The sequence below is a fragment of the Xanthomonas hortorum genome, from assembly GCF_011305375.1.
GTDB lineage: Bacteria > Pseudomonadota > Gammaproteobacteria > Xanthomonadales > Xanthomonadaceae > Xanthomonas > Xanthomonas hortorum_E.
Genome location: NZ_VCME01000004.1, coordinates 121,448 through 349,540 on the forward strand (window position 1 = coordinate 121,448; position 228,093 = coordinate 349,540).

Sequence of the window (228,093 nt, forward strand, 5' to 3'; positions counted from 1 at the left end):
CTACAAGGACGTACTTGCGGCGTGTCCCGCGACGGTGGGCGGGCAAGGGCCCTGCAGCAAACCCGCAGAAGCGCAGTGGTGTTGCGAGCAGCTCTACAACGTGATCACCCCAACGCATGCGCCGGCACCGGCTGCTCACCGGTATCGGCCAATGCCTGCATGCGCGCCACCACGCCACTGAACAGCCGCGCAGTGGCGGCATCGCGCGTGCGGAAGATGGCTTCCAGCTCGCCGTAGTACCACAGCGTGCCCTCACGCCCGGCAGTGAACACGTTGAAGATATCCTGCCCCACGGCGGGGTTTTCCAGGTCCTGCACGATGGTGCGCGCGTTATAGAGCTTGTCGCAGCCGGACACCAGCAGCGCGCGCTCCGGCGTCTTGCGCAAGTGGTCCAGGTAGGCCTGCTTGCGCTCGCGCCAATCGCGTTTGCGCGCACGCTCGGTGTTGTCCACCTCGGCCTTGTCTTCGGCAGTGGCGTCGGTACACGCCATCACGATGTCGGCCACGGTATCGCCGAACTGCGCGCGGATCGAGGCCTCATGGCCGCCGCCGCAGTCTTCCACCACATCGTGCAACAGCCCGGCAATCGCCTGCTCTTCATCGCCGCCGCATTCCAGCACCAGCGTGGACACGCCCAGCAAATGGCTCAGATACGGAATTTGCGTGCCCTTGCGCAGTTGCCCGGCATGGGCGATGCGCGCGTAATCCACAGCCAGGGCGTAACGTTCGGTGAGAGCGGTCATGGGGCGTCCGATGCGAGCGATGGCGCATTATCGCCGAGCGTGCCCAGACGCAGGGTGAGGGCGCCGCGATGATGTGTGCAGGCTCAATGACACGCTGTTGCAGTCGATAAGGCTAGAGTTTCCCCACGCCGCACGATTGCTAAGCCATGCCGCCCCTTCCCGTTTGCAATGCCTGCCGCGATGGCCAGGACTTCCCCACCGCCATCACCATGGCGTTCCAGCCCATCGTCGATGTATCCAACCGCACGGTCTACGCCGGCGAAGCGTTGGTGCGCGGCATCAAAGGCGAATCGGCCGGCAGCATCCTGGCCGCAGTGGATGAGCGCAACCGCTACGCCTTCGATCAGGCCTGCCGCATCAAGGCGATCGAATGCGCCGCGCAGATCGCGTTGCCGGCCTTGTTGTCGATCAACTTCATGCCCAATGCGGTCTACAACCCCGAGCACTGCCTGCGCGCCACGCTCTCGGCCACCGAGCAATACGGCTGGCCGCTGGACGCCATCATTTTCGAGGTCAGCGAACAGGAACACCTGGCCGAGCCGGCGCATCTGCTCGACATCATGCGCACCTATCAAGCGCGCGGCCTGAAGACCGCCATCGACGACTTCGGCGCCGGTTATTCCGGGCTCGGCCTGCTTGCCGATTTCCAGCCCGACCTGCTCAAGCTGGACATCGCGCTGGTGCGCGGCATCGATGCCGACCGCAGCCGCCAGTCAATCGTGCGCCACACCACCCGCATGTGCGAAGAACTCGGCATCGCCGTGATTGCCGAAGGCATCGAACACCCCGACGAATACCGCGCCTTGCGCGATATGGGCATCCAGCTGCAACAAGGCTATCTGTTCGCCCGCCCGCAGATTGGCGTGTTGCCGCAGGTGCATTGGCCGGACTAACTGCACGCATACGCCGGGATGCATTGAATTAGCGGGTCAAGCCAACGTGCCAGCAAAAGCCCAAACGCAATAAAGACGGCAATCAAAACGCGGCAGCCAAACTCTTACGAATCCCCAATCCCAATTCCCGATTCCCGGCGGCGGCCCAGCCCTCATCAACGCCTCCGATCAACATCCCGCGCCGCCAATCACACATACCGCGGAATCGGCCCCAGCTGCGGCGTCTGATCCGGCAACGCCACTTCCACCTCGTCCACATAGCACCAGCCCCACCCTTCGGGCGGGTCGTAGCCTTCGATGATGGGGTGGTGTGTGGCGTGGTAATGCGCAGTGGCGTGTTTGTGCGGCGAATCATCGCAGCAGCCCACATGGCCGCAACTGCGGCACAGGCGCAGATGCACCCAGGTGCTGTCGATCGCCAAGCAGTCTTCGCAGCCACGCGCGCGCGGCGTGACCTCGGCAATCTGCCCGGTATGCGTGCATTGATCACTCATGACGTGGCGGACTCCTGGGTGGCAGTGGCAAGTTCGGACTCGGGCACCGGGTTGGCCTGGTGCGCAAGATACTGATGAATCTGCGCCACTACTGCAGCGCCCTCGCCCACTGCGGCCGCTACGCGCTTGACCGAGCCGGCGCGCACATCGCCGATGGCGAACACGCCCGGGCGATTGGTTTCCAGCGGCAGGCACGCCGGCACGCCATCGCCACGCGTCGTTCCGGTGATGACGAATCCGCGCGCATCGGTCTCCACGCACTGCTGCAACCAACCGGTGTTGGGGTCGGCACCGACAAACAGAAACAGATGCCGCAGTTCCACATGCGTGGTCTGCCCATCCGCGCGCGTGCGCAACACAGCCGCCTGCAGACCGCGCTCCGGGTCGCCTTCCAGCGCGGACACTTCGGTGCCGGTATGCAGCTGCACATTCGGCAGCGCCGCGATGCGTTCGATCAGGTATTGCGACATCGACGATTCCAGGCCTTCGCCACGAATGATCAAGTGCAATTGCTTCACGCGCGGCGCCAGAAACGCCACCGCCTGGCCGGCGGAATTGCCACCGCCCACCAGCGCCACCACCCCGCCCTCGCACAGCCGCGCTTCCACCGGCGAGGCCCAGTACGACACCCCGTGGCCTTCGAAACGGTCCAGCCCTTCGATCTCCGGCCGCCGGTAACGCGCACCCGAGGCGATCACCACGGTGCTGGCCAGCAGCTGTTTGCCATCGGCAAGATCCAGCTTCAGCGCACCGTCTTCGCGCCCGCATTCCAGCGTGCCGGCCTCGATCGGGATCGCCAGTTCGGCGCCGAATTTCAGCGCCTGGTTGTAGGCGCGCCCGGCCAGCGCCTGGCCGGAAATCCCGGTCGGAAAACCCAGATAATTTTCGATGCGTGCCGATGCACCCGCCTGCCCGCCGATGGCGCGCTGGTCCAGCACCATCACCGACAAGCCTTCGGAGGCGGCATACACCGCGGTGGCCAGACCGGCCGGCCCGGCGCCGACAATCGCCACGTCGTAGCGCTTGTCCGGGTCGATCTCCGGGGTCATGCCCAGGCAATGCGCGGCTTCGGTATCGCTGGGCTGGCGCAACACGCGCCCGCTGGGGCACACCATCACCGGCAAGTCGTGCTCCTGGATGCCCAACCGCTCGACCAACGCGCGGCCTTCCTCATCGGAGACATCCATCACCGTGTTGGGGTAGCCATTACGGGTCAAAAAGCCCTGCAAACGGGTCAGATGCGGGTCGTCCGGTTCGCCGATCAACACCGACCCCGAGGCATCGCCTTCGATCAAACCCACGCGGCGCAAGATCAGCGCGCGCATCACCACTTCACCCACTTCCGCCGAGCTGATCAATAGCGCGCGCAAATGTGCAGTGTCGAAGGGCAATGCCAGGCAACCTTCCGGCCCGGCGCGTCCGGCCGCCAGCGACGCGCGCCCGGCCAGTTGGCTCACCTCGCCGGTGAACTGGCCGGGCGTATGCAAGGTGATGGGCTTTTCGTTGCCCAGCCCGTCGCGGCGCACCACCTCGATGGCGCCTTGCAGCACCACCCACACCGGCGCATGCGCATCGCCGACCTCGAACACGGTCTCGCCCGCATCGAAACGCTGCGCCGGCCCGCTGGCAAACCGCCGCGTGATCGCCAATTGGCCCGAGTCCAGCTCGGGAAACATCTGATGGTGGCGGGTATCGGCCAGGGACATGGGATGGCGACGCTGAGGGGGACTGCATGCAAGCATGGCCAGCCGTGAGGGCGATGGCAATCATCCGAATGCGCAAGACCGGCGATGACACGCGGCACACGCGCACGCGAACAAAAGCTGCTGCCGTGTAAGGACATGTGCAGCGTTTGCGGAGGAACCGGGCTAGTGGCGCGCTACCGAACTCAACGCAGCAATCAACCGCAACCGTGCGCACTATGTCTGCGCCGGCTCCCAATGTGGGCCGTGCTGCCCGGCAGCCATGCGCTCGGCCGGGCGTACACGAAACACCACACTGATGCGCTCGCCGACCGCACGGGCCGTCTTGGGAATGCCGTGTTCGTGGGTGACTTGCGAGGCATGGCTCATTGCCAGCAGGCTCCCGGGCGCCAGGTCCACACCCATCGCACGCGTGCTGCCGTCTTTTACCCGCAACTGCATCCGGCGCGGCGCGCCCAACGAGATCAAGGCAATCGGGTGCGGCGCCAGCAGCGTTTGTAGTTTGTCGTGATGCATTGCCACGCTGTCGCGGCTATCGCGATACAGGTTCAGCCCCACTGCGTTGTACGGCGCAGGCAGCACGGCCTGCACGGCCGCGAGCAGCGCGTGCAATGGCAACCCCGGCGGCAGCAGTGCATCCAGCCGATACGAGGCAAGCATGCGCGGCACCGCGACGATGCGGTCGTACATCTCGCGGTGTTGGCTGCGCCAGTCGGTTGCCTCACGCAATGCAGCGAAGCATTCCTGCGCCAGCGAAGGCGCGAGCAGCTGCGGCCAATAGCGCACGCCGCCCTCGGCATCGTGCAGCACCTGCAAGGGCATGGAAGGAGCGTCGAACAGATCCATCTGCGTGATATGCGGGCAGTCTGCGCGATTTCAGCAGCACTGCTTTGAGTTTTTATTCGGCAAACGCGTTGCGTACAAACCAGCGAGCTCAACGATGCAGGCGCACGATGCCACGCGATCAGGCCCGACAGCTGTGCTACGGTCCGGCGCTGCATCCGCTTGGAACCTTCCGCATGCAGCATCGGTCGATCGCCTTGTCTACTCTGCGCTGGCTGGCGCTGTTTGCCGCCCTCGCCACGTCTGCCGGCATCGCTGCGCCACGCGTTGCAGACGCTGGCTTCCAGGCGGTGGATCCGTTCATCGGCACCGGCGGCGAAGGCCACACCTATCCCGGCGCCACGGTGCCGTTCGGCATGGTGCAACTGAGTCCGGACACGCAGATCAAACCGCGCAAGGAGGCCTATGGCTGGGCCGCCGGTTACCGGCATAGCGACAGCACCATCGTCGGGTTTTCACATACGCATTTTTCCGGCTCCGGGCATTCGGACCTGGGCGATATCTTGCTGATGCCGCAAACCGGCGAGGTCAAACTCGAACGCGGCGATATCGCGACACCAGGCAGCGGCTACACCGCGCAGTTCGACCACGCCAGCGAGCAGGCCCAGCCCGGGTATTACGCGGTGACCTTGAAAGACCGCAACATCCGCGCCGAACTCACCGCCAGCGCGCGCGTGGGTGTGCACCGCTACACCTTCCCCAAGGGCACACCGGCGCATGTGCTGGTGGACATGCGCACCAGCCTCTACGACTACCCCGGCAAGGTGCAGTGGTCGCGGCTGCGCGTGCGCAGCGATGGCACCGTCACCGGCTTTCGCCAAACGCGCGGCTGGGCGCCCGGCCGCCAGCTGTACTTCGCCATGCGTTTTTCGCGCCCGCTCACCGCCACGCAATTGCACGACACCGAGCAGGACATTCCGTACAAGGGATTCCCGCCGCCAGGCGAGAAGAACCCAGCGCAACGTGCGCAGATCGAGGGCCGGCAACTGGTCGGCGTGTTCGACGTCGCCAACGATGGCACGCCGCTGGTCGTCACCGTGGCGCTGTCGCCGGTCAGCGAAGCTGGCGCCATCGCCAATCTGCAGGCCGAAGTACCCGACTTCGATTTCGACCGTGTGCGCGCCGAGGCCCGCGCGCAGTGGACGCAGGCGCTGTCGGCGATCGATGCGCAAGGCACGCCGCAACAACGCACCCAGCTCTATACCGCGCTGTATCACACCCTGCTCGGGCCCACGTTGTTCATGGACAGCGATGGCCAGTACCGCGGGCCCGACAATGCCGTGCATCAGGCCAAGGGCTGGACCAACTACTCCACTTTCTCGCTGTGGGACACCTACCGCGCCCTGCATCCGCTGCTCACGCTGGTGCAGACGCCGCAACGCAGCAGCGACTTGGTCAGTTCCCTGCTCGCCTCGCGCCGCGAAAGCGCCTACGGCATCCTCCCCGTCTGGGCGTTCCACGGCCTGGAAACCTGGTGCATGATCGGCTACCACGCCGTGCCGGTGATTGCCGACGCCTACATGAAAGGCATCGGCGGCTTCGATGCCAACGAAGCGTTGGAGGCCATGGTCGCCAGCGCCAACTACGGCCCCTACGACGGCATCGCGCAATACCGAGAACTCGGCTATGTGCCCATCGACGAAGAAGGCGAAGCCGCCTCCAAGACGCTGGAATATGCCTTCGACGACTGGACCATCGCGCGCATGGCCGACAAGCTCGGCAAGCCCGCCATCGCTGCCGAGTTCAACAAGCGCGCCAGCAACTGGAAACACGCCTTCGATCCCGCCACCGGTTACATGCGCGCACGCACGCGTGCTGGAAATTTTCGCGAGCCGTTCGATCCATCCGCCAGCGGCTATGGCAGCGACTACACCGAAGGCAATGCCTGGCAATACTCCTGGTATGTGCCGCAGGACGTCGCCGGGCTGGCTGCCGCACATGGCGGCAACGACAAACTGCTGGCACGTCTGGACGCGGTGTTCGATGCCAAAGTCGACCCCAAGGTGTTCGAGCACATGGAAGACATCACCGGCCTGATCGGCTGGTACGCGCACGGCAACGAGCCCAGCCACCATGTCGCCTATCTGTACGCCTACGCCGGGCAACCCTGGCGCACCCAGGCGCGGCTGACCCAGATCATGGACACGCAGTACCACGCCGGCCCGGAAGGCCTGGCCGGCAACGACGATCTCGGCCAGATGTCGGCGTGGTATGTGTTCACCACGCTGGGCTTTTATCCGGTCGCACCGGGCAGCAATCAATACATCATCGGCCGCCCATTCCTGCCGCGCGCCACGCTCAACCTGCCCAACGGCAAGCGTTTCAGCGTGATCGCCGAGGGATTGAGCAAAACGCGCGCCTATATCGGCAGCGCCACCCTCAACGGCCAACCACTGACCCGCGCCTACCTCACCCACGAGCAGATTCAGGCCGGCGGGGAGCTGCGCTTCCGCATGCAGGCCACGCCGAACACGCAATGGGCCACCGACCCGGCGCAGCGGCCGTATTCGATGTCGACGCAGACGCACTGAGTCAGTAGTGGATGCCCATGCGCAACCCGCAGGCATCCCGCTCCACCGCCGCCGGCAAACTGCCGGCGCTGCCTGCGACAATGCGTTGCGCACTCCAGCAGGCCACCAAGGCATCCAGCACATCGTCCGGCTTGGCCAGCGCACGCGGCACGCGCTCCAGCAACCCGGCGACTTGCCTTGCGCCGTAGCACTGGCCCAGCAAGGCGGCTCGCTGTTGATGGCCCGCACTGGTCTTCTTTCCCGCCGTCAGGCCCTGCCCGCCAGCGAGCACGGCGAACGACACTTCCGGGTGCACCTCGAATACGCGCTCCGCCCATACCGGATCGGCGCGCAAGGCGCTGTCCCAGTCACGAATCTTCGACAGCAGCGCAAACGACTGCACGCCAAAGCCACGCTGCCCGTCGTGGTCCAGCACCCGATGTAACGCAGAGGCTTCCACCTGCGTACTTGCATGCAACATCCCGCGCAGCGGCGCGGAAAAGATGCTGCATGCGCGTCTGCCGCCCACAAAGCGCCGCGCCTGCACATCCGCAGCGCGGGGCGCGTGCTCGCTCAAGCCAATCGGAATATCCACGCCGAGCACATCGATGTGGCGCAGCGCGCTCGCCAAGGCGCCAACTGTCGGATAACAGGCAAATTGCAGCCCATCGTCTGCCTCCCACACCGCCAACCAACCGCTGCCAGCGCCATCGATCCCCACACACTGCATTGCTGTTCTCCGGTCGTGACGTGCGTGCACGGCGCTGCGCCATCGCTCGCATGCGATCTGCGTGACGCGTTCACATCATGCACAACATTCTTTCACCCGCACGCATCGCGGTGGTTTCCAGACTGCTCTGCATCGGGCCGCAGCACGCTGCGGCCCTGCCATTCCCCAATGCAGGAGCCAGTGCATGTCCAGCACCAAGAACCAGTACGAAATGCAGAACCCGCTCACCCAGTTTCCGCAGCCCAAGTTCCCCGAGCAAACCCAGGAAGCGCCAGGCAGCATCCATGCATTGCAGCCCAAGGCCGACCACGGCGAGCAGAGCTACCAGGGCTTCGGCCGCCTGAAGGGCCGCAAGGCGCTGATCACCGGCGCAGACTCCGGCATTGGCCGCGCCACTGCCATTGCCTACGCGCGCGAAGGCGCAGACATTGTGCTGAACTACCTGCCGGAAGAAGAACAGGACGCGGCGGAAGTCGTCAAATTGATCCAGGCCGAAGGCCGCACCGCCATCAGCATCCCGGGCGACCTCAAGGACGAAGCGTTCTGCAATGAACTGGTCGCACGCGCGGTCAAGGAACTTGGCGGGCTGGATCTGCTGGTCAACATCGCCGGCAAGCAGACCGCGGTAAAAGACATTGCCGACATCACCACCGAGCAGTTCGACGCCACCTACAAGACCAACGTCTACGCGATGTTCTGGCTATGCAAGGCGGCCATTCCGCATCTGCCGCCAGGCGCATCCATCATCAACACCGGCTCGATCCAGTCCTACCAGCCCTCGGCAACCCTGATCGACTACGCCTCCACCAAGGCCGCCATCGTCAACTTCACCAAAGGCCTAGCGCAGCAGGTCGCCGAAAAGGGCATCCGCGTCAACGCGGTCGCACCCGGCCCGGTGTGGACCCCACTGCAACCCAGCGGTGGCCAACCGCCGGAGAAGATTCCCAATTTCGGCTCGGAAACCCCGCTCAAGCGTGCTGGCCAGCCGGTGGAGATGGCGCCGCTGTATGTGATCCTGGCTTCGCAGGAATCCAGCTACGTCACTGGCGAAGTGTTCGGTGCCACCGGTGGTCTGCTGCTGTCGTGAGTCAACAGAAAGCGAGCTTCCGCCGTAGCGCCACCAGAACCTGGCTGATCGCTGCACGCAGCGATCGGCAAGACTTGTCTAGTGGCGTTCTGTTGCTGGCGGCTGCATCGACTGGCGATGCATCCAGAAGACGGATTCACAACGTAGGTCGACCGGTGAATCACCGCCGGCTTCCATCACACGGAAGCTCCTTCCTTCTCCCGGTGGGAGAAGGTGCCCGAAGGGCGGATGAAGGTACGCAATCTCCCACCAGCACTGCGACCACCATCCACGTTTACCGCGTCACCACCACCGTCTGGATCGCATGCGCCGGAATCTCCAATTCGCGCGACGCCTCGCCCACATACAGGTTGTAGCGGATCGCCACATCGCTGGTATTCATCACCACCGTCGCCAGTGAGCCATCGCGGTTCGCAAATGCAGTGGTCATCAGATTGCTACGGCTACTGGCCGCACTCACCCGCCGCGCATCCGGCCGGATGAATTTGGAAAAATGGCCGATATACCAATAGCTCGGCGTGTAAGTTACCTCACCCGTGCGCGTGTCGGCATGCACCGGTGCGAAGCAGTAATTGCCCACATGGTTGGGGCCACCGTTCTGGTCGAGCAGGATGTTCCAGTCGGTCCAACCTACCGCGCCATGATTGAGGTCGTTGATGATGGCGGTGCCATAGCGCTCGCCATTGGGCCAGTACTGCAACTTGGCGGGATCGAACTTTTCTACCGCCGCCTCGGTGAGCAGCAGATGCTTGTCCGGATATGCCTGCGCCACCGCCGCCACGTTCTCCACCATCGGCGCGAACCCAGCCCAGGTCTCGTACCAATGAAAGCCCATGCCCCACGCATACTTGGCCGCTTCCGGGTCATCGAAGATCACATGCGCGCGGTGCATCATCATGTCGCGGTTGTGGTCCCACACGATGATCTTGCGGTCGCCATAGCCGGCTTTTGCCATGGTGGGCCCGAGGTGGTTTTTGAGGAAATCGCGTTCTTCTTCCGCAGAAAACTGCATCGACTCCCAGGTCTGCACCGCCATCGGCTCGTTCTGCACGCTGATGCCCCAGATCGGAATGCCGGCTTTTTCGTAGGCCGCAATGAAGCGTGTGTAGTACGTGGCCCAGGCCTGCGCATACGCGGGCAACAACTTGCCGCCCTTGAGCATGCTGTTGCTGTCTTTCATGAAGGCCGGCGCACTCCAGGGGCTGGCAAATGTCGTCAACTTGCCGCCGGCCGCAGCGATGGCCTGGCGCAGCATCGGGATGCGATAGCGCTGATCGTGCTTGACCGAAAAGCTCTTCAGCGCCGCATCGCCTTCCTTGATGTAGGTGTAGCTGGCGCTGCTGAAATCCGAGCTATGGATGGTCGTGCGCGCCAGCGTGTAGCCGATGCCTTTTTGCGGATCGTAGTAGGCAGTGAGCAGTTCGCGTTGCGCACGCTTGGGCAGCCTGGCGAAGGTCTCCGCACTGGAATCGGTAATCGCCCCGCCAATGCCCAGCACTTCCTGAAAGCGATGTTGCGGATTGACGAAGATGCTGTTCTCTTTCTCCGTCAACGCATGCCCGGTCTTGAGTGCCTCGACGGTGCTGACCCGCATTTGCTGCGTTGCGCCTTGGGCGGTGGTGTAGACGCGTAGCGCGCCGGCAGGTGCTGCTGGCTGAGTAGCCGCATCCGCAGCTGCGGCATCCACCACTTTCGATGCAGGTGTAGAGACAGATGATGTCGTCGATGTCGGAATCGGAATCGGCGTTACTGCAGTTGTTGTTGCTGCAGTTGTTGCTGCAGTTGTTGCTGCAGTTGTTGCTGTTGTTGCTGTTGTTGCTGTTGTTGCTGTTGTTGCTGTTGTTGCTGTTAGTGCAGATGCAGATGCCAACACCATTTCAGTCGCAGCGCCCCAAACCCCCAAAACCCCCACCATCGACCACGCAATCGTTCGCTTCACCGTGCACCCTCCCAGGTTGGTGAGCAAGCCTAACCGACCAACGCGCCGCAACATCGCACGAAAACGAGCGCAACCATGCATCCTTCTACCGCCGGACGCTCCCTTCTCCCTCGGGAGAAGGTGGCCCGAAGGGCCGGATGAGGGTACGTCTGCACGGACTGGTGGCCAGCCCGTCAACCAACGCAGCAACAGAGATGCCGACCAGGACAACACGTCCCCAACACCCGTAGTCACCACCGCCCGCGCGTTGCTCCCAGACACGCACGCCAGTGGCACGCAAGCCAGGCCCTCTCGCTCAACAGGACAACAACTCAAATCGTCCGCGAGCCGACTACCGCGCAGCCCGCGCCAACCGATCCAAAATCCCCGGCACTTCCACCCCAAGCTCACGCGCCAGAAACCCCACCGTCCCAATCCGTTTCGACAGCAGCTTCCCCGCCGCCGCATGCACAAACACACCCCATAACGCAGCCGTCAACGCATCGCAGCCACGCGCGGCAAACCCGGCGATCAATCCCGCCAACACGTCGCCCGATCCGGACGTCCCCAACCCGGATGCACCACCGCGATGCACCCACAACGCCCCCTCCGGCCCGGCGATAAAGCTGTCCGCGCCTTTGACAATCACCACGCTGCGCAGTTTCTTCGCATAGGTCAGTGCGTAAGCGCCGGGCGCCGCCTCTATCGGTGCCTTGTCGTCTCCAGCCAATGCCGCCATCTCGCCCGCATGCGGCGTCAATACGAATGGCCGCCCAACCGGCGCACGCAAGCCGCGCGACAACGCTCCCGCATCCAGCACCAACGTGCAAACCGCTTTTTCAGCCGCGCGTTTCACCAAGGCAGCCGTGGTCGCCGATGACGCCATCCCCGGCCCGATCACCGCCGCATCGCAGGCCTCCAGTGCCGCATCCAGTGCACGATGCCCACGCGTAATTTCGCCCTGTCCGTTCTGCGCTAATCCCAGCACCAGGCCCTCTGGCACCGCCAACGCCATGCCGGGCGCCACGCTAGCAGCGGTGGCAATCTGCAACTTGCCCGCACCTGCGCGCAGCGCCGCCTCGCCGGCCAGCAGCGCCGCGCCCGGCACACGCATCGACCCACCCACGATCAACACCCGCCCACGCTGCTCCTTGTCGCCACCGGGCGATGGCAGCGGCAGCGCACGCAATGCGGCAGCGCTGAGCGTGCGGACGCGTGCGGTGGCCATCAGCGTGCTCCGGCCGGGCGGTCGGATTCGGTGGTTACCGGCTCATCGGCAAGCTCGGGCGAGACGAAGTTGGTCCGCACTAGGTGCAACGCCTGCCCCTCGCGGCCGGCCACGTATTCGGTGACACCGCAGTTGGGCACCTCGCCTTCGCGGTCGATGCCCAGAATCGTGGCCTCGTCCATGCGTTCGGCCAGATAACGGAAACAATTGACGATCACCTGATGCCCCACGATCAACACGCGCGCGCCCACATGATTTCGCTGCAGATCGCCAACCACCGCGCGCAGCCGGAAGATCACATCGCACCAGCTCTCGCCACCGGGCGGGCGGAAGTAGAACTTGCCCACCAACTTGCGTTGCTCGGCCAGCTCCGGAAACGTCGCGAGGATGCCGGCCGTGGTGTAACGGTCGAGCACGCCGAACTCCTTCTCGCGCAGGCGCTCGTCGATGCTGAGCATATCGTCGCCATGGCCCAGCGCGCGCACCACCGCTGTGGCAGTCTGGCGCGCACGCACATAGGGCGAACACAGCACCACCGTGGGCCGCTCGCGCTGCGGCAGACCCGACATCCACGTGCCCAACGCATGCGCCTGCCGCTCGCCCAACGCCGACAGCGGCACATCCGCATCGCGATGTTCCAGATCGATCAATGCATGGCCATGCGCCTCTGCAACATCGCGCGCCACGTTGCCCGAACTCTGCCCATGCCGCACCACCCACAACCGCTCGGGCCACTGGGTGGACACGCCAGCCACCGCACTTTTCTCACTCACATCCCTCTCCTGCACAAATCAGCCCCACGTGTCGCACAGCGCCCGTGAAAACGTGGTCGATCACCCATTGCCTGCAGGCGTTTCAACAACGCGCGCAACACAGCACACCAACAAGCAGGCACAACGGGGCGATAACGCCGCGCCGGTATACTGCAGCCCCCCGCCACCCTGCTGCCCATGTCCAACGTTCTGCTGTTGCGCACGGCGAAAGAGCGCGAAGAACTGCTGCTGGAAGAGGTGCTGGACGCCGCCGAGCAATGCATCGACGCCACCGGCCTGGGCGCCACCAGCTTCGAACTGATTGCCGAGCGCGCCAAGGTCAGCTGCGGCTGCCTGCTGCAGCGATTCGAAGACAAGGACGCGCTGGTGCGCGCCTTGCTGGAGCGCAACTACATGCGCGCCATCCGCCAGATGTGGCTGGTGGAACGCCCGGCCAACGTGCACGTGGTGGATTTCATCGCCGGCCTGCTCGAAGAATGGCTGCTGCAGGAAATCAACATCAAACGCACCCGCATCGACCTGGAACTGCACCTGGCCACCCTGCGCGACCCGGTGCTGGCCGCCTTCATGCGCAGGCAGAGCGCCTCGCTGATCGAACACCTCAGCGCCCTGCTCAAACGCCTGCTCCGCGGCCACGCAGACCCGGCCAGCAGCGAGCAGGAATTCCAGGCCCGCGTCTTCGCCGTGGCCGCCATGTGCGGCGGCCTGCACAACGTGATGACCAGCGGCATGGAACTCAACCGCATGCATTTGCAGCTGATTTTGCGGGAGAGTTTGTCGGGGATTCTGAAGTCTGCGCCGGTGTAGTTCGAAAAACCCGGCAGGACATGCGTGGCCCGCCACTCCAACCAGCAACGCCTGGGGTCACCTTTCAACTGCCGTACGATGCAGACGCCTCTGCAGACGCGCGGGCTCTTGCGGCCAAGAGCAGTTGAGTGACCAATGCGCAGGCGTCGTCGCCAACGCCGCTGGCAGCGCGCCAGAGCTCTGGCGGCAGCCGGGAACGGTCTGCGGTTGCCAGGTTCTGAAGATCTGCTGCCAGCGCAGCTGCCTCTTCTTCGGTCATCTCACCCCCGGGACCGGCTACCTCCCCCTTGTTTACCATGGCAACGGCCGCGTCCAGGCATGCTTCGGTGACGCCCAACTCCTTCGCCCTATCGGCCTTGCTGACACTCGTCTGCGACTGCGCTTGCAGGTACCGGTTCGCCAGATACTGCACGGCAGACAGCGTGCCCATCACCACGGCGTAGGCTAAGGCCGGCGCAAGCGTGACACCCGCATTCTTTTTCCAGGACAGCTCCCCTTTTGCATATTCATATGCCGCCGCAGCGGGCGCATGAACCGCGTCCAGAACTGCGGCTTCGGCAGGCCCTGCGACCGCAGAGGTGGCAAACCGCGCTGCCTGCAGCCCGGTGTTCGCAATGTGCACACCGATGGGCACGCGTGGGGCCTTGAGCCGCGCCGCACGCACGGGCGCACGCGACAGATCTTGCTTCAATTGTGGATTGGCCTGCGGGTCGCCGCGCTGCGAGGAGTAACCCACCTCACGCGGGGCCTCCGCCTCGCGTTGATCGTGTCTTACTGCTCCGCGAGCCGCATAAGTCACTGGGATGGAACTCATTCCTCACCTCTTCTAACAGTTCACCAAAGTGGCTGCGTTCCACTGCGCTACGCAAGCGTTATTGCACTTGGACGCAAGACCGAAACAATAGACCGTGTGGCGACGTACATGCGTGGCAGAGCGCTCAGCCAGCAGACGATGCAGACGCTTCCTCAGACGCGCGAATTCGCGCAGCCGCAAGTAAGTTACTGACCAATGTATAGGCATCGTCGCCGACGCCACTGGCAGCGCTCCAGATTTCAGGAGGCAATCGGGAACGGTCTGCCGTTGCCAGGTGCAGAAGATCCCTGGCCAGTGCAGTCCGCTCACCTTCGCTCATTTCAGGGGTGGGAGTCTCTGCGTCAGGCATGGTGACCATCTCGATGGCGGCATCCAGACATGCTTCCGTTGTTCCTAGCTCGGTCGCCCTGGCTGCCTTTGTAACAGATGCCTGCGCTTGTGCTTGCAGATACCAGGCCGCCAGGCGTTCAACTGAATATGTAGCGCCCAATGCACTCAACGACGCTACAACAGGGAGACAGGCGACCATTGCATAGTTTTTCAAGTACGGATCATCTGTCGCGTAACCGTAAGCTGCCGCGAAAGGCGCCTGTAATGCGATCAAGCCGGTAGGAATGGTGGAGATAGCTGCCAGTGTCGTGCCCGCATGCGCTACCTGCCTTCCAACGTTTGCAATCTGTACGCCGATGGGTACGTTTGGCTCTCTGAGACGCGCCTCACGCACTGGTGGCCGCCTTAGGTTTTCCGTCAATTGCGTGTTCTCATCGGGGTCTGTTCGCTCAGAGGAGGCACCCACGCCACGCTCGGCTGGCATGTCCTGTTGATCGTGTCTTGCCCCTCTACGTGTTGCTGATGTCAAATTCACCGGGCGCATGCTTCACCTCTTCACCAGGTTGTCCAAGTCGCTAATGTTCCATTCGGACGTCAGTGCGTACAGCGAATAACCGAAAGATCGAAGCTTCTGGCGAAACAGACAAATCTGCACCTTGCAGAGTTACAAGATATCGGCGTGAGCACCACGCAATTGCATGACTCTGCGGCCACTCGCCTGAAGGGAGCATCTGACAGCGGCGTAGAAGGCAATCGTCAGGCAGACGGCAACGGCATCGTGAGGCCGCGGGTGTCTACAGATCGCAACGCGCGCTCACCATGCTGATGGTCACGCTTTCACACTCAAAGCAGTGCAACAGGCAACCGGCGCTTCGTGTCGTTGCAACGCCCTTCGCCGATCGATATCCCAGAGAATGGAGCCGCCTCCATCCTGATCGCCTCATTGGCCAGCATCGACGCGAGGACAGCAGATGGATTCCATCAGGCATCGCCCCACACTGCACGTGCCTGCAGGCGCTCATGCAACGTCCGGGTCTACGGGTGAGCGCACTGCAACCGTGTCGGCAGATCAACACCTGCCCTGCGCGCAGATCAGCGATGGGGCGCTGCAGGCATTGCCGCGGAAAAGACCACAAGGCGCTGCCATTCTCAAACGGTCACTCAGTGCGCCTGCGCTGACGGCAACACAGCGCCGAATGCTTGCCGAACTCGGGGCCGAAGGCAGTACGTGCCTGACGCCCGACGAAGCAGCGGTGCTGCGGGAGCTCAGTTTCCACACCCCGGCGACACCGCGCGACACGGTGCTGTTTACCGACCCCAACAAGGACCCCGACGATGTGGTCGCCTACACCATCGGCAAGCAACTGCAGGTAGCAGGCTTTGTACGCCTCACCGACGTTGCGGTGACCTTGGGCGATGCCAGCGTGCGCGAGGAGCGCGCCCGGCTTGCAAAGGGCGTGTTCAACCGCCTGCACTTACCCGATGTGCGTGTCTCACGCGGGCAGGATTACCCGATGAGTGCGAAACAGGCCAAGGACCATGCCAAATTCCTGCAGGAAGGCCAAGCGTTGCGTGCGGAATCGGCCGAAATTTGCGACAACAGCCTGCAAGCGCTGCACGAGCGCCTGATGCAGGCACCGCAGGGGCTGAGCATGGTGGTGATTGCCGGCATGACCGACGCCCATGCGCTGGTCGATGCGCATCCGGCGCTTGTGCGCGAGCGCGTCAAGAGCATCGCCATCATGGGGGGCGTCGAGCCGGCCAGGGACGCTGACGGCCATGTGCAGCCCGACGCACGCGCCTACAACAATGCGACAGACCTGGACGCGGCCCGTGGCCTGTACCGCAAGGCACAGCAACAGCGCATCCCGTTGCGCATCGTTACCAAGGAAGCTGCCTACAAGACAGCGGTGTCGCCCTCGTTCTACGAAGGCCTGGCGAAGAGTCGGCATTCGGTGGGCAGGTATCTCGAAGACGTGCAGAAAAACGCCTTGAACGGCTTGTGGGACGGAATTCAGGCAGGGCTGCTTCCGGGCCTGGATCAGGCGTGGTTCTTTCGCACGTTCACCGCAGACGCACTACCGCAGGCAAACAGCCCGCAAGAGGGCGCAAATCAAGCCATGGCCTTCGACCAGATCTGGCCGAAGGTCACCAAACTCAACTTGTACGACCCGTTGACGCTGCTGGCCTCGGTTCCCGGCGCGGCGGGCATGCTGTTCACGCCAAGGCCGATACACACCGATGGCTGCAGCGTTGTGGAGCTGGTGGGCGAACAGGAAGTCAAGCATCCAGAAAAGGCGAAGCTGTTGATGTCTGCATTGGCAAAAGTGGCGCTTGCTTCTGAAAAATGAAGGGCAAATCATTGCAGTTACACTTTGAGTCCGCGTTAGGAAAAATTGCCGAAGGCCGCCCCGGCGTGCCATTGGCGGTGCGCCTCACTGGCACCAATCGGCACGACTCGGTCGTGTTCGAGGAGTCGATCGACGCCTTGCCGCCAATTGGTGGCAAACCAGGGCGCCCGCGACGTTGGCCAGACAAATTGCACGCCGACCAGGCCTACGACATCGCCCGCTGTCGCACCTTCCTCAAGCAGCGCGGCATCATTGCCCGGATCGCACGCAAAGACATTGAGCGCAACCACCGGTTGGGCCGTCATCGCTGGGTCGTCGAGCGCACCCATGCCTGGTTCGCAGGCCTGGGCAAACTGCGCATCCGCTTTGAACGCCGCATCGATCTCCACATGACGTTGCTCTTGCTTGCTCCGTCATCTGCTGACGGCTTCTTCCTGGGTTTTGTTAACCGCCCTTAAAATAGAGAGAAAGTCTCGCAAAATCCAGTTCGACTAAACGTTCTTTATTGCGAAGAGTTCTTCGCATTGCGGTGAGCATGCCCCCCCGTGCGGGCATCATATTGTGCTGCGGCTGGGGAGCCGCGAAAATCTGCTTTTTTATACCCCTTCAACAACCAAACCGCCGTCACTCACACTGCGTGGTGCATGCCCCACGCGGCTCCTCTGTGCGACTCACTCCTTAAGCGAACTAGAAACCAATGAAAAAATTATGCTCGATTTCCACTTGCCTCGTTGTATTGATGGGGTGCTCCACCATGTCCCTTGCACAGGCTGAAACCCATGGCAAAGGCTTCAAGCAGTCTTTGATGGTCCAGCCAGTCACCCCCATCTTTGGCACCACGAGCACCGGTGCCGGCGACCTACCCCCGAGTGTTGATCTGCGCGGTTTTGCCATTGAGCCCGGTGACCAGGGGCAAGTCAATTCCTGCGCATCCTGGTCCACGGCTCACACATTGGGCGGCTGGTACGCCAACGCAGGGAAGCAGGCTTTTAAACGATTTGCCCCCATGTATCTTTATAGCCAAGTAAATAATGGTGTCGATGAAGGTAGCTACATCGAAACGAACCTGGATACGGCGCTTTTACAAGGAATCGACACGGAGCAGCATTATTCCTGGGGCAACTATAACTGGAAGAACAAACCAACCGCAGCCGACCGTGCCAGTGCGGCAAACCATCGAACGCCGTACAAGAAATACACTGTGATTTATTCGGGTAGCGGGAACGGAAAGGCCCCGCTGATCGAACAGATAAAACGAGCGCTAGCTGCATCAACACCGGTGGTGATCGGCTTCAACACCAGACAAGGCTTTGACGACCTAGGCGCTAACGAAGTAGACAACGACACTACTAGTCCTATCAATGGTGCGCACGCCGTCGTGGCACTTGGCTATAATCAAAGCGGGCTGATTATCGAGAACAGTTGGGGCGAGAACTGGGGCTCTGGGGGCTTTGGCACGCTGTCTTGGGAAGTAGTTGGCAAGGACGTCATTACAGCGGTAGTAACTCATTAGAAGCCGCTAAAGGAAACATGATGAGGGCCGCGTCCGCCGCAAGTGCGGGCGCGGCCAACTTCCGAACGAAGGGTACCGCCTCAATGCATCTGACTCCACTGCCAGCGTCAAACACTTGGAAATTCAATGCTCAGCCCTACAAACTAATAACCGTTAACAGAACCCGTTGAATATTGTTTCGCCAGCGGCAAAATTGCGGACACTCACCTACGGTAGCTGTATTCGGCACGATTGATGGCCCTAGACCATCTTTAGGGAACCTCTGAACAAAGCGCGGCGTTGCGGGCGAACTTGGGATTTCGCTTGCTCGCAACGGTCGCCCATGCTGAACATCAATCACTGGCACCTGATGAAGATTGCCTCAAGTGTTGAGGTTGCGGTGAGGTCGCCAAGCGCGACTTGTGAGAGGTATGCATTATCAGCCCTAGGTGTATCTTATAGAAATTTCACTAGACCAGGGATTACTGGCCTGCTTCGCATCAGCTTATAGATTTGCGCACTTAAATAGCAGCAAGGCATAGGCAAAGGTATAGTGCGAGCCACATCCACTTGACATAAGAACTATATACATTATGCCAATCCAAACCAATTATAGTGGGATCTACTCACAAAGCATGTCCAATACGCCCCGCGACCAAGATCGGTTTAATGATGAAGTGAATGTGCATCTCGATCATCTCAACTCTAAGCCCACTGGCAACCAGTTGCTGAACAAGCTGCAGCGGCTTAGTGGAAAAAAAAGACACAAGGTCACTATTCATGAGATCGCCCCCCCCGAAAATCCAGGTGCAGAGCCTGTTCTCTCACGGCACCAATTAGACGCTCATCCTAAGTTAAGCAAATTCAAAGATATTCGCGATAAAGCTGGCCGTTCATATGCTCTGAAGAAGCCGGGATGCGAAAAAAACCAGGGATCAAGTGTTGTTGTGTCGTGGAGTGCCCGTCAGACGAGCATTGAGCTGAACGACGATGGGGACCCAACCAATAAGGTGACCTCCAGTAACATCGACAAAGTTTCGGCATTGGGACACGAATTGGTGCATGCAAGGCATATAATGGCTGGAACGTGGAAAGGCTCATATGAAGACGAACGTGACCCAGACACTCCCACCGGAAAGGAAGAGTTGCGTGCTGTCGGCTTAGGAGAATACAAATATTCTCAGTCAGGCGAACCATCGGAAAATTCTATTCGAGCCGAGCACGGTTTACAAAAACGGGTTAGCTACCATCACAGTGGCTATAGAAGCGAGTGAATCGCACGACGGCATGACCTTTCGCCCACGCCATTTTGACGAGGGCGTATTGCGTGCTACCGGCTTCTGCAAAATGTAAGAATGCGCGACTTGATGGACCATGTTTAGCCGGTCCCGGATCTCTGCACCACCCAAAGTGCAGAACCTGTAGCTGCATTCATCTTTCGCTAACGCTCAATGACCACAGCGGCCCATCAAAGCCGCTGAAGCGCCAACTGATCCAGGATGGTGCGCATGGCACCGGCCGCATCAAAGATCGCGCTGCCCAACACGGGCAAGGTGCGGCGGTCCAGCCGATCGGCGTTGCCGGCAGCGATCACATCGCCATGAGCGGCGATGGTCAGCAGCAACTGATCCAGCGCATCTACTTGCTCCATCGTGATGCCGAAGGCAAACGCATCACGCTGCATGCCATCCCCTGCCCGCCTGCGTGTGCGGGGCGACGCCATCACCGGCCGGCTCATGCGGCCTCCCCCGTGTCAGCACGCTCGCTGCCAGAGACGTCGGGCTCCAGCCGCGCGGGCCACTGCACCTGCGCCAGTGCCTGCGTCACCTGCTCGGCCAGCAGCTCCAGGCAGCACGCCAGCTCGTCCATGTGGATGGCTGGCTGCCGCAACTGCTCTTCGGCCTGCGTGCGTGGCTGCGCAAGGCGCGCCAGAAAGCGCATGTGGTCGCGCAATTGCTGAAGGCGGTACTGCGCGCCTTCTGGCAGGTAGTAGCCCGGGTGTGACTGCGCATCGCGTACAACGTCCGACATGGCCTGCTCCTCATTCCATGGAATCAGCCCGCCCGCCGCAAGGCGGCGGACGGGAAGTCGGGAGGCTCGAAACCGCGTATAGCCGGCGGGCGTATTCCCCTTGCGGGTGTTGTATTAGCCGCCCTCCCGACGCAGGCATCACGTCGGTTGCACCCGCAAAAGTTGCAGGCACAAAAAACCCACCGGTTTGTCGGAGGTGGGTACCGCTATACGGGGAGTTTCGAGGCTCCGTAGGGTGATCGTGCTACTGCAGATTACCGCCGTCAAGGCCTTCGGCACCTGCAATTTCATATAGGCAGTAGGGCCATTCCAGACGAATCATCAGGCAGAAGCATCTATGCTGCCGCCGAATTTCATTGAGGCAACGACTTAGTTGTCGACAAAAGACTGGGAACTCATAGGAAAAACTTGCGCAGCTGCCAACAAATTCGCTGTGGACGGCCCAAGCCATCGCATATCGGTCCATCGCATCCGGCGCTAGAATGACGACGGCAGCATCGGTGACCTATGAGGGCTACCGCGCGATGCCATCCCGCCGGGCGCCAAGTACGGATACGCGTGTGACTGTCGACAGCAACTTTTCCTTCCTGCAGGAACACGATCCGGTCTTCTTCAAACTGGCCTCGATGGCCGAGCAGGTCTTTGCCAGTGATCCCAACACCACGCTGATCAAGCTCCGGCAGTTCGCCGAAGCACTTGCCCAGGATCTCGCTGGGCGCGCCGGCATCATCCACGACCAACGGACAACCCAGGCGGATCTGATCTACCAGCTCACACGCGAGCTGCGCCTGGACCGGCGGATCCAGGAGCTGTTCCACGTACTGCGGGTCGAGGGCAACAAGGCGACCCACGGCTTCACCACGCAACACCGCGAAGCGATGGATGGCCTGAAGGTCGCCCGCGACCTGGCGGTCTGGTACCACCGGGCCTTCGGCAGGAACGCCGCCGAATTCAAGGCGGGTGCTTTCGTGCCCCCGAAGGATCCAGCCGCGCCGTTGCGTGAAGTGCAGGCCGAGGTCCATCGCCTGAAAGCGGAGCTGGATACCGCTCGCCAGCAACACGATCAGAGCCAGGCGCTCGCCGAACTCAAGAGCAGCGAAGCCAAGCTCAACGCTGAGCTCGCCGAAGCGATGGACGTCGAAGCGCGTGAGCAGTCGGCGCTGGCAGTCCAACGCGAACAGGAACTGCAACGGCTTCGCCAGGACTTCGAACAACGCATCGCCAGCCTGCAACAGCCGGATACCGCCCGCCAGGCCGCCACCCAACAGGTCGCCGGCGCCACCCAGCAGGCCAGCAACAACTTCGACCTCAGCGAAGACCTCACCCGCATCCTGATCGACCAACAGCTGCGCGAGGCCGGCTGGGAAGCAGACTCGCTCGACCTCACCCACGCCAAGGGCATCCGCCCGGAAAAAGGTCGCAATCTCGCCATCGCCGAGTGGCCCACCAAGGTGCCGCGCGCCAACGCCGACTATGTGCTGTTCGCCGGCCTCACGCCGGTCGCCGTCGTCGAGGCCAAGCGCAAGCAGATCAACATCGCCGACCGGATTCCCCAGGCCGAGCGCTACGCGCGCGAGTTTGTGATGAGTGGCGAGCTGGCCCCCGCCTACTCGGCCACCCCCTCGATCGCAGGCTGGGCCGATGGCCAGGGCGGCCATTTCCAGGTGCCGCTGGCATTCGCCTGCAACGGCCGTCCTTATGTTAAGCAGCTGGCCGAGCAATCGGGCATCTGGTTCCGCGACCTGCGCTCACCGGCCAATCTGCGGCGCCCGCTGCAGAAGTTCCACACGCCCGAGGACATCGCCGATCTACTCACCCGCGATCGCGACCAGGCCGAGCGCGATCTGGCCCAGGAAGGTTTCGCCTACCTCAACCTGCGCGACTACCAGCAGCGCGCGATCCTGGCAGTGGAAGGCGCGCTGGCATCGGGTTCACGCAACTGCCTGCTGGCGATGGCGACCGGCACCGGCAAGACGCGCACAATGATTGGCCTGATCTACCGTCTGCTCAAGGCCGAGCGCTTCCACCGGATTCTGTTCCTGGTCGACCGCTCCGCGCTCGGCACCCAGGCCACCGAGACGATGCAGGACATGCAGCTGGAGCAGAACCAGACGCTGGCGCAGATCTACAACCTCGATGGCCTGGACGACACCCGCACCGCCGATGAGACCCGCGTGCAGGTCGCCACGGTGCAGGCCATGGTCCGGCGCATTTTCCAGTCCGATGACCCGCCACCGATCGGCACCTTCGACTGTATCGTCGTCGACGAGGCCCACCGCGGTTACACGCTCGACCAGGAAATGACCGAAGGCGAACTGGCCGTGCGCGACCACGCGCAATACCTGTCGCAATACCGCCGCGTGCTCGACTACTTCGATGCCTGCCGTATCGGCCTGACCGCCACGCCGGCCAAGCACACCACCGAGATCTTCGGCAAGCCGATCTACACCTACAGCTACCGCGAAGCAGTGGCAGATGACTGGCTGATCGACCACGAGCCGCCCATCCGCTACACCACCGCGCTCGGCAAGAACGGCATCCACTTCGATCGCGGCGAGCGCGTCAGCGTCATCAACACGCAGACCGGCGAAGTCGATACCGCAGACCTGGAAGACGAACTCGACTTCAATATCGAGTCGTTCAACCGGCGTGTGATCACCGCGGACTTCGACCGGGTCGTCTGCGAGCAGCTCGCCATCGAACTGGACCCGGACGGCGAGGAAAAGACCCTGATCTTCTGCGTCAGCCAGCCCCACGCCGAACGCGTCAAGAACCAGCTGGACGAGGCCTTCAAACAGGTCCATGGCAATTACTACAACCAGGCCAGCGTCGCGGTGATCACCGGCAAAAGCGACAAGGTCGACCAGCTGATCCGCAACTACAAGAACGAGCGCTACCCCAATATCGCCATCACCGTCGACCTGCTGACCACCGGCATCGATGTGCCGCGTATCGCCAACCTGGTGTTCATGCGCCGGGTCCGCTCGCGCATCCTCTACGAACAGATGAAGGGCCGCGCCACCCGCCGCTGCGACGACATCGGCAAGACCGTGTTCCGCATCTTCGATCCGGTCGATCTGTACGCCGCGCTCGAAGACGTCGACACCATGCGCCCGCTGGTCAAGGACCCCAACATCAGCATCGAGCAGCTGGTCCACGAGCTCGGCCAGCAGCGCAGCTTCGATGCCCCCGGCAGCAACGGCGGCAGCCATGCCGACGACGCGCTCGACCAGTTGAGCCAGCGCATCATGCGCGTGCTGCGCAAGGCCCAGCATCGCGCCGAGCAGCGCCCGGATCTGCGCGACAAGCTCAGCGAGCTGGAAACCTCCTGGGGCGTGGCGCCCGCCGTGCTGCACACCCACCTGCACAAGCTCGGCGCGCGCAATGCGGCCAGCTTCCTCCGCGAACACCCGCGCCTGGTGGAGCAACTGGCCGAAGTGGGCGTGCTGCTGGGCACGGACCGCTACCCTGTCATTTCCGAACACACTGACACCCTGCTCGAACGCGCACAGAACTACGGCGTCAACGAGGCACCGGCCGATTACCTGGACAGTTTCAACGCCTTCATCCGCGAGCAGATCAATCAGTCCGCCGCGCTCAGCGTCATCGTCAACCGCCCCCGCGACCTCACCCGCGCCCAGCTGCGCGAGGTGCGCCTGCTGCTCGACCAGCACGGCTACAGCGAGGCCCACCTGCGTGGCGCGTGGCGCGACAGCACTCAGCAGGAGGTCGCCGCCAGCATCATCGGCTACATCCGCCGTGCCGCGCTGGGCGAGGCATTGGTGCCGTTCGAGCAGCGCGTCGACAAGGCCATGCAGGGCATCTATGCCCAGCGCAGCTGGACACCGGTGCAGCGGCGCTGGCTCAAGCGGCTGGCCCAGCAGCTGATACACGAGGTGGTGATGGACCGCGACACCGTGCAACGCAACTTCAGCGGCGACGGCGGCGCCCTGCAGTTGGACCGCCTGCTCGATGGCCGGCTGGACCAAATCTTGGGCGATCTGGGCGAGCAACTGTGGGATCAGACTGGCTGAGTCGCTAGTTCACTGGCGTATGAGCCGATTAGTCGGGATAATCGGCTCACCCAACGAGCCAATTAGCGCAGCCAATCGGCTCACCGATGCCCAACCGAACAACCGAACCCCGCCCCCGCTGGATCTGGCAGCAGCCCGACTGGCCTCGCTTCCACTGGCAGGCCGATGCCCTGGCGGCACTGCTGCGCGACTGCCAGCACGCGCACGGCCAGCTGCTCGGCATGGCCGGCGCGGTTGCTGGCGACCAGCAGGCCGCCGAAGCGCTTGACACCCTGCTCTCCAACATCGTCACCTCCTCGGCCATCGAGGGCGAGCGGCTGGATGTCGGCTCGGTACGCTCCTCGCTGGCCCGCCATCTGGGCCTGGCCGAAGACAGCCCGCGCCGCACGACTGGCCGCAGCGAGGGGCTGGCCGAGCTGATGCTAGACGCCACCGGCCACGCCGACGCCCCGCTGGACCTGCCCCGCCTGCTGCAATGGCACCGCTGGCTGTTTGCCGAACAGGACAGCCTGCTGCCCACGCGTATCCGCATCGGCGCGCTGCGTGGCGATGAACCGATGCAGGTCGTCTCCGGCCGGCTCGACCGCCCCACCGTCCACTTCGAAGCCCCGCCGCGCGACGGGCTCGACGCCCAGCTCGCCGCCTTCCTCGACTGGTTCGCCAGCTCGCGCACCGACGCCACGCTAGACCCGCTGCTGCGTGCCGGCATCGCCCATCTGTGGTTCGTCACTCTGCACCCGTTCGACGACGGCAATGGCCGCCTCACCCGCGCACTCACCGATCTCGCCCTGGCCCAGGCGCAACCGCAGGCGATCCGTCTCCATGCACTGTCGGCCAGCATCCTCGCCGACCGCAGCGGCTATTACCGCAGCCTGGAAACTACCCAGAAAGGCCTGCTCGACATCACCCACTGGCTGCACTGGTTCCTCACCACCCTGCACGACAGCCTGGTGCAGGCACTGCACCGTATCGATCGGGTATTGGCCAAAGCACGCTTCTGGCAGCAGCATCACGCACAGCCGCTGTCGGCCGAACAGGTCAAGGTGCTCAACCGCCTACTCGATGGCGGCGAGCGCGGTTTCGAACACGGCATCAGTGCCTCTCAGTACCAGGCCGTGGCCAAGGTCTCCAAGGCCACCGCCACCCGCCATCTGGCCGACCTGCTGGAAAAAGGCTGCCTGCGCCGCCTGCCCGGCAGCGGCCGCAGCACCCGTTACGCCATCAACACGCCGGCCTCCAGCATCGCGCTGCCGGCCCGCACCACTTCAGAACAAGGCAGCACCCCATGACCCATAACGACATCGTCCAGAAACTCTGGAACCTCTGCGACGTCCTGCGCGACGACGGCATCAACTACAGCGACTACGTCACCGAGCTGGTGCTGCTGCTGTTCGTCAAGATGGAATACGAGCAGGTACGCAACAACGACGCCTTCGAGCACAAGCTGCCCGCCGGCAGCCGCTGGCCCGATCTCAACGGCAAGTCCGGCCTCAACCTGCTCAACCACTATCGGCAGATGCTGCTGGACCTGGGCAAGAGCAGCGATCCGATGATCGCCGCCATCTACGCAGATGCGCAGACCCGGCTCAAGGAGCCGCGCCATCTGGAAACCCTGGTCACCGCGCTCGACGGGCTGGACTGGTTCAGCGCGCGCCAGGACGGCCTGGGCGACCTTTACGAAGGCCTGTTGCAGAAGAACGCCAACGAGACCAAGTCCGGTGCCGGCCAGTACTTCACCCCACGTGCGCTGATCGACGCCATCATCCGCTGCCTGCAGCCGCAGCCTGGCGAAACCCTGCAGGATCCGGCCGCCGGTACCGCCGGCTTTCTGATCGCCGCCGATGCCTACATCAAAGCCAACACCGACGATCTGTACACGCTCGACGACAAGGCCCGCCGCTTCCAGCAGCAAAAGGCCTATACCGGCATGGAGCTGGTGCCCGGCACCCGCCGCCTGGCGCTGATGAACTGTCTGCTGCACGGCATGTCCGGCGAAGGCGCCGGCGTGGTCCAGCTCGGCAACAGCCTCGGCAATGCCGGCGCCGCCTTGCCCAAGGTGGATATCATGCTGTCCAACCCGCCATTCGGCACCGCCAAGGGCGGCGGCGGACCCACCCGTGACGACCTCACCTACAAGACCAGCAACAAGCAGCTCGCCTTCCTGCAGCATATCTACCGTGGCCTGAAGCCCGGTGGCCGCGCCGCCGTGGTGCTGCCGGACAACGTGCTGTTCGAGGCCGGCGTCGGTACCGAGATTCGCCGCGACCTGCTGGACAAGTGCAACCTGCACACCCTGCTGCGCCTGCCGACCGGCATCTTCTACGCGCAGGGCGTCAAGACCAATGTCCTCTTCTTTCAGAAAGGCACCGCCGCCAACCCGCGCCAGGACACCGGCTGCACGCAGGCGACGTGGGTCTACGACCTGCGCAGCAATATGCCCAGCTTCGGCAAGCGCACCCCGTTCGGGCCGACGCACCTCAAACCGTTCGAGGAGGCCTACGGCACCGATCCCAACGGCGCCAGCCCGCGCACCGATGAAGGTGAACAAGGGCGCTTCCGTTGCTTCACCCGCGCCCAGATCGCCGAGCGCGGCGACTCGCTGGATATCAGCTGGCTCAAGGACGCCGACAGCGTAGACGCTAATAGCCTGCCCGCGCCCGAAGTGCTGGCCGCCGAAGCGATGGCCGAACTCAGCGAAGCCCTACGCGAACTCGACGCGCTGATGCAGGCGCTGGGTGCCGGCGACGAAGCACTGGAACAGAAGCGGCTGCTGGCCGAGGTGATGGGGCTGGAAGTGACCAGCGGCGAGGTGGACGGTGAGTGAGTTGCCGGCTGGGTGGGCATCTTGCCAACTAGGAGACCTGCTGGATCACATCCAAGCCGGCAAAAACGTCAAATGCGACGAGCGTCCCCCAGAAGGCGAAGAGCCCGGCCTTGTCAAAATCAGCGCGGTCACATGGGGAAAATTCGACGAGTTAGAAAGCAAGACGTTACTGAGCGATGACGGACTTGAGGCGCGCAACAAAATCCAGCCGGGTGACCTGCTCATTTCGCGTGCAAACACCTTGGAGCTCGTCGGTGCACCAGTGATCGTGCATGCGATCACCAAGAACCTCTACCTGAGCGACAAAGTGCTTCGACTGGACATCGCTGAACCTCTTCGAGCGTGGGCGCTTGCCTGCCTCAAGTCGAAATCCGGTCGAAGCCAGATCGAAGCGCTAGCCACCGGCAATCAGCTTTCGATGCGAAACATCTCGCAAGACGCACTGCGTTCGATCGAATTGCCATTGCCGCCGCTCGCAGAGCAAAAGCGCATCGCGCAGAAGCTGGATGCGCTGCTGGCCCAGGTCGACACCCTCAAGGCCCGCATCGACGCCATTCCCGCCCTGCTCAAGCGTTTCCGCCAATCAGTAATAAGTCATGGTGTAAGCGGATCGCTTGCTGTCGATCAACACGCCTCATTCGACACCACGACGTGGCGACATATGCGCGCGGAAGACGTATGCACCAAGGTCCAAAGCGGCGGGACTCCCAAAGAAGGCTTCACCACAGAAGGCATCCCCTTTCTCAAGGTTTACAACATCGTTGATGGGCTTATCGACTTTGAATATAGACCGCAGTATATCGCTGCCGATATTCATCAAGGCTCATGCCGCAAATCGATCACAAGCCCCGGCGATGTATTGATGAATATCGTCGGCCCACCACTTGGAAAGATCGCGGTTGTACCTCAAGGAGTAGATGAGTGGAACATCAATCAGGCCATCACCCTGTTCCGCCCAAGTGAGTCGATTTCGTCCGCTTGGATTCACCTCGTTCTTCTTGAGGGAACTAACATCAGACGAATCTCCCAAGAGACCAAGGGGTCAGCTGGCCAAGTCAACATCTCGCTATCTCAATGCAGGGACTTCGTGTTTCCTATTCCACCAACTCAAATTCAGGATGAAATCGTCCGCCGCGTCGAACAGCTCTTCACTTATGCCGACCAGTTGGAAGCCAAGGTCGCCACTGCCCAGCAGCGCATCAACACGATGACCCAGAGCCTGCTCGCCAAAGCCTTCCGCGGCGAACTAGTGCCGCAGGACCCCAGCGACGAACCGGCCAGCGTGCTGCTGGAACGCATCCGCACCCAGCGCGCCGCCACGCCCAAACCAAAGCGCGGCCGCAAAAAGGTCTAATGCCCCAACGCGCCGTCTTGTAACGACCGGAACGCCGCACTAGGTCGCAGCACAAGCCGCCAGCGTAATGGGTTAGAGCATTCAGGGAAGTTCACCATCAGGAGCCATAGTGAAACTGATCCGTCTTGAGCTCATCGGCACCTATAAAGGCCTTAAGGACCAGACATTCGATTTTTCATCCTCTCGGGACGACGTAAGTGTCCTGATTGGCCCCAACGGCTCGGGAAAATCTCAAGTGATGGAGCTTATCGCCGAGATCTTTGCCTATCTCGAGCGCCGCCAGCGACCTGAATTCAAGGTCAGAGACAGCCTTGGATTCACGTTCTGCGTCACCTACGAGCTGACCTCGCCGCAAATCGAAGCGCCGATTCGTTATGTGATCGACACTCGCGAAGGCCTAGAAATCAGGATCCTTCGCGATTTTCGCGCGCCCTCGCCAGCTGCGGTTGATAAAGTCAGATGGGAAACGGTCAGCGAGGCAGTGAACCTCAATGAGGTTCGACTACCCCGAGTTGTCGGATACGCCTCCGGCTTATCAGAGAATCTGCAGCGCCCGTTCCTGAAAAATGCCGTTCAGTTCCATGACGTCATCCGGGTCCGCTCAAGGCATCAGGACGAGCTGAACTTGGCCGTCTCAGCATCGCGTAGCACCGATGCAATTGAAGAAAGATATCTGAAGCGGCATCCGGGAATATTCGCACTCAATGAAGAGGCAATAAGTACAGACAGCTTCACCTTGGATGATAGGGACACACCCGCGCCGAGAAGTATTTTCCTTGACTATGACTGCGCCTCGCTGCTGATCATGGTTATCGGAATGCTCGACAACAATCTACTCAATGAGATCTGGAGCGAAGTTCCATTCTGCCACCCTCAAAGGGCGATTCTTCATTACGATCTCCGAGGCCATTCTGCCGCTAAAGATGCAGCGAGTGATATTCAGCGACTCATCGAAATAGCAGGGAGCGAAAAACTGACGCCGCGATCATCCCGATCCTCAGAGGTGCAGTACGAACGGTACCAGCTTGATCATCTGGCTGCGGACATTGAAATTGACTACACGGATCCGCTGGTTCAACGGCGGCTTCAGGAGAACCATCGAGATCCCGCCGCGTGGTTCCTTTCGCTCTACAAGCTACAACTGCTTGGCGTTGCGGAATGGCCCTCAGATATGAAAAAGGAGCTGCGCCACGACAACTTTCAGGGGCACGTCAAAAAGCCACTCAAGGGAAAGCTGCCGCTGTCCGTGAGCGAGTTGTGGATGACCAATGGCCAGGACGCGGTGTCCATAGACGATCTCAGCGACGGCGAGCTTCAGCTATTGTTGACGCTCGGCGCTGTCTTGCTGCTAGGCGATGCCGAAACGCTTTTTCTGTTCGACGAGCCCGAGACACATCTGAATCCGAGCTGGCGAACGCGATTCCATTTGGACTTCCGCCGCGCCAATCTCGAATCGGGTCTTTCACAAGCACTCATTTCTTCTCACTCACCCTTCCTAGTCTCGTCATTGCCTCGCGAATCAGTTTTTCATTTCCAGAGGTCCGATGGAGCAACGACGATGGACTTGCCTGCGAGCGAGACGTTCGGCGCATCATTCGATGTACTGATCAAGAAGCACTTCGATCTGAAAGCAGCGATTTCCGATACAGCCATTTCGGAAATCCGTTCGAAGCTGGATAGTTCGCAAATGAGTACGCATCAGAAAATAGCTTGGCTTACAGAATCGTTAGGTGATTCGATGGAACGCTCCTATCTGATCAAGCGACTGGGGTCCGAATAATGCTCTTAAGCATCAATCCATGCCTGGAGCCGTCAAGAATTTTCACCGGACTCAACCAATTACTTAGAGAAGTCGTGATCTCTGCACTACACGGGCGACCCGTCGACGAACATCAAATGCCGGAGGGGCTCTATGCTGCAGTTTTCAGCAATGGTCCTACCGTCGAGAAAATTTCTAATTTTTGCACCAGTGTTTCTACTCTGATGAATGCAGATAAGGCATCTCTATTAGCAGCCATAGACGCGAACATCGAGCCCACCAACTTCCTAGGAGACCGCTCCGTTCCTCTGGTAGCTATTCCGGATACGATTTTTAAGGAACTGAAGCAGTTGGCGGTCCACCTGTACGAGCGAACTGCCGATCTGGCCGGGGTAGAGACAACTTGCGGCGAGACCGTGTCGGATCACTTTTCGCGCTTTCGAGATAGCGCTCCGCCAGGAAATGGCAACATTTGTTGCGTCTGCGGCACAGAATCACTGGCGCAGATGCAGTCAAGCGCTGAGGACGGGCAATGGCGCGGACCTTATGATCACATTCTTCCCAAGGACAAATATCCGCTGTATGGAATTCATCCGGGAAACCTGATCCCCATCTGTCAAACCTGCAACTCAAAAGCAAAGTTAGCAAAGGACCTGCTATTTAACGGAATACACAGACGCCTAAGCTTCTACCCCTGGACCGAAATGGTGCACCCCGATGAAATCCAAGTTGGAATTTCCTCGGATGCGGGCCTCCCGCAGCTCGTCATCAGCCTCACAAGCGAATGCCCGTGCCGGAGAGAAAAGCTGCAAACCTGGGACGATATCTACAAGATTCGGGCACGCGTGAAAGGAGAATTCTTACCGCTGGTCGAGAAGATTTTCGAAGATATCCCTGTCGAAACAGAGGCGGCATTTCTCGCAGGACTGAGACACAGTGCGAATGCCAGAGCCTGCAAGGTGAGACTTACGGCCTTCAATTATTGGCGAGCGCGCCTTTACATGGCAGTGATCGAAATGGAGCAAGGTGCGCGTGAAGCCCTCCGCGAAACGATAAAGGGCGAGGCTCCAGCCGATATTGAGATGAATGCGTTATTTTTCTCCCCTTAGGGATGATCTGAACGATGTGACCTGAATGCTTGACTAGCGTTCTCCGCCAATGGATCCGACACCAGCAGGCCAACGACTGCCCCGCCGAGGAAGACCACGTGGTCGCAAAGTTCGCCCAGTACATCCGCAATGACCAGCAGATGCGGCAAGTTAGGATCATCAGACCGCATCACCAAGCCCCAGCAATTGTTTGAGATAGTGCGCTGCCAACGTGCGCTCGCGGGCGCGCACGCTGCGCAGGGCGTCCTGCAGCGCCAGCAGTTGGTGCAAGGCAGGGTCGGCCAGCGCAGCGTTGGGCGCACCGGACGACAACGGCGACAAGCCGGGGCCTTTGGCTGTGCCCTGCGCGCTTGGCCACACCGGTGCCTCCCCAGGGACGCTGGCAATCGCAGTGGACAGTGGGGGCACGCCGAAGGCCGTAGGAATGCCACGCCTTAGCGGCCCGATCACGGCGGGGAAGGCATAGCGCACGCCGTGGACCGCAAACTCGTGCAGCGCCGTGCGCACCGTCTCCCACTCGCCGCGACTTTTTTCCAGCGCCAAGCCGGATGCCACCGCGCGCTTGACGCTGCGATGCACCTGCGAGGCGCTCATGCCCAGCGCTTCTCCAAGCGAGGCATAGGTCCAGGCCTGGAATGAGGTCTACCGCTCAACGGCAGAAGCCAGACACGCTCACCCAATTCCCCGCAGCGCCACCCGAATCGCCTCCCCCGCCAGCCGCGCACTCGCCAACAGACGCTCCAGGCTCTGCCCATGCCGGGCACTGGCGGACAGCCCGGCCATGGTGGTGCTGACGAAATCGGCCAGCCGGTCTGCGTCGTGCGGGCACTGCTTGGCGATGTGGGAGCGGATCAACTCCTGGGCTGCGACATGAAAGCCGCAGGCCGCCTCGCGCGCCTGCGCGTCGTTGCTGCGCGTGCCTTCCAGCACCAGGCAGCCGGTGGCGGCGGGGTCTGCGGCGTAGCAGCGGGCTGCCTGCTCCAGTGCGTCGGCCAGCGGGCGGGCGGTGTCCAGGAGTTGCGGCAGCGGGATGACCCCGGTCTGTGCGTAGCGGTCGAGGATGCGCGCATACAGGCCGGCCTTGCTGCCGAAGGCGGCATAGAAACTCGGCGGGTTGATGCCCAGCGCCTGGGTGAGGACCGCGGTGCTGGCCGACAGCGCCGACCGCGATGCGGTCATCGACACGGTGCGCCGCAGCGGGCCGCTGGATGTGCTGGTGATCAACTCCGGCATCGCCTTGTTCGGCGATGCGCTGGACCAGGATCCGGACGCGGTGGACCGGCTGTTCCGCATCAACGTGCACGCGCCCTACCACGCCGCCGTGGAGGCCGCGCGGCAGATGCCGCCCGGCGGGCGGATCATCGTGATCGGCTCGGTCAACGGCGACCGCATGCCGCTGCCCGGCATGGCGTCCTACGCGCTGAGCAAATCCGCGCTGCAAGGGCTGGCACGCGGGCTGGCCCGCGACTTCGGGCCGCGTGGCATCACCATCAACGTGGTGCAACCGGGCCCGATCGATACCGACGCCAACCCGGAAAACGGGCCGATGAAAGATCTGATGCACAGCTTCATGGCGATCAAACGCCACGGCCGCGCCGACGAAGTGGCCGGCATGGTGGCCTGGCTGGCAGGCCCGGAAGCGAGCTTTGTCACCGGCGCGATGCATACGATCGATGGTGCGTTTGGAGCATGACGCGGCGGCGTCTGCATTGGCTATGGCGATGAGGGAACTGCGGACATCACGGCCCCGCAAAGCCCGCCTCACGTTGCGAGCGAACGGCCAGCACAAACACCGTGTCGATCTGCGCGACATGGCAGTACAGCGCCAGATAGCCGTGCGCGCCGCGACCGATCACCAGTTCGCGCTTGTCGCCGCCAGCCGGCCGGCCGATCAGCGGGTTGGTTTCCAGCACATCGATTGCCGCAATGATCTCGTGCAGGCGTGCTGCGACATGTGCGGCCTCATGGCGCTGGAGGTGGTCGAAGATCCGCTCAAGATCCTGTGCGACCTCCGGTGCCAGTTCGATACGCGCCATGCTACCGGGCTAGTTTGCGGGCCGTGGGACGCTTTGCCGGCTCGCCGGCCATGCGCTTTTCCAGATAGCCACGCATGTCGTCCCAGGCGATGGTTTTCCCGGACGCGACAATGCCGGCATAACGCTGCTCGGCAACCGCATCGAAATCGGCACGACGCTCTACCGATTCCGCCTTTTCGGCGATCGCTTCCAGGATGAAACTATGTGCCGTCGTGCCGCCCCGCTTCGCTGCTGCAGCAACGCGCATCTTGAGTTCGTCTGGAAGACGGATGGTTGTGGTGCTCATGAAATCCTCGAGCTTGTGCATTTCGTACGCGCGAATGTAGCACAGCTGTGTCACAGCACCTTGCATCTACACCGCATGCCGGTTGCCGGCCTGCTCGAAAGCGACCGCGTCCGGGCGGGCGCCTACGCGCCTCCCCCAGCGCGGACCGGGGCACTGCACTGACAGCGTGGAGCACCTAAAGCACTGCAACCAGGCGTGCGAGTCAGGGTCTCCTCACCCCCTTCTGCTTTTGCAAGCACGCCTCGCTCCCCACCTCCCGGTGACTGCCGGCGCGGCAAGGAAAAGCCCGGCAAGGCCGGGCTGTTTCCTGTGCTGCGATGACTGCAACGCTCAGCGTTTGCGCTGTTTCAACCACGCCTTGATCTGCGGCAGCGACGCCGCCCGCAGCTTCACCCGCGTCTGGATCGTATTGATGGCGTTGTCTGCGGCCTGCCGCGAGGTCGGCGCGATGTACTGGTCGGCATAGGCCTTGATCCTGTCGGCGGTGGCAAGCTCTGCCGAGTCCATGCCCAGGCCGGGGTAGTAGCGGGCACGCGAGGTGGAGTCCACCAGGGTGTCCACCTGCGTGCGATGCGCCACGGCGAAATCGAAGGCAAGCTCCGGATGCTGGGAGGCGACCCGGTCGATCATGCTCGCACCGGTCGTGGCGCCCGGTTCCGGTGTCAACGCCAGGGCCAGCGCGCGCTTGGCCAGCGCCTCGTCGTTGGGCATGGAGAGGAAATCGTAATAGGTGTCGCGCACCATCGACGAGGTTTCCTGCTTGGCCAAGGCATGCAAGGCGTCCCAGGTGGCGGTGTCGGCATTGCGCGCAACCGCACCCAGCACGCTGTCGCGCAGCTCCGGCGACAGCGATGCGGGATTGGCCTGGAAGGCGGCAAAGCGCCGGCGCGCCTCTGCGATCACTGCGGCATCTCCCATGTCGCTGAGGCTGGCGATCAGGCGCGTACGCAGTTGCTGGATCTGAGACGAATCGCCATCGCGGTTGTCCCAGCCCAGCGTTGCGAATTCGGCCGACAGGCGCGGCACGGCATAGGCACGCCACGCAGCGCGCGCAGCTGGGTCGCGCTCGAAGCTGCCATCCACGCCATCGTAGATGCTGGCGACCATGTCCCACACATCGGGCGATGAGCCGACCGCCACCTGGGCGGTGAGATTCAGTACGTCGGCCTCTGCCTGTACGCCCGCGCCGGCCAGTGCGTTGGTGTCGTTCAACACGCCCAACTGGTCCACTACCGGCAGCGCGCCAAACCTGCTGGTTAGCGCCTTGAACTGTGCGGGCGCATACAAGGTGCGGAAGTAGCCCTTTTGCCCGGCATTGACCACCACCGGTGCGTTGCAGCCCGGCACCTGCACCTGTGCAGTGCCGTCTACCAGCACGCGTACCGGCGTGTTATCGCCGCTGCGCAGAACGACCGGCACATGCCAGCGCAACGGCTGCTTGTCGGGGCGGTCCAGCGTGAACTCGCCCTGCTCCAGCGTCACCGTGGCCTGGCCGCCGACGCAACGGCTGCTGGCCTTGATCAACGGCACGCCCGGCTGCAGGGTGAAGTCATGTGCTACTTGAGTGAACTGCTTGCCTGGGGCCACCGCGTCGATCTGCTGCCACAACTGGTCGGTCACCGCATTGCCGTACTGGTGCTGCTTGATGTAGCTACGCACGCCGGTGCGCCAGCGATCGGAGCCGACGTAGTCTTCCAGCATGGCAATCACCGCCTCGCCCTTCTCGTAGGTGATGGCGTCGAAGGCCTGGCTGGCCTGCTCCACAGTGGCCACGTGCTGCACCACCGGGTGGGTGGTCGCATACGCATCGCGCAGCATCGCCGCGCGGCTCTTCTGGGCCGGGCCGGTCTTGTCGATATCCCATTCCGGATGCAGTTTTGCCGTGGTGCGCGCTTCCATCCAGTTGGCGAAGCCTTCGTTGAGCCACAGGTCGTCCCACCACGCCATGGTCACCAGATTGCCGAACCACTGGTGCGCGATCTCGTGCGCAGCGATGGTGAAGACGCCCTGCTTGTCGGTGATGTTGGACACCGCCGGATCCAGCAACAACGAGTATTCGAAGGTAAAGATCGCACCCCAATTTTCCATGGCGCTGAAGAACTGGCTGCGCCCGGGCGCGGCGATATTGTCCAGCTTGGGCAATGGATACGGGATACCGAAGTAGTCGTTGTACTCGTGCAACACGTTGCGGCCGGATTCCAGTGCGAACTGCGCCTGGCTCACCTTGCCCTTCTGCGCGATGACGCCGATCTCGGTGCCGTTGTCGGCGGTGACGGTGGCACGTTCGAAATCGCCCACGCTGACGAACAGCAGGTATGTGGACATCTTGGGCGAGGTCTGGAACGCGATGCGGGTGCGCCCGTTTGCGCCCGGCCGGGACGAGGCAACGGGCATGTTGCTCACCGCCATCTGCCCGGCCGGCGCATTGATCGCCAGGTCGAAAGTGGCCTTGAAGTTGGGCTCGTCCCAGGAAGGAATGAAGCGGCGCGCATCGGAGTTTTCAAACTGGGTGAACAGCGCGCGGCGCGGACCTTGTGCGGTGGTGGAATCCAGCGCGAACAAGCCGTTGGCCTGGGTGTTGATCGTGCCGCTGTAGGCCAACGTCACTACATATTTGCCCGGCGCCAGCGGCGTGCCAGTGGCAATGCTGGCGGTTTGTGCGTCCGCGTCGGTGGTGACGGTGGCCGCCACCGGCTTGCGGCCTGCCGCGGCCAACGTGGCCTTGCCGAAGGTCAGCTGCGCGGCCTGCAGCACGATGGCATCGGAGGGTGCCAGCACCTCGACATCGATGCTGACCTTACCGTCGAAGGCCATCGTGTCGGCATGCGGGGTGATGTCGATGGCGTAGTGGCTGGGCCTGGCGGTACGCGGCAACTGGGTGGTGATGGCCGATGCGGCAGAGGTGGCGGTGGCCGGTGCGGATTCGGCAGCGTGGGCGGCACTGGTCAGGGCGGTAGCGGCCAAGGCCAGGGCAATGGCGGTCGCCAGGGAAAGACGCATGGGAGTTCTCGTTAGGCGGGGGAGAAGCGCAGGCTGCGCAGTGCCGGCGATGATCCTCCCCTCGCGCTCGCTCGCGCACCGCCAAAGGTCATGCCAATGCTCAGCAATCCTCAAAAGAAAACGGCCCGGACAAGCCGGGCCGTTTTTCGCGTTGCAACTGCGTCAGCCGATCAGGCGAACGGATCCTGCAGCACCATCGTGTGGTCACGATCCGGGCCGGTGGAGACGATGCTGATCGGGCAGCCGGCCAGTTCTTCCAGCGCGCGCAGGTAGGCACGCGCGGCGACGGGCAGCTTGTCCCACTCGGTGATGCCGTGGGTGTTCTCGGTCCAGCCCGGGAACTCCAGGTACACGGGGGTGCACTCTTCCCAGCCCTGCGCGTCCAGCGGTGCGTATTCGGTGCGCTTGCCGCGGTATTCGTAGGCGATGCAGACCTTGAGCTTTTCCATGCCGTCGAGCACGTCGAGCTTGGTGATGCACAGGCCGGAGATGCCGTTGATGGCCACCGCCCGCTTGAGCGCGACGATGTCCATCCAGCCGCAACGACGCGGGCGGCCGGTGGAAGCGCCGTATTCGGCGCCGCGGTCGCGAATGCCCTGGCCTACTTCGTCGTCCAGCTCGGTCGGGAATGGGCCGCCGCCCACGCGCGTGGCGTAGGCCTTGGCGATGCCGAGCACGTAGTCGATGGCGTCAGCGCCTACGCCGGTGCCGGCCAGTGCGCCGCCCACGGTGGTGTTGGAACTGGTGACGTACGGGTAGGTGCCGTGGTCGATATCCAGCAACGCGCCCTGCGCGCCTTCGAACAGCACGCACTTACCCTGCTTACGCAGGTCGTGCAGGATGCCGGCCACATCCGACTTCATCGGCTGCACGTACTCGCCGAAGGCCAGCGCCTCGTCGAAGGTCTTCTGGAAATCCACCGCGTCCACGCCCAGGTACTTGGTCAGCACGAAGTTGTGGTAATCCAGCGCGGTGCGCAGTAGTTCTTCCAGCTGCGGCGGGTAATGCAGGTCGGCGATGCGAATACCGCGGCGAGCGACCTTGTCTTCGTACGCCGGGCCGATACCGCGGCCGGTGGTGCCGATAGCCTTGCCGCCGGCGGCCTTCTCGCGCGCCTGATCCAGGGCGATGTGGTACGGCATGATCAACGGCGCGGCCGGGGAGATCTTCAGGCGCGAGCGCACTTCCACGCCGGCCGATTCCAGCTCGCCGATCTCCTTGATCAACGCGGCCGGGGAGATCACCACGCCATTGCCGATCAGGCACAGCGCGTCGTCGCGCAGGATGCCGGAGGGGATCAGATGCAAGACGGTCTTCTTGCCGTTGATGACCAGGGTGTGGCCGGCGTTATGGCCGCCCTGGAAGCGGACGACCGCACCGATCTCTTCGGTGAGCAGATCGACGATCTTGCCTTTGCCTTCATCGCCCCACTGGGCACCGAGCACGACAACTGACTGACCCATGACGGGTGAACTCCTGAGTTTTGCTGCGGCCATCGGGGCCGCGGGATGGGACCGGTTCACGGCTGGCGGCGACACCTGGCGCGCAGCTCCATCGGGGAGCGTTGCAATGGCGCGAAAGCCCTGACACGGAAAAAGCCGAACGGAGTGCTCTGAGTGGAGCGTGCCCGGCCGGCTTTTGTGCATTATCCGGGTTTCGGGTGGCAGGCACTACCCCTTGCAGGCGGCGGATCGGGGGGCTGGTCAGATTGCGGCTGGCCGTCGGTTGCGCGGTGCTCCGAGCGCTGCCGGTGCCTAGCCTGGGAATATCACCGTAGCGACAATCCCAAACGCCCATCGTGGGTCGTAGGAGCGCACCCGGGCGCGACAGGCGTTACCGGTGAAGCAGTCGCGCCCAGGTGTGCTCCTACGCTGCCCGTTGCGGTTGGAATGGACCACCTACTCAGTGACGCACGATCCACAGCGCGATCGCGCCCAGCACCAAGGTCACGCCGCCAATGGCGCGCAGTTGGGTGGTGGGCAGGCTGAACAGTTGCTCGACCATGCGCTTCCAGGCGGCGGGCACGGCAAACAGCAGCAGGCCTTCGATGACGGCGATCAGGCATAAAGCGGACAGAAACTCGTGCATCACCAACACCATCGCAACGTGGGAGATCCAGTGTGCCCGACAAGCCCCGCGTCGTAGGAGCGCTCCTGGGCGCGAATCGCTTTCCTGGTAATGCCAGTCGCGCCCAGGCGCGCTCCTACAGAGGCTGGTGCCTACACGTGCGATCTTGAGACATCGCGATGCGGCAGGCTCATGTCCCTTCGACCGCGCCGGGGCTACATACAAAAAAACGCCCGCATTGCGCGGGCGTTTTTGTTTCAACGCGAAGCGATCAACGATCGCTCTTGAGGTATTGCAGGAACGGGTCGTTCTTGTCCAGCACCACCACGCCATTGCCATCGGTCATGGAGCCGCGATACGCCTCAAGGCTGCGATAGAACGCGTAGAACGACGGATCCTTGGAGCCGGCCTGGCCGTAGATGCGGGCGGCGTCGGCGTCGCCTTCGCCGCGCAGCTTCTGGGCATCGCGCTCGGCGTCGGCCACGATCACGGTGGACTCGCGGTCGGCCTGGGCGCGGATGGTCAGGGCCTGCTCTTCGCCTTCGGCGCGCAGCTTGCTGGCTTCCTGCTTGCGCTGGGCGCGCATGCGTTCGTAGACGTCGGTGATCACCTGGCTGTCGGTCGGCAGGTCGATCTGCTTGATGCGCAGGTCGGTGATCTGCATGCCCAAGCCCTTGATGGCGCCGTTGATGCCCTTGAGCTGGTTGGCGATCAATTCGCTGCGGTCGCCGGAGACCAACTGTTGCAAGGTGCGCGAGTTGATCTGGTTGCGCAGCGAGTCGGTGATGATCGGGGCCAGGCGCGAATTGGCCACCGACTCCTCACCACCGGTGGCGCGGTAGAACGCACGCACATCGGAGATATAGCCGATGGCGAAGAAGTCCACGCTCACGTCTTTCTGCTCGGCGGTGAAGTAGCGCGCCGGGGCGGTGTCCAGCACCTGGAAGCGGCGATCGAACACGCGCACCGATTCCACCACCGGCAACTTGAAGTGCAGGCCAGGCTTGAGGTCGGCACGCACCACGCGGCCCAGGTTGAGCACCATGGCGGTCTGGTCTTCGCGTACTACGAACACCGAGCCCATCAGGGCCAGCAGCACGGCGACGATCAGGCCGATGACTAGCGAATTTTTCATTGTTCGGTTCCCTCACGGCCGGTCGGGCGCGGGCCGCGCTCCGGATTGCGGATGCCCTCGCTGCTGCCGCTGCTTTGCGGCGGGTTCAACAGCACATCCTGCGGCACCATCGACGGCATGCCGCCGTTGCCCGCAGTGCCACTGCTGTTGGTAGGCTTGTTGACGTCGGCCGGCAGCGGCACGTAGATGACCTGACGGCCATCGCTGCCGATCACCTTGCGGTTCTCCGACAGTACCTTCTGCACAGTTTCCAGCCACAGGCGCTTGCGCGTGACCTCGGGGGCGTTGGCGTACTGCTCCTGCAACAAGGTGAAGCGATCGGCGTCGCCCTCGGCCTTGGAGACGGTGGCCTGCTTGTAGCCTTCGGCGCCGGTACGGGTGCGTGCACCCTGGCCGCGGGCTTCGGGCACCACCTTGGCGGCGTAGGCCTGAGCTTCGTTGATCAGGCGCTCGCGCACCTGCTGGGCACCGTTGACCTCGTCGAAGGCCGGCTTCACTTCTTCCGGCGGGCGCGCGTCGGGCAAGGTCACGCCGGTCACCGACAGACCGGTGTTGTAGGCATCCAGCGCCGCCTGCAGACGGTCCTTGGACGCAATGGCCAGCGGGCCGCGGTTGTTGAGCACGGTATTGAGGTCGGAACGACCGACCTGCTCACGCACCGCACTCTGCGCAGCCTGCTCCAGCACCAGATCGGCATTGCGCGAACCGAACAGATACTTGCGCGGGTCGCTGATCTGGTACTGCACGTTGAGCGAGACGTTGACGATGTTCTCGTCGCGGGTCAGCACCGGCACCTGATTGCTGAAGGTCTTGATCTCGGTGGCGTTGACCTTGCGCACCGACTCGACCGGCCACGGCAGCTTGAAGTTGGGGCCGGGCTGGAGGATGCGCGAGAACTGGCCGAAGCGCAGCACCACGCCACGCTGCTGCTCGCCGATGAGCTGGAAGCTGGAGAACAGCACCATCAGCACCACCGCGACCAGGATCCAGCGCCACACGCCGCCATCGAACAACTCTTTCAACGGGGCGGGCAGATTGCCCCAACCACCACCGTTGCCACCACCGCGCGGGCCCCAGGACCTGCGACGGTTGGGATCCGGGCCGTCTCCGCCCTTGTTGCCGGGTGTGTTCCAGGCCATGCACGCTCCATGATCGAGGGGCTGCGCGGGCCAGTCCCGCAGTGCCGCCGTGTTGTTTGATTCGATGATTCTACTAGATGGGGCAGACCGGCCGTTTTGAAAGGCCCCAATTGGTGCATCGGCGGTTTAGCCGGTGGGGTGAATTAAGCCGGTGGCGGGGGTGGCGGGCGGCTCGGGGCACGGTGTCGGCGCGATTTGGGGTCAAGCATCGGAGCATGCGCGCTGGAGTTGGCAGAGGGTGATCAAGCTTTCGTGCCGCCACGGTGTCCGAACGGCACCAGCAGCACAGCTGGCTTTGGCATCAACGCGAGGTGGCGCGTGGTTACCGCGATGACACGTTAGCTTGTGGTCCTGCGCAACGAAGACGCCAACTTCGCTCGCATCGCGCCAACGCACTCACGCAGTCGGCGGTTCGTCTTTCTGGTTGAACACACGCTCCATCACTTCCAGCAGTTCGTCTTCGGAGAACGGCTTGGTGATGTAAGCACGCGCGCCTTGGCGCATGCCCCACATGCGGTCGGTGTCCTGGTCCTTGGTGGTCACCAGAATCACCGGAATATGCTGGGTGGTCGGTTCGCGCTTGAGCGTGCGCGTGGCCTGAAATCCATTGAGGTTGGGCATGACCACATCCATCAACACCAGATCCGGCAGCGAGGACTTGGCCGCTTCCACGCCGGCAGCGCCATCGGTTGCGGTGATGGTTTCGTGCCCCAGCTTCTCGACGATGCGCTGAATCCCCAGCAGCTGCGACGGCGAGTCGTCGACGATCAGAATGCGAGCCATGTGTTTCCCCTAGTGTGCGCGGCGAGTGTAGTGCGCCGGCCGCGCTTACGGTAGCTGGGGCCAGGCCGGGCGCTGGATGCTTGGTGAGGCTGTTGCGATGTGCGATTTGGCGGCACGTTGTTTTTCGTCGCGGGCCGCTGCTGGCGTACTACGTCAGATAGGCGCAGTTGGATTCAACAACCTCGCAGATGGTCGTTGGTTGATGCTTCGCTTTCTTGCCGTACCCTCACCCCAACCCCTCTCCCGGCGGGAGAGGGGCTTTGATTCCCTTCTCCCATCGAGAGAAGCTGGCGCGTAGCGCCAGATGGGGAGGGGCTTCATCTCGCTTGCGCTGTTTGGTCCAGCTCACACCGTCTCGCCGAACGCCTTGGCCAGGTTGCGGTACGCCTTCTTCTGCGCATCGTCGGTGGGCGCCGGTGCAAGAATCTCCAGCTCCACGATCTGATCGCCCGGGGTGGTGCCCGGCAAACCGCGGCCGCGCAGGCGCAACTTGCGGCCGGCGTCCGGCTCGGCCGGCACCTTCAACTCCACCGACCCGCCCAGGGTCGGCACGCTGATGGTGGTGCCCAGCGCGGCCTGCCAGGGCGTGACCTGCAAGGTGTACAGGATGTTGCGCCCGTCCACCTCGAACTGCGGGTGCGCGGCGTATTCGATCTCCAGCAGCAGATTGCCGCCGCCATTGCCCTGCCCGCTCAGGCGGATCACCTGGCCGGGCTGGACGCCCTTGGGCACGCGCACGTCCAGCTGCTTGCCGTTGATGGTGATGCGTACGCTGTCGCCCGCATAGACCGCTTCCAGTGGCACCGCCAGCTTGGCGCGGGTATCGCCACGCGTTTGCGGGCCGGGGCCTGCACCGGGCCCGGCACCCGGGCCACGCGGGCGGCCGCCGCGCTGGCCGGCAAACAGGCTTTCGAAGAAATCGCTGAAGCCGCCACCGGCGCCGCCGTTGCCGAATACTTCCTCGTACTCGTAGCCCTGCCCGCCGTTGTAGTTGGGCGGGGCCTGGAACTCGTCGCCCGGGCGGAAACCCTGCGCCTTGAGCTGGTCGTAGGCCTTGCGCTTTTGCGGGTCGCGCAGCGCCTCGTAGGCTTCGTTGATCGCCTTGAACTTGTCTTCCGCGCCGGCTTCCTTGCTGACGTCGGGGTGGTACTTGCGTGCGAGTCGACGGTAGGCGGTCTTGATCTCCGCATCGCCCGCGCTCGGCTCGACGCCCAGCGTTGCGTAGTAATCCTTGAATTCCATCTAATCACCTCTGGAAAAAAACGGCCCGCAGCCAAGGCCACGAGCCAGTCATATCGCAGCCGGGCGGGCAACCGCACCTATTCTACGGTGCGGCCGCCGCCGGGGAGCGAAGCCGATGACTTCGCTCCAGGTTCGTCGCCTTACTGCACCGTGCCGCCGTTGGCGTCCTGGCCGTTACCGACCTGGATACGGCGCGGGGTGGCTGCCGGGCGCTTGGGAATGCGGATTTCCAGCACGCCGTTGTGTCCGGCGGCGGTGATGCCGTCCGGGTCGGCACTGTCGGGCAGCGCGAAGCGGCGGTGGAAGCTGCCGTAGCGGCGCTCGATGCGCGAGAAACGCTCGGTCTCGGTGCTGGACTCGCTGTTGCGCTCGCCCTTGATCGACAGGATGCCCTTGTCCATCTGCACCTCGATCTGGCTCGGGTCGATGCCGGGCAGATCGGCGTACAACACGAAGTGGTTGGGCTCTTCCTTGATGTCCACGCGCGGCACCCACTGGGCGGTCACCACCGCCGATTCGTCAGTGTCGCCGTTGTGCTCGAAGAAGCGGTCGAACACATGCTTGATTTCGTTTTGCAGGGCGTGGGTGGGCCACTGTGGATAACGAACGATGTTCATTGCGAGCCTCCATTAGGTTGGGTGAAGGGCCGGCCGCTCCGGCGTGCGCCATCGCGCTGGCCATGTGCGTCAGATAGGCGTCGGGTTGCGGATTTCAAGCGTGTTGACGCGCTTTTCCCTTGCCCTTTTCTAGAATTCGTTCAGCCACAGGAGCACATCGCATGACCATCCACGTTGGTGACCGCATTCCCGAAATCGTGCTCAAGCGCTTGCGTGAGGGGATCGAGGCAGTCGACACCCACACCTTGTTCGCAGACCGCAAGGTGCTGCTGTTCGCGGTGCCGGGCGCGTTCACCCCGACTTGTTCGGCCAAGCACCTGCCGGGCTATGTGGAGCACTTCGAGCAGTTCCGCAAACGCGGCATCGAAGTGCTGTGCACCGCCGTCAACGACCCGTTCGTGATGCAGGCCTGGGGCCGCAGCCAGCTGATCCCCGATGGCCTGCACATGCTGCCCGATGGCAATGCCGACCTGGCCCGCGCACTGGGCCTGGAAGTGGATGCCAGCGGCTCTGGCATGGGCCTGCGCTCGCGTCGCTACGCGTTGTATGCCGACGATGCGGTGGTGAAAGCCCTGTTCGTCGAAGAACCCGGCGAATTCAAGGTGTCTGCAGCCGATTACGTGCTGCAGCACCTGCCCGATTGATGCATTGATTCCCCCGCCCACTCAGAAGGAAAACGGCCAGCCATGTCTACCCAGCCAGCCAAGCAACTCCCCGCCGGTATCACCGACACCGCCACCTTGCGCACCCGCGCACGCCAGAGCATCGAAGACGGCGCCGTCACCGAGAGCTACCACGCCGACCGCGAGGCGGTGATCGACCTGCTCAACACCGCACTGGCCACCGAATACGTGTGCACGCTGCGCTACTACCGTCACTACTTCATGGCCAAGGGCATGCTTGCCGACGCGGTCAAGGGCGAGTTCCTGGAACATGCGCAGCAGGAACAAGCGCACGCGCACAAACTCGCCGAGCGCATCGTGCAACTGGGCGGCGAACCGGACCTCAACCCGGACACGCTGACCAAGCGCTCGCACGCCGAATACAAGGAAGGCACCGACCTGCGCGACATGGTGCGCGAGAACCTGATCGCCGAACGCATCGCCATCGACAGCTACCGCGAGATGATCGATTTCATCGGCGACAAGGACACCACCACCAAGCGCATTCTCGAAAGCATCCTGGCTCAGGAAGAAGAGCATGCCGATGAGTTTGCCGACATGCTGGAAGGCTGGATTGGCGAGTGAGGTGATGGTGGTTGATGCGTCAGTGCACCGCAACCTGCATTGATATCGCGTCGTAGCGTCGTTTGGGTGCGGTCAAAGGCTCAGGTCAAAAGCCTGGTTAGTCGAGGGCGCGATGCCATCGCCGCTTGCGGGACACGCCGCAAGTACATCCGTGTAGGCTCGGTGGCGGCATCCATGCCGCCACACGGTCCCGCAATCGGTGAGGACACCACGCCAGAAAGTTAGTCGGCCGCTTTGTTGAAAACATGCACACTGACCATCTCCACTGGTCCTTGCCCGCCCACCGTCGCGGGACCTTACGCGGCATGGATGCCGCGTAACCTACATGGACGTACTTGCGGCGTGTCCCGCGATGGTGGGCGGGCAAGGGCCCTGCAGCCAAACCACAGTCCAGGCGCTCCTGAATCTCTGCTTCAACGCAACACCCGAAACCGCACCTGCGTCCAGGCGCCATCGCTAGCCATTGCCGTCAGCGTATGCGTGCCGACGTCTTCAAAATCGCGTTGAAATCCCTGCCGGCCATTGGTCTGTGCGATCCAGCGGCCGTCCAGCAACCAATCGATGCGCGCGTCACTGCCCAATGCGCGTAGTTGCAAGCGCACCGGGCGCGCGGTGGCGTTGGCGCGTGCCAGCGTGGCGCGATCGCTCAGGCCGTCGATGCGCAACACGCCACCACCGGTCATGCGCCCATCGGGCAGACAGTCCGGCGCGAGCGGCGGCAATTGCGCGGCACCGCGTTCGGCTGCGCTGAGCCAGGGCGAGACCAGTGCCGGCCAACGCGCCACCGTGCGTGGCTCACGCTGATGCGCCTGGCTGCACTCTTGCGACAGCCGCTGACCGCTGCGCGCATCCACATCGAAGTGCAGTTGGCCGCTCTGCCATAACCGCGCATCGCGTTCGGCGAAGGTGGGCGGTACTGCGCCATCGAGCGCGTACGCTTCGGCACGTCGCGCGCATTGCGCCGGTGGTGTGCGATCGGCCGCGCCGCCGAGCGGCCAGCAGATGTCCAGCGCCTGCACATTGGCCGGCATCGGCACTGGCGCGCTATCGCCGGCACTGCGCGGCAACGCATCGATGACTTCGAACATCAGCGGCAACGCGGTGACCGCACCGTACTGGCCCGGCAGCGGCGTGCCATCCGGGCGCCCCACCCACACCCCGACCGTGTAACGGCGCGTGCCGCCGATCGCCCACGCATCGCGGTAGCCGTAACTGGTGCCGGTTTTCCACGCCACACCCGGGCGCGCGGCGGTGTCGAAGGTGCCGCTGCCATACCCGGGGCGCGGATTGCTTTGCAAAATCTCGCGCACGATCCAGGCCGCACCCGGCGACATCAGCCGGCGCTCGATGCGCGCATCTTCGGGCGTATAGCGCACGTGCCCGGCAATGCCGCCGCGATTGAGCGCAGCAAATGCGCCCACCAGTTCCTGCAATTGCGCACCGGTGCCGCCCAGAATCAATGCAAGCGACGGCGTACTGCCATGTGCAAACCGCAAACCGATCCCGGCATTGGACAGCCGCGCAGCAAACCGCGCCGGGCCGATACGATCGAGCAGATCCACCGCCGGCACGTTCAACGACAGCCGCAACGCCGTCGCTGCGCTTACCGGCCCATTGAAGGCTGCATCGAAATTGCCGGGACGATAACTGCCAAAGCTCTGCGGCGCATCCACCAGCAGGCTTTCCGAGTGGATCAACCCATCGTCCAATGCCATGCCATACAGAAACGGTTTGAGTGTGGAACCAGGCGAGCGCCAGGCCTGCACCATGTCCACATGCCCCAGCCGCTTGCGATCGCCGAAGCTGGCCGAGCCCACATACGCACGCGCTTCCATCGTCGCGTTGTCCACCACCAGCAAGGCGGCCGAGGTGCGCTCGGGCAGTTGCGAAAAATACGTCGCGACGCGTTCTTCCAGCGTGCGCTGCAGTTCCACATCCAGCGTGGTGACGATGCGCGCCGCACGCGGTTGCGCGCTGTGCAAGCGCTGCGCCATCAGGGCCGCATGCAAGGGCGGTTTGAGCGAGCGCGTGACCACCGGTTCGATGCGCGCATCGTCTACCTGCGCGCGCGACCACACGCCCAGTTCCACCATGCGATCGAGCACCTTGTCGCGTGCGCGTTGCGCAGCTTCCGGATGGCGATCCGGGCGCAGGCGGCTTGGCGATTGCGGCAGCACCGCCAGCAACGCAGCTTCGGCCTGCGACAGGGCCTTGGCCGGTTTGCCCAGGTACGCCCAGCTGGCCGCTTCCACGCCTTCAATGGTGCCGCCGTAGGGCGCGCGCTCCAGATACAACGTGAGAATCTCGCGCTTGCTCAAGTGCGCTTCCAGTTGCAGCGCGCGCAACAACTGCTTGGCCTTGCCCCACGGCGTGCGCGTATGCGGATCCAGGATGCGTGCCACCTGCATGGTCAGCGTCGAACCGCCGGAGACGATGCGCCCCTGCCCGATCCACTGCCCACCCGCCCGCAGCAGGCCCCACGGATTGACCCCGGGATGGCGCCAGAACCAGCGGTCTTCGTAATTCAGCAGCGCCTGCAGATACAGCGGCGACACGCTCTGCGGCGTGGCCGGATAGCGCCATACGCCATTGCGATCGGCGAACGCGCGCAACGGCGTGCCATCACGTGCGACCACCAGCGTGGAGGTGTCGCGGGATCTGGGTAGCGGCAGCGGGAAGGCCAGGTCCAGCAGCAGCACGGCAGACAACAGTGCCACGGCGCTCCAGCGCAGCCACGTCAACCAGCGGCGGTGGCCGCGTTGAGCCACATCATCGGTGGTAGCGACGCGTTCCTGCGTCCTCTCGGTCCTTGCCTGCGCTTGCTGCTGCTCATCCATCTTGCGAAGCATGCAGGGCAAAACTCATTTCGGCCACTCTTGCGCGCCGCGCATCGGGTGAAAAGCTCACCTGCGCACTTCTGAATGACGTAATGACGAACGCGCTAGCTTGCAACGTCCGCACGCACCGAGCGACGCGGCCTTACAAACAACCGCAGCAATCCCATCGCCAGGAATACGGCAGATAGCCGCAATGCCATGCCGAGCCAGCCACTGGCGGCCGAATCGGACACCGCAAAGACCGTCCAGGCCGCATTGAGCGAGACATGCAGCACCCAGCCGCTCCAGATCGTGTAGCCGTCCTGCGCATCCACAATGGCAAACAGCAGCGCTCCGATGCCGGTGATGGCGAAGATCAATAAGGCGTCGCCGCCTCCGCCGCCTGCCCCCAGCCAATGCACGCCGCCGAACACAACGGCTTGTACCAACGCGGCGATCGCCGGACGCCAGGCCAGCGCGCGGCAGGCAAAGACGAAGCCGAAACCACGAAACACGATTTCCTCGGCCAGCGGAAACAGCAGCGCCAGCCACAGCAGGCCAAGCAGATCGTCGGTGCCGACCGAGGTGGATTGCGTCCACAGCCCAAGCCAGCACGGCAGTGTGGCCAACAGCGTCAGCGCCGGGCCGCGTAAGCCGTTCCAACGCAGCCCCAGACGCGCTGCGATCTCGCCTGGCGTGCCAGGATGCAGCAAGGCCGCTGCAACGAGCACGACCAGTACGCTGAGCAGATTGTCGGCAATCCCGCCGCCATAGGGCACGGGAATCTTGGGGATAGGCAGGCCGACGAGCTTGGCCACGTCGCGCACCTGCAGTGCGATCAGCAGTACCAATAACCAGACAAGATGCTTAGTGAATCGGCGCTGCGGCGTATCGAGCGGCATGCAGACGTCCTTGCGTGCAGAGGCGATGACTATAACGGCGGCGGCGAGATCGCCGCAGTGTCATGGGTCATGCATGCCGTGCGACGCCAGTCGTCTCCGCGGCGCGTCTGCCGCTTGCACCGGCTGCAGCATGCAGCCTTGTAGCGCGCTTAGCGCTTCTCCAACGTGGCGCGATAGCGCAACAAGGCTTCCGGCGCATCGGTCTGGATGATCGATACACCATCGCGGTACAGGCGGCCCCAGACCTTGTCCGGGTCGCGCTCGGCATCGGCGTCGCCACCGTAACCGGCGATAAAGCCTTCCCACAGCGAGTTGACCATCAGCCGCACGTTTTGCGCCTTGCTCACGGCGACCAATGCCGGTAACTGCGCTGCCGACATCTTGGGCAACTCGAACGCGGCCGGATGCGCGTTACGTGTCTGCGCGATGGCAATCGCGGCCAGGTCGGCATTGCCATGCGCGTTGATCAGGATCGGGAAGAAGTACACCTTGTCGAACGGCAGCATCGCCGCCAGCGGCGCAGTGGCGATGCCGGCTTCGGCCTTGACGATCACCTGGTGCTGCATGCCGGCACGGGCAACCGCATCGACCACCTGCACGTAGATCGCATCCTTGACGTCCAGATTGAGCAGGATATGGCCCTTGGACTTGGCCAGCATCTGATCGAGCGTGACCACGCGTTGATCGGTCAGCGGTGCCTGCGCGCCACCTTCGTCGCTGCGCAGGCGCAGCTTTTGCAAGTCGGCCAAAGTCAGCTCGGACAGTTTGCCGGTGCCATCGGTGGTGCGGTCCACGGTGGCGTCGTGCAGCATCACCAAGGTGCCGTCGGCGGCGCGCCGCACATCGGTTTCCATGACGTCGGCGCCGATGGCGATGCAACGCTCAAGCGCGGCCAGCGAGTTTTCCGGTGCGGTGTCTTTGAAGCCATGCTCCGGTGCCGGCGCGTGGCAACCGCGGTGGGCAACGACCACGATGCCGCCGTTTGGATTGGTGAGACGCGCCTGAATCGCGGCGACGCCCGCGGGCGCTGCACTTGCATTGGTGGCAAGCGCCACACACGCCATGGCCGCGAGACTGGCAACAGAACGTAATGTCATCGAACGACTCCGCTTGAAGGGGATTAACAGAACGACTGCGCGTCCGTCGAGCGGGCGCAGCCAGCACACGGTGCGGCATCTACCACTCGCATACGTCGACTCCTACGCATCGACTGCGCCCAGCTGACGACCGCTCACCACGCGCCATTCGCCGTGCTTAAAACGTCGGCGTAAAGCGCAGACCGAACCAATAGGTGGTGGGCACCGAATAACTGTCCTTGAGCAGGTTCTGCCCGGGACCGGTCACGCTGGTAATGCGGCTGTGGGTGAGGTTGCTGACCTGACCGATCAGGCTGAGCTGTTTGCTGATCGCGTAGGTGGCAGTGAAATCCAGCTGCGAGCGCGGCGACCAGTACAGATCCTGCCAATCGATATTGCTGACGATGGCGCGCAAGGCCTTGCCCTGACGGTTGTAGGCCGCGCGCAACTCCAGACCGCCGGTGTTGTAGAACAGCGTGGCATTGGCGGTGTAGTCCGGCTGGCCGACCAGGTTGTCGAGCTTGCGCTCGCGCTGGGCCACGTTGCTGCCGCTGCCAACGCTATACGGTACATCCAGGCTGCCATCGAGCACGGCGAAGTTCGCACTGAAGCCGACACCGCTCAGCCATGGCGCGATCGGCGCCAGCGTATTGACGATGCCGTTGAACTCCACCCCGCGGATACGCGCCTTGGCAGCGTTGGCCGGCGTGCTGATCAGCGCGTTGGCGTAGGTGGTGCCATCGAAGGTGAAGCTATCGGTGCGCGAGAGGGTAAAGATCTCGTCCTGGATGCGCTTGTCGAACACCGCCGTGGACGCGAACGCGTCGAAATCGCCGGGCAGACGCCATTCCAGCGACAGATCCAGGTTATTGGACACACGCGGCTTGATGTCCGGGTTGCCGATGGTGACGGTGACGCCTTGCGCATTCGGATTGCCGGCATCGGCGGTGTTGACGAAGCCGATCGAGGTGCGCGCCGCATACGCATCGTACGGCGGGCGACCGAGCGTGCGGCTGGCACCGGCGCGCAGGTCCAAGGCATCGGTCAGGTGGTAGGTCATGATCGCCGAGGGCAGCAGATAGTCGTAGTCCGCATTGGTCGGGTTATCGACATACACGTAGCGATTGGTCGCGGTGTCCAGCTGCCGCTGGCGGCCGACCGTGTTGAGCTTGGTGCTATCGAAGTGCAGGCCGCCCTGCACGTTGAAACGCTCGCTGCGATAGCTGACCAGGCCATAGCTGCCGAAGGTTTTTTCGGTATGGGTGAAGTTGTCCTGATTGCTGAACGCCTGCTGGTCGGTGCTGTTGAACGCGCTCAGCGGCGTTGCAGCGAGCACGCGGTTGGCCTTGTCTGGATCGATGGTGATCAGGTTCAGGCCGGCATAGCGCATCGGCGCCCTGCCGGTGCCTGCCACATCGGCCAGGCCAAAGGCCGGCGCGCTGGTGTTGGGCTGATACTCGACGCGGAAGATGTCGTAAGACGGCTTGTCGGTGGTGTACGACACGCCTGCCGCAAAACCAATCCCTTGATCGCTTTCGCCCTGATTGAAACCGTAATCGAGCCGGCCGGTGAGAATGCGATCGGCCGCGGTGCGTTTATAGTCCGGTCGCCAGTACGACAGGCTGTAGTTGTCCAGGTTGTTGTAGGCCTGCGGCGATACCCCGAAGCGCTGGTCGAAGCCGGAGGTGTCGTAGTTGAACGCGTAGTTGGGCGTGGCATTGATGGTCACGCCACTGCCGGTCTGGCCCACCGGCACGGGCGCGGCGCGGGTGATGCCGGTGGCGTACTTGATCATGCGGATCGGCTCGTCGTAGGTGGCATCCGACCACGCACCGCGTGCAGAAAACTGCTGCCGATCGGTGGGCCGCCAGATCGTGCCCAACTGCGCCACCTTGGTGCGCGTGGTGACGATCTGGTTGGAATAGCCCACCTCGATATCGCCACCGGGATAGCTGCCAGAGGTGGCGGTCTGATTGAACACCTGGCCACGGTTGCGCGGGTCGATAAGGACCTCGTTGCGCTGCATGTTGTCCTTGAAATAGTAGTAGCCGGCCGTTGCATAGGCTTCCAGCGCAGCACTGGGATGCACCTCGAACTTGCCGGTGACGCCGTAACGGTCGCGCTGATTCTGCACGTACCAATACTTGTCCTGTTGCGGCACCGCCCAGCCATTGCCCAGGTTGGCACCGGTCTGCAGCACGTCGTTGTTGTCGTAGAACCCGTAGTGCACCGTGTCGGTGGTCATATGGGTTTCGGTGTAGCTGCTCAGCGTCTGGTAGTTGGCCGACAGCGTGAAGCCGTATTGCTGCTCGCTACCGAAGGTGCGGCTGCCGGTGGCATTCAAGCGATAGCCGGGGTCGTCCTGATCGCGCGGCTTGCCGACATCGTTGGCGTGGCCGAGCGCGGCTTCGGCGCTGAAGAACGGCTTGCCGCCGTTTTCGAACGCGCTACGCGTTTTGAGGTTGATCGCACCGCCCGTGGCGTTGGGATCCAGATCGGGCGTAAAGGTCTTGACCACCTGCAGCTCGCTGACCATCGACGCCGGCAACAAATCCAGACGCACGCCGCGGGTGATCGAGCCAAGCGTGCCATTCGGTGTGCCGGGCGAGGCAATGGTCAGCCCATCGATGGTGACGTTGTTGTAAGACGGCCCCAGGCCGCGCAAGACCGGCGTGGCCGCTTCGTCGCGCGGGTGCTCGTTGTCGGTGGCCGGCAATACCGACAGGCCGGGCACGCGGCGCAGCGTTTCGACGATGGTGCTGTCGGGCAAGGCGCGCACATCGGTGGCGCTGATGACGTCGGTGATGTTGGTCGCCGCGCGCTTGCTTTCCACTGCGGCGGCATTGGCACGGCGCACGCCGGTGACCTGCATGGCATCGAGGGTCTGCACGCCGGTTTTGGTAGTGGGAGGTGCGTCGGCGTTGGTTACTTCGCCTTGTGCCGATGTAGGCGATGAAGGCGATGAAGGCGATGCAGCAGGATCTACGGAATCTGTAGATGCATCCAGCGACGATGGAGAACGTTGCTTTGCCGTCGCAACTTCAGCATCGGACGTGGTTGCCTCGTCAGTATTAGCCGTAGCTGTATCTCTCGGTGTAGGTGTAGGTGCAACTACACTCGCTGATGCGCTCGCGATCGTAGCCATAGCCGCAGAAGACGTTTGAACCGAGGCATCGGCCGGCATCGCTGCACGCTCGTTGGCGCAGGCCTGCGAAGCTGGCGAACATGCCGCAATGGCCACGGCGAGAACGGACAAGTGCAAACGGTACGAATCGGAGCGCTGCATGGAATCCCGTAAGTCGCGCAGCAAGGACGCCGCGCCTGTGAGAAAGCACACCACCGTAGCCAGTAAAAATGACCCTTGCGTGTCGCTTGCATCGCACTGAAAAGACACTGCGCAATGATGTCTCGGCATGCGAAGCAAGCCGCTCCCCTGTCGGGAGATGGGTTGGGGTGAGGGTGCGGGGCGAAGCCACTCGGTAATGAATGACATGAGGCTTCGCACGTACCCTCATCCGCCCCTTACGGGGCACCTTCTCCCGATGGGAGAAGGGATGGTTTCGGCGGCCTGTCAGGGATAGCGCGGCCTTACGGCTGCACCACCGTCATCGTTGCCGGCGTACTGCGGCCCACGCCGCGCAGATCCGGCCGGTACATGTCTTCTACCAACGACGGCGGCACCGTGTAGGTGCCCGGCGTCACCGCACGCACCAGGTAATACACCTGCGCCTTGCTGCCCGAGGACAGCGCCAGCGCAGCCACATAGCGGTCGTCGCGGAACTCTTCGTGCTTGACGTCGGCGGCGCTGGAACGCTCGCTGATGCCGATGCCATCTACCACCACATCGGCCCACTGCTTGGCATCACCCAGATTGAAGTTCTCGATCTCAAGGCCTGCCGGCAACAGGTCGGTGAGCAACGCGTCCGGCATGCTGCTGTTGGCGGTGATGACCACGCGCACGATCAACGCTTCGCCCTCCTTGAGCGGACGCGGCGTCCACGGTTTGCCGTCGGTGGTGTACCAGCTGCGCTCCACGCTGAGGTTGCGCGTGTCCGGCTCCGGTGCGCTGCGCGGAATGCCGGCCACTTCCAGGCTGGCATACATCGGTGCTTCGCCCTGCGGTGCGAACTGCACACCGCGCGCCAAGGCGGCGCTGTCGAAACTACGCCCGAACAAACGGGCCGGCGCAATCTCCTGCACCTCGCTGCCCACTGTCAGCGTGCCGGAGACCTGCTTGCCCTGCCCGACCATCAAGGCCTTGCCCAAGCGCGCAAGCGCCACCTGCTCCTGCGTGCTCAGCCACAGCCAGCCAGTGGCGCGACGTGCGTCCAGCGCGCGGCCTAGCGCAACCGCACGGGTGTCGTACTCGGGCTTGGACAAGCCACGCTCGTGCAGCAGCGCCATCATCAACGCATCGTCGCGGATCGCACTACCGTAATCGGCGAAGTACAGCGGACGCTCGCTGCTGTCCTTGGCGAACCCTGCCTTGATCGCCGCCTCGCCGCGCTTGGTATCGCCCTGCAGCGACAACGCCGCACCCAAATGCACCAGCGACAAACCGGTCAGTGCCTTGTCGCGCTGGTTGTCGTACAGCGCGCGCAGCGTGCCCAGTGGGGCGCGGTTGACGCGTGCCAGCACATACCCCGACCAGGCCTGATTGGCGAACTTCAGGCTATCGCGGCGATCCTGCCCGTAGAACTCGTTGCCACCGGACAGCAGGTCTTCGCTAAGCCGATTGAGCGCTTTCTGCAGCACGTTGTCGGGCACTGCAAATCCGGCGTCCTTGGCGTCGAGCAGGAACTCGGCGATGTAAGGCGTCAGGCCCGGATTGAGGTAGCCGTCGTCGCCCCACATCGAAAAATGCCCGCTGGCGATCTGCATCGAGGCCAGGCGACCGAACGCGCCTTCCATGCGCTCGCGGCGCGTGGCCGCATCCAGCCCCTTGGTGCCCAGCGCCTTGGCAGTGGCATCGTCGAGCAGCAGCGCCGCATAGCCCTTGCTGGTGGTCTGCTCGGCGCAGCCATACGGATACTCCAACGCCCCTTGCAAGGCGCTGGCGAACGGAATCGGCGGCAGCGGGCTGACCACCATGCGTGCGGTCACCGAGCCGGCCATCAGGCCATCGGCAAAGCCGCTGTCCAGGGTGATCGGCGCCAGCGGATCGAGCACGCGCGTCTGCGCACGCAACACCTGCGGCCAACCGGCACGCACCGGCAGGTCGTAGCTGCGGTCGGCCTTGAAGCCATTGCCGTCCACACGCACACGCACCTTGGCCACGCTATAGCCTTCCGTGGCGCTCAACGGGAAGCTCAGCGTCTGCTTGGCATCCACGCCGAGCTTGACGCTGCGCGACGCCTCGGCAATGGCCAATGGGCCGACACCCTCGACGCGCACATTGAACTCGCCCGGCTTACCGGTGAAGTTCTGCACATCCAGTGTCACCGTGCTGCGGTCGCCCGGCGCCATCACGCGCGGCATGCTGGCCTCGGCCAGGATCGGCGCGCGCACCACGGTTTCCATATCGTGATTGCCGAACCGCGTGTCCGAATACACCAACGCCGAGACACGCAGCGTGCCGTTGAAATCCGGCACCGGCAGCTGCACGCGCGCATTGCCCTTGGCATCGAGTTTTACCGAGCCGGAAAACAGGTCCACGGTCTGCACGCGCGCGGTCGGGCGCTTGGCTTGCGGCAAGGCTTCCAGGGCCATGTCGCCGCCGAACTTGAGCTTGCCGCTGGCGCCTTCGAAACTTTCGATCACCCGCCCATAGATATCGTAAGAATCGGTACCCAACCGGCGCTGCGCGAAGAACTGCGCGTTGGCATCGGGCACCGGGAAGCGGGTGATGTTGAGGATGCCCACGTCCACCGCCGAGATGGTCACGTGCGCAGCCTTGCCGGCCAACTCCGGCACGCTCACCGTCACCGGCAACGCCTGCTCGGGGCGCATCTGCTTGGGTGCAGCCAAGCCCACCGCCACACGCCGTGTCTTGCGATCCATCGGCACAAATGCCACACCCACCGCGCGCGCCGGGGTGATCTTGCTCGGCGCACTACCACCGCGAAATACCAGCGCGGTGACGTACACATCGTGGCGCTCCCAGCCTTCCGTCACCGGGATTTCGAAGGTACTGCCCGGCTTGACGTCGATGTCCTGCACGTACAGCAGCTTGTCGCTTTCCACCAACAACACGCCCTTGCCGGCATGCGGCGGGGTCAGCGTCACCTTGAGCGTATCGCCGGCGCGGTAGCCGGTCTTGTCCAGCGCCAGCTTGACCTTGTCCGGGCGCGCATCCAGGCCGCGGTTTTCGTCGTTCCAGCTCCAGCCGGCACGGAATGGATATCGCGTGGTCAGCCCGGTGGCCGGGTCGAACACGTCCAGGCGGTACTCGCCCCACTCCACCGGCACATCGAGCTTGGCATTGCCGCTGCCGATGTCGAGCGTGCGCGTGTCCTTGTTCTCGAAGCGGCGGGTGAAGTCGTAATCCCAATGGTCGTCGGTGTAGTTCCAGTGGTAGTCGCGCAGCTCGCGCACCAGCGTGGCCTTCAGGCCCTTGGCCGGTTGCGGCTTGCCATCGGCATCCACGCGGGTGATTTCGAAGCGCGCAGTGCCATTGGCATCGGTGCCGTCCTTGTCGTCGAACAAGGGGCGCACGCCAACCAGCGCCTTGGCCGGCCACAACACGCGCTTGACGGTGCGGGTGACGGTGCGCCCGCCGGTCTCGTAGACGCTGCCGGAGACCACCGCCGCAATCGTGCTGACCGGCTTGGCTTCGGCGGGCAGCGCGATGTCCTCGCGCAAGACGCCGTCGCTGCCGAACTCGGTATCGATCACGTCCTTGGCTTCGCGCGGCAGCTCCAGCGTGGGGTCGCCGAAGAACCAGCCCGGCAAGGACTCGAGCGGATGCTGTTCGACGCTGACCGCGAGCTTGGCGGTGAAGCGGTTGCCATCGGCCGGCGCGCCGTACAGATACGCGGCATTGGCGACCAGCTTGAACGGCTGGCCGGCACTCAAGGTCTTTTGCGCGGCATCCAGATCCAGCTTCATGCGCTCGGGCAAGAACTCTTCCACGCGCACGGTCATGCCTTGCACCGCGTCCTTGCTGGCCGGATCGGTGCGGAATTCCACCTGCCAGCGCCCGGTCGGCGCATCGGCGGGAATCTGCTGGATGAATTCGAAATAGCCCTGCTCGCCGGGCTGCAGTCTGGTCTCGCGGAAGGTCTTGCCGTCCGGCTGCTTGAGGCGCAGGAACACTGGCTGCGGCTTGGTCGGCTTGCCGTCGTTATCGCGCAGGATCGCCGACACGCGCATGGTCTCGCCGGGGCGATACAGGTCGCGGCCAGCCCAGGCGAACACGTCGAACCACGCGCTTTGCCGCCCGGCCACCGCAAATTCGCTCAGATCCAGCGCCGGCTGGTTGAACGGCAGCACCGAGATATCGGTCTTGCTGCGCGCCGTCAACACGTGGCCGGCATCGAGCGTGTAGTTGAGCAGCGCATTGCCGTTACCGTCGGTGGCGCCCTTGAGAAACAGCTCGCCCTTGGCATCGAGGATGCGCACTTCCACGTTCTTGATCGGCTCACCGCTCTGCAGCGAGGCGGTGTGCACGAACAACTTGTCCTTGTAGGCGCGCGTATGCAGGCCGATGTCACTGACGGTGAAGAACGCGGTATCGAAGCCATTGTCGAAACTGCCGGCGCGCTTCATCACCGCGAAGTACAGGCCCGGCTCCTGCAGTTCCTTGATGTCCTGCGTGGGCAGGTAGGTCAGCACGCGCTCGTTCTGCTTGCCGCCAAGAATGAAACGATTGACGTAGACCGGGTCGGCCAGCTTGGACAGCGGTTCCTTGTCGCTGTACTCACTCTCCAACTCCCAGCTGCCGCGACGACCGCCGCGCTGAAACTGCTGAAAGAACGCCGGCAGCGATTTCTCGCGCACGCGCAAAAATTCAACGTCCACCTCCGGTACGTTGACCGACACCACCGGCAGACCACGACTCTCGCGTGCCGGCAGCACGCTGCCTTGCGAAGCGAACCCGGCCACAGGCTTGAGCTGCCCGGTATAGACCTTCTGCTTGAGCGGTTTGCCCAGGCGGCTGCCATCGGCGGCCAGCAGGTTGGCATCGACCAGCACGGTGTAGTCCTTGGCCGCTTCCACGTACGGGTAACGCAGCGTCTTGCCGTCGTCGGACAGCGACCAGCTGCTGTCGCCGGTGCCGACCTTTTCCTCGAAGCGCACCAGCGCATCGAAATCCTGCGTGCCGACCAGCGGCCGCGAGAATTCCAGCGCCAGCGACAAGCCGTCGCTGGTCTGGTCAGGATAGGCACGTGCCAGCGCAAAGCCGGTAATCGCCTGCTTGTCGGCCTTGATCGCCTCGCCGCTGGCGGTGGGCAACTGGCCGCTTTCGTTGCGCTTGCACGCCACCCCGCCGATCGCCACGGTCAGCAGCACCACCCACAGCAACATGCGCCGCGTGCCTGACCACTTCATCCCTGATTGCTGGCTGTCCATTCGTGCTACCCCATGACTGAGGACGCAAGTATAGCGATGCCGTTCACGTCACTGATGGCGGCGATGGGTCGAGGCATGGACTTACCGATGGGCGGTGATCATGCGCCGCTAGGCGAGCGTTGCGATGGCACCGGCGCGCTTGACCTGCGGACGCAGTGGTTTTGTTAGTCGCCCTTTTTAGATGCGGTCAAAAGCCTGGTTGGTCGAGGGCGCGGTGCCCTCACCGCTCGCGGGACACGCCGCAAGTACGTCCATGTAGGCTCGGTGGCGGCATCCATGCCGCCACACGGTCCCGCAATCGGTGAGGACACCGCACCAGAGAGTTGATAGGTTGCTTTGTTGAAAAACATGCACACCGACCATCTCGACTGGTCCTTGCCCGCCCACCGTCGCGGGACCTTACGCGGCATGGATGCCGCGTAAGAGCCTACACGGACGTACTTGCGGCGTGTCCCGCGATGGTGGGCGGGCAAGGGCCCTGCAGCCAAGTGGCAGATCAACCGCTCTGCAACTGATCTATCCGCGCTAAGCAATCACTTCGACATGCTGAGACTTGAGTCGCAGCGCCGTTTAGATGCAGTCAGAAGCTCAGGTAAGAAACCTTGTCGGTCGAGTGTACGGTGCCCTCACCGCACAAGAGAATTCGTCGGTTGCTTTTGTTGAAGCTACGCAGACCGACCATCTCCACTGGTCCTTGCCCGCTCACCGTCGCGGGACCTTACGCGGCATTGATGCCGCGTAAGAGCCTACATGAACGTACTTGCGGCGTGTCCCGCGATGGTGGGCGGGCAAGGGCCCTGCAGCAAAGTCGCAGCTCAGCGGCCCTGCAAAGGACCGATGTGAAGTCGCTCTGTTCGCCGCTCCTAGTGCAACTGCAACAACGTACGCATGTACGTGTCGATCAACGCCGGCTTGTCCGCACGCAGGCAAGCCTGCACGTTCGGCGTGCCGGCTCCTTCGCGGGTATACCCCTGCGCATCGACATCTAGATGCACTGGCGTGGTCGGACACAGCGCGGGGCGCAGCAGCCAGGCCACCGGCACCGCGTCGAACAAGGTGGGCGTGGCGCTGGCCCAGGGCTGGTCGGTATTGCGCCACTGGTAGTACAGCTGAGTGAGCGCATCGGTGAGCCCATCGCCATGTGCAAACAAGGCGATGCGCTCGGGTTCTTCCAGCGTGATCTGGGTAGCGTCCAAGGGCAGCAACACGATCGGCACGCCAGCCGCGAACACGCGCTGGGCGGCGGCGACATCGGAGAGGATGTTGTACTCCGGTGCCGGCGCACTGGCCGGCCGATACGCCGACTTGCCATAGCCAACGCGTACCGAGCCGCCCATCGCCACGATGCGCTTGAGCTTGGCAAAGCCGGCCGGGTCGCGCTGCTGCGCCAATGCGGCGTCGGTCATCGGCCCCAGCACCAGCAAGGTCACCTGACCGGGATGCTGGCGCGCCTGCTGCAGGATCATCTGCGCCGCATCCGGCAGCTTGCCTGGCAACTGTCCCTTGGCCGCCCAACGCGCCTGGCTGAAGGCAATCGTGCTGGTGGTAGGCGCGCCCACCGCCAACGGAACCTCGCTCCGCCCGGCCTGCTGCAACAGGCGCTGCAACAACTGCGCACGCAACGTGGTATCGCCCCAGGCCGATGCGATGCCCAGCACGCGCAACTTCGGGCTACGCAGCAGCAACCCCAACGCAAACGCATCGTCGATGTCGTCGCCGATATCGGTGGAGACCACCAGCAACTCGGTGGACGTAGCCGTTGGCACCGCTTGCGCTGCACCCGCGGCAGGCGTCTGCGCCCACGCCACTGCCGACGCACACCACAGCCCCACCATCCACCATGCATTACGCCATATCCGCTGCATTCATCTCCTCCTGCCGCCACAAAAAAAACCGCCGGCATCATAGCCGGCGGTTCGAGAGTGCTACACCACAACGCCGATCAGAAATTGGCGCGGAACTGCGCACCGACGATGCGCGGATCGTTGATAAAGCCGGTGAGGTTGTTGAAGTCGATCGCACCGGTCACACGGATCTGGTTGGTGCAGTTGCGGCAGAACACCGACAGCTCGTACGCACCCGCGCCCCAGTTGTAGCCGATCTTGGCGCCACCTTCGACCAGCGGCTGGCCGGTGAATTCCTTGGAGTCGTACAGGAAGAAGTTCACTTCGCTGCGGTAGGACCAGTCGGTGTAGAAGAACAGCTCGCCGTCGTTGCCCATCGGGATGCCGTAACGCAGCGTGGCGTTGGCCATCCACTTGGACGCCTGCGGCAGATCATTACCGTCGATCAGCGCGTTGCCGGCCGCATTGAGCGGGTCGGTCACGGTGCAGGTGCGGCACACGCCCACCGACAGGCTCGGGTCGTCGATGCGGGTCCAGTTGTAGGCGCCACCGGCGGTGACGCGCAGGTTCTGGGTGATCAGCGCTTCGAAGTCGAACTCTGCGCCGCGCGCCTTGGTCTTGTCGGCATTGAGCAGACGCACGTCGTTGGAGACGCCGCCCACTGCGGTGAGCTGCTGATTCTTGACGCGGAAATCGTAGATATCGAAGCTCAGACGTGCGCGGTTGTCGAACAGGTCGGACTTGATGCCGATCTCGAACGAATCCACTGTCTCCGGCTCGGCCACGGTCAGCGGCGCGGTGCCCGAGGGCACGCCGAAGCTGGCGCCACGGAAGCCGCGTGCGGCACGTGCATACACGTTGACGTCGTCGTTGATGGAGAACGTCGCCGCCAGATCGCCGGTGACCTTGGAGTTGTCGGTTTCGCCGCTGGACGGCTCGACCAGCGTGACGCGGTCCAGCGCCAGCACGTCGAAGGTCTTCTTGTCGTAGGTGTAGCGGATGCCGGCGCGCAGGTTCAAACGGTCGGTGGCCGCGTAGTTCAACGAACCGAACGCCGCCCACGAGGTATTGCGCTGGCGGGTCAGCTGATAGCTGGCCAGATCGCCACCGCTGAAGGTGTTGTAGGTGTAGTTTTCGCCTTCCACATCGTCATGGAAGTAGTACAGGCCGGCCTGCCAGTTGAGCGGGCCTTCGTATTGCGATTCGGCACGCAGTTCCTGGCTGTACTGGTCCAGGCTCTTGATGCCGCCGGCGGTTTCCACCGGGAACGGAATCACGCCCGGGCCGGACGGCGGTGCGAACACCGCGCCGAAGCCGCCGTCGATATCGCCGCGGCTGTAGTACTTGCCGATGCCTTCGTAGGCGGTGATCGAGTGCAGTGCGATATCGCCCAGATCCCAGGTCAGATTGGCGCTGCCGCCGTAGGTCTGCAGTTCCTGATTGTTGGCGCCGTCGATGAAGGATTTTTCTTCGTCGAAGCCGTCCACCAACTGGTTGGTGCCGGGCTGGATGATGTTGGCGCGGAACAGGCGCGCGGTGCCGTCCAGGTGACGCGCATGCGCGTTGAACAGCGCGCTGAAATCGTCGCTGGCCTGGTACAGCAGCTGCAGGCGCACGGCCGAGTCGGTATAGCCTTCCAGATCGCGGCCGTCGCTGTTTTCCACCCAATCGTCGCGGCGCTGGCCCAGCGTGGACAGACGCGCCGCCCAATGCTCGCCCATCGCGATGCTCAGGCCGCTTTCCAGCGTCATGGTGCCGTAGGTGCCGTACGACAGGCTGGCGTAGCCGTCATTGGCGCCGATGGTCGGCTTGACCGAGTTGAACTTGACCACGCCGGCCGGCGTGTTGCGGCCGAACAGCGTGCCCTGCGGGCCGCGCAGCACTTCCAGACCTTCCAGATCGAAGATCGGGAAGCCCTTCAAAAACGCGTTTTCCTGCACCACGTCGTCATAGATCAGCGACACCGGCTGCGAGGCGTAGGTGTTGAAGTCAGTGTTGCCGTAGCCGCGGATGTACACGCGCGGGAACACACGGCCGTTGGACGATTCGATATTGAGGCTGGGCGCCTTGCCGGCGAGCACGCGGATATCCGAGCCGCTGGTGGAGATGGCATCCAGAAATTCCGGACGCAGCACCGAGGCCGACACCGGCACGTCCTTGGAGTCTTCCGAACGGCGTTCGACCGTGACCTTGACCGCGTCCAGACGCACGACACCGTCGTCGCTGGGCGCCTGCTGGGCAGCGGCATGGAACGGAAGAAGGGAAGCGACGGCAACGGCGAGCGCGCTGATCTTGAGCGACCGGCTGGCGGACATGGGAAAGACTCCGGATTCTGGTGGCGGAACGGCCTGATCTGCATGCCGCGTTGCAACAGAATTAACACGATTTACACAAATTTGGCAGAGCGCGTGCGAAAAAGTTTTCGGAATTCGAAAAGGCGTTCGAATTAATGCAACGCGGCCGTGCAATTTGTGCGTTGGTGCGTACTGGGTCTCAGGCCCGGTGCCTGGTAACGGGTCGCCCAGAAAGGAGGCTTGGCCCTGCTGTTCCAATCATGGGGAAAGGCGCTGACATCGCCAGCGGTGGCGGCAGCATTCCATGACGCCTGCGCCGATCACTGTGCCTGCAGAACATCACCCGGCACCCGCACCCAACCTTCCATCAGCACCCGCGCACTGCGGCTCATCAGCGCCTTGGTTACCTGCCACTGGCCATCCACCAATTGCGCCTCGGCGCCAACGCGCAACGTGCCGGACGGATGCCCGAAGCGCACCGCCGAGCGCGTCGCGCCGCCCGCTGCAAGATTGACTAAGGTACCGGGCACCGCCGCCGCGGTCGCGATGGCCACCGCCGCAGTGCCCATCATGGCGTGATGCAACTTGCCCATCGACATTGCGCGCACCAGCAGATCGAGTTCGGCCGCGTGCACCGGCTTGCCGCTTGACGCGGTGTAATCGGCCGGCGGCGCAACGAACGCCACCTTCGGCGTGTGTTGCCGCGTGGCGGCATCTTCCACTTTCGCAATCAAGCCCATCCGCACCGCGCCGTGCGCACGCAAGGTCTCGAACATCGTCAATGCACGCGGGTCGCCATTGATCGCTTCTTGCAACTCGGTGCCGGTGTAGCCCAGATCGCGTGCGTTGACGAAGATGGTCGGGATGCCGGCATTGATCAGCGTCGCGGCGATCGTGCCCAGGCCCGGAATCTCCAATTGATCGATCAGCTTGCCGGTGGGGAACATCGCCCCGCCCTCGCCTTCTGCAGCATCGGCCGGGTCGAGAAATTCCAGCTGCACTTCGGCCGCCGGAAAGGTCACTCCATCCAGTTCGAAGTCGCCGGTCTCCTGCACCTGACCATCGCTCATCGGCACATGCGCCACGATGGTCTTGCCGATATTGGCCTGCCAGATCCGCACCGTCGCCACACCATCGCGCGGCACCTGCGCGGCATCGACCAAGCCATTGGCAATGGCGAACGGCCCCACCGCCGCCGACAGATTGCCGCAGTTGCCGCTCCAGTCCACGAACGCGCTGTCGATGGACACCTGCCCGAACAGATAGTCCACATCGTGCCCGGCGCGTGTGCTTGCAGAGACAATCACACTCTTGCTGGTACTGGAGGTCGCCCCGCCCATGCCATCGATCTGCTTGGCATACGGATCGGGGCTACCGATCACCCGCAACAACAACGCATCGCGCGCCGGACCGGGCTGCTGCGCGGCGGCAGGCAAATCCTGCAGGCGAAAGAACACGCCCTTGCTGGTACCGCCGCGCATGTAGGTGGCGGGGATGCGGAGTTGGGGGAGATGGGTCATGGGTGAAGGCCGGGATTGGGGATTGCGGATTAGAGCGGCAGTACGACGCCGGGAGCCATGGACGCTAGTGTGCTTGCGATGCCGATGTCGCTTTCAACGCATCTCGATTCCCGGCTCCCGATTCCCGGCTCTCCAGAAAATCCTGCGCAAAGCGTTGCAGCACGCCGCCCGCCTCGTAGATCGACACTTCTTCGGCAGTATTCAAACGACACGTCACCGGCACCTGCAACTGCTCGCCGTTGCGCCGATGGATCGACAGCGTCAGCGTGGCGCCGGGCGTGCGTTCGCCCATCACGTCGAAGGTTTCGCTGCCGTCGATGCCCAGCGTCTTGCGGTCGTTGCCCGGTTTGAACTCCAGCGGCAACACGCCCATGCCGATCAGATTGGTGCGGTGAATCCGCTCGAAGCCTTCGGCCACGATCACCTCCACACCGGCCAGCCGTACGCCCTTTGCCGCCCAGTCGCGCGAGGACCCCTGCCCGTAATCGGCACCGGCAATGATGATCAGCGGCTGCTTGCGCGTCATGTAGGTTTCGATCGCTTCCCACATGCGCAGCACCTGCCCTTCCGGTTCCAGACGCGCCAGCGAGCCGGCGGTGATTTGTCCATCGACCACCGCCATTTCGTTGATCAGCTTGGGGTTGGCGAAGGTGGCGCGCTGCGCGGTGAGGTGGTCGCCGCGATGGGTGGCGTAGGAATTGAAATCTTCTTCCGGCACGCCCATCTGCGCAAGGTATTCGCCAGCGGCACTGCCGGCCTGGATCGCATTCGATGGCGACAGATGGTCGGTGGTGATGTTGTCGCCCAGCACCGCCAACGGGCGCATGCCACGCAAGCTGCGCGCACCGGCCAGCGCGCCTTCCCAATACGGCGGGCGACGGATGTAGGTGCTGGTCGGCCGCCAGGCGTACAGCGGGCTCACCTGCATGCCCTGCCCCACGCTGCGCTTGAACATCGGGTCGTAGACGCTGCGAAAGTGCTCCGGCTTGACGCTGCGCGCCACCACCGCATCGATCTCCGCATCGCTGGGCCACAGATCCTTGAGCGTCACCGCCACGCCATCGGCATCGATACCCAGCACATCTTTTTCGATATCGAAGCGCACCGTGCCGGCGATGGCATAGGCAATCACCAACGGCGGCGATGCGAGAAACGCCTGCTTGGCATACGGATGGATGCGCCCGTCGAAATTCCGGTTGCCCGACAACACTGCTGTCGCATACAGATCGCGGTCGATGATCTCCTGCTGGATCACCGGATCCAGCGCGCCGCTCATGCCATTGCAGGTGGTGCACGCGAACGCCACGATGCCGAAGCCCAGTTGTTCCAGTTCACTCAACAAGCCGGCGTCTTCCAGATATAACTGCACCGCCTTGGAACCCGGCGCCAGCGAACTTTTCACCCACGGTTTGCGGGTCAGTCCACGTGCGTTGGCATTACGCGCCAGCAAACCGGCAGCGATGACGTTGCGTGGATTTGAGGTATTGGTGCATGAGGTGATCGCCGCGATGATCACTGCGCCGTCGGGCATCTGGCCCGGCACGTCTTCCCAAGCGCCGGCAATGCCGCGGCTAGCCAGCTCGCTGGTCGCTACCCGCTTATGCGGATTGGACGGGCCAGCCATGTTGCGCACCACGCTGGCCAGATCGAACTGCAGCACGCGCTCGTACTGCGCGGTGACCAGATCATCCGCCCACAAGCCGGTGTGGCGCGCGTAGGTGTCCACCAACGCAATCTGCGCGTCTTCGCGCCCGGTCAAGCGTAGATAGTCGAGCGTCTGATGGTCGATATAGAACATCGCCGCGGTGGCACCGAACTCAGGCGTCATGTTGGAAATGGTGGCGCGGTCGCCAATGGTCAACGCGCTGGCACCGGCGCCATAGAACTCCAGATATGCGCCGACCACACGTTGCTGACGCAGGAACTCGGTCAACGCCAACACGATGTCGGTGGCGGTGATACCAGGGGCGGGCTTGCCCAGCAGTTCCACACCGATGATGTCGGGCAAGCGCATCCACGACGCGCGCCCCAGCATCACGTTTTCCGCTTCCAATCCGCCAACACCAACTGCAATGACACCCAGCGCATCCACATGCGGCGTGTGGCTATCGGTGCCCACGCAGGTATCCGGAAACGCCACGCCGTCCAGTGTGTAGATCACCGGCGACATCTTCTCCAGATTGATCTGATGCATGATCCCGTTGCCCGGCGGAATCACTTCCATGTTCTCGAACGCGCGCTTGGTCCATTCGATGAAGTGGAAGCGATCGGCATTGCGCCGATCTTCCACACTGCGATTCTTGGCAAAGGCCTGCTTGTCGAAACCGGCGTATTCCACCGCCAACGAGTGATCGACGATCAACTGCACCGGCACCACCGGATTGACCTGCGCCGGATCGCCGCCCTGCTCGGCGATCGCATCGCGCAAGCCGGCCAGGTCGACCAACGCGGTCTGCCCCAGAATGTCGTGGCACACCACGCGCGCCGGAAACCACGGGAAATCCAGGTCGCGCTTGCGCTCGATCAGCTGGCGCAGATACGCCTCCAGCATCTGCGGCTCGGCACGCCGCACCAGGTTTTCGGCGTGCACGCGCGCGGTGTACGGCAGCGTTGCGTACGCGCCTGGTTGCAGCGCATCCACCGCAGCGCGTGCATCGAAGTAATCCAACGAGGTGCCCGGCAGGGGCTTGCGGTACTGGCTGTTCATGGCTGGCGATATCGAAGCGGGCGGGGGCATTTCGGGATTGGGGATTTGGATTAGAGTTTCAGACGCCTTTGGGTTTTTGCCATCTCTCATTGCGCTTGCGAGAGCTCGATCGCCTTCATTGAACGAAGGCGATCGAGGTGGACCACTCCAACGGCTGGCGCGTTCTCAGGGGCGCTGATCCAACGGTACAAACACCTGATCTTCCGGCCCGGTGTAATTGGCCGAGGGGCGAATGATCTTGCCGTCCACACGCTGTTCGATGATGTGCGCGCTCCACCCTGCAGTGCGCGCCAGCACGAACAACGGCGTGAACATCGCCGTCGGTACGCCCATCATGTGATAGCTGACCGCACTGAACCAATCCAGATTCGGGAACATCTTCTTGATGTCCCACATCACCGTCTCCAGCCGCTCGGCAATGTCGTACATCTTGCGGCTGCCCTGCGCATCGGAGAGCTCGCGCGCCACCTCCTTGATCACCTTGTTGCGCGGATCGGACACGGTGTAGACCGGATGTCCAAAGCCGATCACCACTTCCTTGCGCTCCACGCGCATCTTGATGTCGGCCTCGGCTTCATCCGGCGTGTCGTAACGCTTCTGTATGTCGAACGCCACTTCGTTGGCGCCGCCGTGCTTGGGCCCGCGCAACGCGCCTATGCCGCCGGCGATGGCGCTGTACATATCGCTACCGGTACCGGCAATCACGCGGCTCGCGAACGTGGAGGCATTGAACTCGTGTTCGGCGTACAGGATCAGGCTGGTGTGCATCGCACGCACCCACGTCTCCTTCGGCGCAAAGCCGTGCAACAGATGCAGAAAATGTCCGCCGATGGAATCGTCGTCGGTCTCCACCTCGATGCGCTTGCCGTTGTGGCTGTAGTGATACCAGTACAGCAACATCGAGCCCAACGAGGCCATCAGCTTGTCGGCGATATCGCGCGCGCCAGGATGATTGTGGTCGTCTTTCTCCGGCTGCAGGCAACCCAGTACCGACACGCCGGTGCGCATCACGTCCATCGGATGCGCCGATGGCGGCAGTTGCTCCAGCGCTGTTTTCACCGCAGCCGGCACGCCGCGCAGCGAGCGCAACTTGGCCTTGTAGCCGCGCAGTTCCCCGCTGTTGGGCAACTTGCCGTGCACCAGCAGATACGCGATTTCCTCGAACTCGCTGGTGGTGGCCAGGTCCAGAATGTCGTACCCGCGGTAATGCAGGTCGTTGCCGCTGCGCCCCACCGTGCACAGCGCGGTGTTGCCTGCAGCAGTACCGGACAATGCGACGGATTTTTTCGGCTTGAAGCCGGGATTGACGGTGTCGTTCATGCGATGAGCTCCCAAACTATGTCGTGTTGCGGTGTCACGGATGAGGTGTCGAAACGTGCGCGCAGCAGAGCGCGATCATGCGCCTTTGCGCGCAAACAGTGCATCCAGACGCTGCTCGTAGTCGTGGTAGCCGATGCGTTCGTACAGCTCTTCGCGTGTCTGCATGCTTTCGAGCACGGCCTGTTGATGACCGTCGCGACGAATCGCGGTGTAGACCGCCTCGGCCGCCTTGTTGGCCGCACGGAATGCGGACAACGGAAACAGCTGGATTGCCACACCGGCCTGCGCAAGTTGGTCGCGGGTAAACAGCGGGGTTTTGCCGAATTCGGTGATGTTGGCCAGTACCGGCACGCGCACCGCGTAGACGAAGCGCTTGTAGGTGTCCAAGTCGTACGCGGCCTCGGCGAAGATGCCGTCGGCACCGGCTTCCACGCAGGCGATGGCGCGTTCGATCGCTGCATCCACGCCTTCCATCTGGATCGCATCAGTGCGTGCAATCAAAAAGAACGCCGCATCGGTCTTGGCATCGGCGGCCGCCTTGACCCGGTCCACCATTTCGCCCTGGCTGACGATCTCCTTGCCCGGCCGATGCCCGCAACGCTTGGCGCCCACCTGATCTTCGATATGGCAACCGGCCGCGCCCGCCTTGATCAGCGATTTGATGGTGCGCTCGATATTGAACGCACTCGGCCCGAAGCCGGTGTCCACATCCACCAGCAGCGGCAGTTCGCAGACATCGGTGATGCGGCGCACGTCGATCAGCACGTCTTCCAGCGTGTTGATGCCCAGGTCCGGCAACCCCAACGAGCCGGCCGCCACACCGCCGCCCGACAGATAGATCGCCTGGTAGCCGGCGCGCTGGGCCAGCAGCGCATGGTTGGCGTTGATCGCGCCGATCACCTGCAGCGGCGATTCGGCAGCCAGTGCGGCGCGGAAGCGCGTGCCGGCGGAAGCGGTGGGCGAAAGCGTCATGGCGGTTCCTGGATTGGGATGTGGTGATGTGCGCAAGTGGCATGCCAACTGTAACCCTTTGATTTGACTGCCGAGACCATTTCAACCTGTTGCAAATCCGCAACGTGTGGAGCAGCATGAAACGTTATTGAAACGCGACTGCATGATACGCACGCCCTCCATCTCCGAGCCTTCCGACGTCTCATCACCCGTGATCTGGACCGTCAGCGTCTCGCGTCTGACCGGCCTGCTAGCCGATGTCATCACCGAGTTCGACCAGCGCGCGCGCATCGAGCAGATCAATCTCGGCTTTGCCGAGGCGGTGGAGGTCATCGGCCAGCGTCTGCGCCGCGAGCGCTGCGATGTGCTGGTCGCCGGCGGCTCCAACGCCGCCTATCTGCGCAGCCGGCTTGCGCTGCCGCTGGCGCCGATCCAGGCCACCGGGTTCGATCTGATGGAAGCGCTGGCGCGCGCACGACGTATCGCGCCGCGCATCGGCGTGGTCACCCATGCCACCGATGTGCCCTCGTTCCGCGCGTTTCAGGACAGCTTCGACCTCGAAATCGAACACCGCCGCTTCGTTACCGCCGAAGACGCGCGCGACTGCATCGCCGACCTGCGTGCAAGCGGCATCCAGGTCATCGTCGGCACCGGCATGGCGATCGATTTCGCCGAACAGGCCGGCTTGCCCGGCGTGCTGCTGTATTCGGCAGATTCGGTGCGCCTGGCGCTCGAACACGCCATCGCCTTGGGCAACGCGCCCAATAACGATCGCCCTAGCAGTCGCACTGGCACACATCGCGCTCGCCGCACCGATGCATTGCTTGGCGAAGACGCGGCAATGGCGCACGTGCGCGCGTTGGTGCAGCTGTACGCACCACACCCCGGCACTGTGTTGATCAGCGGCGAAACCGGCACCGGCAAGGAATTGGTCGCGCGCCAACTGCATTCCGGCAGCCGTCGGCGCGGCCGCTTCGTTGCGATCAACTGCGGGGCCATCAGCGAATCGCTACTGGAAGCTGAATTATTCGGCTATAGCGACGGCGCATTCACCGGCGCCCGCCGCGGCGGCCATACCGGCCTGATCGAAGCCGCACAGGACGGCACCTTGTTTCTCGACGAAATCGGCGAACTGCCGATGCCGCTGCAGACACGTTTATTGCGCGTACTGGAGGAGCGCGAAGTGCTACGTGTTGGCGCCACGCTGCCGGTCGCTGTCGACGTGCGCGTCGTCGCCGCCAGCCTGCAACCGCTGCAGACACTGGTCGAACAAGGACGCTTCCGCCGCGATCTTTTTTATCGACTGGCAGCGCTGCGCATCGCACTGCCGCCGCTGCGCAACCGACCCAACGAGATCGCCTTGTTGCTAACGCATTACTTCCAGCAACTCGGCAGTATCCCTTCGCCACTGACACCGACAGCATTTCAGCAGCTGCAACAACACGCATGGCCAGGCAACGTGCGCGAACTACGTAATCTGGTCGAACGCCTGTGTATCCATTGGAAGGCACAGCCACACGACCACCTGAGCCTGGATCAATTGGAAAGCTGGGCACCAGAGCTATTCGACATACACCTTGGCGACAGCAGAACGGCGCCCAGACACACCGATCTTGCAACCTCACGCATGCAACTCACTGCAACAGCAGTCAGTGCAGCGCTCGAGCGAGCAAACGGCAATCGCGCCATCGCCGCTCAAGCACTCGGCGTCTCGCGCACCACCTTGTGGCGCTGGATGCAGGCGCACGCGTTGGCATCGCGTGCTTAGGATCCAAACGCACACTTGGCTTTGGGTGTTTAAGACGCAGCTGCGGGCTCTGGCATCGCCTGCTTAGGACACAAGCACGGGGCTTGGCAGCGCGTCGTTGAGAACGCAAGAATCTCGGTCAGCAGTCACAAACCAGCGACGCAATCCACACGACATGGTCGCTGCTACGTTGGTGATGCGATCCCGCCGCACACGCATCGCCGCCCACTCCAGCGCACGCCCATTGAACGAGCGCGTAGCGATCACTTGACCCGCGTGTACTCGGCATCGCCTGTGCTCAAGTGACCGGTCGCCTGATCAATCGCGTAATTGACGGTGCCATCCGCGCTGGACACCTGCAGCACACCCTTGTTCAAGATTGCCGGATGATTCTTTGTCTTGACGCCGCTGCCCAACAACTCCGGCGTGGTATCGCGAATGATGAAGCTCTCGCCATTGTGCTCGATGCTGAGCACGTTCTTCTGCGACTTCACATTGACCCACTTGCCCACGTACTGCTCACCCACATCGCGGGCACAGCCGGCCAGCAACACCATCGCAACCAGAGCACTTCCAAGCAGCGTCTTCATCGCCACTCCTTCTTCAACCCGGGGGTAGTGCAGGATGGCGATTCATTCGCGGGCCCGCAAGAAGCAGGCACAACCGGAACAGTATAACGGTCAGGGACGTTGAACTAGCCCGAATGCAAGCAGACTGGACAGTTGACTCCCCCAGGCACACGCGTACAATTTCCTGTACATATCCGGATCACCTTATGGACACCATCACCTACAGCGCCGCGCGTGCCTCTCTCGCCGACACCATGGACCGTGTGGTCAACGACCACGAGCCGGTGATCATCACGCGCAGCGGTGAGCGCGCCGTGGTCATGGTGTCGCTGGAAGACTACAAGGCCATGGAAGAGACCGCCTACCTGTTGCGCAGCCCGAAGAGTGCGCAACGGCTGCTGGAATCCATTGCCCAGCTTGAGGCCGGTCGCGGCAAGGAATGGGAACTGGCTGAGTGATTCTGCAGTTTGCGGACAATGCCTGGGAGGACTATCTCCATTGGCAACAGACCGACAAGAAGATGCTCAAACGCATCAACGAGTTGATCAAGGCCATTCAGCGCGATCCTTTCCAGGGCGTCGGCAAACCCGAACCGTTGCGCCATGCGCTGGCGGGCTACTGGTCACGCCGCATCAACGACGAACACCGGATTGTCTACAAGGCCGAGAACGGCATCCTGTTGATTGCTCAGGCGCGCTACCACTACGCGTAATCCCTGCCCATCCGCGCCGCCGGCGACACCCGCCAAACGCAGCATTGGACAGCCACACCGATTCGACGGCACCTCTGTCAGGCGGCATAAATGCTTCAACTGAAACACATGCCCAACGCCTTGCAGGACAGTTGCAGGACAACAAAAAGCCGGCACTTGGCCGGCTCTTTTCTTCTCGCGCTGAAACCCTTGTCTGCGACTGGATTTCGATGGTGGGCGGTACAAGGTTCGAACTTGTGACCCTTGCCGTGTGAAGGCAATGCTCTACCGCTGAGCTAACCGCCCGGTGACGCGAGCCGCACATTATAGGGCAGCTGCGGCGATCGTCAACAGGTTCATCCCCGGCGGTGGCGCTGCGGTCGAAAACGCCCCGTTCCGGTGAATGGGCGCGGCGTTCCGGCTACCTGGCAGCGACATCGTGCCGGTCGATTCCGTGCGGTTCAAACGCCCGCTCCCTTCGATGACCCGCTTGAAGGCGTGGGCGATCACGCACACGCGGCTGCGCCACACCGTACTGCACCCGCACCCGCTTCACATCGTATGCGTCGGCTTGTCCGAAGTCGTCAACCCCGCCAGCAGCGTCTCGATCTTGTTGCGCACCGCCTCGCCTTCCGGGCCATCCGGAAACTGCACGCCGATACCGGCAGCGCGGTTGCCCTGCGCGCCGGCGGGCGTGGTCCAGATGACCTTGCCAGCGACCGGCAGGCGCTCGCTGGAGTCCGGCAGGGTCAGCAGCAGGAACACCTCGTCGCCGAGCATGTAGCGCTTGGGCGTGGGCACGAAGATACCGCCGCCTTTCACGAACGGCATGTAGGCGCTGTAAAGCGCCGGTTTGTCTTTCAGCGCCAGCGACAAAATGCCTTGGCGTGCATTCATTGCACTCATCGAGTTCCCCTAGAACGTACCGGACGCTCTCCCTCGCGCCAGGACAGCAACAATTCCGTCACCGCCAGATCGGCGCGGACGGTGGTGCGCAGCAGATCGCGCGTGCGATTGGCGGCGTCGAACCAGGTCGCCAGCTTGTGCAACCGCGATGGATCGGTCAAGCCGGCCGATGCCTGTGCCAGCGCCAGGTCGGCGGCGTGGCGCAGACGCTGGTCGGCCTGGCCGTCGTTGGTCCAGCGCTGCGCAACATCCACTGCGCTGGCGCGCCCGGCGGCGATCTGCTCCAGATCCTGCGCCACCGTGCGACGTACCGCCAGGCCATCTTCGCGCAACCACTGCGCCGCAAGCCCCGGATGGCCGCGTGCGGCCTCCAGCGCTTCCTGTGCAGCCCGCTCGCCAACGCCCTGCGACAGCAGCCAGGCCAGCGCCTCGTGTGCGGGCGGCAGCTTGAATTCCAGACGCTGGCAGCGGCTGCGGATGGTCGCCGGCAAGCGCGCGGGCTGCGCGCTGATCAGCCACAGGTAGCGGCCCGGCGACGGTTCCTCCAGTGTCTTGAGCAAGGCGTTGCAGGCAGCGCGATTGATCGCATCGGCCGGGTCGACGATCACCACCTGCGCGATGCCGTACTGCGGGGTCAGCGAGAGCTTCTGCGAAATCTCGCGCACCTGCTCGATCACGATCTCGGTGCGCAGCTTGTCGCCGGTGCGGTTGGGAATGAACGAGATCAGTTGCAGGTCCGGGTGGGTCCCGGCCGCGATCAGCTGCCGACTGCGCTGCGCCAGCGCCGGGTCCGGCGAGCTGGCCAGCACGTGCTCGGCCAGTGCCAGCGCGACCGCACGCTTGCCCAGGCCATCCGGCCCGCAGATCAGCAAACCGTGTCCGAGACGGCCGGCATCCAGCGCAGCCAGCGTTTGATCGTAGGCGCGCTGTTGCCAGGGCGAAAATACGGCAGTCATGGCGTTGATTCCGGTTGCGGCAGACGGCGGCGCTGCAGGTAACGCGCCACCGCCGCATTGTGCTCGGCCAGGGTTGCCGAGAACGCATGCGCGCCGGTGCCATCGCCGACCGCCACGAAGTACAGCGCCTGGCCGGGCGCTGGACGTACCGCCGCCAGCAAGGCCTCACGGCCCGGCATGGCGATCGGGGTCGGGGTCAGGCCGGTGCGGGTGTAGGTGTTGTAAGGCGTATCGGTGGTCAGATCGCGACGCCGGATATTGCCGTCGTAGCTGCTGCCGATGCCGTAGATCACGGTCGGGTCGGTCTGCAGCTTCATGCCCAGCTGCAGGCGGCGCAGGAACACCCCGGCAATCAGCGGTCGCTCGCTGCCCAGCGCGGTCTCCTTTTCGATGATGGAGGCCAGGATCAGCGCCTGCTCCGGCGAAGTCAGCGGCAAGTTGGGGGCGCGCTGCTCCCAGGCCTGCGCCAACGCCTTGTCCATGGCCACGTGCGCGCGCTTGAGCACGTCCAGATCGCTGTCGCTGCGCTGGTAGAGATAGGTTTCCGGCAGGAAGCGCCCTTCCGGATGCTGATTGGCAAAGCCCAACCGCGCCATCACAGCCGCATCGTCCAGCGCGCCGATGGATTGCTGCAACGGCGTGGCGGTAGCCAGTGCCGCGCGTAGCTGGCGGAAACTCCAGCCTTCCACGATCGTGAAACGGTACTGGATCACCCGGCCCTGGCGCATGCGCTCGAGCAGCGCGCGCGGCGACAAGGCCGGCGCCAGCGCGTATTCGCCCACCTTGAGTTTGCCGGCCGCATCGACCTGGCGGGCCAGCAGCTGCCATTCCAGATCCATGCCCTGCGCCACGCCGGCATCGCGCAACTTGCGCAACGTCACCTTGAGCGAATCGCCAGGCGCAATCACCACACTGGGCGCGCTCGCGCTCACCGGTGTATCGGCGAAGTGCAGGTAATGCCGCCACGCCACCACAGCCGCAATCGCCAGCAGCGCCGCGAGCAACAGTGCCGTGCCCAGCACGGCCAGACATCCACGTTTGCCAGTCACCGCCACACGTACCTCGTCATTGCCCCAGCGCCGCGCAGGATACCGCGCGCCGGTGATGTCTCGTTGAAGCGCTCATGTCTGGTCGAATGCACGCAGCAGGCCGCGCGCCTTGGCGCGGGTTTCGTCCAGCTCGCGCTGCGGATCCGAGTCCACCACGATCCCGGCCCCGGTGCGGAAATGCACCTGGTTCCCGGCCACTTCGGCGGTGCGGATCAGGATGTTCAGATCCATGTCGCCGTCGCGATTGAGCCAGCCGAATGCGCCGGTGTAGGCGCCACGTGCGGTGCATTCGAGCTCGGCGATGATCTGCATGCAGCGCACCTTCGGGCAGCCGGTAATGGTGCCGCCAGGAAACACCGCTGCGATCACCTCGCCGGGCGTGACCTCAGCGCGCAGGCGGCCGCGCACATTGCTGACGATGTGGTGCACATGCGCGTAGCTTTCCACGCCCATCAGCTCGTCCACTTCCACCGTCCCCGGCGCACAGATGCGCCCCAGGTCGTTGCGCTCCAGGTCGATCAGCATGACGTGCTCGGCGCGTTCCTTCGGGTGGCCGACCAGCTCGCGGATGCGTGCGGCATCGTCGTCGCCGGCAAAACGCGCACGGGTGCCGGCGATCGGGCGCGTCTGCACCACATCGCCCTGCACCGACACCAGGCGCTCCGGCGATGAACTCACCACCGCGCGTCCCGCCGCCACAAATAGGCCGGCAAACGGTGCGGGGTTGGCCGCGCGCAGACGCGCATGCAGCGCTGCCGGATCGACCGCAGCAGCGAATACCGCATGCCAGGCGCGCGAGATATTGGCCTGGAACACGTCGCCAGCGCACAGATAGGCGAGCACGCGCTCCACTGCACCGGTGAAGCGTTCGGGCGCGTCTTCTTCGACAGCCACCGGAGCGACCCAGTCCGGCAACGGCGGCAGCACGGCGCAGGCGGCGATGTCCTCAACGATGCGCGTCAGCAGATCCTCGCGGCCCGGCTCGGCCAGTGCGACGCACAGGCCATTTACCCGATCGCGCAACACCGCTGCAGGCGCACGCAAGGCAAGCGCGCTCGGCAAGCCGTCGGCGCGGGTAGGCAACTGCAAAATCGGCTCGACCTGCGAGGCCAGTTCGTAATCCAGCAACACCGCCCAGCCGCCGCGAAACGGCCACGGGCTTGTCGCATCGTGCGGCACGCGCTCGGCCTGCCACACCGCATCCAGCGCAGCCAGAAAGCCGCCTTCCAGCACGCGTCCGTCGCCATCGCGCGCGTGCCCATCGGCGTCGAGCCGCAGGCTTGCGCCTTCTGCAAGCAGCAAGACATCCCAGCGACCGTGCTCGGTACCGAAGGCGGTGGATTCGAGCAAGACCGGATAGCGCTGCGGCGCCAGCCGATGCAGCGCCAGCAGGTCGATGTCCGCATGCAAGGATCTGGTGAGCGTCATCGGCCTGGTTTGGCGTGGGGTGCTAGAGCGCGCCGCCCTGCTGCAACTGCAGAGGGCGAGCGACGATGGAATCGGGCTGTGAATCAGAAATCAGGCCGCGCGGACGCGTCGCGCGCGGCGGCTAAAACTAGCTTGCGCGCCGTTCTCCGTAAAAAGAACGGCGCGCCAACTCAGATGCGCTTGAACACCAGCGTACCGTTGGTGCCGCCGAAGCCGAAGCCGTTGGACATCACCGCGTCCACCTGCACTTCGCGCGCCACGTTCGGCACGTAATCCAGGTCGCAGCCTTCGCTGGGTTCTTCCAGATTGATGGTCGGCGGAATGATGCCGGTATGCAGCGCCATCACCGAGAAGATCGCTTCCACGCCGCCGGCCGCGCCGAGCAGATGACCGGTCATCGACTTGGTCGAACTGACCATGGTCTTGTAGGCGTGGTCGCCCAATGCGCGCTTCATCGCCAGCGTCTCGGCCAGATCGCCCAGCGGCGTGGAGGTGCCGTGCGCGTTGAGGTAGCCGATCTGCTCGGGATTGAGTTTGGCATCGCGCATCGCCGCAACCATGCTACGCGCCGCGCCTTCGCCATCTTCGCTGGGGGCGGTCATATGGAACGCATCGGAGCTGGCGCCGAAGCCGACCAGCTCGGCATAGATACGCGCACCACGCGCCTTGGCGTGCTCGTACTCTTCCAGCACCAGCACGCCAGCGCCGTCGCCGAGCACGAAGCCGTCGCGCTGCTTGTCCCAGGGACGCGATGCAGCGGTGGGGTCGTCGTTGCGGGTGGACATCGCCTTCATTGCGCAGAAACCGCCCACCGAGCTCGGCGAGGACCCACGCTCGGCGCCGCCGGCCAGCATCACATCGGCATCGCCGTACTGGATCATCCGCATCGCGGTGCCGATCGAATGATTGGAGGTGGCGCAGGCGGAAACAGCCGAGAACGTCGGGCCCTTCAGGCCTTTGATCAGGCTTACCTGGCCCGGCAGCATGTTGATGATGGTGCTGGGCACATAGAATGGCGAAATCTTGCGCGCGCCGCCCTCATGGAATTTGATGGTCTGCTCTTCGATACCGAGCAGCCCGCCGATGCCGGAGCCGAGAATGGCGCCAATGCGTTCGGCATTGCTTTCGTCGATCTCCAGCCCGGAATCGTCCAACGCCATGAACGAGGCGCCGACACCGTAGTGGATGAACGAATCCATCTTCTTGACGTCCTTGGCGGACACAAAAAGCGTGGGGTCGAAATTCTTGATCTCACCCGCGATCTTGGTGGTGAACTGCGAGGCATCGATCTGCGTGATCGGGCCGATGCCTGAGCGCCCGTGGATGATTCCATCCCAGCTGGTGGCCAGATCATTGCCCAGCGGCGACACCATGCCCATGCCGGTAACGACAACACGACGACTCATTGCAGATCTCCTCACCACGCAACAGACGGTGCTTGCGGTTTGCGATTAACGCTGAAAAACACAGGGCCGCATCAGCGGCCCCATGGAATGTCTGACGCAGCAGCGGCATGACGCACGCCGCCACCGTCAGGAACAACGCATCAGCTCTTGACGTGAGCCTTCACGTAGTCGATCGCCTGCTGGACCGAGGTGATCTTTTCAGCCTCTTCGTCCGGGATCTCGCACTCGAACTCTTCTTCCAGCGCCATCACCAGCTCGACGGTGTCCAGCGAGTCGGCACCCAGGTCATCGACGAACGATGCGCTGGTGGTGACTTCCTCTTCCTTGACGCCGAGTTGTTCGACGACGATTTTCTTGACGCGTTCTTCGATGGTGCTCATTTGGGATATCGCTCCGGATGGAGTAGTGGTGGTACGAAAAAAACGCCATCGCCGCTGCGATGGCCGCGTTGGATAGTGTAGTGGAAGCGACCGAGCGTTGCATTGCATCACAACTCCCGGCCGATCAGCCACTTAGCGCCTCCCGGCGCCGCACGCTCACGGCATGTACATGCCGCCGTTGACGTGCAGGGTCTCACCGGTGATGTAACGGGCACTCGGGCCGGCCAGGAATGCCACCGCGTTGGCGATGTCCTCCGGCTGTCCCAGGTGGCCAAGCGCGATCTGCTGCAGCAAGGCGGTCTTGGCCTCGTCCGGCAGCGCCTTGGTCATGTCGGTATCGATGAAGCCGGGCGCCACCACATTCACTGTGACCCCGCGCGAGCCGATTTCCTTGGCCAGCGACTTGGAGAACGCAATGATGCCGGCCTTGGCCGCGGCGTAGTTGGTCTGCCCGGGATTGCCGGTCACACCCACCACCGAGGCGATGTTGACGATGCGGCCCTTGCGCGCCTTCATCATGCCGCGCATCACCGCCTTGGAGGTGCGGAACACGCTGGTCAGGTTGGTGTCGATGATCGCCTGCCAGTCGTCTTCCTTCATTCGCATCAACAGGTTATCGCGGGTGATCCCGGCATTGTTGACCAGAATCGAGATCGCGCCGAACTCCTTGCCGATCGCATCGATCAGGCCATCGACCGCAGTTGCGTCGGTGACATTGAGTTCGCGCCCGTGACCGCCGTGGGCAGCCAAACGCGCGCCGATCGCGGCAGCGCCGGACGCCGAAGTGGCAGTGCCGATGACGGTGGCGCCCTGGGCGGCCAGCGTGTCGGCAATGGCCGCGCCGATCCCGCGACTGGCGCCGGTGACCAGGGCGATCTCACCCTGCAGTGGCTTGCTCATGAATTCTTTTCCTCGAAGGGGGACGTCGCGACCGTGCGCGAACGTCGAGGGAGGCCGGCATGACACCGGCATATGCATTGGAGGATCAGTGCGTCCACGCCTCAAGCGCGCCAGCGTAATCGGCAGGCGTGGCCAGAGGACGCGCATCCAGGCTCTTGTCGATGCGCTTGATCAGCCCGCTCAGCACCTTGCCCGGGCCGCATTCGGCGATCCGGGTGACGCCCTGCGCAGCCAGCGCCTGCACGCAGCCGGTCCACTGCACCGGCAGATACAGCTGCTCGGCCAGGGCCCTGCGAATCGCCTCGCTGCCGTCGTGCACGCGTGCATCCACGTTCTGCACCACCGGAATCTGCGGGGCATGCCAGCTCAGGCCGGCCATCGCCTCGCTGAGCTGGTTGGCCGCATCGCGCATCAACGGGGTGTGCGAAGGCACGCTCACCGCCAGCTTGACCGCCTTGCGCACGCCGCGCTCGGCCAGCAAGGCCAGCGCGCGATCCACTGCGGCCGCATCGCCACCGATCACGATCTGACCCGGCGAATTGAAGTTGGCCGGCACCACCACCTGGCTGCCCGCCGCTTCGGCACAGACCTCCAGCACCAGCGCATCTTCGGCGCCCAGCACCGCGGCCATCGCCCCGACGCCGGCCGGCGCGGCGGCCTGCATGAACTGGCCGCGCAGCCGTACCAGGTGCGCACCGTCGTGCAGCGACAAGGCACCGGCCGCGACCAATGCGGTGTATTCACCCAGGCTGTGGCCAGCCAGCACCGCAGGGCGTTGCCCGCGTTGCGCGTTCCACAGCCGCCACACCGCCACGCCTGCGGCCAGCAAGGCCGGCTGGGTGTATTCGGTACGGTTGAGCATCTCTTCCGGGCCGCCCTGGGACAACGCCCACAGGTCGACGCCCGCGCCTTCAGAGGCTTCGGCGAAGGTTTCGCGAATCTGCGGATGCAGTTCGGACAGTTCGGCCAGCATGCCTAAGGACTGCGAGCCCTGGCCGGGAAACACGAAGGCGAGAGTGGATTCGGTCACGCGTTGCTGCCTACAAAAATCGAGCCGGGATAATACGTGCGAAATCGCCCTGGCGTCTGTACTGCCGCGTATGCAAGACCCGGCCAGCGCGACCGCCGGCACACTTACAGCAAGGCGTTGAGCAGGTCCATTTCGCCATCGGCCAGCCAGTCCACGCACATCACCAGTACCAGCAAGACGCCGAGCGAGGTCGCTGCGTGGATGGCCAGGATGGCGCGCGCCAGCGCCCCGGCAGAGCGCCCCAGGCGACCGGTGAGCTGCGCAAACCGCTGCAATCGTCCGGTCACCACATGCGCATGCGCCGCCACGGCCGGGCCGGCTGCATCGAAGGCGCCCGTCATCAACCGCTGCAGCACCTCGCGGCGGCCGCGGTAGTACTTGGCCACGCCGTAGCCGAACACCAGCCAGTCGCGCGCCTGGGCCTGCGCCAGGTCCATCACTTCCAGCGGATCCTCTTCGAAATCGATGAAGCCGACCGCCTGCCCGTCGAAGGTCATGTTGCGCGGAAGCGGTTGGCCGAAATACGCACCATCGCGATGGGCGTCGGCAATGGCGGCCACCGCCAGCACAATCAGGCGGTCGCGTTCGGGCGCATTGGCCTCGCGCAGGCAGCTGGCAAAGGAGCGGCCGTTGTCGCTGAGCACCAGTGCCGCCTGCCCGCAACCGACCACACGCGGCACATTGACCGCTTGCGCCTGCAGCTCGCCGAGCCGGCGCGCTTCCAGATCGCGTGCGGCATCGCCGCCACGGTGCGGCGGTGGACGCAAGGCGTCCAGGCCCCAGCGGCGGGCGACAAAATTGAGTGCTCCGAGCGAGACCGCCCGGTTGTCGCGTCGGTACTGCTTCAGCCAGACGCGCTGTCCGGCGATGACGATGGGTTCTGCCATAACGGGTCCGTCCCTGACGCTGTCAGGCATCGCCGGCGGACGCGGCGATGCCTGCGAAACTCAGTAGCGCAGCAGCGCCGAGCCCCAGGTAAATCCACCACCGAACGCCTCCAGCAGCAGCAGCTGACCGCGCTGCACGCGGCCGGAGCGAACCGCTTCGTCCAGCGCCAACGGCACCGAGGCCGAGGAGGTGTTGCCGTGGCGATCCACGGTGACCACCACCTGCTCCATCGGCAGCTCCAAGCGCTTGGCGGTGGCTTCGATGATGCGCATATTGGCCTGATGCGGGATCAGCCAATCCAGGTCGCCCTTGCCCAGGCCATTGGCCGCCAGCGTCTCGTCGACCACCGAGTCCAGTGCTTTGACCGCGTACTTGAAGACCTCGCTGCCCTTCATCAGCAACACGCCGCCGCCGTTCTTGCCTTCGCCGAAACCGACCGACACGCCGACCGGATCCCACAACAGCTCTTTCTTACTGCCATCGGCGTGCAGATGGGTGCTGAGGATGCCAGTTTCTTCGTCGGCCTTGAGCACCACCGCGCCAGCACCATCGCCGAACAGCACGCAGGTGGTGCGATCAGTCCAGTCGACAATACGGGTAAGCGTTTCTGCACCGACCACCAGCACGGTCTTGGCGTCGCCACTGCGGATGAACTTGTCGCCGACGCTGAGCGCATAGACGAAACCCGAACAGGCCGCGTTGACGTCGAATGCACCGCAACCGACATTGCCCAGCCGCGCCTGCAACAGGCAGGCAGTGGACGGGAAGATCAGGTCGGGCGTGGTGGTGCCGACCACGATCAGGTCGATCTCGTCGGCGCTGACGCCGGCCGCTTCCATCGCCTTCAGCGAGGCGAAATACGCCAGATCGCTGGTGGTCTGGTCGTCGGCAACGATATGACGCTCACGGATACCAGTGCGCGAGAAGATCCATTCATCGCTGGTGTCGACGATCTTGGACATATCGTCGTTGGTCAACACCTTTTCGGGCAAATAGCTACCCGTGCCCGCGATTCTGGAATAGATCCGCTTGCTCATGCTGTTTCCTAGTGCAAGAGCCGCAGTGACCGACGGCTCCGGAAGAATCGAGGGTCGCCCAGCCGCTGAGTGCGGCGGGCGCCACGGATCAATCTTCTTGGACGGCCGACGACTTGGTCGCGATCACCTTCTTGCCGCGGTAGTAACCGTCAGCGGTGATGTGGTGGCGCAGATGGATCTCGCCGCTGGTCGGATCGGTCGACAGCTGCTTGGCGGTCAGGGCATCGTGCGAACGACGCTGGCCGCGACGGGACGGGGTGACTCGGGATTTCTGCACAGCCATGGGATTGCTCCAACTTAAGTTCGATAACTTGTCTGTCGAGTCGAACAGGACGCTCTACGCCCGCGTCGACCTGTCTTTCCGCCCTTAACAGCGGCGGTTACTGTTTCTTCAACGCTGCCAGCGCCGCGAACGGACTGGCCTTGTCTTGCTCTTCCTGGGTCGGAACCCACTCGGCCTCGACGGCTTCGCTTCCCGGCGCCATTGGCACCACAGGTACCGACAACACCAGCTCATCCTCGACCAGATCCACCGCCCGCAGCATGCCATCTTCAGGCACCAGCAGCGCTTCGTATTCGGCCGGCAATGCAGCTTCGTCGGCCTCGTCACGGATCAAACCAAGACGCTGTCTGATTTGCACCGGATACAGAAACCGTTGCAGGGTGCGCTGGCACGCCAGCGGCAGCTCGACATCGATACTGAGTTCGACATAAGCGACCTTCAACAGATTGTCCTGGTCGAATTCAAGCGAATAGACACATTCGCCCTCGGTATCGACAAGGCTTCCTTGCAGACGGGTCATCGCAGAGAGCGGGATGCGGCCATCGAAGCGCCTGCGCGCTGCGACCATCCGCCAAGCATCCAGCATTTCGGGTACGTTCGCGGACATAAGCCGCAGAATGTTAAAGACCCGCAGGTTCCGTGTCAAATGCGCCCATTCACACATGCCGCGCGGCGCGGCGGCTGGCAGACTCCCCTGCCCGTCCACTCACAGCACGCCCTGATGCCACGCCTGATCCTTGCCTCAACTTCCGTCTACCGGCGTGAGCTGCTCGGCCGCCTGCAATTGGATTTCAGCACCGCCCGGCCGGAGGTGGACGAGCAGGCGCAACCCGGAGAATCCCCCAGCGCTCTGGCCAGCCGTCTTGCCGCCGAGAAAGCGGCAGCGGTAGCGGCGCACGTCCCGGATGCCTGGGTGATCGGCTCGGATCAGGTGGCCGACATGGACGGCCAGGCCCTGGGCAAGCCGGGAACGCTGGACCAGGCGCGCGCGCAGCTGACTGCAATGTCCGGCCGCGTGGTGCGCTTCCACACCGCCGTGAGCTTGGTCGGCCCGGAGCGCAGCCTGCACGCGCTGGACCTGACCGAAGTACAGCTACGTCCGTTGGCGCCCGTCGAGATCGACCGCTACCTGGCCGCCGAGCCAGCGCTGGATTGCGCCGGCAGCTTCAAATGCGAAGGCCTGGGCATCAGCCTGTTCGACGCCATCCGTTCGGAAGACCCCACCGCACTGGTCGGCCTGCCGCTGATCGCACTGGCGCGGTTGTTGCGGCAGGCGGGGTTCGAGATTCCCTGAGGCGGGCGTCAGTGCGGCCGAGCCAGCTGACAGAACTGATACGGGTACTCAGCCTGCCCCACGTGCGAGGACAGCGTGCGACAGCGCGCGGGGTCCAACGTAAGCCCATAAGCGGCAAGCCGCTGCTGCGCGGCCTCGCGTACGGCGCGATCCGCAGCGACAACGTCTAGCGCCTTGCCCTTCAGAACCTTGAGCACGCAGCGTCCCGGCTGCGAGGCATCCAGTTCGGCACGCAAGCCGTGCCCGACCAACCACTGCAACCCCTTGCACTGCGGCTGCACATCCCAGCCAACTTGCTTCGCCCAGCGATTCATCCGGTCGATCCGCAGTTGCTGCTTGTCGCGCGCCGCGCCCAACATGGCGTAGAGCTGTGGCCGCTCGGCAATCAGCGTGCGCACGCGCTGCCGGTACTGGTCGGTTTCGGCGATATTCGTTGACACACCGATGTAGCGTGCCTGCTGCGGAAGCAGCGGCACCCGCCATGATTGCGGCTCGTCGCCGACCAGCAATACCGTGGATGCAGATGGATCGCTCAACCCCGGCTGCTGAACTTGAAAACTATCGCGCGCCCAGGCCTCGTGACCCCAATCCTTCCATCCCATTACCGCGACCAAGGCACATAGACCGATCAACCAGGCGGCCTTGCGATTTGCGCGTATCGCGAATGCATGGCGGCACACGATCCAGAGCACCAGCGGCGCGAGCAATTCCAGCGCCACCAGATAGCGATGGATGCTGAAAATCGCCTGCCACAGCGCGTAAGCCACGCCGAAGAACACCAGCAAAACGACGGCCGAGCGATCGAGCCGGCTGTGCCGCACCGGCCTGCGCCGCACCGGCCTGCGCACCACGCGACGCCCCACAGCGATCAGCACCACCGCATACAGCACGGCCCAACCCGCTTGCACCAAACCGAGATCGCCGATGCGCTGCGGCTTGAAGGTAAACAACAGCGGCCAGATCAGCTGCTCACCGAGATTGCGCGGCAACCAACGCACATCGGCGATCGAGACCGGCTGCGCCAGCGGCGATTTGAAGACTCCGTTGAACTGCGGAAACAGCGGATTGCCCAAGTGCTGCCAGACCTGCCAGTACCAGGGCCCAGCCACCAGCACCAACACCAGCGCCGCAACGCCGGAAAGCACACTCAGACCCAGCACGCGCGAGCGCAGGCGCCCGCCATCGCACAGGACTGCAGGCGCCAATGCCAACGCATACAACCCATTGGTGAGCTTGAGCGATACCGCAAGACCGATCAGTGCGCCGGCAACAGCCCACAGATGCACGACGCGCACGCCCTGACTCGCTCTGGCTTGCGCCAACAACATAATCGCCAACGCAGCCAACACCGGAATCGCGCTGGCGGTATCGCCCATGGTGCCGCCAAGTTCGGACAGAAATACCGCGCTACACATGCCGGCGACCGCAAGCAACGGCGCCCACTGCGCGCGTCGCGGTTCGTTCGACAACACGCGCCATGCCACTGCCGCAACCGGAATGAACACCAGCGCATGCAATGCGCCCAGCAGCAATCCCACCACTGGCCCGGGAAGCTGCAGCATCAGCCAGGCATGCATGACATCGAGCAGCGGACTGAAATAGCTCTGCATCTGCGCTGGCGCAAGATCAGCGCCCAAGCGGTTATTTGCCCATGCATCGCCGATATAGAGATGGTAGTTGCGCAGATCCCAATTGGCGTCCTGGCCAAGGCCAAGCGACAGCACTGCACCTAGCAGCAACACTGCAAACGCTGCCGCAGCGATCTGGCGTGGCGAATGAAAGCCGAAGCGGCGATCGGCCCATTGCAGCATCCGCTGCCGGCGGTTTGCAGACCTGGATATGGAAGTACCGACCATCAACGCAACACTCCGCTATTGCGCGGCGACACAAGACTGCCGACGCCCGGCTCGGCCAGATAGGCCAGATGCTTGGCTTCGACGCGTCCGCGTGTGACCGTGTCCAGGATCAGCCCGCACGCCAGCAATAGGAACCCCAGCAGCATCAGCGCCACACACAGGATCGCCGTGGGAAAGCGCGGCACCAGACCGGTCTGGAAATAGGTTTCGAACAACGGAATCGCCAGCACGATCGACAGCGTGGCGCTGAACAGAAAACCGATCGAGAAGAACAACAATGGCCGCTCGGCCTTGAACAACTTGGCAATGGTGGTGAGGATGCGCCAGCCGTCGCGCCAGGTATTTAACTTGCTTTGCGAACCTTCCGGGCGCACGCCGTAGACGGTTTCGACCTCGGCCACCGGCATGCGCAACTGCAGTGCGTGCACGGCCAGTTCGGTTTCGGTTTCGAAGCCCTGCGCATGCGCCGCGAAGGATTTGACATAGCGCCGCGAGAACACGCGATAGCCGGACAACATGTCGTCGAAACTGCGACCGAACAGCAACCCGGCGCAACGGGTCAGCAGGACGTTGCCGAAGCGATGACCGGGCCGATAGGCGGCCTGCTGCTGGTCGCGGCGCGCGCCGACCACCATGTCCAGGCGCTCGTCGATCAACTTGCGCACCAGCAGCGGTGCGGCAGCCGCGTCGTAAGTGGCATCGCCATCGACCAGCACGTAGATATCGGCCTCCACATCGGCGAACCCACGCCGCACCACGTTGCCTTTTCCCTGCAACGCAACGCGAAATACCTGCGCGCCTGCCGCCGCTGCAATCGCTGCGGTGGCGTCGCTGGAATTATTGTCCAGCACATGGATCGCTGCGCCCGGCAGGGCCGCAGCAAACGCGCCAACCACCGACGCGACCGTTGCCGCCTCGTTATGGCAAGGCACCAGCACGGCGATTCGAATCCCGGACACGGGAATGGGATGCATAACAGTCAGGGCGTCGGTCATTGCGTGATCAAGGTGCGGAAACGGTGATGGGCTGTTCCCACCAATCCTCGACGCTGCCATCGTGGCCGTGCAGGCGCAGCCCCAGCCAATGCGTGCCGGGCGGCACCGCGTGGGTATCGAGCGTGGCGGTGAAGCCGACGTTGGGGTGTTGCGGGTCGGTGGAGATCTTCCAGTACGGGCGCACATCGAGCAGCGTGCCGTAGTCGGCCTGCGCGGCCGGGCGGCCGTCGAGCAGCAGTTCTACATCCGACAGGCCGACGCCATCCTTGAATGCCCAGCCGCGCACTTGCACCTGCCCGGACACGCTTACATCGGGCAACGGCGTATCGATCCAGGCCATCGCCGGAGCGATGCACGGGCCGGGCTGACGTTGTGCGGGCAGTGCGAACAACAGAAAACGTTGATAGCCATGATCGGTAGATACCACCGTGGGCGGCGGCAACGGCCCGACCATGTCGCAGATGGCGTGGTAACGCTTCAGCAGGTCGCGATAGCGCTGATCGCTGGGCGAGAGCACCAGCAGGCGCGGTCCGGCACGCGTGCCGTCACTGAGTAACCCCCACTGCAGCAACTGCGCGCTGCGTCCGTGCTTGTCGTTCAAGTCCGCGCGCAGCACTTCCACGTTGGCATCGTGCAACTGGAAACCGAGCTCGGCGCCGACCTTGAAGTTTTCCGCCAGCACCCGCGTGCCAGGCGGCATCTGCGCAAGCTTGACCTTAACCGCCCCCGCCAGATGGTTCCATCCCGCGAAATTGCGTGGATAGTATTTTTCGCCGGCCGCATGCGCGCGAATCGACGGCACCGACACCGCCAGGTAATAGCCGTATGCGCCCAACGTGCCGAGCAAGGCGATCACCCATGCGGCGCGACGTAGCGTATGCGGCCAGCGCATCAGGATCACCGGCACCGCGACCAGCAAGGCCAGATAGCCCGGCAGCGGCCAATGGAAACTGATCCGCTCGGCATCGCTGAAGAAACCGAGCACGAAGATCGCCACGGTCGAAATGCCGCCCAGCAATCCGAAATACCGCCATTGCGCCCGCGAGCCGCCGCCGGCACGCGTGCCAGCCAGCCCAACCTTGACCATCGCCCAGGCCAGTAGCGGAGTCACCAGCACCGCCTGTATCAGCAAGAACCACAGCCCGGTGATCTGGAAGCGCCATGGATGCCGGTCGACCAACTGGAAGCGCAGCCCGGCCTCATCATGGTCGGTATTCCAGAACAACAGCGGCAGCCAGCTCATCGCGCCCACGGTAAGCGCCATCCAGATGCGTGGGTCGCGCATGACCGCGCGCCCCTGCGGAATGCACAGCAACGCGATGCAGCCCACCCCGATCACGCCGATAAAGCGGTAATGGCTGAGCGCACCGATCACCAAACCGATGGCGAGCTCGAGCGCACTGGTGGCATCGACCTCGCGCAGCAGCCGCGCGCCGGCATCCATGCACAGCACCGCCGCCAGCGCCATCGGCACATCCGGCACCGCCAGGATGCCGAGCGTGGCCGACAGCGGCATCAGTAGGGTCAGGCTGCCGGCCTGCCAGCCCAGCGTGGAGCCGAACCAGCGCGTGGCGATATGCGCGATCAGCCACGGCAGCAGCGCGGCGATGGCCAGAAACGGCAGACGCAAGGCCAGCAGATGATGTCCGCCGACTTCCACACCCAGCCGCGCCAGCCAGGCCGTCATGCCTGGCAGATCCGAATACGCGGCGGCCAGATGCTGGCCTTCCTGCCAATAGAACGCCTCGTCCACGAACAGCGGCAGCCGCGCGGCAATCAACAGCTTGACGGCTGTCGCCAGTGTCCACAGGATCACGAAAGTGCGATGTGCGCGTTGGTCCCCTTGCATTGCCCTGTGCACTCTTCTTCCACCTACGGAATTGTGATGTCGACACCGCTGCGTTCCACGGAAATGCTAACCGATGCGCTGCGCCAATCGCTGCGGCGCGCACAAGACCAGGTCAATTCGCTATTGCTGGGCAAGGCGCAGGAAGTGCGTTTGGCATTCGTGGCGCTGCTGTCCGGCGGGCATTTGCTGATCGAGGATCTGCCCGGCCTGGGCAAGACCACCCTCGCCCACGCGATGGCCTCCAGCCTGGGGCTGGGCTTCCAGCGCGTGCAGTTCACCTCCGACCTGCTGCCGGCAGACGTGCTGGGCGTGTCGGTGTACGACGCCGCCTCGCGCCAGTTTCAGTTCCATCCCGGCCCGGTGTTCACCAACGTGCTGCTGGCCGACGAAATCAATCGCGCGCCGCCACGCACGCAAAGCTCGCTGCTCGAAGCCATGGCCGAACAGCAGGTCACGCTCGACGGCGTCACGCATGCGCTGCCCGAACCCTTCTTCGTGATCGCCACGCAGAACCCGGTCGATCTGTCCGGCACCTTCCCGCTGCCGGATTCGCAACTGGACCGTTTCCTGCTGCGGCTCAGCCTGGGCTATCCCAGCGCCGATGCCGAGCGCGCGCTGCTGTCGGGCGTGGACCGGCGTGAATTGATCGCCCAGGCGGTGCCGCAACTCAGCGATAGCGACGTGGTCGCGCTGCGCGCGGTGGTCAGCCAGATCCATACCAGCGATGCGCTGATCGGCTATGTGCAGGCCTTGCTGCTGCGCAGCCGCCAGCATGCCGGCGTGCGCGTCGGTCTGTCGCCGCGTGCCGGTATCGCGCTGCTGCGCGCGGCCAAGGCCTACGCGCTGCTGCTAGGGCGCGAGCACGTGCTGCCGGAAGATGTGCAGGCGCTGTTCGTGGCCGTGGCCGGGCATCGGCTGGTGCCGGAGGCCGAATCGTCGTCCGGGCCGGCACTGGCCAAGGCGCTGCTACACAGCGTGCCGGTGGACTGACCAACGTGCGTGCGCACTTGCGCGGCATCGGCCGCCGCCTCAGCCTGCTGGCGCGTCCGCGGGGCGCGGAGGCCTTGCCGATCGTGCTGGATCGGCGGCGCATCTACGTGCTGCCCACACGTTTCGGGCTGTTCGTCACCGCCTTGCTGCTGGCAATGCTTCTGGGTGCGTTGAACTACAACAACAACCCCGCCCTGCTGCTGGCCTTGCTGCTGGCCACCGCCGGGATTGCCAGCAGCATCATGGCGCACCTGCAATTGTCGGCGCTGCGCATCGAGGCGGTGTCGGCCGAGCCGGTGATCGCAGGCGAGCCATTGCGCATGCGCGTATCACTGGCGCGTCGCGACACCCGCGTGCGTCGCGGATTGCGTCTGGACCATCTGGAAAGCAGCGGTTTCTGCTCGTTGATCGAGCAGGACATGGCCGACGTCGACCTGCTGGTGCCCACCGAACGCCGCGGCTGGCAGGACATCGAACGCATCCGCCTGTCCAGCACCCAGCCGCTGGGGCTGGTGCGCGCCTGGTCGTGGGCCTGGCCGGAAACGCCGTTACTGGCCTATCCCAAGCCCGAAGAACAGGGGCCGTCATTGCCCGAAGGCGCCGGCTCACCCAACCAGACCCGCCTCCACGCGCAAGGCGAGGAGTTGCACCAGCTGCGCCCATATCGCGCCGGCGATGCGCCACGCACGATTTCCTGGAAGCACTCCGCGCGCCGCGACAGCCTGCTGGTGCGCGAATACGAGCAGCCCCTGGGCATCGAAGTCACGCTGGACTGGCGCACGCTCAACACACTGCCCTACGAACGCCGCATTGCGCGGCTTGCCCGCTGGATCAACCTGGCCGAGCGCGACGGGCGACGCTACCGGTTGCTGCTGCCGGGCCAGCCGCCGCTGGGTCCTGCACAAGGGCCCTCGCATCATCATCTGTGCCTGCGCGCCCTGGCCCTGCTTCCTCATGACTGAGCCGTCCCTCCCGATCACCCAGCCCAGCCGCGGCTGGGTGCTGGCCACCAGTTGGCTGGCACTGGCGCCGTTGCTGTTGCAGCTACCGGGGTTGCTCGCCGGCACCATTGCCGTGGCCGCCGTGCTGGTCGTCGTACTGAGCTGGCGCGGCACCTTGATGGCACCGGTGCGGCTGTTGCTGGTGGTCGCGATGCTGGCGGCGGTGTATTGGCAGATCGGCATGCGCTTCGGGCGCGACACCGGCTGCGCGGTGCTGGCGTCGATGCTGGCGATCAAAGCCTCCGAACTGCGCACCTTGCGCGATGCACGCAGCCTGCTGGGTTTTGCGTTGTTCGCCCCATTCGCGGCTTTTCTGCTCGACCAGGGGCCGGCGACGATGGGCCTGGCGCTGCTGGCGGTAGTCAGCGCGCTACTCAGCATGCAGCGGCTGGCCGACGAGGAGCACCGCACCGGCACGCCAACCCTGCGCCTGCAACTGCGCAGCATCGGCAAGCTGGTCGCCATTGGCGTGCCGTTGGCGCTGGCCACGTTCTGGTTGCTGCCGCGGCTGAGTTCTCCTCTATGGGGAGTGCCAGAGCGCGCGCTATCGCGACCCGGCCTGTCGGACAACATGTCGCCGGGTGAATGGATCGACCTGATGGCCGACGACAGCCCGGCCTTGCGTGTGCAGTTCACCGGCAAGGCACCGCCGCCAGAGCAACGCTATTGGCGCGGGCCGGTGATGTGGGACTTCGACGGCCGCACCTGGCAGCGCGCGCGCTGGACCGGTCGCGCCCAGCCCGCATCGGTCACTGCCGGGCCGCAGACCTACCGCTACCGCCTGGACTACGAGCCCACCGACCGTCGCCAACTGGTGTCGCTGGATCTGCCCACGCAAGCGGTGGCCAATGCCGAGCTGTCGCCCGACTACGAACTGTTTGCGCAGCGGCCACTGAGCGCGTTGACGCGTTGGGAGCTGCAATCGGCGCCACCGGCACGTTTCGACACCGACCTTCCAGACCAACTGCGCAAGCGTGCGCTCGCCCTGCCGCCCGGTTTCAATCCACGCACGCTCATGCTGGCAAGGCAGTGGCGCGCGGAAGCCGGCAGCAACGACGAAGCCGTGGTGCAGCGCGCGCTGCAGTGGATCACCCGCGAATTCGCCTACACGCTGGACACGCCGCTGCTCGGGCGCAACAGCGTCGACGAGTTCCTGTTTCAACAGAAAGCCGGTTTCTGCGAGCACTTCAGCTCCTCATTCGTGGTGCTGATGCGCGCGGCCGGCATTCCGGCGCGGGTGGTCACCGGTTATGCCGGCGGCACCTACAACGGCTTTGGCAATTACTGGGTGGTGCGGCGCATGGATGCGCATGCCTGGACCGAAGTCTGGCTGGCCGGGCGCGGCTGGGTGCGCGTGGACCCCACCGCCGCAGTGGCGCCGGAACGCATCTACGACACGCTCGAAGACCGCATACAAACCGGTGCAGGCAACAACTTCGCCCAGCTCGGTGCCTGGGAAAGCCTTGCCCAGGTCAGCGACCTGCTGCGCCGCGGCTGGAACGACCTGGTGTTGTCCTTCGATGCCGACCGCCAGCAACGCCTGTTGCAGCCGTTCGGCATCGATCGCCTCGACACCACGCAGTTGGCCGCCATCTTCGGCATCTTCGCCGTCAGCGCACTGGCCTGGATGGGCTGGTTGCTGGCGCGCGGCGAGCGTGAGCGCGACCCGCTGCTGCGCGCCTGGCATCGGCTCGGCCGCCGCTATACCAAGCTTGGCCTCGCGCGCGAACCCTACGAACCGGCCATCGCCTGGGCGCAACGTGTCGCCCGTTCACACCCGAATACGGCATTGTTGCCGCTCAGCCAACGTTTCGCTGCCGCGCGATACGCTGGCGCTGATTCGGACAGCGCCTCACTCCTTAAAGATCTGCTGCAGCATCGCCCGCGAACCGGAGCTTCCTCATGAGTACCCGCTTTCTTCTTCCCATTGTCGCTGTGCTCGGGCTCGCAGCCTGCGCGACTGCGCCCAAGCCGCTGCAAGGCCAGTTTCCTACGGTCAGCCCGAGCGATTCCACCGCCAGCGCCCAGGTCGGGACATCCGTGCGCTGGGGCGGCAAGATCATCCAGACCACGCCAAGCCAGGGCCAGACCTGCTTCGAGCTGATCTCGCGCCCGCTCAATGCCAGCGGGCGCCCTGACCGCAACGCCGTGGATGCCAGCGATGGCCGCTTCCTGGCCTGCCGCTCGGGCTTCTACGATCCGGCCGTGTTCGAGCCGGGCCGCGAAGTGACCTTCATCGGCAAGATCGAAGGCTATGAAACCACCAAGATCGGCGAGTACGACTACAAGCTGCCCAAGGTGAATGCCGACGTGGTCTACCTGTGGCCAGTGCTGCGCGAAGTCGACGTGGTGCCGGCCTACCCGTATGGCCCCTGGGGCGATCCGTGGGGCCCGCGTTGGGGCGGCGGCTGGGGCTGGGGTGGCCGCGGTTGGTGGTAATCGACCGCTGACGTCGCTGTCACGCAAGAACGCCGCTCACAGGGAGCGGCGTTTTTGTTTGTGCGATTTGGGGAACTCGCATCAGGCGCGTTATGCGCTCAGGCGACGCTTGATCGAAAAATGCGTCAAGGCGTACCGAAACGCCCCAACGGCGCGCCGGCCAGCAGATGTAGATGGATATGGAACACCGTCTGGCCCGCATGCTCGCGGCAGTTCATCACGATGCGGTAGCCATCCTGTGCCAATCCCTGTTCGCGTGCGTACGACGCTGCGGCAAGTGCGAGCTTGCCAACCAGCAACGCCTGCTCGGGCGGCACATCGTCCAGCGTGGGAATGGCGTGCTGCTTGGGAATGAAAAGCACATGCACCGGCGCTTGCGGTGCGATGTCCTCAAAGCCCAGCACCTCGTCGTCTTCGTAGACGATGTTGGCCGGGATTTCGCGACGAATGATCTTGCCGAAGATGGTGTCGGTCATGGGTGGGGAATCGGGAATCGAGAGTAGGGAATCGCAAGAGCTTACCGCGCCCGCCATTGCTTTTCGCTTCTCCGATTCCCGATTCCCCACTCCCGATTCCCCGCGCTCAAAGCACCTCACTGCGAGTGCCAAAGGCATGCGACAAGGTGCCGCGATCCACGTATTCCAGCTCGCCGCCCAGCGGCATGCCTTGCGCGAGTCGGCTCGGGCGCACCGCATGCTGTCGCGCGAGCTGCGCCAGATAATGCGCTGTCGCCTCGCCTTCGACCGTGGCATTGGTGGCGATGATCATTTCGGTGACTTCACCGGCGGCCAGACGCTCGCCGAGCCGGTCCAGCCCCAGCTCGCGCGGGCCGATGCCATCCAGCGGCGACAAGCGCCCCTGCAGAATGAAGTACAGCCCGCGATACCCGGTGGCGTGCTCGATCGCCAGGCGATCGGCGGGCGATTCGACCACGCATAGCTGTTGCCGGTCGCGACTGCTGCTGGCACAGATCGCGCAGATTTCCGCTTCGGTGAAGTCGCGGCATTGCACGCAATTCCCGACCTTTTCCACCGCATTGGCCAGCGCGGCAGCCAGGCGGCGGCCACCTTCGCGCTCGCGTTCGAGCACGTGGTAGGCCATGCGCTGCGCCGATTTCTGGCCCACACCCGGCAACACCCGGAAGGCCTCGATCAGTTGTTCGAGAAGGGATGAGGACATTGAATGGCCGGGATTCGGGAGTGGAGATTCGGGATGCGCAAAGGCAAAAGCAATCTCGCTTTTTCCAATCTCCAATCCCGAATGCCCAATCCCTGCTCCTTAGAACGGTAGCTTCATGCCCGGCGGCAACTGCATGCCGGCGGTGGCCGAGCCCATCCGGTCCTTGGATTCGGCATCGATCTTGTTGGAGGCATCGTTGAAGGCGGCGGCGATCAGATCCTCGGCCATCTCCTGGTCGGAGAGAATGCTGGGGTCGATCCGCACCTTGCGGCACTCCTTGGCACCGGTCAGCGTCACGCTGACCATGCCGCCGCCGGCAGTGCCGGTGACTTCCAGCTTGGCCAGTTCTTCCTGGGCGCGCTGCAGGTTTTCCTGCATCTTCTGCGCCTGCTGCATCAATTGGGCAATGTTCCCACGCATGTGTCGTTACTCGTCGTAAGGGCGGATGGAATCGGGAACCACCCGCGCGCCCTGCTGCTGAATCAGCTGCTGCACATTCGGGTCGTTCATGAAGGCGGTTTCGGCCGCGCTCTGGCGCTCGCCTTTCTGGCGATTGGCGCGCTCGTGCAGGGTCTCGACATCGGCACTGCCGGTTTCGATGACGATGCGCGGGGTGTTTCCCAACTCGGGCGCGAGCGCTTGCGCAAGGTTGGCGATAGAGCGTTCGGAGTTCAGATATTCAAAGCCCGGCGCCAGCGCCAGACGCAGCACGCCATCGCGATGACTGACGAAGGCAGCATTGGCCGCAAGCTGGCGCGAAGGGCCGTTCAAGCCGCTGCGGGTGACCAGCTCCAGCCATTGCTCGGCGTCGGCAATCTGGCCATCGTCGAGCAGGACCGACGGATCGGATGTTGGCGATGCTGCGGATACGGCAGTCGCGGAGGGGGTCGCCACTGCCGGCGTTGCATCCGCGGCGAGCGCCGGCGCCACAACTGCTGCCGGAGCTGCCATTGCGGCTTCCGGCGCGGACACAGCGGGCGATACGGAGACGGGCGCAGATTTCGCACGCACAGGCGCATCGTCCATCGCCCAGGGCGGCGTGTCGTCGTTGCGCGCGGGGGGGGCTGACGGCGAAGCATCGGAAGAGGCCACCGGTGCAGGCGCTGTAGCGACCACTGCAACTGCGGGAGCTGCGGGCGCCGGACGCGCCACATCCGCCGCCGGCGTCGCTTCAATCACCTCGGCATGCTTAGCCACTGCCTGCTTCGCGACTGCAGCAGGCACCGCCGCGACCGGTGCAGCAATCTGACCGCCAGCTGCTGCCGAACGCGCACCGCTACCGGCGCCAGCACCGCGTCCGTCGTCAGCGCCACCAGCCGGCACCGCCGCCGCAGGGCGGAAAGCGAGCATGCGCAGCACCGCCATTTCGAAACCGGCGCGCGGGCTCGGCGCCAGATACAGATCGCGACGCCCGTTGAGCGCCATCTGATACCACAGCTGCACCACTTCCGGCCGCAGCTGCGCGGCATACGCGGCCGGGTCGATGCCATCGCCGACAAACGCCACCGACGGCACCAACTGCTGCACCTGGATACGGTGCAAAGCCTCGGCCAAGGCCTCCAGCACACCGCTCCAGTCGGGCGAAAACTCTGCCAACGCCGCGACCACCTGCAACAGGCGCGCACCATCGCCATCGGCCAGCGACTGCAACATCGCGCCAACCTGGGTGCGGTCGACCGTGCCGAGCATGGTGCGCACCACGTCCTCGCGCAACGCGCCGCCGGCATAGGCGATGGCCTGGTCGAGCAGCGACAAGCCATCGCGCAACGAGCCATCGGCGGCCTTGGACAGTTGCACGATCGCCGACGGATCAGATTCGATCTGCTCGGCGGCCAGAATCCGGGTCATCTGGCCCTGGATCTGATCCTCGTCCAGCCGCTTGAGGTTGAACTGCAGACAGCGCGACAGCACGGTCACCGGCAACTTTTGCGGGTCGGTGGTGGCCAGCAGAAACTTCACGTGCTCCGGCGGCTCTTCCAGCGTCTTCAGCAGCGCATTGAACGCCGCCTTGGAGAGCATGTGCACTTCGTCGATCAGATAGACCTTGAACTTGCCGCGCGACGGCATGTACTGCGCGTTCTCGATCACCTCGCGCACATCGTCCACGCCGGTGTTGGAGGCGGCGTCGATTTCCAGCAGGTCGATATAGCGGCCGGCATCGATATCCAGGCAGGCCGGGCACTGACCGCACGGATCGGCGCTGGTGCCGGTCTCGCAATTGAGCGACTTGGCGAAGATGCGCGCGATGGTGGTCTTGCCCACGCCGCGGGTGCCGGTGAACAGAAACGCGTGGTGCACGCGCCCACTGTCGAGCGCGTTACTGAGCGCGCGGACCACATGTTCCTGGCCAACGAGTTCGGCAAAACGCTTCGGGCGCCACTTGCGGGCGAGAACAAGATAAGACATCGGGCAACCAGCTTCCTCTGAACCGATATTGTGCCATGGCGCGCCAGATTGATCGTTCAGCAGTGGTACCCCGCCGTCCCCGCTGACCGAGGTCGCCCGGCAAGCGCGTTTGCTTAACCTGAGGGCCTACATCGGCGGCATGCTCCCGACCGCAGAGATCGTTCGCCTTGTTAACCGCGCCCGCGGCGGCTAGAATCCCGCTCCTGCCGCTGACCCAGTCGGACGGCAGGTACGGAGAGGTGTCCGAGTGGTTGAAGGAGCACGCCTGGAAAGTGTGTAAGCGTCTAAACCGCGCTTCGGGGGTTCGAATCCCCCTCTCTCCGCCAGTTTTATGATCCTGCAACGCGATTGCATGGATCCAGGGTCACGCCAGTGGCCAACGTCTTATGGTGGCCCCGTCGGTCCCTCGCGACGCTAGATCGAAAATCCCGCCAGGGCCGGAAGGCAGCAACGGTATCGATTGACGCGGGCGCCGAGGTCAACCGGCGGGGACACCACCCTAATCAGAAAACAGGCTGCCCATGTGGCGGTGGTTGTGTGCGTATTCGCAAAGCGGCAGCAACGCTGTCAATGCGTCTGCGCTTCCGGATGCAGCCAGCCCGCATCGCCTTCCAGGTAATGCTCGTGCTTCCAGATCGGCACGCGTGCCTTGACCTCGTCGATGATGAAGCGGCAAGCATCGAATGCGGCACCGCGATGCGCCGCACTGACGCCCACCCACACCGCCATGTCGCCGATACGCAGCTCGCCCACGCGGTGCACGCAGTGCGCGTTGACGATGGCAAACCGGCTCATCGCTTCGTCGAGCACGCGCTGGCCTTCGGCCTGCGCGAGTGCGGCATAGGCTTCGTAGCGCAGCCCGGCCACGCCGCGGCCTTCGTTATGGTTGCGCACCCAGCCTTCGAAACTGGCAAACGCGCCGGCATGCGGATGCTCCAGCGCAACGCGCAAGCTGTCGATCGGTAACGGCACGTCAGAAAGCGCAAAGATGGCGGTTGTCTGCTCGCTCACGCTCAACCTCCCGACACCGGCGGAATAAATACGATCTCACTGCCCTCGCGCACCCCGTCCTCCCAGCGCGCGAACGCGCCATCCACCGCGACGCGCAGCTGCGTCGGCGTCCAGCGCAGGCCATGGCGCGTCTCGAGTTCGGCATATAGCGCGCGCAAATCCTGCGCGTCCGAGTGCACCTGCTCGCTGGCAATGCCCGCCGCTTCACGCAAGCTGGCGAAATACAGCACTGTCACTGTCGCGCTCATCGCGTTGCTCCGATATCGCGCTTGCCGCCGCGTTTGGACACCAGCTTGGTTGGGCCGATGCTCATTGCATGCGACAACGCCTTGCACATGTCGTAGACCGTCAATGCCGCCACGCTGGCACCGGTAAGCGCTTCCATCTCCACCCCGGTGCGATGTACGCAGCGCACGGTACAACGGATGTCCAACACTTGTTCGCCCGCCCAGTCGATCTCGAAACGACAGGCGTCGATCGGTAAGGGATGGCAGAACGGGATCAATTCGTGCGTGCGCTTGACCGCCATGGTGCCGGCGATCACTGCGGTCTCCACGATGCCGCCCTTGGCGCTGCGCAAGCCGTTGGCGCGCAGCTGCGCAGCCACGGCTGCGGGAAATCGCACGCGACTTTCGGCGGTGGCACTGCGCGCAGTGACTGCCTTGTCCGAGACATCCACCATGGTGGGCAACCCGGCATCATCCAGGTGGGTCAGGCATGCAGAACGGGTTTTTGCGGGCATGGGAAACGACACAATGACAGGCGCTCAGGATGCGGCATTCTCGGTGAAAGCGGTGCCCTGATGAAACAACCGCCACTCACCCACCGATCAAAAACATCTCGACCGGCTTGCCGCGGCGCGGCGTCGACGACGCACGCACTTCGCTGTAGCGGTCGCCACGGATGCTCCAGCGCGCGCGCAGATGTTCGGACAATCCATGCTCGCCTTCGGCCAACGCTGGCTTGAGGTCATGGCCCTGGCTTGCAAACAGGCAGGTATACAACTGCCCATCGGCCGACACGCGTGCGCGCTGGCAATCGCCGCAAAACGGCACGCTGACCGAACTGACGAAACCCACTTCGCCCGCGCCGTCGGCAAAGGCATGCCGTTGCGCCACTTCGCCGGTGTAATTGGCATCCAGCGGTGCCAGCGGCCAGCGCGCGTGGATGCGTTGGTGCAGTTGCGCAGAGGTCACCACCGCATCCGGCGTCCAGCCATTGCAGCTGCCCACATCCATGAATTCGATAAAGCGCAGCACGTGGCCGGTGCCACGGAAGTGCTCCACAAGCGGCAACACCTGATCTTCGTTGACGCCGCGCTGCACCACGCAATTGATCTTCAAGCGCTGGAAGCCGGCCTGCTCGGCGGCGGCAATGCCGGCCAGCACCTGCGCGATCTCGCCGCGGTTGCCGCTCATGCGTCTGAACAGCTCCGGATCCAAGGCATCCATGCTCACGGTGATGCGGCGCAGCCCGGCCTGGCGCAGGGCAACCGCCTGACGTGCCAGCAAGGTGCCGTTGGTGGTCAGCGCCAGATCATCGATGCCGTCGATGGCGGTCAGTCGCGCAACCAAGCTCGGCAGGTCGCGTCGCAGCAGCGGCTCGCCGCCGGTCAGACGCACCTTGGTGACGCCTACCGAAACGAACGCGCGCACCAGCGTTTCCAGCTGATCGAAACTCAGGCGTTGCTGCGCGTCGAATCCGTAGTCGTCCGGCACGCGATCGGCTGGCATGCAGTAGCCGCAGCGGAAGTTGCAGGCCTCGATGACCGACAGCCGCAAATCGCGCAGCGGCCGGCCATAGCCGTCCTGCATTGGCGCGGCGGTCTGATTCGGAAGCAGCAAGGCGCTCATCAGGGCACCATGGCGGCGGTCGGCTCCGCCAGCTCCAGGTAGTGTCCAGGCACCGCAACACGATGGCCGCGTGCGCGAAGCACGTCGCCGTCGGCGTCGCTGGCGTAGTGGTACAGCAGCATGCGGCTCAACAGGTCCTGCGGGTATTCCCGCTCCAAATCGTCCACGCCAGTATGCGACGGGTTGCCGTGAACGCCGCAGTCATGCGCGATGAGCTCGCCATCATCGGCATAGCGGGCCAGCATTTCCGGGATCGGCCGGGTATCGCCGCTCCACACCAGCGCACCCTTCAGGCGCAGCCCGTAGGCGGTCTCCGGCCAATGGTGGCGCACCGGGAACACCTCCAGCCGCACGCCGTCGTGCCAGAACGCATCGCCGACCGGCACCAGTTGAAACGCATCCCAGAAGTTGGCGCCGCCCTCGGCCAGCACGTTCGGGTAGTCGGCGATCCGCCGCTGCAGCAGCGGCACCACCGGCGCCGGCACGTACAGGCGGGTGCGCCCGCGCCGCTCGGAGAAATAGCTGTCCACGAACACCCGCTCCAGCCCGCCAACATGGTCCAGATGCACATGGGTGATGAAGATCGCCTGCGGCAACCGGCCGTAATGGGCCTGGTACGCAGTCAGCCCCTCGCTGCCGCAGTCGATGGTCAGCCACGGCGCGCCGGCGCGCTCGAGTGTGGCCATCGGCGAGCCAAGCGCCACCGCCGACGCATTGCCGACTCCCTGCACACGCAACGCCCAGTTCATTAGTAGCCCCGGCCCCAGGCCAGTTCGTAAGCGCGATGCAGGCGCTCGTAATCCTTGTCGACATCTTCGCGGCTGCGCGTGCCGCGCAATTTCAACAGCGAGCGGTGCAGCCGCGCCAGATTGCGCTCGCGCCAACGCGTGGCCGGAATGCGCAACACGCCACGGTCGAAATCGATCAACCAGCCGTGCCCACCGGCATCGAACAGAATGTTGTGCGCGTTGAGATCGGCGTGATCCAGGCCGGCGCGATGAAAGCGCGCAATCAACCGCCCGGTCTCTTCCCACGGCGCGCCACGCCCGGCAACCTGCGCATGATCGGCCAGCGAGCGCACGTTTTCCAGGCGCTCCATCAACAGCGCAGCGCGATAGCCCAATCCTTCGCGCAGGTAGCAGGCCGCCAACGGGCGCGGCACCGGCAACTTGCGGCTGAGCAATTCGCGCATCAGCCGGAACTCGGCGAAGCTGCGCGTGCGCCCCGCCCCTTTCCACAGGTAGTGATCGCGACTTACCCGGGCAGCCATGCCGCCACGCAGATACTGGCGCAACACGCTGCGGCCGAACGGCGCATCCACAAACCACGCCCCGCCACGCCCGCCCTCATCCACCGGCCGCGCCCTGTCGCCCCAGTGTTGCGGCGAAAACAGCGTGGCATCGGCTTGCCGCAGCCGTTCGCGGTCGAACAGAATGGCGCCATAACCGCGGCCTTCGCGGTACGGCGTCAGCGCTTCAGTGGCGTCGAAAGAAACCATCTATCGAGTCTAACAACACCATGGCTTCTACGCCCGCTTCGTTATGCCTGCTGCGCCTGTCCGCCCTGGGTGACGTCACCCACGTGGTGCCGCTGGTGCGCACCTTGCAGGCGGGATTTCCGGCAAGCCAGCTGCATTGGATCATCGACAAGGCCGGGCTGAAGTTGCTCGACGGCCTGCCCGGTGTGCAGTTTCATGCCTACGACAAGCGCACCGGCGTGGCCGGCATGCGCGCGCTGCGCCAGTCGCTGGCGCCGCTGGGCCGCTTCGATGCCTTGCTGCAGATGCAGGTAGCCTTTCGCGCGAATGTGCTGTCGGCATTCGTGCCGGCGCGGCGGCGGATCGGCTACGACCGCAGCCGCTCCAAAGACCTGCACGGCCTGTTCGTCAACGAGCGCATCGCCGACCGCCCTGGCATCCATGTGCTCGACGCCATCGGCAGCTTCGCGCAGCCGCTCGGCTTGACCCAGACCCAGGTGCGCTGGGATCTACCAGTGCCGGACGAGGCGCATGCCTGGGCGCGCGCGCAGTGGGATAACGACGGCCGCCCGGTGCTGATGATTTCGCCCTGCTCCAGCCATGCGCGCCGCAACTGGTACGCCGACCGCCACGCGGCGCTGGCCGATCACGCCGCTGCGCAAGGCTGGCGAATCGTGCTGTGCGGTGGCCGCAGCGAGCTTGAACGCAGCACCGCCGATGCCATCGTCGCGGCCGCGCGCACGCCGGTGCTGGACCTGGTCGGCAAGGACACGCTCAAGCAGCTCCCCGCCCTGCTCGCCCGCGCCGATCTGGTGGTCACACCCGACTCGGGCCCGATGCACATCGCCAACGCGATGGGCACCAAGGTGCTCGGCCTGCATGCAGCGAGCAATCCGCTGCGCAGCGGCCCGTATTCGGACGTGCGCTATTGCGTGGACCGTTACGACGCGGCCGCCCGCAAACACCTGGGCAAGCCGGCCGACCAGCTGAAATGGGGCACCAAGATCGAGTTCGACGAGGTGATGTCGCTGATCACCGTGGACGATGCGATCGCTGCTTTCGAGCGTTATCGCACTGATCATCCACGCTGAGAGGCGGCGAAGGACGGCCGCTCAAACAGGCGTTCAATCGCTTGAGCAAGCGGCGCGCAATGCACCGTTGCTCGACTGCCTATGGGCAGCGCAAAGCATCAGCGCTCAGACACCCTTGGCGCGATAGTCCTGATACGACTTCTCTTCTACATACGACGAACCCAGCGCCAGGTTGATCTCTTTCTTGATGCGCGCGCGCTCATCGTTTTCGATATAGACGCTGCGCGCCAGCTGCACGAATGCATCGTCGAAAGTCTGCGCCTGCTCCTTGAGACGGATGTCGTCTTCGATCACCCACAGCCGCTCGTTGACGGCCTTGAGCGCGGCACGCAAACGCACGATGTCGTGACCGGCGGCCGGATGCGCCATCCAGCTGATTTCCAGCGCAGACAGCTCGTTGCGCACATTGGTCAGCTTGGCAGGGTCGCTGATGCGCTCGGACTTGATCTGCAGGATCGCGATCTTGTCGAGCAGCTCACCAAAGGACACCGGCACCAGAATCTCGGACATGTCATGCCTCCAACGGATAGCAAAGGTGGAAGTGTAGGCATCGCACCGGCTGGATGCGACCCATAAACAAAAGCCCCCTTGCGGGGGCTGATGCAAATCTGGCGGAGAGGGGGGATTCACTCGGCACTACGTGCCTTCGCCCTGCGGGCGGCTTCGCCGTGCAGACAGCTGCGCTGTCTGTCGAACCCGGGGCTTCTCACCCCCCAATGACGCCGGCGAAACTCACGCGGCACTGGCACAACTACTCGCCTCAATCTGGCGGAGAGGGGGGGATTCGAACCCCCGAGGCGCTATAAACGCCTGCCTGATTTCGAGTCAGGTACATTCAACCGCTCTGCCACCTCTCCAGATGGTCCCGGGTGTCCCGGGGCCGTGAATCATACGGGCACAGGCGCCAAGCCACAAGCGGGCTGGGCAAGCTCGACACACGGCGCCATCTGGCCCCGGAGTGAACCCGCACTGCAATGCCGGCAAGCAGTCTGTTGCCGCTGGCCGGTCGGGCCGCGATGATGGTGGCGCATCTTCCCTCTGGCGACCCGGCCCCATGCTCGAATTCGGACATCTCACCCACGTCGGCCTGCGTCGCGACCTCAACGAGGACACGTACTACGGCGACAGCGAGCTGGGGTTGTGGCTGGTCGCCGATGGCATGGGCGGGCATGCCTGCGGCGAAGTGGCCAGCGCGCTGGCGCGCGAAACCATCGTGCGCGAAGTGCGAGCCGGCACCCCGCTGGCGCAGGCGGTGCGTATCGCCGACGAAGAAATCATCAAGACCTCGCGCCGCTGCAACGACACCTTGCCGATGGGCACCACCGTGGTAGCCGCCCGCGTGCTGGGGCAGCGCTTCGAAGTGGCCTGGGTCGGCGACAGCCGTGCCTACCTGTGGCGCGACGGCCGGCTGGCACAGCTGAGCCAGGACCATAGTTATGTGCAGGAACTCATCGCCCAGGGCACGCTCACCAGCGAGCAGGCGCGCGCGCATCCGCATCGCAACGTAGTGACCCAGGCGTTGGGCGTGACCGACCCCGTGCACCTCAATGTCGCCACCATGCAGGGCGAACTCAAATCCGGCATGCAGCTGCTGCTATGCAGCGACGGCCTGACCGAAGAAATCGACGACGCCACCATCGCCGCAACCTTGTCGCAAGCCGATTGCAGCGCCCAGGAATGCGTCGAATGCCTGGTCGCCGCCGCACTGGATGGCGGCGGCTCGGACAACATCACCGCGATTCTGGTGCGTAGCTACTAGCCGGCAGCGGCAGTTTCTTCGACCGGCGCATCCCACAGCGCACGCCCGGCCTTCTTGCGCAACTGCGCCAGACGTGCCTCGTGCGCCTGCGACTCCGAGGCAGTCACCGCCACGCGCGGGCGCGGCAACAGCAGTGCCGGATCGAAGCTGATCATGCCGTCAGCGTCCTGGGTGCTCTGACCGGCATCGGCGCTGGCAAACCCGATTTCCTCCTGGCCCGACGTCAGCGCGATGTAAACATCGGCCAGGATCTGCGCATCGAGCAAGGCGCCGTGCAACTGGCGATGCGAATTATCCACGCCCAGACGTTTGCACAAGGCGTCCAATGAATTGCGCTGACCCGGATAACGCTCGCGCGCCATCATCAAGGTATCCACCACGGTGGCGCGCTCGACGATGCGGCCGTAGTTGTCGCCCAGCAGCGACAGTTCGTTGTCCAGAAATCCCAGATCGAACGCAGCGTTGTGGATGATCAGTTCCGCGCCGTCGATGTAGGCCAGGAACTCCTCCACCACATCGGCGAACAAGGGCTTGTCGGCCAGGAATTCCAGGGTCAACCCGGTCACTTCCTGCGCGCCGGGTTCGAAGTCGCAATCGGGCTTCAGATAGCGATGGAAGTTGTTGCCGCTGGGGCGCCGCTCCAGCAGCTCCACCGCACCGATTTCGACGACGCGGTTGCCCTTGCGCCATTCCAGGCCGGTGGTTTCGGTATCGAGAATGATCTGACGCATGAATCCTCTTGCTTATTGTGTTGCCAGGCCACCGCGCTGGGCGATGGCCTGATTGCGGGCAAGCACGTCGACGCGCTCGTTATCCGGGTCGCCATTGTGGCCTTTCACCCAACGCCAATCGATGCTGTGACGCTGCGTGGCCGCATGCAGCCGCTCCCACAGTTCACGATTCTTGACCGGGTCGCCGCCAGCAGTTTTCCAACCGCGCCGCACCCAGCCGGACATCCATTCGGTGATGCCCTGGCGCACGTATTGCGAGTCGGTATGCAGCACGATCTGGCATGGCTCGGTGAGCGTTTCCAACGCCATGATCGCCGCCATCAACTCCATGCGGTTGTTGGTGGAGGTGGCTTCGCCGCCGGCCAATTCCTTCTCGCGGCCGTTGTAACGCAACAGGGCCGCCCAACCGCCCGGCCCGGGATTGCCGAGGCAGGAGCCGTCGGTATGCACTTCAATTGATTTCATCAGCTTCTGGTGTTTGGAAAGTAATCAGTCGTCAGATCGTGGCCACGGGCTGTGGCCAGCGCGAGGGCATCGCGATCGGGGTCGGGCCGATCGAAGCGGCGGCACGCTTTTCCACTTCGAGTAAATACACCGCGCGCCAGGGTGCGCGGCCAGGGCCGGAGGGGCCACTTCCGGTGCGCCAGATCGGCCCCAGATAACGTTCCTGGTCCACGCATTGAAGCCCCGCACGTTGCGCCAGCAACCGCCAGCGATCCGGCCGCAAGGCGACCGGACCACGTCGCGCCCAGCGAAAGCGGTAGGGGCTCATCGGATTGAGCGTGAACAGCCACAGCCGGCCGCCGGGCATCAGCAGCCGCTCGCATTCGGCCAAAAATTCCGCCGCGCCGCCGACCACCGCATGCTGCACCACAATCGCCTGCAGGCTCTCGGCCGGCAACGGGAACGGCATCGCGCAACGCGCATCGCCAGCGAAGCGCCCCGCGCTGCGATACAAGCGCAAACCACGCCCCTGCAACGCCTCGCGCGGCGGCAGGTCGGTGGTTGGCGTCAGCCACAACCAGGGCTGCGACGGACGCATTTGCAGCGCCGCCAGCGCCACTTGGCGCTCCAGCTGGAGCAGACTGCGCCCCGCGCCTGTTTCAAACCAGGATGAGACGCCAGCTTGACGGGAGAAGGGCGTGGCAGGCATGGTCCCAATTCTATGCGACTGACCGCCCTGCCCGCATTCGAAGACAACTACATCTGGGCGCTGGTCGCTGCGGATGGCCGCTCTGTCATCGTCGACCCCGGTCAGGCAGAGCCGGTGTTCGCTGCCGCAGAGCGCGAAGGATTCACTCCCAGCGCAGTGTTGCTCACCCACCACCATGCCGACCACATCGGCGGCGTGGCGGCATTGCAGCAGCGCTGGCCGGACCTGGAACTGTTCGGCCCTGCCGACGAACGCAGTCCCGCCGATGCCCGCCAGGTTGGCCAAGGCGAGCGCTTGACCCTGCTTGGCATGGGCTTTGAAGTGCTCGAGGTGCCGGGCCACACCCGCAGCCACATCGCCTTTGTCACCGACGAGCATCTATTCAGCGGTGATACGCTGTTCAGCCTAGGCTGTGGGCGGATGTTCGAAGGTACCGCTCCTCAGATGTTCGACTCGTTGCAACGCCTGGCCTCTCTGCCCGGCGAAACGCTTGTGTGTTGCGGCCACGAATATACGTTGGTCAACGCGTCCTTCGCGCTGCACGTCGATCCCACCAACGCTGCCTTGCAGCGCCGTCAACAGGAAGCCCAGGCCATGCGTCAAGCAGCCCGTCCTACCCTGCCGATTTCGCTCAAGAGTGAACTGGCCACCAACCCTTTTCTACGCACCAGCAGTCCCGAGATTCGCGCCGCAGTCGCAGCGCGCGCATCTGGCGCACTTTCCTCCGATGTAGATGTTTTCGCCGAACTTCGGCGCTGGAAAGACGAATTTCGCGCATGAGGCGCTTGCTTTTGGCAGTGCTGGCCGCCTGTGCGGCCATTGCACCGGCAGCCGCATCGCCTACCGACGCAAGCCGCACCAAACCCGCAGTCAGCTCAACGACGCCGCCAGCCGCACCTAGCCTACGCAACGGCCAGGACATCTTTTCGTCGTTTTTGGACGGGCGTGCAGATCCAGGCTGCGATAGCGAGCACAGCGACACGCGTTGGGAACAGCACTTCTCGCGTGCACCAGCCCGCCTGGCCGACGATGCACAGGACGTCCTGCCGCTGTTCGGCTACGTGGTCGACGAGCTGCGCAAGGCCGACATGCCGACCGAGTTTGCGCTGATTCCTTTTGTGGAAAGCGGATACCGCCCGGGCGCCCGCAATGGCAGCGGGCCGGCCGGCTTGTGGCAGTTCATCGCCACCACGGCGCGCAACCACCATGTACCGGTGGGCGCGCAATATGACGGCCGCCTCTCGGCAGTGGATTCCACCACCGCTGCGGTGCGTTATCTCAAGACGCTTTACGGCATGTTCGGCGGCGATTGGCGCCTGGCGCTGATGGCCTACAACGCTGGCGAGTACCGTGTGCTGCAGGCGATGCGCACGGCCGGCATGAACGCGCAGAACGCGCGTCCGTCCGAACTGCCCGGCATGTCCAAGGTCACCTATGAGTATGTGGAAAAGCTGCACGCGCTCGCCTGTGTACTCGACCACGCGCAACAGCAAGGCAACTTGCTGGCCTCGCTCGACCGCCCGGTTCCCGTACTGACAGAACACGCGTTGCCGGTTGGCACCAGCCTCAACGCCTGGGCCGGACAGCGTGCCATCGAACCGCAGCTGCTCGCCCGCCTGAATCCGGCATTGGCCAGCGCACGTGCCGCGCCAAGTGGTGTGCATGTACTTGCCCCAGTCGCGGCAGCACAGCCAGGCTCGGCCGGTGCCGTCGTCGCATCCGCTGATGTGGGCAGGATTGCCGAGACCAACGATGCCGCGCCTACGGTGGTCGCCACGACTGCCAGGACGTCGAACGCGCAAGCGCGTACGCATACGGTGCGTAACGGCGAGTCCGCCTGGGCCATTGCGCGCCGCTACGGCGTGACTGTGGCGACGTTGCTCGCCAGCAATGGGCTGGACAAGCGTGCGGTGCTTAAGCCGGGCATGGTGTTGTCTTTCGACGACAGGCCTTAAGCCGACACAACGCAGCCTACGTAGTAATCCACTTGGTCCGCAGCGACATCGCGCCTGCCACCGTCGCTCGCATTACGTTCTAGACAGCCAGCATCACCGTGATCAGGATTGCCTGGTGCAGCTGCTGCTGCGCGCTTGAACGCCTGGGCGAAACTGCCGGCGACACAGCAGGCGTGTTGAAATAATCGAACGGCAGTGGGCCAACCCGCTCAATCGACTGCGAACTGCGTGGCCACGCGCTCGTCAGGATGTGGGCAGCCTTGGAGAGCGGTCTTTCTAGCGCTCTTGAAGCAGCAGACACACCATCGACCCCGACCCCGAAGACATCGGCCGAGTACGTCAAACGCACCTACAAGGCCTCAGCCCCCACGGCACGGATATCTCAAAGAAAAAGCCCGGTCACCCGGGCTTTCTCGTCTTCACCAGCTTAAGAAGACAGCCTTACAGCTGCGCCTCTTCGATCTGGATCTTGTAGCGCTTGCGCATTTCCTTGACGTACGCCTGCGCCGCGTTGTTGCCGTCGATCTGGCTCAACTGTTCGCGCAGCATGGTCTGCTGCTCGGCCGGCATCTGCTTCAGGTCGCCCGGCGTGGCCTTGGCGATGACGAAGACCGCAAAGCGCCCGCCGTCCAGCTCCACCTTGCCAACCGACGGCTTGCCTTCGGTCGGGCGCGGCGCGCTGAAGATGGCACGGTTTGCCGCCGGTGTCGGGATCGGCGCGGTGCGCGGCAGGCCCGGGATCGGCTGCACCTGCAGCTTCTCGCTGGACGCCAGCGCCTGCAACGTTTCACCCTTCTGCACCCGCGCCAACAATGCATCTGCAGCCGCTGCCGCGGCCTTCTCGGTGCGGTCGGTATGGATCGCCGCAATCACCTTGTCGCGCACCTTGTCCAACGGCAACGCCTGCTCGGCGCTGTGATTGGTCACCCGCAACACCACACTGTGATTGGGAGCAATGGTGATCGGGTCGCTCACCGTGCCGTCCTGCACCAGCGTCTCGGAGAATGCCGAACGCAGCACCGCCGGATTGGCGGCGATACCACTGGCATCCGCGCGCGAGAACGGGCCCAGCGTCTGCACCGGCAGACCGACCTGCTTGGCCGCTGGCTCCAACGCGGTGGGGTTCTTGTAGACCTGATCCACCAACTTGCCGCTCACATCGGCAAACGCCTTGTCGGCATCGGCCTTGAGCTGCTCGGCAGCGAGCTGATCGCGCACCTGCTCGAACGACTTGCCCTGGCCGCCCTTGACCTCGCGCAGCTGGATCACGTGGTAACCGAACTCGCTCTTGATCGGGCCAACCACATCGCCAGCCTTCATTGCGAACAACGCGTCTTCGAACGGCTTGACCATCGTGCCCTTCTCGACCCACCCCAGATCGCCACCAGCCCCCTTGGAGCCCGGATCCTGCGAGTTGGCCTTCGCCAATGCAGCAAAATCGGCGCCCGGCTGCTTGGCTTCTGCGGCGAGCTTGGCTGCCTTCGCTTCGGCAGCCTTCTGCGCGGCGGGGTCGCTGCCAGCGCTGATCAGGATGTGCGAAGTCAGACGCTGGTCCGGCTCGACAAAGCGGCCCTTCTCTTCTTCATAGCGCTTGCGCAAGGTCGCCTCGTCGGCGGCGGTTGCCGGCGGCAACTTGGCCGCATTGATCTCGACGTACTCGATCGTCACGGTCTCCGGCTGACGGAAATCCTGCGCATGCCCGTCGTACCACTGCTTGATCTGCGCATCGCTGACCGGCGCGGTATCGGCGGCCGGTGTGGGCAGCATCGCCAGCTCCACGTCGCGCGTTTCGCCCATCAGCTTGAGCAGGCGCTCGAACTCGGCCTTGGTCGCAAAGCCCGACTCGGCAATCGCCTGCGGAATCACCGACTGCTGCAAGCTGTCGCGCACCAATGCGTCGAACTGCGCAGGCGTGCGCGGTGGCGTGCCTTGTGCGAGTGCGGCGCGGTACTGGTCGGGGCTGAACTTGCCATCGACCTGGAACGCCTGAATGCCGGTGATGTAATCGCGCACGGTCGCATCGCCGATCACGATGCCGGCATCTTCGGCACCCAGACGCACGACTTGCTCGTCAACCAATTGATCGAGCACCTGCAGCTTGTTTTCGCGCGATTCGAACGTGCGCGGGTCGAAATTCTCGCCCTGGCGCTGCCGCTCCTGCATACGCGCCTGCTCGAAGCGTGCGCGGAAATCCTGCGTACTGATTTCATGGTGCTGCCACAGCAGCGACACCGGCCACCAGGAAGGTGCCGATTTCCACCACGTTGGCGGCGCCTGCACCTTGGCCACGTTGTTGGCGCCAATGCCGCCGAGGTAGCTGTTGTCGATGACGAACAGGAACGGAATCATCAGCAACCCCAGGATGGCGGTAGCGATCCAGCCTGACGTCTTGTCGCGAAGTTTCTGCAGCATTGGCAAATCACGGCCTGTGGGCGAGCCGCGCAGTGTAACGCGCTTGGCGCCGAGCACCCAGCCCAATGCTCCACGCCATCGGCCGCGATGCGCCATTAAACGCGTAACCTCGGGCAATGCTGCAAAAAAAAAGCCCCCGGCACAAGGCCGAGGGCTTTCGTATAACTGGCGGAGCGGACGGGACTCGAACCCGCGACCTCCGGCGTGACAGGCCAGCATTCTAACCAGCTGAACTACCGCTCCGCTTTAAACTTGGACTTCTCTCTCTGCATCATTCGCAATGCGAATGCTGTGGAGAAAACGAAGCCCCCAATTGCTCAGGGGCTTCGGGTGTAACTGGCGGAGCGGACGGGACTCGAACCCGCGACCTCCGGCGTGACAGGCCAGCATTCTAACCAGCTGAACTACCGCTCCGCACTTGAAACGTTTGCCTGGTGCTTAATGGTGGGTGCTGAGGGTTTCGAACCCCCGACCCTCTCCGTGTAAGGGAGACGCTCTACCGCTGAGCTAAGCACCCTAGCGAGTCGATTAGTTTACTGCATCCTTCAGGGCTTTGCCAGCCTTGAACGCAGGATTCTTCGAAGCCGCGATCTTGATGCTGTCGCCGGTCTTCGGATTACGGCCGGTGCGCTCAGCGCGCTCGCGGACCTGGAAGGTACCAAAGCCGACGAGGGTGACGGCTTCACCCTTCTTCAGTGCCTTGGTGATTTCGCTCACAACCGCGTCGACAGCACGGCCGGCTTCAGCCTTGGAGATGTCAGCGGCAGCGGCAACGCCATCGATCAATTCGGTTTTATTCATTCTTGAAACTCCCTTTGCGGCAGATGCCGCGGAATCGACAATCGGCGCTCTTGCCGTTAGCGAAGAACCCGACACAAGTGGTATCGCGTGACGCATCACAATTTGCCGCGCCCACGAGTCGTGCATTTATACCAGCGCCCCCAACCGCACGCAAGCCAAAACCCAATAACGACGCGGGTTTTGGCTTGTTTTGCCTGGGTTTAGACAAGCGCTTTTAGTGCTTGACGCGGGTACCCGGAGTAGTGCGGGACTTGCCACGTACGGCGACGCGCGAGGCAGTCTTGCGGGCCTTCTCCTTGCCCACCTTCTTCGGTGCCAGCGGACGCTCCAGTGCAAGATCCAGCACTTCGTCGATCCACTTGACCGGAACGATCTTCAGATCGCGCGTCACGTTGGCAGGAATGTCGGCAAGATCCTTGCGGTTCTCGTCGGGGATCAACACAGTGCGGATGCCGCCACGCAATGCAGCCAGCAACTTCTCCTTCAACCCACCGATCGCCGAGACGCGACCACGCAAGGTGATCTCGCCGGTCATCGCCACATCGGCGCGGATCGGCACCTTGGTCAGCACCGACACCAGCGAGGTCACCATCGCGATACCTGCGCTGGGCCCGTCCTTCGGTGTGGCGCCATCAGGCACGTGCACATGCACGTCCTGCTTCTGCAGGAAGTCCACATCGATGCCGAGTCGCTCGGCGCGCGAACGCACCACCGACAACGCAGCCGATGCCGATTCCTTCATGACGTTGCCGAGCTGACCGGTGAGGATCAGATTGCCCTTGCCCGGCACCAGCGTGGATTCGACCTGCAGCAACTCGCCGCCGACTTCTGTCCATGCCAGACCGGTGACCAGGCCGATCTCGTTCTCTTCTTCGGCACGCCCGAAATCGAAGCGGCGCACACCCAGGTACTTGTCGAGATTCTTCGAGTTCACCACGACCAGGGCCTTGGGCTTGCCCTTCTTGGCGACGAGCTTTTTCACCACCGGTTGCGGACCGGCGAGCGCGATTTCCTTGACCACCTTGCGGCAGATCTTGGCGACTTCGCGTTCGAGGTTGCGCACACCCGATTCGCGCGTGTAGTAGCGCACGATGTCCTGGATGGCATCGCTGCCGATCTCGATCTCTTCCGGCTTCAAGCCGTTGGCCTTGATCTGCTTGGGCACCAGATAGCGCATGGCGATGTTGAGCTTCTCATCCTCGGTGTAGCCGGGGATGCGGATCACTTCCATGCGGTCCAGCAACGGACCGGGGATGTTGAGCGAGTTGGAGGTGGCGACGAACATCACCTCCGACAGGTCCAGATCGACTTCCAGATAGTGGTCGTTGAAGGAATTGTTCTGCTCGGGATCAAGCACTTCCAGCAACGCCGCCGACGGGTCGCCGCGGAAATCCATCGACATCTTGTCGATCTCATCGAGCAGGAACAGCGGATTCTTGCTGCCCACCTTGTTGAGGTTCTGCACCAGCCGGCCCGGCATCGAACCCACATAGGTCCGGCGATGGCCACGGATCTCGGCTTCGTCGCGGATACCGCCCAGGCTCATGCGCACGAACTTGCGGTTGGTCGCCTTGGCGATCGACTGCCCGAGCGAGGTCTTGCCCACGCCGGGCGGCCCGACCAGACACAGGATCGGCCCCTTCATCTGCTTCACGCGCGACTGCACGGCCAGGTACTCCAGGATGCGTTCCTTGACCTTGTCCAGACCGTAGTGATCGGCGTCCAGCGTGTCCTGCGCAGCCTTGAGATCCTTGCGCACCTTGGAACGCTTCTTCCACGGCACGCCCAGTAGCCAATCCAGATAGTTGCGCACCACGGCCGCCTCGGCGGACATCGGCGACATCTGCTTGAGCTTGTTGAGCTCGGCCTTTGCCTTGGTCTCGACCGGCTTGGGCATGCCCGCCTCGGCGATCTTGCGGGCGATTTCTTCCAGTTCGCCCGGCGCGTCATCCAGATCGCCCAGCTCCTTCTGGATCGCCTTCATCTGTTCGTTGAGGTAGTACTCGCGCTGGCTCTTCTCCATCTGCGACTTGACGCGGCCGCGGATGCGCTTTTCCAGCTGCTGCACATCGATCTCCCCGTCCACCAGGCCGACCAGCAACTCCAGGCGCTCGCCGATTTCGGTGATCTCCAGCAGGCGCTGCTTGTCGGCAAGACGCACGCCAATATGCGCGGCAATGGTGTCGGCCAGACGGCCAGGCTCATCGATACCGGCCAGGGTCTGCAACAACTCCGGCGGCAGCTTGCGATTGGTCTTGACGTATTGCTCGAACAGTGACATCAGCGAACGCGCGATCGCCTCAAGTTCGCGCGGCTCGCGCGCATCGCTGGCTTCGACCTCGATGCCCTGCCCCTGCAGCGCGCCGTCCAACTCGACGACCTTGTCGACGGTGACCCGCGACAGCCCTTCGACCAGCACCTTGATGGTGCCATCGGGCAGCTTGAGCAACTGCAACACCTGCGCCAGCGTGCCGACGGTATAGAGATCGGTTGCGGTCGGGTCGTCGGTCTCAGCCGACTTCTGCGCCACCAGCAGGATGCGCTTGTCGGCCTCCATGGCTTTTTCCAGCGCGCGCATCGATTTGTCGCGACCCACGAACAGCGGAATCACCATGTGCGGAAACACCACCACGTCGCGCAGCGGCAACACTGGCAGATCGAGAACTTCTGGTTGGGACTGGGCCATGGGGCGCTCCGCTGGAATCGGGAAATAGGGCGTAAAAAAAGCCGATGGCCCCGTTATGGGGCCATCGGCGAGGTCTTGCAAGTAGCGGTCGGAAACCCTTTATCCGCGAGCGAGGCCAAGGCCTGGAGACGCGGCATCAGGGGCTCAGTCGCCGGACGCTGCCTTGGCCGGAGCCGGTTGCGCCTGGTAGATCAGATACGGCTCGGACTTGTGCTCGATGACCGACTCGTCCACCACCACCTTGCTGACATTTTCCTGCGAGGGCAGCTCGTACATCGTGTCCAGCAACACCGATTCGACGATGGTGCGCAGGCCACGCGCACCGGTCTTGCGCTTGAGCGCCTTCTTGGCGATCGCAGACAGGGCGTCGGGGCGGAATTCCAGCTCCACGCCTTCCATATCGAACAGCTTCTTGAACTGCTTGGTGATGGCGTTCTTGGGCTCGGTCAGGATCTTGATCAGCGCCGGCTCGTCCAGCTCCTCGAGCGTGGCAACTACCGGCAGGCGGCCGACGAACTCCGGGATCAGGCCGAACTTGATCAGATCTTCCGGCTCGACTTCGGCCAGGATCTTGCCGACTTCCTGCTTGCGCTCGCTGCTCTTGACCTTGGCACCGAAGCCAATGCCGCCGGCATCGTTGGACCGCTGCTGAATCACCTTGTCCAGGCCGGCGAACGCGCCGCCGCAGATGAACAGGATGTTCTTGGTGTCGACCTGCAGGAATTCCTGCTGCGGATGCTTGCGCCCACCTTGCGGCGGCACCGAGGCCACCGTGCCTTCGATCAGCTTCAGCAGTGCCTGCTGCACACCTTCGCCGGACACATCGCGGGTGATCGACGGGTTCTCGCTCTTGCGCGAGATCTTGTCGATTTCATCGATATAGACGATGCCCTGCTGCGCCTTCTCGACGTCGTAATCGCACTTCTGCAGCAGCTTCTGGATGATGTTTTCCACGTCCTCGCCGACATAGCCGGCTTCGGTCAGCGTGGTGGCATCGGCGATAGTGAACGGCACATTGAGCAGGCGCGCCAGCGTTTCGGCCAGCAGCGTCTTGCCCGAGCCGGTCGGACCGACCAGCAGAATGTTGGATTTCGCCAGCTCGACTTCGTCGTTCTTGCTGCGGCTCTCGATACGCTTGTAGTGGTTGTACACCGCCACTGCGAGCGTGCGCTTGGCGCGCAACTGCCCGATCACGTATTGATCCAGCACCTCGAGGATCTCGCGCGGCTTGGGCAGGCTGGAACGTGCCGACTGCGCCTTCTCTTCGAGCTCCTCGCGGATGATGTCGTTGCACAGCTCAACGCACTCATCGCAGATGAATACGCTGGGACCGGCAATCAGCTTACGGACTTCATGCTGACTCTTACCGCAGAACGAGCAGTAGAGAATCTTGTTGCTGTCGCCGGAACGACCTTGGCGGTCTTCGCTCATGCTTCTGTTACCCAGTTACCCCACCCGATGCACGGGGGTTCGATTTCGAGAATAGCACAGGGTCGAGAGGACATCCGTCCAGCCCGACCCTGCCGTTTTTCCTGCAATTTCAGGCATCTGGCGATCAGGACGGCTGGATCGACTCTTCCGGACGACGCTCCAGCACCTGATCGACCAGGCCATAGGCCTGCGCATCGACCGCGCTCTTGAAGTTGTCGCGCTCGGTATCGCGCCCGATGGTTTCCAGCGACTGGCCGGTGTGCTTGGCCAGGATCTCGTTCAAGCGCGAACGCAGCGTCAGGATCTCGCGCGCATGGATGTCGATATCGGTTGCCTGACCCTGGAAGCCACCCAGCGGCTGATGGATCATCACGCGCGAGTTCGGCAGCGCATAGCGCTTGCCGGCCGCACCCGATGCCAGCAGCAGCGCGCCCATCGATGCAGCCTGGCCGACGCAGATGGTGCTCACGTCCGGCTTGATGTACTGCATGGTGTCGTAGATCGCCATGCCGGCGGTGACCACGCCACCGGGCGAGTTGATGTAGATGCTGATGTCCTTTTCCGGGTTATCCGCCTCCAGGAACAGCAGCTGCGCCACGATCACGTTGGCCATGTGGTCGTCGATCGGACCGACCAGGAAAATCAGACGCTCCTTCAGCAGACGCGAGTAGATGTCGTACGCACGCTCGCCGCGGCTGGTCTGTTCGACCACCATCGGGACGAGGTTCAAGGCTCTGGTTACATTGTCCACGCGAGGGGAATCTCCTGTGTCTATTAGTTGAATCCCCGCACATGGATGTGCGGGCTCTTGCGAGGGACTCGCATTACTGACGGATCGCATCCTGGAACGACATCGGCTGCTCGGTGTGCTGGGCGCGCTCGGCAATCCAGTCGATCACCTGCTCTTCCATGACACGGCTCTGCAGTCCACCCATCAACTGGGGGTCGTTGCGGTACATCTCAATGACCTGTTCCGGTTCTTCGTAGGTCGAGGCGATCAGACGCAGCGTTTCGCTGACGCGCTTGGACTCCAGACGCAGCTCGTTACGACGGGCCACCTCACCCACCAGCAGACCGACCAGTACGCGCTTGGCGGCCGCGTCCATGAAACCCTGATGGGCATCGGCCGGGATCTCGCCCGGGTTGCGGCCGCTACGGCGCACCTGCTCCACCTGCTGGGCCAGCATCGAACGTGCTTCGTTTTCGACCAGACGCGGCGGCATTTCCACATGCGCATAGGCGGCGATCAGCTGCTCGCCCACTTCGCGACGCAGACGATTCATCAGCGCACCCTTGAGCTCGCGCTCCAGGTTGGTACGGATGTCGGCGCGGAACTGCTCGGCATCGCCACTCTTCACGCCGAAGCTCTTGATGAACTCCTTGTCCACCACCGGCAATACCGGCTCGGACACTTCGACCGCCTTGACGTGCACCTGCACGGTCTTGCCAGCGAGCTGCGGCACGCGCCACTCGGCCGGGAAGTCGATGGTCAGGGTCTTGTCTTCGCCCTTGGCCAGACCTTCCAGGCCCTTTTCGATCTGATCGAACATCACGCCCGAACCGAGCACGCTGCTGCCGGTCTCCACGCCTTCGGCGGGCAGACGCTCGTCGCCGGCCTGCGACCAGGTCTCCAGCGCCACCAGGTCACCGACCTGAGCACCACGCTCGACCGGGTTCCAGGTGCGACGCTGCAGACGCAGGTTCTCGATCATCTGGTCGATGTCGGCGTCGGTCACTTCGGCGGTATGGCGCACCACCGACAGCGTGGTCACATCGATGTCGCCGAAGTCCGGCACCACTTCAAAGGTGGCGACGAAATCGAAATCGCTCTCGCCAGCCTTGTCGATCCGCGGATTGCCCGCTAGGCGCAGCGCATGCTCGCGCACGGCCGAATCGAAGGTCTCACGCAGCAAACCATCCATTGCCTCGGCACGCACCTGCTGACCAAAACGCTGCTCGATGACCTTGGCGGGCACCTTGCCGGGGCGGAACCCCTTGATGCGCGCGGTCCGCGCGATCTCGCGCAGGCGGCCACCGACGTGCGTCTCCAGACGCTCCTGCGGCAGGGTGAAGGTCAGGCGGCGTTCCAGATTGCCGGTGGATTCGATCGATGCTTGCATGTTGACTCCTGCCACCGACAGCACAAGCGTCGGCACGAGATGGAAGATGCGGGTTGACGGATGGCGAGAAAGCCGCCGAGCCTTGTAGTTTCGCCGATAACGGCTGCCGCTGCCAGCGGAATGCGCACAACCGCGTCGCTCAAGTCTGGACAGCGGGTTTTGCGGATCATGCAGCGGCCGGAACACTCACGGCCGCACTGCATTGGTGCGAAAGGGGGGACTCGAACCCCCACGCCTTGCGGCGTCAGAACCTAAATCTGGTGCGTCTACCAATTCCGCCACTTTCGCGATGCTGCGCTTGCCTGCGCATTGTTGCAGGGATGCCGGCAAAGAAAAAGCGTCGTGATGCCGCGGCGCACCTTCAATCGGCTTAAGCCCAATAGGCTTGAAGCCGACCCGCAGGCTTTTGCAGCCGATCGTCCAAGCTATCGCGGATGCACTTGCCCGGGAAGCGAGGTGAACCGTTAAACTTTGCATCGCCGCAGCGATCGAAGCCTCGTACTTTTACTCGTACACGGTAAAGGTAGGATTTGCGAAAATTCCGTTAAATCTAGATGAGTGAGGCAGCAGTCGCGATGAGAGACCGATATCGCCAGATCGTGGCACTGTCCCGCGATTGCATCAAAGAGATCGACCTCGATGGGCGGATCACGGCAATCAACGTCAATGGGCTGGCCGGACTCGGCGTCAGCCATCCCGACCAGCTCATCTCGCAGCCATGGCGCGAACTGTGGCCACCCGAGGCCGTGGGCCTGGTCGATGCGGCGATCGCCGGTTCCGCGAATGGCTTGATCCAGGAATTCGAGGCCGCCTGCGTGAACTTCGCCGGTGTGCGTCAGACCTGGCAGGTGGTCACCAGCCCGCTGTTCGACGCCTTTGGCAACGTCGAGGCGATTCTTGCGGTGAGCAAGAACATCTCCGACCGCAGGGCGCTGGAGGCGGCGTTCCATACGCTGGATTCCATGCTGAAGGCCGAGCGCGAGTTTTCCACCGGCGCCTTGATGCTGGCGCGTGCGCGCGAAAATTCGCTGTCGACCGAACTGCATACCCTGCGCGACCTGCAGGAGCGCATCGAAGGCGATCTGGACATTGCGCGCGCCGCACAGGGAGCGGCCGAGAAAATTTCCGAGCAGGCACAGAAAGGCGAAGCGGTCGGCCAATTGCTGGCAGGCGTCGTTCACGACTTGAACAACGTGCTGCAGGCGGCGACATCGGCTATCGACCTGGTCGTACAGCGCGCAAGGATCGATGCGCACGATGCCAAGCTGTTGAGCGTGGCCGACGCGGCGCTTCAACATGGCTCGGTTATGGCGCAGCGGCTGGTCGGATTTTCGCGCCAGTATCCGTACAGCCCGGAGGCAGTGGACCTTGCCGCATTGGCCGAACAACTGAGCCCATTGCTGGAACAGGTGATCGGCGCCGAGTTGCAATTGCAGTTGCGCACCAGCGAAGGCGGATGCTGCGCCATGGTCGATCGCCATACGGTGGAGCGCGCGATCCTGAATCTGGTGATCAACTCCCGCGATGCCTGCAAGAGCGGGGACACCATCCGTATCGAAACCGGCGACACCGTCGTGGCGGCCGAGGACGCGAGCCTGAGCAAACCGGGCGGGCATTACGTCACCATCACTGTTGCCGATAGCGGACATGGCATGGATGCAGGTGTGCAATCGCGGTTATTCGAAGCCTATTTCACTACCAAGGACGCAGGCAAAGGTGCCGGTCTTGGGTTGACGCAGGTGTATAGCGCGGTGCGTCAGGCCGGTGGCTTTGTCGAAGTGAGCTCGGCTCCCGGTAAAGGTGCGCGCTTCTTGCTGGCGTTCCCGCGTATGCAACGAAGCCAGACGTCTGAGCTGACCGCATCGCCCTGAGCGGCTACAGGGGTGTAGTTGTACGCGACAAGCGTGACCTGAAGAGCCACGCAAGCAATGCGCAGGTGCCGCCGCCCCATAGCCCGCTTCGTACCAAGGCCAGGATCAGATCGCGATCCGAGCCCATGGACCAGCCGCCAACGACCGCTGTGAGCAACACGACCAACCCAGCCGAGAACAGGCCGCTCAGCGCGCCGATTGCGATCTGGACAAAGGGGTTTGGCCCACGCTCGCGATACAGACGATGGCACGTCAACGCGCACACCAATCCCGCACCAGCGGCAGCAATCACCGGCAACACCAGAACGTAGGACAAGCCTGCGATCAGAAAAGCAGTCTCACCATCTAACCGCGCCCACTGCAGAAAGCCCAGCACTCCGCCTAGCGGAGGACCGACCACTGCGAAGATCACGACCTGCGGGAGGATCGAGCGCCGTGTTGCTCTGGACACATCACGCCTCATCTGAGTTTGCCGGCCTGGGCTGCAGACCACAGGTCGCCAGGCATCCGATGCACGCAGACTTAGTGCCGGCCAAGCAACAAGCTTGATCAGGCAACTGCTGAACAGACACAGCAGCAGAATTCGCTGCAAGCGAACCACTCGCGCAGTTCCTGCCTTAAGACGTCTCTTCTTGTTTCCAGTACCGGAAAAAAGAAAAGCACCTAGGTGTTTGCCTAAGTGCTTTTATTTGGTGGGCCGTCAAGGATTCGAACCTTGGACCTATTGATTAAGAGTCAACTGCTCTACCAACTGAGCTAACGGCCCTGAAACTGGTCGCACATTGTATGTGCGTTTTTGCTTCGTTGCAACACCCCGCGATGCGTCGGGTCCAACATTTCCTACAATCAGTGGGGTGGCTGAGGGGACTCGAACCCCCGACATCTGGAATCACAATCCAGTACTCTAACCAGCTGAGCTACAGCCACCACTGAAAACCTACTTCCTACCGCACCGCCGATGGCGCGCCCGACAGGACTCGAACCTGTAACCGCCGGCTTAGAAGGCCGGTGCTCTATCCGGTTGAGCTACGGGCGCCCGGACCGAACGTTGCATTCCCACGCCGCAAGAAGCTCGGAATGGTCGGGGTAGAGGGATTCGAACCCCCGACATCCTGCTCCCAAAGCAGGCGCGCTACCAGACTGCGCTATACCCCGGCGGGACCTTTCAATCCCGAAGGCTGGAAAGGTCGGCTATTTTGGGAACGATTGGCCTCGCTGTCAATCACTCTGCGTCAATTCGCCGATCCGGTATCCTCGCGACAACGCTCACCATCATGGCGAGCACCTACATTTCATGGAGAACACGCATGCGTAGCGGCAACCCTGCCCTTCGGGAATCCACATTCCTCGACCTTGGCTCCGGCTCGGTCGTCACCCGCGACGGCCAGGCGATGACCCTCAACGGCACCGTCAACAAGACCGGTGCGTTGTTGTTGATGGCCGTGCTCACCGCCGCTTTCGCCTGGTCGCAGTCGATCGGTGCCGATGGCATGCCATTGCCTGCAGCCAAGCTGTACATGATTGCCGGCGCGATCGGCGGGCTGGTGTTCGCACTGGCAACCAGCTTCAAGCCGACCTGGGCACCGATCACCGCGCCGCTGTATGCGCTGGTGGAAGGCTTCTTTCTTGGTTCGATTTCGGCGGTGTACGAGGCGCGCTTCAACGGCATCGTGTTCCAGGCGGTGCTACTGACCTTTGGCACGATGTTCGCGCTGCTGTTCGCCTACCGCAGTGGGCTGATTAAGGCCACCGAGAACTTCAAGCTGGGCGTGGTTGCGGCAACCGGCGGCATTGCGCTGGTGTATCTGGCGACCATCGTGCTGGGCTTGTTCGGCGTGCGTATTCCGTTCATCCACGACTCGGGGCTGATCGGCATCGGCTTCAGCCTGTTCGTGGTGGTGGTGGCAGCACTGAATCTGGTGCTGGACTTCGACTTCATCGAAAGCGGCGTCGAGCAGGGCGCACCCAAGCACATGGAGTGGTACGGCGCGTTCGGCCTGATGGTGACGCTGGTGTGGCTGTACATCGAGTTCTTGCGCTTGTTGTCGAAGCTGCAGTCGCGCAACTGAGCCGGGAATCGGGATTGGGGAATCGTAAGAGCGGATTCCCTGTGCATTCTGGTTACGCGCAAGTCTCGAACAAAAAGAAAGGGCGCCTAGGCGCCCTTTCTTTTTGCAGCTCGCTTCGATGCTCAGAGGCGGCTGGCGATGGCCTTGGCAAAGCCCATGGTGTTGCCGGTGCCGCCCAGATCGGGGGTCAGCGAGTCCTTGGCTTCCAGGGTGGCTACGATGGCTTCGCGCAGGCGCTCGGCGTTCTGTGGCTGACCGATGTGGTCCAGCATCTGCGCGGCGCCCAGCAGCAGCGCGCACGGGTTGGCCTTGCCCTGCCCTGCGATGTCCGGCGCCGAGCCGTGCACGGCTTCGAAGATCGCCGCGTCCAGACCGATGTTGGCGCCCGGGGCCAGACCCAGGCCGCCGACCAGACCGGCGCACAGGTCGGAGATGATGTCGCCAAACAGGTTGGTGGTCACGATGATGTCGAACTGTTCCGGACGCATCACCAGCTGCATGCAGGTGTTGTCGACGATCATTTCCTGGAATTCGATTTCAGGGTACTGCGTCGCCACGTCACGTGCCACCTTCAGGAACAGGCCCGAGGTCGACTTGATGATGTTGGCCTTGTGCACCGCAGTGACCTTCTTGCGGCCAGTGGCGCGGGCGAGGTCGAAGGCGTAGCGCACGATGCGCTCGGAGCCCTTGCGGGTGACGCGGGCGCCGGAGAACGCGGTCTCGCCATCCTCGGACACGGTCTGGCCTTCGCTCAGGTAGGCACCTTCGGTGTTCTCGCGCACCGTGATCAGGTCCACGCCATCGGCGAAACGCGACTTGGTGTTGGGGAACGACTTGGCCGGACGCACGTTGGCATACAGGTCGAACTTGCGACGCATGGCGACGTTGATCGAACTGAAGCCCTCTCCGACCGGCGTGGTCAGCGGGCTCTTCAGCGCCACCTTGTTCTTGGTGATCGAAGCCAGGGTCGACTCCGGCAGCAGATCGCCGTGCTTTTCCAGCGCGACCAGGCCAGCGTCGGCGTACTCGTAGGTCAGGCCAGCTTGCAGCGCGTCGAGCACGAACAGCGTGGCATCCATGATCTCCGGGCCAATACCGTCGCCGCGGATGACCGTGATTGTCTGCGTCATAACGTTGGGTTTCCGAACTTGAAGGGGGGAGCGCCAGCCGTAAAACCCGGCAGAGCGGCGCAAGGAGGTTTCACAGGCAATTATGCCCGATGCCGGTGAAGGCGCCCAAACCGACCTTGGTCTAAGAGCGGCGCACCCCCTCCACAACGCAACGCGCCGCCTCGATGGGCGACGCGCGCGACCGGCTCGCTTTTAGGGATCCCGCATCCCGAATGACCAATCCTGACTCACACGCCGGTCGACTCCCGACCAGTCATGCATCAGTCGTGCGCGTGCTGCGCCGGGGCCTGCGCGCCGCCTTCGAGCTGGTCGAGGAAGTCCACCGCGCGACGCAGATGCGGGATGACGATGGAGCCGCCGACCACCAGGCCGACCGAGAAGGTTTCGAAGAACTCTTCGCGGGTCACGCCGGCCTCCTTGCATTGAGCGACGTGGTAGCTGATGCAGTCGTCGCAGCGCAGCACCATCGAGGCGACCAGGCCGAGCAGTTCCTTAGTTTTGACGTCCAGCGCGCCGGCCTGATAGGTCTGGGTGTCCAACGCGAAGAAGCGGCGCACCACCTGGTTGGGCTCGGCCAGGATGCGTTGATTCATGCGCTGGCGGAATTCGGTGAACTCGCGCAGACGGTCGTCGCTGCCGCCCTCGTGCTCACTCATGCCTGGCCGCCCGTGGCGCCGGCCAGTAACGGTTCGAGCTTGCCGGCGCGGTGCATGGCCATCATGTCGTCGTAGCCGCCCACATGGACGTCGCCGACGAAGATCTGCGGCACGCTGGTGCGCTTGGCCAGGGCGACCATCTTGTTACGCTCGGCCGGGTCCAGGTCGATGCGCACCTCGGTCCAGGTCCGGCCCTTGCTCTTGAGGAAGTTCTTGGCCGCCACGCAGTACGGGCAGATCGCGGAGGAATACAGGGTGATCTGCGGGCCGGTGGCCGCATCCTGCACGTTAGGGTCTTGGCTCACGGGAAACTCCGTGGTTGGTCTGAGGTCTGACAATGGTACCGGGCGACTGGAATTTCCATGTCGTCACCGCAACACTGTGGATTAACTGTCGATTCACGCCCCTGCGCCTTGCTGCCCGCATGCTCCGCGCATCACCTGGGAGTTCCACTTGCGCCTGCTACCGCTCGCCACCGCGCTCACGCTGGCCGTTGCCATGGGTGTGGCACCTGCGCAGGAAAGCCGCCTGCCCGATATCGGTTCGTCTGCCGGCGAGTTGCTGACCCCGGCGCGCCAGGCCGAATACGGCAAGATGATGCTTGCCGAGCTGCGCAACTACGACTATGTGCTGGACGACCCGCTGGTCACCGATTGGCTGCAGACCATGGGCACCCGGCTGGGCGCCAACAGCGACCAACCGCAGCAGCCGTTTACGTTTTTCATGCTGCGCGATCGCCAGATCAACGCCTTCGCCACCTTGGGTGGCTACATCGCGGTCAACGCCGGGCTGGTGCTGACGGCCGAGCGCGAGGACGAAGTGGCCGCAGTGCTGTCGCACGAAATCGCCCACGTCACCCAGCAGCATGTGCTGCGCGGGGTGGAACGGGCGCAGCGCGATCAGATCCCGATCCTGCTCGGCATGCTGGCGGCCGTGGTGGCCGCGCAACAGGCCGGCGGCAATTCCAAGGGCGATGCCACCATGGCCGGCATCACCAGCGCCATGGGGCTGATGCAGCAGCGCCAGATCGACTACACCCGCTCCAACGAATCCGAAGCCGACCGGCTGGGCATTCGCACGCTGGTGCGCAGCGGCTACGACGTGGATGCGATGGCCGGCTTCTTCGAGCGCATGTCGGTGGCGATGCGCGCCAACGAGGGCGGTTACAGCGCGCCGGACTTCCTGCAGACCCACCCGGTCACCGTCACCCGCATCAGCGAGGCCAAGGCGCGCGCCGAGCAGATGAAGAAGAACACCGTGGTGCTGACCACCTCGGTGCCGGGCGGCACGCGCCAGGAGCGCGTGAATCCCTCCGACCCGTCGCTGTCGGAGCCGCTGAGCCGCAACGGCAACGCGATTCTTCCGTATGCGCTGCGGTTGCCGGTGGATGCGCTCAGCCGCAGCGGCGAACAGCAAGGCTTCGATTGGGCCAAGGAGCGCCTGCGCGTGCTCAGCGCGGCCACGCCGGATGCGGCCATTCGCGAATACGAGACCCTGCGCCGCAGCGCCAAGGGCGGCCTGACCGATGCGCAGCGCTACGGGCTGGCCCTGGCGCGCTTGCGCAACAGCGGCGGGCGGCCGAGCGAGCCGGTGGCCGAACTGGCCAGCCTGCTGGAGGCGCATCCGGATAACTTATGGCTGACGCTGGGCCTGAGCGAGGCGCAGGCGCGCGTTGGCCAGCGCGAGGTGGCCAATGCGCGTTTCGATGCGTTGCTCAAGCAATTGCCGACCAACCGTGCGGTGGCGCTGACCTATGCCGGCGCGCTCAACGAGCAGGCGACCGAGACATCCGGCCAGCGTGCGCGCCAGGTGCTGGAACCGCTGCTGTATCGCAACAGCGATGATGCGTTGTTGCAGCAGACCTACGCCCGCGCCTGCGAATTGGCCGGCGACCAGCTGCGCGCCAGCGAGGCCTATGCCGAATCCGCGTACTTGAACGGCCGCGCCGAACAGGCGCTGATCCAGCTAGAGGCGCTGAAGAAGAAAGATCTCGATTATGTGACACGTGCGCGCGTGGACGCCCGCATTGCCGCCATTACGCCCACGGTGCTGGAACTGCGCCGCCAGGGCATCCGCGACCCGGATCTGTCCACGCGTTAGCGCATGTCATGCAGTGCGGTGGCTTCACTGTCCGGGATGACAAATCGCGTGTTCGATGCCGCAACGCCTGCCTGTCGCCTCGCAGCACAGCCCGCTTATTGGTGGTGCGAACGGCGTAATGCGCCTGCCATGTCACATTAGAGTCACAAAACCGTAGTCTACTGGCGACCATCGAAGCCAGACGGTAAGCCCCGCGTGCAGAAACGCATCCTGATCGTCGACGACGAACCCGCAATCCGCGACATGGTGGCGTTCGCGCTGCGCAAGGGCGAGTTCGAACCCATCCATGCTGGCGACGCCCGCGAGGCGCAGACCGCCATCGCCGACCGTGTGCCGGATCTGATCCTGCTGGACTGGATGTTGCCAGGCACCAGCGGGCTGGACCTGGCGCGGCGCTGGCGCAAGGAATCGCTGACCCGCGAGATTCCGATCATCATGCTGACCGCGCGCGGCGAAGAAAACGACCGCGTCGGTGGCCTGGAAGCCGGGGTCGACGATTACGTGGTCAAGCCGTTCTCGGCGCGCGAGTTGCTGGCGCGCATCCGTGCGGTGATGCGCCGCACCCGCGAGGACGACGAAGACGGCAGCGTGGCCGTGGGCCGGCTGCGCATCGATGGCGCCGCGCACCGGGTGTTCGCCGGCGACGCGCCGGTGCCGATCGGCCCGACCGAATACCGCTTGCTGCACTTTTTCATGACACATCCGGAGCGCGTGTACACGCGCACCCAGTTGCTGGATCATGTCTGGGGCGGCAGCGTGTACGTGGAAGAGCGCACCATCGACGTGCATATCCGCCGCCTGCGCAAGACGCTGGAACCGTTCGGCCTGGAAAACATGGTGCAGACCGTGCGTGGCTCGGGCTACCGTTTCTCTTCGGCCGCCTGATGCCTGCCGCACAGGCCGGCCCGGCCGCTGACACCGGTCGGGCTGCGTGCCTACCCGACGCTCCGTGGTAACGCCTTCCATGCCCCAACATATTCGTTCCGCCTGGTTCAAGACGCTCGGTACCCTGGCGCTGTTGCTGGGCGCTGCCGTGCTGACCGGCGTGCTGATCGAGCATGTGTGGATGGCGCTGACGCTGACTGCACTGGGCGTACTGGCCTGGCATTACTGGCGGCTGCGTCAGGTGCTGCGGCGGCTCACTGCGCGCCAGCGTGCCGAGCCGGCGGCCGGCGTCGGTGCCTGGAACGAACTGGATCGGCTGCTCTATCGCAGCCAGGCCGAAATGCGCGGGCGCAAGCGTCGCCTGATCGACATGCTGCGCACCTACCGCGCCGCCGCACAGGCGTTGCCCGATGCGGTGGTAGTGGTGGATCGCAACAGCCAGCGCGTGCAGTGGTTCAACAAGGCGGCCGGCGGCCTGCTTGGCCTGCATCATCCCGGCGATATGGGCGTGTCGGTGGTGGAGCGGTTGCAGCCGTTGCCGTTGGCGCATTGGCTGGCGGCCGGTCGCAATGCAGAACCCATGCTCGATGCCGCCTCGCCGGTCGATCCGGATCTACGTTTGAATCTGCGCCTGATCCCGTATTCCGACGATTACTGGCTGCTGGTGGCGCGCGATGTCAGCAAGCTGCTGCGGCTGGAGCAGGTACGCCGCGACTTCGTGGCCAATGTCTCGCACGAATTGCGCACGCCGCTGACGGTGGTACACGGCTATCTGGACATGCTCGACCCGGAGGACTTCCCCGACTCGGGCCCGATGCTGGCGGAGATGCGCAAGCAATCGCAACGCATGGCGCAGCTGGTCGAAGATCTGCTGACGCTGTCGCGGCTGGAATCGCAGGAAGAACTCGGCGAGGAACACGTGGCGATGGCGCCGATGCTCTCCACGCTACGCCGCGAAGCAGAAGCGCATAGCCAGGGTCGCCACACGGTGGAAGTGTTCGACGAGGCCGGCGTGGATCTACTTGGCTCCAACAAGGAACTGCATAGCGCGTTCTCCAATCTGGTCACCAACGCAGTGCGCTATACGCCGGGCGGTGGGAAGGTGACGATCCGCTTCATGCGCGATGGCGATGGCGCGGCACTGGCGGTGCGCGACACCGGCTACGGCATTCCCGCCTCGCATCTGCCGCGCATCACCGAGCGGTTCTATCGCGTCTCCAGCAGCCGCTCGCGCGAGAGCGGCGGTACCGGGTTGGGGTTGTCGATCGTCAAGCACATCCTGGGGCTGCATCAGGCGCGGCTGGAGATCGAAAGCGAAGTCGGGCGCGGCAGCGAATTCTCGTGTCATTTTGTGGCTGCACGTGTGGTGCAGCGCGATCAGTCCCTGCCACTGTCACGCTCGGCGTGATATGTAGTGGGTGCGCGCCGCAGCGCGGTGCGATGCACCTGCGCAGCGCGCGCCAAGTCGCACCGCGCTGCATGTTGCGCGCGCTAACGACGCATTCCATTCCGCCTTGATGATCGACTCCATGGGCCACGCCAAACACTCCCACGACACCGCTTCTTCCGAAGAGATCGCCGCCGATCCGTTGCGCGAGCCGTCGCTGTATATCAACCGCGAACTGTCGCAGCTGGATTTCAATTTCCGGGTGCTGGCGCAGGCGCTGGATGAGCAGGTCCCGTTGCTGGAACGGCTGCGCTTCCTGTGCATTTCCTGCACCAACCTGGACGAATTCTTCGAAATCCGCGCGGCCACCGTCCGGCACGCGCAGGAATTCGGATTGCCGCCGGCACCCGATGGGCTGAGCCCCACCGCCATCCTCAATGCCGTGCACGATCGCGCGGCGAAGCTGGTCGAGCAGCAGTACCACGCGTGGAACGAAGTGCTACGCCCGGCGATGGAAACTGCCGGGGTGGCGGTGCTGGGCCGCTCGACGTGGAACTCGCGTCAGAAGCGCTGGCTGCGCGCGTACTTCCGCAACGAGATCATGCCGGTGCTGTCGCCGCTCGGCCTGGACCCGGCGCATCCGTTCCCGAAGATTCTCAACAAGACCTTGAACATCGTGGTGGTGCTGGATGGCCAGGATGCGTTTGGCCGCGCCGGCCATCTGGCCATCGTGCGGGCGCCGCGTTCGTTGCCGCGCATCATCCAGTTGCCGGCCAGCCTGTCGCCGGAGGGAACGCAGAGCTTTGTGTTTCTGTCTTCAGTGCTGTCCGAGTTTGTGGATGAGCTGTTCCCGGGCATGCAGGTCAAGGGCTCGTATCAGTTCCGCGTCACCCGCAACTCCGAGTTGGTGGTGGACGAGGAAGAAGTCGAAAACCTGGCCTTGGCCTTGCGCGACGAACTGGTCACGCGCGGCTACCGGCCGGCGGTGCGGCTGGAGATCGCGCACGACTGCCCGTCGCCGATCATGCGCACCCTGCTGCAGAACTTCGGCTTGAACGAAAACGCGGTGTACCGCATCGTCGGGCCGGTCAATCTGAGCCGTGTCACCCAGGTCTACGACCTAGTGCAGCGCCCGGAACTCAAGTACCCGTTGTTCAATCCGCGCACCTTGCGCGACAACGACGGCATCTTCGAGATCGTCAAGAAGGGCGATGTGTTGTTGCATCATCCCTTCGATGCGTTCACTGCGGTGCTGGACGTGATTCGCCAGGCCGCAGTCGACCCGAACGTACTGGCGATCAAGCAGACGCTGTACCGCACCGGCAAGGATTCGTTGATTGTCGATGCGCTGATCCTGGCCGCGCGCAACGGCAAGGACGTCACCGTCGTGGTGGAACTGCGTGCGCGCTTCGACGAAGAAGCCAACCTGGGCCTGGCCGACAAGCTGCAGGAAGCCGGCGTGCAGGTGGTCTACGGCGTGGTCGGTTTCAAGACGCACGCCAAGATGCTGCTGATCGTGCGACGCGAGGGCCGCAAGCTCAAACGCTACGTACATCTGGGCACCGGCAATTACCACAGCGGCACCGCGCGTCTGTACACCGACATCAGCCTGATCACGGCGGATGTGGAAATCGGCAACGATGTGCACATGCTGTTTCAGCAATTGTCCGGTCTTGCACCGCGCATGAAGCTGGAGCAGTTGCTGCAATCGCCGTTTACCCTGCATACCGGCGTGCTGAAGCGGATCGAACGCGAAACCCGGCTGGCCCGCAATGGTCGCCCGGGCCGCATCATCGCCAAGATGAATGCCCTCAACGAGCCGCAGGTGGTGCGCGCGTTGTACGCGGCGTCGCAGGCCGGTGTGCAGATCGATCTGATCGTGCGCGGCGCCTGCACGCTGCGGCCGGGCGTGCCGGGCTTCTCCGACAACATCCGCGTGCGTTCGATCGTGGGGCGATTTCTGGAACACAGCCGCGTGTACTGGTTCGGCAACGATGGTGCGGCGGAACTCTATTGCGCCAGCGCCGACTGGCTGGAACGCAACCTATTGCGGCGCGTGGAAACCTGCTTCCCGATCCTGGACCCGGACCTGGCCAAGCGGGTCTATCGCGAAGCGTTGCAGAACTACCTGGACGACAACGTCAACGCCTGGGAGCTGGATGCCGAGGGCGTTTATCACAAGCGCACGCCGGGCCCCGGCGAGCCGGCGCATTCGGCGCAGATGACCTTGCTCGATCGGGTCTAAAGAGCGGCTGACAACACGTAGCGCGCAGTCGTGCGTTGGTGCCGGCGGCGCAGCGCAGCCGCCTTGTGGTTGGTGCGCGACGCCACACACGCCTTGCCGGCGGTGTGCGCAGTCGTTTTGCCGGTGCCTCTCACGGGGCCAACCATCCATCGGCTACCATGCGGCCATGCCAACACCCTCCCCCACGATACCGCCACTGCGCGACGGCGATTACCTTGCCGCCATCGACTTAGGCTCCAACAGTTTCCACATGGTCATTGCGCGCTACCTGATGGGTCAGCTGCGCGTCGTCGATCGCCTGCGCGAGACCGTGCGCATGGCCGACGGCCTGGATGGCAAAGGTGGCATTTCCAACGAAGCGCGCCAGCGCGCGCTGGAATGTCTGGCGCGCTTCGGCCAGCGCATTCGTGAAGTGCCGTCGTTGCGCGTGCGTGCGCTGGCCACCAACACGGTGCGTCAGCTGCGTTCGCCACAAGCGTTCCTGATGCCGGCCGAAACCGCGCTTGGGCATGCGATCGAAGTGGTCAGCGGCCGCGAGGAAGCGCGCCTGATCTATCTGGGCGTTGCGCATGCGCAGCCGCCCAAGCCCGATCAGCGCCGGCTGGTGATCGACATCGGCGGCGGCTCGACCGAGTTCATCATCGGCCGCGGTTTTCAGACGCTGGAACGCGAAAGTCTGCAGGCCGGCTGCATCGCCAGCACACGACGTTTTTTCCCCGGCGGCAAGTTGTCGAAAAAGAAGTGGAAGGACGCGCTGACCGAGATCGGCGCCGAGTTCCAGCAGTTCGCCAATCAGTACAAGGCGCTGGGCTGGCATGAGGCGATCGGTTCGTCCGGCACCCACAAGGCCATCGGCGAGATCTGCGCGGCGATGAAGCTCACCAAGGGCGCGATCACTGCCGAGGCGCTGCCGGCACTGCGCGATGAACTGCTCAAGGCCAAGCGCATCGAAGACATCCAGTTGCCCGGATTGGCTGCCGAGCGGCGCCCAATCATTGCCGGCGGCATTCTGGTGCTCGAGGCCGCATTCCAGGCCCTGGGGCTGGAGAAGCTGATGGTCAGCAAGGCGGCGATGCGCGAAGGCATCCTCTACGACATGCTCGGCCGCGGCGGCGAGAACGATCCGCGCGACAGCTCGGTGGCCTCGCTGGTGCAGCGCTACGGGATCGACGAAGTGCAGGCCCAGCGCGTGGAAGCCACCGCCTGCCGCCTGTTCGATCAGGTCTGCGAATCCTGGCAACTGGATGGCGACGATGCGCAGGTGTTGCGCCGTGCCGCGCGGTTGCACGAGCTGGGCTTGATCATTGCGCACAGCCAATATCACGTGCACGGCAGCTACATCCTGGAGCATTCGGATATCGCCGGTTTCTCGCGGCAGGAGCAGCAGGTACTGGCGTCGCTGGTGCGTACGCACCGGCGCAACGTGCCCAAGACCGCGTTCGAGGCGCTGCCTGATCGTTTGTTGCTGCCGACCCGACGCAAGGCCGCATTGCTGCGGCTGGCAGTGCTGCTGCATCGCGCGCACGAGTCCGACCCGATTCCGACCCTGGAACTCACTGCCGATGACACCCGGCTGTCATTGATCCTGTCGCAAAGCTGGATCGACTCGCGCCCGTTGCTGCGCGCCGATCTGATTGGCGAAGTCGAAAGCATGGCCGGGCTGGGAATCGCGTTCAAACCGTTTGTGACCTGAGGCCTGCGGCCTCAGGCGGGAATCGGGAATGGGGATTCGGGAATAGTCCACCACGGGGCTCTGAGAAGTTTCTGACTGGTGGCGATTGCGCTGAACGAATGCAGCACGCTGCTTTTGCGATTCCCGATTCCCGATTCCGCTGTCACCGCCACGACTTGTGCGCGCAACATCCATGCCATCGCTCTCCCGGAAGCTAGCCAAAACCGGAGAACGGGCATGCGCTACGCGATCGTTACCGAAACCTATCCTCCCGAAGTCAATGGTGTGGCGCTGACCGTGCACGGCCTGGAAACCGGCCTGCGCGCACGCGGACATCAGGTGGACGTGGTGCGCCCGCGTCAGAGCGGCGATACGGAACCGGCGACTGCCTTGTTGGTGCGCGGCGCATCGCTGCCGCGCTATCCGGGGCTGAAATTTGGGCTACCGGCAACGCAGCGCCTCATCAGTCATTGGCGAATCACGCAACCGGATGCGATCTATGTGGCCACGGAAGGCCCCTTGGGCTGGTCGGCGATGCGTGCAGCGCGCCGGCTCGGCATCCCGGTCGCCACCGGCTTCCATACGCGTTTCGACGAATACCTGCCCGACTACGGCGCCGCCTGGCTGCAAGGCACCGCGTTGCGCTGGATGCGGCGCTTTCACAACCAGGCCGACGCCACCCTGGTGCCAACGCGCGAACTGCAGCAGTTCCTGCGCGAAGGCGGATTCGAGCGCGTGCAATTGCTGGCACGCGCGGTGGACAACCAGCAGTTCGATCCGGCGCGACGCGATCACGCGCTGCGTGCCGAATGGGGCATCGAAGGCGAAGGCTTCGCTGCAATCTACGTCGGACGCATCGCCAACGAAAAGAACCTGCCACTTGCCATCCATGCCTTTCGCAAGCTGCAGCAGATCCGCCCGAAAGCACGCTTTGTGTGGGTGGGCGATGGCCCAGCACGCGAAAAGATCGCGCACGAGAACCCCGATTTCATTTTCTGCGGCATCCAGCGCGGCGAGGCGCTGGCACGCCACTTCGCCAGCGGCGATCTGTTCCTGTTCCCCAGCCGCAGCGAGACCTTCGGCAACGTGACCCTCGAGGCGATGGCCAGCGGTGTGGCCACGGTCGCTTTCGATTACGGCGCCGCACGCGAGTATCTGCGCAGCGGTCACAGCGGCGCGGCAGTCGAGACCGACGCGGTGTTTATCCAGGCCGCCATCGCACTCACCGACGACGACGCGATGCGCCAGCGCATGGGCGCTGCGGCCGCACAGGCGATGCAGAAACTGCACCCGGACAATGTGGTGTCCGATTTCGAAGCCTTGTTGCTGGGCATCACCGCTGCACGGGGGCGTTATGTCGGCAACGCGGCTTGAGGTCTTACGCGGTCACGAAGCGCGCTGGTGCCGGCGCGCCAATCACTGGTGCCGACGCCACCCGGTGCGGCGCGCGTTCGCCACCATCAGCCGGCTCGGCGATGGGGTGTTCTGGTATGGCCTGATGGGCCTGTTGGTGCTGCTCGACGGCATGGACGGCGTGCGCGCATCTGCGCACATGGCGGCCACCGGCGTGCTCGCGCTGACCGTGTACAAGTCGCTCAAACGCTGGACGCGGCGGCCGCGCCCGTATGCAGCCGACGTGCGCATTCGCGCCTGGGTCGCGCCGCTGGACGAGTTCAGTTTTCCGTCCGGCCACACCTTGCACGCGGTGTCCTTCAGCATCGTGGCGCTGGCCTACTATCCGTGGCTGGCACCGTTACTGGTGCCGTTTTCGGCGGGCGTGGCGCTGTCGCGGGTGGTGTTGGGGCTGCATTATCCAAGCGATGTGTTGGCTGCGACCGCGATCGGGGTGGTGCTGGCCAGTCTGTCGTTGTGGGGATTGCCGGTGTTGCTGGGGTGATGAATCAGGCCGGGCCGGCCCGAGTGATCCGCCCAGATAAGTAACGCGTCTCAACACTCCCTTCTCCCCTCGGGAGAAGGTGCCCCGCAGGGGCGGATGAGGGTACGCGCGAAGCCTCGCGCACTCGCCGTAGAAGATCTCTCGCGAAGGTTGATAAAAAGCCAACACGCAGCAATTGCAACTTCAGCGTATGGCTTCGCCCCGTACCCTCACCCCTACCCCTCTCCCGCAGGGAGAGGGGATTTCGCTCCGTGCTTGTTCTGCTCACGCTGCCTACCCCAGCGTCCCGGTTCCCGTCCCGCGCTGCCGCCGTACAATGGCGCAATGACGACCCTGTTCATTTCCGACCTGCATCTGGATCCGGCCCGGCCGGCGATTACCGAGCTGTTTCTGGACTTCCTGCGCACGCAGGTCCCCGGCAGCGACGCGCTCTACATCCTCGGCGATCTGTTCGAAGCCTGGATCGGCGATGACACTCCGTCGACCGCCGCAGACGCGGTCGCCGCCGCGCTACATGCCGTCGCCGATAGCGGCGTGCCGGTGTTCTTCATGGCGGGCAATCGCGATTTTCTGGTTGGCCAGACGTATGCACAGCGTGCCGGCTTCCGCATCCTGCCCGACCCCACCGTCATCGAGCTGTACGGGCATCCGACGCTGCTGATGCACGGCGATCTGCTGTGCACCGACGACACCGCCTATCAGGCGTTCCGTGCGCAGACGCGCGACCCGGTGTTTCAGGCGCAATTTCTGGCGCAGCCGCTGGCCGCACGGGTGGCGTTCGCGCAGCAGGCGCGCGCGGCAAGCCAGGCGCGGCAATCGGAACTCAAGCAGGGCGATCAATCGCGCTTCGAAACCGTTACCGACGTGGCACCGGCCGAAGTGGAAGCGACTTTCGTACGTTACGGGGTGGATCGCTTGATCCACGGTCATACCCATCGCCCCAACGTGCACACGCTGCAGGCCGGTGGCCACACCTGCACGCGCATCGTGCTGGGCGACTGGTACGAACAAGGCTCGGTGTTGCGTGTGGATGCCGATAGCATCACGCTGGAGCAGTTGGCGCTTTAGCGTGGCTGAGAGAACCTAGCGAGCACAGGCATCACTGCACGCTACGCGCATGCTCGGCGTAGTCGACAAAGTCGGCATTGACCACGTCGTACCAGAGCACTGTGCCGTCGGCCTGGACGCGGAAGCGGTCGCGTACCGGGCTGGTCTGCGGGTCGCCAGGGCAGTCGTTGCCATGGCGCTCATGCACTGCGAATTCGAAGGCGTCCGGGGTGGGCGCATCGCCCTGTTCGGACAGGATGCTGATGCAGTTGTCCGGATAAAAATGATCGCTCTGCAAGCGCGCTTCCAGCACATGCAGCGCGCGCGCCTCGGCATCGTTGCCGGTGGGCGTTGCCGTCGCCACAGCAGCGGGCTTGGGTTGCGAGGGAGCCGGCTCGGCGGGCTGCTGTTTGCAGCCGGCAACCGCAAGTACGGCCAGGCACAGCGCCGCATAACGCAAGGACTTGGACATGAGTGCTCCGCTCCACAAGACAAGGCCGGCAGTTGCCGACGGTGCGCCTAGTCTGCGCTACACCCGCGCGCGGGTGTAGCGGCAAAAGCCCGGCACATGGAGTGCCGGGCCGACAGCGAAACGCTCAACGTCAACCTCAGCGGAAGCCGGCAATCGTGGCCTTGGTGTTGACCAGCACGCGCTGATTGTCGGCGGTGCTGGCATTGCCCATCGGGATGCCGTTGTAGTTGATGTTGGGGTTGGACCAATAGTTTAGGCGCGGGCAACCGCTGCTGCAGTCGTAGGCCATGATGGTGCGCCAGCTGTTGCCATAGCGATAGCCGTGACCGTAGGCATACGGCGAGGTGCTCGGGTCGTTGGTGGCATCGTGGCGTGCGCTCTGCAGGTGCCCGATTTCATGCGCAAAGCTGTAGTAGCCGGTGGCGCAATCCCAGTACACCGATGCAAATGCGGTTGCGGCGGTCGACCCAATACCCGATGCCAGTCCGCAGTAAGTGGCGTTGTTCAACACGATCACGCCCACATCGGCGGTATACGTGTTGCGGCTGGTGTGGATACTGTCCATGTAACCGTCGTTGGTCACGCGGAAGCGCTGCAGGTCGGTGGTGAAGTTGCCGGTTTCGCTGTAGCTGGTGGTCTCGTAACGCGCCAGCTGCAGGGTGATGCCGACGTTGCTGTTGGTGTAGCCCTGGTTGGCTTCGGCCACCGCCAGCTGCACCAGCGCCTGCATGTTGCCGCCGTACGCAGTCACCGCCTGATTGGTGGCGACCACCAGCACGCGAATGGTCGCCGGACTGCCGGACGACGCGGCCGCTGCGGTGACACGACCGTCGCCGGGCATGTCGAACTTGGGCAGCAGGCTGTATTCGGCCGGATGCTCCTGCGGCATGCGCTGCTCATCCACCTGCACCAGCACGTGGCGCCCATCGGCCAGCGGACGCAGGCGATAGAGTTTGCCGGCGTAGCGAATGGTGCCGGTGACGGTGTCGCCGCTACGGACCAAGATCGCGGAGTTCAGCGGATCCACGCCCGACAGCGTGCGTGCACGCGTGCCAGCGCGCGGGCCGAGGTTGCCGTACCACACGCTATCGCCGCCTTCCAGGGCATCGACCTTGGCCTGGGTGGCGGTGATGGTCTGGCCATCGAGCTGCAGTTCCAGCAGCTTTTCCGACGCGGTAACTGCGCCGGCATCGAGCTGGACCACCTGCGCGGTGGCTGTGGACGGTGAGCTCAACACCCGTTGCAGCGAGGGTTCGGTGGTGGCAGTGGCGGCTGCACTGCGGCTCAGCGCAGGACCGGATTGATACAGCGGCTTGCCGGCAGCGGCGGCCGAACCGGCCAGACACATGGCAATCAAACCCACCGTGGTGCACATCGACTTCGACTTCATCGTCTCTCTCTCTTTAGACATGGAAGTAACGGATGTGAAACACCGGGCCCCTGCCCCCGGGACGCCATTAAGGCCGGAGCGGCAGTCCACATTGCAAGTAGTTGCAAAGGAAAATTACAGTTCTGTGATGCTCGCCTTGAATGGATGCGATTCCGGCGGCTGCGCAGAGGGAACCCGCGCACATTTTTCAGCCAGCCTGCTCCACCAAGCTGGCCAACTCATCCTCATCGAAACCGGCAAGCAGCCGCGCTTCGATATTGAATGGTCCATGCAGATAGCCGCCGGCGTATTCGCGCAGCAGCGCCTTGAAACGCGCGCGCGGCTCGATGCCGGCCTGCTCGCAATACCAGCGGTACCAGCGCGAGCCGGCCGCTACATGCGCCACTTCTTCGCGCAGGATGGTTTCCAGCACCTGCGCAGTGGCGATATCGCCGAGCGAGCGCAGCTTGACGATCATGGCCGGTGTCACGTCCAGACCACGCGCTTCCATCACGCGTGGCACCAGGGCCATGCGTGCAAGGCCGTCATGCGCGGTTTTCTCGCACATTTCCCACAGGCCGTTATGCGCGGGAAAATCGCCATAGTCGTGGTCGTGCGCCTGCAATCGCGCGCGCAGCAGCATGAAGTGACGCGATTCATCGTCGGCCACCGCTACCCAATCCGCATAGAACGCATCCGGCAACCCGCGGAAGCGGTACACCGCATCCCAGGCCAGATCGATGGCGTTGAGTTCGATATGCGCGATGGCGTGGATAAAGGCGGCGCGCCCTTCCGGCGTGCCCAATCCACGCCGTGGCACCTCGCGCGGATGCACCAGCACCGGCGTTGCGGGCCGGCCCGGCATGCAGATCGGCTCAGGGGGCGCGGCCTGCGGCGACGGCAACGACAGCGTGCCGGCTCGGAACGCGGCCGCATGTCGCTGGGTCAGCGCGACCTTCTCCAGCGGATCGGCCGCTTGCAGGCAGGCGTGTGCGGCCTGCAAGAGATCCATCGTCACCTCATCGCTCCATCGTTCGCGGGCAGCGCAACTCCACAACGCTGCCGCACTACCATCACGCGCGGCGTTTGCGCTTGGCTTCGTCGGAGCGCAACTGCTGGATGCGCTGGAAATAACCTGGCTCGATGCCGGTGATGTACTCGCCGTTGAAGCACGAGGAATCGAACTGCTTGATATCCGGGTTGCCTTCGCGCACCGCCACTTCCAGGTCTTCCAGATCCTGATAGATCAGCCAGTCGCAGCCGAGGAATTCCTGGATCTCGTGCTCGCTGCGGCCATGCGCAATGAGTTCTTCGGCGGCTGGCATGTCGATGCCGTAGATGTTGGGGTAACGCACCGGCGGCGCAGCCGAGGCCAGATACACCTTGCGCGCACCGGCATCGCGCGCCATCTGCACGATCTGCCGGCTGGTGGTGCCGCGCACGATCGAGTCGTCGACCAGCAGCACCACGCGGTTGCGGAACTCCAGGTGGATCGGATTGAGCTTGCGACGCACCGATTTCTGCCGTTCGCCCTGCCCCGGCATGATGAAGGTGCGGCCCACATAGCGATTCTTGACGAAGCCTTCGCGGTACTTCACGCCGAGCACGTTTGACATCTCCAGCGCCACATCGCGCGAGGTGTCCGGGATCGGAATGATGGTGTCGATATCGTGATCCGGGCGCAGGCGCAGGATCTTCTCGCCCAGCTTCAGGCCCATGCGCATGCGCGCCTTGTGCACCGAGATGTTGTCGATCATCGAATCGGGACGCGCGAAATACACGTACTCGAAGATGCACGGCGCATGGTCGGTGGGCGCGGCGCAGATTTCCGAAAACAGCTCGCCGCGCGCGGTGATCACCAGCGCCTCGCCGGGGCGCACATCGCGCACGCGCTGATAGCCCAGGATATCCAACGCGGCCGATTCGGAGGACACGATGTATTCGGTGCCTTCGGCGTGATCGCGCTTGCCCAGCACCAGCGGACGGATGCCGTGCGGGTCGCGGAACGCCACCAGGCCCAGGCCCAGCACCACGCTGACCACCGCATAGCCGCCCTTGCAGCGGCGGTGCACACCGGCCACCGCGCGGATCGCCGCCTCGGGGGTGAGCATGCGCTGCGCGTCCAGCTCGTAGGCGAACACGTTCAGCAGCACTTCGCTGTCCGAATCGGTGTTGATGTTGCGGCGGTCGGCCTCGAACACCTGCTGGCGCAAGGCCTCGGTGTTGATCAGGTTGCCGTTGTGCGCCAGCGCGATGCCGTAGGGCGAGTTGACGTAGAACGGCTGCGCCTCGTCCATGCCCTCCGAGCCGGCGGTCGGGTAGCGGCAATGCGCGATACCGACGCGGCCTTCCAGCACCGCCATCTTCTTTTCGTCGAAGACATCGCGCACCAGGCCATTGGCCTTTTGCACACGCAGGCGCGTGCCATCGGCGGTGGCGATGCCTGCGGCGTCCTGCCCTCGATGCTGCAGGACGGTCAGGCCGTCATAAAGCTGCCCGGCGACGTTTTGGTTGCCGACAATACCGACGATGCCACACATGGTGCGCGTTCTCCGCTGCGGCTTGCGCCGTTACTGTGAAGGTGGCCGTGCCTGGCCTTGAGACTCGACCCGAGCCGGGTCGCTTTCTCCGCCGCGAATCTGCGCCGGATCGATATTGGCCGGCATCGCCTGCGTCGGATCGCGTCCGTCGCTGGCTGCTTTACCGGGTTGCCCAAGCGCACGCGTGATGGTGTCGCTCAAACCGGACCCGGACAGCGCCTTGCCCAGATCCGTATTATTGCCTGCCGAGGGCAACTTCCCCAACTCCGTTGGCAAGTTGCCGAGTTCCATTGATGACATGTCCATCGATGGCATGTCCATCGACGGCATCCGCCAGGCCGGCAGTTGCGCCCGCATCCAGCCCGCACCCGGCGACAGCATCGGCATCAGCACCGATTGGCGCCAGGATGGCTCGCGCGGCAGCGGGGTGAAGCTCATCAGCAGCACCAGCACGCTGGCCAGAAAGCCGCCGCGCACCACGCCCAGGCCGAACCCGAGCATGCGGTCCATGCCGCCGAGCCGCACCGCATCGACGCCGGCGCGGATCACCATGCCGATCACCGCCACGGTCACCAGCACGCCAACGAAGACCATTGCATAGCCGCCGAACGACTCGGTGGCGGAAGGATGCTTGCCATCGGCCAGCCAACGCGCGGCCGAGCCACCGAACTGAAAGGTCGCCCAGCCCGCCAGCAACCACGACAGCGTGCCGACCACGATCGCGACAAAGCCGCGCAGCAAGCCCAACAGGGCCGAGACCAAGATGATGACGCCCAGCACCATGTCGATCATTGCCAACTTCTCCGCGCGGCGCGCGCGCCGCTGCTGCAACGTGTCTCGGTGTTCATTGCGCTCCCCTCCATGGGTGTGAGGCGATCGGGAATCTGACAGCCACCGACGACATGTCGTGAGTGGCTGTCAGGTTTGATGCAGAAGGCATGCAGCACGCGCAGTGTACGAATGGTCGCGCCGATGCAGATGTCTGATACCGGCAACGCCCACCCGATGGCGGCGCGGCCGTTTTACGGATGCGGACGCACCATGCCGGAAATGCCGACCTTGGCCGCCACCTGCGCACGCAACTGCTCGGCATCGCCACGGTTGGCCACCGGGCCGACACGTACGCGGTTGAGCGCGCCCTTGTCGGTGCGGACCTGTTCGACAAAGGCGCTGAAGCCGGCGGCGCGTACGCGGTCGCGCAAGGCATTGGCGTCTTCAGCGCGGCCAAACGCACCCAATTGCACTGCGAAACCGACCGAACTGGCCGCAGGCGCTGCCGGCGCGGTAGGCGCAGCCACGACCGGCTTGGCCGGTTCGGGCTTGGCCGGCTCGGCTTTGGCCACTTCCGGCTTGGCCGGCACAGGCTTGGGCACTTCGGCCGGCTTGGGCGCGGCGGCTACCGGCTTGGCGGGTTCTGGCGGCAGGCTTTCGGTCTTGGTCGGCGCGGTGGTGCTGGCGGCTGCCACACTGCTGCTGGGCTTTGCGGCCGGTGCAGGCGTCGGTGCAGCTGCAGGCGCTGGCGCGGCGGCATTGGCATCCAACGTCACCACCTGCGCGTTGACGTCGCCGCGCACCTTCACTGCCTGCAGGCGGGCCGATTCGGCCTGGGCCTGATCGACATACGGCCCCACGCGCACGCGCCAGGCAGGGCGGCCGTTGATCTGGGTCTTTTCGCTGAAGCCCGGCAGTTGCGCCTGCTTGAGCCGTGCGATCACCGCATCGGCATCGGCACTGGTGGCATAGGCACCGAAATTCACCGCGTAGTTGCCGGCGGCCACATCAGGGGCCGATGGCGCGCTGGAGGGCTTGGCCAGGTCTGCCGCATCCGGGTTGTCCTGCACCGCTGCCGGCGCCGTGGCGGCACCGCGCATGCCCAGTGCACCGCCGGCAGGCGCATCGCCCGGGGTGACCAGCGGCAATTCGCGGGTTTCGAACTCGCCATTGGCAGGCGCTGCGGGTGCCTCGAGCGGCACATCGGCCACGCCGCTCGACGGCGCAGGGCCCTTGACCAGCATCGGCAGGAAGATCACGGCAAGCGCCACCAGAACGATGGCGCCAATCAATCGCTGTTTCAGAGCAGTATCCACGTAAAGAGACGAGAGGCGGCGTGGCGGGTTGCCGCGGCGATTATAAGGCCGCAGCCGGGCTACCGACCTTGGTGGCCTGAATGAAGTGCGTGCAGCGCGTCGGCGACGGTATGAAACGAGCCGAACACCAGCACGCGATCACCTGGTTTGGCCGCCGCGAGTACCGCGCGCAGTGCGCTTGCGACGTCACGATGGCACGGCGCCTGCGCCGCGGCGGTGCCCTGTAGGCGTTGCTGCAATGCCTCGGCCGACTGCCCACGTGCGCCCGCCAGCCCGGCCAGCATCCAGTGGTCGATCTGCGCGGCTACTGCCTCCACCACGCCCGGCGCGTCCTTGTCTGCCAATGCGGCGTAGATCGCATGCGTGCTGCCTGCGTGCGCTTGCGCGCCGAGTGCGTCGGCCAGCGCGCGCGCGGCCTGCGGGTTGTGGCCGACATCCAGCACCACCTGCACGCCAGCGACATCGATGCGCTGCAGGCGCCCGGCCACTTGCGCGTTGGTGATGCCCTGCGCCCAGGCCGCATGGGGTACCTCGACCGGCAATGCCTGCAGCGCGGCGATCGCAGCGGCGGCGTTGGCCAGTTGCACCGGCGCGTGCAGGGCCGGCATCGGTAGTTCCAGGGTCACTGCGACATCGCGCCAGCGCCAATGCTGCGGGTTGGAATGCTGTGCGTTGGATTGTTGTGCATCGGTTTGCTGCGCGGCGATCGGCTCGAAGAAGTAATCGCTGCCGGCGCGGATTGCGTTGGCGCCCAACTGATAAGCGCGCCGCAATACGCTCGACGGCGGATCGATTTCGCCCAGCACCACTGGTTTCCAGGCGCGGATGATGCCGGCCTTCTCGGTACCGATCGCCTCGCGGTCTTCGCCCAGCCAATCGGTGTGGTCGATATCCACGGTGGTGATCACTGCCACATCCGAATCGATGATGTTCACCGCATCCAGGCGCCCGCCCAGGCCGATTTCCAGCACCGCCAGGTCCAGCGCGGAGCGCTGCAACAGCCATAGAGCCGCCAGCGTGCCGTACTCGAAATACGTCAGTGCGGTCTGGCCGCGCGCCGCTTCGACGGCTGCAAAGGCGTCGACCAGTTGTGCATCGCTGGCCTCGTCTCCATCGATGCGCACGCGCTCGTTGTAGCGCAGCAGATGCGGCGAAGTGTAGGTACCCACCTTCCAGCCGGCCGCGCGCCCGATCGCCTCAATAAAGGCCACGGTCGACCCTTTGCCATTGGTGCCGCCGACGACGATGACGTGGGTGGCCGGCGCTGCGAGCTGCAGACGCGCAGCGACCTCGCGCACGCGCTCCAGGCCCATGGCGATGTTCTGCGGATGCTGTTGCTCGATGTAGGCGAGCCAGTCGGAGAGTGTGTTGGGGGTGGTCACTGTGCTACCTGACGTCTTGCGGGCAGCGCACATTATCGCGGTTGCCCGGGTCCTGGACTACCAGCAGTAGCAGTTTTCCACCGTTGAATCGCAGACGCTCGGTGCCTGCCATCCGTGAGCACTTGGCAACGCGCTGAATGTGGGACGACATCTATTCGGCCAACACGACAATCATCGAGTGGTGCGTCATTGCGGACCGTAGATTTCGACGATGTGTGTCCCCAATCGTGAGCGCTGCCCTCTCAATATCACTGCGACCTGCTGCTGTGGATAGCGGTGATACAGGTCCTCGTGGATGCAGAGGTAATCTGGAAACCCATGTTCCATTGGCCCACCCCGCAGCCGATATTCACAGGTGCTTCGACTCGATTGATGGTCCGTCTGCATGACATACGCTTCTTCGAATGACCCGCCAATGGCCCAGGTCAGCAACCAGGGTGCCGTTTTTGCCAGCAACAACCACGACACAAAGGCCAGCATTACGGGTGTTGCGAAGAACATGAAGACACTGAAAATACGCCCGTGTCCGTCCAGGTCCGTTGGGCGACCTAGACGCCGGTTGTGCCTGCGTAGCCACACTGTCAGCACGATACCAACCGCTAAACATGGCCATTTTAAATTGCGTCCCTGCAGGAAATCTGCAGGAACAAAATCGGCAAACAGACCTAAAACAAGCAGTCCCATCACGACAAAAAATGTTCCGATCTTCATCCATGCGAACAACTTTAACTTCACTGGACCGCCCTTGTAATCGCTCGTTACACCACACGCCCATGAGCAGTGCGACGAGAGCTAAAACGTCGTCTTATACAACCAAAAAAAGCAAAGCATTCATTGCACTAACTCCTGGCTCATACAGCACATCAGCATGGCTAGGGCGACGTTACCTGCGGTGCGGTGGGATAGTAATCATGCACAGTGGAACCCAGTGATGAACGCTTGCCTTGGATGACCGCACTAACCGCAACTTTCGGGAAGCTCATTACCTCGTGCTTGCGAACGCAAAGCCGCATAGGTGCACCATGAGGCAATGGGGAGATCAGGAGTGCGTTAGGGCACATCAGGCTTTTAGGCCCCGGGTGTATGAGCACTTGCTCTGAATACATGCTGCCGAACGCCTCGGTCCATGCCCAGGGCACAATTCTGACAACAAGCGCCCACGCAACCAGCCCGATCACCACCGTCGACATCAGCCACCGAAAGACACAGCGTTCGATACCTATCCGCTGCGACTGACGTTGGAGCCTGCCAGTCGCATTGGCCCAGAAAAGCGTACCGAACAGGGCCATCGCAGTGAGACTGAAGACCACAAGGGCGAGGTCGATTGAAGCGTTGACAGGCGGAAGAAATTTGAAAGAATTAGCAAAGAAAAGCAACGCCGTCGGCGTTAAAAACAAAATAGCTAAACGTATATGACGCGGCCTATGCATTCGTTGGACACCCGACAAAAGTAGACACAGTCCATCCTTGTGCGCCACACCTACCCGTGACTGCTACAACGCCCGATGCTTGGCTTCACCGAAAAATGGCGTGTGGTGCGCGCAATCGTTCAGACGCACCACTTCCAGGTGATCCACGTCCTCGCCTTCGAGCAGGTTGAGCGTGGTCGGTGCCTGGCGGAAGGTCCACAGCTTGGACAACGGCAGGCCCAGGATCTTGCACAGGATCACGCGATTGACTGCATCGTGCGCCACCACCAGCAAGGTGTCGTCGGCGCCCAGGCCATCGGCGGCGCGTACCAGCCCGCGCCAGCTGCGGTCCAGTACCTGACGCAGGGATTCGCCGCCGGGCATCAGCACCGTATCCGGTTCTTCGCGCCAGGCACGCAAGCGCGCCGGATCCTTGTCGTTGATCTCGCTGGCCAGCAAGCCTTCCCATTCGCCATGCGCGATTTCCTGCAGGTCCGCATCGGTCTGCAGCAAGCTCTCGCGTGCACTGCCCAGCGCCAGCTTCGCAGTGGCCTGCGCGCGCGACAGCGGCGATGCCACCGCGCGGGTGATCTCCAGCGACTGCAGGCGCACACCAAGGGCAGCGGCCTGGCCTTCGCCGACCGGCGACAGCGGGATATCGATCTGGCCCTGGTAACGGCCTTCGGCGTTCCACGGCGTCTCGCCGTGACGAGCAAGCAGGATGCGCATGCGCGAGAGATTCCTTGGGGGAGGGTCCGGCTCGCCGCAGCGAAACGGGAGCGCATCATAACCCCTCCCGCCCTCGTGCCGGCTGGCCGCCTCAGCGCACGCCGAGTTCCTTCAACAGCTGCGGCGCCGGGGCGACCTCGGTCATGACCCAGCGCAGATACCGGCTATCCACGGCGATCATCCGGGTCATGGACGGATCGAAGATCCAGTTGCTGCTCACCGACTCCCAGTTCCCATCGAACGCCAGCCCGACCAGCTTGCCGTGGGCGTCCATCACCGGCGAACCGGAGTTGCCGCCGGTGATGTCCAGATCCGACAGGAAGTTGACCGGCACCGAGCCCAGCCGCTTGTCCTCGAGCCCGGCATAGCGCTTGGCCTTGACCGCCTCCAGCAACGCCTTGGGCGAATCGAACGGATCGGCGCCGGTGTCCTTGGCGGCGACACCTTCCAGAGTGGTGAACGGGGTATAGGCCACGCCATCCTTGGGCGTGTAACCCTTGACGTTGCCGAAGGTGATGCGCAGCGACAGGTTGGCGTCCGGATACACCGACTCGCCCTTGCTCTTTTTGTAATCGGCCAGGGCCTGCAAATACACCGGCCGCGCCTTGAGCTGCTCGCCGGTGTGCAGCTTGGTTTCGCGCTCGATCTGCAACAGCGCCGGGGTTACCGCCACGGCATATTGGATCGCCGGATCGGTACTAGCCTCAAACGCGGCACGATCGGCGGCCAGCCACTTCAGGCGGGCCTCGGTGCTGCCCAACGTGGTGGCATCGAGCTTGCCTAACGCGGCCCGCACGGCGGCCGCATCGCCGCCGCCCAGCCATTGGTCCAGTGCGGCAATGCGCTGGTTGGCGGGCAGCTTCAGATACTGGCTGAGCCAGTACTGCTGGAGCTGCCGATCCATGGCCGGCACGTAGCGGCGCTCCATCTGCTTCATCGTCCCTTCGATGGCCGGCAGGTCGCGGTCCTGGTACCCGGATTCGCGCTCGGCATTGGGCTTGGCGCGTTCCAGCGCCAGCCGATATAGCGTCACTGCCGCCCCCACCGTGCCGGTGGCGTCGAACTGCCGCAGCACGAAGTCGCGCTGCTGGGTGGCTTGGTCGCTTTTGAGCAGTTTGACCAGGGTGTCATGCGCCGCGAGCGCCTGCCGCCCGCCTGCGCCACGACCCTTCAGCCAGGCCAGCACCGCGGCTTCGTCGGCCTGCTTCTGCGCCTGCGCCCCGATGCGCTTGAAGCCTTCCAGTTGCCCATCGTAGTTCTTGGCGGCGTTATTGAGGCCGGCCACGGTGCTAGCGTATTTCACCTGGATGTCGGGATTCTGCTTGCCGGCCTGTTCGATCAGAGCGATCACATCTTTGTAATGTCTGCCCACCACCGGATAGGTCCAGCCGGCGGTGTTGTCGAATTCGGCGGCCAGCGCGTAACGATTGGTACGGCCCGGGTAACCGGCCACCATCACGAAGTCGCCTGCGCCCAGCGGCTGGTCGGCGAACTTCAGATAGTGCTTGGGCTGGTACGGCACGTTGTCCTTGGCATAGGCGGCCGGCTTGCCGTCCTTGCCCACGTAGGCGCGGTAGAACGAAAAATCGCCGGTGTGGCGCGGCCACATCCAGTTGTCGATATCGCCACCGAACTTGCCCACGCTGCCTGGCGGCGCATAGGCCAAACGTACGTCCTTGATCTCCAGATTCTTGAACAGCCGGTAGGCATTTCCGCCGGCAAAGCTGAAGAACTGGCAGCGGTAACCAGGCTGCGCCTCGCAGGCGGCGATCTGCTGCTTGCTGAAATCCTCCAGGGCCAGTGTGCGCTTGAGCGGATCATCGCCGGCTGTCGCCATCGCGGCCTTGGCAGGCGCGGTCACGTCGGTGATGGCATCGAGCACGTAGATGCGCGCGGTGGGGCCTGCGCTCAGTTCGTCTGCAGGTGTGGCGGCGCTGAAACCGTCCTTGATCAAATTCTTTTGCGCTGTGGAATTGAGCTGGATCGCGCCATAAGCACAATGGTGATTGGTCACCACCAGGCCCTGCGGCGACACGAAGCTGGCAGTGCAGCCACCCAGTGCGACCACCGCGCCCATCGGATCGCCGGTCAGGTCGGCCAGTTGCTGCGGCGACAGGCGCAAGCCAGCCTGCTGCAGCGGGCCGGCGATGTCGGGCAGTTGCTGCGGAACCCACATCCCCTCGCCTGCCTGTGCGGATGCCGCGAGCGCGAGTGTTGTCAGCATGGAAACGGCAAGCAGGTTCGGACGCATCGCACAGCCCCGGAAATGTGAGCGTTACAGTGTAACCCTCACATCCGCAGCGGTCCCCATGACCTACGGCAGGGTCCGCGCCCTGATCCAGCGCTCATGCCGGTGTGCTCGCTGCGCGCCGCCCCGCCCGCCGGGCAGGCGTCGTTCCAGCCGTGGCCGGGCGCCGGCTCAGGCGCGACCGAACGCCGGGTCGCTGCGGCTGGGCTTGCCGGTTTCCAGATGCCCGGCCAGGCGCCGGCGGAATGCCCCACTCGGCTGCTCAACGACAACGTCATACCAGTGATCGCTTGCTGCCAACGGCAGGCGGATGGTTTGCCGCTGGCCTGCGGCCAGCTGCACGGCGCGCGCGGTCGGGTCTGCGTAATCCAGTGCGCGCAGTTGCAGCGTGCACGGTTGGCGCCCGGCATTGCCGAGTTCCAGCACCAGTATTTCGCCGTCCTGCCTGGCTTCCAACCACGGCGCTGCAGATTGCGTCACAGCGGCTGCAAGTTCGCCCGCGAACTCGCGCAGGAATCCATTCGGCCCATGCACGCTCAAGGCATAGGCACCGTTGTATGTAGCGCCAAGCGGTACATCGTCGAGCTGCGTGCCGGGCAGCACGGTGTAGTACCACGGGCCGCCACTTTCAGCGCTGGTGTAGACGTTGAACGCGGCAGCAGCAGCGCCGCTGTTGACGAACTGCAGTTGCACGCCAGTGTCGTTTTGCACACGCGCATGCACCTGCAAGGCGTACGGCAACGCGCGCGCCGGACGTTGTCCCGGCTCCTGTCGCGGCATGCGCGCGGTAATCGGCGGTACCGGCAGCGGTTTTCCGCTCACCGCGGCGGTGCGTGCGCGATAGTCGCCAATCGCCGGCAACGCGCTCAACGCCGAATCGTCCGGCTTGCGGAAATCGAACACGCTGGTCAGATCGCCGCTCACCGCACGCCGCCACGGGCTGATGTTGGGCTCGGCCACGCCGAAACGGCGCTCCAGCAAGCGCAGTACCGAGGTGTGATCGAACACCTGCGAATTGACCCAGCCGCCGCGCGTCCACGGCGAGATCACCAGCATCGGCACGCGGATACCAAGACCGATCGGCAGCCCCTCGTAGACTTCGCCACGCGTGTCGACATTGCTGCGCCCCATGCGCGCATCCAGCGCCGGCAATGGCGCGGGCACATGATCGAAGAAGCCGTCGTTCTCGTCGTAATTGATGATCAGCGCAGTCTTCGCCCAGACCTCCGGATTGGCGGTGAGCGCATCGATCAAACGCGCCACCAGCGATTCGCCGTAGGCCGGCGGTGCTTCCGGATGTTCGCAATAGGCGGTGGGCGGAACGACCCACGACACCTGCGGCAAACGATTGGCCTGCACATCGGCGGCGATCGCGGCGACCAGATGCTCGGCCTGCGTGGTGGCGGCATTCTCCGCGGTGGAACCGGGCACGCACGCACGCGCGCGCCGATAGCGTTCGTCGCCGGGTTGCAGATCGCGATAGTGCGAAAAATACGCCAGCGAGTTGCAGCCGAAGTTGTCGTATTCCTGATACACGCGCCAATCCACACCCGCGGCCTGCAGGCGCTGCGCGTACGTGGTCCAGTCCATCGCCGCGTAACCGGGTTTGTCGCGCGCCATGTCGGCGGTCCAGTTGCCGTCGTCGGCATTGGTCACCGCTTGCGCACCGACATTGCCCACGCTGGGGCCGCTGGTGCCGGTGAACAGATACATGCGATTGGGATTGGTCGGCCCGTGCAGCGAACAGAAATAGCCGTCGCAAATGGTGAACGCATCGGCGAGCGCGTGGTAGTACGGAATGTCATGACGCTGGAAATACCCCATCGTCAATTCGCCCTTGTACGGCACCCAAGCGTCGTACTCGGCCCAGCGCGCCGGGTCCTGCCCGTGGCCGGCTTTCCAGGAGTGATCCAGGCTCTTGATCAACGGCGCGGAGGTGTTTTGTGAATCGAAGGCGAACGGCAACAAGCGGCGACCGTCCTTTGCCGGCTGGCTCCATACCGGATGCCCATCGCGCAACTGCAGCGGACGCGGATCGCCGAACCCGCGTACGCCGCGCAGCGCACCGAAGTAATGATCGAACGAGCGATTTTCCTGCATCAGGATCACCACGTGTTCGATGTCGCGCAGCGTGCCGGTACGCGAGTTGGCCGGCAGCGCGAGTGCGCGGCCGATCGAAGACGGCAAGGCGCCGGCGGCGGTCAGCGCGGCGACGCGCTTGAGGAAATCACGGCGCGAGGGGGAAGACGTCATGGATGCGAAACCTGGCAGAAATACGGGTGCGTGGCCGCAGGTGGCGGCTGGACACGACACGTATAGCGGGCGAGCGCGACAGTTTTAAGACAGCGACCGTCATCAATGTTTCATGAGTCGTTGACACCCTGCGTCGCGAAACGTCGGTCTTGCACCGTGCGTCCGCCCTCAGCCGTGCCCGAACAGGATTCCCCCATGACTTGCACTCGTCGTTTTCATGTCACTCCGCTGGCGCTCGCCCTGGCAGCGCTGCTTCCCGTCATGGCATCTGCCGCCACAACGGCTGGCGATCCGGCTGCCATTGCAGACGCGCCGGTAGCGGATGCGCCGGTCACCACCGCCGATACCGCAACCAATGCCACCCAGCTGGATGCGATCAACGTGGTCTCGCAAGGCAGCACGCGCCAGGTGCAGCGCATCAGCCGGCAGGACATCGAGCAACTGACACCGGGCAGCAGCGCCTTCAAGGCAGTGGAAAAATTGCCGGGCGTGCAGTTCCAATCGGCCGACCCGTTCGGCACCTATGAATGGTCCACGCAGGTGACCCTGCATGGCTTCGATCAGAGCCGGCTCGGCTACACACTCGATGGCATTCCGCTCGGCAACATGAGCTACGGCGTCACCAACGGCCTGCATATCACGCGCGCCATCATTTCGGAAAACCTCGGCTCGGTGGAGATCGCGCAAGGCGCCGGCGCGCTCGGTACTGCGTCCAACACCAATCTCGGCGGCACCATGCAGTTCTATTCGGCCGACCCGCAGACCACGCCCGGCCTGCGGCTGGTGCAGACGGTGGGTAGCGATGCGACGCGTCGCACCTTCGTGCGTGGCGACACCGGCGATCGCAATGGGTTGTCGGCGTATCTGTCCTATGCCAATGCCACCACCGACAAGTGGAAGGGCTTTGGCGACCAGCAGTCCGAGCAGGCCAACCTCAAGACCGTGTATCAATGGGGCGACGGCAATCGTCTGAGCCTGTTTGTGGATACCTCGCGGCGCAAGGAATACGACTACATGGATCTGTCGTTGACCAGCCAGCGCGCGCTGGGCTGGGACTACGATTATCTGCAGCCGGATTGGGCCACTGCGGTGCAGATGGCGCGTGCGTATCAAAACACCGGTGCCACCAGCGGCGTGGCCAACGGCTACCCGCAATCGCTGGCGGGGCTGCCCGATGATTACAGTTGGTTGGATGCCAGCTACTACGCGGGCGGTGGTCTGCGTCGCGACAACCTGGCAGGCTTGTCGGGCACGTTCGTGTTCGGCGGTGCAACCCTGGATGCCGCCGGCTACTACCACGCCAATCGCGGCGAGGGGCAGTGGGTGACACCGTATGTCGTCACCTCGGCGCAGATCCCGGTGTTGATGCGCACCACCGACTATGGCCTGGACCGTTTCGGCGGTACCAGCGCACTGAAGTGGTCGTGGGGCAATCACGATCTGGAAGCCGGCGTGTGGGCAGAGAATGCACGCACCACGCAAGGGCGCAATTACTTCGCGCTGGGCAACGAGGGCTACACCTCGCTGTACAACGTGTACGAAGCGCAGACCCCGTTCCGTCGCGACTTTTTGCAGCGCTACACCACCCAGACCCGCATGCTGTACCTGCAGGACACCGTGCGTCTGCTCGACGATCGCCTGACGCTCAACTACGGCGCAAAGGCGCTCAGCACCACCACGCGTGCGCAATCGCTGGTGCCGACCACCGCGCTGGCACAGGGACGCATCCGCGCTGAAGACAACTTCCTGCCGCAGGTTGGCGTGAACTACAAACTCGACGAGCGCCAGGACATCTACGCCTCCTACAGCAAGAATATCGCCGCCTTCGGTTTCACTCCGTTCGGCACCTCGCAAGCCGCGTTCGACCGCAGCCGCTCGACGCTGGAGCCGGAAGAATCGCAGACCGTGCAGGTGGGCTACCGCGTGCAGGATGCGCAGTTCCAGCTGTCGGCCGACGCCTACTTCACCAAGTTCTCCAACCGCTTGTTGACCACCTCGCCGTGCACCGCGGTGCAGACCTGCGCGGCGATCCTGAGCAATGTCGGTGCAGTGCATAGCGCCGGTGCCGACCTGGCGTTGATGTGGCGCCCGATGGAAGGCCTGAGCTGGTTGAACTCGCTGTCGTGGAATCGCTCGCGTTATCAGGACGACTACCTCAACAACGGCGTGGTCGCCACCTCCGGCAAGGACGTGGTCGGCATCCCGGCGTTGATGTTCTCCTCCAGCGCCAGCTACCAACTCGGCAACCTGCGCCTGGATCTGGACGGCAAGTACGTCGACAAGCGCTACATCACTTTCCTCAACGATTCGCAGGTGCCCTCGTACTGGCTGTTCAACGCCGGCGCGCGTTACGACTTCGGTCGTGTGGGCGGAGTGGCCGATGTGGCGCTGGCGCTCAACATCACCAACCTCACCGACAAGCGCTACTTCGCCAGCACCGGCACCAACGGCTACGTCGCCTCCGATCCGGATGGCTACAACCAGACCATGGTGGTCGGCGCGCCGCGGCAATACTTCATGAGTCTGGATGTGAAGTTCTGACGAAAGCCCCTCTCCTTCGGGGCGAGAAGGCATGGCTTGCGCGCCACTGGCGCGCGTGGCTGGGAGCGCCCGCGCCGCAAGCGCGGGCCGGGCCGGGGCGCGGAGCGGGGGTTTGGGTGAGGGTACGGGCGAAGCAGTCGGCGCGTCACTTCTGAAGGCGCGTAGCGACGCGTTGGTCATTGCAGGCACTGGTAAGTCTCTGAGGCGCCCCTCATCCGGCGCTGCGCGCCACCTTCTCCCGATGGGAGAAGGACTACATCGGCGCCTAACCCGCCAAGATCCGTGTCGGCCAACACCGCCCATTACCGCACCGCCGCGTGGCGCAAACCTCGCGACGCCTATAATCGCCGCCTTACTTTCACTCAGCAGGTCCCGCCAGATGGCGCAGACGATGAAGGCGCTGGTCAAGCGCGAAGCGAACAAGGGCATCTGGCTGGAACAGGTTCCCGTCCCCAGCCCTGGCCCCAACGAGGTGCTGATCAAGCTGGAAAAGACCGCAATCTGCGGCACCGATCTGCACATCTACCTGTGGGACGAGTGGAGCCAGCGCACCATCACACCCGGCCTGACCATCGGCCATGAGTTCGTCGGTCGTGTGGCCGAGCTCGGTTCGGCGGTGACCGGTTACCAGGTCGGCCAGCGCGTGTCGGCCGAAGGCCACATCGTCTGCGGGCATTGCCGCAATTGTCGCGGCGGCCGCCCGCATCTGTGCCCCAACACGGTCGGCATCGGCGTCAACGTCAATGGCGCATTCGCCGAATACATGGTGATGCCGGCCAGCAACCTGTGGCCGATCCCCGACCAGATTCCCTCCGAGCTGGCCGCGTTCTTCGACCCCTACGGCAACGCCGCGCACTGCGCGCTGGAATTCGACGTCATTGGCGAGGACGTGTTGATCACCGGTGCCGGCCCGATCGGCATCATCGCCGCCGGTATCTGCAAGCACATCGGTGCGCGCAACGTGGTGGTCACCGACGTCAACGATTTCCGCCTCAAGCTTGCCGCCGACATGGGCGCCACCCGCGTGGTCAACGTCTCCAAGACCTCGCTCAAGGACGTCATGGCCGACCTGCACATGGAGGGCTTCGACGTGGGCCTGGAAATGAGCGGCAACCCGCGCGCGTTCAACGACATGCTCGACTGCATGTATCACGGCGGCAAGATCGCCATGCTCGGCATCATGCCGCGCGGCGCCGGCTGCGACTGGGACAAGATCATCTTCAAGGGCCTCACCGTGCAGGGCATCTACGGCCGCAAGATGTACGAGACCTGGTACAAGATGACCCAATTGGTGCTGTCGGGTTTCCCGCTGCACAAGGTGCTGACCCATCAATTGCCGATCGACGATTTCCAGAAGGGCTTCGACCTGATGGAAGAAGGCAAGGCCGGCAAGGTCGTGTTGAGCTGGAACTGAGCGGCCAATACGCTTGAACGCAAAGGGCGCCGCGAGGCGCCTTTTGCATGTCCGTCTTCAGAGTGCTGACACACGCAGCGGGCAATCATCAGGTGCGAGCGGAGCGCCTCAAGAACGCAGGGTCGGCGAGGATTGCAGGCAAAGGCTCAGTGGGTCGAGGGCGCGGTGCCCTCACCGCTCGCGGGACACGCCGCAAGTACGTCCGTGTAGGCTCGGTGGCGGCATCCATGCCGCCACACGGTCCCGCAATCGGTGAGGACACCGCACCAGACAGTTTGCTGCCGCTTGAAAACATGCACACCGACCATCTCGACTGGTCCTTGCCCGCCCACCGTCGACGCGGCATGGATGCCGCGTAAGAGCCTACACGGACGTACTTGCGGCGTGTCCCGCGATGGTGGACGGACAAGGGCCCTGCAACCAAGCCGCAGATCAGCCGCTCTACAAGTGATCCATCCGCACGACGCAATCACCCCAACACAAAACAACCGATATCTAGAGTTCTGGCGTCGTCTAGATGTAGAGGCTGATGTAACGACTAAAAATTCCGAGCATCAACTCTTCCCGCCTCACAACTACACAACCAATTGGTCAGAGCGGCTATTTAGTCGATCGCCATCAAGGCCAGGTGACCGTGGCAGTCGCCACCAGATGGTTCTGCGAATTCTGCCGACCGAAGCCGAATTCGGCCGCTTCGCTGGTGTCGTAATAGCCCACGCTCAAACCCAGCGGACCGAACGCCTTGCCGACATTCACACCGAAGTCGTTGTAATCGTGATCCACCTGACTGAGCGCCGAGGTGTAAACGCTGTGCCCGGCGTGCGCGCCGAACGTGAAGTCGTACGGCAACGTCCAGTTGGCATCGAGCGCGTAGTAATAGCCGTCGGTCTTCGACCCATACAGATCGTTGGTATAGGCAACGGTCAGGCTATAGGTCTTCAAAAACGTGGTCTTGGTGATCAGTTCGGCATAGTTGGACGCGCCCGCTCCCAGGTACTGGTAGCGGTTGACCATCACATCGAAATTCCAGTTCGTGCCCAGATCGGTGTTGTAGCCGACAAAGCCGTCCACTTCCCAATCCGGATCGCCCGCACCGTAATCGACATTGGAGGTCCAGGTGCCGATGTACACGCCGAACGGCGTCGTGTACGTGAGTCCAGCCTGGAAGGCGGGCTCTTCATTGGTCTGCGAGATACCACGGAACAGATAATCGCTGGTGACCGCAAACGTGCCACTGAAGGGCGACGCTGGCGCTTCTTCATCCTGCGCATGCGCCAACGGCACGACACCGAGCAACAACAACGACAGACAACACGCGAGGGGGGACGGCTTCATGGAGCATCTCCTGGGACGATGGGCGGTCGGATGACGCGAAGCGAGGTTGCAGTGACTTTATTAGTCCAACTGTCATTGCAGCGCAACATCAACGTCGTGCGCCTTTGAACCAGCACACAGGCCTTAACCACCGATGGTGCTGATCAGGATGCCCATCTCATCGACTGAATGCGCAGGATCTTGAGATTGGGGAGTGGGGATTCGTAACGCCAAAGCAAAGGCGGACCCCGCTCTACGAATCCCGAATCCCAAATCCCAAATCCCCATTCAATACCGGCCCCAGCCGGCGTTGAATCACACCGGAAACACCCCGTAATGCCGCGCCGCAAGCCTTAGCTGCTGCCCTGGCTGAAAACTCCCCGCCGAGGCCGGCAGTTCCACTTCCACCTCGTTGCCTGCCGGCTCCAGCGTTGCGCGCAGACGCAGACGCGCACCGCTGCGCTGCGACCAAGCCACTGTCGCCGGCCAACCGGCGTCATCGGGCACCAGATCTTCCGGTCGCACATACACCTCGACCGGGCCAGCAGCCAACGCGGCATTGGCCGCCGGCAATGCATGCCCGGCCACCTGGATCCGACCTTCCGCCAGCACACCAGGAATGCGGTTCACCGCGCCCACGAACGAATATACGAACGGCGAGGCCGGCTTGTCGTAGATCATCGCCGGGGTGTCGAGCTGCTCGATGCGGCCGCGGTTGAGGATCGCCACCCGGTCGGCCAGTTCCAGCGCTTCTTCCTGATCGTGGGTCACGAACACCGTGGTCAGACCGGTACGTTCGTGCAGCTCACGCAGCCAGCGGCGCAGGTCGCGGCGCACCTGCGCATCCAGCGCGCCGAATGGCTCGTCCAGCAGCAGCACGCGCGGCTCGATCGCCAGCGCACGCGCCAGTGCCACACGCTGACGCTGACCACCGGACAGCTGGGTGGGATAGCGCTGCTCCAGGCCATGCAACTGCACCAGCGCCAGCAATTCTTCCACGCGTGCGCGGATACGCGCTTCAGCCCAACGCTCGTTACCGCGCCGCACCCGCAAGCCGAAGGCGATGTTCTCGAACACGTCCATATGCTTGAACAACGCGTAGTGCTGGAACACGAAGCCGACCCGGCGCGACTGCACGCTCATGCGCGTGGCATCTTCATCGCCGAACAGCACCTGCCCGCCATCGGCATGCTCCAGCCCGGCCATGATGCGCAACAACGTGGTCTTGCCTGAGCCCGACGGCCCCAACAGTGCCAGCAACTCACCCTGGCGCACGTCCAGGGTGATGTCGTCCAACGCGGTGAACGTGTCGAACTGCTTGCGCAGGCGGTGGATGCGGATGCCCATGTTCACCTCAATGTCGGTGGTTGGCGGCGAGCGAATCGCCATGCCGCCATTCCAGATACGTCTTCAGCGCCAGCGTCAGCAGCGCGGTCAATGCCAGCAGCGAGGCACACGCAAACGCGGCGCTGTAGGCGTATTCGTTGTAGAGAATTTCCACATGCAACGGTAGTGTATTGGTGCGCCCACGGATATGCCCGGACACCACCGACACCGCACCGAACTCGCCCATCGCGCGCGCCGCGCACAGCAGCACGCCGTACATCAGGCCCCAACGGATATTGGGCAAGGTCACCCGCCAGAACATCTGCCAGCCGCTCGCGCCCAGGCTCAATGCCGCCAGTTCTTCATCGCTGCCTTGCTGCTCCATCAACGGCATCAGCTCGCGCGCGATAAACGGAAACGTGACAAAGGTCGTCGCCAGTACGATGCCCGGCAGCGCGAATACGATGCGCGGCAGCTGAATCAGCATCTCGCCAAAAAACGGCAGCTGCACCTGCCAACCTTCGTCGATCAACGGCCACGCCCAGCCGCTGCGCCCGAAGATCAGCACGAAAATCAAACCCGCCACCACCGGCGATACCGAAAACGGCAGATCGATCAGGCTGATCAGCAAGCGCTTGCCGGGAAAGCGATGCTTGCTCACCGCCCACGCCGCAGCCACCCCGAATACCAAATTCAGCGGCAGCACGATCGCAGTCACGATCAAGGTCAGCTTGATCGCCGACAACGCATCCGGATCGACCACTGCGCGCAAAAACGTTTCCCAACCACCCCGCAGCGCCTCGGCGAAGACCAGCACCAGCGGCAGCAGCAAAAACGCTAGCAGGAACAGCAGCGCGCCCAGAATCATCAGCCACTGCACCCAGCGAGGCTCGTTGGTGGCCGAGTCGGTGATGCGGCGCGCCTGTTCGGTCATTGTGCGGTTCTGCAGCATGGAGGGCAGCGACGAAACAGCATCGTTCATGCAGGCCTCCGTTGATAGCGCAGCAGGCGTGCCTGCAGCGTATTGACCACCAGCAGGATCACGAACGACAGCAGCAGCATTGCCGCCGCAATCGCGGTGGCGCCGGCATAATCGAATTCTTCCAGCCGGATAGTGATCAACAGCGGCGCGATCTCGGTGGAATTGGGCAGATTGCCGGCGATGAAGATCACCGAACCGTACTCACCCACGCCGCGCGCGAAGGCCAGCGCAAACCCGGTCAGGACCGCTGGCCACAGTCCCGGCAGCACCACCCGCCAGACCGTCTGCCAGCGCGATGCGCCCAGCGTGGCGGCGGCCGCTTCCAGCTCACGCTCGCTCTCGGCCAGCACCGGCTGCACCACCCGCACCACGAACGGCAGGCCGACAAACACCAGCGCCAGCACGATCCCCAACTGCGTATAGGCGACCTTGATACCGATCGCCTCCAGCCAGCGCCCGACCCAGCCGTTGCCGCCATACAACGCAGTCAGCGCAATACCCGCCACTGCGGTTGGCAACGCGAATGGCAGATCGATCACCGCGTCGAAGAAGCGCTTGCCCGGGAAGTTGTAGCGCACGAACACCCACGCCACCCAGGTGCCCATGAGCGCGTTGAAGGCGCCGGCCACGAACGCCGTACCGAAACTCACCCGCAACGCCGACAACACCCGTGGCTCGCTCCACACCCGCCACAGGCCGTCCCAACCCAATCCGCTGGTTTTGATGAAGATGCCCAGCAGCGGGATCAACACAATCAATCCCAGCCAGGTCAGCGTAATTCCAAGACTCAAGCCCAACCCCGGCATCACGCGTCGGCGCGATGACGGCGCTGGATGGGGAGCAACCGACATCTGCATTGCCTACTTTTTTGCCTGGATCTGATCGAACACACCACCGTCGGCAAAGTGTTCCTGCTGCGCCTTGTCCCACGAGCCGAACGCTTCCTGGATGGTCACCAGCTTGATGTCCGGGAAACGCGCCAGATCGGCCGGGTCGGCAAATTCCGGGTGGCGTGGGCGATAGAAATGCTTGGCTGCCAGCTTCTGCCCTTCCGGTGCGTAGAGATAACGCAGGTAGGCCTCGGCCACATCGCGCGTGCCGTGTTTGTCGACGTTCTTGTCGACCAAGGCCACCGACGGCTCGGCCAGGATCGACAACTTCGGCACCACGATCTCGAACTTGTCCTTGCCCAGTTCATCGCGCGCCAGCAGCGCTTCGTTTTCCCAGGCCAGCAGCACATCGCCGATACCACGCTGCACGAAGGTCGTCGTGGCGCCACGTGCACCGGTGTCCAGCACCGGCACGTTGCGGAACAAGGCCTGCATGTAGCGCACGATGCGCTCGCGGTCGCCCTTGAAGATGCGGTCGGCATACGCCCAGGCGGCCAGGTAATTCCAGCGCGCGCCGCCGGAGGTCTTGGGGTTGGGCGTCACCACCGCCACGCCGGAGCGCAGCAGATCCGGCCAATCGTGGATGTTCTTCGGGTTGCCCTTGCGCACCAGGAACACGATCGTCGAGGTGTACGGCGCGCTGTTGTCGGGCAGGCGCTTTTCCCAATCGCTGTCGATCAGCTTGGCCTTCTCAGCGATCGCGTCCACGTCGTAGGCCAGCGCCAACGTGACCACATCGGCCTCGATGCCGTCGATCACTGCGCGCGCCTGTTTGCCGGAGCCGCCGTGCGAGGTTTCCACCGTCACCGTGTCCTGCGGATGTTGCTGCTTCCAATGCGCGGCGAACGCGCTGTTGTAGTCGCGGTAGAACTCGCGGGTGGGGTCGTAGCTCACATTGAGCAGACCGATGTCGCGCGCGCCAGCCGGGCCGGCCAGGGCCAGCAAGCTGCACAACAGGATCGACACGAAGCGGTAGCGGGGGTGGGTCACAGCAATCTCCTGGCCGGTTGGGCGCAGCTGAACAGCAAGCATGCCATGCTGCGCAGCGCTACGCGGGCGGTGAAATGACATACACGCCTGCGCTTATACCGATTTTGCATGACGTAGTGGTATGCCGCCGTGATCGTTAAAATCGTGCTTCTTTCTGCCACTGCGATCGCCATGACCAACGCTCCCGCCGCGCTGACCGCCCATTACGCCGCCGAACTGGAGGCGATCCAGGCCCAGGGCCTGTTCAAGTCCGAGCGCATCATCACCGGCCCGCAGTCGGCGCAGATCACCCTCGCCGACGGCCGCAGCGTGCTCAACTTCTGCGCCAACAACTACCTGGGCTTGGCCGACCATCCGGACATCATCCAGGCCGCCAAGGACGCACTGGACACCCACGGCTTCGGCATGGCCTCGGTGCGCTTCATCTGCGGCACCCAGGATTTGCATAAGCAACTCGAGCGCACCATCGCCGACTTCTTCGGCACCGAGGACACCATCCTCTATGCCGCCTGTTTCGATGCCAACGGCGGCCTGTTCGAACCGCTGCTCGGCGAGCACGATGCCATCATCTCCGACGCGCTCAACCACGCCTCGATCATCGACGGCGTGCGCCTGTGCAAGGCCAAGCGCTTCCGCTACGCCAACTGCGACATGGCCGACCTGGAAGCGCAGCTGCAGGCCGCCGATGCCGCCGGTTGCAAGACCAAGCTGATCACCAGCGACGGCGTATTCTCGATGGACGGCTTCATCGCCCCGCTGGACGAGATCACCGCCCTCGCCCGCAAGTACAACGCGCTGGTGCATATCGACGAATGCCATGCCACCGGCTTTTTGGGCGCTACCGGCCGCGGCTCGGCCGAGGTCAAGGGCGTGCTGGACCAGATCGATATCTTCACCGGCACGTTGGGCAAGGCGATGGGCGGCGCACTGGGCGGCTTCACCACCGCCAAGCGTGAAGTCATCGAACTGCTGCGCCAGCGCTCGCGTCCTTATCTTTTTTCCAATTCACTGCCGCCGCACGTGGTGGCCGCAGGCATCAAGGCGTTCGACATGCTGGATGCCGCCGGCGAGCTGCGCACGCAACTGGTCGAGAACACGCGTTACTTCCGCGAGCGCATGACCGCCGCTGGCTTCGACGTCAAACCTGGCGTGCATCCGATCAGCCCGGTGATGCTCTACGACGCACCGCTGGCGCAGAAATTCGCCGAGCGCTTGCTGGAAGAAGGCATCTACGCCATCGGCTTCTTCTTCCCGGTGGTGCCCAAGGGCCAGGCGCGCATCCGCACCCAGATCAGCGCCGCGCACACCCGCGAGCATCTGGATCAGGCGATCGCTGCATTCATCAAGATCGGCCGCGAACTCGACGTCATCAAAGACTGATGCGCACGGTGCTGCGCCAACGGCTGTTGCTGGCGGCGCAAACCGATGCCCAGGCGCATTTACTGAACGGCAGTTGGGAAACCCGCTGCCTGCATTGCCGTCGGCGCTTGCAGCTGCGCGCCGATGGCGAACCGCTCGGCCACACCACGCTGGAACACGTAATCCCGCAGGCCTGGTTCGGCCGTCGCGCGGCGGCCGCGCTGTGCGCGATGGTCGGCGACGATGCGAATGCGGCGCGCAACCTTGCCCTGGCCTGTGCCGGTTGCAATCACGCCAAGGGTCGCCGCCACGATGCCAACGGCGCCGGCGACGCACGTGCTTTTGAAGTCGTCAGCGCCTTGCTTGGCGCGCGTCTGGCGCGCTGGCGGGAGCCGCCGTCAGCGCTCTGACTTCCTCGGCGCTGAGCATGCGCCACGCACCCTTGCCCAACTCACCCATCGCCAGCACGCCGATCGCCACCCGCACCAGCCGCAGCACCCCGATCTCCAGCGCCGCCAACAAGCGACGGATCTGCCGATTGCGGCCCTCGTCCAGCACGATCTCCAGCCACGCATTGCGCTCGCCTTCGCGCAGCACGCCAACGTGCTTGGCGCGCAGCAGCGCACCATCGCCCTCAGGATCGGGATCGACCACACCGGCCTGCAACTGTGCCAGTTGCTCGGCACTCGGGCGGCAATCGATCTGCACGTGATAGGTCTTGTCCGGCCCGGTCGCAGGGTCGGTCACCGCCGCTGCCCATTGCGGGTCGTTACTGAAGAGCAGCAGCCCTTCGCTGGCCTTGTCCAATCGCCCGACCGGCGCGATCCACGGCAATCCGGCACCATCGAAGCAGCGATACACCGTGTCCCTGCCCTGCTCGTCGCGCACGGTCGTGACCACGCCGCGCGGCTTGTTGAGCATTAGATAGCAGCGCGCCGGCCCGGCCAACGGCTGCCCGTCGACGGTGATGCTCGACTGCTGATCGGCGTGGATCGGATATTCGGGGTCGTGCACCACACGCGCAGCCACGCTGACCCGCCCTTCGGCGATCCAGCGTGCCGCTTCGGTACGCGAACACACGCCCAATTTGGACAGCACGCGCGCCAGCCCGTGGCGCGGTGCGGTGGTCGCCGTGGCCATAGCGGAGGCGCGCGAAGCACCAGCAGGACCACGCTTGCGTTGCCGGAACGTTGCCGGCGGAGGCCGCCGGGTCATGCCGTCCCGACCGTGCCGCTTACTTGTTTTCGACCGACTTGGCGTCGGCCGCAGGCGTTGCAGTTGCCGCAGCGGCCGGAGCCGGCGCAGCCACCGGACGCGCCTTGACCACGCGCACACCGCGCGCCTTCATCCAGGCGTCGAATTCTTCGGCGGTCATGCGCTTGCCGTTCTGACTCATGTCAAAGCGCCACGGCGTGTTGTCGAACGCAGTGGTGGCCTTGTAGGCGGCCGGATCGTTCGAATTGACGGTGCCGCCGGGCGGAATCACCTTGGCCAGGTCCTGGCAGCCTTCCACGCGCAACCGCAGCAGCACGCGGTCCACCGATTGCTCGCTGGTATAGGGCTGGGCCAACACGCCGGTGGGCATGCCCAGCTGGACGCTACGGGTGTAGAACTCGGCGGCCGCTGGCGCAATCACCGTGGCAGGCAACGGCAGCGGCTGGGACACCGTGCTGCCGGCGCAGTTCGGGGCGGCGTAAGCGGCAGGAATCAAAGCGAGACAGAGCAAACCTGCCGTGGCGGTACGCAGCATCGGGTTCTTCCAATTATGAGTTTGGTGTTGACGCGGCGAGTGTAGGCAGCGATGAACGCTGTTTCAACCGGAACCGTGCCTGGATGGCAACACAGACAGGTTTGGCGGCGACTCGACGCACCTTTCCTGGTCCTACAAAGACAAAACCCGGCACAAGGCCGGGTTTTGTATGTAACAGCTAGCGGTCCAATTAGTTCTGGACGTTCAGCTCGGTACGACGGTTCTTCGCACGGCCTTCCGGATTGTCGGAACCATCCGGGTTGGCGTTCGGAGCAATCGGACGGCTCTCGCCGTAGCCGATCGGGCCGACCAGACGCGACGCATCAACGCCGTTCTTGGTCAGGTAGTCGTACACGGTGGTCGCACGACGCTCGGACAGCTTCTGGTTGTACGCGTCGGTACCCTTCGAGTCGGTGTGACCGGCAACCTCGACCTTCAGGTCGGGGTAACGCTTCAGGATCTCGGTCGCTTCGCTCAGGATGGACTGTGCGTCCGGACGCAGGGTCGACTTGTTGAAGTCGAAGTTCACGCCCTTCAGGTCGATCGACACAGGAACCGGGCAACCGTCCGGACCGATGGTCTGGCCAGGCTGCGAAGCCGGGCACTTGTCGTCGCAGTTGTTGACGCCGTCACCGTCGTCATCCAGGTCTGCGCAGCTCGGAGCAACCGGAGCCGGAGCCGGCGGCGGAGCGGTCGACGGAGCCGGTCCCAACGGGATCACGACGCCGACCGAAGCCAGGACGTCGCCGAACCAGTCTTCCTGCGGAGCAGCAACGCTCTGGTCATTGAAGTCAGCGCGGTAGGCCAACTCGGCACGCACGGCAACGCGCTTGTCGAAGGTGGTCTGCAGACCGACACCAGCCTTGGCGGCAAAGTTGCCGTCTTTCTGCTGGCCCGGCGAAACCGGGTTCGGGGTTGCGTCGAACTCTTCTTCCGAACGCTGGTAGCCCAGGCCGAACAGGAGGTAGGGGTTCCAGCCGCGGCCTTCAGCGATGAAGTGGCGACGCAGGTCGAACGAGATGCCGTACTGGCTCCAGTTCTGGTCCTGGTTGGCATCGAAATTCGGGTTCTGATAGTTCAGCTCGCCGTCGATCGACCAGTTCGGGCTGACAAACTTGCCCAGACCCAGGGTCACGAACGGAGCATCATTGGTCAGACGATCGCTGTCCTGGAAGTTGAAGCCAGCGCTACCGGTCAGGTACCAACGGTCATCGAATTCCTGCGCGGAAGCAGCCTGGGCAAACGCCAGGCCGCCAAGCAACGCGGCAGTGAGAATTTTCTTGTTCATGTATACAGCTCCTTCTTTGGGAGATAAACCGATAGAGGCATTGTTCTTGGTAAAGATGCTCGTCACATCCAGAGCCATCGGGGCGCAGATTAAGCCGGCTTCAGTGAAGATCGCGTTAACGGACATATAACATGTGAAAGCAATCAACAGAGACGGCGATCCCACTCAATACTACGTATACAGCTTCATGAAGGAAAGGACCGGGCGCTCAGTTAGCACAATTGCCCCGCATGAACGGCAGCCCAATTAAGCCAGTTGAATACGCTTGCGGTCTGACCTCCGGGGGACAGGCGGCATGACTCCGCGACCACATTGGTGAATGCGAGCCCTAGTCCGAGCTGAATTGTGGGCTTGATGGTTGCGGGCCAACAGCATCACAACGCACCCTGAACTCCCCCAAAGGAGCGCCTCGATGAAAGCCATCGCCATCACTCGCCATCTTCCAATCGACGATCCCGAGTCGCTGCTTGACATGGAGCTTCCGACACCTGCAGCGCCGTCCGGGTATGACTTATTAGTGCGTGTGGAGGCGATCTCGGTGAATCCGGTCGACGCCAAGGTGCGTGCGCCCAAGCCGCAAACGCTGGATGCGCCGAAAATTCTCGGCTACGACGCCGCCGGCGTGGTCGAAGCAGTGGGCCCGGAAGTCACTGCATTCGTGGTGGGCGACGAGGTCTATTACGCAGGAGATATCGGAAGGCCGGGCAGCAACGCGCAGTACCAGCTGGTCGATGCGCGCATCGCCGGCTGCAAGCCGACCTCGCTCAGCTTTGCCGAGGCGGCTGCGTTGCCGCTGACCACGCTGACCGCGTGGGAGTTGTTGTTCCAGCGCATGCCGTTTGCCTTCGACGGCGCACGCAATCGCGGCAAGCACTTATTGATCATCGGGGGTGCCGGTGGCGTGGGCTCCATTGCGATCCAGCTGGCGCGGCATGCCGGCTTTACGGTCATCGCCACGGCATCGCGGCCGGAGACGATTGAGTGGGTGCGCCAGATGGGCGCGCAGCATGTGATCGATCACCACCAACCGTTGCACCCGCAATTGCAGGCGCTAGGCCTGCAGAGTGTGGATGCGGCGCTCAATCTGGCCGACACCGACCGCTACTGGCAGCAGTTGGGCGAGATCCTGGCACCCCAGGGACACGTGGGTTTGATCGTGGAGCCGCGCGGCCCGCTGTCGATTGGCGACCCCTACAAATCCAAGTGCATCGGCATCCACTGGGAACTGATGTTCACGCGCGCCCGTTATGCAACAGAAGACATGGTCGAGCAGCACCGCATCCTCAATCGTGCTGCCAGCCTGATCGATGCCGGCGAACTGCGCACCACGCAGACCGAGACGCTGTCGCCGATCAATGCGCAACAATTGCGCGAGGCGCATCGGCGGCTGGAAAGCGGCAGCACGATCGGCAAGCTGGTACTGGCGGGCTGGTGATCGGCGTCACTGGTTGAGTTTGCCCGCTGCGTTTGCGCGGGCTTGCGGATCCCGCCCTCTCCAGCAGACTGCCGACAGCACGGGCCGCGTGCGTCAAGACTTGCCGATACGCCCGTTTGCCTGCATCGTGCGCACTCCGTACGCCAGCGTATCCATATCATGTCGCCCGCCACCGGCCTGCCTGACTCGCCCTACCCGCACCTGTTCACCCCGCTCGATCTGGGTTTCACGCAATTGCGCAATCGCGTCCTGATGGGCTCGATGCACACCGGTCTTGAAGACCGTGCGCGCGATTTCCCCAAACTGGCCGCGTATTTCGCCGAGCGCGCGGCCGGCGGTGTCGGGCTGATCGTCACCGGTGGGTTTTCGCCGAATGTGGTGGGCTGGCTCAAGCCGTTTGGCGGCAAGCTGTCGTGGCCGTGGGAAGTGCGCCCGCATCGTCAGGTCACCCGTGCGGTGCACGCACATGGCGCCAAGATCTGCCTGCAGCTGCTACACGCCGGGCGCTACGCCTATCACCCGTTGTCGGTGGCGCCGTCCAGGCTCAAGGCGCCGATCAATCCGTTCACTCCGCGCGCGTTGTCGGCGCGTGCGGTGGATCGGCAGATCGCGGCCTATGCGCGCGCGGCGCGGCTGGCGCGCGAGGCCGGTTACGACGGCGTGGAGGTGATGGGGTCGGAAGGCTATCTCATCAACGAATTCACCGCCGCGCGCACCAACCAGCGCAGCGATGCCTGGGGCGGCGATGCGACCAAGCGCATGCGCTTTGCGGTGGAGATCGTTCGGCGCATCCGCGAGGCCTGCGGGCCGGACTTCATCATCATCTACCGGCTGTCGCTGGTGGATCTGGTCGATGACGGCAACCAGTGGCAGGAGATCCTGGCGCAGGCGCAGGCAATCGAGGCAGCCGGCGCCACCATCATCAATTCCGGCATTGGCTGGCACGAGGCGCGCATTCCGACCATCGCCACATCGGTACCTCGCGCGGCGTTTGCCGGGGTGACCGCCAAGCTCAAGCCGCACCTGCGCATTCCGGTGGTGGCAACCAACCGCATCAACATGCCGGAAGTGGCCGAGCGCATCCTGGCCGACGGCGCAGCCGACATGGTGTCGCTGGCGCGCCCACTGTTGGCCGACCCTCAATGGGCCAACAAGGCCAGCGCCGGCCAATCGCACACGATCAATACGTGCATCGCCTGCAACCAGGCCTGCCTGGATCATGTGTTCGACAACAAGTTGGCCAGCTGCCTAGTCAACCCACGCGCAGTGCACGAAACCGAGCTGATCTACGCACCGACCACCACGCCAAAGCGCATCGCGGTGGTCGGTGCAGGCCCTGCCGGACTGGCCTGCGCAACGGTGGCGGCCGAGCGCGGCCACCAGGTGACCTTGTTCGATGCAAGCGATGAAATCGGCGGGCAATTCAATGTCGCCAAGCGCATCCCGGGCAAGGAAGAATTCAACGAGACGCTGCGCTATTTCGGCCACCGTATCGAAGCCACCGGCGTAGCGCTGCGGTTGCAGACACCCGTGCAGGCGGCTGACCTGAAAAACTTCGACGAGATCGTGCTGGCCACCGGCATCGAGCCGCGCAAGGTGGACTTCCCCGGTGCCGATCATCCAATGGTGGTCAATTACCTGGACATAGTGCTGGGCCGCCATGTAGCGGCCGACAAGGTCGCCATCATCGGCGCCGGCGGAATCGGTTTCGATGTCGGCGAATTTCTGGTGCACGAAGGCGTCTCGCCAGCGCTGGATCCGGCGCGCTGGATGGCCGAATGGGGCGTGGATCCCAGCTTCGAAACGCGCGGCGCGTTGGCCAAACCGCAACCCGAGCGCCCTGCCCGTCAGGTCTGGCTGCTGCAGCGCAGCCCCGGCAAACCCGGCGCGCGTCTGGGCAAGACCACCGGCTGGATCCACCGCGCCACGCTCAAGGCCAAGGGCGTCAAGATGCTCGGCGGCGTGGAGTATCTGGGCGTGGACGATGCAGGGTTGCGGATCCGCGTTGAAGGCACCGAGCAACTGCTCGATGTCGGCACGGTGGTGGTCTGCGCCGGCCAGGAACCGCGTCGCGAGCTGCTTGCCGCGCTGCAGGCCAACGGGCAGCAACCGCATCTGATCGGCGGTGCGGATGTTGCCGCCGAACTGGATGCCAAGCGTGCGATCAATCAGGCATGCCGGTTGGCGGCAACCTTGTAACGAACTTGCACGCGATGTCGTAGAAGCCACAGCCGTTCTTCATTACGACGCCAGAGCGGGTGTGTGCGTCTGCAAGAGAGCCGCATTGGTTTCACTTCGATGCTGATATCGACGGTATTTAAGGCAACCGCCGGTCTGCTCGGCAGACGCTTGCGCAAGTGCACGCGCGGGCGCCTTAAAGCGGCTAACAAAACGTAGCGAGCAGTCGTCAGGTGGGCGTGGATGGCGCGCTAAGAACCGCAGTGTACGAGTGGTACATGCCACCGGCCGCACCCGCGTGGCGGTGAGCGCAGTCGCTTTGTTAGCCGCTTTAGACAGAGACAGATCGGCGCCGGCGTCGACGCTGCCATCAATGGCGCGACACCACCGGGTACGCCGCTGGTCGGAGCATGCTCGGTACATTCTTTTTTCTGTCGCGCGGCTCGGCTATAAACCCGGCATGCCATCGACCCGGACTGCATCGCCGCCTACCCTCCCGCCCGCAGCGTTGCTGGCCTACGCTGCGGCGCATTTCGGCAAGAGCCTGCTCTGGTACACCGCAGAATTGCTGCTGATTTTTGCGTTGACCGAATACGTCGGACTGGGCGCGATTGCGGCTGGCGTCGCGGTCGCTGGCGGCCTGGTCGTGAGCGCAGTGATGGGCGTGTTCGCAGCGAAGCGCTGGAGTGCCGGCGCCAGCCTGGCGTGGGCTGGGCGGTCGCAATGGCGCGGCATTGCGCTAGCAGCTGTCGCCTTGTCGTTGGTCTTTGTCACGCCGGCATTTCCGCCCGATATCCGCTTGATCAGCGTACTGCTGCTCAGCCTGCCGTTTCGCGCCGCATATGCAATCGGCGACGTGGCACAGAATACCTTGTTGGGATTGGCCCACTGGCCTTGGCATGGCGCGCGCGGCGTCAGTGCGCTGCGTCTGATCGGGAGCGGGCTGGCCGCGTTGCTGGTCAGCGCAGCGATCGGCCTGCTACTGAAAGACGGCACGCACGCCGCCGCATCCACAGCGTTGATGATCGTCGCGCTGTCCGGCAGCCTTGCCCTGCTATCGGCGTGGTGGTTACGGCAGACGCTGCAGCGCTACGCACACGTGCTTGCAGGCGCTCCAGCGCCGCCATCTGCGCCACGATGGCAGCGCGATCAGTTGCTGCCGTTGGCTGTCATCGCAGCACTGGCATTGGCACTGCCGACATTTACCAAATTGGCGCCGTATCTGGCGCAGTCGCGTATGGGCTCGGCGGGATGGGGTAGCGCGGTGTTGATTGCCTATGCGCTTGGCAGCGTCGTCGTGCAGCCCTTGGCTGCACGCTGGCCGACTGTGGCAATGCATCGACTAGGCGTCAGCGGAGCGGCGTTGGCCGCACTTGGGCTGGTGTTCGCCATGGCTGTCTCTCGCCACACCGTGCTGGATGCCAGCCTGGCCTTCGGCATCGGTCTGGCGGCGGGCAGTGCCGGGCAATGGGTCTGGGCACGGCATGCAGAACTCGCCTCGCGCCACGGCCCAGCACAGCAGGCGCGCGGATTCGCCGCACTCACCGCCACCGCCCAACTTGCATTGGCAGCAGGCAGTGCATTGATCGGATTGCTACTTGGCGCATCCGACTATCGCTCTGGTCACAACGCGCATCTGGCGTGGGCAATGGCATTGGGTCCGATGATTTGCGGCGTGCTGTGCGTGTTGATCGCCTGGGCCGGTAGCGCCTTTGTGATGTCTGGAAAACGCAGATCTGTCGCAGCAGCGCTGCCTTCGCGCCACGTGTAATCGTCTCGATAACGCAGCAAGAACTTCAGCGATTGCGTCTGACGTTCTTCGCTGATTGCAATGATGCGCACCAGCAATCGCAGTGCATGCAGTAGATGCACAAAAATCTTCTGCGCCACGCTGAATTGAAGCGTCTCATTCAATACGCATGATGAGTTCAAAACTGCAGTGAATTAGAACGGCTAACAAAACATCGTCGTCCGTTGCCGACACTGATACATCTGCGCGAAGCTATCAATGCAAGCCATGTGCGGACCATTGCGTTAAGCACACCGGTCTGCACATCTCGATATGTCATCAACGCGCCTGAAGTCGGCGCTAAAGCACATTAGCAAGTGATGATGGCGTGTAGCGCAGAACACTTTTGGTGCCGCATACGCACTTTTCATGCATGCAACGCAAGACAATCATCCTGCACACTTGCCACACATCGCATGCGTATCGCGCAGTTCTAAATTTCAATATGTGCAGTCGCTACATCGATGCGACGCATCTCAATGTTGCATCGCAAAGCTCTCATCCAGCGAAGCACTAGACACAGCAGGCAATCACGCGCGTCGACCCTGCCCATTCAGCAGGGATTATGTGATCGCCGCCTACCTTGCGCCAACTTTTTGACCCACCGCATTTGGTGGGCACCTTCGGCAGATGTGTCTTTCGCCGGAGACTTGGCGGCCCTTGGCAGGTCGCCTCCCCATGACGCCAAGCCCTTCGCACTGGTGCATCCACTTTGGATGGCCTGCGGATCGGCCCATACGGAGCAAGGAGTTCTATGAAACTGGCTTGGATACTTTGGCTGTCGCAATTATTGCCGCAGCCGGCTGCAGATTCGTTGTGTTTGAGTACCACCGTATACCTGGAAGCGCGCGACCAGACCTTGCGTGGCCAACAAGCCGTTGCAGAAGTCGCGTTGCGTCGTCTGGACAGTGGTTTGTGGGGCGATTCGATGTGTCAGGTAGTCACCGCGCGCAAGCAGTTCGCGCCGACCATCGTGTCACCGGGAACTCAGCTCAAGAATGACGATGCCTGGAACAAGGCATTGGATGTGGCATTGGCCGCAGAGCGCAACTGGGCGTTACCGGTAGGTCAACGCAAAGAGATCGTGCCAGGCGCGAGCCACTTTGCCGCCAGCGCGATTGCGAGCCCCAGCTGGCGCAATGCGTATCAGGTTGCCACCATCGGCGACCACACGTTCTATCGCGTGCAGAAGCTGCGTCCACGCACTGCATCCTGACGCTTTCCACGCACGCGCGCATGCGTTGCCGCTAAGCTTGCGCCTTCGTTCTCGCGTGGAATTCCTATGAAGCTGTACACCAAGCCCGGCGCGTGCTCGCTGGCAGATCACATCGTGTTGCGCTGGTCGGGCCTGCCGTTCGAGTTGACCGTTGTCGATGCCGCCACGATGAAGTCCCCCGAGTATCTGCGCCTGAATCCGGCCGGCGCGGTTCCGCTGTTGGTGGTCGACGATTGGGCGTTGAATCAGAACGCGGCCATCCTCAACTACATCGCCGACATCGCACCGCTTACCGGTCTGTCCGGCGACGGCACTGCGCGCAGCCGCGCCGAGATCAATCGCTGGATCGCCTTCGCCAATGCCGATGTGCATCCGACATTCAAGCCGATCTTCGGCAGCACTGCGTATCTGCAGGACGACGCACTGCTTGCGCGCAGCCACGACGACGCACGCAGCAAGTTGCGCACCTTGTACGAACGTGCCAACACGCATCTGCAGGATCGTACCTGGCTGGCCAGCGATACCCATACCGGTGCCGATGCGTATCTGTTCGTGACTTTGTTGTGGGCGCAGAAGGTCGGCGTGGATCTGAGTGGCTTGAATGCACTGGATGCGTTCTTGCAGCGCATGCTGGCCGATGCCGATGTGCAGGCCGCATTGAAGGCCGAAGGTCTGGCGTAAGCCGAGCGCATCGCGCGAGTTGATCAGAGTGCGGCGGCAGCACCTACCGCACAGAGAGTCCCACATCGACGTGCGTGATTGATTTTTGGCGCCACAACGCAACGCATCACTTACGCGACGCATAAAAAACGCCGGGCACTGCCCGGCGTTTTCGTTACAACCTAAAGCAAAACTCAGCCCAGCAGATGCGACACGCCGCTGCGCTCTTCTTCCAGCTCGGCCAGGGTCTTGTCGATGTACTTCTGGCTGAAGTCGTCGATCGGCAGATCCTTGACCAGGGTGTACTCGCCATTGGCGGTGATCACCGGGAAGCCGAAGATCACGCCTTCCGGAATGCCGTAGGAGCCGTCGGACGGCACGCCCATCGTCACCCACTTGCCGTCGCTGCCCAGCACCCAATCACGCACGTGATCGATGGCGGCATTGGCAGCCGACGCAGCAGAGGACAGGCCGCGTGCTTCGATGATCGCCGCGCCGCGCTTGCCCACGGTCGGGATGAAGCTGGACGCGTTCCATTCCTGGTCGTTGATCGCATCGCCGATGGAGGCGCCATCGGAGGTGGCGAAACGGTAGTCCGGGTACATGGTCGGGCTGTGGTTGCCCCACACCACCAGCTTCTCGATACCGCCGACCGGCTTGCCGAGCTTTTGCGACAGCTGGCTCAGCGCGCGGTTGTGGTCCAGACGCAGCATGGCGGTGAAGTTCTTCGGGTTCAGATCCGGCGCCGACTTCATTGCGATGTAGGCATTGGTGTTGGCCGGGTTACCGACCACCAGCACCTTGACGTCACGCTTGGCGACCTTGTTCAGGGCCGCACCCTGCGCGGTGAAGATCTTGGCGTTTTCCAGCAGCAGGTCCTTGCGCTCCATGCCCGGGCCGCGCGGACGCGCGCCAACCAGCAGCGCAACGTCGATGTCCTTGAACGCCACTTCGGCATCGTCGGTGCCGACCACGCCGGCCAGCAGCGGGAATGCGCAGTCTTCCAGCTCCATGATCACGCCCTTGAGCGCGGCCTGGGCCTTTTCATTGGACAGTTCCAGCAATTGCAGGATCACCGGCTGATCCTTGCCCAGCATTTCGCCGGAGGCGATGCGGAACAGCAGGGCATAGCCGATCTGGCCGGCAGCGCCGGTCACGGCAACACGAACAGGTGCTTTCATGGGGAGTTTCCTCTGCTAAAAAACGTGGGTGGAGGTGCACGCTGGCGTGGCGCAAGGCCTGGCGGCGCGCAATGACAAGCGAACGGCCGCACTTGGCGGCCGTTCGGGGAAAGACATCAGGCGGCGAGGATCTTGTTCCACTCCGCAACGCGGTCGGCCTTGGCGGCCAGCACGGCGTCGGTGTCGCCTTCGATCGTCACCTTGTTGATCACATCGCCCTGGGCGACCGCATCGACCACGTCCAGGCCCTGGGTGACCTTGCCGAACACGGTGTGCTTGCCGTCCAGCCAGTTGGTGGCGACATGGGTGATGAAGAACTGGCTGCCGTTGGTGTTGGGGCCGGCATTGGCCATGGACAGCACGCCGCGGTCGTGACCGACGCCGTTGTTGGCTTCATCTTCGAAACGATAGCCCGGGCCGCCGCGGCCGGAGCCTTCCGGGCAGCCGCCCTGAATCATGAAGTCGGCGATGACGCGGTGGAAGCTCAGGCCGTCGTAGAACCCGCGCTGGACCAGGTTGACGAAGTTGGCAACGGTCAGCGGGGCCTTGTCGGCGAACAGCTCAACCACGATCGGGCCGCGGGTGGTGTCGAAATGGGCAATCAGGGACATGGAAATCCTTGCAGGTTTCAGGGTGTATGACAGCCCATTAGAATACACCCGGGCGTGTAACCGGCCGTACAGGCGTACGACCATGGTCGGGGTGCACAGTAAGCTGAATGGGCGTTTTGAACCATCTGACGGCCGGGCGCAACGGCACGGCAACGAAACCGCTATAATGTCGGGCTTACCTTCTCAAGACTGGCGCCAGACAGGGGCCCTTTCCGCATGTCCATCGAAAAACTCCGCAATATCGCCATCGTCGCGCACGTCGACCACGGCAAGACCACCCTCGTCGACTGCCTGCTGAAGCAGTCCGGCACCCTGTCCGAACGCACCGTGTTGGCTGAGCGCGTGATGGACAGCAACGATCAGGAAAAGGAACGTGGCATCACGATCCTGGCCAAGAACACGGCCATCACCTGGAACGGCAACCGCATCAACATCGTCGACACCCCAGGACACGCCGACTTCGGTGGCGAAGTCGAGCGTGTGCTGTCGATGGTGGACTCGGTGCTGATCCTGGTCGACGCGATGGACGGCCCGATGCCGCAGACGCGCTTCGTGACCCAGAAGGCCTTTGCGATGGGCTTCAAGCCGATCGTGGTGGTCAACAAAATCGACCGTCCCGGCGCGCGCCCGGACTGGGTGATCGACCAGGTGTTCGACCTGTTCGACAAGCTCGGCGCAACCGACGAGCAGCTGGATTTCCCGATCGTCTACACCTCTGCATTGAACGGCTACGCCAGCCTGGATTCGAGCGTGCGCGACGGCGACATGACCCCGCTGTACGAAGCGATCATGCAGCACGTGTCGGCACCGGACGTGGATCCGGACGGCCCGTTCCAGATGCGCATCAGCCAGCTCGATTACAACAACTTCGTCGGCGTGATCGGCATCGGCCGCATCCAGCGCGGCGTGTTGAAGAAGAACATGCCGGTCAGCGTGATCGACCGCGAAGGCAAGAAGCGTCAGGGCAAGGTGCTGCAGGTACTGGGCTTCCTGGGCCTTGAGCGCATCGAGCAGGACACCGCCGAGGCCGGCGACATCGTAGCCATTTCCGGCGTGTCCGAGCTGACCATTTCCGACACCGTGTGCGCGCTCGACGCGCCGGAAGGCCTGCCGCCGCTCACCGTGGACGAGCCGACCATCTCGATGACCTTCCAGGTCAACAACTCGCCGTTCGCCGGCAACAAGGACCTGTCCGGCGGCAAGTTCCTGACCAGCCGCCAGCTGCGCGACCGTCTGGACCGCGAGAAGGTGCACAACGTGGCGCTGAAGGTCGAGGAAGGCTCCGACGCCGACAAGTTCCTGGTCTCCGGCCGTGGCGAACTGCATCTGTCGGTGCTGATCGAAAACATGCGTCGTGAAGGCTACGAGCTGGCCGTGTCGCGTCCGGAAGTGATCATCAAGGAGATCGACGGCAAGCAGATGGAGCCGATCGAACAGCTTGTGGTCGATATCGAAGAGCAGCACCAGGGCGGCGTGATGGAAAAGCTGGGCAGCCGCAAGGGCCAGCTGAAGAACATGGAGTCCGACGGCAAGGGCCGTGTGCGTCTGGATTACATGATCCCGGCGCGTGGTCTGATCGGCTTCCAGAACGAGTTCCGCACCCTGACCCAGGGCTCGGGCCTGCTGTTCCACGTGTTCGACCATTACGGTCCGAAGGAACAGGGCGCGATCGCCAAGCGCCAGAACGGCGTGATGATTGCCAACGCTGCAGGCGCCACCCCGGCCTATGCGCTGGGGCCGTTGGAAGAGCGTGGCCGTCTGTTCGCTGCCGAAGGCGACAACGTGTACGAAGGTCAGCTGGTCGGTATCCACTCCAAGGACAACGATCTGACCGTCAATGCGATCAAGACCAAGCCGCTGACCAACATGCGCGCCTCGGGCAAGGACGATGCGATCAAGCTGACCCCGGCGATCAAGTACACGCTGGAGCAGGCACTGGACTTCATCGAGGACGACGAGCTGGTTGAAGTCACCCCGAAGGAAATCCGCCTGCGCAAGAAGGGCCTGACCGAAAGTGATCGTAAGCGCTCCGGCCGTTCGGGCTGAGTTGCTGGTTAGCCCACGGTCGTGAGCAACAAACCCTACAGCCCGGATCCGCGTGCGCATCCGGGGCTGCATGTGATCGCCTTGCTGGAGGCGGTCAAAGGGACGCTTGCGCTGTTGGCGGCGACGGGCCTGGAAATTCTGGGCCCGCTCCCGCTGCAAAACGCGGTCAGTACCATGATCCGCCGGTTTAGTCTGGATCCCGACCACGGCGCACTGCCGTCGTTGCTTAAGACCATCAGTCCCGACGCTGTCCATCTGGCCGCTGCCGCCATGCTGGCCTATGGCCTGCTACACGTCGTGGAAGCTTGGGGGTTGTGGCGTGCCAAGGCATGGGCCTCGCTATTGGGCTGCCTGTCGGCGGCCATCTATCTGCCATTCGATATCTACGCCATCGTCCGCCATCCCGGCTGGACCGCCTGGGGCGTACTGGCAATCAATCTGATCGTGGTCGGCGTGCTGGCACGCGATCTGCTCAAGCGCCGGCGTCGCTGACGCACCCTGCTCGTCTGCCGGCACTTCTTCCTACACGTTGTCACCCCGACGCAGCGCCGTTAGCCTGCGAATAGTCCTCCGGGGAGACCGTCAATGCGATCCACCACCTTGTCCTTTGCGCTATTGCTTGCGCTATGCGGCTGTGCGCATGCCGATGCGAACGTATCGACCGCCAAACAACTGGATCTGACCGACGCCGACATCGCCGGCTTGCAGGCGCATATGGCTTCCGGCAAGACCAACAGCCTGGAACTCACGCGCGCATACCTGCAGCGCATCGCCACGATCGATCGCGTCGGCCCCAAACTCAACTCGGTGATCGAACTCAATCCGCAGGCCGAAGCGGATGCCCGCGCATTGGACGCCGAACGCCGCGCCGGTCGCATGCGCGGCCCGTTACATGGCATTCCCGTGTTGCTCAAGGACAACATCGATGCTGTGCCGATGGTCAACAGCGCCGGCTCGCTGGCCCTGGCCGATTTCAAGCACAGCCGCGATGCGTTTCTGGTGCAGCGCCTGCGCACGGCCGGCGCGGTGATCCTGGGCAAGACCAACCTCAGTGAGTGGGCCAATTTTCGCTCCACCAAGTCCAGCTCGGGTTGGAGCGCGCGTGGCGGCCTGACCCGCAATCCTTACGCGCTGGATCGCAATCCCTGCGGCTCCAGTGCCGGCACGGGCGCGGCGATCGCCGCCAGCCTGGCCACCGTCGGCATCGGCACCGAGACCGACGGCAGCATCACCTGCCCGGCCTCGGTAAATGGATTGGTAGGACTCAAACCGACCGTGGGCCTGATCAGCCGCGACGGCATCATCCCGATCTCGGCCAGCCAGGACACCGCCGGCCCGATGACGCGCAGCGTTGCCGATGCTGCCGCGTTGCTGCAGGCGATCGCCGCACCCGATCCGCAGGATCCGGCCACACGCGATGCGCCGTCTTCAACACCGGACTATCTCGCGCACCTCAAACCCGATGGCCTGCGTGGCGCGCGTCTGGGCCTGTTGCGCAACCCGCTGCGCGAAGATCCCGCCATTGCCGCAGCACTGGATCGCGCCGTGCAGAGCCTGCGTGCAGCGGGTGCCACGGTCATCGAAACCAGCCTGGCCACCGATGGCAAGTGGGATGCCGCTGAGCAGACGGTGTTGTTGGTCGAATTCAAGGCCGGGTTGAATGCCTATCTGCGCAGCCACGCCGCACCGGTGTCGAGCCTGGAACAGCTGATCGCCTTCAATCGCACGCATGCGCAGCGCGAGATGCCCTACTTCGCGCAAGAGCTGTTCGAGCAGGCGCAGGCGGCACCCGGCCTGGAAGACCCCGCGTATCTCACTGCGCGCGCCACCGCCAAACGGCTGGCCGGGCCGGAAGGCATCGACGCCGCACTGAAGACCCATCGCCTGGACGCGCTGATCGTACCGACCACCGGCGCCGCTTGGGTCACCGATCTGGTCAAGGGCGATACCTTTCCCGGCGCCGGTTACGGTGCCGCCGCGGTGGCGGGTTATCCCAGCCTGAGCGTGCCGATGGGGCAGACCCAGGGCCTGCCGCTCGGCCTGCTGTTCATGGGCAGCGCCTGGAGCGAGCCGCGCTTGATCGAACTGGCCTACGCCTACGAGCAACGCAGCAAGGCGCGCTTTGCGCCCAGCTATGCGCCGAGCGCACCGGCCGCGGCGGTGCCTGTGCCTAAACCGTAGTCGCGGGCTCGCCGTCTTCTGCACCGGGCGAGCGCACGCTCTCCTGGGCGACCGGCGCGGCCGCACGCTCCGGCGGTTTTTCCTGCGCCGCGATCTCGGCGCGGATCCTGGGCAGCGCGTAAGGATGCTCGCGGGTGAGGAAGTCGATCATGCGCTCGCGCGCGATGCAGCGCAGATCGAACGCATCGCCGGAATTACGTGCGCTCACCAGCAGACGCACCTGGATCGTGCTCTCGCTGGTTTCCGTCACCTGGGTCACGCACACGCGTCCATCCCAGAGCGGCTCGCTTTTGCAGATGCGCTCAAGCTCCGCGCGCACCGCCGCGATCGGGGTGCGGTAATCCAGCCACAGGAACGCGGTACCTAGCAGATCAGCGCTGCTGCGTGTCCAGTTCTGGAACGGGTGCTCGATCCACCAGGTCAACGGCACCACCATGCGCCGCTCGTCCCAGATCCGCACCACCACGTACGAGCTGCCGATCTCCTCGATGCGGCCCCACTCGCCTTCCACAATCACCACATCGTCCAGCCGGATCGGCTGCGTCAACGCGATCTGCAGACCGGCGATCAAGTTGCCGAACACCGGCTTGGCCGCGATACCGGCCACCAGCCCAATGATGCCGGCCGAGGCCAGCAGCGTCTTGCCGATCTGGCGCACTTGCGGAAACGTCAGCAGCACCACCGAGATCCCGAGCAGGATCACCGCACCCATCACCACCCGGCTCAGCACACGGGTCTGGGTCTGGATACGCCGTGCGGTGAGGTTGTCGGACACCTCGATCGGGTTGCTGCGCAGAATCGCCATCTCACCGGCGGCGACCGCGCGTACCAATAACCAGGTCACGCAGCCGACGATGCCGACATGCAACAGATGCTGCACCGCTGCCAGGCCTTTGCCCGATAGCGGCGTCGCCTCGGTCGCGATGCCCAGAAACAGCAACGGCAGGATGAAGGCAGCCGGCAGTGTGACCACGCGGATGATGCGTGCGCGGCGATAGTCGCGGCCTTGCATGCGGCGAAACAGCCACAGCATCAACGACCAGACCACGATGCCCGCCAATAGCGAGGCACCAAGCGGGATTGCGTATTCGCGGATGACGTTCCAATCGGCAGTCAAACCGTTCCTCCTGTGGGGGGAAAGAGGGATGGCTGCAGGATCATGCCGCAAGCGGCATGAGCATCACGTCATACGCACATTGAAATCACGCGCCCAGCGGTTGCGCCACCACCTGTTGTTGCTTGCGTACGATCGCCATCGCAATTTCCAGCGACTGCTCATAGTTCAAGCGCGGATCCACGCTGGAACGATAGGCACGCTCCAGATCGCGCTCGGTCAACTCGCGCGCACCACCAGTGCATTCAGTGACGTCTTCGCCGGTCAGCTCCAGATGCACACCGCCCAGCCGCGTCCCGGCTGCCGCGTGCAGATCGAACGACAACTCCACCTCGCTGCGGATATTGTCGAAACGCCTTGTTTTGTAGCCATTTCCGGTACTTTCGGTATTGCCGTGCATCGCATCGCACACCCACAACACCCGCCGTCCATCGCGCTTGACCGCATCCAGCAGCGGCGGCAATTTTTCGGCGATCTGCGCCGCGCCCATGCGGTGGATGAAACTCAAGCGGCCGGGTTCGTCTTCCGGATTGAGCACGTCGATCAGACGCAACAACTGGTCCGGCTGTACCGACGGCCCGACCTTGATCGCGATCGGATTGCGCACGCCACGCAGATATTCCACGTGCGCGCCATCCAAGGCTGCGGTGCGCATGCCGATCCACGGGTAATGCGTGCTCAGGTTGAACCAACCCCACTGGCGCGGCACCTGACGGGTCAAGCCTTCCTCGTACGGCAGCAACAGCGCCTCATGCGAGGTGTAGAAATCGATGCGATTGAGGTTGTACACCTCCGCCCCGGACAAGGTTTCCATGAAGCGCACCGCATCGCCGATCGAGGACACCATCTTCTGGTAGTCCGCCGCCAGCGGCGAATAGCCCACCCAATCCAGATTCCAGTATTCGGGGTGGTGCAAGTCGGCAAAGCCACCGTCGATCAAGGCGCGCACGAAATTCATCGTCATCGCCGAGCGCGAATGCGCGGTGATCATGCGGCGCGGATCCGGTATGCGCGCCGCTTCGGTGAACGCCGGCGCATTGATCACATCGCCGCGATAACTCGGCAAGGTCACCCCGTCGCGGGTTTCGGTGTCGGCCGAACGCGGCTTGGCATACTGTCCGGCAAAGCGGCCCACCCGCACCACCGGTAGGTGCAGGCCGTGCACCAGCACCAGGCTCATTTGCAGCAGCACTTTCAAGCGATTCGAGATCGTGCCCGATTCGCAATCGCTGAAATTCTCCGCGCAATCGCCACCTTGCAGAAGAAAACGCTTGCCTTCCTGGGCCTCGGCCAGCTGGCGCTTGAGCGCAAAGATTTCCCACGAAGTCACCAGCGGCGGCAGCTGCCGCAACTCGTCCAAGGTGTGCTCCAACGCAGCTGCGTCCGGGTAGGTCGGCATCTGCAGCGCCGGACGCTGGCGCCAACTCTGCGGCGACCAGTGGTCTGCCTCGTTGACGGACGGATGAAGGGAAGCGGACATCGTGAACTCCAGAAATCTCGGGCGCCGGCCATTGCCGGAACGGTTAGAACAACTTGCGCGGACCACGCTGCTTGAACCCGGCATACAGCGCCCACAGCGCCAAGCCCACGAACCACAGCATGCTCCACATCGGCATGCTCAAACCCAGAAAGCGCCAATCGATATTGCCGCAATCGCCGGTGCCGGTCAGCACGGTGCGGAACACTTCGAACGGCCCCATCGTCTCGCTCAGAAAGCTCAGCGGCGGCCCGCACGAAGACATCATGTCCTTGGGCCGGACCTGCACCCAGACATGCCGCGCCGCGATACCCATGCCCACGCCGGCAGCGATGAAACTCAGCACACCATAGAGCTTGCGCGTGCCCGCAGCGCGTGGCCCATGCAACGCACCCAGCAGGAAAAACACAGCCAGTGCCGCAAACGCGATGCGCTGGAAGATGCACAGCGGGCATGGCTCAAGCCCAAGATGCAGCTGCACGTAGATCGCATAGGCAAGCAATCCTGCGCATGCAAGAAAGCCCAGCAGAAACTGTGCCCGGAAACCCCAACGAAATGGATTCATCGTTACCGCTTGCCTAGGATCGAGTCATCGATTATCTGCCATCGCCGCCGCCATGACCACGCAAGCCTGCGTCTGCCGGGTCCGACGGCGCGAAGCACACAGAGCGCATCTGCCTGACAGCATCAAGACAACGCGCGTGCGTGATCGCATCCAGCAGCAAAGCAGCACCGGCGCGGCATCTGGCAACTGCGTGCTGCCGTCATCGCGCAGCCCTAAGCATCCCTGCCACCAACGCAATTACGTTCGACGCACCAATGAAAAAGCCCGGCGCTAGCCGGGCTTTTTCAAGAATCTTTGCGAAGAGCGATCCGATTACTCGGCCACTTCCTCGGCGACGACCGGACGGTCGACCAGTTCGACATACGCCATCGGCGCATTGTCACCGGCACGGAAGCCGGCCTTCAGGATGCGCAGGTAGCCACCGGGACGGGTCGCGTAACGCGGGCCCAGCTCGACGAACAGCTTGCCCACTGCTTCCTTGTCGCGCAGGCGAGCGAACGCCAGACGACGGTTGGCAACGCCATCGATCTTGCCGATGGTGATCAGCGGCTCGGCGACGCGACGCAGTTCCTTGGCTTTCGGCAAGGTGGTCTTGATCAGCTCGTGCTTGAACAGCGAAGCAGCCATATTGCGGAACATGGCTTCGCGGTGAGCGCTGGTACGGTTGAATTTACGACCGGATTTCTGGTGACGCATGAGTGTGATTTCCTAAAAATGTTGAGACTGCTTGAGAGACGTTGTCGCCATCCTGGCGCTGTTGAATGGACTGCGGTTGGTCCGAGCCGGCCGTCCTTTGACCGGATGTCATCGCGGGCTTTGGCCCGTCGATGTGGAAAAAACAAACATGGGCGCCCGAAGACGCCCATGCCTTGACACATTAACCAAGCATGCCGTGCTGAGCGACACCGGCCGGCGGCCAGTTCTCCAGCTTCATGCCCAGTGCAAGGCCGCGCTGTGCCAGCACTTCCTTGATTTCGGTGAGCGACTTCTTGCCCAGATTCGGGGTCTTGAGCAGCTCCACTTCGGTCTTCTGGATCAGATCGCCGATGTAGTAGATGCTCTCGGCCTTCAGGCAGTTGGCCGAACGCACGGTCAGCTCGAGGTCGTCGATCGGGCGCAGCAGCACCGGATCCACGCCGCTGGCAGCCGGCTTGGCCGCACCGCGATCGCGGTGGGTGAAATCACCGAACACCGACAGCTGATCGCTAAGGATGTCGGCGGCGGTGCGCACGGCTTCCTCGGCATCGATCGTGCCGTTGGTTTCGATATCGATCACCAACTTGTCGAGGTCGGTGCGCTGTTCCACACGCGCAGCTTCCACGGCATAGGCAACGCGACGCACCGGCGAGAACGACGCATCCAGCATCAGACGACCGATGGTACGGGTCTCTTCGTCCGGACGACGACGTGCGGCAGCCGGCTGATAGCCGAAGCCACGCTCGATCTTCAGGCGCATGTTCAGCGCCGTGTCCTTGGTCAGGTGGCAGATCACATGGTCGCCGTTGACGATCTCGACGTTGTGATCGGTCCTGATGTCGGCCGCAGTGACCGTACCCGGACCCTGCTTGGACAGCGACAGCGTGGCGCTATCGCCACTGTGCATACGAATCGCCACGTCTTTCAGGTTGAGCAGGACGTCAAGCACGTCTTCCTGCAGCCCTTCGACCGTGGTGTACTCGTGCAGCACGCCATCGATCTCGACCTCGGTGATCGCAAAACCCGGGATCGACGACAACAGCACACGACGCAGGGCATTGCCCAGCGTGTGCCCGTAACCGCGCTCCAAGGGCTCGATCACGACCTTTGCGCGATTGTCGGTAAGACGTTCGATCTGCGGACCACGGGGGCGCAGAACCTGGTTGGCGGTAACCGTCATGTTGCGGGGTCTCCTGCGAACCTCCGGCGGTGCCGGAGGCTCTCCAATGTGAATTACTTCGAATACAACTCGACGATCAGCGCTTCGTTGATATCCGAAGGCAGGTCGGCACGATCCGGAACAGCCTTGAACACGCCGCTGAACTTCTTCGAATCGACTTCGACCCACGACGGCGTCATGTCGTGCTGCTCAGCCACGGTCAGGGCTTCCTGCACGCGGAGCTGCTTCTGTGCTTTTTCCGACAACGTGATCGCATCGCCAGCCTTGATCTGGTACGAAGCCAGATTCACAGACTTGCCATTGACCAGCACGCCACGGTGCGACACCAGCTGGCGCGCGGCCGGACGGGTGACGGCAAAGCCCATGCGATAGCAGACGTTGTCCAAACGGGTTTCCAACAACTGCAGCAGGTTCTCGCCAGTGTTGCCCTTCTTGGTCGAGGCCTTCTTGTAGTAGTTGCGGAACTGACGTTCCAGCAAACCGTAGATGCGCTTGACCTTCTGCTTTTCACGCAGCTGGGTAGCGTAGTCGGAGAGCTTGCCTTTGCGAGCCGCGCCGTGTTGGCCGGGCTTTTGCTCAAGCTTGCACTTGGAGTCCAGCGCACGCGCGGGGCTCTTGAGGGAAAGGTCGGCGCCTTCGCGGCGGGCGAGCTTACAGGTAGGACCGATATAACGAGCCATTTCTTATCGCTCCCTTAGACGCGACGCTTCTTCGGCGGACGGCACCCGTTGTGCGGGATTGGCGTCACGTCGATGATGTTGGTGATCTTGTAGCCCACGTTGTTCAACGAACGCACGGCCGACTCACGGCCCGGACCCGGACCCTTGATACGCACTTCCAGCGACTTCACGCCGTAATCGAGCGCAGCGCGGCCAGCCTTTTCGGCGGCAACCTGAGCAGCGAACGGGGTCGACTTACGCGAACCACGGAACCCGGCGCCGCCGGACGTGGCCCACGACAGCGCATTACCCTGGCGATCGGTGATGGTGATGATGGTGTTGTTGAACGAAGCATGGACGTGGGCGACGCCATCAGTGATGACGCGCTTGATCTTCTTCTTCGTTTTCTTTTCTGCTGGCTTTGCCATGATCTATCCCTTACTTCCTGATCGCCTTGCGCGGACCCTTACGGGTGCGGGCGTTGGTACGGGTACGCTGACCACGCAGCGGGAGACCACGACGATGACGCAGACCGCGGTAGCAGCCCAGATCCATCAGTCGCTTGATCGCGATACCGATTTCACGGCGCAGGTCGCCTTCGACGACATACTTGCCGACTTCGGCGCGCAAACGCTCGATTTCGGGTTCGGACAGATCACGAATCTTCGTGGTCGAGGTAACGCCTGCGGATTCGCAGAGCTTCTTCGAACGGGTACGGCCGATGCCGTAGATGCTTTGCAACCCGACCCAGACGTGCTTCTGGGCTGGCAGGTTGACGCCTGCAATACGCGCCATGACGCGATTCTCCAACTGAGTGATGGCCCGACAGCGCCCAGGCGCCATCCGGCAGGATGGATCAAAAGTGAACTCGGAATTGTAGCAAGGCCTCGGATTGCTTTGAAGCCCGTGGAACCAAAAAGTTCCATGGACCCGGCGTGGGGAGTGTGCCCTCGCTCCGGCGCCGGACGATGTTGATCCAGAAAACCTCTCCGAATCGCCTGTACTACTCCCGCACAGGACCACCTCGTCACACCCGCGCGCGAGACGTCGCGCGAGCCGCCCTTCTGATCGGAAGATCGTGGCCCGGGAACCAGGCCGTCTTCACGTAATGAAGTTCTAGTGTACCACTTAACCGCGCGCCAGACCGCCGCGCGAGCCGCCCTTGAGGTTGGCTTTCTTCAGCAAACTCTCATACTGGTGCGACATCAGATGCGCCTGGATCTGCGCAATGAAGTCCATCACCACCACCACCGCAATCAACAGCGAGGTGCCACCGAAGTGGAACGAGGTGCCGAGCTGCGTGCGCATGATTTCCGGCAGCAGGCAGACGATCACCAGGTACAACGAACCTGCCGCAGTCAAACGCGTCAGCACGCCGTCCACATAATCCGCGGTGGCCTTCCCCGGACGAATACCCGGAATCAATGCACCGGACTTCTTGAGGTTATCGGCAGTTTCCTGCGAGTTGAACACCAGCGCGGTATAGAAGAACGCGAAGCCGATGATCAGTGCAGCGAACACCAGCATATGCACTGGCTCACCAGGTCCAAGCGCGTTGGCGATCTTCTGCAGCCATGAACCCACGCCACTCCCCGATGCCGCCTGACCGGACCACATCGACAACGTCGCCGGGAATGCCAGGATGCTGGATGCGAAGATCGGCGGAATCACGCCTGCCATGTTGAGCTTCAACGGCAGGAACGAGGTCTGATTCATGTAGGCATTGCGGCCGCCTTGGCGACGCGCGTAATTGACCGTGATACGCCGCTGTCCGCGTTCGACAAACACCACAAACAGCGTAAACGCCAGGATGGTGATGACGATCAGCAACAGCGAGATGAAGCTCAGATTGCCTTCGCGGAACGCTTCGACAGTCTGGATTGCGCCCGACGGAAGCCCTGCGACGATACCGGCGAAGATGATCAGCGACACACCGTTACCGATGCCGCGCTCGGTGACCTGCTCGCCAACCCACATCAGGAAGATGGTGCCGGCGGTCAGTGCAATCACTGCAGTCAGCACAAAGCCCATGCCCGGCGCGTACACCACCGGAGCGCCACCCGGCGCGGTCTGATTCTGCAGTGCCAGCGCGATACTGCCGCCCTGCACCACTGCCAGAAGCACCGCACCGATGCGCGAATACTGGGTGATCTTGCGTCGGCCCGACTCGCCTTCTTTCTGCATCGCCTTGAGCGCGGGAAAGATGTGCGTGGCCAACTGGATCACGATCGACGCCGAAATATACGGCATCACGTTCAACGCAAAAATACTGAAACGGTGCAGGGCGCCGCCCGAGAACATGTTGAACATGTCCACGATGCCGCCACCCTGCGCCTGCATCAACGAAAGCATGGCATCGGGATTCACGCCAGGCACCGGCACATAGCAGCCGATGCGATAGACGATCAATGCCCCGAGGACGAACAACAGCCGCTGGCGAAGTTCCGTGAACTTGCCAAGCCCGCCACCGAGGTTACCAATGCCAGCCTGCGCCATCTGCCGATTACTCCTCTACGCTGCCGCCGGCAGCTTCGATTGCCGCCTTGGCGCCTGCAGTCGCAGCGACACCCTTCAGCACGAACTTCTTGCTCAGCTCGCCCTTCAGCACGATCTTCGCCTTCTTGGCGCGGCTCGGGACCAGATTGGCCGCACGCAACGCTGCAAAGTCGATCTCACCGGCTTCCAGCTTATCCAGCTGGTAGGACAACACTTCAGCGCTGTCACGCGCCATCTTCGAGCGGAAACCGATCTTCGGCAGACGACGCTGCATCGGGGTCTGGCCGCCTTCGAAGCCCGCCTTGATCTTGCCGCCACCCTTGCGAGCGAACGAGCCCTTGTGGCCGCGGCCACAGGTCTTGCCAAGGCCGGAGCCGATGCCACGACCGACGCGCGTGCGCTCGGTACGGGCGCCGTCAGCGGGCTTGAGGTCATTGAGATGCATAGTCATGGGATTAGTCCTCAACCTTGACGAGGTAGTGAACCGTATTGATCAGGCCACGCACCTGCGGGCTGTCCTTGAGTTCACGCACATCGTTGATCTTATTCAGGCCCAACGCATGCACCGACAGGCGGTGACGCGACTGGGTACCACGCAGGCCACGCACCAGGCGCACCTTCACAGTCTTGCCAGTGTCCTTAGCCATGGTTGAGCTCCTCCACCTTTTTGCCGCGCTTGGCCGCAACGCGCGCCGGCGACTGCACTTCCGACAGACCCTTCAGCGTTGCACGCACCAGGTTGATCGGATTACGCGAACCAACCGCCTTGGCCAGCACGTTCTTCACGCCGACCGCTTCAAGCACAGCGCGCATGGCGCCGCCAGCGATGACGCCGGTACCTTCCGAAGCAGGCTGCATGTAAACGCGAGCTGCGCCATGACCGGACTTGACGGCGTGCCACAAGGTGCCGTTGTTCAGATCGACAGTCGCCAGATTCTTGCGCGCCTGCTCCATCGACTTCTGAATGGCGACCGGCACTTCGCGAGCCTTGCCGTAACCGAAACCAACCTTGCCCAGACCATCGCCGACCACGGTCAACGCGGTGAAGGTGAACTGGCGACCGCCCTTGACCGTCTTGCTGACGCGATTGACCGCGACCAGCTTTTCGATCATGCCATCGTCGACTTTCTCTTCGCGGTTACGGTCGCGATCACGACCCCGCGGTGCACGTTCTTCTGCCATCTTGATTCCTTGATTGATTGAGTATGTACGGCTCGGGGCCGCTTATGGTTGTGGAATGGAACTGTGTTCTCGGCACCGTTGCAAAAGAACGGGACGGTCCGGCATCTCCCTGCCGGCGGTAACGCGACTGTGGCCGCTGGCCACAGTCGCAGCAGTGCTTAGAACTTCAAGCCGCCTTCGCGAGCCGCGTCAGCCAGCGCCTTGATACGGCCGTGGTAGCGGTAGCCCGAGCGATCGAATGCGACCTTCTCGATACCCGCAGCCTTGGCGCGCTCGGCGATCAGCTTGCCGACCTTGACGGCCGCATCGCTGTTCTTGCCGTTCTTCAGACCTTCCTTGACGTCCGCCTGCAGGGTGTTCGCAGCAGCGATCACCTTGGAGCCGTCAGCAGTGAAGACCTGCGCATACAGATGCTGGCCGGTGCGCAGCACCGACAAGCGGGCGACGCCCAGCTCACGGATGTGCGAACGGGTGGACTTGGCGCGACGCAGACGGGCGATGTTCTTGTTGATGCTCATGATATTTATCCTACGGAAGCTGAAGGAAAACAGGCTTTTGCATTGAGAAGTCCGGCCATGGATGGCCGGGCTCCTAGCAGAGGGACCTGCCTTACGCCTTCTTGGCTTCCTTGCGAATGATGACTTCACCGGCGTACTTCACACCCTTGCCCTTGTAGGGCTCCGGCGGACGGAAACCGCGAATCTTGGCGGCGACTTCGCCGACGCGCTGCTTGTCGGCGCCCTGGACCAGAATTTCGGTCTGGGTCGGGGTCGACAGCGTGATGCCTTCCGGCGCCACGAACACCAGCGGGTGCGAGAAGCCGAGCGCCAGGCTCAGATCCTTGCCCTGCATGGCGGCGCGGTAACCGACGCCGACCAGCTCGAGCTTGCGCTCGAAGCCGTCGGACACACCCTTGACCATATTGGCCAGGATGGCGCGCACGGTGCCGGTGATGGCCAGCTGCGACGGATCGTTGGCCGACAGGGTTGCAACATCGCCGTCGATGGCGATTTCGACGCCAACCGGCTTCGGCAGGGTCAGGGTGCCTTTCGGGCCCTTGACGCTGACCAGCTCGGGCTGGACGTTGAGCTCAACACCCTTCGGAAGGGACACAGGCTTCTTGGCTACACGGGACATGTTCGATTCCTTCCCTTAGGCCACGAAGCACAGGACTTCACCACCAACGCCGGCTTCGCGAGCCTGCGCATCGGTCATGATGCCTTTCGACGTGGAGATGATGGCGACGCCCAGTCCACCCAGGACCTTGGGCAGCTCGGTCTTGCCGCGGTACTGGCGCAGACCCGAGCGCGAGAAACGCTTCAGGGTCTCGATGACCGGACGGCCCTCGAAATACTTCAGCACGATTTCCAGCTCCGACTTGTTGTTCTCGGTCGCTGTCACGCGCAGGTCGGTGATGTAACCCTCGTCCTTCAGGACCTGGGCGATCGCAACCTTGATCTTGGACGACGGCAATTTCACCGTCTGCTTACCAACCGCGGCCGCATTCTTGATGCGTACCAGCAGGTCGGCGATGGGATCAGTCATGCTCATATGAGTACCTTTGAGTGCACCGATATCCGCTTTCGCGAAAATCTTGTGTTTTCCTGGGGATGGGCCAGGACCCTTTACGCCGTGCCAAGCCTGTACAGGCAAGACAGAAGCGGAAGTATACGACAAAAGAGCCCGACTTGCGTCGGACTCCCTTGTTGAACAGAACAATCCTGTTCAAACCGGCCGCGAACGGCCGGAAAGCTGTTACCAGCTTGCCTTACGCAGGCCCGGAACGTCGCCGTTCATCGTGGCCTTGCGCAGCATGTTGCGACCCAGACCGAACTTGCGGTAGACACCGCGCGGACGACCGGAAAGTTCGCAACGGTTACGGTGGCGGCTCGGCGACGAATCGCGCGGCAGCTTCTGCAACTTGGTCGAGGCATCGATCTTCTCTTCGTAGGACGCATCCTGACTGGAGAGGATCTTCTTCAGCGCATCACGCTTGCCGGCAAATTTCTTCGCCAACTTTGCACGCTTGATGTCGCGGTGGATCATGGAGGTCTTTGCCATTTCGGATGTCCTCTACGGTCAGTTACGGAACGGGAACTTGAACGCTGCCAGCAGCGCCTTCGCTTCCGCATCCGTCTTGGCGGTGGTGGTGATGGCGATATCCATACCGCGGATCGCGTCGACAGCGTCGAAATCGATTTCCGGGAAGATGATCTGTTCCTTCACACCCATGTTGAAATTGCCACGACCGTCAAAGGAACGACCGGAAACACCACGGAAGTCGCGCACGCGCGGCAGCGAGATGTTGATCAGACGATCCAGGAACTCGTACATCTTGGCGCGACGCAACGTGGTCTTGCAGCCGATCGGCCAACCGTCGCGGATCTTGAACGATGCGACCGAAACGCGCGACTTGGTGACCACCGGCTTTTGACCGGAGATCTTGGACATGTCGCCGACTGCATTTTCCAGAATCTTCTTGTTGGTTGCCGCCTCGCCCACGCCCATGTTGAGCGTGACCTTGACCAGCCTCGGCACCTGCATCGGATTGGTGTAGCCGAACTCCTTCATCAGGGCCGGCACCACGTTTTCCTTGTAAAACTTTTCGAGACGAGTGTTCATGATCTCATTCCTCAGGCGTCGAGCGCCTCACCGCTGGAGCGGAACACACGCAATTTGCGTCCATCCTCCAGCACCTTGAAGCCAACGCGCTCGCCCTTGCCCGTTGCCGGGTTGACGATATTGACGTTGGAGATATGGATCGACGCTTCACGCTCGACCACGCCGCCGGCGACACCCGCCTGCGGATTCGGCTTGGTGTGGCGCTTGATGATGTTGGCATTGGAGACGATCACGCGATCGCCATCCACACGCACAACTTCACCCTGCTTACCCTTGTCCTTGCCGGTGTTGATGACGACCTGGTCGCCCTTCTTGATACGGTTAGCCATGTATATGTCCTCCGCTCACAGCACTTCGGGAGCGAGCGAGACGATCTTCATGAACTTCTCGGAACGCAGCTCGCGCGTCACCGGCCCGAAGATGCGGGTCCCGATCGGCTCCTGCTTATTGTTCAACAGCACAGCGGCGTTGCCATCGAAGCGAATCAGCGAACCGTCGGGACGGCGCACACCCTTACGGGTACGCACCACAACGGCGTCGTAGACTTCGCCTTTCTTGACCTTGCCACGCGGAATGGCGTCCTTGACGGTCACCTTGATGATGTCACCAATGTGTGCGTAGCGACGCTTCGAGCCGCCCAGCACCTTGATGCACATCACTTCCTTGGCACCCGAATTGTCGGCCACATCGAGGTAGCTCTGCATCTGGATCATGATTCAGATCTCCCTTAGCCGGCCGAACGGGTGACGATTTCAACCACCCGCCAGTTCTTGGTCTTGGACATTGGAGCAATCTCGGTCACACGCACGACGTCGCCTTCATTACAGGCATTGTCGGCGTCGTGTGCGTGCAGCTTGGTCGAGCGCTTGATGTACTTGCCGTACAGAGCATGCTTGACCTGGCGCTCCACCAACACGGTGACCGTCTTGTCCATCTTGTTGCTGACGACACGGCCTTCGACCGTGCGCAGCGCTTGCTTTTCGTTGTTATCGCTCATCGCGGCCGTCCTTACTTGGTGCTGCCGAGCAGGTACTTGACGCGAGCAATCTCGCGGCGTACCCGGCGGGTATCGTGGGTCTTCGGCAGCTGGCCGGTGACCTGCTGCATACGGAGCGAGAACTGCTCCTTACGCAAATCGGTCAGGTGGGCCTTCAGTTCGTCAGCCGACTTCTCGCGGAGTTGTTTGATGTCCATCAGCGCACCGTCCGGGTCACGAAAGTGGTAGTCACCGACAGCTTCGCGGCGGCAAGGCGGAATGCCTCACGTGCGACATCTTCGGGAATACCTTCGATTTCATAGATCATGCGACCCGGCTGAATCTGCGCGACCCAGTACTCCACGTTGCCCTTACCGGAGCCCATGCGGACTTCGATCGGCTTCTTGGTGATCGGCTTGTCGGGGAACACACGAATCCACATCTTGCCGCCCTTTTTGACGTGGCGGCTGATCGTACGACGTGCTGCTTCAATCTGACGCGCAGTCAGCTGACCGTGCGCGGTTGCCTTGAGGCCGTACTCGCCGAAGCTGACGGCGTTTCCGCTCCATGCCAGGCCGTCGTTACGGCCCTTGTGCATCTTGCGATATTTGGTTCGCTTGGGTTGCAACATTGCCGTTACCTCGCTTCACGAGCCGGGCGCGAAGGACGGTCACCACGGTCGCCGCGATCGTTACGATCGTTGCGCGGGCTGTCGTCCTGCTTCTCCTGGCCAACCTGGGAGAAGTCAAAGACCTCACCCTTATAGATCCAGACCTTGATACCGATGATGCCGTACGTCGTGGACGCCTCGGCAAAACCGTAATCAATGTCGGCACGTAGCGTGTGCAGCGGCACGCGGCCTTCGCGGTACCACTCCGAACGGGCGATTTCTGCACCGTTGAGGCGGCCAGCCACGTTGACCTTGATGCCCAGGGCACCCAGGCGCATCGCGTTACCGACCGAGCGCTTCATTGCACGGCGGAACATGATGCGACGCTCAAGCTGCTGCGCGATCGACTCGGCGACCAGCTGCGCATCCAGCTCCGGCTTGCGCACTTCGGTGACGTTGATGTGGGCAGGAACACCCATCATCGCGCTCACTTCCTTACGCAGCTTTTCGATGTCCTCACCACGCTTGCCGATCACCACGCCCGGACGGGCAGTGTGGATCGTCACGCGGGCGGTTTTGGCAGGGCGCTCGATCAAGATCTTGCTGATACCTGCCTGCGCGAGCTTCTTGCGCAGCATTTCACGCACTTTCAGGTCGGCTGCCAGATAACCGGCGAAGTCGGCCTTGTTTGCGTACCACTTGGAATTCCAGTCCTTGGCGATGCCAAGACGGATTCCAGTCGGATGAACTTTATGACCCATGGTCTTTTCCTTTCCGCTTACTTGGCGGCGCCAACAATCACAGTGATGTGACTGGTGCGCTTGAGGATGCGGGTACCGCGGCCTTTCGCCCGCGCCATGAAACGCTTCAGGGAGGGACCTTCATCAACCATGATGGTCTTGACCTTCAGCTCGTCGACATCCGCGCCCTGATTGTTCTCGGCATTGGCAATAGCCGACTCCACTACCTTTTTGATCAGGTGTGCAGCCTTCTTGTCCGAGAACTTCAGCAGATTGACCGCACGTTCGGCGGACAGTCCACGCACCTGGTCAGCGACCAGGCGGGCCTTCTGCGGGGAGATGCGCGCGGTGCGCAGGATTGCTTTCGCTTCCATCGTCATCTCTCCTTACCTGCTCGACTTCTTGTCGCCACCGTGACCCTTGAAGGTCCGGGTGACGGCAAATTCGCCGAGCTTGTGGCCGACCATATTCTCGTTGACGAGCACCGGAATGTGGTTCTTACCGTTATGCACGGCCATGGTCATGCCTACCATTTCGGGCAGGATCATCGAACGGCGCGACCAGGTCTTGATCGGCTTCTTGCTACCCGCAGCGGACTCCACCTTCTTTGCAAGGTGGTGATCGACGAACGGGCCCTTCTTAAGTGAACGTGCCATGGTCGATTAGCCCCTACGATCGCGGACGATGAATTGCTGGGTGCGCTTGTTCTTGCGCGTCTTGTAACCCTTGGTCGGAACACCCCACGGGGTGACCGGGTGCGGATTACCCTGACCAGCCTTCGCTTCACCACCACCGTGCGGATGGTCGACCGGGTTCATGGCCGCACCGCGAACGGTCGGACGAACACCGCGCCAGCGCTTGGCGCCAGCCTTGCCCAGCTTCTCGAGGTTGTGCTCGTCGTTACCGACTTCACCGATGGTGGCACGGCACTCGACCGGCACCTTGCGCATTTCGCCCGAGCGCAGACGCAGCGTGGCATAGATGCCTTCGCGAGCGACCAGCTGGACGGCAGCACCGGCAGCACGTGCGATCTGAGCGCCCTTACCCGGCTTCAGCTCGATACCGTGAACCGTCGTACCGACCGGAATGTTGCGCAGCGGCAGCGTGTTGCCGGTCTTGATCGGTGCGTTGGCACCGGCAATGACCTGATCGCCAGCCTTCAAGCCCTTGGGGGCAATGATGTAGCGACGCTCGCCGTCGACATAGCACAGCAGGGCGATATGAGCGGTACGGTTCGGATCGTATTCGATCCGCTCCACACGCGCCGGAATACCTTCCTTGTTGCGCTTGAAGTCGATGATGCGGTAGTGCTGCTTGTGGCCACCACCGACGTGACGCACGGTGATGCGGCCATGGTGGTTACGACCACCGGACTTGCTCTGCGAATCGAGCAGCGCCGCGTGCGGTGCGCCCTTGTGCAGATCGGGAGTAACCACACGCACGGCGGAACGACGGCCGGGAGAGGTGGGTTTGAACTTCATCAATGGCATGGGATGGACCTCAGGCCTTAGCCGTTACGTCGATGGACTGACCATCAACCAGGCGGACGTACGCCTTGCGCCAATTGCCGCGGCTACCAGCACGGTTACGGAAGGACTTGCTCTTGCCCTTGACGTTGACCACGTTGACAGCTTTGACCTTGACGTCGAACAGCTGCTCAACCGCGGCCTTTACATCGGCTTTGGTGGCTTCGTTCGAAACTTCGAAGACATACTGGTTGGAGATTTCCTGCAGGCGCGCGGTCTTTTCAGAGACTCGCGGAGCACGCAGCACGCTGAAGATTTTTTCGTTGCTGCTCATGCCAGCCACTCCTCGATCTTCTTGACCGCATCGGCGGTGATCACGACCGTATCGGCCCCGACCAGAGCGACCGGATCCAGACCCTGCACATCACGCACCTGCACATACGGCAGATTGCGAGCGGACAGGTACAGGTGCTCGGAGGCTTCTTCGGTAACGATCAGCGGGCGCTTGCCCACGTCCAGTCCCTTCAGCTTCTCGATCAGACCCTGGGTCTTGGTTGCTTCGACGTCGAACGCTTCGACGATCATCAGGCGACCCTGGCGATTAAGCTCAGAGAAGATCGCGCAGATGGCCGCACGGTACATCTTGCGGTTGACTTTCTGTTCGAAACTGCGCGGCTTGGCCGCGAAGGTCACGCCGCCACCGACGAAGATCGGAGCCGTCAACGCGCCATGACGCGCACCGCCGCCCTTCTGCTTCTTCGACTTCTTGGTCGTGCCCGCAACTTCCGAACGCGTCTTCTGAGCCTTGGTACCAGCGCGACCGGCATTGCGATAAGCGACGACAACCTGGTGAACCAGATCTTCGCTGAATTCGCGACCGAACACGGCATCGGAGACCGAGACCTTGTTGTTACTACCCGTGATAACGAGTTCCATCGTCATCTCTCCTTATGCCTTGCTCGCCGGACGGACGATCACGTCGCCACCAGCTGCGCCAGGCACGGCGCCGCGGATAGCAATCAGACCACGCTCGACGTCGACCTTGACCACTTCCAGGTTCTGCGTGCTTTGCTGCACGGCGCCCATGTGGCCCGACATCTTCTTACCCGGGAAAACACGACCCGGGGTCTGGCGCTGACCCAACGAACCCGGCGCGCGATGCGACAGCGAGTTACCGTGAGTTGCATCGCCCATACGGAAGTTGTAGCGCTTGATGGTGCCCTGGAAACCCTTACCCTTGGTGACGCCCTGGACGTCGACCTTCTGGCCGACCTCGAAGATGTCCGCCTTGATTTCGCCGCCGACGGCGAAATCGCCGAGCTGCGCATCTTCAACGCGGAATTCCCACAGGCCGCGACCCGCTTCCACCTTCGCCTTGGCGAAGTGACCAGCAGCCGGCCTGTTGACCAGTGCGGCGCGACGGGCACCAACGGTAATCTGCACTGCGCTGTAGCCGTCAGCTTCGACGGTCTTGATCTGCGCGATGCGGTTTGGAGTTGCTTCGATCAGCGTGACCGGTACCGAGCGGCCGTCTTCAGTAAAGACGCGGCTCATACCAGCCTTGCGGCCTACGAAGCCCAACGAATATTTCTTCGTCATGGTCGTAGTCCTCAGGTCAGCTTGATCTGGACGTCGACGCCAGCCGCGAGTTCGAGCTTCATCAGCGCGTCCACGGTCTTGTCGTTCGGGTCGACGATATCGAGCACACGCTTGTGCGTGCGGGTTTCGTATTGGTCACGCGCATCCTTGTCGGCATGCGGGGATACGAGGATGGTGTAACGTTCGATCTTGGTCGGCAACGGGATCGGGCCACGCACTTGCGCGCCGGTCCGCTTAGCCGTTTCGACGATCTCGCTGGCCGAACGGTCGATCAATCGATGATCGAACGCCTTCAACCGAATCCGGATCTTTTGTTCCGACATGACGGAAGCTTCCTTCGTTAAAAGAGCGACGGGCAAGGCCTCTGGGATACCTGCCCCGATATTCCTGCGTAGATGAAATCGCCGTGCGTCCTGCCAGCGAGGGCATTTCCTCCGCCCAAAAACTGAGGCAGGCCGGTAAACCGGTCTGCCCAGACGGAAAAGTATAGTGCGCAACGAGAGCACCGTCAACAACACGTGAGTTGTTGAGTGCTCCATGCAACGCGACCTTCCCGGTCTGGCGAACACGAGCGGCTTCCTGCCGTTCTTTTCGCTGTAACTCTGCGCCCTACCCAGGGACACCGAGCCGCGCATTATAGCGAGGTGTTTTTATTGACGCAAGCACCCCGCCCCGCAAATGCCTCTGTACGCGCAGATTTCCGCCCAACAAAAAAGGGCCGGCTTGCGCCGACCCTTTGCGTTGCTTACTTGCTGATCCGGCGACGAGACGTCGCCAGACCGCAGGCACTTACTTGATGATCTTGGCAACCACGCCGGCGCCGACGGTGCGGCCACCTTCACGAATCGCGAAGCGCAGACCTTCGTCCATCGCGACCGGGTTGATCAGGGTCACGACCATCTTCACGTTGTCGCCCGGCATCACCATCTCCACGCCTTCCGGCAACTGGCAGGCGCCAGTGATGTCGGTGGTGCGGAAGTAGAACTGCGGACGGTAGCCCTTGAAGAACGGGGTATGACGGCCACCCTCATCCTTCGACAGCACGTAGACTTCGGCTTCGAACTCGGTGTGCGGCTTGATCGAACCCGGCTTGCACAGCACCTGGCCGCGCTCCACGTCGTCACGCTTGGTGCCGCGCAGCAGCAGACCGGCGTTGTCGCCTGCCTGACCCTGGTCCAGCAACTTGCGGAACATTTCCACGCCGGTGACGGTAGTCTTCTGCGTGTCGCGGATACCGACGATTTCGATTTCGTCGCCGACCTTGATGATGCCGCGCTCGATACGACCGGTCACCACGGTGCCACGACCCGAGATCGAGAACACATCTTCGACCGGCATCAGGAACGGACGGTCGACGTCGCGCGTCGGCTCCGGGATGAAGGTGTCGAGGGCGTCGACCAGGCGCAGGATCGCCGGCACGCCGATTTCGCTCTGATCGCCTTCCAGCGCCAGACGGGCCGAACCGTGGATGATCGGGGTGTCGTCGCCCGGGAACTCGTACTTGCTCAGGAGTTCACGCACTTCCATCTCGACCAGCTCAAGCAGCTCGGCGTCGTCGACCATGTCGGCCTTGTTCAGGAACACGACGATGTGCGGCACACCGACCTGACGCGAGAGCAGGATGTGCTCACGGGTCTGCGGCATCGGGCCGTCAGCAGCCGAACACACCAGGATCGCGCCATCCATCTGCGCTGCACCGGTGATCATGTTCTTGACGTAGTCGGCGTGGCCGGGGCAATCGACGTGCGCGTAGTGACGGTTCTCGGATTCGTACTCGACGTGCGCGGTCGAGATCGTGATGCCGCGTGCCTTCTCTTCCGGCGCCGCGTCGATTGCGTCGTACGCCTTGAACTCGCCACCGAAACGCTCGGCACCGATCTTGGTCAGCGCAGCGGTCAACGTGGTCTTGCCATGGTCGACGTGACCGATGGTGCCGACGTTCACGTGCGGCTTCTTGCGCTCAAATTTAGCTTTTGCCATGACTTACTACCTCTAATTGGAAATTTTTGTTTGAAGCGGCTGAGCGAACTCAGCCCTTCTTGGTGACGGCGTCGGCGATGTTGGTCGGCGCCTCTTCGTAATGGTCGAATTCCATCGAGAACGTCGCACGACCCTGGCTCATCGAGCGCAGCGAAGTCGCGTAACCGAACATCTCACCCAGCGGAATCATCGCATTGATGATCTTGCCCGACGGGCTGTCGTCCTGACCCTGCAACACGCCACGACGGCGGCTCACGTCGCCCATCACGTCGCCCAGGTAATCCTCCGGGCTGACGATCTCGACCTTCATGATCGGCTCAAGCAACACCGGGCTAGCTTTCGCAAAGCCCTGCTTGAACGCCATCGACGCGGCCAGCTTGAACGCCATTTCCGAGGAGTCGACGTCATGGTACGAGCCGAACACCAGCTTGACCTTGACACCCACCACCGGGAAGCCGGCGATCGGACCACTGGTGATCGTTTCGCGCAGACCCTTTTCGACCGAGGGGATGAATTCCTTCGGAATGATGCCGCCGGTGATGTCGTTGATGAAGAGGAAATCGTCTTTGACGTTGTCGTTCTTGCGATCTTCTTCGGTCATCGGCGACAGCTCGATCACAACGTGACCGTACTGACCCTTACCACCGGACTGCTTGGCGTGCTTGTAGTCGGACTTGACGTCGGTCTTGCGGATCGTTTCGCGATACGCAACCTGCGGCTTGCCAACGTTGGCCTCGACATTGAACTCGCGACGCATGCGGTCGACGATGATGTCCAGGTGCAACTCGCCCATGCCGGAGATGATGGTCTGGCCGGATTCTTCGTCGGTCTTGACGCGGAACGAGGGATCTTCCTGCGCCAGACGACCCAGCGCCGTACCCATCTTTTCCTGGTCCGACTTGGTCTTCGGCTCCACCGCCATCGAGATCACCGGCTCCGGGAAAATCATGCGCTCCAGGGTGATGATCTTGTCCTGCGCACACAGCGTATCGCCGGTGGTGACGTCCTTCAGACCCACGGCTGCGGCGATGTCGCCCGCGCGCACTTCCTTAATCTCTTCGCGGTTGTTGGAATGCATCTGCAGGATGCGGCCCACGCGCTCTTTCTTCGACTTGACCGGGTTATAGACCTGGTCGCCGGAGTTCAGCGTGCCCGAATAGACACGGAAGAACGTTAGCGAACCCACGAACGGGTCGGTCATGATCTTGAACGCCAACGCCGAGAACGGCGCGGTATCGGTGGCAGGACGGGTGTCTTCCTTCTCGTCCTCGTCGATACCCGCGACCGGCGGACGGTCGGCCGGCGACGGCAACAGGTGCACGACGCCGTCGAGCATGGCCTGCACGCCCTTGTTCTTGAACGCCGAGCCACAGAACACCGGCACGATCTCGACCTTCAGGGTGCGCTCGCGCAGACCCACCAGGATCTCTTCTTCGGTCAGGTCGCCTTCGTTGAGGTACTTGTCCATCAGGTCTTCACTGGCTTCTGCAGCCGCTTCGACCATGAACGAACGCGCCTCGGTCGCAATCTCGACCAGATCGGCCGGGATGTCACCGTATTCGAAGGTGGTGCCCTGCGAGGCAACATCCCAATGGATCGCCTTCATCTTCAGCAGGTCGACCACGCCCTCGAAACCGTCTTCAGCACCGATCGGCACCTGCATCGGCACGGCGTAGGCACCCAGACGGGCCTTCAGCTGCTCGACGACCTTGTCGAAGTTGGCACCGGTACGGTCCATCTTGTTGACGAAGGCCATGCGCGGCACGGAATACTTGTTGGCCTGGCGCCACACGGTTTCGGACTGCGGCTGCACGCCACCCACGGCGCACAGCACGAACACCGCACCGTCGAGCACGCGCAAGGAGCGCTCCACTTCGATGGTGAAGTCGACGTGTCCGGGGGTGTCGATGATGTTGAGACGGTGCTGCGGCATGGACTTGTCCATACCCGACCAGAACGCCGTGGTGGCTGCGGAGGTGATGGTGATACCACGCTCCTGCTCCTGCTCCATCCAGTCCATCACCGCAGCGCCGTCATGGACTTCGCCGATCTTGTGACTGACGCCGGTGTAAAACAGGATGCGCTCGGATGTGGTGGTCTTGCCGGCATCGATGTGAGCCATGATGCCGAAGTTGCGGTAACGCTCGATAGGGGTGGTGCGGGCCACGGGGAGCCTCTCAATTTCTTGGATTTCGGATGGCCGAACGCCGCCTTTCGGCGGCCTTCGGATTTAGATGCGACGCTAATCGCGCGTCGCAAACAGCACTCAGATGGTGCTGAAGGGCCCCGTTACCAAGGCCCACGAGGTCACCAGCGGTAGTGTGCGAACGCCTTGTTCGCCTCCGCCATACGGTGCGTCTCTTCGCGCTTCTTGATCGCGCCGCCACGGCTTTCCGAGGCGTCCAGCAGTTCTGCAGCCAGCTTGCGCGGCATGGTGTTCTCGCCACGCTTGCGCGCGGAATCGATCAACCAGCGCATTGCCAGCGCCGTGCGACGGGAGGAGCGCACTTCGACGGGCACCTGATAGGTAGCACCACCGACGCGACGCGATTTAACTTCGACAGCCGGGGCCACGTTGTCCAGTGCTTTCTGCACCAGCTCGACGGCATTCGGATTCTTTTCGCCAATGACGTCCATCGCGCCATAGACAATTTTCTCAGCAACCGACTTCTTGCCACTTTGCATCACCATATTGATGAAGCGGGCAATGGTTTCGCTGCCATGCTTTGGATCAGGCAGGACGGTGCGCTGCGGAGTAGAACCTTTACGGGACATTGGAGTATTTCCTTAGCTCTTCGGGCGCTTGGCGCCGTACTTGGAACGACCTTGACGGCGCTTTGCGACGCCGGCGGCGTCCAGCGAACCACGGACGGTGTGATAACGCACACCGGGAAGATCCTTGACGCGGCCACCGCGAATCAGGACCACGGAGTGCTCCTGCAGGTTGTGGCCTTCACCACCGATGTAGCTGATGATCTCTTCCTGGTTCGTCAGGCGCACTTTGGCAACCTTACGCAGGGCCGAGTTCGGCTTCTTCGGGGTAGTGGTGTAGACGCGTGTGCAGACGCCGCGGCGCTGCGGACACTTGTCCAGTGCCGGGGAGGCACTCTTGTAGGTGGTCGCTTGCCGAGGCTTGCGGACCAGCTGATTGATCGTCGTCATCAGTTGATTCTTCTGATTGAGAGGCCGAGACGGCCTTGCACGAAAACAAAGGCAGGCCGAAAAACGGCCCGCCGAGACAGGGAAGTATAGCTGGCAGGACGAAACTCCGTCAACTTCACGGAAATCTAACCCTGCTGGCCCATCCAAAGGCCGGAAAACGGAGGGCCTCCTGCCCTCCTTTTCGCTTGGCTTACGGCGATCTTGCGATCCCCGTCGGAGCGCTTACTCCTCGTCCGCGCCAGCGTCGGCCACCGTGGCGACCGGTTCGGCCACTGCCGGCTTGCCCGACAGCGTTTCCATTTCCGAGTCGGTCAGACCCGAAGACTTGCGGCGTCCGGCATGGTAGGCCAGACCGGTACCGGCCGGGATCAGACGACCCACGATCACGTTTTCCTTCAGACCGCGCAGGTTGTCGCGGGTACCGCGCACGGCAGCCTCGGTCAACACGCGGGTGGTCTCCTGGAACGAAGCCGCCGAGATGAACGACTCGGTGGCCAGCGAGGCCTTGGTGATACCCAGCAGCACCGGATCGTACTTGGCCGGCAGTTCGTTGCGCTTGACCAGGCGGACATTTTCCTCGATGACGCGCTGGCGCTCGACCTGCTCGCCGTTGAGGAACTTGCTGGTGCCCTGATCGGTGATCTCGACCTTACGCAGCATCTGGCGAGTGATCACCTCGATGTGCTTGTCGTTGATCTTCACGCCCTGCAGGCGATACACGTCCTGGATTTCCTTGACCAGATACGCGGCCAGCGGCTCGACACCCAGCAAACGCAGGATGTCCTGCGGGCTCGGCTCGCCGTCCACCACGGTCTCGCCCTTGGTCACGTGCTCGCCTTCGAACACGATGATCTGGCGGTACTTCGGGATCAGCTCTTCGTGTTCCGAACCATCGGTGTCCTTGATGATCAGACGCTGCTTGCCCTTGGTGTCCTTGCCGAAGCTGATGATGCCCGAGCGCTCGGCCAGGATCGCCGGATCCTTCGGCTTGCGTGCTTCGAACAGATCGGCAACGCGCGGCAGACCACCGGTGATGTCGCGGGTCTTGGACGCTTCCTGCGGGATCTTGGCGACCACGTCGCCCACGCCGACGGCGGCGCCGTCCTGCAGGTTGACAATGGAGCGCGGCGGCAACAGGTACTGGGCCGGCAGATCCGTGTTCGGGATCGTCAGATCATTGCCCTTGCCATCGACGATGCGCACGATCGGGCGCAGCTCCTTGGCATGTGCACCGCGACGCTTCGGGTCGGTGATTTCGCGTGAGGCCAGACCGGTCAGTTCGTCGGTCTTCTCGATGACGGTGACGCCGTCGACGAAGTCGATGAAGCGAATGAAACCGGCCACTTCCGACACGATCGGGTGGTTATGCGGATCCCAGTTGGCAACGCCCTGCCCGGCCTTGACCGCATCGCCGTCTTTGGCGGTGATGGTGGCGCCGTACGGCAGCTTGTAACGCTCGCGCTCGCGGCCATGGCCATCGAGCACGGACAGTTCACCCGAACGCGAGACCGCAACCAACGCGCCGCTGGCGTGCGCCACCGACTTGAGGTTGTTGAACTTCACCGAACCGGTGGTCTTGACGGTGATGTTGTCCACCGCAGCCGCACGCGAAGCCGCACCACCGATGTGGAACGTACGCATGGTCAGCTGGGTACCCGGCTCACCGATGGACTGTGCGGCGATGACGCCGACCGCTTCACCGATGTTGACCTGGTGACCGCGTGCAAGATCGCGACCGTAGCAACGTGCGCACACGCCGAACGAGGACTCGCAGCTGATGGTCGAACGCACCTTCACCGACTGCACGCTGGCCTCTTCCAACTTGGCAACCCAGGCTTCGTCGAGCAGCGTGTTGCGGGTGACGATCGGCTCTTCGTCGTTGCCCGGCAGGTACACGTCCTCGGCCACCACACGGCCCAGCACGCGCTCCTTCAACGGCTCGACCACATCGCCGCCTTCCACGATCGGGGTCATGATCAGGCCTTCGACGGTGCCGCAGTCGACTTCGGTGATCACCACGTCCTGCGCCACGTCGACCAGACGACGGGTCAGATAACCCGAGTTGGCGGTCTTCAAGGCGGTATCGGCCAGACCCTTACGGGCACCGTGGGTGGAGTTGAAGTACTCCTGCACGTTCAAGCCTTCGCGGAAGTTGGCCTTGATCGGCGTCTCGATGATCGAGCCATCCGGACGCGCCATCAGGCCGCGCATACCGGCCAGCTGACGGATCTGCGCCTGGCTACCACGCGCACCGGAGTCGGCCATGATGTACAGCGAGTTCATCGACTTCTGGTCGATGGTCTCGCCCTTGGCGTTTTCGACCTTCTCGGTACCGATGGTGTCCATCATCGCCTTGGCGATGCGCTCGCTGGTACGCGACCAGATGTCCACGACCTTGTTATAGCGCTCGCCGGCGGTGACCAGACCGGACTGGTACTGCTCCTGGATTTCCAGCACTTCGGCTTCGGCCTCGGTGAGGATGCCCTTCTTCTCGTCCGGGATCAGCATGTCGTCGATGCCGATCGACACGCCTGCACGGGTGGCGTAGGCATAGCCGGTGTACATCAGCTTGTCGGCGAACACGACGGTGTCCTTCAAGCCCAGCAGACGGTAGCTGGAGTTGATCAGACGCGAGATGTTCTTCTTGGTCATCTCGGTGTTGGCCAGCTGGAACGGCAGGCCTTCGGGCAGGATTTCGCTCAGCAGCGCACGACCGACCGTGGTATCCACGATCGAGGTACCGCTGGTGCGCTTGCCATCGACCGCGTCCACGTCCACCTGGGTGATGCGGACCTTGACCTTGGCGTGCAGTTCCACCACGCGGTTGTCGTAAGCGCGCTTCACTTCGCTGGTATTGGCGAACACCATGCCTTCGCCCTTCTTGTTCTCCAGGGCGCGGCTCATGTAGTACAGGCCCAACACCACGTCCTGCGACGGCACGATGATCGGCTCGCCGTTGGCCGGCGACAGGATGTTGTTGGTGGACATCATCAGCGCACGCGCTTCCAGCTGGGCTTCCAGCGAGAGCGGCACGTGGACGGCCATCTGGTCACCGTCGAAGTCGGCGTTGAACGCGGTACACACCAGCGGATGCAGCTGGATGGCCTTGCCTTCGATCAACACCGGCTCGAACGCCTGGATGCCCAGACGGTGCAGGGTCGGTGCGCGGTTCAACAGTACCGGATGCTCGCGGATCACTTCTTCCAGGATGTCCCAGACTTCAGCTTCTTCGCGCTCGACCAGCTTCTTGGCGGCCTTGATGGTGGTGGCCAGGCCGCGACGCTGCAGCTTGGCGAACACGAACGGCTTGAACAGCTCCAGCGCCATCTTCTTCGGCAGGCCGCACTGGTGCAGCTTGAGGTACGGACCGACGGTGATGACGGAACGACCGGAATAATCCACGCGCTTGCCGAGCAGGTTCTGACGGAACCGGCCCTGCTTGCCCTTGATCATGTCGGCCAGCGACTTCAGCGGGCGCTTGTTGGTGCCGGTGATGGCACGGCCGCGACGGCCGTTGTCCAGCAGCGCATCGACCGATTCCTGCAGCATGCGCTTTTCGTTGCGCACGATGATGTCCGGCGCATTGAGCTCGAGCAGACGACGCAGACGGTTGTTGCGGTTGATCACGCGGCGGTACAGATCGTTCAGATCCGAGGTCGCGAAGCGGCCACCATCCAACGGCACCAGCGGACGCAGATCCGGCGGCAGCACCGGCAGCACGGTCATGACCATCCACTCCGGACGGTTACCCGATTCCAGGAAGGCTTCGATCAGCTTGATGCGCTTGGTCAGACGCTTGAGCTTGGTCTCCGATCCGGTGCTGGCGATTTCTTCGCGCAGACGGGTCATTTCGGACTGCAGCTCGATCGTGCGCAGCAGTTCGTACACGGCCTCGGCGCCCATGGCGGCGTCGAAGTCGTCGTTGTACTCCTGGCGCGCGGTCAGGTACTGCTCCTCGGTCAGCAGCTGGCGGCGCTCGAGCGGGGTCAGGCCCGGCTCGGTGACCACGTAGGCTTCGAAGTACAGCACGCGCTCGATGTCGCGCAGGGTCATGTCCAACATCAACCCGATGCGCGAGGGCAGCGACTTGAGGAACCAGATATGCGCGACCGGCGACGCCAGATCGATGTGACCCATGCGCTCACGACGCACCTTGGCAAGGGTGACTTCGGTGCCGCACTTTTCGCAGACCACGCCACGGTGCTTCATGCGCTTGTACTTGCCGCACAGGCATTCGTAGTCCTTGATCGGACCAAAGATGGCAGCGCAGAACAGGCCGTCACGCTCGGGCTTGAAGGTGCGGTAGTTGATGGTTTCGGGCTTCTTCACTTCGCCGTAGGACCACGAACGGATCAGGTCAGGCGAGGCCAGCGCGATCTTGATCGCGTCGAAATCCAGCGTCTGGCGCTGTTGATTGAAGAGGTTGAGCAGGTCTTTCATTGGATATCTCCGGGTCGGAGGAATTTCGTATCTGAGATGAAACCGAGGGCATTACGTTCCGGATCCAGGCACCGCATTACGGCGCCTGGATCCAGCTCGATCACTCTTCCAGTTCCATGTTGATCGCCAGCGAGCGGATTTCCTTCACCAACACGTTGAAGGATTCCGGCATGCCCGCGACCATCTCGTGCTCACCATCGACGATGTTCTTGTACATCTGGTTGCGGCCCTGCACGTCGTCGGACTTCACCGTCAGCATTTCCTGCAGGGTGTAGGCCGCGCCGTAGGCTTCCAGCGCCCAGACTTCCATCTCACCGAAGCGCTGACCGCCGAACTGCGCCTTGCCGCCCAGCGGCTGCTGGGTGACGAGCGAGTACGGGCCAGTCGAACGTGCATGCATCTTGTCGTCGACCAAGTGGTTCAACTTCAGGTAATGCATGTAGCCGACCGTGGTCTTGCGATCGAACGCCTCGCCGGTACGACCGTCGTACAACTGGGTCTGACCGCTCTGCGGCAGTTCGGCCAGTTCCAGCATGCGCTTGATTTCCGCCTCGCTGGCGCCGTCGAACACCGGGGTGGCCATCGGCACGCCGTCGATCAGGTTCTTGCCCAGGTTGAGCAATTCCTCATCGCTGAACTGCGACAGATCCACGCGCTGTGCATTGATCGCGCTGTCGTGGTTGTAGATGTCGTCCAGGAACTTGCGCAGCTCGCTGACTGCGGCCTGGGCTTCCAGCATGCGCTGGATCTTGCGACCCAGGCCCTTGGCGGCCCAGCCCAGATGCACTTCCAGAATCTGGCCGATGTTCATGCGCGACGGCACGCCGAGCGGGTTCAGCACGATGTCGACCGGCTCGCCGGTGGCCATGTACGGCATGTCCTCGACCGGCACGACGTTGGAGACCACACCCTTGTTGCCGTGGCGGCCTGCCATCTTGTCGCCCGGCTGGATGCGGCGCTTCACTGCCAGGAACACCTTGACCATCTTCAGCACGCCCGGTGCGAGGTCGTCGCCCTGGGTGATCTTGCCGCGCTTGTCGGCGAAGCGTGCTTCGAATTCCTTCTCGTGCGCCTGGATCTGCTTCTGCGCGCGCTCGATGGCATCGGCTGCGTCTTCGTCCTTCATGCGCAGCTGGAACCAATCGGACTTCTTCAGCCCGTCCAGGTACGCGTCGGTGACGTTGTCGCCCTTCTTCAGGTTCGGACCGCCATTGGCGACCTTACCCACGATCTGCGAGCGCAGACGTGCGTAGATGGCCGCTTCCAGAATACGGAACTGGTCGTCGAAGTCCTTCTTGACGCGCTTGATTTCGGACTCTTCGATCTGACGCGCACGCTTGTCCTTCTCGATGCCGTCGCGGGTGAAGACCTGCACGTCGATGACGGTGCCGTCCATGCCCGGGGGCACGCGCAGCGAGCTGTCCTTCACGTCGGACGCCTTCTCACCGAAGATCGCACGCAGCAGCTTTTCTTCCGGGGTCAGCTGGCTTTCGCCCTTCGGCGTGACCTTGCCGACCATGATGTCGCCGGCGCGCACTTCCGCACCGATGTACACCACGCCGCTTTCGTCCAGACGGTTCAGGGCCTGCTCGGACACGTTCGGGATGTCGGCGGAAATTTCCTCCGGCCCCAGCTTGGTGTCACGCGCAACGCAGGTCAGTTCTTCGATGTGGATCGTGGTGTAACGATCCTCTTCCACCACGCGCTCGGAGAGCAGGATGGAGTCTTCGAAGTTGTAGCCGTTCCACGGCATGAACGCGATCAGCATGTTCTGGCCCAGCGCCAGCTCACCGATGTCGGTGGACGGGCCGTCGGCCAGCACGTCGCCGCGCGCGATCACGTCGCCCACGTTCACCAGCGGACGCTGGTTGATGCAGGTGTTCTGGTTGGAGCGGGTGTACTTGATCAGGTTGTAGATATCCACGCCGGCATCGGTGCCGCCGCCGATTTCTGCCTCGTTGACCTTGACCACGATGCGGGCTGCATCGATCTGCTCGATCACGCCACCACGCAGCGCATTCACGGTCACGCCCGAGTCGCGCGCAACCGCACGCTCGATACCGGTACCGACCAGCGGCTTTTGCGAACGCAGCGTCGGCACGGCCTGGCGCTGCATGTTGGCGCCCATCAGTGCGCGGTTGGCGTCATCGTGCTCCAGGAACGGCACTAGCGCCGCTGCGACCGACACGGTCTGCATCGGCGAGACGTCCATGAAGTGCACTTCGGCCGGCGGCTTCAGCAGCGACTCGCCCTGGAACCGGCACGGCACGAACTGCTCGGTGAGCATGTTCTTGGCATCGGTCAGCGCGTTCGCCTGGGCGATCACGTACTCGTTTTCTTCGATCGCCGACAGGTACTCGACGTCGTCGGAGACCTTGCCGTCCAGCACCTTGCGGTACGGGGTTTCAAGGAAGCCGTACTGGTTGGTACGGGCAAACACGGCCAGCGAGTTGATCAGGCCGATGTTCGGGCCTTCCGGTGTTTCGATGGTGCAGACGCGGCCGTAATGGGTCGGATGCACGTCGCGCACTTCGAAGCCGGCGCGCTCGCGGGTCAGACCGCCCGGGCCCAGTGCGGAGACGCGACGCTTGTGCGTCACTTCCGACAGCGGGTTGTTCTGATCCATGAACTGCGACAGCTGCGAGGAGCCGAAGAATTCCTTGATCGCAGCAGCCACCGGCTTGGCGTTGATCAGTTCCTGCGGGGTCAGACCTTCGGATTCGGCCATCGACAGGCGCTCCTTGACCGCGCGCTCGACGCGGACCAGGCCCACGCGGAACACGTTCTCGGCCATTTCGCCGACCGAACGCACGCGACGGTTGCCCAGGTGATCGATGTCATCGACCACGCCGCGACCGTTGCGGATCTCGGTGAGCACCTTGAGCACTTCCAGGATGTCGGAGGTGTCGGTGTGTTCGGCGACCAGGCGCTTGGACTCTTCGTCGTTACGCTCGGCAAAGTACTTCTTGTCGTACAGCACCGACTCGCCGAGGACTTCCTTGCGGCCGACGCGACGGTTGAACTTCATCCGGCCGACCGTGGACAGGTCGTAGCGCTCGAAGGTGAAGAACAGGTTGTGGAACAGGTTCTGTGCGGCTTCCTTGGTCGGCGGCTCGCCCGGACGCATCATGCGGTAGATCTCGACCAGCGCTTCCAGCTGGGTCTTGGTCGGATCGATACGCAGGGTGTTGGACAGGTACGGACCACGATCCAGATCGTTCACCCACAGGGTGCCGACCGCATCGACGCCGGCCTTGCGGAACGCAGCCAGTTGGTCTTCGGTGATCTCGTCATTGGCATTGGCCAGCAGTTCGCCGGTCGAGCTATCGACCACGTCGTGCGACAGGATGCGCGTGACCAGATAATCGTCCGGCACGGCCAGCGCGGCGACGCCGGCGGCTTCGAGCTGCTTGACGTGACGCGCGGTGATGCGCTTGCCCGCTTCCACGATGACCTTGTCGCCATCGGCCAGGTCGAAGTTCAGCGTTTCGCCACGCAGACGCTCCGGCACCAGCTCCAGCTGCACGCCTTCGTCCGGATTGATGTGGAAGGTGTTGATCTCGAAGAACTCGGCCAACATCTCTTCGTTGTTGTAGCCAAGCGCACGCAGCAGGATCGACACCGGCAGCTTGCGACGACGGTCGATACGGGTGAACAGCGCATCCTTCGGGTCGAACTCGAAGTCCAGCCAGGAGCCGCGGTACGGAATGACGCGGGCGCTGTACAGCAGCTTGCCCGAGCTGTGGGTCTTGCCACGGTCGTGGTCGAAGAACACACCCGGCGAACGGTGCAGCTGCGAGACGATCACGCGCTCGGTGCCGTTGACGATGAAGGTACCGTTGTCGGTCATCAGCGGGATTTCGCCCAGATAGACCTCCTGCTCCTTCACGTACTTGATGGCCTTGGTCGACGACTCGCGGTCGTAGATCACCAGGCGCACGGTCACGCGCAGCGGCGCGCCGTAGCTCATGCCACGCTGACGGCATTCACGCTCGTCAAATACCGGCTGACCCAGCTTGTAACCGACGTATTCCAACGCGGCGTTGCCGCTGTAGCTGGAAATCGGGAACACCGACTTCAGCGCTGCGTGCAGACCGAGGTCCTTACGCTTGTTCTGCTCCACGTCTTCCTGCAGGAATTCGCGGTAGGAGTCCACCTGGATCGCAAGCAGGAACGGCACTTCGAGAATCGAGCGCTGCTTACCGAAATCCTTGCGGATACGCTTTTTTTCGGTGAACGAATAAGACGTCATGAGGTCTTCCACCCTAGGTTGCGGGGGCCGCGTCGCCGCGGCCCTGAAATAACAAAATTGTCAGTTGGAAGTCGCTGGTATTGCCGGCACCAGCACGCCTTCTCTTGCTACTTCCAACTACCAACTCGGTGAAGCGGAGATTGGGATGACCAGATTGGGGATGGCGAAGATTGCCTTCGAATCCCGAATGCCGACTCTCAAATCCCGGCTTTCCATCAACGGCCAAAGGCCGGGAGCTTTACGCTCCCAGCCTTCAGTGCATCACCCTGAAACGCCGGCGATGCAAGATGCTGCTTATTTGACTTCGACGGTCGCGCCGGCTTCGGTCAGTTCCTTCTTGATCTTCTCGGCTTCGTCCTTGGTGGCGCCTTCCTTCAGGATGCCACCGGCTTCGGTCAGATCCTTGGCTTCCTTCAGACCCAGGCCGGTCACGGCGCGGACGGCCTTGATGACGCCGACCTTGTTGGCGCCGCAGCTGACCAACACCACGTTGAACTCGGTCTGCTCTTCAACCACGGCAGCCGGGCCAGCTGCAGCAGCAGCGACCGGAGCGGCGGCGGAGACGCCAAACTTCTCTTCGATGGCCTTGACCAGCTCCATCACTTCCATCAGGGACTTCTCGGCGATAGCTTCGACGATCTGTTCGTTGGTAAGGGACATTGTGATTACCTTTAAATAATTTTCTGGATTGGGGTTCTAGCAAACGCTAGGACATCAAGCTTCGGCAGTCTCGGCGACCGGCGCGGCGGCTTCGTCGCCACCACCCTGCTTGTCGCCAACGGCCTTGACGGCACGGGCGAACATGGCAGCCGGTTCGGACAGCACGCGGGCCAGCATGGCCAGGGCCTGATCGCGGGTCGGCAGCGATGCCAACACGTCGACGTGACCAGCCGGGAACAGTTCCCCGCCGATGGACACGACCTTGGCCTGCAACTTGTCGTTGCCCTTGGCGAATTCCTTGATCAGGCGACCGGCAGCGCCGGGCTCCTCCATCGAAAACGCATACAGCAAAGGACCGACCAGCTTGTCAGCGACGACAGCGAAATCAGTACCTTCAACGGCGCGCGCGGCCAGGGTGTTCTTGACAACTTTCAAGAACACACCGGTTTCGCGGGCCTGCTTGCGCATCGCGGTCATCTGGGAGACCGTGATGCCAGCGTATTCGGCGGCGATCAAGGAGTGGGCCTTGGCGGCGATGTCTGCCAGCTCGGCGACTACTTCTTGCTTCTGAGACAGATTGAGAGCCATTGCACTCCTCCGTTAAAGCCGGGATTCGGGATTAGCGATTCGGGATTGGTCAGAGCTGATGAAGCCGCTTCTGCCAATCCCCAATGCCGAATCTCCAATCCCCGCTTCAAACTACTCCGCTCGCGGCTCCTGCCGGTTGCGGTCCAGGGCAGCCTCCATCCTGGAAGCCGGGAACATCGACCGATGTTCCTTTGGTGGCCTTTCTAGACCTGGAGTGGGCTCGATCCGGGATGTCCCAGACGCGCGTAAACCAGAAAGCTCCAGAAGGGCGACACCATCTACGCCGGCCAGCTCATACGAACCTGATTAAGCGACCCCGCTGCATCGACGGCGACTCCTTGCCAATGTGAGCATCCCTGCCCGTCGTCGATCTGCGCTGACCGCGCCTGCGGTCTTTGACGGCTACCGCCGGACATGCCGGCGATCGCCTTCAAAATGTCCGTTACCCCAAAGGAGGGAACGGACTCCCAGCACACGGTGACCCGGGCCGGAAAAACAATGCTGTACTACATCGACGGGTCAGGCCCATGACAGGCCTGACTCATCGGATCACTTCAGCGCAAGGCTGGACTGATCAACCGTGACGCCAGGACCCATCGTCGAGCTGACCGACACCTTCTGCAGGTAGGTCCCCTTGGAGGTGGGCGGCTTGGCCTTGATCAGGTCAAGCAGCAGCGCCTGCAGGTTCGACTTCAGCGCTTCGTCATCGAAGCTGGCCTTGCCGATGGTGCAGTGGATGATGCCGGCCTTGTCGGTGCGGTAGCGCACCTGACCCGACTTGGCATTCTTGACGGCTTCACCCGGGTTGGCAGACACGGTGCCGACCTTGGGGTTCGGCATCAGGCCGCGCGGGCCCAACAGCGTGCCGAGCTTACCGACGACGCGCATTGCGTCCGGGGTGGCGATGACCACGTCGTAGCTCAGATCGCCGGCCTGCATCTTCTCGGCCAGGTCGTCCATGCCTACTGCCTCGGCGCCTGCAGCCAGGGCTTCGTCAGCCTTGGCGCCGGCCGGTGCGAACACTGCAACACGCACGCTCTTGCCGGTACCGGCCGGCAGCACGGTGGAACCGCGCACCTGCTGGTCGGACTTCTTGGCGTCCACGCCCAGGCGCACAGCAACGTCGATCGACTCGACGAACTTGGCCTTGGTCACGGTCTTCAGGATCTTGATTGCGTCATCGAAGGCATAGGTCTTGCCCGGAACGACAGCGGCCGCAATGGCCTTAACGCGCTTGCTCTGTGCCATATCTTAGCCCTCCACCGTCAAACCCATGCTGCGGGCAGAACCCGCAATCGTACGCACCGCCGCTTCCAGCTCGGCCGCAGTCAGATCGGCTTCCTTGGTCTTGGCGATCTCTTCCAGCTGCTTGCGCGTCACCTTGCCCACCTTGTCGGTGTTGGGACGCTTGGAGCCGGAGGTCACACCTGCGGCCTTCTTGAGCAGCACGCTGGCCGGGGTGCTCTTGGTGACGAAGGTGAAGGTACGGTCGGAATACGCGGTGATGATCACCGGCGTCGGCAAACCCGGCTCCAGCTTGGACGTCGCTGCATTGAACGCCTTGCAGAACTCCATGATGTTCAGACCGCGCTGACCCAGTGCAGGGCCGACCGGCGGCGCAGGGTTGGCCTGACCGGCCTTGACCTGCAGCTTTACATAACCAACGACTTTCTTACCCATTTCGATACTCTCCGGGTGCTAGCGCCTTGACGACAGGCTCCCCATCGGACCGGGAAATCACGTGTCCCGGCTTCACGTTTCTGGTAACACGCAGATGGCCGCCATGCGGCAGCCATTATTTCCCGGCGGTTCGCCAGGTGAGCGAGCCGCGCACTATAGCAGCAATTGTTGCGGGTGCCTAGGCAGCACCCGACTGGGTCAGCCCTTCTCGACCTGACCGAACTCGAGCTCGACCGGCGTGGAGCGACCAAAGATGAGTACGGCAACCCGCAACCGGCTCTTCTCGTAATTGACTTCTTCAACAACGCCATTGAAGTCGTTGAACGGGCCATCGGTGACGCGCACCATCTGACCCGGCTCGAACAACACCTTCGGACGCGGCTTCTCGACACCGTCCTGCACGCGCTGCAGGATTGCATCCGCCTCTTCGTCGCGAATCGGCAACGGGCGGTCGGCCGTGCCGCCAATGAAACCCATCACTTTGGAAGTTTCCTTCACCAAGTGCCAGCTTTCATTGTCGATACGCGGGATACCGGCTTCTTCGTGCGTCTCGATCTGCACCAGCACATAGCCGGGGAAGAACTTGCGCTCAGACCGACGCTTCTGGCCGGCACGCATCTCGATGACTTCTTCGGTCGGCACCAGCACGTCACCGAATCGCTCTTCCATCTCGGCACGCACGATGCGGTCGCGCAAGGCCTGCGCGACAGATTTTTCAAAGCCTGAATAGGCGTGAACGACATACCAACGCTTCACTGCTTGATTCTCCTTAACGAGCCAGGAACCACTGCGTGAGCTTCTGGATGACGAAATCGAAGCCGCCCAACAGCAAACTCAGAATGATCACAACAACAATCACGACCCAGGTGGTACGGATGGCTTCCTGGCGCGTCGGCCAGACCACCTTGCGCAACTCGAACCTGGATTCGGACATGAATTCACGGGTTTCACGGCCTTTGCCGGTCCCCAGAAACACAAACGCACCCGCCGCTAACCCAACGATCACAGCCAGCGCGCGCAATTGCGGCGTCCAGGCTCCAAACTGGGTTGCGCGTTCAGGCGCAGAAAACCAGAACCACACAAACAACCCCGCAATCACCAGGAGCGCGGAGAGGACGTATTTCACGATATCAGCGCTGGCAGCAGACGCGCTTTTGGAAGGCTCGATTTTGCTATTCATCCGGCTCTAGTTACCGATCTGACCCGAATTACTGGGCCGGAAAGAGGAGTGGCACGCCAGGAGGGACTCGAACCCCCAACCTGCGGTTTTGGAGACCGCTGCTCTGCCAATTGAGCTACTGGCGTATGTACTCGTTTACCGCAAACCCTAAGACAACGAAGGCGGACCGAGGTTCAGCCGGCCCGCCATTCGTTTGAATCCAGCCGCCGCGAGGCGACTGGATGCAGGCACTTACTTGATGATCTTGGCAACCACGCCGGCGCCGACGGTACGGCCACCTTCACGAATCGCGAAGCGCAGACCTTCGTCCATCGCGACCGGATTGATCAGGGTCACGACCATCTTCACGTTGTCGCCCGGCATCACCATCTCCACGCCTTCCGGCAGCTGGCAGGCGCCAGTGATGTCGGTGGTGCGGAAGTAGAACTGCGGACGGTAGCCCTTGAAGAACGGGGTATGACGACCACCCTCATCCTTGGACAGCACGTAGACTTCGGCTTCGAACTCGGTGTGCGGCTTGATCGAACCCGGCTTGCACAGCACCTGGCCGCGCTCCACGTCGTCGCGCTTGGTGCCGCGCAGCAGCAGACCGGCGTTATCGCCTGCCTGACCCTGGTCCAGCAACTTGCGGAACATTTCAACGCCGGTGACCGTGGTCTTCTGCGTGTCGCGGATACCAACGATTTCGATTTCGTCGCCGACCTTGATGATGCCGCGCTCGATACGACCGGTCACCACGGTGCCACGACCCGAGATCGAGAACACATCTTCGACCGGCATCAGGAACGGACGGTCAACGTCGCGGGTCGGATCCGGGATGAAGGTATCCAGGGCTTCGACCAGCTTCAGGATCGCCGGCACACCGATTTCGCTCTGATCGCCGTCAAGCGCCAGACGGGCCGAACCGTGGATGATCGGAGTGTCGTCGCCCGGGAAGTCGTACTTGCTCAGGAGTTCACGCACTTCCATCTCGACCAGCTCAAGCAACTCGGCGTCGTCGACCATGTCGGCCTTGTTCAGGAACACGACGATGTGCGGCACACCGACCTGACGCGAGAGCAGGATGTGCTCACGGGTCTGCGGCATCGGGCCGTCGGCAGCCGAACACACCAGGATCGCGCCATCCATCTGCGCTGCACCGGTGATCATGTTCTTGACGTAGTCGGCGTGGCCGGGGCAATCGACGTGCGCGTAATGGCGCACTGCGGACTCGTATTCAACGTGTGCGGTCGAGATCGTGATACCACGCGCCTTCTCTTCCGGCGCTGCGTCGATCGCGTCGTACGCCTTGAACTCGCCACCGAAACGCTCGGCACCGATCTTGGTCAGCGCAGCGGTCAACGTGGTCTTGCCATGGTCGACGTGACCGATGGTGCCAACGTTAACGTGCAGCTTTTCGCGAAGAAATTTAGCTTTTGCCATGGGTGCGTGTCTCGGTAATCGTTTGGAGTTGAAGACGATTGAGTAATGGTGCTCACGAAAGGAATCGAACCTTCGACCTCCTCCTTACCAAGGAGGTGCTCTACCGACTGAGCTACGTGAGCGAGTTTTGCATTATGCCATGCATTTACGTTCAATGGAGCGGGAGACGGGAATCGAACCCGCACCATCAGCTTGGAAGGCTGAGGTTCTACCGTTGAACTACTCCCGCGCCGGGAACTGCAAGACACAACATGAAACTGGTGGAGGGAGGTGGATTCGAACCACCGAAGGCGTAAGCCAGCAGATTTACAGTCTGCCCCCGTTGGCCGCTTGGGTATCCCTCCAGCTTTTACTACCGGACCGGGGCGCGATGAAGCGATTCGGTTCGGGGTGAAGCAGCCCGCTATTTTGTTGTGGGAGACAAGCAGTGTCAACAAAAATTTCGCGCTATTTGTCACGCCTGAATGTGCGCAGCCATGCCGGCCGCGCGCGCCCGCTCAGACGTTGAAGCGGAAGTGCAGCACATCGCCTTCCTTGACGCGATATTCCTTGCCTTCCAGCCGCAGACGACCGGCATCGCGCGCGCCGGTTTCGCCGCGGTACTTGATGAAGTCGTCGAAACCGATCGTCTCGGCGCGGATGAAGCCCTTCTCGAAATCGGTATGGATCACCGCTGCGGCCTGCGGCGCAGTGGAGCCGGCCTTGACCGTCCACGCGCGCACTTCCTTGACGCCTGCAGTGAAGTAGGTCTGCAGGCCAAGCAGTTTGTAGGCCGCGCGAATGACGCGATTCAAGCCAGGCTCGGCCAGGCCCAGGTCGGCCAGGAAGGTGTCGCGATCTTCGTCGTCGAGCTGCGACAGTTCTTCTTCGATCGCTGCCGAGACCGGCACCACTTCGGCACCTTCGGTCACTGCATGCGCACGCACCGCATCCAGGTGCGGGTTGTTCTCGAAACCGTCTTCGAGCACGTTGGCGATGTACATCACCGGCTTGAGCGTGAGCAGGAACAGATCGCGCACCAGCGCTTTTTCTTCCTCGTCCAGCCCGGCGGCGCGCCCGGCTTTGCCATCGGCCAACGCGGCCTGCAACTTGGCCAGCACCGGCTTGCGTGCCGCTGCATCCTTGTCGCCGCCCTTGGCACTGCGCTCGGCACGGTTGAGCGCCTTTTCCACGCTATCCAGATCGGCCAATGCCAGCTCGGTATCGATGGTTTCGATATCGGCGATCGGGTCGACCTTGTTGTTCACGTGGATGACGTCGTCGTTCTCGAAGCAACGCACCACGTGGGTGATCGCATCGACTTCGCGGATATGCGCCAGGAACTTGTTGCCCAGTCCTTCGCCGCTTGCCGCACCGGCGACCAGGCCGGCGATATCGACGAACTCGACCGCGGTCGGGATCAGCTTTTGCGGCTTGACGATCTCAGCCAGCTGGTTCAGCCGCAGATCCGGCACCGGCACGATGCCGACGTTCGGCTCGATGGTGCAGAACGGGAAATTGGCCGCAGCGATGCCGGCCTTGGTCAGCGCATTGAACAGGGTCGACTTGCCGACGTTGGGCAGGCCGACGATGCCGCATTTGATACCCATGGTGCACGTCCGGGATTTGGGATTCGGGATTGGAGATTCGCAATGCCGCATGGCCGCAAATCCCCAATCCCCAATCACGCGTCCTTACTGGTATGCAGGCGCTTCATCGCCTCGTTGAAATTACCTTCCATTGCCAGCGGCAGCACATCGATAGCGGCGTCCACTGCCGCGCCGATCGCCGCATCGTCGTCGCGCCCTGCTCGTCCCAGCACCCATGGCACCACACGATCCTTGTGACCGGGATGACCAATGCCGACACGCAAGCGGTGAAATTTGCCGTGCCCCAGCAGGCGGATGGTATCGCGCAGACCGTTCTGGCCGCCGTGGCCACCATCGAACTTGAGCCGCGCAGTGCCCGGCGCCAGATCCAGTTCGTCGTGTGCAACGAGCAGCTGTTCCGGCTCGATCTTCCAGAACCGCAACGCGGCGGTGATCGATTTGCCGCTGAGATTCATGAAGGTGGCCGGCTTGAGCAGCCAGACCGGTTGACCGGCGATCTCGACCTTTGCGGTCTCGCCGAACAACTTGGCATCCAGCCCCCAGCGCGCGCCATGGCGCTCGACGAGGGCATCGACGAAACGAAACCCGGCGTTATGCCGGGTTTGCGCGTGTTCCGGACCGGGATTCCCGAGTCCCACAATCAGGCGGAGTGCAGACATGCCAGTCACCGCAGCCGATCCCCCGCGCAGTGCGAGGGATCGGCCGACGGATTACTTGGTCTCGGCGCCTTCGCTACCTTCTTCACCGGCAGCGTCTTCTTCTTCGATGCGCACGTGCTTGGCAGCAACCACCGCCACGTCGTGCTCCTTGCCCAGCTTCAGCTCCGGAATTTCCACACCGGCCGGCAGCTTGATCTCGGACAGATGGATCACGTTGCCAACTTCCAGAGCGCCAAGGTCCACTTCGATGAACTCCGGCAGATCCTTAGGCAGGCAGACGACCTGAACTTCGTTCAGTTCGTGGGTCACGACCACTTCGCTGGACTTACCGGCCGGCGAGGTTGCTTCGTTGACGAAGTGCAGCGGCACAGCGGCGCTGAGCTTCTCGTTGGCGCTGACGCGCTGGAAGTCGATGTGGATGATCAGCTGCTTGAACGGATGGCGCTGCATGTCACGCAGCAGGACCTGCTGCACGTCGCCATTGAGGTTCAGGTCGAGGATCGACGAGTAGAACCACTCGTTCTGCTGGGCAAGCCAGATCTGCTCGTGGTTGAGCTGGATGCTGACCGGCTCGAGTTCGCCACCGTAGACGATGGCCGGAATGACGCCAGCGTGACGTAGGCGGCGGCTCGCACCCTTCCCCTCGTTCGCGCGGCGCTCGACCTTGATTTCGTGTGTCTTTGCCATTGGATTTCACTACCTGGATTGGAATATCGCCTCGCGGCGATGAAGCGTCTCACCCGCGACCAGGTGAGACGTGGTGCAGGCACCCGGAGAACCGGGCACCGAATGAAAAATCAGTCGACGTAGAGCGAACTGACCGACTCGCCGAAGGCGATGCGGCGAATGGTCTCGGCGAGCAGTTCGGCCACGCTCAGCTGACGAATCTTGGCGCAGGTGCGCGCGGCTTCGTTCAACGGAATCGTGTCGGTGACCACCAGCTCGTCGAGCTGCGAATTGTTGATGTTGTCCACCGCCGGGCCGGACAGCACCGGGTGGGTGATGTAGGCCACGACCTTGAGCGCGCCGCGCTGCTTCAGCGCTGCGGCAGCGGCGCACAAGGTGCCGGCGGTATCGACCAGATCGTCGACCAGCACGCAGGTCTTGCCCTGCACGTCGCCGATGATGTTCATCACCGTAGCGACATTGGCGCGCGGACGGCGCTTGTCGATGATGGCCAGGTCCGCATCGTCCAGACGCTTGGCGACGGCGCGCGCGCGCACCACACCGCCCACGTCCGGCGAGACCACGATCAGGTTATCGGTGCCGTAAGCGCGCCAGATGTCGGCCAGCAGCAGCGGCGAGGCGTAGACGTTGTCGACCGGCACATCGAAAAAGCCCTGGATCTGGTCGGCATGCAGATCGACCGTCAACACGCGGTCGGCCTCCATCGCGCAGATCATCTTGGCGGCGACCTTGGCGGTGATCGGCACGCGCGAGGAACGCATGCGGCGATCCTGGCGCGAGTAACCGAAGTACGGAATCACCGCAGTCACCGATGCGGCGCTGGCGCGCTTGAGCGCGTCGATCAGCACCAGCAGCTCCATCAGGTTTTCGGCGCTTGGCGCGCAGGTCGGCTGGATGACGAACACTTCCTGCCGGCGCACGCTCTCTTCGATTTCGACCTGCACTTCACCATCGGAAAAGCGCGTGACCAGCGCCTTGCCCATGCGAACGCCAAGCTCCTTGCAGATGCTTTTGGCAAGCGGCTTGTTGGCATTGCCGGAGAACACCAGCAGATTACGTTGGTCTTGCATGAGATCTCTCGGGCGGCGGCGAAGAGCGTGCGGGTCGATGGTGGAGCGGGCCAAAGCCAAATCAACGCCAGGCTTTTTTGTTGAATCCCCGCACATGGATGTGCGGGCTCTTGCAGAGGGACCTGCATAACTTGCAGAGGGACCTGCATAAAATGGCAGGGGCGGTAGGATTCGAACCTACGAATGCCAGGATCAAAACCTGGTGCCTTGGGCCTCTTGGCGACGCCCCTGCATCAAACTTGTCTCGCGTCCAGTGCGTCGAGCAGTGGCGAGTGCGCTGCACCTTCCACGACCCACGCCCTCAGATTGTCCGGCAACTGCGCCAAGGCCTGCTCTGCAGCAGCGCGCGTGGCGAATTCGACGAAACAACCGCTCCCTGACCCGGTCAAACGCGGCGTCCCGATCCTGGAAAGCGCCTGGAACACTGCCTCGATGGCGGGTTCACGGCGCCGGAGGACCGGCTCGAACGCATTGTCGAGCAGAGAACCCGAAGCGAAGTCCGCTATTTTCACGGGCGCAGCATCCCGCGTCAATTCCTGTGATTGAAATAAAACAGGTGTGGGCACGTGAATGCCTGGATCGACCAGCACATAGGATGCTTTCGAGAGGCTGATCGGGGTCAGTTGTTCGCCGATGCCTTCGGCCCAGGCGTTGTGTCCGTGCACGAACACCGGCACGTCGGCGCCAAGCCGCAAGCCCAGCTCGGCCAGGGCATCGACCGGCAAACCCAGTCCCCACAAGGCATTGAGCGCGACCAGCACGGTGGCCGCATCCGACGACCCGCCGCCGAAACCGCCGCCGGCAGGGATGCGCTTGTCGACCCGGATGTCGGCGCCGGCCTGCGCGCCAGCGCTGGATTGCAGCAGGCGCGCGGCGCGGATCACCAGATCATCGTCCTCGGCCACGCCCGGCAGACTGTCGCCGATGCGCCGGATCAGGCCGTCGCTGCGCAGACGAAGATGAATGGTGTCCCCCCAGTCCAGCAGCCGGAACACGGTTTGCAGCAGGTGATAGCCATCGGCGCGACGACCGATGATCCGCAGGAACAGATTCAGCTTGGCCGGCGCAGGCCACGCCGACCAGCCCGCTTCCAACGCTGACATCAGGGCGAGACCGTCCATTGGTCGACCAGCAGGCGCACCTTGGCTTCGCCGTTGCGGGCTTCGATGCGCTGCGGCAGCTCGGGCTGGCCGGCGCTGGCCGGGGCCCAGGCGAGAAAGTCGATCGTCCAGCCGTCCTGCTGCACGGTGCGCGGGCGGCCGGCGGCATCCAGATCCACGCGCCCGGCACCCGCATCGACGATCCGCAGTGCGCGCACCCAATCGGGCATCTGGTTGACCGGGATGGTCCATCCGGTTGCTTCCAGCAGTACCTGCTCGGCGTCGGCGCCGCTGCGAGGGCCGCCTTCCAGGCCTTCCAAACGCCCGGCACCGGTGGTGGTGTCGCCGGTAAGCACCCAGCTCTGCCGGGTCACCGGCGCGCTGAGCTGCACGCGATAGCGCGGGCCGTCCTGCTGCCAGTCGATGCGGCCGCTGCCGCCATTGCTGCCCTTGCTGATCGCCACCCGGCCCTGGAACGACCAGTTCGGGTGCGCCTGCAACCAGGCCTGACGTGCGGCTTCGGCCTGACGCGCGCCATCGGAGACCTGCTCGACCACGGCCGCACCACTGCCCTGCCCGCGCGGCACGCTCACGCAGCCGGACAAGCCTGCGAGCACCAGCCCGCTCAGGGCCAGTGTGCGGACTACACCACCCCTCATAGCCCGAACTTTTCCACGGCACGTTGCAGCGCGCGGTTGTCGGGATCAAGACGCCGCGCTTCATCGAAATAGCGCCGTGCCTCGTCCTGCTTGCCGCTGACCCACAGCACTTCGCCGACATGCGCGGCGATTTCCGGGTCTTTGACCAGCGCCCAGGCGCGGCGCAGCTGCACCAGGGCTTCCTTCAGGCGGCCCATGCGGTACAGCACCCAGCCGTAGCTGTCGACGATGGCCGGGTTGTCCGGATCGGCGGTGCGGGCGCGGTCGATCAGCGCCAGCGCTTCCTTGTAGCGAGTGGTGCGGTCGGCCAGGGTGTAGCCCAGCGCGTTGAGCGCCCCGACATTTTCCGGCTCGGCGACCAGGATCTTGCGCAGATCGGCCTCGGCACGGGGGACGTCGTCGCGGCGTTCCCAGGCCAGGCCGCGGGCATACAGCAGCGCGCCGTCGTCTGGATACGCAGCCAGGCCGCGCTCGAAAGCATCCAGTTCGCCCGGTGCATCGCCGGCACGTTGGTGCAGCTCGGCTTCGAGCACATAGGCGTCGCGACGCGCATCATCGTCGGCGCTGGCGTCGCCCTGCAGTGCGCGGGCTTCGGCAAGCGCCTCGGGCTTGCGGCCCAGTTCGTACAGTGCGCTGGCAGCGCGCAGACGCGCTTCGCTCAGCTGCGGGCCGCCGGGCACGCCGCGATACCACTCCACTGCCTCGTCGTACCGCTTGAGGAACTCGGCGATCTTGCCGAGCAGCAGGCGACGGTCCGGATCGGGCTTGGTGGCGTTGCGCTTGAGTTCGCCGTACAGCGCCTCCAGCGAGGTGCGGTCTTTTTCCTTGGCGAGCATGGAGGCACGCAGCCCGTAGGTCTGGGTGTCCTGCGGCCCGGTAGACAGCACCCGCGCAGCCGCCTCGGTCTGGCCCATGGCGTCGTAGGCGAATGCCAGCGCACCACGCAGTTCGGAGTCCTTCACCGCCTGCGGCTCGATGTTCTTCAGCAGCGCCAGCGCTTCGTCGTTCTTGCCTTCCTGCTGCAGCTGCGTGGCGTGCAACAAGGCCACGCGCGGCTCTTCGGGGAAGCGGCGCACCACTTCGTCGACGATGCGCTTGGCCAGCGCCGGGCGCTCCATGCGCAAGGCGAGCCGGCCGAATTCCTGCCAGGCTTCGATCTGATTGGGGATGGCGCCGGCCTTGACCAGGTCTTCGAGCGCGTCGGCCGAAGCTTCCGGCTCGCGCCCGCCATTGGCCAGGGCGATCAGCGCGAAGCGCCAGCCGCGCGGGTCGGGCTCCTTGAGCAGGCCAAGCAGATCGCGGCGTGCGGTGCGCAGGTCGTTGCGGCGCAGGGCCAGCGAGGCTTCGGTGCTGCGCATGGCCATCGACGAGGGCGCGCGCGCGCGCCACAGCGCCAGGGCTTCGACCGCGCGGGCATCGTCGTTGGCCAGCATGGCGATGCGAGCGGCGCGTTCGGCCAGCCCGGCGTCGCCGGCTTCGGCCTTGGCCGCGTCCAGATAGGCGCGGGCGGCATCGTCCAACTGCCCGGCCTGCAAGGCGAATTCACCGGCGAGCACGGGTTCCAGCGACGTGGTGCCGGCGCTGCTAGTCGGCGGCGTGGGCGGAGCTTTTTTGGGTGCTGCAATGGCGTTGGCGGAGACTGCTACCAGCAAAAGAACACTCAGGATGCGAATCGGTACAGGCATCGGGGGCAACCGGGCCGTAAAATGGGGCCCTGAATGGCCGCCAGCTTATCGCAAGCAACTGAACAATGACGTTGTGGGTGCTCGGACTGAATCACCAGACCGCACCTGTGGACCTGCGCGAACGCGCGGCGTTCGCAGGTGAGGCGCTGCCGCGCGCGCTCGAATCCTTGCGCGCGTTGCCGCAGGTGCGCGAGGCCGCGTTGCTGTCCACCTGCAACCGCACCGAGCTGTACGCGATGGCCGACGACCCGCACAGCCTGGTGACCTGGCTGGAGACACATGCGCCGGGCTTGAGCGGTTATCTGTATCAGCATCAGGAAGAAGCAGCGGTACGGCATCTGTTTCGCGTCGCCACCGGGCTGGATTCGATGGTGCTGGGCGAGCCGCAGATTCTGGGTCAGGTGAAGGACGCCTGGGCGGTGGCGCGTGCGCACGGCGCGCTGGGCAGCGGGCTGGACCGGTTGTTTCAGCAGACCTTCTCGGTGGCCAAGCGTGCGCGCACCGACACCCGCGTCGGCGCCAATCCGGTGTCGGTGGCCTCTACTGCGGTGCGCCTGGCGCAGGAATCCTTTGCGCGGCTCAACGAATCCACGGTGCTGCTGATCGGCGCTGGCGAAACCATTGAACTGGCCGCCAAACATCTGAGCGAAGGCCGCGTGCGCCGCTTGCTGATCGCCAACCGCACCCTTGCACATGCGCAGACGTTGGCGAGCCAGCACGGTGGCTATGCGTTGCCGCTGACCGATCTGGACCGCCATCTGGCCGAGGCCGACGTGGTGTTTTCGGCTACTGCCGCACGCGAGCCAATCGTGACCCGGGTGCAGGTGGAACAGGCGCTACGCGCGCGCAAACGCAAGCCGATGCTGTTGTTCGACCTGGCAGTGCCGCGCGATATCGAGGCCTCGGTGGCCGAGCTCGGCGATGCCTACCTGTACACGGTGGACGACCTGGAACGCGCGGTGGAAGACAACCGCCGCGGCCGCCGCGAGGCCGCCGACCAGGCCGAAGCGATCATCGATCTGCAGGTCGCGCGCTATGTCGAAACGGTGCAGGCCAACGCGCGCCAGGCGCCGCTCAAACGGCTGCGCGCGTTCGGCGACAGCACCCGCGACGAATTGCTGGCCAAGGCGCGCCAGCAATTGAATAACGGCAAGCCAGCCGATGAAGTCCTGGAACAACTGGCGCATGCGCTGACCAACCGCTTGCTGCATCCGCCAACTGCCGCGTTACGCGATGCGGCGCTCAACAACGACCTGGAACTGACCAGCGCGGCCGACCGGCTGTTTCCGGAAAAACCCGGTTACCAACATCCCCCTGTAGCTACCCCGATCGTGAGGACTGATGACGCCGACCCTGCGCCGTAAGCTCGAAGCGCTGGCCGAGCGCCGCGAAGAACTGCAGCACCTGCTCTCCGACCCCGAGGTGGTGAGCAACAACGACAAGTTCCGCACGCTGTCGCGCGAGCTGTCGCAGCTGGAGCCGTTGGCCGTCGCCCTGGAAGACGAAGCGCGCGCCAAGGCCGATCTGAGCGCAGCCGAAGCCATGCGCAACGATCCGGAAATGCGTGAGCTGGCCGAAGAAGAAATCGCCGCCGCACAGGCACGCCTGGACGAGCTGGACGCGCAGCTGGCCCTGCTGCTGGTACCGCGCGACCCGCGCGACGAAGGCAATCTGTTTCTGGAAGTGCGCGCCGGCACCGGCGGCGACGAAGCGGCGATCTTTGCCGGCGATCTGTTCCGCATGTATGCCCGCTATGCCGAGCGTCAGGGCTGGAAGGTGGAAATCGAATCCGACAGCCCCGGCGAGCACGGCGGCTACAAGGAGGTGGTGGCACGGGTGGTCGGGCGCGGTGCGTATTCGCGGTTGAAGTTCGAATCCGGCACCCACCGCGTACAACGCGTGCCGGCGACCGAATCGCAGGGCCGTATCCACACCTCGGCGGCGACGGTGGCGATCATCCCCGAAGCCGACGATGTGGAAGAAATCGTGATCAACCCGGCGGACTTGAAAGTGGATACGTTTCGCTCGTCCGGCGCCGGCGGACAGCACGTCAACAAGACCGAATCGGCGATCCGTATTACCCATGTGCCCAGCGGCGTGGTGGTGGAGTGCCAGACCGAGCGCAGCCAGCATGCCAATCGCGACAAGGCGATGAAGCGGCTGAAGGCGCAGCTGGTGGAAGCAGAGCGCAGCAAGGCCGCCGCTGCCGAGGCGCAGACGCGCAAGTTGCAGGTCGGCAGCGGCGACCGTAGCCAACGCATCCGCACCTACAGCTTCCCGCAGGGCCGCATCACCGACCACCGCGTGGAAGGCCTGACCTTGTACGACCTGCCCAACATCATCGAAGGCGATCTGGATGCACTGATCGCACGACTGCTGCACGAGCATCAGGCCGACGAACTGGCGCGGTTGAGCGACAGCCCGTGAGTACGGACGTCCCGCGCGAGCTATTGCAGCTGCGCGAGGCGGTGCGACGCCAGCCCGGCGATTTCGTGGCCTGGTTGATGCTGGCCGACGCCGAACTCGGTCTGGGCGCGATCGCTGCCGGCGAAGCCGCAGTGCAACGCGCGCTCATCCTGTACCCGGGCCATCCGGAAGCGGTGGCGTGGCTTGGCCGGGTGCGCTGGGCGCAGCAACGGCATGCCGAGGCGGCAGCGTTGTTGCAGCAGGCATCGGACCTGGTACCGCAGCATCCGGGCATCGCGTTATGGCTGGGGCATGCATTGGAAGATGCAGGCCAGGCCGAAGCTGCCGCGGCCGCGTATACGCGTGCGCATCAGTTGCTGCCCGATGAGCCCTACATCACTGCGCAATTGCTCAACTGGCGACGCCGTTTGTGCGATTGGCGTGAGCTGGATGCACTTGCTGCGCAGGTCCGTGCGGCGGTGGCGCAAGGCGCTGCTGCGGTGGAACCGTTCGCCTTTTTGAGCGAGGACGCCAGCGCCGCCGAACAGCTGGCGTGTGCACGGACGCGCGCGCAGGCAATTGCTTCCGTCCTGCGCCCGTTACCACCAGCTGCCGTGCGCTACCAGGGCGCGTTGCGAGTCGGCTTCGTCTCCAATGGGTTTGGTGCACATCCCACCGGCTTGCTGACAGTGGCGTTATTCGAAGCGCTGCAGCGGCGTCAGCCGACCTTGCACCTGCATCTGTTTGCGACCAGCCATGACGACCGCAGCGAGATTCGCGCGCGCCTGGCGCAAGCCACGACCTTGCACGATGTCACCGCGCTCGGGCATCTGGCCACTGCGCAGCACATCCGCGACCAGGGCATCGATCTGTTGTTCGATCTACGCGGCTGGGGTGGCGGCGGGCGACCGGAAGTGTTCGCGCTGCGGCCAGCGCCGGTACAACTCAACTGGCTGGCGTATCCGGGTACCTCGGGCGCGCCGTGGATGGACTACGTGCTGGGCGATGCGTTTGCGCTACCGCCGTCGCTGGAGCCGTTTTACAGCGAGAAGGTGTTGCGCTTGCGAGGAGCATTTCAGCCATCGGACACCTCACGCGTGGTTGCCGAGCCGCCTTCGCGTACGCAGTGCGGCTTGCCCGAGCAGGGCGTGGTGCTGTGCTGTTTCAACAATAGCTACAAGCTCAATCCGCGCAGCATGGCACGCATGTTGGCAGTACTGCGCGCGGTACCGGGTAGCGTGCTGTGGTTGTTGTCCGGGCCAGGTGAGGCCGACGCGCGTCTGCGTGCGGTGGCGCAGGCCCAAGGCGTGGATGCGCAACGCCTAGTATTCATGCCGAAGTTGCCGCATCCGCAGTATCTGGCGCGCTACCGGCATGCGGATTTATTTTTGGATACGCATCCTTACAACGCGCATACCACCGCATCGGATGCGTTATGGGCGGGTTGCCCGGTGTTGACGACACCCGGCGAGACCTTTGCGGCGCGGGTAGCCGGCAGCTTGAATCATCATCTTGGGTTGGATGAGATGAATGTGGCGGATGATGCCGCGTTTGTTGCCAAGGCGGTGGCGTTGGCGAGTGATCCGGCGGCGCTGAGTGCGTTGCGTAAGCGGGTGGATGTGCTGCGGCGGGAGTCTGGGGTGTTTGAGATGGATGGGTTTGCGGATGATTTTGCTGAGTTGTTGCAGGCACTCGCGCGGCGTCATGGTTGGTTGGGAATTTAGCGCGGGCTTTTTGCTTTCAAAATAGATGGCTGTCTTCCGCCGTACCCTCACCCCACCCGCCGCTCCACGCCCCGGCCCGCGCTTGCGGCGCGGGCGCTCCAAGGCACGCGCGCTCATGCCGCGCAAGCTGTGCCTCCTCGCCCCAACGGGAGAGGGCTCCAGTCAACTTCCTCAATATCGCGTTCAAACTCCTCGAAGTCACAGTAATGAAGTGCCGAGGCGGCAGCGTGGCCGGGGATTGGCGGAAAGCGGCACAGGGATGTGCCGCGGCGGCGAGTCAGACAGGATGTCTGACCGAGCCGAGGAGCCAGTCCCCGGCCGCGCTGCTGCCCCTTGCTGAAGTTAGTACCGACCGAAGCCAGTACCGACAGGCATCGTGCTTCGCCGTACCCTCACCCCAACCCCTCTCCCGCCGGGAGAGGGGCTCCAGACAACTTCCTCAATATCAAGTTTAAACTCCTCGAAGTCACAGTAATGACGCGCCGAGGCAGCAGCGTGGCCGGGGATTGGCGGAGAGCGGCGCAGGGATGTGCCGCGGCGGCGAGTCAGACAGGATGTCTGACCGAGCCGAGGAGCCGATCCCCGGCCGCGCTGCTGCCCCTTGCCGAAGCTAGTACCGACCGAAGCCAGTACCGACAGGCATCGTGCTTCGCCGTACCCTCACCCCAACCCCTCTTCCGGAGGGAGAGGGGCGTCCAACCTTGTGGCGTGGGCGCTCGGCGGCACGCACACCAGTGGCGCGCAAGCTGTGCCTTCTCGCCCCCAGGGAGAGCGGCTTATCGATTTGCCACGAACTGTCAGTTGCTAATTGCCAGTATCAGCGGATCCTCTGCGACTGACTTTGTGCGGCTTCACGCCGTACTGCTGTACCCGGCCGTCCAGGCTCGCTAGGCTGGCGGCATGCCTTCCAATCTCGACTTCATTCCCTTGCACCTGTGCGTGCTGACGGTGTCCGACAGCCGCAGCCTGGCCGATGACCGCTCCGGCGATTATCTGGTCGAGGCCCTCACTCACGACGGTCACCTGCTGCACGAACGCGCGTTATGCCCGGACGACCGTTACCGCATGCGCGCGATCGTCTCGAACTGGATTGCCGATGCGCAGGTCGACGGCATCCTGATCACCGGTGGCACCGGCTTCACCGGCCGTGACAGCACGCCGGAGGCGATCACGCCGTTGCTGGATAAGGCCATGCCCGGGTTTGGCGAATTGTTTCGCGCCATCAGCGTCGAGGAAATCGGCACCTCGTCATTGCAGTCGCGCGCATTCGCAGGCCTGGCCAATCACAGTTTCGTGTTCTGCCTGCCCGGCTCCACCTCGGCCTGCCGCACGGCGTGGGAAAAGATCGTGCGTGCACAACTGGATGCGCGCACCAAGCCCTGCAATCTGGCGACACTGCGTCCACGTCTGGGCGAATAGCCTGCGCGCTCCATCGCTGTCGGAACGCGCATGTCGCACCTGAAACGCAAGGCCTACAAAAAACTGCTGGCACCGCTGCAGCTTGAACTGGTCAACATGGCGCGCTGGCTGCGGCATACCAACCAGCGCGCACTGGTGCTGGTGGAAGGCCGCGACACGGCCGGCAAGGGCGGTGTAATCCAGACCATCGCCAGCCACCTCAATCCGCGCCAATGCCGGGTGGTGGCGCTGCCGACACCCAACGATCGCGAAAGCACGCAGTGGTATTTCCAGCGCTATGTGGCGCATTTGCCGGCGGCCGGCGAGTTGGTGCTGATGGATCGCAGCTGGTACAACCGCGCCGGCGTGGAACGGGTGATGGGCTACTGCACCGACGCCCAATACGAGGCGTTTCTTGAGCAGGCGCCGCGCTTCGAACAACTGCTGGTCGACGACGGCATTTTGCTGTTCAAGTATTGGCTGTGCGTGGATCAGGCCGAGCAGGAACAGCGCTTTGCCGAACGCCAGGAAGATCCGCTCAAGGGCTGGAAGCTGTCGCCGGTGGATCTGCAGTCACGTAGCAAGTACGACGACTACACCGCTGCGCGCGAGCGCATGCTCGAAGTGACGCATACGCCGGACGCACCGTGGACGCTGGTGGAGTTCAACGACCAGAAGCTGGGCCGATTGAGCCTGATCCGCGACCTGCTGGATCGGCTGCCGGACACTGCGGTGCCTGAAGAAAAAGTGCAGCTGCCGCCGTTGGACGGCAAACCGCACAAGGAACGTTATGGCGTGCTGGAACCGATCGACGATTACGCCGGCCAGTCCTGAGAGAGTTCGTCGCTGGCAGCGGTGGTCCGCGGCAACGGATACAGGCCGGCCTGACGCTCGGCCTGCTCGGCCTGCAGCACCAACTGGCTCAGGCGCTGACTGAACAGCTGCATGAAACCGCGGTGCAGCGGACGCATCGCTTCGATGTAATCCACATCATCGGCCTGTGCCCCGAGCGGGCTGCACGAGGACAGCAAGACTTCGTCCAGGCGTAGCGCGCTGTCCGGCAGACGCACCAGTGCGGCGCGACGCAACCAGTCGCGCATGCCCTGGCGGTATTCGTTGGCCAGGATGTAGGCCACTTCGACCTGGTCCAGGTCCACGTCCGGATTCCACGCCAGCACCTGGATGACCTGCGAACGCTCGTCCAGCATGCGGCTTTCAGCGACCAGACCGTGCAATTGCTGTAGCAAACGCCACTGCACGCCAGCAGCCTCGCGCTGCGGCGTCGGCATGGTCTCGATGGCCAGCGCCAATCGGCGTGCGAACAACGCCGGCACATCGGCCAGCACGATCGGGCCGGCATCGGCGCCGAGCAGGAAGCGCTCGGTACGCAGCGTGGCGGTATCGGGCAGATAGCCGTCCTGCAGCGGACGGGTGACGCCGTGATCGAGCAGAGACAGCACCACATCCAGCCAGTAGCGACGCTCCTGCTGCAGCGCGCGGTTGGCGCTGGCGTTCTGCCAGGCCGGGCGCACATCGTCCAGACGGGCGATGCAGGTCTGCGCGTCCAGGGTGTCCCACGGCGCGCGGGTGGCGTCGTTGGGATCGAAGTTTTCCACGCTGAGCATGCCGCCGCCGAAACGGTGCCAGGCCGCGCCACGCTGGGTATCGGCCGGGTCGGGCTTGGGCGCGGAGAGCGGCGCAGCGTTGGCCGGGCGCAGCAAGGCAGCGTAGGCGTCTGTCCACGAATCGGGCAGGCGCGCAGACATGGGATAGCTGGCCGAAGACGCCTGGCCCAGGCCGTCGCGCGCCAGCCGCAGGCTCCACAGCACCGCGCCAATCACGATGCCGCCGAAGATCCAGGCCAGCAACCAGCTCGTAGCCGCTTGCTCAGGTTGCAGCACGCGGGTCTGCGGTTGCAGGAACAACAACCAGCCGCTGCCCAGCAGCACGCCGAGATACAACCACGGCGCGAGCTGCGTCAGTTGACGGTTGCTGCGGTGTGCAGGCAACGCGTGCCTGTCATTGCGGTCTTGAGATGGAGCGGCCATACATTCCCCCTGCACGCTGTGATCGCGTTGAGAAGGTTATCGGCGAGGCCATGCAAGTCTGTTGCCCTGCTCCAACGGCGAATGCTCAGCCAGTTACAAAGTCTTCAGTCGGCGGCATCGCGCAAGACGTGCGTATAACGGTCGCGACCTTGGCCGCTGGCGGGCCCTGCCAGAGCCAGGTTTCCAGCGCGTTCAACGCGGCATCGGTACCGGCGGCGATCACTTCGACGCTGCCGTCCGCCTGATTGCGCGCATGTCCGCGCACGCCCAGTGCAAGCGCTCGTTCGCGGGTGGAGGCGCGGAACCACACGCCCTGCACCACGCCGGTGACGACGAAGCGCGCCGCCCGCATCAGCCGGCCTTGCCGGTGATGCCCACGGCGGTTTCGATATCTCGCGCGGTGACCGGGCCGAGGAACTGCTTGGCCACCTTGCCATCCGGGCCGATCAGATAGGTCATCGGCAAGCCGCGCGGCGTGGCGAAGTCCTGTGGCGGCTGGTAGGGGTCGAGAATGGCCACCGGATACGACACCGGGTGATCTTTCAGAAACGCCTGCATGTCGGCGCTGGTGATGTCTTCGTAGGCCAGGCCCACCACTTCGATGCTGTCGCGCATGGTGTGCAGCGCCGAGAGCTCCGGCATCT

Annotated in this window: 203 protein-coding genes, 16 tRNA genes, 2 other RNA genes and 4 pseudogenes (1 of these 225 running past the window's edge); 59 read left to right on the forward strand and 166 right to left on the reverse strand. The window is 63.4% G+C overall.

Translation table 11 applies throughout. From position 1 onward, the window contains the following. Positions 1–104: 104 nt before the first annotated feature. Entirely contained in the window at positions 105–743 is a 639-nt protein-coding gene (locus FFY45_RS03545; protein ID WP_176339440.1) for an HD domain-containing protein, read from the reverse strand. Between the two features lie 146 nt (positions 744–889). Here FFY45_RS03545 and FFY45_RS03550 point away from each other — a divergent pair, with 146 nt between their 5' ends. Then, positions 890–1,636 carry an EAL domain-containing protein gene (locus tag FFY45_RS03550; protein WP_176339441.1) on the forward strand — a complete coding sequence of 249 codons (747 nt, stop codon included), beginning with the start codon at positions 890–892 and terminating at the stop codon, positions 1,634–1,636. 188 nt (positions 1,637–1,824) lie between these two features. On the opposite strand, the gene FFY45_RS03555 is transcribed toward FFY45_RS03550, so the two are convergent. The 3 genes from FFY45_RS03555 to FFY45_RS03565 all read right to left on the reverse strand — a co-directional run bounded on the left by FFY45_RS03555 (position 1,825) and on the right by FFY45_RS03565 (position 4,679). Continuing rightward, positions 1,825–2,130 carry a UBP-type zinc finger domain-containing protein gene (locus FFY45_RS03555; RefSeq protein ID WP_176339442.1) on the reverse strand — a complete coding sequence of 102 codons (306 nt, stop codon included), beginning with the start codon at positions 2,128–2,130 and terminating at the stop codon, positions 1,825–1,827. Further along, the gene (locus tag FFY45_RS03560) at positions 2,127–3,836 is read right to left on the reverse strand and encodes an FAD-dependent oxidoreductase (protein ID WP_176339443.1); all 1,710 of its coding nucleotides are present in this window, start codon (positions 3,834–3,836) and stop codon (positions 2,127–2,129) included. The genes FFY45_RS03555 and FFY45_RS03560 overlap by 4 nt, the downstream gene beginning before the upstream one ends. Positions 3,837–4,049: 213 nt before the next feature. After that, entirely contained in the window at positions 4,050–4,679 is a 630-nt protein-coding gene (locus FFY45_RS03565; protein WP_176339444.1) for an alpha-ketoglutarate-dependent dioxygenase AlkB, read from the reverse strand. Between the two features lie 173 nt (positions 4,680–4,852). Between FFY45_RS03565 and FFY45_RS03570 the strand changes: the two genes are divergently transcribed. Beyond that, positions 4,853–7,207 (forward strand): GH92 family glycosyl hydrolase, encoded by a 2,355-nt coding sequence (locus FFY45_RS03570; RefSeq protein WP_176339445.1) that lies wholly within the window; start codon positions 4,853–4,855, stop codon positions 7,205–7,207. 1 nt (position 7,208) lies between these two features. Here FFY45_RS03570 and FFY45_RS03575 read toward each other — a convergent pair whose 3' ends face one another. Next, positions 7,209–7,916, reverse strand: a complete 708-nt coding sequence (locus FFY45_RS03575) for a DUF429 domain-containing protein (RefSeq protein ID WP_176339446.1) — start codon at positions 7,914–7,916, stop codon at positions 7,209–7,211. Between the two features lie 184 nt (positions 7,917–8,100). Between FFY45_RS03575 and FFY45_RS03580 the strand changes: the two genes are divergently transcribed. After that, positions 8,101–9,003, forward strand: a complete 903-nt coding sequence (locus FFY45_RS03580; protein WP_176339447.1) for an SDR family oxidoreductase — start codon at positions 8,101–8,103, stop codon at positions 9,001–9,003. A gap of 274 nt (positions 9,004–9,277) precedes the next feature. Here the strand turns inward: FFY45_RS03580 and FFY45_RS03585 are convergent, their stop codons facing one another. Then, a complete protein-coding gene (locus FFY45_RS03585) occupies positions 9,278–10,693 on the reverse strand; it encodes a glycoside hydrolase family 30 protein (RefSeq protein WP_439333507.1) in 1,416 nt (471 codons plus the stop codon). Between the two features lie 35 nt (positions 10,694–10,728). On the opposite strand from FFY45_RS03585, the gene FFY45_RS03590 reads away from it, so the two are divergent. Then, positions 10,729–10,965 carry a hypothetical protein gene (locus FFY45_RS03590; protein WP_255171852.1) on the forward strand — a complete coding sequence of 79 codons (237 nt, stop codon included), beginning with the start codon at positions 10,729–10,731 and terminating at the stop codon, positions 10,963–10,965. 308 nt (positions 10,966–11,273) lie between these two features. On the opposite strand, the gene FFY45_RS03595 is transcribed toward FFY45_RS03590, so the two are convergent. Both FFY45_RS03595 and FFY45_RS03600 read right to left on the reverse strand, forming a co-directional pair. Beyond that, a complete protein-coding gene (locus FFY45_RS03595) occupies positions 11,274–12,149 on the reverse strand; it encodes an NAD(P)H-hydrate dehydratase (protein ID WP_176339448.1) in 876 nt (291 codons plus the stop codon). Next, positions 12,149–12,937, reverse strand: coding sequence for a histidine phosphatase family protein (locus FFY45_RS03600; RefSeq protein WP_104550530.1), 789 nt, complete (start codon positions 12,935–12,937; stop codon positions 12,149–12,151). Before FFY45_RS03600 ends, FFY45_RS03595 begins: the two co-directional genes overlap by 1 nt. A 162-nt stretch (positions 12,938–13,099) precedes the next feature. Between FFY45_RS03600 and FFY45_RS03605 the strand changes: the two genes are divergently transcribed. Continuing rightward, a complete protein-coding gene (locus FFY45_RS03605) occupies positions 13,100–13,729 on the forward strand; it encodes a TetR/AcrR family transcriptional regulator (protein WP_023903001.1) in 630 nt (209 codons plus the stop codon). Positions 13,730–13,793: 64 nt separating this feature from the next. Here the strand turns inward: FFY45_RS03605 and xopAV (FFY45_RS03610) are convergent, their stop codons facing one another. Together xopAV (FFY45_RS03610) and xopAV (FFY45_RS03615) are read right to left on the reverse strand one after the other, a co-directional pair. Continuing rightward, positions 13,794–14,543 (reverse strand): type III secretion system effector XopAV, encoded by a 750-nt coding sequence (gene xopAV, locus FFY45_RS03610; protein WP_176339449.1) that lies wholly within the window; start codon positions 14,541–14,543, stop codon positions 13,794–13,796. A 124-nt stretch (positions 14,544–14,667) separates the two neighbouring features. Further along, complete coding sequence (xopAV, locus tag FFY45_RS03615; protein ID WP_176339450.1) at positions 14,668–15,417, reverse strand: type III secretion system effector XopAV; 750 nt, start codon at positions 15,415–15,417, stop codon at positions 14,668–14,670. A gap of 427 nt (positions 15,418–15,844) precedes the next feature. Between xopAV (FFY45_RS03615) and xopQ the strand changes: the two genes are divergently transcribed. From xopQ to xopG, 4 genes and pseudogenes are all read left to right on the forward strand, one after another. Beyond that, the gene (gene xopQ / locus FFY45_RS03620; protein ID WP_255171853.1) at positions 15,845–17,224 is read left to right on the forward strand and encodes a type III secretion system effector XopQ; all 1,380 of its coding nucleotides are present in this window, start codon (positions 15,845–15,847) and stop codon (positions 17,222–17,224) included. Between the two features lie 56 nt (positions 17,225–17,280). After that, positions 17,281–17,682: pseudogene (locus FFY45_RS03625) on the forward strand (transposase); the annotation flags it as partial. A 239-nt stretch (positions 17,683–17,921) separates the two neighbouring features. Further along, complete coding sequence (locus FFY45_RS03630; protein ID WP_176339451.1) at positions 17,922–18,737, forward strand: C1 family peptidase; 816 nt, start codon at positions 17,922–17,924, stop codon at positions 18,735–18,737. A 572-nt stretch (positions 18,738–19,309) separates the two neighbouring features. Further along, positions 19,310–19,990, forward strand: a complete 681-nt coding sequence (gene xopG / locus FFY45_RS03635; RefSeq protein WP_176339452.1) for a XopG/HopH/AvrPtoH family type III secretion system effector — start codon at positions 19,310–19,312, stop codon at positions 19,988–19,990. Positions 19,991–20,184: 194 nt separating this feature from the next. On the opposite strand, the gene FFY45_RS03640 is transcribed toward xopG, so the two are convergent. Together FFY45_RS03640 and FFY45_RS03645 are read right to left on the reverse strand one after the other, a co-directional pair. Further along, the gene (locus FFY45_RS03640) at positions 20,185–20,400 is read right to left on the reverse strand and encodes a hypothetical protein (protein WP_439333508.1); all 216 of its coding nucleotides are present in this window, start codon (positions 20,398–20,400) and stop codon (positions 20,185–20,187) included. A gap of 50 nt (positions 20,401–20,450) precedes the next feature. Continuing rightward, positions 20,451–20,747: an XAC0095 family protein gene (locus FFY45_RS03645; RefSeq protein ID WP_176339454.1), complete on the reverse strand. Its 297-nt coding sequence runs from the start codon at positions 20,745–20,747 to the stop codon at positions 20,451–20,453. Positions 20,748–21,307: 560 nt separating this feature from the next. Here FFY45_RS03645 and hsdR point away from each other — a divergent pair. The 6 genes from hsdR (at position 21,308) to FFY45_RS03675 (ending at position 31,827) form a co-directional block, all read left to right on the forward strand. Then, positions 21,308–24,781 (forward strand): type I restriction-modification system endonuclease, encoded by a 3,474-nt coding sequence (hsdR, locus tag FFY45_RS03650; RefSeq protein ID WP_176339455.1) that lies wholly within the window; start codon positions 21,308–21,310, stop codon positions 24,779–24,781. Positions 24,782–24,867: 86 nt separating this feature from the next. Next, positions 24,868–26,070 carry a Fic family protein gene (locus FFY45_RS03655; protein WP_176339456.1) on the forward strand — a complete coding sequence of 401 codons (1,203 nt, stop codon included), beginning with the start codon at positions 24,868–24,870 and terminating at the stop codon, positions 26,068–26,070. Continuing rightward, on the forward strand, positions 26,067–27,605 hold the full coding sequence (locus tag FFY45_RS03660) for a class I SAM-dependent DNA methyltransferase (protein ID WP_176339457.1): 1,539 nt from the start codon (positions 26,067–26,069) through the stop codon (positions 27,603–27,605). Before FFY45_RS03655 ends, FFY45_RS03660 begins: the two co-directional genes overlap by 4 nt. Beyond that, positions 27,598–28,959 carry a restriction endonuclease subunit S gene (locus FFY45_RS03665; protein ID WP_176339458.1) on the forward strand — a complete coding sequence of 454 codons (1,362 nt, stop codon included), beginning with the start codon at positions 27,598–27,600 and terminating at the stop codon, positions 28,957–28,959. The genes FFY45_RS03660 and FFY45_RS03665 overlap by 8 nt, the downstream gene beginning before the upstream one ends. 109 nt (positions 28,960–29,068) lie before the next feature. Then, complete coding sequence (locus tag FFY45_RS03670) at positions 29,069–30,739, forward strand: AAA family ATPase (protein WP_176339459.1); 1,671 nt, start codon at positions 29,069–29,071, stop codon at positions 30,737–30,739. Beyond that, complete coding sequence (locus FFY45_RS03675) at positions 30,739–31,827, forward strand: HNH endonuclease (protein WP_176339460.1); 1,089 nt, start codon at positions 30,739–30,741, stop codon at positions 31,825–31,827. The genes FFY45_RS03670 and FFY45_RS03675 overlap by 1 nt, the downstream gene beginning before the upstream one ends. A gap of 159 nt (positions 31,828–31,986) precedes the next feature. On the opposite strand, the pseudogene FFY45_RS03680 reads toward FFY45_RS03675, so the two are convergent. Further along, positions 31,987–32,460: pseudogene (locus tag FFY45_RS03680) on the reverse strand (MarR family transcriptional regulator); the annotation flags it as partial. Between the two features lie 39 nt (positions 32,461–32,499). After that, positions 32,500–32,976: pseudogene (locus tag FFY45_RS03685) on the reverse strand (TetR/AcrR family transcriptional regulator); the annotation flags it as partial. Between FFY45_RS03685 and bdcA the strand changes: the two are divergent. Further along, positions 32,966–33,520, forward strand: a pseudogene (gene bdcA, locus FFY45_RS03690) (SDR family oxidoreductase); the annotation flags it as partial. The pseudogenes FFY45_RS03685 and bdcA overlap by 11 nt on opposite strands. Positions 33,521–33,566: 46 nt before the next feature. On the opposite strand, the gene FFY45_RS03695 reads toward bdcA, so the two are convergent. The 10 genes from FFY45_RS03695 to FFY45_RS03740 form a co-directional block, all read right to left on the reverse strand. Continuing rightward, the gene (locus FFY45_RS03695) at positions 33,567–33,863 is read right to left on the reverse strand and encodes a type II toxin-antitoxin system RelE/ParE family toxin (protein WP_168959491.1); all 297 of its coding nucleotides are present in this window, start codon (positions 33,861–33,863) and stop codon (positions 33,567–33,569) included. 1 nt (position 33,864) lies between these two features. Beyond that, positions 33,865–34,149 (reverse strand): CopG family transcriptional regulator, encoded by a 285-nt coding sequence (locus FFY45_RS03700; RefSeq protein ID WP_104627855.1) that lies wholly within the window; start codon positions 34,147–34,149, stop codon positions 33,865–33,867. A 330-nt stretch (positions 34,150–34,479) separates the two neighbouring features. Continuing rightward, the gene (locus tag FFY45_RS03705; protein ID WP_176339462.1) at positions 34,480–37,149 is read right to left on the reverse strand and encodes a M1 family metallopeptidase; all 2,670 of its coding nucleotides are present in this window, start codon (positions 37,147–37,149) and stop codon (positions 34,480–34,482) included. 170 nt (positions 37,150–37,319) lie between these two features. After that, positions 37,320–38,612, reverse strand: coding sequence for an adenylosuccinate synthase (locus tag FFY45_RS03710; RefSeq protein WP_176339463.1), 1,293 nt, complete (start codon positions 38,610–38,612; stop codon positions 37,320–37,322). Between the two features lie 439 nt (positions 38,613–39,051). After that, positions 39,052–39,237 carry a DUF2065 domain-containing protein gene (locus FFY45_RS03715; protein ID WP_255171854.1) on the reverse strand — a complete coding sequence of 62 codons (186 nt, stop codon included), beginning with the start codon at positions 39,235–39,237 and terminating at the stop codon, positions 39,052–39,054. 250 nt (positions 39,238–39,487) lie between these two features. After that, on the reverse strand, positions 39,488–40,351 hold the full coding sequence (hflC, locus tag FFY45_RS03720; protein WP_023902980.1) for a protease modulator HflC: 864 nt from the start codon (positions 40,349–40,351) through the stop codon (positions 39,488–39,490). Next, positions 40,348–41,490, reverse strand: coding sequence for an FtsH protease activity modulator HflK (gene hflK / locus FFY45_RS03725; protein WP_176339465.1), 1,143 nt, complete (start codon positions 41,488–41,490; stop codon positions 40,348–40,350). The genes hflC and hflK overlap by 4 nt, the downstream gene beginning before the upstream one ends. A gap of 396 nt (positions 41,491–41,886) precedes the next feature. Next, complete coding sequence (pilH, locus tag FFY45_RS03730; protein WP_023902978.1) at positions 41,887–42,273, reverse strand: twitching motility response regulator PilH; 387 nt, start codon at positions 42,271–42,273, stop codon at positions 41,887–41,889. 345 nt (positions 42,274–42,618) lie between these two features. After that, on the reverse strand, positions 42,619–43,515 hold the full coding sequence (locus FFY45_RS03735; RefSeq protein ID WP_176339466.1) for a DnaJ C-terminal domain-containing protein: 897 nt from the start codon (positions 43,513–43,515) through the stop codon (positions 42,619–42,621). A 140-nt stretch (positions 43,516–43,655) separates the two neighbouring features. Beyond that, the gene (locus FFY45_RS03740; protein WP_095574891.1) at positions 43,656–44,132 is read right to left on the reverse strand and encodes an Hsp20/alpha crystallin family protein; all 477 of its coding nucleotides are present in this window, start codon (positions 44,130–44,132) and stop codon (positions 43,656–43,658) included. 161 nt (positions 44,133–44,293) lie between these two features. On the opposite strand from FFY45_RS03740, the gene FFY45_RS03745 reads away from it, so the two are divergent. After that, positions 44,294–44,776 carry a peroxiredoxin gene (locus tag FFY45_RS03745; RefSeq protein ID WP_023902975.1) on the forward strand — a complete coding sequence of 161 codons (483 nt, stop codon included), beginning with the start codon at positions 44,294–44,296 and terminating at the stop codon, positions 44,774–44,776. A 42-nt stretch (positions 44,777–44,818) separates the two neighbouring features. Next, on the forward strand, positions 44,819–45,379 hold the full coding sequence (locus FFY45_RS03750; protein WP_006451904.1) for a ferritin-like domain-containing protein: 561 nt from the start codon (positions 44,819–44,821) through the stop codon (positions 45,377–45,379). 413 nt (positions 45,380–45,792) lie between these two features. On the opposite strand, the gene pbpC is transcribed toward FFY45_RS03750, so the two are convergent. From pbpC to prpB, 11 genes are all read right to left on the reverse strand, one after another. Further along, positions 45,793–48,216: a penicillin-binding protein 1C gene (gene pbpC, locus FFY45_RS03755; RefSeq protein ID WP_255171862.1), complete on the reverse strand. Its 2,424-nt coding sequence runs from the start codon at positions 48,214–48,216 to the stop codon at positions 45,793–45,795. Between the two features lie 104 nt (positions 48,217–48,320). After that, the gene (locus FFY45_RS03760) at positions 48,321–49,097 is read right to left on the reverse strand and encodes a CPBP family glutamic-type intramembrane protease (protein WP_176339467.1); all 777 of its coding nucleotides are present in this window, start codon (positions 49,095–49,097) and stop codon (positions 48,321–48,323) included. A 149-nt stretch (positions 49,098–49,246) separates the two neighbouring features. Beyond that, positions 49,247–50,194 carry a glycerophosphodiester phosphodiesterase family protein gene (locus FFY45_RS03765; protein ID WP_176339468.1) on the reverse strand — a complete coding sequence of 316 codons (948 nt, stop codon included), beginning with the start codon at positions 50,192–50,194 and terminating at the stop codon, positions 49,247–49,249. Between the two features lie 157 nt (positions 50,195–50,351). Then, complete coding sequence (locus FFY45_RS03770) at positions 50,352–53,318, reverse strand: TonB-dependent receptor (RefSeq protein ID WP_439333509.1); 2,967 nt, start codon at positions 53,316–53,318, stop codon at positions 50,352–50,354. A gap of 443 nt (positions 53,319–53,761) precedes the next feature. Next, positions 53,762–58,663 carry an alpha-2-macroglobulin family protein gene (locus FFY45_RS03775; RefSeq protein ID WP_176339470.1) on the reverse strand — a complete coding sequence of 1,634 codons (4,902 nt, stop codon included), beginning with the start codon at positions 58,661–58,663 and terminating at the stop codon, positions 53,762–53,764. Between the two features lie 884 nt (positions 58,664–59,547). Beyond that, on the reverse strand, positions 59,548–60,519 hold the full coding sequence (locus FFY45_RS03780) for a nucleoside hydrolase (RefSeq protein ID WP_176339666.1): 972 nt from the start codon (positions 60,517–60,519) through the stop codon (positions 59,548–59,550). Positions 60,520–60,626: 107 nt separating this feature from the next. Further along, complete coding sequence (locus FFY45_RS03785; protein ID WP_074056865.1) at positions 60,627–62,843, reverse strand: TonB-dependent receptor; 2,217 nt, start codon at positions 62,841–62,843, stop codon at positions 60,627–60,629. Between the two features lie 299 nt (positions 62,844–63,142). Continuing rightward, entirely contained in the window at positions 63,143–64,342 is a 1,200-nt protein-coding gene (prpF, locus tag FFY45_RS03790; RefSeq protein WP_176339471.1) for a 2-methylaconitate cis-trans isomerase PrpF, read from the reverse strand. 64 nt (positions 64,343–64,406) lie between these two features. Further along, a complete protein-coding gene (acnD, locus tag FFY45_RS03795) occupies positions 64,407–67,049 on the reverse strand; it encodes a Fe/S-dependent 2-methylisocitrate dehydratase AcnD (RefSeq protein ID WP_176339472.1) in 2,643 nt (880 codons plus the stop codon). Positions 67,050–67,214: 165 nt separating this feature from the next. Continuing rightward, a complete protein-coding gene (gene prpC, locus FFY45_RS03800) occupies positions 67,215–68,369 on the reverse strand; it encodes a bifunctional 2-methylcitrate synthase/citrate synthase (protein WP_176339473.1) in 1,155 nt (384 codons plus the stop codon). A 75-nt stretch (positions 68,370–68,444) separates the two neighbouring features. After that, the gene (gene prpB / locus FFY45_RS03805; RefSeq protein ID WP_176339474.1) at positions 68,445–69,341 is read right to left on the reverse strand and encodes a methylisocitrate lyase; all 897 of its coding nucleotides are present in this window, start codon (positions 69,339–69,341) and stop codon (positions 68,445–68,447) included. A 127-nt stretch (positions 69,342–69,468) separates the two neighbouring features. Here prpB and prpR point away from each other — a divergent pair, with 127 nt between their 5' ends. Further along, the gene (prpR, locus tag FFY45_RS03810; RefSeq protein WP_176339475.1) at positions 69,469–71,088 is read left to right on the forward strand and encodes a propionate catabolism operon regulatory protein PrpR; all 1,620 of its coding nucleotides are present in this window, start codon (positions 69,469–69,471) and stop codon (positions 71,086–71,088) included. A 242-nt stretch (positions 71,089–71,330) separates the two neighbouring features. Here the strand turns inward: prpR and FFY45_RS03815 are convergent, their stop codons facing one another. Beyond that, a complete protein-coding gene (locus tag FFY45_RS03815) occupies positions 71,331–71,657 on the reverse strand; it encodes a hypothetical protein (RefSeq protein ID WP_115040289.1) in 327 nt (108 codons plus the stop codon). A 185-nt stretch (positions 71,658–71,842) separates the two neighbouring features. Between FFY45_RS03815 and FFY45_RS03820 the strand changes: the two genes are divergently transcribed. Both FFY45_RS03820 and FFY45_RS03825 read left to right on the forward strand, forming a co-directional pair. Next, positions 71,843–72,094, forward strand: coding sequence for a type II toxin-antitoxin system Phd/YefM family antitoxin (locus tag FFY45_RS03820; protein ID WP_176339476.1), 252 nt, complete (start codon positions 71,843–71,845; stop codon positions 72,092–72,094). Next, positions 72,091–72,348, forward strand: a complete 258-nt coding sequence (locus tag FFY45_RS03825) for a Txe/YoeB family addiction module toxin (RefSeq protein WP_176339477.1) — start codon at positions 72,091–72,093, stop codon at positions 72,346–72,348. The genes FFY45_RS03820 and FFY45_RS03825 overlap by 4 nt, the downstream gene beginning before the upstream one ends. A 210-nt stretch (positions 72,349–72,558) precedes the next feature. Here the strand turns inward: FFY45_RS03825 and FFY45_RS03830 are convergent. The 13 genes from FFY45_RS03830 to FFY45_RS03890 all read right to left on the reverse strand — a co-directional run bounded on the left by FFY45_RS03830 (position 72,559) and on the right by FFY45_RS03890 (position 83,197). Next, positions 72,559–72,633 (reverse strand) — tRNA-Val (locus tag FFY45_RS03830). A 246-nt stretch (positions 72,634–72,879) separates the two neighbouring features. Next, positions 72,880–73,233, reverse strand: coding sequence for a PilZ domain-containing protein (locus tag FFY45_RS03835; RefSeq protein ID WP_003483889.1), 354 nt, complete (start codon positions 73,231–73,233; stop codon positions 72,880–72,882). After that, positions 73,230–74,189 (reverse strand): DNA polymerase III subunit delta', encoded by a 960-nt coding sequence (locus FFY45_RS03840; RefSeq protein WP_176339478.1) that lies wholly within the window; start codon positions 74,187–74,189, stop codon positions 73,230–73,232. Before FFY45_RS03840 ends, FFY45_RS03835 begins: the two co-directional genes overlap by 4 nt. Further along, a complete protein-coding gene (gene mltG, locus FFY45_RS03845) occupies positions 74,186–75,244 on the reverse strand; it encodes an endolytic transglycosylase MltG (protein WP_439333510.1) in 1,059 nt (352 codons plus the stop codon). The genes FFY45_RS03840 and mltG overlap by 4 nt, the downstream gene beginning before the upstream one ends. Positions 75,245–75,310: 66 nt before the next feature. Continuing rightward, a complete protein-coding gene (locus tag FFY45_RS03850) occupies positions 75,311–76,666 on the reverse strand; it encodes an aminodeoxychorismate synthase component I (protein WP_176339479.1) in 1,356 nt (451 codons plus the stop codon). A 170-nt stretch (positions 76,667–76,836) separates the two neighbouring features. Then, positions 76,837–78,072 carry a beta-ketoacyl-ACP synthase II gene (gene fabF / locus FFY45_RS03855; RefSeq protein ID WP_176339480.1) on the reverse strand — a complete coding sequence of 412 codons (1,236 nt, stop codon included), beginning with the start codon at positions 78,070–78,072 and terminating at the stop codon, positions 76,837–76,839. 140 nt (positions 78,073–78,212) lie between these two features. Then, positions 78,213–78,452 carry an acyl carrier protein gene (gene acpP / locus FFY45_RS03860; RefSeq protein WP_002814322.1) on the reverse strand — a complete coding sequence of 80 codons (240 nt, stop codon included), beginning with the start codon at positions 78,450–78,452 and terminating at the stop codon, positions 78,213–78,215. 156 nt (positions 78,453–78,608) lie between these two features. Then, entirely contained in the window at positions 78,609–79,352 is a 744-nt protein-coding gene (gene fabG / locus FFY45_RS03865) for a 3-oxoacyl-ACP reductase FabG (RefSeq protein WP_115039952.1), read from the reverse strand. 85 nt (positions 79,353–79,437) lie between these two features. Next, positions 79,438–80,382 carry an ACP S-malonyltransferase gene (fabD, locus tag FFY45_RS03870; protein ID WP_115039951.1) on the reverse strand — a complete coding sequence of 315 codons (945 nt, stop codon included), beginning with the start codon at positions 80,380–80,382 and terminating at the stop codon, positions 79,438–79,440. 104 nt (positions 80,383–80,486) lie between these two features. Then, positions 80,487–81,269, reverse strand: a complete 783-nt coding sequence (locus tag FFY45_RS03875; protein ID WP_176339481.1) for a BUD32 family EKC/KEOPS complex subunit — start codon at positions 81,267–81,269, stop codon at positions 80,487–80,489. Between the two features lie 60 nt (positions 81,270–81,329). Then, the gene (locus tag FFY45_RS03880) at positions 81,330–82,307 is read right to left on the reverse strand and encodes a beta-ketoacyl-ACP synthase III (RefSeq protein WP_176339482.1); all 978 of its coding nucleotides are present in this window, start codon (positions 82,305–82,307) and stop codon (positions 81,330–81,332) included. An 88-nt stretch (positions 82,308–82,395) separates the two neighbouring features. Further along, positions 82,396–82,590 (reverse strand): 50S ribosomal protein L32, encoded by a 195-nt coding sequence (gene rpmF, locus FFY45_RS03885; protein WP_003483870.1) that lies wholly within the window; start codon positions 82,588–82,590, stop codon positions 82,396–82,398. 97 nt (positions 82,591–82,687) lie between these two features. After that, positions 82,688–83,197: a YceD family protein gene (locus tag FFY45_RS03890; RefSeq protein ID WP_043907086.1), complete on the reverse strand. Its 510-nt coding sequence runs from the start codon at positions 83,195–83,197 to the stop codon at positions 82,688–82,690. Between the two features lie 111 nt (positions 83,198–83,308). Here FFY45_RS03890 and FFY45_RS03895 point away from each other — a divergent pair, with 111 nt between their 5' ends. After that, positions 83,309–83,884 carry a Maf family protein gene (locus FFY45_RS03895; RefSeq protein WP_176339668.1) on the forward strand — a complete coding sequence of 192 codons (576 nt, stop codon included), beginning with the start codon at positions 83,309–83,311 and terminating at the stop codon, positions 83,882–83,884. Positions 83,885–83,892: 8 nt separating this feature from the next. Here the strand turns inward: FFY45_RS03895 and FFY45_RS03900 are convergent, their stop codons facing one another. The 3 genes from FFY45_RS03900 to FFY45_RS03910 are packed head-to-tail and all read right to left on the reverse strand — an operon-like array spanning position 83,893 to position 88,584. Beyond that, on the reverse strand, positions 83,893–85,695 hold the full coding sequence (locus tag FFY45_RS03900; protein ID WP_439333511.1) for a hypothetical protein: 1,803 nt from the start codon (positions 85,693–85,695) through the stop codon (positions 83,893–83,895). Between the two features lie 44 nt (positions 85,696–85,739). Beyond that, on the reverse strand, positions 85,740–86,735 hold the full coding sequence (locus tag FFY45_RS03905; protein ID WP_176339483.1) for a glycosyltransferase family 2 protein: 996 nt from the start codon (positions 86,733–86,735) through the stop codon (positions 85,740–85,742). A gap of 7 nt (positions 86,736–86,742) precedes the next feature. After that, a complete protein-coding gene (locus FFY45_RS03910; RefSeq protein ID WP_176339484.1) occupies positions 86,743–88,584 on the reverse strand; it encodes a glycosyltransferase family 39 protein in 1,842 nt (613 codons plus the stop codon). 36 nt (positions 88,585–88,620) lie between these two features. Between FFY45_RS03910 and FFY45_RS03915 the strand changes: the two genes are divergently transcribed. From FFY45_RS03915 to FFY45_RS03930, 4 genes are read left to right on the forward strand one after another with little or no spacing between them, the layout of a single operon-like run. After that, on the forward strand, positions 88,621–89,574 hold the full coding sequence (locus tag FFY45_RS03915) for an AAA family ATPase (RefSeq protein ID WP_023902896.1): 954 nt from the start codon (positions 88,621–88,623) through the stop codon (positions 89,572–89,574). A 5-nt stretch (positions 89,575–89,579) separates the two neighbouring features. After that, positions 89,580–90,536 (forward strand): DUF58 domain-containing protein, encoded by a 957-nt coding sequence (locus FFY45_RS03920; protein WP_176339485.1) that lies wholly within the window; start codon positions 89,580–89,582, stop codon positions 90,534–90,536. Further along, complete coding sequence (locus tag FFY45_RS03925) at positions 90,529–92,481, forward strand: transglutaminase TgpA family protein (protein ID WP_176339486.1); 1,953 nt, start codon at positions 90,529–90,531, stop codon at positions 92,479–92,481. Before FFY45_RS03920 ends, FFY45_RS03925 begins: the two co-directional genes overlap by 8 nt. Next, positions 92,478–93,014, forward strand: coding sequence for a Slp family lipoprotein (locus FFY45_RS03930; protein ID WP_006448424.1), 537 nt, complete (start codon positions 92,478–92,480; stop codon positions 93,012–93,014). The genes FFY45_RS03925 and FFY45_RS03930 overlap by 4 nt, the downstream gene beginning before the upstream one ends. 125 nt (positions 93,015–93,139) lie before the next feature. Here the strand turns inward: FFY45_RS03930 and FFY45_RS03935 are convergent, their stop codons facing one another. The 4 genes from FFY45_RS03935 to dnaX form a co-directional block, all read right to left on the reverse strand. Next, entirely contained in the window at positions 93,140–93,490 is a 351-nt protein-coding gene (locus FFY45_RS03935) for a histidine triad nucleotide-binding protein (RefSeq protein WP_176339487.1), read from the reverse strand. Between the two features lie 106 nt (positions 93,491–93,596). Further along, complete coding sequence (gene recR, locus FFY45_RS03940) at positions 93,597–94,193, reverse strand: recombination mediator RecR (protein ID WP_104550710.1); 597 nt, start codon at positions 94,191–94,193, stop codon at positions 93,597–93,599. Positions 94,194–94,292: 99 nt separating this feature from the next. Beyond that, positions 94,293–94,613, reverse strand: coding sequence for a YbaB/EbfC family nucleoid-associated protein (locus FFY45_RS03945; RefSeq protein ID WP_005913896.1), 321 nt, complete (start codon positions 94,611–94,613; stop codon positions 94,293–94,295). Positions 94,614–94,619: 6 nt separating this feature from the next. After that, complete coding sequence (gene dnaX, locus FFY45_RS03950; RefSeq protein ID WP_176339488.1) at positions 94,620–96,599, reverse strand: DNA polymerase III subunit gamma/tau; 1,980 nt, start codon at positions 96,597–96,599, stop codon at positions 94,620–94,622. Between the two features lie 233 nt (positions 96,600–96,832). Here dnaX and FFY45_RS03955 point away from each other — a divergent pair. Together FFY45_RS03955 and ffs are read left to right on the forward strand one after the other, a co-directional pair. Beyond that, a tRNA-Ser gene (locus tag FFY45_RS03955) sits at positions 96,833–96,925 on the forward strand. Between the two features lie 69 nt (positions 96,926–96,994). Further along, positions 96,995–97,091, forward strand: an RNA gene (ffs, locus tag FFY45_RS03960) — signal recognition particle sRNA small type. A 75-nt stretch (positions 97,092–97,166) separates the two neighbouring features. Here the strand turns inward: ffs and FFY45_RS03965 are convergent. From FFY45_RS03965 to FFY45_RS03990, 6 genes are all read right to left on the reverse strand, one after another. Continuing rightward, on the reverse strand, positions 97,167–97,616 hold the full coding sequence (locus FFY45_RS03965) for a molybdenum cofactor biosynthesis protein MoaE (RefSeq protein WP_176339489.1): 450 nt from the start codon (positions 97,614–97,616) through the stop codon (positions 97,167–97,169). Then, positions 97,613–97,858: a MoaD/ThiS family protein gene (locus FFY45_RS03970; RefSeq protein WP_176339490.1), complete on the reverse strand. Its 246-nt coding sequence runs from the start codon at positions 97,856–97,858 to the stop codon at positions 97,613–97,615. Before FFY45_RS03970 ends, FFY45_RS03965 begins: the two co-directional genes overlap by 4 nt. Beyond that, complete coding sequence (gene moaC / locus FFY45_RS03975) at positions 97,855–98,352, reverse strand: cyclic pyranopterin monophosphate synthase MoaC (RefSeq protein WP_176339491.1); 498 nt, start codon at positions 98,350–98,352, stop codon at positions 97,855–97,857. Before moaC ends, FFY45_RS03970 begins: the two co-directional genes overlap by 4 nt. 76 nt (positions 98,353–98,428) lie before the next feature. Continuing rightward, on the reverse strand, positions 98,429–99,463 hold the full coding sequence (moaA, locus tag FFY45_RS03980) for a GTP 3',8-cyclase MoaA (RefSeq protein ID WP_176339492.1): 1,035 nt from the start codon (positions 99,461–99,463) through the stop codon (positions 98,429–98,431). Further along, the gene (locus FFY45_RS03985; RefSeq protein WP_176339493.1) at positions 99,463–100,212 is read right to left on the reverse strand and encodes an MBL fold metallo-hydrolase; all 750 of its coding nucleotides are present in this window, start codon (positions 100,210–100,212) and stop codon (positions 99,463–99,465) included. The genes moaA and FFY45_RS03985 overlap by 1 nt, the downstream gene beginning before the upstream one ends. Then, positions 100,212–100,961 carry a 3-deoxy-D-manno-octulosonic acid kinase gene (locus FFY45_RS03990; protein ID WP_023902886.1) on the reverse strand — a complete coding sequence of 250 codons (750 nt, stop codon included), beginning with the start codon at positions 100,959–100,961 and terminating at the stop codon, positions 100,212–100,214. The genes FFY45_RS03985 and FFY45_RS03990 overlap by 1 nt, the downstream gene beginning before the upstream one ends. Before the next feature lie 20 nt (positions 100,962–100,981). Between FFY45_RS03990 and FFY45_RS03995 the strand changes: the two genes are divergently transcribed. Beyond that, positions 100,982–102,031 (forward strand): glycosyltransferase family 9 protein, encoded by a 1,050-nt coding sequence (locus tag FFY45_RS03995; RefSeq protein ID WP_176339494.1) that lies wholly within the window; start codon positions 100,982–100,984, stop codon positions 102,029–102,031. Between the two features lie 105 nt (positions 102,032–102,136). Here the strand turns inward: FFY45_RS03995 and FFY45_RS04000 are convergent, their stop codons facing one another. Next, positions 102,137–102,541, reverse strand: coding sequence for a DUF6165 family protein (locus FFY45_RS04000; protein WP_104550703.1), 405 nt, complete (start codon positions 102,539–102,541; stop codon positions 102,137–102,139). Positions 102,542–102,797: 256 nt separating this feature from the next. Next, a tRNA-Ser gene (locus FFY45_RS04005) sits at positions 102,798–102,888 on the reverse strand. 197 nt (positions 102,889–103,085) lie between these two features. Here FFY45_RS04005 and FFY45_RS04010 point away from each other — a divergent pair. Continuing rightward, the gene (locus FFY45_RS04010) at positions 103,086–103,790 is read left to right on the forward strand and encodes a PP2C family protein-serine/threonine phosphatase (protein WP_176339495.1); all 705 of its coding nucleotides are present in this window, start codon (positions 103,086–103,088) and stop codon (positions 103,788–103,790) included. Here FFY45_RS04010 and dnaQ read toward each other — a convergent pair. Genes dnaQ through FFY45_RS04025 form a run of 3 tightly spaced genes read right to left on the reverse strand, consistent with a single transcriptional unit; the run spans position 103,787 to position 105,674 of the window. Then, positions 103,787–104,521, reverse strand: a complete 735-nt coding sequence (gene dnaQ, locus FFY45_RS04015) for a DNA polymerase III subunit epsilon (protein ID WP_006450177.1) — start codon at positions 104,519–104,521, stop codon at positions 103,787–103,789. The two genes, FFY45_RS04010 and dnaQ, sit on opposite strands and share 4 nt — an antisense overlap. Positions 104,522–104,533: 12 nt before the next feature. Beyond that, positions 104,534–104,986, reverse strand: coding sequence for a ribonuclease HI (gene rnhA, locus FFY45_RS04020; RefSeq protein ID WP_104550701.1), 453 nt, complete (start codon positions 104,984–104,986; stop codon positions 104,534–104,536). Positions 104,987–105,017: 31 nt separating this feature from the next. Then, positions 105,018–105,674 (reverse strand): hypothetical protein, encoded by a 657-nt coding sequence (locus FFY45_RS04025; protein WP_176339496.1) that lies wholly within the window; start codon positions 105,672–105,674, stop codon positions 105,018–105,020. A 12-nt stretch (positions 105,675–105,686) separates the two neighbouring features. On the opposite strand from FFY45_RS04025, the gene gloB reads away from it, so the two are divergent. Both gloB and FFY45_RS04035 read left to right on the forward strand, forming a co-directional pair. Then, a complete protein-coding gene (gene gloB, locus FFY45_RS04030) occupies positions 105,687–106,454 on the forward strand; it encodes a hydroxyacylglutathione hydrolase (RefSeq protein ID WP_176339497.1) in 768 nt (255 codons plus the stop codon). Beyond that, positions 106,451–107,629: a lytic transglycosylase domain-containing protein gene (locus FFY45_RS04035; RefSeq protein ID WP_176339498.1), complete on the forward strand. Its 1,179-nt coding sequence runs from the start codon at positions 106,451–106,453 to the stop codon at positions 107,627–107,629. Before gloB ends, FFY45_RS04035 begins: the two co-directional genes overlap by 4 nt. Before the next feature lie 441 nt (positions 107,630–108,070). On the opposite strand, the gene FFY45_RS04040 is transcribed toward FFY45_RS04035, so the two are convergent. The 10 genes from FFY45_RS04040 to FFY45_RS04085 all read right to left on the reverse strand — a co-directional run bounded on the left by FFY45_RS04040 (position 108,071) and on the right by FFY45_RS04085 (position 117,367). Beyond that, positions 108,071–110,041: a peptidyl-prolyl cis-trans isomerase gene (locus FFY45_RS04040; protein ID WP_176339499.1), complete on the reverse strand. Its 1,971-nt coding sequence runs from the start codon at positions 110,039–110,041 to the stop codon at positions 108,071–108,073. Between the two features lie 166 nt (positions 110,042–110,207). After that, positions 110,208–110,284, reverse strand: a tRNA-Asp gene (locus FFY45_RS04045). A 94-nt stretch (positions 110,285–110,378) separates the two neighbouring features. Then, positions 110,379–110,455 (reverse strand) — tRNA-Asp (locus FFY45_RS04050). A 28-nt stretch (positions 110,456–110,483) separates the two neighbouring features. Then, a tRNA-Val gene (locus tag FFY45_RS04055) sits at positions 110,484–110,558 on the reverse strand. Positions 110,559–110,569: 11 nt separating this feature from the next. Next, positions 110,570–110,842: a non-specific DNA-binding protein Hbs gene (gene hbs / locus FFY45_RS04060; protein WP_006451749.1), complete on the reverse strand. Its 273-nt coding sequence runs from the start codon at positions 110,840–110,842 to the stop codon at positions 110,570–110,572. A gap of 214 nt (positions 110,843–111,056) precedes the next feature. Continuing rightward, complete coding sequence (gene lon, locus FFY45_RS04065; protein ID WP_176339500.1) at positions 111,057–113,528, reverse strand: endopeptidase La; 2,472 nt, start codon at positions 113,526–113,528, stop codon at positions 111,057–111,059. Positions 113,529–113,672: 144 nt separating this feature from the next. After that, positions 113,673–114,959: an ATP-dependent Clp protease ATP-binding subunit ClpX gene (clpX, locus tag FFY45_RS04070; RefSeq protein ID WP_006451747.1), complete on the reverse strand. Its 1,287-nt coding sequence runs from the start codon at positions 114,957–114,959 to the stop codon at positions 113,673–113,675. Positions 114,960–115,083: 124 nt separating this feature from the next. Then, the gene (clpP, locus tag FFY45_RS04075) at positions 115,084–115,710 is read right to left on the reverse strand and encodes an ATP-dependent Clp endopeptidase proteolytic subunit ClpP (RefSeq protein WP_023902875.1); all 627 of its coding nucleotides are present in this window, start codon (positions 115,708–115,710) and stop codon (positions 115,084–115,086) included. 73 nt (positions 115,711–115,783) lie between these two features. After that, positions 115,784–117,079 (reverse strand): trigger factor, encoded by a 1,296-nt coding sequence (gene tig / locus FFY45_RS04080; RefSeq protein ID WP_043889690.1) that lies wholly within the window; start codon positions 117,077–117,079, stop codon positions 115,784–115,786. A 203-nt stretch (positions 117,080–117,282) separates the two neighbouring features. Beyond that, positions 117,283–117,367: transfer RNA gene (locus FFY45_RS04085), tRNA-Leu, on the reverse strand. Positions 117,368–117,654: 287 nt separating this feature from the next. Between FFY45_RS04085 and FFY45_RS04090 the strand changes: the two genes are divergently transcribed. Then, positions 117,655–118,950, forward strand: a complete 1,296-nt coding sequence (locus FFY45_RS04090) for a PAS domain-containing sensor histidine kinase (protein ID WP_176339501.1) — start codon at positions 117,655–117,657, stop codon at positions 118,948–118,950. A 4-nt stretch (positions 118,951–118,954) separates the two neighbouring features. Here the strand turns inward: FFY45_RS04090 and FFY45_RS04095 are convergent, their stop codons facing one another. The 5 genes from FFY45_RS04095 to FFY45_RS04115 form a co-directional block, all read right to left on the reverse strand. Next, on the reverse strand, positions 118,955–119,542 hold the full coding sequence (locus FFY45_RS04095) for a hypothetical protein (RefSeq protein ID WP_255171855.1): 588 nt from the start codon (positions 119,540–119,542) through the stop codon (positions 118,955–118,957). Positions 119,543–119,640: 98 nt separating this feature from the next. Continuing rightward, positions 119,641–119,716 (reverse strand) — tRNA-Lys (locus FFY45_RS04100). An 84-nt stretch (positions 119,717–119,800) separates the two neighbouring features. Next, a tRNA-His gene (locus FFY45_RS04105) sits at positions 119,801–119,877 on the reverse strand. Between the two features lie 32 nt (positions 119,878–119,909). Continuing rightward, positions 119,910–119,986 (reverse strand) — tRNA-Arg (locus tag FFY45_RS04110). A gap of 42 nt (positions 119,987–120,028) precedes the next feature. Then, a tRNA-Pro gene (locus FFY45_RS04115) sits at positions 120,029–120,105 on the reverse strand. A 152-nt stretch (positions 120,106–120,257) separates the two neighbouring features. Here FFY45_RS04115 and FFY45_RS04120 point away from each other — a divergent pair. Then, entirely contained in the window at positions 120,258–121,019 is a 762-nt protein-coding gene (locus FFY45_RS04120; protein WP_023902870.1) for a Bax inhibitor-1/YccA family protein, read from the forward strand. A 122-nt stretch (positions 121,020–121,141) separates the two neighbouring features. Here the strand turns inward: FFY45_RS04120 and FFY45_RS04125 are convergent, their stop codons facing one another. The 3 genes from FFY45_RS04125 to grxC form a co-directional block, all read right to left on the reverse strand. Continuing rightward, complete coding sequence (locus FFY45_RS04125) at positions 121,142–122,149, reverse strand: isocitrate dehydrogenase (RefSeq protein ID WP_006451741.1); 1,008 nt, start codon at positions 122,147–122,149, stop codon at positions 121,142–121,144. A gap of 260 nt (positions 122,150–122,409) precedes the next feature. Continuing rightward, positions 122,410–122,805 (reverse strand): carboxymuconolactone decarboxylase family protein, encoded by a 396-nt coding sequence (locus tag FFY45_RS04130; RefSeq protein ID WP_074056792.1) that lies wholly within the window; start codon positions 122,803–122,805, stop codon positions 122,410–122,412. Then, positions 122,802–123,110 (reverse strand): glutaredoxin 3, encoded by a 309-nt coding sequence (grxC, locus tag FFY45_RS04135; RefSeq protein ID WP_176339502.1) that lies wholly within the window; start codon positions 123,108–123,110, stop codon positions 122,802–122,804. The genes FFY45_RS04130 and grxC overlap by 4 nt, the downstream gene beginning before the upstream one ends. Positions 123,111–123,258: 148 nt before the next feature. Between grxC and FFY45_RS04140 the strand changes: the two genes are divergently transcribed. The 8 genes from FFY45_RS04140 (at position 123,259) to lpxH (ending at position 134,059) form a co-directional block, all read left to right on the forward strand. After that, positions 123,259–124,905, forward strand: a complete 1,647-nt coding sequence (locus tag FFY45_RS04140; RefSeq protein ID WP_176339503.1) for a M48 family metalloprotease — start codon at positions 123,259–123,261, stop codon at positions 124,903–124,905. Positions 124,906–125,100: 195 nt separating this feature from the next. Then, complete coding sequence (gene phoB, locus FFY45_RS04145) at positions 125,101–125,790, forward strand: phosphate regulon transcriptional regulator PhoB (RefSeq protein ID WP_006451737.1); 690 nt, start codon at positions 125,101–125,103, stop codon at positions 125,788–125,790. Positions 125,791–125,869: 79 nt separating this feature from the next. Beyond that, positions 125,870–127,198: a phosphate regulon sensor histidine kinase PhoR gene (gene phoR, locus FFY45_RS04150; protein ID WP_006451736.1), complete on the forward strand. Its 1,329-nt coding sequence runs from the start codon at positions 125,870–125,872 to the stop codon at positions 127,196–127,198. Between the two features lie 121 nt (positions 127,199–127,319). Next, positions 127,320–129,422, forward strand: coding sequence for a polyphosphate kinase 1 (gene ppk1, locus FFY45_RS04155; protein ID WP_104551379.1), 2,103 nt, complete (start codon positions 127,320–127,322; stop codon positions 129,420–129,422). A gap of 166 nt (positions 129,423–129,588) precedes the next feature. Then, on the forward strand, positions 129,589–131,115 hold the full coding sequence (gene ppx / locus FFY45_RS04160) for an exopolyphosphatase (protein WP_006451734.1): 1,527 nt from the start codon (positions 129,589–129,591) through the stop codon (positions 131,113–131,115). A gap of 216 nt (positions 131,116–131,331) precedes the next feature. Next, the gene (locus FFY45_RS04165; protein WP_176339504.1) at positions 131,332–132,468 is read left to right on the forward strand and encodes a glycosyltransferase family 4 protein; all 1,137 of its coding nucleotides are present in this window, start codon (positions 131,332–131,334) and stop codon (positions 132,466–132,468) included. Beyond that, complete coding sequence (locus tag FFY45_RS04170) at positions 132,449–132,991, forward strand: phosphatase PAP2 family protein (protein ID WP_176339505.1); 543 nt, start codon at positions 132,449–132,451, stop codon at positions 132,989–132,991. The genes FFY45_RS04165 and FFY45_RS04170 overlap by 20 nt, the downstream gene beginning before the upstream one ends. 324 nt (positions 132,992–133,315) lie before the next feature. Next, the gene (gene lpxH / locus FFY45_RS04175) at positions 133,316–134,059 is read left to right on the forward strand and encodes a UDP-2,3-diacylglucosamine diphosphatase (RefSeq protein ID WP_176339506.1); all 744 of its coding nucleotides are present in this window, start codon (positions 133,316–133,318) and stop codon (positions 134,057–134,059) included. A gap of 31 nt (positions 134,060–134,090) precedes the next feature. Here lpxH and FFY45_RS04180 read toward each other — a convergent pair whose 3' ends face one another. The 12 genes from FFY45_RS04180 to FFY45_RS04230 form a co-directional block, all read right to left on the reverse strand. Then, complete coding sequence (locus FFY45_RS04180; protein ID WP_176339507.1) at positions 134,091–134,510, reverse strand: hypothetical protein; 420 nt, start codon at positions 134,508–134,510, stop codon at positions 134,091–134,093. Positions 134,511–134,646: 136 nt separating this feature from the next. Further along, positions 134,647–135,900 carry a zinc-dependent metalloprotease gene (locus tag FFY45_RS04185; protein ID WP_115039921.1) on the reverse strand — a complete coding sequence of 418 codons (1,254 nt, stop codon included), beginning with the start codon at positions 135,898–135,900 and terminating at the stop codon, positions 134,647–134,649. A gap of 187 nt (positions 135,901–136,087) precedes the next feature. Further along, positions 136,088–136,891 carry a ferritin-like domain-containing protein gene (locus FFY45_RS04190; protein ID WP_176339508.1) on the reverse strand — a complete coding sequence of 268 codons (804 nt, stop codon included), beginning with the start codon at positions 136,889–136,891 and terminating at the stop codon, positions 136,088–136,090. 61 nt (positions 136,892–136,952) lie between these two features. After that, positions 136,953–138,419 carry an amidophosphoribosyltransferase gene (gene purF / locus FFY45_RS04195; protein WP_006449393.1) on the reverse strand — a complete coding sequence of 489 codons (1,467 nt, stop codon included), beginning with the start codon at positions 138,417–138,419 and terminating at the stop codon, positions 136,953–136,955. A gap of 30 nt (positions 138,420–138,449) precedes the next feature. Further along, entirely contained in the window at positions 138,450–139,211 is a 762-nt protein-coding gene (locus tag FFY45_RS04200) for a CvpA family protein (RefSeq protein WP_176339509.1), read from the reverse strand. 230 nt (positions 139,212–139,441) lie between these two features. Next, a complete protein-coding gene (locus FFY45_RS04205) occupies positions 139,442–140,506 on the reverse strand; it encodes an SPOR domain-containing protein (RefSeq protein ID WP_176339510.1) in 1,065 nt (354 codons plus the stop codon). A 59-nt stretch (positions 140,507–140,565) separates the two neighbouring features. Beyond that, on the reverse strand, positions 140,566–141,888 hold the full coding sequence (folC, locus tag FFY45_RS04210; protein WP_176339511.1) for a bifunctional tetrahydrofolate synthase/dihydrofolate synthase: 1,323 nt from the start codon (positions 141,886–141,888) through the stop codon (positions 140,566–140,568). Positions 141,889–142,074: 186 nt separating this feature from the next. Further along, positions 142,075–142,599 (reverse strand): hypothetical protein, encoded by a 525-nt coding sequence (locus tag FFY45_RS04215; protein WP_217902458.1) that lies wholly within the window; start codon positions 142,597–142,599, stop codon positions 142,075–142,077. A 161-nt stretch (positions 142,600–142,760) separates the two neighbouring features. Further along, positions 142,761–143,318: a hypothetical protein gene (locus tag FFY45_RS21930; RefSeq protein ID WP_217902445.1), complete on the reverse strand. Its 558-nt coding sequence runs from the start codon at positions 143,316–143,318 to the stop codon at positions 142,761–142,763. 63 nt (positions 143,319–143,381) lie between these two features. Beyond that, positions 143,382–144,026 (reverse strand): histidine phosphatase family protein, encoded by a 645-nt coding sequence (locus tag FFY45_RS04220; RefSeq protein ID WP_176339513.1) that lies wholly within the window; start codon positions 144,024–144,026, stop codon positions 143,382–143,384. A 91-nt stretch (positions 144,027–144,117) separates the two neighbouring features. Further along, the gene (locus FFY45_RS04225) at positions 144,118–146,202 is read right to left on the reverse strand and encodes a S46 family peptidase (RefSeq protein WP_176339514.1); all 2,085 of its coding nucleotides are present in this window, start codon (positions 146,200–146,202) and stop codon (positions 144,118–144,120) included. 243 nt (positions 146,203–146,445) lie between these two features. After that, positions 146,446–148,527: a phosphocholine-specific phospholipase C gene (locus FFY45_RS04230; protein ID WP_176339515.1), complete on the reverse strand. Its 2,082-nt coding sequence runs from the start codon at positions 148,525–148,527 to the stop codon at positions 146,446–146,448. 105 nt (positions 148,528–148,632) lie between these two features. On the opposite strand from FFY45_RS04230, the gene FFY45_RS04235 reads away from it, so the two are divergent. Then, complete coding sequence (locus FFY45_RS04235; protein WP_176339516.1) at positions 148,633–151,068, forward strand: TonB-dependent receptor; 2,436 nt, start codon at positions 148,633–148,635, stop codon at positions 151,066–151,068. A 379-nt stretch (positions 151,069–151,447) separates the two neighbouring features. Further along, positions 151,448–152,482: an L-threonine 3-dehydrogenase gene (gene tdh, locus FFY45_RS04240; RefSeq protein WP_176339517.1), complete on the forward strand. Its 1,035-nt coding sequence runs from the start codon at positions 151,448–151,450 to the stop codon at positions 152,480–152,482. 618 nt (positions 152,483–153,100) lie between these two features. Here the strand turns inward: tdh and FFY45_RS04245 are convergent. The 5 genes from FFY45_RS04245 to FFY45_RS04265 all read right to left on the reverse strand — a co-directional run bounded on the left by FFY45_RS04245 (position 153,101) and on the right by FFY45_RS04265 (position 158,065). After that, positions 153,101–153,817 carry a TorF family putative porin gene (locus FFY45_RS04245; protein WP_006452587.1) on the reverse strand — a complete coding sequence of 239 codons (717 nt, stop codon included), beginning with the start codon at positions 153,815–153,817 and terminating at the stop codon, positions 153,101–153,103. 294 nt (positions 153,818–154,111) lie between these two features. Further along, the gene (locus FFY45_RS04250) at positions 154,112–155,143 is read right to left on the reverse strand and encodes a sulfate/molybdate ABC transporter ATP-binding protein (protein ID WP_023902846.1); all 1,032 of its coding nucleotides are present in this window, start codon (positions 155,141–155,143) and stop codon (positions 154,112–154,114) included. Between the two features lie 7 nt (positions 155,144–155,150). After that, complete coding sequence (cysW, locus tag FFY45_RS04255) at positions 155,151–156,104, reverse strand: sulfate ABC transporter permease subunit CysW (RefSeq protein ID WP_023902845.1); 954 nt, start codon at positions 156,102–156,104, stop codon at positions 155,151–155,153. Next, a complete protein-coding gene (gene cysT, locus FFY45_RS04260; protein WP_043888978.1) occupies positions 156,101–156,961 on the reverse strand; it encodes a sulfate ABC transporter permease subunit CysT in 861 nt (286 codons plus the stop codon). The genes cysW and cysT overlap by 4 nt, the downstream gene beginning before the upstream one ends. Before the next feature lie 3 nt (positions 156,962–156,964). After that, the gene (locus FFY45_RS04265; RefSeq protein ID WP_074056781.1) at positions 156,965–158,065 is read right to left on the reverse strand and encodes a sulfate ABC transporter substrate-binding protein; all 1,101 of its coding nucleotides are present in this window, start codon (positions 158,063–158,065) and stop codon (positions 156,965–156,967) included. 90 nt (positions 158,066–158,155) lie between these two features. Here FFY45_RS04265 and kbl point away from each other — a divergent pair, with 90 nt between their 5' ends. Continuing rightward, positions 158,156–159,364: a glycine C-acetyltransferase gene (kbl, locus tag FFY45_RS04270; RefSeq protein WP_115039912.1), complete on the forward strand. Its 1,209-nt coding sequence runs from the start codon at positions 158,156–158,158 to the stop codon at positions 159,362–159,364. Further along, on the forward strand, positions 159,364–159,753 hold the full coding sequence (locus FFY45_RS04275) for an HNH endonuclease (RefSeq protein ID WP_176339518.1): 390 nt from the start codon (positions 159,364–159,366) through the stop codon (positions 159,751–159,753). The genes kbl and FFY45_RS04275 overlap by 1 nt, the downstream gene beginning before the upstream one ends. Here the strand turns inward: FFY45_RS04275 and FFY45_RS04280 are convergent. The 3 genes from FFY45_RS04280 to FFY45_RS04290 form a co-directional block, all read right to left on the reverse strand. Beyond that, positions 159,695–160,558 carry a pseudouridine synthase gene (locus FFY45_RS04280; protein ID WP_176339519.1) on the reverse strand — a complete coding sequence of 288 codons (864 nt, stop codon included), beginning with the start codon at positions 160,556–160,558 and terminating at the stop codon, positions 159,695–159,697. The two genes, FFY45_RS04275 and FFY45_RS04280, sit on opposite strands and share 59 nt — an antisense overlap. Positions 160,559–160,577: 19 nt before the next feature. Further along, a complete protein-coding gene (locus tag FFY45_RS04285) occupies positions 160,578–161,093 on the reverse strand; it encodes a hypothetical protein (protein ID WP_023902840.1) in 516 nt (171 codons plus the stop codon). Positions 161,094–161,283: 190 nt separating this feature from the next. After that, positions 161,284–162,381 carry an OmpA family protein gene (locus FFY45_RS04290; protein ID WP_023902839.1) on the reverse strand — a complete coding sequence of 366 codons (1,098 nt, stop codon included), beginning with the start codon at positions 162,379–162,381 and terminating at the stop codon, positions 161,284–161,286. Between the two features lie 412 nt (positions 162,382–162,793). On the opposite strand from FFY45_RS04290, the gene FFY45_RS04295 reads away from it, so the two are divergent. Next, complete coding sequence (locus FFY45_RS04295) at positions 162,794–163,816, forward strand: zinc-binding alcohol dehydrogenase family protein (RefSeq protein WP_176339520.1); 1,023 nt, start codon at positions 162,794–162,796, stop codon at positions 163,814–163,816. Positions 163,817–163,975: 159 nt separating this feature from the next. Then, entirely contained in the window at positions 163,976–166,015 is a 2,040-nt protein-coding gene (locus FFY45_RS04300) for an NADPH-dependent 2,4-dienoyl-CoA reductase (protein ID WP_176339521.1), read from the forward strand. Between the two features lie 182 nt (positions 166,016–166,197). Here the strand turns inward: FFY45_RS04300 and FFY45_RS04305 are convergent. After that, positions 166,198–166,274: non-coding RNA, sX9 sRNA (locus tag FFY45_RS04305), on the reverse strand. 180 nt (positions 166,275–166,454) lie between these two features. Between FFY45_RS04305 and FFY45_RS04310 the strand changes: the two genes are divergently transcribed. From FFY45_RS04310 to FFY45_RS04320, 3 genes are all read left to right on the forward strand, one after another. Beyond that, entirely contained in the window at positions 166,455–167,765 is a 1,311-nt protein-coding gene (locus FFY45_RS04310; RefSeq protein ID WP_176339522.1) for an MFS transporter, read from the forward strand. Positions 167,766–168,537: 772 nt separating this feature from the next. After that, positions 168,538–168,999, forward strand: coding sequence for a cell wall hydrolase (locus FFY45_RS04315; protein ID WP_014506828.1), 462 nt, complete (start codon positions 168,538–168,540; stop codon positions 168,997–168,999). Positions 169,000–169,065: 66 nt separating this feature from the next. Continuing rightward, positions 169,066–169,680 carry a glutathione S-transferase family protein gene (locus FFY45_RS04320; RefSeq protein WP_115039905.1) on the forward strand — a complete coding sequence of 205 codons (615 nt, stop codon included), beginning with the start codon at positions 169,066–169,068 and terminating at the stop codon, positions 169,678–169,680. A gap of 173 nt (positions 169,681–169,853) precedes the next feature. Here FFY45_RS04320 and FFY45_RS04325 read toward each other — a convergent pair whose 3' ends face one another. After that, a complete protein-coding gene (locus tag FFY45_RS04325; RefSeq protein WP_176339523.1) occupies positions 169,854–170,840 on the reverse strand; it encodes a malate dehydrogenase in 987 nt (328 codons plus the stop codon). A gap of 116 nt (positions 170,841–170,956) precedes the next feature. Beyond that, positions 170,957–171,451: a peptidylprolyl isomerase gene (locus FFY45_RS04330; protein WP_006450656.1), complete on the reverse strand. Its 495-nt coding sequence runs from the start codon at positions 171,449–171,451 to the stop codon at positions 170,957–170,959. Positions 171,452–171,667: 216 nt separating this feature from the next. Here FFY45_RS04330 and typA point away from each other — a divergent pair, with 216 nt between their 5' ends. From typA to FFY45_RS04345, 3 genes are all read left to right on the forward strand, one after another. Beyond that, positions 171,668–173,497: a translational GTPase TypA gene (gene typA / locus FFY45_RS04335; RefSeq protein WP_006450655.1), complete on the forward strand. Its 1,830-nt coding sequence runs from the start codon at positions 171,668–171,670 to the stop codon at positions 173,495–173,497. A 72-nt stretch (positions 173,498–173,569) separates the two neighbouring features. Further along, positions 173,570–173,989: a DUF2127 domain-containing protein gene (locus FFY45_RS04340; RefSeq protein WP_176339671.1), complete on the forward strand. Its 420-nt coding sequence runs from the start codon at positions 173,570–173,572 to the stop codon at positions 173,987–173,989. 108 nt (positions 173,990–174,097) lie between these two features. Next, a complete protein-coding gene (locus FFY45_RS04345) occupies positions 174,098–175,678 on the forward strand; it encodes an amidase (protein ID WP_176339672.1) in 1,581 nt (526 codons plus the stop codon). On the opposite strand, the gene FFY45_RS04350 is transcribed toward FFY45_RS04345, so the two are convergent. The 55 genes from FFY45_RS04350 to FFY45_RS04620 all read right to left on the reverse strand — a co-directional run bounded on the left by FFY45_RS04350 (position 175,668) and on the right by FFY45_RS04620 (position 219,873). Next, on the reverse strand, positions 175,668–176,795 hold the full coding sequence (locus FFY45_RS04350) for a mechanosensitive ion channel family protein (RefSeq protein WP_176339524.1): 1,128 nt from the start codon (positions 176,793–176,795) through the stop codon (positions 175,668–175,670). The genes FFY45_RS04345 and FFY45_RS04350 overlap by 11 nt on opposite strands. An 85-nt stretch (positions 176,796–176,880) precedes the next feature. Continuing rightward, positions 176,881–178,272 (reverse strand): class II 3-deoxy-7-phosphoheptulonate synthase, encoded by a 1,392-nt coding sequence (locus tag FFY45_RS04355; protein WP_023902829.1) that lies wholly within the window; start codon positions 178,270–178,272, stop codon positions 176,881–176,883. 43 nt (positions 178,273–178,315) lie between these two features. Next, a complete protein-coding gene (locus tag FFY45_RS04360) occupies positions 178,316–178,834 on the reverse strand; it encodes a disulfide bond formation protein B (protein ID WP_023902828.1) in 519 nt (172 codons plus the stop codon). Positions 178,835–179,146: 312 nt separating this feature from the next. Further along, positions 179,147–179,530 carry a 50S ribosomal protein L17 gene (rplQ, locus tag FFY45_RS04365; protein ID WP_023902827.1) on the reverse strand — a complete coding sequence of 128 codons (384 nt, stop codon included), beginning with the start codon at positions 179,528–179,530 and terminating at the stop codon, positions 179,147–179,149. 181 nt (positions 179,531–179,711) lie between these two features. After that, positions 179,712–180,710 (reverse strand): DNA-directed RNA polymerase subunit alpha, encoded by a 999-nt coding sequence (locus FFY45_RS04370; protein ID WP_023902826.1) that lies wholly within the window; start codon positions 180,708–180,710, stop codon positions 179,712–179,714. A 53-nt stretch (positions 180,711–180,763) separates the two neighbouring features. Further along, a complete protein-coding gene (gene rpsD / locus FFY45_RS04375; protein WP_002811641.1) occupies positions 180,764–181,390 on the reverse strand; it encodes a 30S ribosomal protein S4 in 627 nt (208 codons plus the stop codon). Between the two features lie 14 nt (positions 181,391–181,404). After that, on the reverse strand, positions 181,405–181,797 hold the full coding sequence (gene rpsK, locus FFY45_RS04380; RefSeq protein ID WP_002811645.1) for a 30S ribosomal protein S11: 393 nt from the start codon (positions 181,795–181,797) through the stop codon (positions 181,405–181,407). 10 nt (positions 181,798–181,807) lie between these two features. Next, on the reverse strand, positions 181,808–182,164 hold the full coding sequence (gene rpsM / locus FFY45_RS04385) for a 30S ribosomal protein S13 (RefSeq protein WP_003486672.1): 357 nt from the start codon (positions 182,162–182,164) through the stop codon (positions 181,808–181,810). A gap of 333 nt (positions 182,165–182,497) precedes the next feature. Continuing rightward, entirely contained in the window at positions 182,498–183,865 is a 1,368-nt protein-coding gene (gene secY, locus FFY45_RS04390; RefSeq protein ID WP_023902825.1) for a preprotein translocase subunit SecY, read from the reverse strand. Positions 183,866–183,872: 7 nt separating this feature from the next. Further along, the gene (gene rplO, locus FFY45_RS04395) at positions 183,873–184,316 is read right to left on the reverse strand and encodes a 50S ribosomal protein L15 (protein WP_012439114.1); all 444 of its coding nucleotides are present in this window, start codon (positions 184,314–184,316) and stop codon (positions 183,873–183,875) included. 4 nt (positions 184,317–184,320) lie between these two features. After that, entirely contained in the window at positions 184,321–184,512 is a 192-nt protein-coding gene (gene rpmD, locus FFY45_RS04400) for a 50S ribosomal protein L30 (RefSeq protein ID WP_006450646.1), read from the reverse strand. Next, complete coding sequence (gene rpsE, locus FFY45_RS04405) at positions 184,505–185,047, reverse strand: 30S ribosomal protein S5 (protein WP_003486682.1); 543 nt, start codon at positions 185,045–185,047, stop codon at positions 184,505–184,507. Before rpsE ends, rpmD begins: the two co-directional genes overlap by 8 nt. A 158-nt stretch (positions 185,048–185,205) precedes the next feature. After that, entirely contained in the window at positions 185,206–185,565 is a 360-nt protein-coding gene (gene rplR, locus FFY45_RS04410; RefSeq protein WP_006450644.1) for a 50S ribosomal protein L18, read from the reverse strand. Positions 185,566–185,656: 91 nt separating this feature from the next. Then, entirely contained in the window at positions 185,657–186,184 is a 528-nt protein-coding gene (gene rplF, locus FFY45_RS04415) for a 50S ribosomal protein L6 (protein ID WP_006450642.1), read from the reverse strand. A 15-nt stretch (positions 186,185–186,199) separates the two neighbouring features. Beyond that, positions 186,200–186,598 (reverse strand): 30S ribosomal protein S8, encoded by a 399-nt coding sequence (gene rpsH / locus FFY45_RS04420; RefSeq protein WP_006450641.1) that lies wholly within the window; start codon positions 186,596–186,598, stop codon positions 186,200–186,202. Positions 186,599–186,802: 204 nt separating this feature from the next. Beyond that, the gene (gene rpsN / locus FFY45_RS04425) at positions 186,803–187,108 is read right to left on the reverse strand and encodes a 30S ribosomal protein S14 (protein ID WP_005917137.1); all 306 of its coding nucleotides are present in this window, start codon (positions 187,106–187,108) and stop codon (positions 186,803–186,805) included. A gap of 18 nt (positions 187,109–187,126) precedes the next feature. Continuing rightward, a complete protein-coding gene (gene rplE / locus FFY45_RS04430) occupies positions 187,127–187,669 on the reverse strand; it encodes a 50S ribosomal protein L5 (protein WP_006450640.1) in 543 nt (180 codons plus the stop codon). Positions 187,670–187,680: 11 nt separating this feature from the next. Beyond that, positions 187,681–187,998, reverse strand: a complete 318-nt coding sequence (gene rplX, locus FFY45_RS04435) for a 50S ribosomal protein L24 (RefSeq protein ID WP_006450639.1) — start codon at positions 187,996–187,998, stop codon at positions 187,681–187,683. A gap of 15 nt (positions 187,999–188,013) precedes the next feature. Next, the gene (gene rplN / locus FFY45_RS04440) at positions 188,014–188,382 is read right to left on the reverse strand and encodes a 50S ribosomal protein L14 (RefSeq protein ID WP_003486699.1); all 369 of its coding nucleotides are present in this window, start codon (positions 188,380–188,382) and stop codon (positions 188,014–188,016) included. A 14-nt stretch (positions 188,383–188,396) separates the two neighbouring features. Then, on the reverse strand, positions 188,397–188,666 hold the full coding sequence (gene rpsQ, locus FFY45_RS04445) for a 30S ribosomal protein S17 (RefSeq protein ID WP_005993374.1): 270 nt from the start codon (positions 188,664–188,666) through the stop codon (positions 188,397–188,399). 11 nt (positions 188,667–188,677) lie between these two features. Beyond that, positions 188,678–188,863, reverse strand: a complete 186-nt coding sequence (gene rpmC / locus FFY45_RS04450; protein ID WP_006450638.1) for a 50S ribosomal protein L29 — start codon at positions 188,861–188,863, stop codon at positions 188,678–188,680. Then, positions 188,863–189,276 carry a 50S ribosomal protein L16 gene (gene rplP, locus FFY45_RS04455; protein WP_006450637.1) on the reverse strand — a complete coding sequence of 138 codons (414 nt, stop codon included), beginning with the start codon at positions 189,274–189,276 and terminating at the stop codon, positions 188,863–188,865. Before rplP ends, rpmC begins: the two co-directional genes overlap by 1 nt. Positions 189,277–189,281: 5 nt before the next feature. Next, positions 189,282–190,016, reverse strand: a complete 735-nt coding sequence (gene rpsC / locus FFY45_RS04460) for a 30S ribosomal protein S3 (RefSeq protein ID WP_006450636.1) — start codon at positions 190,014–190,016, stop codon at positions 189,282–189,284. 17 nt (positions 190,017–190,033) lie between these two features. Next, the gene (gene rplV / locus FFY45_RS04465) at positions 190,034–190,369 is read right to left on the reverse strand and encodes a 50S ribosomal protein L22 (RefSeq protein WP_002811686.1); all 336 of its coding nucleotides are present in this window, start codon (positions 190,367–190,369) and stop codon (positions 190,034–190,036) included. 12 nt (positions 190,370–190,381) lie between these two features. Then, the gene (gene rpsS, locus FFY45_RS04470) at positions 190,382–190,651 is read right to left on the reverse strand and encodes a 30S ribosomal protein S19 (RefSeq protein WP_176339525.1); all 270 of its coding nucleotides are present in this window, start codon (positions 190,649–190,651) and stop codon (positions 190,382–190,384) included. Between the two features lie 6 nt (positions 190,652–190,657). Then, positions 190,658–191,485, reverse strand: a complete 828-nt coding sequence (gene rplB / locus FFY45_RS04475) for a 50S ribosomal protein L2 (protein ID WP_003486715.1) — start codon at positions 191,483–191,485, stop codon at positions 190,658–190,660. A gap of 10 nt (positions 191,486–191,495) precedes the next feature. Continuing rightward, positions 191,496–191,795 (reverse strand): 50S ribosomal protein L23, encoded by a 300-nt coding sequence (gene rplW / locus FFY45_RS04480; RefSeq protein ID WP_002811694.1) that lies wholly within the window; start codon positions 191,793–191,795, stop codon positions 191,496–191,498. Continuing rightward, positions 191,792–192,397, reverse strand: a complete 606-nt coding sequence (rplD, locus tag FFY45_RS04485; RefSeq protein WP_023902821.1) for a 50S ribosomal protein L4 — start codon at positions 192,395–192,397, stop codon at positions 191,792–191,794. The genes rplW and rplD overlap by 4 nt, the downstream gene beginning before the upstream one ends. Positions 192,398–192,409: 12 nt before the next feature. After that, positions 192,410–193,060, reverse strand: a complete 651-nt coding sequence (gene rplC, locus FFY45_RS04490) for a 50S ribosomal protein L3 (RefSeq protein ID WP_176339526.1) — start codon at positions 193,058–193,060, stop codon at positions 192,410–192,412. Positions 193,061–193,071: 11 nt separating this feature from the next. Then, positions 193,072–193,383 (reverse strand): 30S ribosomal protein S10, encoded by a 312-nt coding sequence (gene rpsJ / locus FFY45_RS04495; RefSeq protein WP_003486723.1) that lies wholly within the window; start codon positions 193,381–193,383, stop codon positions 193,072–193,074. A 466-nt stretch (positions 193,384–193,849) separates the two neighbouring features. After that, positions 193,850–195,040, reverse strand: coding sequence for an elongation factor Tu (gene tuf, locus FFY45_RS04500; protein WP_176339527.1), 1,191 nt, complete (start codon positions 195,038–195,040; stop codon positions 193,850–193,852). A gap of 49 nt (positions 195,041–195,089) precedes the next feature. Then, the gene (fusA, locus tag FFY45_RS04505; protein WP_176339528.1) at positions 195,090–197,207 is read right to left on the reverse strand and encodes an elongation factor G; all 2,118 of its coding nucleotides are present in this window, start codon (positions 197,205–197,207) and stop codon (positions 195,090–195,092) included. A gap of 140 nt (positions 197,208–197,347) precedes the next feature. Next, positions 197,348–197,815 (reverse strand): 30S ribosomal protein S7, encoded by a 468-nt coding sequence (rpsG, locus tag FFY45_RS04510; protein WP_006450629.1) that lies wholly within the window; start codon positions 197,813–197,815, stop codon positions 197,348–197,350. Positions 197,816–197,827: 12 nt separating this feature from the next. Further along, complete coding sequence (gene rpsL / locus FFY45_RS04515; protein ID WP_006450628.1) at positions 197,828–198,202, reverse strand: 30S ribosomal protein S12; 375 nt, start codon at positions 198,200–198,202, stop codon at positions 197,828–197,830. A gap of 222 nt (positions 198,203–198,424) precedes the next feature. Then, positions 198,425–202,642, reverse strand: a complete 4,218-nt coding sequence (gene rpoC, locus FFY45_RS04520) for a DNA-directed RNA polymerase subunit beta' (RefSeq protein ID WP_176339529.1) — start codon at positions 202,640–202,642, stop codon at positions 198,425–198,427. A 100-nt stretch (positions 202,643–202,742) separates the two neighbouring features. Then, entirely contained in the window at positions 202,743–206,894 is a 4,152-nt protein-coding gene (rpoB, locus tag FFY45_RS04525) for a DNA-directed RNA polymerase subunit beta (protein WP_176339530.1), read from the reverse strand. Between the two features lie 294 nt (positions 206,895–207,188). After that, positions 207,189–207,554 carry a 50S ribosomal protein L7/L12 gene (gene rplL, locus FFY45_RS04530; RefSeq protein ID WP_006450625.1) on the reverse strand — a complete coding sequence of 122 codons (366 nt, stop codon included), beginning with the start codon at positions 207,552–207,554 and terminating at the stop codon, positions 207,189–207,191. A 54-nt stretch (positions 207,555–207,608) separates the two neighbouring features. After that, positions 207,609–208,142, reverse strand: a complete 534-nt coding sequence (rplJ, locus tag FFY45_RS04535) for a 50S ribosomal protein L10 (RefSeq protein WP_016900680.1) — start codon at positions 208,140–208,142, stop codon at positions 207,609–207,611. 549 nt (positions 208,143–208,691) lie between these two features. Next, positions 208,692–209,390 carry a 50S ribosomal protein L1 gene (gene rplA / locus FFY45_RS04540; protein ID WP_176339531.1) on the reverse strand — a complete coding sequence of 233 codons (699 nt, stop codon included), beginning with the start codon at positions 209,388–209,390 and terminating at the stop codon, positions 208,692–208,694. A gap of 3 nt (positions 209,391–209,393) precedes the next feature. After that, positions 209,394–209,822, reverse strand: coding sequence for a 50S ribosomal protein L11 (gene rplK, locus FFY45_RS04545; protein ID WP_176339532.1), 429 nt, complete (start codon positions 209,820–209,822; stop codon positions 209,394–209,396). A gap of 198 nt (positions 209,823–210,020) precedes the next feature. After that, positions 210,021–210,578 carry a transcription termination/antitermination protein NusG gene (nusG, locus tag FFY45_RS04550; RefSeq protein ID WP_043908886.1) on the reverse strand — a complete coding sequence of 186 codons (558 nt, stop codon included), beginning with the start codon at positions 210,576–210,578 and terminating at the stop codon, positions 210,021–210,023. A 13-nt stretch (positions 210,579–210,591) separates the two neighbouring features. Continuing rightward, the gene (secE, locus tag FFY45_RS04555; protein WP_006450619.1) at positions 210,592–211,002 is read right to left on the reverse strand and encodes a preprotein translocase subunit SecE; all 411 of its coding nucleotides are present in this window, start codon (positions 211,000–211,002) and stop codon (positions 210,592–210,594) included. 49 nt (positions 211,003–211,051) lie between these two features. Continuing rightward, positions 211,052–211,127 (reverse strand) — tRNA-Trp (locus FFY45_RS04560). A 106-nt stretch (positions 211,128–211,233) separates the two neighbouring features. Then, positions 211,234–212,424, reverse strand: a complete 1,191-nt coding sequence (gene tuf / locus FFY45_RS04565) for an elongation factor Tu (RefSeq protein ID WP_108350190.1) — start codon at positions 212,422–212,424, stop codon at positions 211,234–211,236. A 46-nt stretch (positions 212,425–212,470) separates the two neighbouring features. Then, positions 212,471–212,546 (reverse strand) — tRNA-Thr (locus FFY45_RS04570). A 33-nt stretch (positions 212,547–212,579) separates the two neighbouring features. Continuing rightward, a tRNA-Gly gene (locus FFY45_RS04575) sits at positions 212,580–212,653 on the reverse strand. A 29-nt stretch (positions 212,654–212,682) separates the two neighbouring features. Beyond that, positions 212,683–212,768 (reverse strand) — tRNA-Tyr (locus tag FFY45_RS04580). Positions 212,769–212,921: 153 nt separating this feature from the next. After that, positions 212,922–214,013 carry a redox-regulated ATPase YchF gene (gene ychF / locus FFY45_RS04585; RefSeq protein ID WP_043888972.1) on the reverse strand — a complete coding sequence of 364 codons (1,092 nt, stop codon included), beginning with the start codon at positions 214,011–214,013 and terminating at the stop codon, positions 212,922–212,924. Between the two features lie 74 nt (positions 214,014–214,087). Beyond that, the gene (gene pth, locus FFY45_RS04590) at positions 214,088–214,672 is read right to left on the reverse strand and encodes an aminoacyl-tRNA hydrolase (RefSeq protein WP_023902814.1); all 585 of its coding nucleotides are present in this window, start codon (positions 214,670–214,672) and stop codon (positions 214,088–214,090) included. A gap of 51 nt (positions 214,673–214,723) precedes the next feature. After that, entirely contained in the window at positions 214,724–215,359 is a 636-nt protein-coding gene (locus FFY45_RS04595; RefSeq protein ID WP_023902813.1) for a 50S ribosomal protein L25/general stress protein Ctc, read from the reverse strand. Between the two features lie 110 nt (positions 215,360–215,469). Beyond that, the gene (locus FFY45_RS04600) at positions 215,470–216,429 is read right to left on the reverse strand and encodes a ribose-phosphate diphosphokinase (RefSeq protein ID WP_006450614.1); all 960 of its coding nucleotides are present in this window, start codon (positions 216,427–216,429) and stop codon (positions 215,470–215,472) included. Positions 216,430–216,582: 153 nt separating this feature from the next. After that, positions 216,583–216,659: transfer RNA gene (locus FFY45_RS04605), tRNA-Gln, on the reverse strand. A gap of 3 nt (positions 216,660–216,662) precedes the next feature. Further along, positions 216,663–217,550 (reverse strand): 4-(cytidine 5'-diphospho)-2-C-methyl-D-erythritol kinase, encoded by an 888-nt coding sequence (ispE, locus tag FFY45_RS04610; RefSeq protein WP_176339533.1) that lies wholly within the window; start codon positions 217,548–217,550, stop codon positions 216,663–216,665. Next, the gene (gene lolB / locus FFY45_RS04615; RefSeq protein ID WP_176339534.1) at positions 217,532–218,188 is read right to left on the reverse strand and encodes a lipoprotein insertase outer membrane protein LolB; all 657 of its coding nucleotides are present in this window, start codon (positions 218,186–218,188) and stop codon (positions 217,532–217,534) included. The genes ispE and lolB overlap by 19 nt, the downstream gene beginning before the upstream one ends. Beyond that, positions 218,185–219,873, reverse strand: a complete 1,689-nt coding sequence (locus FFY45_RS04620; protein WP_043908883.1) for a tetratricopeptide repeat protein — start codon at positions 219,871–219,873, stop codon at positions 218,185–218,187. Before FFY45_RS04620 ends, lolB begins: the two co-directional genes overlap by 4 nt. 65 nt (positions 219,874–219,938) lie before the next feature. On the opposite strand from FFY45_RS04620, the gene hemA reads away from it, so the two are divergent. The 5 genes from hemA (at position 219,939) to ppk2 (ending at position 226,235) form a co-directional block, all read left to right on the forward strand. Continuing rightward, a complete protein-coding gene (hemA, locus tag FFY45_RS04625; protein WP_006450610.1) occupies positions 219,939–221,237 on the forward strand; it encodes a glutamyl-tRNA reductase in 1,299 nt (432 codons plus the stop codon). Next, the gene (gene prfA / locus FFY45_RS04630; protein WP_115039894.1) at positions 221,215–222,300 is read left to right on the forward strand and encodes a peptide chain release factor 1; all 1,086 of its coding nucleotides are present in this window, start codon (positions 221,215–221,217) and stop codon (positions 222,298–222,300) included. Before hemA ends, prfA begins: the two co-directional genes overlap by 23 nt. Beyond that, on the forward strand, positions 222,297–224,003 hold the full coding sequence (locus FFY45_RS04635; RefSeq protein ID WP_176339535.1) for an O-linked N-acetylglucosamine transferase family protein: 1,707 nt from the start codon (positions 222,297–222,299) through the stop codon (positions 224,001–224,003). Before prfA ends, FFY45_RS04635 begins: the two co-directional genes overlap by 4 nt. Positions 224,004–224,903: 900 nt before the next feature. Next, positions 224,904–225,422 carry a molybdenum cofactor biosynthesis protein B gene (gene moaB, locus FFY45_RS04640; RefSeq protein WP_176339536.1) on the forward strand — a complete coding sequence of 173 codons (519 nt, stop codon included), beginning with the start codon at positions 224,904–224,906 and terminating at the stop codon, positions 225,420–225,422. A gap of 30 nt (positions 225,423–225,452) precedes the next feature. After that, positions 225,453–226,235 carry a polyphosphate kinase 2 gene (gene ppk2 / locus FFY45_RS04645; RefSeq protein ID WP_176339537.1) on the forward strand — a complete coding sequence of 261 codons (783 nt, stop codon included), beginning with the start codon at positions 225,453–225,455 and terminating at the stop codon, positions 226,233–226,235. Here ppk2 and FFY45_RS04650 read toward each other — a convergent pair. The 3 genes from FFY45_RS04650 to FFY45_RS04660 form a co-directional block, all read right to left on the reverse strand. Further along, positions 226,217–227,449: a hypothetical protein gene (locus FFY45_RS04650; RefSeq protein WP_176339538.1), complete on the reverse strand. Its 1,233-nt coding sequence runs from the start codon at positions 227,447–227,449 to the stop codon at positions 226,217–226,219. The two genes, ppk2 and FFY45_RS04650, sit on opposite strands and share 19 nt — an antisense overlap. Positions 227,450–227,534: 85 nt before the next feature. Further along, a complete protein-coding gene (locus tag FFY45_RS04655) occupies positions 227,535–227,801 on the reverse strand; it encodes an acylphosphatase (protein ID WP_176339539.1) in 267 nt (88 codons plus the stop codon). Continuing rightward, a protein-coding gene (locus FFY45_RS04660) for a TlpA family protein disulfide reductase (RefSeq protein WP_176339540.1) crosses the window boundary here: on the reverse strand, positions 227,801–228,093 show its final stretch. 319 nt of this gene lie beyond the right edge of the window; only the last 293 of its 612 coding nucleotides appear in the window; the start codon falls outside the window, past its right edge — the gene reads right to left on this strand; it ends in the stop codon at positions 227,801–227,803. Before FFY45_RS04660 ends, FFY45_RS04655 begins: the two co-directional genes overlap by 1 nt.

What these genes read in the sequence shown, in the direction of transcription:
- FFY45_RS03545 (WP_176339440.1), bottom strand. Translation starts at nt 743, where the DNA reads ATGACCGCTCTCACCGAACGTTACGCCCTGGCTGTGGATTACGCGCGC.
- FFY45_RS03550 (WP_176339441.1), top strand. Translation starts at nt 890, where the DNA reads ATGCCGCCCCTTCCCGTTTGCAATGCCTGCCGCGATGGCCAGGACTTC.
- FFY45_RS03555 (WP_176339442.1), bottom strand. Translation starts at nt 2,130, where the DNA reads ATGAGTGATCAATGCACGCATACCGGGCAGATTGCCGAGGTCACGCCG.
- FFY45_RS03560 (WP_176339443.1), bottom strand. Translation starts at nt 3,836, where the DNA reads ATGTCCCTGGCCGATACCCGCCACCATCAGATGTTTCCCGAGCTGGAC.
- FFY45_RS03565 (WP_176339444.1), bottom strand. Translation starts at nt 4,679, where the DNA reads ATGGATCTGTTCGACGCTCCTTCCATGCCCTTGCAGGTGCTGCACGAT.
- FFY45_RS03570 (WP_176339445.1), top strand. Translation starts at nt 4,853, where the DNA reads ATGCAGCATCGGTCGATCGCCTTGTCTACTCTGCGCTGGCTGGCGCTG.
- FFY45_RS03575 (WP_176339446.1), bottom strand. Translation starts at nt 7,916, where the DNA reads ATGCAGTGTGTGGGGATCGATGGCGCTGGCAGCGGTTGGTTGGCGGTG.
- FFY45_RS03580 (WP_176339447.1), top strand. Translation starts at nt 8,101, where the DNA reads ATGTCCAGCACCAAGAACCAGTACGAAATGCAGAACCCGCTCACCCAG.
- FFY45_RS03590 (WP_255171852.1), top strand. Translation starts at nt 10,729, where the DNA reads ATGTCGGAATCGGAATCGGCGTTACTGCAGTTGTTGTTGCTGCAGTTG.
- FFY45_RS03595 (WP_176339448.1), bottom strand. Translation starts at nt 12,149, where the DNA reads ATGGCCACCGCACGCGTCCGCACGCTCAGCGCTGCCGCATTGCGTGCG.
- FFY45_RS03605 (WP_023903001.1), top strand. Translation starts at nt 13,100, where the DNA reads ATGTCCAACGTTCTGCTGTTGCGCACGGCGAAAGAGCGCGAAGAACTG.
- xopAV (WP_176339449.1), bottom strand. Translation starts at nt 14,543, where the DNA reads ATGAGTTCCATCCCAGTGACTTATGCGGCTCGCGGAGCAGTAAGACAC.
- xopAV (WP_176339450.1), bottom strand. Translation starts at nt 15,417, where the DNA reads ATGCGCCCGGTGAATTTGACATCAGCAACACGTAGAGGGGCAAGACAC.
- xopQ (WP_255171853.1), top strand. Translation starts at nt 15,845, where the DNA reads ATGGATTCCATCAGGCATCGCCCCACACTGCACGTGCCTGCAGGCGCT.
- FFY45_RS03630 (WP_176339451.1), top strand. Translation starts at nt 17,922, where the DNA reads ATGAAAAAATTATGCTCGATTTCCACTTGCCTCGTTGTATTGATGGGG.
- xopG (WP_176339452.1), top strand. Translation starts at nt 19,310, where the DNA reads ATGCCAATCCAAACCAATTATAGTGGGATCTACTCACAAAGCATGTCC.
- FFY45_RS03640 (WP_439333508.1), bottom strand. Translation starts at nt 20,400, where the DNA reads ATGCAGCGTGATGCGTTTGCCTTCGGCATCACGATGGAGCAAGTAGAT.
- FFY45_RS03645 (WP_176339454.1), bottom strand. Translation starts at nt 20,747, where the DNA reads ATGTCGGACGTTGTACGCGATGCGCAGTCACACCCGGGCTACTACCTG.
- FFY45_RS03655 (WP_176339456.1), top strand. Translation starts at nt 24,868, where the DNA reads ATGCCCAACCGAACAACCGAACCCCGCCCCCGCTGGATCTGGCAGCAG.
- FFY45_RS03660 (WP_176339457.1), top strand. Translation starts at nt 26,067, where the DNA reads ATGACCCATAACGACATCGTCCAGAAACTCTGGAACCTCTGCGACGTC.
- FFY45_RS03675 (WP_176339460.1), top strand. Translation starts at nt 30,739, where the DNA reads ATGCTCTTAAGCATCAATCCATGCCTGGAGCCGTCAAGAATTTTCACC.
- FFY45_RS03695 (WP_168959491.1), bottom strand. Translation starts at nt 33,863, where the DNA reads ATGGCGCGTATCGAACTGGCACCGGAGGTCGCACAGGATCTTGAGCGG.
- FFY45_RS03700 (WP_104627855.1), bottom strand. Translation starts at nt 34,149, where the DNA reads ATGAGCACCACAACCATCCGTCTTCCAGACGAACTCAAGATGCGCGTT.
- FFY45_RS03705 (WP_176339462.1), bottom strand. Translation starts at nt 37,149, where the DNA reads ATGCGTCTTTCCCTGGCGACCGCCATTGCCCTGGCCTTGGCCGCTACC.
- FFY45_RS03710 (WP_176339463.1), bottom strand. Translation starts at nt 38,612, where the DNA reads ATGGGTCAGTCAGTTGTCGTGCTCGGTGCCCAGTGGGGCGATGAAGGC.
- FFY45_RS03715 (WP_255171854.1), bottom strand. Translation starts at nt 39,237, where the DNA reads ATGCACGAGTTTCTGTCCGCTTTATGCCTGATCGCCGTCATCGAAGGC.
- hflC (WP_023902980.1), bottom strand. Translation starts at nt 40,351, where the DNA reads ATGAAAAATTCGCTAGTCATCGGCCTGATCGTCGCCGTGCTGCTGGCC.
- hflK (WP_176339465.1), bottom strand. Translation starts at nt 41,490, where the DNA reads ATGGCCTGGAACACACCCGGCAACAAGGGCGGAGACGGCCCGGATCCC.
- pilH (WP_023902978.1), bottom strand. Translation starts at nt 42,273, where the DNA reads ATGGCTCGCATTCTGATCGTCGACGACTCGCCGTCGCAGCTGCTGGGG.
- FFY45_RS03735 (WP_176339466.1), bottom strand. Translation starts at nt 43,515, where the DNA reads ATGGAATTCAAGGATTACTACGCAACGCTGGGCGTCGAGCCGAGCGCG.
- FFY45_RS03740 (WP_095574891.1), bottom strand. Translation starts at nt 44,132, where the DNA reads ATGAACATCGTTCGTTATCCACAGTGGCCCACCCACGCCCTGCAAAAC.
- FFY45_RS03745 (WP_023902975.1), top strand. Translation starts at nt 44,294, where the DNA reads ATGACCATCCACGTTGGTGACCGCATTCCCGAAATCGTGCTCAAGCGC.
- FFY45_RS03750 (WP_006451904.1), top strand. Translation starts at nt 44,819, where the DNA reads ATGTCTACCCAGCCAGCCAAGCAACTCCCCGCCGGTATCACCGACACC.
- pbpC (WP_255171862.1), bottom strand. Translation starts at nt 48,216, where the DNA reads ATGGATGAGCAGCAGCAAGCGCAGGCAAGGACCGAGAGGACGCAGGAA.
- FFY45_RS03760 (WP_176339467.1), bottom strand. Translation starts at nt 49,097, where the DNA reads ATGCCGCTCGATACGCCGCAGCGCCGATTCACTAAGCATCTTGTCTGG.
- FFY45_RS03765 (WP_176339468.1), bottom strand. Translation starts at nt 50,194, where the DNA reads ATGACATTACGTTCTGTTGCCAGTCTCGCGGCCATGGCGTGTGTGGCG.
- FFY45_RS03770 (WP_439333509.1), bottom strand. Translation starts at nt 53,318, where the DNA reads ATGGCTACGATCGCGAGCGCATCAGCGAGTGTAGTTGCACCTACACCT.
- FFY45_RS03775 (WP_176339470.1), bottom strand. Translation starts at nt 58,663, where the DNA reads ATGAAGTGGTCAGGCACGCGGCGCATGTTGCTGTGGGTGGTGCTGCTG.
- FFY45_RS03780 (WP_176339666.1), bottom strand. Translation starts at nt 60,519, where the DNA reads ATGGTGGGGCTGTGGTGTGCGTCGGCAGTGGCGTGGGCGCAGACGCCT.
- FFY45_RS03785 (WP_074056865.1), bottom strand. Translation starts at nt 62,843, where the DNA reads ATGTCCGCCAGCCGGTCGCTCAAGATCAGCGCGCTCGCCGTTGCCGTC.
- prpF (WP_176339471.1), bottom strand. Translation starts at nt 64,342, where the DNA reads ATGACCCATCTCCCCCAACTCCGCATCCCCGCCACCTACATGCGCGGC.
- acnD (WP_176339472.1), bottom strand. Translation starts at nt 67,049, where the DNA reads ATGAACAGCCAGTACCGCAAGCCCCTGCCGGGCACCTCGTTGGATTAC.
- prpC (WP_176339473.1), bottom strand. Translation starts at nt 68,369, where the DNA reads ATGAACGACACCGTCAATCCCGGCTTCAAGCCGAAAAAATCCGTCGCA.
- prpB (WP_176339474.1), bottom strand. Translation starts at nt 69,341, where the DNA reads ATGACGCTTTCGCCCACCGCTTCCGCCGGCACGCGCTTCCGCGCCGCA.
- FFY45_RS03815 (WP_115040289.1), bottom strand. Translation starts at nt 71,657, where the DNA reads ATGAAGACGCTGCTTGGAAGTGCTCTGGTTGCGATGGTGTTGCTGGCC.
- FFY45_RS03820 (WP_176339476.1), top strand. Translation starts at nt 71,843, where the DNA reads ATGGACACCATCACCTACAGCGCCGCGCGTGCCTCTCTCGCCGACACC.
- FFY45_RS03835 (WP_003483889.1), bottom strand. Translation starts at nt 73,233, where the DNA reads ATGAGTGCAATGAATGCACGCCAAGGCATTTTGTCGCTGGCGCTGAAA.
- FFY45_RS03840 (WP_176339478.1), bottom strand. Translation starts at nt 74,189, where the DNA reads ATGACTGCCGTATTTTCGCCCTGGCAACAGCGCGCCTACGATCAAACG.
- FFY45_RS03850 (WP_176339479.1), bottom strand. Translation starts at nt 76,666, where the DNA reads ATGACGCTCACCAGATCCTTGCATGCGGACATCGACCTGCTGGCGCTG.
- fabF (WP_176339480.1), bottom strand. Translation starts at nt 78,072, where the DNA reads ATGAGTCGTCGTGTTGTCGTTACCGGCATGGGCATGGTGTCGCCGCTG.
- acpP (WP_002814322.1), bottom strand. Translation starts at nt 78,452, where the DNA reads ATGAGCACCATCGAAGAACGCGTCAAGAAAATCGTCGTCGAACAACTC.
- fabG (WP_115039952.1), bottom strand. Translation starts at nt 79,352, where the DNA reads ATGAGCAAGCCACTGCAGGGTGAGATCGCCCTGGTCACCGGCGCCAGT.
- FFY45_RS03875 (WP_176339481.1), bottom strand. Translation starts at nt 81,269, where the DNA reads ATGGCAGAACCCATCGTCATCGCCGGACAGCGCGTCTGGCTGAAGCAG.
- FFY45_RS03880 (WP_176339482.1), bottom strand. Translation starts at nt 82,307, where the DNA reads ATGAGCAAGCGGATCTATTCCAGAATCGCGGGCACGGGTAGCTATTTG.
- rpmF (WP_003483870.1), bottom strand. Translation starts at nt 82,590, where the DNA reads ATGGCTGTGCAGAAATCCCGAGTCACCCCGTCCCGTCGCGGCCAGCGT.
- FFY45_RS03890 (WP_043907086.1), bottom strand. Translation starts at nt 83,197, where the DNA reads ATGTCCGCGAACGTACCCGAAATGCTGGATGCTTGGCGGATGGTCGCA.
- FFY45_RS03900 (WP_439333511.1), bottom strand. Translation starts at nt 85,695, where the DNA reads ATGCTGCAATGGGCCGATCGCCGCTTCGGCTTTCATTCGCCACGCCAG.
- FFY45_RS03905 (WP_176339483.1), bottom strand. Translation starts at nt 86,735, where the DNA reads ATGACCGACGCCCTGACTGTTATGCATCCCATTCCCGTGTCCGGGATT.
- FFY45_RS03910 (WP_176339484.1), bottom strand. Translation starts at nt 88,584, where the DNA reads ATGCAAGGGGACCAACGCGCACATCGCACTTTCGTGATCCTGTGGACA.
- FFY45_RS03915 (WP_023902896.1), top strand. Translation starts at nt 88,621, where the DNA reads ATGTCGACACCGCTGCGTTCCACGGAAATGCTAACCGATGCGCTGCGC.
- FFY45_RS03925 (WP_176339486.1), top strand. Translation starts at nt 90,529, where the DNA reads ATGACTGAGCCGTCCCTCCCGATCACCCAGCCCAGCCGCGGCTGGGTG.
- FFY45_RS03930 (WP_006448424.1), top strand. Translation starts at nt 92,478, where the DNA reads ATGAGTACCCGCTTTCTTCTTCCCATTGTCGCTGTGCTCGGGCTCGCA.
- FFY45_RS03935 (WP_176339487.1), bottom strand. Translation starts at nt 93,490, where the DNA reads ATGACCGACACCATCTTCGGCAAGATCATTCGTCGCGAAATCCCGGCC.
- recR (WP_104550710.1), bottom strand. Translation starts at nt 94,193, where the DNA reads ATGTCCTCATCCCTTCTCGAACAACTGATCGAGGCCTTCCGGGTGTTG.
- FFY45_RS03945 (WP_005913896.1), bottom strand. Translation starts at nt 94,613, where the DNA reads ATGCGTGGGAACATTGCCCAATTGATGCAGCAGGCGCAGAAGATGCAG.
- dnaX (WP_176339488.1), bottom strand. Translation starts at nt 96,599, where the DNA reads ATGTCTTATCTTGTTCTCGCCCGCAAGTGGCGCCCGAAGCGTTTTGCC.
- FFY45_RS03970 (WP_176339490.1), bottom strand. Translation starts at nt 97,858, where the DNA reads ATGAGCGCGACAGTGACAGTGCTGTATTTCGCCAGCTTGCGTGAAGCG.
- moaC (WP_176339491.1), bottom strand. Translation starts at nt 98,352, where the DNA reads ATGCCCGCAAAAACCCGTTCTGCATGCCTGACCCACCTGGATGATGCC.
- moaA (WP_176339492.1), bottom strand. Translation starts at nt 99,463, where the DNA reads ATGAGCGCCTTGCTGCTTCCGAATCAGACCGCCGCGCCAATGCAGGAC.
- FFY45_RS03985 (WP_176339493.1), bottom strand. Translation starts at nt 100,212, where the DNA reads ATGAACTGGGCGTTGCGTGTGCAGGGAGTCGGCAATGCGTCGGCGGTG.
- FFY45_RS03990 (WP_023902886.1), bottom strand. Translation starts at nt 100,961, where the DNA reads ATGGTTTCTTTCGACGCCACTGAAGCGCTGACGCCGTACCGCGAAGGC.
- FFY45_RS03995 (WP_176339494.1), top strand. Translation starts at nt 100,982, where the DNA reads ATGGCTTCTACGCCCGCTTCGTTATGCCTGCTGCGCCTGTCCGCCCTG.
- FFY45_RS04000 (WP_104550703.1), bottom strand. Translation starts at nt 102,541, where the DNA reads ATGTCCGAGATTCTGGTGCCGGTGTCCTTTGGTGAGCTGCTCGACAAG.
- FFY45_RS04010 (WP_176339495.1), top strand. Translation starts at nt 103,086, where the DNA reads ATGCTCGAATTCGGACATCTCACCCACGTCGGCCTGCGTCGCGACCTC.
- dnaQ (WP_006450177.1), bottom strand. Translation starts at nt 104,521, where the DNA reads ATGCGTCAGATCATTCTCGATACCGAAACCACCGGCCTGGAATGGCGC.
- rnhA (WP_104550701.1), bottom strand. Translation starts at nt 104,986, where the DNA reads ATGAAATCAATTGAAGTGCATACCGACGGCTCCTGCCTCGGCAATCCC.
- FFY45_RS04025 (WP_176339496.1), bottom strand. Translation starts at nt 105,674, where the DNA reads ATGCCTGCCACGCCCTTCTCCCGTCAAGCTGGCGTCTCATCCTGGTTT.
- gloB (WP_176339497.1), top strand. Translation starts at nt 105,687, where the DNA reads ATGCGACTGACCGCCCTGCCCGCATTCGAAGACAACTACATCTGGGCG.
- FFY45_RS04035 (WP_176339498.1), top strand. Translation starts at nt 106,451, where the DNA reads ATGAGGCGCTTGCTTTTGGCAGTGCTGGCCGCCTGTGCGGCCATTGCA.
- FFY45_RS04040 (WP_176339499.1), bottom strand. Translation starts at nt 110,041, where the DNA reads ATGCTGCAGAAACTTCGCGACAAGACGTCAGGCTGGATCGCTACCGCC.
- hbs (WP_006451749.1), bottom strand. Translation starts at nt 110,842, where the DNA reads ATGAATAAAACCGAATTGATCGATGGCGTTGCCGCTGCCGCTGACATC.
- lon (WP_176339500.1), bottom strand. Translation starts at nt 113,528, where the DNA reads ATGGCCCAGTCCCAACCAGAAGTTCTCGATCTGCCAGTGTTGCCGCTG.
- clpX (WP_006451747.1), bottom strand. Translation starts at nt 114,959, where the DNA reads ATGAGCGAAGACCGCCAAGGTCGTTCCGGCGACAGCAACAAGATTCTC.
- tig (WP_043889690.1), bottom strand. Translation starts at nt 117,079, where the DNA reads ATGCAAGCATCGATCGAATCCACCGGCAATCTGGAACGCCGCCTGACC.
- FFY45_RS04090 (WP_176339501.1), top strand. Translation starts at nt 117,655, where the DNA reads ATGAGAGACCGATATCGCCAGATCGTGGCACTGTCCCGCGATTGCATC.
- FFY45_RS04120 (WP_023902870.1), top strand. Translation starts at nt 120,258, where the DNA reads ATGCGTAGCGGCAACCCTGCCCTTCGGGAATCCACATTCCTCGACCTT.
- FFY45_RS04125 (WP_006451741.1), bottom strand. Translation starts at nt 122,149, where the DNA reads ATGACGCAGACAATCACGGTCATCCGCGGCGACGGTATTGGCCCGGAG.
- FFY45_RS04130 (WP_074056792.1), bottom strand. Translation starts at nt 122,805, where the DNA reads ATGAGTGAGCACGAGGGCGGCAGCGACGACCGTCTGCGCGAGTTCACC.
- phoR (WP_006451736.1), top strand. Translation starts at nt 125,870, where the DNA reads ATGCCCCAACATATTCGTTCCGCCTGGTTCAAGACGCTCGGTACCCTG.
- ppk1 (WP_104551379.1), top strand. Translation starts at nt 127,320, where the DNA reads ATGGGCCACGCCAAACACTCCCACGACACCGCTTCTTCCGAAGAGATC.
- ppx (WP_006451734.1), top strand. Translation starts at nt 129,589, where the DNA reads ATGCCAACACCCTCCCCCACGATACCGCCACTGCGCGACGGCGATTAC.
- FFY45_RS04165 (WP_176339504.1), top strand. Translation starts at nt 131,332, where the DNA reads ATGCGCTACGCGATCGTTACCGAAACCTATCCTCCCGAAGTCAATGGT.
- FFY45_RS04170 (WP_176339505.1), top strand. Translation starts at nt 132,449, where the DNA reads ATGTCGGCAACGCGGCTTGAGGTCTTACGCGGTCACGAAGCGCGCTGG.
- lpxH (WP_176339506.1), top strand. Translation starts at nt 133,316, where the DNA reads ATGACGACCCTGTTCATTTCCGACCTGCATCTGGATCCGGCCCGGCCG.
- FFY45_RS04180 (WP_176339507.1), bottom strand. Translation starts at nt 134,510, where the DNA reads ATGTCCAAGTCCTTGCGTTATGCGGCGCTGTGCCTGGCCGTACTTGCG.
- FFY45_RS04185 (WP_115039921.1), bottom strand. Translation starts at nt 135,900, where the DNA reads ATGAAGTCGAAGTCGATGTGCACCACGGTGGGTTTGATTGCCATGTGT.
- FFY45_RS04190 (WP_176339508.1), bottom strand. Translation starts at nt 136,891, where the DNA reads ATGGATCTCTTGCAGGCCGCACACGCCTGCCTGCAAGCGGCCGATCCG.
- purF (WP_006449393.1), bottom strand. Translation starts at nt 138,419, where the DNA reads ATGTGTGGCATCGTCGGTATTGTCGGCAACCAAAACGTCGCCGGGCAG.
- FFY45_RS04200 (WP_176339509.1), bottom strand. Translation starts at nt 139,211, where the DNA reads ATGATCGACATGGTGCTGGGCGTCATCATCTTGGTCTCGGCCCTGTTG.
- FFY45_RS04215 (WP_217902458.1), bottom strand. Translation starts at nt 142,599, where the DNA reads ATGAAGATCGGAACATTTTTTGTCGTGATGGGACTGCTTGTTTTAGGT.
- FFY45_RS21930 (WP_217902445.1), bottom strand. Translation starts at nt 143,318, where the DNA reads ATGCATAGGCCGCGTCATATACGTTTAGCTATTTTGTTTTTAACGCCG.
- FFY45_RS04220 (WP_176339513.1), bottom strand. Translation starts at nt 144,026, where the DNA reads ATGCGCATCCTGCTTGCTCGTCACGGCGAGACGCCGTGGAACGCCGAA.
- FFY45_RS04225 (WP_176339514.1), bottom strand. Translation starts at nt 146,202, where the DNA reads ATGTGGGTTCCGCAGCAACTGCCCGACATCGCCGGCCCGCTGCAGCAG.
- FFY45_RS04230 (WP_176339515.1), bottom strand. Translation starts at nt 148,527, where the DNA reads ATGACGTCTTCCCCCTCGCGCCGTGATTTCCTCAAGCGCGTCGCCGCG.
- FFY45_RS04235 (WP_176339516.1), top strand. Translation starts at nt 148,633, where the DNA reads ATGTTTCATGAGTCGTTGACACCCTGCGTCGCGAAACGTCGGTCTTGC.
- tdh (WP_176339517.1), top strand. Translation starts at nt 151,448, where the DNA reads ATGGCGCAGACGATGAAGGCGCTGGTCAAGCGCGAAGCGAACAAGGGC.
- FFY45_RS04245 (WP_006452587.1), bottom strand. Translation starts at nt 153,817, where the DNA reads ATGAAGCCGTCCCCCCTCGCGTGTTGTCTGTCGTTGTTGTTGCTCGGT.
- FFY45_RS04250 (WP_023902846.1), bottom strand. Translation starts at nt 155,143, where the DNA reads ATGGGCATCCGCATCCACCGCCTGCGCAAGCAGTTCGACACGTTCACC.
- cysW (WP_023902845.1), bottom strand. Translation starts at nt 156,104, where the DNA reads ATGAACGATGCTGTTTCGTCGCTGCCCTCCATGCTGCAGAACCGCACA.
- cysT (WP_043888978.1), bottom strand. Translation starts at nt 156,961, where the DNA reads ATGCAGATGTCGGTTGCTCCCCATCCAGCGCCGTCATCGCGCCGACGC.
- FFY45_RS04265 (WP_074056781.1), bottom strand. Translation starts at nt 158,065, where the DNA reads ATGTCATTTCACCGCCCGCGTAGCGCTGCGCAGCATGGCATGCTTGCT.
- kbl (WP_115039912.1), top strand. Translation starts at nt 158,156, where the DNA reads ATGACCAACGCTCCCGCCGCGCTGACCGCCCATTACGCCGCCGAACTG.
- FFY45_RS04275 (WP_176339518.1), top strand. Translation starts at nt 159,364, where the DNA reads ATGCGCACGGTGCTGCGCCAACGGCTGTTGCTGGCGGCGCAAACCGAT.
- FFY45_RS04280 (WP_176339519.1), bottom strand. Translation starts at nt 160,558, where the DNA reads ATGACCCGGCGGCCTCCGCCGGCAACGTTCCGGCAACGCAAGCGTGGT.
- FFY45_RS04285 (WP_023902840.1), bottom strand. Translation starts at nt 161,093, where the DNA reads ATGCTGCGTACCGCCACGGCAGGTTTGCTCTGTCTCGCTTTGATTCCT.
- FFY45_RS04290 (WP_023902839.1), bottom strand. Translation starts at nt 162,381, where the DNA reads ATGAACAAGAAAATTCTCACTGCCGCGTTGCTTGGCGGCCTGGCGTTT.
- FFY45_RS04295 (WP_176339520.1), top strand. Translation starts at nt 162,794, where the DNA reads ATGAAAGCCATCGCCATCACTCGCCATCTTCCAATCGACGATCCCGAG.
- FFY45_RS04300 (WP_176339521.1), top strand. Translation starts at nt 163,976, where the DNA reads ATGTCGCCCGCCACCGGCCTGCCTGACTCGCCCTACCCGCACCTGTTC.
- FFY45_RS04310 (WP_176339522.1), top strand. Translation starts at nt 166,455, where the DNA reads ATGCCATCGACCCGGACTGCATCGCCGCCTACCCTCCCGCCCGCAGCG.
- FFY45_RS04315 (WP_014506828.1), top strand. Translation starts at nt 168,538, where the DNA reads ATGAAACTGGCTTGGATACTTTGGCTGTCGCAATTATTGCCGCAGCCG.
- FFY45_RS04320 (WP_115039905.1), top strand. Translation starts at nt 169,066, where the DNA reads ATGAAGCTGTACACCAAGCCCGGCGCGTGCTCGCTGGCAGATCACATC.
- FFY45_RS04325 (WP_176339523.1), bottom strand. Translation starts at nt 170,840, where the DNA reads ATGAAAGCACCTGTTCGTGTTGCCGTGACCGGCGCTGCCGGCCAGATC.
- FFY45_RS04330 (WP_006450656.1), bottom strand. Translation starts at nt 171,451, where the DNA reads ATGTCCCTGATTGCCCATTTCGACACCACCCGCGGCCCGATCGTGGTT.
- typA (WP_006450655.1), top strand. Translation starts at nt 171,668, where the DNA reads ATGTCCATCGAAAAACTCCGCAATATCGCCATCGTCGCGCACGTCGAC.
- FFY45_RS04355 (WP_023902829.1), bottom strand. Translation starts at nt 178,272, where the DNA reads ATGTCCGCTTCCCTTCATCCGTCCGTCAACGAGGCAGACCACTGGTCG.
- FFY45_RS04360 (WP_023902828.1), bottom strand. Translation starts at nt 178,834, where the DNA reads ATGAATCCATTTCGTTGGGGTTTCCGGGCACAGTTTCTGCTGGGCTTT.
- rplQ (WP_023902827.1), bottom strand. Translation starts at nt 179,530, where the DNA reads ATGCGTCACCAGAAATCCGGTCGTAAATTCAACCGTACCAGCGCTCAC.
- FFY45_RS04370 (WP_023902826.1), bottom strand. Translation starts at nt 180,710, where the DNA reads ATGACGGTTACCGCCAACCAGGTTCTGCGCCCCCGTGGTCCGCAGATC.
- rpsD (WP_002811641.1), bottom strand. Translation starts at nt 181,390, where the DNA reads ATGGCTCGTTATATCGGTCCTACCTGTAAGCTCGCCCGCCGCGAAGGC.
- rpsK (WP_002811645.1), bottom strand. Translation starts at nt 181,797, where the DNA reads ATGGCAAAGCCAGCAGAAAAGAAAACGAAGAAGAAGATCAAGCGCGTC.
- rpsM (WP_003486672.1), bottom strand. Translation starts at nt 182,164, where the DNA reads ATGGCGCGTATTGCAGGCGTCAACCTGCCAGCCCAGAAGCACGTCTGG.
- secY (WP_023902825.1), bottom strand. Translation starts at nt 183,865, where the DNA reads ATGGCGCAGGCTGGCATTGGTAACCTCGGTGGCGGGCTTGGCAAGTTC.
- rplO (WP_012439114.1), bottom strand. Translation starts at nt 184,316, where the DNA reads ATGACTATGCATCTCAATGACCTCAAGCCCGCTGACGGCGCCCGTACC.
- rpmD (WP_006450646.1), bottom strand. Translation starts at nt 184,512, where the DNA reads ATGGCTAAGGACACTGGCAAGACTGTGAAGGTGCGCCTGGTGCGTGGC.
- rpsE (WP_003486682.1), bottom strand. Translation starts at nt 185,047, where the DNA reads ATGGCAGAAGAACGTGCACCGCGGGGTCGTGATCGCGACCGTAACCGC.
- rplR (WP_006450644.1), bottom strand. Translation starts at nt 185,565, where the DNA reads ATGAGCATCAACAAGAACATCGCCCGTCTGCGTCGCGCCAAGTCCACC.
- rplF (WP_006450642.1), bottom strand. Translation starts at nt 186,184, where the DNA reads ATGTCCCGTGTAGCCAAGAAGCCTGTGTCCCTTCCGAAGGGTGTTGAG.
- rpsH (WP_006450641.1), bottom strand. Translation starts at nt 186,598, where the DNA reads ATGAGCATGACTGATCCCATCGCCGACCTGCTGGTACGCATCAAGAAT.
- rpsN (WP_005917137.1), bottom strand. Translation starts at nt 187,108, where the DNA reads ATGGCAAAGACCTCCATGATCCACCGCGACATCAAGCGTGCAAAGTTG.
- rplE (WP_006450640.1), bottom strand. Translation starts at nt 187,669, where the DNA reads ATGAACACTCGTCTCGAAAAGTTTTACAAGGAAAACGTGGTGCCGGCC.
- rplX (WP_006450639.1), bottom strand. Translation starts at nt 187,998, where the DNA reads ATGGCTAACCGTATCAAGAAGGGCGACCAGGTCGTCATCAACACCGGC.
- rplN (WP_003486699.1), bottom strand. Translation starts at nt 188,382, where the DNA reads ATGATCCAGATGCAGAGCTACCTCGATGTGGCCGACAATTCGGGTGCC.
- rpsQ (WP_005993374.1), bottom strand. Translation starts at nt 188,666, where the DNA reads ATGAGCGATAACAACGAAAAGCAAGCGCTGCGCACGGTCGAAGGCCGT.
- rpmC (WP_006450638.1), bottom strand. Translation starts at nt 188,863, where the DNA reads ATGGACATCAAACAACTCCGCGAGAAGTCGGCTGACGAACTGAAGGCC.
- rplP (WP_006450637.1), bottom strand. Translation starts at nt 189,276, where the DNA reads ATGTTGCAACCCAAGCGAACCAAATATCGCAAGATGCACAAGGGCCGT.
- rpsC (WP_006450636.1), bottom strand. Translation starts at nt 190,016, where the DNA reads ATGGGTCATAAAGTTCATCCGACTGGAATCCGTCTTGGCATCGCCAAG.
- rplV (WP_002811686.1), bottom strand. Translation starts at nt 190,369, where the DNA reads ATGGAAGCGAAAGCAATCCTGCGCACCGCGCGCATCTCCCCGCAGAAG.
- rpsS (WP_176339525.1), bottom strand. Translation starts at nt 190,651, where the DNA reads ATGGCACGTTCACTTAAGAAGGGCCCGTTCGTCGATCACCACCTTGCA.
- rplB (WP_003486715.1), bottom strand. Translation starts at nt 191,485, where the DNA reads ATGCCATTGATGAAGTTCAAACCCACCTCTCCCGGCCGTCGTTCCGCC.
- rplW (WP_002811694.1), bottom strand. Translation starts at nt 191,795, where the DNA reads ATGAGCAGCAACGAAAAAATCTTCAGCGTGCTGCGTGCTCCGCGAGTC.
- rplD (WP_023902821.1), bottom strand. Translation starts at nt 192,397, where the DNA reads ATGGAACTCGTTATCACGGGTAGTAACAACAAGGTCTCGGTCTCCGAT.
- rplC (WP_176339526.1), bottom strand. Translation starts at nt 193,060, where the DNA reads ATGACGAAGAAATATTCGTTGGGCTTCGTAGGCCGCAAGGCTGGTATG.
- rpsJ (WP_003486723.1), bottom strand. Translation starts at nt 193,383, where the DNA reads ATGTCGGAACAAAAGATCCGGATTCGGTTGAAGGCGTTCGATCATCGA.
- tuf (WP_176339527.1), bottom strand. Translation starts at nt 195,040, where the DNA reads ATGGCAAAAGCTAAATTTGAGCGCAAGAAGCCGCACGTGAACGTCGGC.
- rpsG (WP_006450629.1), bottom strand. Translation starts at nt 197,815, where the DNA reads ATGTCCCGTAAAGGTTCTACTCCGCAGCGCACCGTCCTGCCTGATCCA.
- rpsL (WP_006450628.1), bottom strand. Translation starts at nt 198,202, where the DNA reads ATGACGACGATCAATCAGCTGGTCCGCAAGCCTCGGCAAGCGACCACC.
- rpoC (WP_176339529.1), bottom strand. Translation starts at nt 202,642, where the DNA reads ATGAAAGACCTGCTCAACCTCTTCAATCAACAGCGCCAGACGCTGGAT.
- rpoB (WP_176339530.1), bottom strand. Translation starts at nt 206,894, where the DNA reads ATGACGTCTTATTCGTTCACCGAAAAAAAGCGTATCCGCAAGGATTTC.
- rplL (WP_006450625.1), bottom strand. Translation starts at nt 207,554, where the DNA reads ATGTCCCTTACCAACGAACAGATCGTCGAAGCTATCGCCGAGAAGTCC.
- rplJ (WP_016900680.1), bottom strand. Translation starts at nt 208,142, where the DNA reads ATGGCTCTCAATCTGTCTCAGAAGCAAGAAGTAGTCGCCGAGCTGGCA.
- rplA (WP_176339531.1), bottom strand. Translation starts at nt 209,390, where the DNA reads ATGGCACAGAGCAAGCGCGTTAAGGCCATTGCGGCCGCTGTCGTTCCG.
- rplK (WP_176339532.1), bottom strand. Translation starts at nt 209,822, where the DNA reads ATGGGTAAGAAAGTCGTTGGTTATGTAAAGCTGCAGGTCAAGGCCGGT.
- secE (WP_006450619.1), bottom strand. Translation starts at nt 211,002, where the DNA reads ATGAATAGCAAAATCGAGCCTTCCAAAAGCGCGTCTGCTGCCAGCGCT.
- tuf (WP_108350190.1), bottom strand. Translation starts at nt 212,424, where the DNA reads ATGGCAAAAGCTAAATTTCTTCGCGAAAAGCTGCACGTTAACGTTGGC.
- ychF (WP_043888972.1), bottom strand. Translation starts at nt 214,013, where the DNA reads ATGGGTATCAAATGCGGCATCGTCGGCCTGCCCAACGTCGGCAAGTCG.
- pth (WP_023902814.1), bottom strand. Translation starts at nt 214,672, where the DNA reads ATGTCTGCACTCCGCCTGATTGTGGGACTCGGGAATCCCGGTCCGGAA.
- FFY45_RS04595 (WP_023902813.1), bottom strand. Translation starts at nt 215,359, where the DNA reads ATGGCAAAGACACACGAAATCAAGGTCGAGCGCCGCGCGAACGAGGGG.
- FFY45_RS04600 (WP_006450614.1), bottom strand. Translation starts at nt 216,429, where the DNA reads ATGCAAGACCAACGTAATCTGCTGGTGTTCTCCGGCAATGCCAACAAG.
- ispE (WP_176339533.1), bottom strand. Translation starts at nt 217,550, where the DNA reads ATGGACGGTCTCGCCCTGATGTCAGCGTTGGAAGCGGGCTGGTCGGCG.
- lolB (WP_176339534.1), bottom strand. Translation starts at nt 218,188, where the DNA reads ATGAGGGGTGGTGTAGTCCGCACACTGGCCCTGAGCGGGCTGGTGCTC.
- FFY45_RS04620 (WP_043908883.1), bottom strand. Translation starts at nt 219,873, where the DNA reads ATGCCTGTACCGATTCGCATCCTGAGTGTTCTTTTGCTGGTAGCAGTC.
- hemA (WP_006450610.1), top strand. Translation starts at nt 219,939, where the DNA reads ATGACGTTGTGGGTGCTCGGACTGAATCACCAGACCGCACCTGTGGAC.
- prfA (WP_115039894.1), top strand. Translation starts at nt 221,215, where the DNA reads ATGACGCCGACCCTGCGCCGTAAGCTCGAAGCGCTGGCCGAGCGCCGC.
- moaB (WP_176339536.1), top strand. Translation starts at nt 224,904, where the DNA reads ATGCCTTCCAATCTCGACTTCATTCCCTTGCACCTGTGCGTGCTGACG.
- ppk2 (WP_176339537.1), top strand. Translation starts at nt 225,453, where the DNA reads ATGTCGCACCTGAAACGCAAGGCCTACAAAAAACTGCTGGCACCGCTG.
- FFY45_RS04650 (WP_176339538.1), bottom strand. Translation starts at nt 227,449, where the DNA reads ATGGCCGCTCCATCTCAAGACCGCAATGACAGGCACGCGTTGCCTGCA.
- FFY45_RS04655 (WP_176339539.1), bottom strand. Translation starts at nt 227,801, where the DNA reads ATGCGGGCGGCGCGCTTCGTCGTCACCGGCGTGGTGCAGGGCGTGTGG.